The 228,059-nt window shown below is 61.4% G+C and carries 205 protein-coding genes, 3 tRNA genes, 1 pseudogene and 2 riboswitches (1 of these 211 running past the window's edge); of the genes and pseudogenes, 92 read left to right on the plus strand and 117 right to left on the minus strand.

The window, feature by feature from the left end:
* Positions 1-17 precede the first annotated feature (17 nt).
* From ACI2I1_RS05860 to ACI2I1_RS05870, 3 genes are all read left to right on the plus strand, one after another.
* Positions 18-94: transfer RNA gene (locus tag ACI2I1_RS05860), tRNA-Met, on the plus strand.
* Between the two features lie 273 nt (positions 95-367).
* Complete coding sequence (locus tag ACI2I1_RS05865) at positions 368-1,159, plus strand: GyrI-like domain-containing protein (RefSeq protein WP_404678349.1); 792 nt, start codon at positions 368-370, stop codon at positions 1,157-1,159.
* A gap of 48 nt (positions 1,160-1,207) precedes the next feature.
* On the plus strand, positions 1,208-1,672 hold the full coding sequence (locus ACI2I1_RS05870) for a DUF6265 family protein (RefSeq protein WP_404678350.1): 465 nt from the start codon (positions 1,208-1,210) through the stop codon (positions 1,670-1,672).
* On the opposite strand, the gene ACI2I1_RS05875 is transcribed toward ACI2I1_RS05870, so the two are convergent.
* From ACI2I1_RS05875 to hspQ, 5 genes are all read right to left on the minus strand, one after another.
* On the minus strand, positions 1,654-2,523 hold the full coding sequence (locus tag ACI2I1_RS05875) for a DUF5694 domain-containing protein (RefSeq protein WP_404678351.1): 870 nt from the start codon (positions 2,521-2,523) through the stop codon (positions 1,654-1,656). The genes ACI2I1_RS05870 and ACI2I1_RS05875 overlap by 19 nt on opposite strands.
* 105 nt (positions 2,524-2,628) lie before the next feature.
* Complete coding sequence (gene acs / locus ACI2I1_RS05880; protein WP_404678352.1) at positions 2,629-4,578, minus strand: acetate--CoA ligase; 1,950 nt, start codon at positions 4,576-4,578, stop codon at positions 2,629-2,631.
* Positions 4,579-4,645: 67 nt separating this feature from the next.
* Positions 4,646-7,162, minus strand: coding sequence for a DNA ligase D (gene ligD, locus ACI2I1_RS05885; RefSeq protein WP_404678353.1), 2,517 nt, complete (start codon positions 7,160-7,162; stop codon positions 4,646-4,648).
* A gap of 4 nt (positions 7,163-7,166) precedes the next feature.
* Positions 7,167-7,994 (minus strand): Ku protein, encoded by an 828-nt coding sequence (locus tag ACI2I1_RS05890; protein ID WP_404678354.1) that lies wholly within the window; start codon positions 7,992-7,994, stop codon positions 7,167-7,169.
* A 95-nt stretch (positions 7,995-8,089) separates the two neighbouring features.
* The gene (gene hspQ / locus ACI2I1_RS05895; RefSeq protein ID WP_221542382.1) at positions 8,090-8,470 is read right to left on the minus strand and encodes a heat shock protein HspQ; all 381 of its coding nucleotides are present in this window, start codon (positions 8,468-8,470) and stop codon (positions 8,090-8,092) included.
* Between the two features lie 162 nt (positions 8,471-8,632).
* Here hspQ and ACI2I1_RS05900 point away from each other — a divergent pair.
* Positions 8,633-8,722 (plus strand) — tRNA-Ser (locus tag ACI2I1_RS05900).
* A gap of 197 nt (positions 8,723-8,919) precedes the next feature.
* Here ACI2I1_RS05900 and ACI2I1_RS05905 read toward each other — a convergent pair.
* The 5 genes from ACI2I1_RS05905 to ACI2I1_RS05925 form a co-directional block, all read right to left on the minus strand.
* Positions 8,920-9,921: a DUF2891 domain-containing protein gene (locus ACI2I1_RS05905; protein WP_404678355.1), complete on the minus strand. Its 1,002-nt coding sequence runs from the start codon at positions 9,919-9,921 to the stop codon at positions 8,920-8,922.
* Positions 9,912-10,862, minus strand: a complete 951-nt coding sequence (locus ACI2I1_RS05910; protein ID WP_404678356.1) for a DUF979 domain-containing protein — start codon at positions 10,860-10,862, stop codon at positions 9,912-9,914. Before ACI2I1_RS05910 ends, ACI2I1_RS05905 begins: the two co-directional genes overlap by 10 nt.
* Positions 10,859-11,530: a DUF969 domain-containing protein gene (locus ACI2I1_RS05915; RefSeq protein ID WP_404678357.1), complete on the minus strand. Its 672-nt coding sequence runs from the start codon at positions 11,528-11,530 to the stop codon at positions 10,859-10,861. Before ACI2I1_RS05915 ends, ACI2I1_RS05910 begins: the two co-directional genes overlap by 4 nt.
* Positions 11,531-11,532: 2 nt before the next feature.
* The gene (locus tag ACI2I1_RS05920; protein WP_404678358.1) at positions 11,533-15,090 is read right to left on the minus strand and encodes a hydantoinase B/oxoprolinase family protein; all 3,558 of its coding nucleotides are present in this window, start codon (positions 15,088-15,090) and stop codon (positions 11,533-11,535) included.
* A 180-nt stretch (positions 15,091-15,270) separates the two neighbouring features.
* Positions 15,271-17,316, minus strand: a complete 2,046-nt coding sequence (locus ACI2I1_RS05925; protein WP_404678359.1) for a glycoside hydrolase family 3 C-terminal domain-containing protein — start codon at positions 17,314-17,316, stop codon at positions 15,271-15,273.
* 199 nt (positions 17,317-17,515) lie between these two features.
* Here ACI2I1_RS05925 and ACI2I1_RS05930 point away from each other — a divergent pair, with 199 nt between their 5' ends.
* The 10 genes and pseudogenes from ACI2I1_RS05930 (at position 17,516) to ACI2I1_RS05975 (ending at position 29,779) form a co-directional block, all read left to right on the plus strand.
* Positions 17,516-18,487, plus strand: coding sequence for an ArsR/SmtB family transcription factor (locus tag ACI2I1_RS05930; protein ID WP_404678360.1), 972 nt, complete (start codon positions 17,516-17,518; stop codon positions 18,485-18,487).
* A complete protein-coding gene (gene metF / locus ACI2I1_RS05935) occupies positions 18,484-19,413 on the plus strand; it encodes a methylenetetrahydrofolate reductase (protein ID WP_404678361.1) in 930 nt (309 codons plus the stop codon). The genes ACI2I1_RS05930 and metF overlap by 4 nt, the downstream gene beginning before the upstream one ends.
* Positions 19,410-20,459, plus strand: a complete 1,050-nt coding sequence (locus ACI2I1_RS05940) for a homocysteine S-methyltransferase family protein (protein ID WP_404678362.1) — start codon at positions 19,410-19,412, stop codon at positions 20,457-20,459. The genes metF and ACI2I1_RS05940 overlap by 4 nt, the downstream gene beginning before the upstream one ends.
* A pseudogene (gene metH / locus ACI2I1_RS05945) lies at positions 20,426-23,068 on the plus strand (methionine synthase); the annotation flags it as partial. The gene ACI2I1_RS05940 and the pseudogene metH, both read left to right, overlap by 34 nt.
* 185 nt (positions 23,069-23,253) lie before the next feature.
* Positions 23,254-24,093: a sulfite exporter TauE/SafE family protein gene (locus ACI2I1_RS05950; RefSeq protein ID WP_404678363.1), complete on the plus strand. Its 840-nt coding sequence runs from the start codon at positions 23,254-23,256 to the stop codon at positions 24,091-24,093.
* Between the two features lie 72 nt (positions 24,094-24,165).
* Positions 24,166-24,263, plus strand: a riboswitch (glycine riboswitch).
* A 184-nt stretch (positions 24,264-24,447) separates the two neighbouring features.
* Entirely contained in the window at positions 24,448-25,590 is a 1,143-nt protein-coding gene (gene gcvT, locus ACI2I1_RS05955) for a glycine cleavage system aminomethyltransferase GcvT (protein ID WP_404679139.1), read from the plus strand.
* Between the two features lie 5 nt (positions 25,591-25,595).
* Entirely contained in the window at positions 25,596-25,967 is a 372-nt protein-coding gene (gcvH, locus tag ACI2I1_RS05960; protein WP_404678364.1) for a glycine cleavage system protein GcvH, read from the plus strand.
* Positions 25,968-26,002: 35 nt separating this feature from the next.
* The gene (gene gcvPA, locus ACI2I1_RS05965; RefSeq protein ID WP_404678365.1) at positions 26,003-27,370 is read left to right on the plus strand and encodes an aminomethyl-transferring glycine dehydrogenase subunit GcvPA; all 1,368 of its coding nucleotides are present in this window, start codon (positions 26,003-26,005) and stop codon (positions 27,368-27,370) included.
* 56 nt (positions 27,371-27,426) lie between these two features.
* A complete protein-coding gene (gene gcvPB, locus ACI2I1_RS05970; protein ID WP_404679140.1) occupies positions 27,427-29,037 on the plus strand; it encodes an aminomethyl-transferring glycine dehydrogenase subunit GcvPB in 1,611 nt (536 codons plus the stop codon).
* Positions 29,038-29,053: 16 nt separating this feature from the next.
* Positions 29,054-29,779, plus strand: a complete 726-nt coding sequence (locus ACI2I1_RS05975) for a hypothetical protein (RefSeq protein ID WP_221542395.1) — start codon at positions 29,054-29,056, stop codon at positions 29,777-29,779.
* On the opposite strand, the gene mmsB is transcribed toward ACI2I1_RS05975, so the two are convergent.
* The 11 genes from mmsB to ACI2I1_RS06030 form a co-directional block, all read right to left on the minus strand.
* Positions 29,766-30,632 (minus strand): 3-hydroxyisobutyrate dehydrogenase, encoded by an 867-nt coding sequence (gene mmsB, locus ACI2I1_RS05980; RefSeq protein ID WP_404678366.1) that lies wholly within the window; start codon positions 30,630-30,632, stop codon positions 29,766-29,768. The genes ACI2I1_RS05975 and mmsB overlap by 14 nt on opposite strands.
* Positions 30,633-30,765: 133 nt before the next feature.
* On the minus strand, positions 30,766-31,551 hold the full coding sequence (locus tag ACI2I1_RS05985; protein WP_404678367.1) for an enoyl-CoA hydratase-related protein: 786 nt from the start codon (positions 31,549-31,551) through the stop codon (positions 30,766-30,768).
* Positions 31,552-31,666: 115 nt separating this feature from the next.
* Positions 31,667-32,716: an enoyl-CoA hydratase/isomerase family protein gene (locus ACI2I1_RS05990; protein WP_404678368.1), complete on the minus strand. Its 1,050-nt coding sequence runs from the start codon at positions 32,714-32,716 to the stop codon at positions 31,667-31,669.
* A complete protein-coding gene (locus ACI2I1_RS05995) occupies positions 32,713-33,087 on the minus strand; it encodes a VOC family protein (protein WP_404679141.1) in 375 nt (124 codons plus the stop codon). The genes ACI2I1_RS05990 and ACI2I1_RS05995 overlap by 4 nt, the downstream gene beginning before the upstream one ends.
* Positions 33,088-33,098: 11 nt before the next feature.
* Positions 33,099-34,244, minus strand: coding sequence for an acyl-CoA dehydrogenase family protein (locus ACI2I1_RS06000; RefSeq protein WP_404678369.1), 1,146 nt, complete (start codon positions 34,242-34,244; stop codon positions 33,099-33,101).
* 48 nt (positions 34,245-34,292) lie between these two features.
* On the minus strand, positions 34,293-34,682 hold the full coding sequence (locus ACI2I1_RS06005) for a RidA family protein (protein WP_404678370.1): 390 nt from the start codon (positions 34,680-34,682) through the stop codon (positions 34,293-34,295).
* Complete coding sequence (locus ACI2I1_RS06010; protein WP_404678371.1) at positions 34,679-34,906, minus strand: I78 family peptidase inhibitor; 228 nt, start codon at positions 34,904-34,906, stop codon at positions 34,679-34,681. Before ACI2I1_RS06010 ends, ACI2I1_RS06005 begins: the two co-directional genes overlap by 4 nt.
* A gap of 76 nt (positions 34,907-34,982) precedes the next feature.
* Positions 34,983-35,468: a hypothetical protein gene (locus ACI2I1_RS06015; RefSeq protein WP_404678372.1), complete on the minus strand. Its 486-nt coding sequence runs from the start codon at positions 35,466-35,468 to the stop codon at positions 34,983-34,985.
* Between the two features lie 28 nt (positions 35,469-35,496).
* Complete coding sequence (locus tag ACI2I1_RS06020; RefSeq protein WP_404678373.1) at positions 35,497-36,990, minus strand: CoA-acylating methylmalonate-semialdehyde dehydrogenase; 1,494 nt, start codon at positions 36,988-36,990, stop codon at positions 35,497-35,499.
* A 100-nt stretch (positions 36,991-37,090) separates the two neighbouring features.
* A complete protein-coding gene (locus ACI2I1_RS06025) occupies positions 37,091-38,305 on the minus strand; it encodes a DUF819 domain-containing protein (RefSeq protein ID WP_404678374.1) in 1,215 nt (404 codons plus the stop codon).
* Positions 38,306-38,338: 33 nt separating this feature from the next.
* The gene (locus tag ACI2I1_RS06030; protein ID WP_404678375.1) at positions 38,339-39,412 is read right to left on the minus strand and encodes a PLP-dependent cysteine synthase family protein; all 1,074 of its coding nucleotides are present in this window, start codon (positions 39,410-39,412) and stop codon (positions 38,339-38,341) included.
* Positions 39,413-39,606: 194 nt separating this feature from the next.
* On the opposite strand from ACI2I1_RS06030, the gene ACI2I1_RS06035 reads away from it, so the two are divergent.
* Together ACI2I1_RS06035 and ACI2I1_RS06040 are read left to right on the plus strand one after the other, a co-directional pair.
* A complete protein-coding gene (locus tag ACI2I1_RS06035; RefSeq protein ID WP_404678376.1) occupies positions 39,607-41,490 on the plus strand; it encodes an ABC-F family ATP-binding cassette domain-containing protein in 1,884 nt (627 codons plus the stop codon).
* Between the two features lie 172 nt (positions 41,491-41,662).
* On the plus strand, positions 41,663-42,958 hold the full coding sequence (locus ACI2I1_RS06040; protein ID WP_404678377.1) for an Nramp family divalent metal transporter: 1,296 nt from the start codon (positions 41,663-41,665) through the stop codon (positions 42,956-42,958).
* A gap of 37 nt (positions 42,959-42,995) precedes the next feature.
* On the opposite strand, the gene ACI2I1_RS06045 is transcribed toward ACI2I1_RS06040, so the two are convergent.
* From ACI2I1_RS06045 to ACI2I1_RS06065, 5 genes are all read right to left on the minus strand, one after another.
* Positions 42,996-44,408 (minus strand): PepSY-associated TM helix domain-containing protein, encoded by a 1,413-nt coding sequence (locus tag ACI2I1_RS06045; RefSeq protein WP_404678378.1) that lies wholly within the window; start codon positions 44,406-44,408, stop codon positions 42,996-42,998.
* Positions 44,405-46,687, minus strand: coding sequence for a TonB-dependent receptor (locus tag ACI2I1_RS06050; protein WP_404678379.1), 2,283 nt, complete (start codon positions 46,685-46,687; stop codon positions 44,405-44,407). Before ACI2I1_RS06050 ends, ACI2I1_RS06045 begins: the two co-directional genes overlap by 4 nt.
* Positions 46,688-46,744: 57 nt before the next feature.
* Positions 46,745-47,245 (minus strand): hypothetical protein, encoded by a 501-nt coding sequence (locus tag ACI2I1_RS06055; RefSeq protein WP_404678380.1) that lies wholly within the window; start codon positions 47,243-47,245, stop codon positions 46,745-46,747.
* Positions 47,246-47,376: 131 nt separating this feature from the next.
* The gene (locus tag ACI2I1_RS06060) at positions 47,377-48,783 is read right to left on the minus strand and encodes a sigma-54-dependent transcriptional regulator (protein ID WP_404678381.1); all 1,407 of its coding nucleotides are present in this window, start codon (positions 48,781-48,783) and stop codon (positions 47,377-47,379) included.
* Positions 48,784-48,786: 3 nt separating this feature from the next.
* Entirely contained in the window at positions 48,787-49,380 is a 594-nt protein-coding gene (locus ACI2I1_RS06065) for a heme NO-binding domain-containing protein (protein WP_404678382.1), read from the minus strand.
* Positions 49,381-49,551: 171 nt separating this feature from the next.
* On the opposite strand from ACI2I1_RS06065, the gene ACI2I1_RS06070 reads away from it, so the two are divergent.
* From ACI2I1_RS06070 to ACI2I1_RS06080, 3 genes are all read left to right on the plus strand, one after another.
* Entirely contained in the window at positions 49,552-50,814 is a 1,263-nt protein-coding gene (locus tag ACI2I1_RS06070; protein WP_404678383.1) for a polysaccharide biosynthesis/export family protein, read from the plus strand.
* A gap of 194 nt (positions 50,815-51,008) precedes the next feature.
* A complete protein-coding gene (locus ACI2I1_RS06075; protein WP_404678384.1) occupies positions 51,009-52,238 on the plus strand; it encodes a hypothetical protein in 1,230 nt (409 codons plus the stop codon).
* A gap of 65 nt (positions 52,239-52,303) precedes the next feature.
* Positions 52,304-53,485, plus strand: a complete 1,182-nt coding sequence (locus ACI2I1_RS06080; RefSeq protein WP_404678385.1) for an O-antigen ligase domain-containing protein — start codon at positions 52,304-52,306, stop codon at positions 53,483-53,485.
* A gap of 63 nt (positions 53,486-53,548) precedes the next feature.
* Here the strand turns inward: ACI2I1_RS06080 and ACI2I1_RS06085 are convergent, their stop codons facing one another.
* The 4 genes from ACI2I1_RS06085 to ACI2I1_RS06100 are packed head-to-tail and all read right to left on the minus strand — an operon-like array spanning position 53,549 to position 57,790.
* Positions 53,549-54,583 (minus strand): glycosyltransferase family 4 protein, encoded by a 1,035-nt coding sequence (locus ACI2I1_RS06085; RefSeq protein ID WP_404678386.1) that lies wholly within the window; start codon positions 54,581-54,583, stop codon positions 53,549-53,551.
* Positions 54,580-55,566 carry a glycosyltransferase family 2 protein gene (locus ACI2I1_RS06090; RefSeq protein ID WP_404678387.1) on the minus strand — a complete coding sequence of 329 codons (987 nt, stop codon included), beginning with the start codon at positions 55,564-55,566 and terminating at the stop codon, positions 54,580-54,582. Before ACI2I1_RS06090 ends, ACI2I1_RS06085 begins: the two co-directional genes overlap by 4 nt.
* Before the next feature lie 23 nt (positions 55,567-55,589).
* Positions 55,590-56,519 carry a glycosyltransferase family 2 protein gene (locus ACI2I1_RS06095; protein WP_404678388.1) on the minus strand — a complete coding sequence of 310 codons (930 nt, stop codon included), beginning with the start codon at positions 56,517-56,519 and terminating at the stop codon, positions 55,590-55,592.
* Positions 56,520-56,524: 5 nt separating this feature from the next.
* Entirely contained in the window at positions 56,525-57,790 is a 1,266-nt protein-coding gene (locus tag ACI2I1_RS06100) for an oligosaccharide flippase family protein (protein ID WP_404678389.1), read from the minus strand.
* 280 nt (positions 57,791-58,070) lie between these two features.
* On the opposite strand from ACI2I1_RS06100, the gene ACI2I1_RS06105 reads away from it, so the two are divergent.
* Complete coding sequence (locus ACI2I1_RS06105; protein ID WP_404678390.1) at positions 58,071-59,504, plus strand: WecB/TagA/CpsF family glycosyltransferase; 1,434 nt, start codon at positions 58,071-58,073, stop codon at positions 59,502-59,504.
* Here ACI2I1_RS06105 and ACI2I1_RS06110 read toward each other — a convergent pair.
* From ACI2I1_RS06110 to ACI2I1_RS06165, 12 genes are all read right to left on the minus strand, one after another.
* On the minus strand, positions 59,498-61,159 hold the full coding sequence (locus tag ACI2I1_RS06110) for a response regulator (protein ID WP_404678391.1): 1,662 nt from the start codon (positions 61,157-61,159) through the stop codon (positions 59,498-59,500). The genes ACI2I1_RS06105 and ACI2I1_RS06110 overlap by 7 nt on opposite strands.
* Positions 61,152-64,208: an ATP-binding protein gene (locus tag ACI2I1_RS06115; RefSeq protein WP_404678392.1), complete on the minus strand. Its 3,057-nt coding sequence runs from the start codon at positions 64,206-64,208 to the stop codon at positions 61,152-61,154. The genes ACI2I1_RS06110 and ACI2I1_RS06115 overlap by 8 nt, the downstream gene beginning before the upstream one ends.
* A gap of 167 nt (positions 64,209-64,375) precedes the next feature.
* Complete coding sequence (locus tag ACI2I1_RS06120) at positions 64,376-64,837, minus strand: hypothetical protein (protein WP_404678393.1); 462 nt, start codon at positions 64,835-64,837, stop codon at positions 64,376-64,378.
* 63 nt (positions 64,838-64,900) lie between these two features.
* Positions 64,901-68,380 carry an autotransporter domain-containing protein gene (locus ACI2I1_RS06125; protein ID WP_404678394.1) on the minus strand — a complete coding sequence of 1,160 codons (3,480 nt, stop codon included), beginning with the start codon at positions 68,378-68,380 and terminating at the stop codon, positions 64,901-64,903.
* A gap of 240 nt (positions 68,381-68,620) precedes the next feature.
* Positions 68,621-70,582: a tetratricopeptide repeat-containing sulfotransferase family protein gene (locus ACI2I1_RS06130; protein WP_404678395.1), complete on the minus strand. Its 1,962-nt coding sequence runs from the start codon at positions 70,580-70,582 to the stop codon at positions 68,621-68,623.
* 83 nt (positions 70,583-70,665) lie between these two features.
* Complete coding sequence (locus ACI2I1_RS06135; RefSeq protein ID WP_404678396.1) at positions 70,666-73,188, minus strand: TonB-dependent receptor; 2,523 nt, start codon at positions 73,186-73,188, stop codon at positions 70,666-70,668.
* A gap of 378 nt (positions 73,189-73,566) precedes the next feature.
* Positions 73,567-75,243: a BCCT family transporter gene (locus ACI2I1_RS06140; protein WP_404678397.1), complete on the minus strand. Its 1,677-nt coding sequence runs from the start codon at positions 75,241-75,243 to the stop codon at positions 73,567-73,569.
* A gap of 205 nt (positions 75,244-75,448) precedes the next feature.
* The gene (locus ACI2I1_RS06145) at positions 75,449-76,645 is read right to left on the minus strand and encodes an ABC transporter permease (protein ID WP_404679142.1); all 1,197 of its coding nucleotides are present in this window, start codon (positions 76,643-76,645) and stop codon (positions 75,449-75,451) included.
* A gap of 8 nt (positions 76,646-76,653) precedes the next feature.
* Entirely contained in the window at positions 76,654-77,364 is a 711-nt protein-coding gene (locus tag ACI2I1_RS06150) for an ABC transporter ATP-binding protein (protein ID WP_404678398.1), read from the minus strand.
* 7 nt (positions 77,365-77,371) lie between these two features.
* Positions 77,372-78,673, minus strand: a complete 1,302-nt coding sequence (locus ACI2I1_RS06155; RefSeq protein ID WP_224811023.1) for an efflux RND transporter periplasmic adaptor subunit — start codon at positions 78,671-78,673, stop codon at positions 77,372-77,374.
* Positions 78,670-80,133, minus strand: coding sequence for an efflux transporter outer membrane subunit (locus ACI2I1_RS06160; protein ID WP_404678399.1), 1,464 nt, complete (start codon positions 80,131-80,133; stop codon positions 78,670-78,672). Before ACI2I1_RS06160 ends, ACI2I1_RS06155 begins: the two co-directional genes overlap by 4 nt.
* Before the next feature lie 152 nt (positions 80,134-80,285).
* Complete coding sequence (locus ACI2I1_RS06165; protein WP_404678400.1) at positions 80,286-81,452, minus strand: Gfo/Idh/MocA family protein; 1,167 nt, start codon at positions 81,450-81,452, stop codon at positions 80,286-80,288.
* A gap of 138 nt (positions 81,453-81,590) precedes the next feature.
* On the opposite strand from ACI2I1_RS06165, the gene ACI2I1_RS06170 reads away from it, so the two are divergent.
* From ACI2I1_RS06170 to ACI2I1_RS06180, 3 genes are read left to right on the plus strand one after another with little or no spacing between them, the layout of a single operon-like run.
* Complete coding sequence (locus ACI2I1_RS06170; protein WP_404678401.1) at positions 81,591-83,072, plus strand: aldehyde dehydrogenase family protein; 1,482 nt, start codon at positions 81,591-81,593, stop codon at positions 83,070-83,072.
* A gap of 11 nt (positions 83,073-83,083) precedes the next feature.
* Positions 83,084-84,076, plus strand: a complete 993-nt coding sequence (locus ACI2I1_RS06175) for a glutathione S-transferase family protein (protein WP_404678402.1) — start codon at positions 83,084-83,086, stop codon at positions 84,074-84,076.
* A complete protein-coding gene (locus ACI2I1_RS06180) occupies positions 84,073-84,906 on the plus strand; it encodes a pirin family protein (protein WP_221542193.1) in 834 nt (277 codons plus the stop codon). Before ACI2I1_RS06175 ends, ACI2I1_RS06180 begins: the two co-directional genes overlap by 4 nt.
* Before the next feature lie 111 nt (positions 84,907-85,017).
* On the opposite strand, the gene ACI2I1_RS06185 is transcribed toward ACI2I1_RS06180, so the two are convergent.
* The 4 genes from ACI2I1_RS06185 to ACI2I1_RS06200 are packed head-to-tail and all read right to left on the minus strand — an operon-like array spanning position 85,018 to position 90,696.
* A complete protein-coding gene (locus ACI2I1_RS06185; RefSeq protein WP_404678403.1) occupies positions 85,018-86,379 on the minus strand; it encodes an ABC transporter permease in 1,362 nt (453 codons plus the stop codon).
* Positions 86,376-87,794, minus strand: a complete 1,419-nt coding sequence (locus ACI2I1_RS06190) for an ABC transporter permease (protein WP_404678404.1) — start codon at positions 87,792-87,794, stop codon at positions 86,376-86,378. Before ACI2I1_RS06190 ends, ACI2I1_RS06185 begins: the two co-directional genes overlap by 4 nt.
* A complete protein-coding gene (locus tag ACI2I1_RS06195) occupies positions 87,791-88,531 on the minus strand; it encodes an ABC transporter ATP-binding protein (RefSeq protein ID WP_404678405.1) in 741 nt (246 codons plus the stop codon). Before ACI2I1_RS06195 ends, ACI2I1_RS06190 begins: the two co-directional genes overlap by 4 nt.
* A gap of 2 nt (positions 88,532-88,533) precedes the next feature.
* A complete protein-coding gene (locus ACI2I1_RS06200) occupies positions 88,534-90,696 on the minus strand; it encodes a TonB-dependent siderophore receptor (RefSeq protein ID WP_404678406.1) in 2,163 nt (720 codons plus the stop codon).
* Between the two features lie 234 nt (positions 90,697-90,930).
* Here ACI2I1_RS06200 and cobT point away from each other — a divergent pair, with 234 nt between their 5' ends.
* From cobT to cobD, 11 genes are all read left to right on the plus strand, one after another.
* A complete protein-coding gene (gene cobT / locus ACI2I1_RS06205) occupies positions 90,931-91,932 on the plus strand; it encodes a nicotinate-nucleotide--dimethylbenzimidazole phosphoribosyltransferase (protein ID WP_404678407.1) in 1,002 nt (333 codons plus the stop codon).
* Positions 91,929-92,681 carry an adenosylcobinamide-GDP ribazoletransferase gene (locus ACI2I1_RS06210; protein ID WP_404678408.1) on the plus strand — a complete coding sequence of 251 codons (753 nt, stop codon included), beginning with the start codon at positions 91,929-91,931 and terminating at the stop codon, positions 92,679-92,681. The genes cobT and ACI2I1_RS06210 overlap by 4 nt, the downstream gene beginning before the upstream one ends.
* Positions 92,672-93,205: a histidine phosphatase family protein gene (locus ACI2I1_RS06215; protein ID WP_404678409.1), complete on the plus strand. Its 534-nt coding sequence runs from the start codon at positions 92,672-92,674 to the stop codon at positions 93,203-93,205. The genes ACI2I1_RS06210 and ACI2I1_RS06215 overlap by 10 nt, the downstream gene beginning before the upstream one ends.
* Positions 93,202-93,807, plus strand: a complete 606-nt coding sequence (gene cobO / locus ACI2I1_RS06220) for a cob(I)yrinic acid a,c-diamide adenosyltransferase (RefSeq protein WP_404678410.1) — start codon at positions 93,202-93,204, stop codon at positions 93,805-93,807. The genes ACI2I1_RS06215 and cobO overlap by 4 nt, the downstream gene beginning before the upstream one ends.
* Before the next feature lie 33 nt (positions 93,808-93,840).
* Positions 93,841-94,060: riboswitch (cobalamin riboswitch) on the plus strand.
* Positions 94,061-94,218: 158 nt separating this feature from the next.
* Complete coding sequence (locus ACI2I1_RS06225) at positions 94,219-96,111, plus strand: TonB-dependent receptor plug domain-containing protein (protein ID WP_404678411.1); 1,893 nt, start codon at positions 94,219-94,221, stop codon at positions 96,109-96,111.
* Positions 96,111-96,947 (plus strand): ABC transporter substrate-binding protein, encoded by an 837-nt coding sequence (locus ACI2I1_RS06230; protein WP_404678412.1) that lies wholly within the window; start codon positions 96,111-96,113, stop codon positions 96,945-96,947. The genes ACI2I1_RS06225 and ACI2I1_RS06230 overlap by 1 nt, the downstream gene beginning before the upstream one ends.
* A complete protein-coding gene (locus ACI2I1_RS06235; protein WP_404678413.1) occupies positions 96,944-97,921 on the plus strand; it encodes a FecCD family ABC transporter permease in 978 nt (325 codons plus the stop codon). The genes ACI2I1_RS06230 and ACI2I1_RS06235 overlap by 4 nt, the downstream gene beginning before the upstream one ends.
* Entirely contained in the window at positions 97,918-98,691 is a 774-nt protein-coding gene (locus ACI2I1_RS06240) for an ABC transporter ATP-binding protein (RefSeq protein ID WP_404678414.1), read from the plus strand. Before ACI2I1_RS06235 ends, ACI2I1_RS06240 begins: the two co-directional genes overlap by 4 nt.
* 6 nt (positions 98,692-98,697) lie before the next feature.
* Positions 98,698-100,158 (plus strand): cobyric acid synthase, encoded by a 1,461-nt coding sequence (locus ACI2I1_RS06245; RefSeq protein WP_404678415.1) that lies wholly within the window; start codon positions 98,698-98,700, stop codon positions 100,156-100,158.
* Complete coding sequence (gene cbiB / locus ACI2I1_RS06250) at positions 100,155-101,102, plus strand: adenosylcobinamide-phosphate synthase CbiB (RefSeq protein WP_404678416.1); 948 nt, start codon at positions 100,155-100,157, stop codon at positions 101,100-101,102. Before ACI2I1_RS06245 ends, cbiB begins: the two co-directional genes overlap by 4 nt.
* Positions 101,099-102,106 (plus strand): threonine-phosphate decarboxylase CobD, encoded by a 1,008-nt coding sequence (gene cobD, locus ACI2I1_RS06255; protein WP_404678417.1) that lies wholly within the window; start codon positions 101,099-101,101, stop codon positions 102,104-102,106. The genes cbiB and cobD overlap by 4 nt, the downstream gene beginning before the upstream one ends.
* On the opposite strand, the gene cobU is transcribed toward cobD, so the two are convergent.
* Together cobU and ACI2I1_RS06265 are read right to left on the minus strand one after the other, a co-directional pair.
* Entirely contained in the window at positions 102,081-102,596 is a 516-nt protein-coding gene (gene cobU / locus ACI2I1_RS06260; RefSeq protein ID WP_404678418.1) for a bifunctional adenosylcobinamide kinase/adenosylcobinamide-phosphate guanylyltransferase, read from the minus strand. The two genes, cobD and cobU, sit on opposite strands and share 26 nt — an antisense overlap.
* 176 nt (positions 102,597-102,772) lie before the next feature.
* Positions 102,773-104,344: an aldehyde dehydrogenase (NADP(+)) gene (locus tag ACI2I1_RS06265; RefSeq protein WP_404678419.1), complete on the minus strand. Its 1,572-nt coding sequence runs from the start codon at positions 104,342-104,344 to the stop codon at positions 102,773-102,775.
* A gap of 96 nt (positions 104,345-104,440) precedes the next feature.
* On the opposite strand from ACI2I1_RS06265, the gene ACI2I1_RS06270 reads away from it, so the two are divergent.
* The 3 genes from ACI2I1_RS06270 to ACI2I1_RS06280 are packed head-to-tail and all read left to right on the plus strand — an operon-like array spanning position 104,441 to position 108,936.
* Positions 104,441-105,874, plus strand: a complete 1,434-nt coding sequence (locus ACI2I1_RS06270; RefSeq protein ID WP_404678420.1) for a sugar porter family MFS transporter — start codon at positions 104,441-104,443, stop codon at positions 105,872-105,874.
* Positions 105,875-105,934: 60 nt separating this feature from the next.
* Positions 105,935-107,476, plus strand: coding sequence for a tryptophan halogenase family protein (locus tag ACI2I1_RS06275; protein ID WP_404678421.1), 1,542 nt, complete (start codon positions 105,935-105,937; stop codon positions 107,474-107,476).
* Positions 107,473-108,936 (plus strand): FAD-dependent oxidoreductase, encoded by a 1,464-nt coding sequence (locus tag ACI2I1_RS06280; protein WP_404678422.1) that lies wholly within the window; start codon positions 107,473-107,475, stop codon positions 108,934-108,936. Before ACI2I1_RS06275 ends, ACI2I1_RS06280 begins: the two co-directional genes overlap by 4 nt.
* A 36-nt stretch (positions 108,937-108,972) precedes the next feature.
* Here the strand turns inward: ACI2I1_RS06280 and ACI2I1_RS06285 are convergent, their stop codons facing one another.
* Together ACI2I1_RS06285 and ACI2I1_RS06290 are read right to left on the minus strand one after the other, a co-directional pair.
* The gene (locus ACI2I1_RS06285; RefSeq protein ID WP_404678423.1) at positions 108,973-110,505 is read right to left on the minus strand and encodes a tryptophan halogenase family protein; all 1,533 of its coding nucleotides are present in this window, start codon (positions 110,503-110,505) and stop codon (positions 108,973-108,975) included.
* Positions 110,502-112,073: a tryptophan halogenase family protein gene (locus ACI2I1_RS06290; RefSeq protein WP_404678424.1), complete on the minus strand. Its 1,572-nt coding sequence runs from the start codon at positions 112,071-112,073 to the stop codon at positions 110,502-110,504. The genes ACI2I1_RS06285 and ACI2I1_RS06290 overlap by 4 nt, the downstream gene beginning before the upstream one ends.
* A gap of 149 nt (positions 112,074-112,222) precedes the next feature.
* Between ACI2I1_RS06290 and ACI2I1_RS06295 the strand changes: the two genes are divergently transcribed.
* The gene (locus tag ACI2I1_RS06295) at positions 112,223-115,624 is read left to right on the plus strand and encodes a TonB-dependent receptor (protein ID WP_404678425.1); all 3,402 of its coding nucleotides are present in this window, start codon (positions 112,223-112,225) and stop codon (positions 115,622-115,624) included.
* A gap of 178 nt (positions 115,625-115,802) precedes the next feature.
* Here the strand turns inward: ACI2I1_RS06295 and ACI2I1_RS06300 are convergent, their stop codons facing one another.
* The 3 genes from ACI2I1_RS06300 to ACI2I1_RS06310 are packed head-to-tail and all read right to left on the minus strand — an operon-like array spanning position 115,803 to position 121,791.
* The gene (locus ACI2I1_RS06300; RefSeq protein WP_404678426.1) at positions 115,803-116,999 is read right to left on the minus strand and encodes an endo-1,4-beta-xylanase; all 1,197 of its coding nucleotides are present in this window, start codon (positions 116,997-116,999) and stop codon (positions 115,803-115,805) included.
* Positions 117,000-117,001: 2 nt separating this feature from the next.
* On the minus strand, positions 117,002-119,365 hold the full coding sequence (locus ACI2I1_RS06305; RefSeq protein ID WP_404678427.1) for a glycoside hydrolase family 3 N-terminal domain-containing protein: 2,364 nt from the start codon (positions 119,363-119,365) through the stop codon (positions 117,002-117,004).
* A gap of 20 nt (positions 119,366-119,385) precedes the next feature.
* Entirely contained in the window at positions 119,386-121,791 is a 2,406-nt protein-coding gene (locus ACI2I1_RS06310; protein WP_404678428.1) for a glycoside hydrolase family 3 N-terminal domain-containing protein, read from the minus strand.
* Positions 121,792-121,901: 110 nt separating this feature from the next.
* Between ACI2I1_RS06310 and ACI2I1_RS06315 the strand changes: the two genes are divergently transcribed.
* From ACI2I1_RS06315 to ACI2I1_RS06325, 3 genes are read left to right on the plus strand one after another with little or no spacing between them, the layout of a single operon-like run.
* Positions 121,902-123,962, plus strand: coding sequence for an alpha-glucuronidase family glycosyl hydrolase (locus ACI2I1_RS06315; protein ID WP_404678429.1), 2,061 nt, complete (start codon positions 121,902-121,904; stop codon positions 123,960-123,962).
* A gap of 43 nt (positions 123,963-124,005) precedes the next feature.
* Positions 124,006-125,118, plus strand: coding sequence for a LacI family DNA-binding transcriptional regulator (locus tag ACI2I1_RS06320; RefSeq protein WP_221542173.1), 1,113 nt, complete (start codon positions 124,006-124,008; stop codon positions 125,116-125,118).
* The gene (locus ACI2I1_RS06325; RefSeq protein ID WP_404678430.1) at positions 125,115-126,896 is read left to right on the plus strand and encodes an IlvD/Edd family dehydratase; all 1,782 of its coding nucleotides are present in this window, start codon (positions 125,115-125,117) and stop codon (positions 126,894-126,896) included. Before ACI2I1_RS06320 ends, ACI2I1_RS06325 begins: the two co-directional genes overlap by 4 nt.
* A 27-nt stretch (positions 126,897-126,923) precedes the next feature.
* On the opposite strand, the gene ACI2I1_RS06330 is transcribed toward ACI2I1_RS06325, so the two are convergent.
* From ACI2I1_RS06330 to ACI2I1_RS06350, 5 genes are read right to left on the minus strand one after another with little or no spacing between them, the layout of a single operon-like run.
* Complete coding sequence (locus ACI2I1_RS06330) at positions 126,924-127,772, minus strand: aldose 1-epimerase (RefSeq protein WP_404678431.1); 849 nt, start codon at positions 127,770-127,772, stop codon at positions 126,924-126,926.
* Positions 127,773-127,830: 58 nt separating this feature from the next.
* Complete coding sequence (locus tag ACI2I1_RS06335) at positions 127,831-129,738, minus strand: sialate O-acetylesterase (RefSeq protein WP_404678432.1); 1,908 nt, start codon at positions 129,736-129,738, stop codon at positions 127,831-127,833.
* Positions 129,735-130,610 (minus strand): SMP-30/gluconolactonase/LRE family protein, encoded by an 876-nt coding sequence (locus ACI2I1_RS06340; protein ID WP_404678433.1) that lies wholly within the window; start codon positions 130,608-130,610, stop codon positions 129,735-129,737. Before ACI2I1_RS06340 ends, ACI2I1_RS06335 begins: the two co-directional genes overlap by 4 nt.
* Complete coding sequence (locus tag ACI2I1_RS06345; protein WP_404678434.1) at positions 130,610-131,395, minus strand: SDR family NAD(P)-dependent oxidoreductase; 786 nt, start codon at positions 131,393-131,395, stop codon at positions 130,610-130,612. Before ACI2I1_RS06345 ends, ACI2I1_RS06340 begins: the two co-directional genes overlap by 1 nt.
* Before the next feature lie 57 nt (positions 131,396-131,452).
* A complete protein-coding gene (locus ACI2I1_RS06350) occupies positions 131,453-132,577 on the minus strand; it encodes a fumarylacetoacetate hydrolase family protein (protein ID WP_404678435.1) in 1,125 nt (374 codons plus the stop codon).
* A 151-nt stretch (positions 132,578-132,728) separates the two neighbouring features.
* Here ACI2I1_RS06350 and ACI2I1_RS06355 point away from each other — a divergent pair, with 151 nt between their 5' ends.
* Entirely contained in the window at positions 132,729-134,351 is a 1,623-nt protein-coding gene (locus tag ACI2I1_RS06355) for a glycoside hydrolase family 43 protein (RefSeq protein ID WP_404678436.1), read from the plus strand.
* 84 nt (positions 134,352-134,435) lie between these two features.
* On the opposite strand, the gene ACI2I1_RS06360 is transcribed toward ACI2I1_RS06355, so the two are convergent.
* The 10 genes from ACI2I1_RS06360 to leuC all read right to left on the minus strand — a co-directional run bounded on the left by ACI2I1_RS06360 (position 134,436) and on the right by leuC (position 143,621).
* On the minus strand, positions 134,436-135,485 hold the full coding sequence (locus ACI2I1_RS06360; protein WP_404678437.1) for a glycoside hydrolase family 5 protein: 1,050 nt from the start codon (positions 135,483-135,485) through the stop codon (positions 134,436-134,438).
* Positions 135,486-135,585: 100 nt separating this feature from the next.
* Complete coding sequence (locus ACI2I1_RS06365; RefSeq protein WP_404678438.1) at positions 135,586-138,117, minus strand: glycoside hydrolase family 3 N-terminal domain-containing protein; 2,532 nt, start codon at positions 138,115-138,117, stop codon at positions 135,586-135,588.
* 198 nt (positions 138,118-138,315) lie between these two features.
* Complete coding sequence (locus tag ACI2I1_RS06370) at positions 138,316-139,098, minus strand: NUDIX hydrolase (RefSeq protein ID WP_404678439.1); 783 nt, start codon at positions 139,096-139,098, stop codon at positions 138,316-138,318.
* Between the two features lie 275 nt (positions 139,099-139,373).
* A complete protein-coding gene (gene grxD, locus ACI2I1_RS06375; RefSeq protein WP_221542162.1) occupies positions 139,374-139,706 on the minus strand; it encodes a Grx4 family monothiol glutaredoxin in 333 nt (110 codons plus the stop codon).
* A gap of 39 nt (positions 139,707-139,745) precedes the next feature.
* A complete protein-coding gene (locus ACI2I1_RS06380; protein ID WP_404678440.1) occupies positions 139,746-139,979 on the minus strand; it encodes a BolA/IbaG family iron-sulfur metabolism protein in 234 nt (77 codons plus the stop codon).
* A gap of 4 nt (positions 139,980-139,983) precedes the next feature.
* On the minus strand, positions 139,984-140,310 hold the full coding sequence (locus ACI2I1_RS06385; RefSeq protein ID WP_221542160.1) for a DUF1476 domain-containing protein: 327 nt from the start codon (positions 140,308-140,310) through the stop codon (positions 139,984-139,986).
* A 70-nt stretch (positions 140,311-140,380) separates the two neighbouring features.
* Positions 140,381-141,379, minus strand: coding sequence for an NADPH:quinone oxidoreductase family protein (locus tag ACI2I1_RS06390; protein WP_404678441.1), 999 nt, complete (start codon positions 141,377-141,379; stop codon positions 140,381-140,383).
* Positions 141,376-141,987, minus strand: coding sequence for a 3-isopropylmalate dehydratase small subunit (gene leuD, locus ACI2I1_RS06395; RefSeq protein ID WP_404678442.1), 612 nt, complete (start codon positions 141,985-141,987; stop codon positions 141,376-141,378). The genes ACI2I1_RS06390 and leuD overlap by 4 nt, the downstream gene beginning before the upstream one ends.
* Entirely contained in the window at positions 141,987-142,145 is a 159-nt protein-coding gene (locus ACI2I1_RS06400) for an isopropylmalate isomerase (RefSeq protein WP_404678443.1), read from the minus strand. Before ACI2I1_RS06400 ends, leuD begins: the two co-directional genes overlap by 1 nt.
* 39 nt (positions 142,146-142,184) lie before the next feature.
* Positions 142,185-143,621 carry a 3-isopropylmalate dehydratase large subunit gene (gene leuC / locus ACI2I1_RS06405; RefSeq protein WP_404678444.1) on the minus strand — a complete coding sequence of 479 codons (1,437 nt, stop codon included), beginning with the start codon at positions 143,619-143,621 and terminating at the stop codon, positions 142,185-142,187.
* Positions 143,622-143,710: 89 nt separating this feature from the next.
* Here leuC and ACI2I1_RS06410 point away from each other — a divergent pair, with 89 nt between their 5' ends.
* From ACI2I1_RS06410 to ACI2I1_RS06420, 3 genes are all read left to right on the plus strand, one after another.
* Positions 143,711-144,133 carry an acyl-CoA thioesterase gene (locus tag ACI2I1_RS06410; RefSeq protein WP_404678445.1) on the plus strand — a complete coding sequence of 141 codons (423 nt, stop codon included), beginning with the start codon at positions 143,711-143,713 and terminating at the stop codon, positions 144,131-144,133.
* Between the two features lie 157 nt (positions 144,134-144,290).
* A complete protein-coding gene (locus tag ACI2I1_RS06415) occupies positions 144,291-144,947 on the plus strand; it encodes a fatty acid desaturase (RefSeq protein ID WP_404679143.1) in 657 nt (218 codons plus the stop codon).
* Positions 144,944-145,444, plus strand: coding sequence for a sterol desaturase family protein (locus ACI2I1_RS06420; protein ID WP_221542153.1), 501 nt, complete (start codon positions 144,944-144,946; stop codon positions 145,442-145,444). Before ACI2I1_RS06415 ends, ACI2I1_RS06420 begins: the two co-directional genes overlap by 4 nt.
* 38 nt (positions 145,445-145,482) lie before the next feature.
* On the opposite strand, the gene ACI2I1_RS06425 is transcribed toward ACI2I1_RS06420, so the two are convergent.
* The 13 genes from ACI2I1_RS06425 to ACI2I1_RS06485 all read right to left on the minus strand — a co-directional run bounded on the left by ACI2I1_RS06425 (position 145,483) and on the right by ACI2I1_RS06485 (position 150,139).
* On the minus strand, positions 145,483-145,641 hold the full coding sequence (locus tag ACI2I1_RS06425) for a YqaE/Pmp3 family membrane protein (RefSeq protein ID WP_221542152.1): 159 nt from the start codon (positions 145,639-145,641) through the stop codon (positions 145,483-145,485).
* Positions 145,642-145,715: 74 nt separating this feature from the next.
* Complete coding sequence (locus ACI2I1_RS06430; RefSeq protein ID WP_221542151.1) at positions 145,716-146,063, minus strand: YbaN family protein; 348 nt, start codon at positions 146,061-146,063, stop codon at positions 145,716-145,718.
* A gap of 1 nt (position 146,064) precedes the next feature.
* A complete protein-coding gene (locus tag ACI2I1_RS06435; RefSeq protein ID WP_221542150.1) occupies positions 146,065-146,472 on the minus strand; it encodes a SufE family protein in 408 nt (135 codons plus the stop codon).
* A 78-nt stretch (positions 146,473-146,550) separates the two neighbouring features.
* Entirely contained in the window at positions 146,551-146,787 is a 237-nt protein-coding gene (locus tag ACI2I1_RS06440; protein WP_221542149.1) for a hypothetical protein, read from the minus strand.
* A 41-nt stretch (positions 146,788-146,828) separates the two neighbouring features.
* Positions 146,829-147,107 (minus strand): hypothetical protein, encoded by a 279-nt coding sequence (locus ACI2I1_RS06445; protein WP_221542148.1) that lies wholly within the window; start codon positions 147,105-147,107, stop codon positions 146,829-146,831.
* A complete protein-coding gene (locus ACI2I1_RS06450; RefSeq protein WP_404678446.1) occupies positions 147,104-147,418 on the minus strand; it encodes a hypothetical protein in 315 nt (104 codons plus the stop codon). Before ACI2I1_RS06450 ends, ACI2I1_RS06445 begins: the two co-directional genes overlap by 4 nt.
* Complete coding sequence (locus ACI2I1_RS06455) at positions 147,418-147,741, minus strand: hypothetical protein (RefSeq protein WP_404678447.1); 324 nt, start codon at positions 147,739-147,741, stop codon at positions 147,418-147,420. The genes ACI2I1_RS06450 and ACI2I1_RS06455 overlap by 1 nt, the downstream gene beginning before the upstream one ends.
* Positions 147,741-148,076 (minus strand): hypothetical protein, encoded by a 336-nt coding sequence (locus tag ACI2I1_RS06460; protein WP_404678448.1) that lies wholly within the window; start codon positions 148,074-148,076, stop codon positions 147,741-147,743. Before ACI2I1_RS06460 ends, ACI2I1_RS06455 begins: the two co-directional genes overlap by 1 nt.
* Positions 148,076-148,384: a hypothetical protein gene (locus ACI2I1_RS06465; protein WP_404678449.1), complete on the minus strand. Its 309-nt coding sequence runs from the start codon at positions 148,382-148,384 to the stop codon at positions 148,076-148,078. The genes ACI2I1_RS06460 and ACI2I1_RS06465 overlap by 1 nt, the downstream gene beginning before the upstream one ends.
* Positions 148,385-148,410: 26 nt before the next feature.
* On the minus strand, positions 148,411-148,788 hold the full coding sequence (gene pspC, locus ACI2I1_RS06470; RefSeq protein ID WP_224811075.1) for an envelope stress response membrane protein PspC: 378 nt from the start codon (positions 148,786-148,788) through the stop codon (positions 148,411-148,413).
* Positions 148,785-149,081, minus strand: coding sequence for an envelope stress response membrane protein PspB (gene pspB, locus ACI2I1_RS06475; protein WP_221542142.1), 297 nt, complete (start codon positions 149,079-149,081; stop codon positions 148,785-148,787). The genes pspC and pspB overlap by 4 nt, the downstream gene beginning before the upstream one ends.
* Before the next feature lie 3 nt (positions 149,082-149,084).
* Complete coding sequence (gene pspA / locus ACI2I1_RS06480) at positions 149,085-149,876, minus strand: phage shock protein PspA (protein WP_404679144.1); 792 nt, start codon at positions 149,874-149,876, stop codon at positions 149,085-149,087.
* Between the two features lie 110 nt (positions 149,877-149,986).
* Positions 149,987-150,139, minus strand: coding sequence for a hypothetical protein (locus ACI2I1_RS06485; RefSeq protein WP_221542140.1), 153 nt, complete (start codon positions 150,137-150,139; stop codon positions 149,987-149,989).
* Between the two features lie 156 nt (positions 150,140-150,295).
* Between ACI2I1_RS06485 and pspF the strand changes: the two genes are divergently transcribed.
* The 13 genes from pspF (at position 150,296) to ACI2I1_RS06550 (ending at position 163,910) form a co-directional block, all read left to right on the plus strand.
* Positions 150,296-151,321, plus strand: a complete 1,026-nt coding sequence (gene pspF / locus ACI2I1_RS06490; RefSeq protein ID WP_404678450.1) for a phage shock protein operon transcriptional activator — start codon at positions 150,296-150,298, stop codon at positions 151,319-151,321.
* Positions 151,322-151,548: 227 nt separating this feature from the next.
* A complete protein-coding gene (gene rimP / locus ACI2I1_RS06495; RefSeq protein WP_404678451.1) occupies positions 151,549-152,106 on the plus strand; it encodes a ribosome maturation protein RimP in 558 nt (185 codons plus the stop codon).
* A complete protein-coding gene (gene nusA, locus ACI2I1_RS06500; RefSeq protein ID WP_404678452.1) occupies positions 152,106-153,770 on the plus strand; it encodes a transcription termination factor NusA in 1,665 nt (554 codons plus the stop codon). The genes rimP and nusA overlap by 1 nt, the downstream gene beginning before the upstream one ends.
* On the plus strand, positions 153,751-154,494 hold the full coding sequence (locus ACI2I1_RS06505; RefSeq protein WP_404678453.1) for a DUF448 domain-containing protein: 744 nt from the start codon (positions 153,751-153,753) through the stop codon (positions 154,492-154,494). Before nusA ends, ACI2I1_RS06505 begins: the two co-directional genes overlap by 20 nt.
* Before the next feature lie 20 nt (positions 154,495-154,514).
* The gene (infB, locus tag ACI2I1_RS06510; RefSeq protein WP_404678454.1) at positions 154,515-157,088 is read left to right on the plus strand and encodes a translation initiation factor IF-2; all 2,574 of its coding nucleotides are present in this window, start codon (positions 154,515-154,517) and stop codon (positions 157,086-157,088) included.
* Positions 157,089-157,209: 121 nt separating this feature from the next.
* Entirely contained in the window at positions 157,210-157,779 is a 570-nt protein-coding gene (locus ACI2I1_RS06515) for a DUF1697 domain-containing protein (RefSeq protein WP_404678455.1), read from the plus strand.
* Positions 157,779-158,177: a 30S ribosome-binding factor RbfA gene (rbfA, locus tag ACI2I1_RS06520; RefSeq protein WP_221542134.1), complete on the plus strand. Its 399-nt coding sequence runs from the start codon at positions 157,779-157,781 to the stop codon at positions 158,175-158,177. The genes ACI2I1_RS06515 and rbfA overlap by 1 nt, the downstream gene beginning before the upstream one ends.
* 107 nt (positions 158,178-158,284) lie before the next feature.
* Positions 158,285-158,890, plus strand: coding sequence for a thymidine kinase (locus ACI2I1_RS06525; RefSeq protein ID WP_404678456.1), 606 nt, complete (start codon positions 158,285-158,287; stop codon positions 158,888-158,890).
* A 38-nt stretch (positions 158,891-158,928) separates the two neighbouring features.
* Complete coding sequence (locus ACI2I1_RS06530) at positions 158,929-159,618, plus strand: site-2 protease family protein (RefSeq protein WP_404678457.1); 690 nt, start codon at positions 158,929-158,931, stop codon at positions 159,616-159,618.
* Positions 159,615-160,535: a tRNA pseudouridine(55) synthase TruB gene (gene truB, locus ACI2I1_RS06535; RefSeq protein ID WP_404678458.1), complete on the plus strand. Its 921-nt coding sequence runs from the start codon at positions 159,615-159,617 to the stop codon at positions 160,533-160,535. The genes ACI2I1_RS06530 and truB overlap by 4 nt, the downstream gene beginning before the upstream one ends.
* Positions 160,536-160,540: 5 nt before the next feature.
* Entirely contained in the window at positions 160,541-160,810 is a 270-nt protein-coding gene (gene rpsO / locus ACI2I1_RS06540) for a 30S ribosomal protein S15 (RefSeq protein ID WP_404678459.1), read from the plus strand.
* Between the two features lie 177 nt (positions 160,811-160,987).
* On the plus strand, positions 160,988-163,285 hold the full coding sequence (gene pnp, locus ACI2I1_RS06545; protein ID WP_404678460.1) for a polyribonucleotide nucleotidyltransferase: 2,298 nt from the start codon (positions 160,988-160,990) through the stop codon (positions 163,283-163,285).
* Positions 163,286-163,481: 196 nt separating this feature from the next.
* A complete protein-coding gene (locus ACI2I1_RS06550) occupies positions 163,482-163,910 on the plus strand; it encodes a heme-binding protein (RefSeq protein ID WP_404678461.1) in 429 nt (142 codons plus the stop codon).
* Between the two features lie 79 nt (positions 163,911-163,989).
* Here ACI2I1_RS06550 and ACI2I1_RS06555 read toward each other — a convergent pair whose 3' ends face one another.
* Positions 163,990-165,093, minus strand: coding sequence for an NAD(P)-dependent alcohol dehydrogenase (locus tag ACI2I1_RS06555; RefSeq protein ID WP_404678462.1), 1,104 nt, complete (start codon positions 165,091-165,093; stop codon positions 163,990-163,992).
* Between the two features lie 100 nt (positions 165,094-165,193).
* Here ACI2I1_RS06555 and ACI2I1_RS06560 point away from each other — a divergent pair, with 100 nt between their 5' ends.
* Positions 165,194-165,874 carry a spermidine synthase gene (locus ACI2I1_RS06560; protein WP_404678463.1) on the plus strand — a complete coding sequence of 227 codons (681 nt, stop codon included), beginning with the start codon at positions 165,194-165,196 and terminating at the stop codon, positions 165,872-165,874.
* On the opposite strand, the gene ACI2I1_RS06565 is transcribed toward ACI2I1_RS06560, so the two are convergent.
* Positions 165,871-166,392: a DUF1993 family protein gene (locus ACI2I1_RS06565; RefSeq protein ID WP_404678464.1), complete on the minus strand. Its 522-nt coding sequence runs from the start codon at positions 166,390-166,392 to the stop codon at positions 165,871-165,873. The two genes, ACI2I1_RS06560 and ACI2I1_RS06565, sit on opposite strands and share 4 nt — an antisense overlap.
* A gap of 72 nt (positions 166,393-166,464) precedes the next feature.
* Positions 166,465-167,160 (minus strand): GcrA family cell cycle regulator, encoded by a 696-nt coding sequence (locus ACI2I1_RS06570; RefSeq protein WP_221542124.1) that lies wholly within the window; start codon positions 167,158-167,160, stop codon positions 166,465-166,467.
* 74 nt (positions 167,161-167,234) lie between these two features.
* Between ACI2I1_RS06570 and ACI2I1_RS06575 the strand changes: the two genes are divergently transcribed.
* Positions 167,235-168,152, plus strand: a complete 918-nt coding sequence (locus ACI2I1_RS06575; protein WP_404678465.1) for an ABC transporter permease — start codon at positions 167,235-167,237, stop codon at positions 168,150-168,152.
* Between the two features lie 105 nt (positions 168,153-168,257).
* Here the strand turns inward: ACI2I1_RS06575 and ACI2I1_RS06580 are convergent, their stop codons facing one another.
* Together ACI2I1_RS06580 and queF are read right to left on the minus strand one after the other, a co-directional pair.
* Entirely contained in the window at positions 168,258-169,151 is an 894-nt protein-coding gene (locus ACI2I1_RS06580; RefSeq protein ID WP_404678466.1) for a DUF1499 domain-containing protein, read from the minus strand.
* Positions 169,151-169,609, minus strand: coding sequence for a preQ(1) synthase (gene queF / locus ACI2I1_RS06585; protein ID WP_404678467.1), 459 nt, complete (start codon positions 169,607-169,609; stop codon positions 169,151-169,153). Before queF ends, ACI2I1_RS06580 begins: the two co-directional genes overlap by 1 nt.
* A gap of 102 nt (positions 169,610-169,711) precedes the next feature.
* Between queF and ACI2I1_RS06590 the strand changes: the two genes are divergently transcribed.
* The 9 genes from ACI2I1_RS06590 to ACI2I1_RS06630 all read left to right on the plus strand — a co-directional run bounded on the left by ACI2I1_RS06590 (position 169,712) and on the right by ACI2I1_RS06630 (position 178,074).
* Positions 169,712-170,842, plus strand: coding sequence for a hypothetical protein (locus ACI2I1_RS06590; protein WP_404678468.1), 1,131 nt, complete (start codon positions 169,712-169,714; stop codon positions 170,840-170,842).
* A 50-nt stretch (positions 170,843-170,892) separates the two neighbouring features.
* Positions 170,893-171,720, plus strand: coding sequence for a sulfurtransferase (locus ACI2I1_RS06595; protein WP_404678469.1), 828 nt, complete (start codon positions 170,893-170,895; stop codon positions 171,718-171,720).
* A gap of 98 nt (positions 171,721-171,818) precedes the next feature.
* A complete protein-coding gene (gene metC / locus ACI2I1_RS06600) occupies positions 171,819-173,030 on the plus strand; it encodes a cystathionine beta-lyase (protein WP_404678470.1) in 1,212 nt (403 codons plus the stop codon).
* Positions 173,031-173,044: 14 nt separating this feature from the next.
* Positions 173,045-174,100 (plus strand): mechanosensitive ion channel family protein, encoded by a 1,056-nt coding sequence (locus ACI2I1_RS06605; protein WP_404678471.1) that lies wholly within the window; start codon positions 173,045-173,047, stop codon positions 174,098-174,100.
* A 97-nt stretch (positions 174,101-174,197) separates the two neighbouring features.
* A complete protein-coding gene (gene cobA / locus ACI2I1_RS06610) occupies positions 174,198-174,953 on the plus strand; it encodes a uroporphyrinogen-III C-methyltransferase (protein WP_404678472.1) in 756 nt (251 codons plus the stop codon).
* The gene (locus ACI2I1_RS06615; RefSeq protein ID WP_221542116.1) at positions 174,950-175,246 is read left to right on the plus strand and encodes a DUF2849 domain-containing protein; all 297 of its coding nucleotides are present in this window, start codon (positions 174,950-174,952) and stop codon (positions 175,244-175,246) included. The genes cobA and ACI2I1_RS06615 overlap by 4 nt, the downstream gene beginning before the upstream one ends.
* Positions 175,246-176,877, plus strand: a complete 1,632-nt coding sequence (locus ACI2I1_RS06620; RefSeq protein ID WP_404678473.1) for a nitrite/sulfite reductase — start codon at positions 175,246-175,248, stop codon at positions 176,875-176,877. Before ACI2I1_RS06615 ends, ACI2I1_RS06620 begins: the two co-directional genes overlap by 1 nt.
* Positions 176,870-177,322: a DUF934 domain-containing protein gene (locus ACI2I1_RS06625; protein ID WP_404678474.1), complete on the plus strand. Its 453-nt coding sequence runs from the start codon at positions 176,870-176,872 to the stop codon at positions 177,320-177,322. Before ACI2I1_RS06620 ends, ACI2I1_RS06625 begins: the two co-directional genes overlap by 8 nt.
* Positions 177,319-178,074 (plus strand): phosphoadenylyl-sulfate reductase, encoded by a 756-nt coding sequence (locus tag ACI2I1_RS06630; protein WP_404678475.1) that lies wholly within the window; start codon positions 177,319-177,321, stop codon positions 178,072-178,074. Before ACI2I1_RS06625 ends, ACI2I1_RS06630 begins: the two co-directional genes overlap by 4 nt.
* Before the next feature lie 40 nt (positions 178,075-178,114).
* Here the strand turns inward: ACI2I1_RS06630 and ACI2I1_RS06635 are convergent, their stop codons facing one another.
* Genes ACI2I1_RS06635 through obgE form a run of 3 tightly spaced genes read right to left on the minus strand, consistent with a single transcriptional unit; the run spans position 178,115 to position 181,199 of the window.
* Complete coding sequence (locus ACI2I1_RS06635) at positions 178,115-179,020, minus strand: NAD-dependent epimerase/dehydratase family protein (RefSeq protein WP_404678476.1); 906 nt, start codon at positions 179,018-179,020, stop codon at positions 178,115-178,117.
* Positions 179,017-180,138 carry a glutamate 5-kinase gene (gene proB, locus ACI2I1_RS06640; RefSeq protein ID WP_404678477.1) on the minus strand — a complete coding sequence of 374 codons (1,122 nt, stop codon included), beginning with the start codon at positions 180,136-180,138 and terminating at the stop codon, positions 179,017-179,019. The genes ACI2I1_RS06635 and proB overlap by 4 nt, the downstream gene beginning before the upstream one ends.
* 5 nt (positions 180,139-180,143) lie before the next feature.
* Complete coding sequence (gene obgE, locus ACI2I1_RS06645; RefSeq protein WP_404678478.1) at positions 180,144-181,199, minus strand: GTPase ObgE; 1,056 nt, start codon at positions 181,197-181,199, stop codon at positions 180,144-180,146.
* Between the two features lie 143 nt (positions 181,200-181,342).
* On the opposite strand from obgE, the gene ACI2I1_RS06650 reads away from it, so the two are divergent.
* The gene (locus ACI2I1_RS06650) at positions 181,343-182,329 is read left to right on the plus strand and encodes a MarR family transcriptional regulator (RefSeq protein WP_404678479.1); all 987 of its coding nucleotides are present in this window, start codon (positions 181,343-181,345) and stop codon (positions 182,327-182,329) included.
* Here the strand turns inward: ACI2I1_RS06650 and ACI2I1_RS06655 are convergent.
* From ACI2I1_RS06655 to argH, 4 genes are all read right to left on the minus strand, one after another.
* Complete coding sequence (locus tag ACI2I1_RS06655; RefSeq protein ID WP_404678480.1) at positions 182,326-183,096, minus strand: NAD(P)-dependent oxidoreductase; 771 nt, start codon at positions 183,094-183,096, stop codon at positions 182,326-182,328. The genes ACI2I1_RS06650 and ACI2I1_RS06655 overlap by 4 nt on opposite strands.
* Positions 183,096-184,358 (minus strand): diaminopimelate decarboxylase, encoded by a 1,263-nt coding sequence (gene lysA / locus ACI2I1_RS06660; RefSeq protein WP_404678481.1) that lies wholly within the window; start codon positions 184,356-184,358, stop codon positions 183,096-183,098. Before lysA ends, ACI2I1_RS06655 begins: the two co-directional genes overlap by 1 nt.
* A 62-nt stretch (positions 184,359-184,420) precedes the next feature.
* Positions 184,421-184,657 (minus strand): hypothetical protein, encoded by a 237-nt coding sequence (locus ACI2I1_RS06665; RefSeq protein ID WP_404678482.1) that lies wholly within the window; start codon positions 184,655-184,657, stop codon positions 184,421-184,423.
* A 3-nt stretch (positions 184,658-184,660) separates the two neighbouring features.
* Positions 184,661-186,034, minus strand: coding sequence for an argininosuccinate lyase (gene argH, locus ACI2I1_RS06670; RefSeq protein WP_404679145.1), 1,374 nt, complete (start codon positions 186,032-186,034; stop codon positions 184,661-184,663).
* Positions 186,035-186,128: 94 nt separating this feature from the next.
* Between argH and ACI2I1_RS06675 the strand changes: the two genes are divergently transcribed.
* From ACI2I1_RS06675 to ACI2I1_RS06690, 4 genes are all read left to right on the plus strand, one after another.
* Positions 186,129-186,608 carry a TlpA family protein disulfide reductase gene (locus ACI2I1_RS06675; RefSeq protein WP_404678483.1) on the plus strand — a complete coding sequence of 160 codons (480 nt, stop codon included), beginning with the start codon at positions 186,129-186,131 and terminating at the stop codon, positions 186,606-186,608.
* A gap of 125 nt (positions 186,609-186,733) precedes the next feature.
* On the plus strand, positions 186,734-188,191 hold the full coding sequence (locus ACI2I1_RS06680) for a cytochrome ubiquinol oxidase subunit I (RefSeq protein ID WP_404678484.1): 1,458 nt from the start codon (positions 186,734-186,736) through the stop codon (positions 188,189-188,191).
* Complete coding sequence (gene cydB, locus ACI2I1_RS06685) at positions 188,181-189,188, plus strand: cytochrome d ubiquinol oxidase subunit II (protein WP_404678485.1); 1,008 nt, start codon at positions 188,181-188,183, stop codon at positions 189,186-189,188. Before ACI2I1_RS06680 ends, cydB begins: the two co-directional genes overlap by 11 nt.
* Positions 189,188-189,331, plus strand: coding sequence for a DUF2474 domain-containing protein (locus ACI2I1_RS06690; protein WP_404678486.1), 144 nt, complete (start codon positions 189,188-189,190; stop codon positions 189,329-189,331). Before cydB ends, ACI2I1_RS06690 begins: the two co-directional genes overlap by 1 nt.
* Positions 189,332-189,349: 18 nt before the next feature.
* Here ACI2I1_RS06690 and ACI2I1_RS06695 read toward each other — a convergent pair.
* Positions 189,350-189,425 (minus strand) — tRNA-Val (locus tag ACI2I1_RS06695).
* A gap of 71 nt (positions 189,426-189,496) precedes the next feature.
* On the opposite strand from ACI2I1_RS06695, the gene ACI2I1_RS06700 reads away from it, so the two are divergent.
* Positions 189,497-190,486 (plus strand): asparaginase, encoded by a 990-nt coding sequence (locus ACI2I1_RS06700; protein WP_404678487.1) that lies wholly within the window; start codon positions 189,497-189,499, stop codon positions 190,484-190,486.
* 1 nt (position 190,487) lies between these two features.
* Here ACI2I1_RS06700 and ACI2I1_RS06705 read toward each other — a convergent pair whose 3' ends face one another.
* From ACI2I1_RS06705 to fmt, 3 genes are all read right to left on the minus strand, one after another.
* On the minus strand, positions 190,488-191,597 hold the full coding sequence (locus ACI2I1_RS06705) for a zinc-binding dehydrogenase (RefSeq protein WP_404678488.1): 1,110 nt from the start codon (positions 191,595-191,597) through the stop codon (positions 190,488-190,490).
* Positions 191,598-191,681: 84 nt separating this feature from the next.
* Complete coding sequence (gene truA, locus ACI2I1_RS06710) at positions 191,682-192,431, minus strand: tRNA pseudouridine(38-40) synthase TruA (protein WP_404678489.1); 750 nt, start codon at positions 192,429-192,431, stop codon at positions 191,682-191,684.
* The gene (gene fmt, locus ACI2I1_RS06715; protein ID WP_404678490.1) at positions 192,428-193,336 is read right to left on the minus strand and encodes a methionyl-tRNA formyltransferase; all 909 of its coding nucleotides are present in this window, start codon (positions 193,334-193,336) and stop codon (positions 192,428-192,430) included. Before fmt ends, truA begins: the two co-directional genes overlap by 4 nt.
* 53 nt (positions 193,337-193,389) lie before the next feature.
* Between fmt and recR the strand changes: the two genes are divergently transcribed.
* From recR to ACI2I1_RS06735, 4 genes are all read left to right on the plus strand, one after another.
* Positions 193,390-193,986: a recombination mediator RecR gene (recR, locus tag ACI2I1_RS06720; protein ID WP_221542097.1), complete on the plus strand. Its 597-nt coding sequence runs from the start codon at positions 193,390-193,392 to the stop codon at positions 193,984-193,986.
* 62 nt (positions 193,987-194,048) lie between these two features.
* Positions 194,049-194,615: a peptide deformylase gene (def, locus tag ACI2I1_RS06725; RefSeq protein ID WP_221542096.1), complete on the plus strand. Its 567-nt coding sequence runs from the start codon at positions 194,049-194,051 to the stop codon at positions 194,613-194,615.
* A 173-nt stretch (positions 194,616-194,788) separates the two neighbouring features.
* Complete coding sequence (gene rmuC, locus ACI2I1_RS06730; RefSeq protein ID WP_404678491.1) at positions 194,789-196,240, plus strand: DNA recombination protein RmuC; 1,452 nt, start codon at positions 194,789-194,791, stop codon at positions 196,238-196,240.
* Positions 196,241-196,369: 129 nt separating this feature from the next.
* Positions 196,370-196,681 (plus strand): PilZ domain-containing protein, encoded by a 312-nt coding sequence (locus tag ACI2I1_RS06735; RefSeq protein ID WP_404678492.1) that lies wholly within the window; start codon positions 196,370-196,372, stop codon positions 196,679-196,681.
* A gap of 155 nt (positions 196,682-196,836) precedes the next feature.
* Here the strand turns inward: ACI2I1_RS06735 and ACI2I1_RS06740 are convergent, their stop codons facing one another.
* The 7 genes from ACI2I1_RS06740 to ACI2I1_RS06770 form a co-directional block, all read right to left on the minus strand.
* Complete coding sequence (locus tag ACI2I1_RS06740; protein WP_404678493.1) at positions 196,837-197,652, minus strand: TrmH family RNA methyltransferase; 816 nt, start codon at positions 197,650-197,652, stop codon at positions 196,837-196,839.
* Positions 197,653-197,654: 2 nt separating this feature from the next.
* The gene (locus tag ACI2I1_RS06745; protein ID WP_404678494.1) at positions 197,655-197,933 is read right to left on the minus strand and encodes an HPr family phosphocarrier protein; all 279 of its coding nucleotides are present in this window, start codon (positions 197,931-197,933) and stop codon (positions 197,655-197,657) included.
* Complete coding sequence (locus ACI2I1_RS06750) at positions 197,930-198,355, minus strand: PTS sugar transporter subunit IIA (RefSeq protein ID WP_221542091.1); 426 nt, start codon at positions 198,353-198,355, stop codon at positions 197,930-197,932. The genes ACI2I1_RS06745 and ACI2I1_RS06750 overlap by 4 nt, the downstream gene beginning before the upstream one ends.
* 64 nt (positions 198,356-198,419) lie before the next feature.
* The gene (rapZ, locus tag ACI2I1_RS06755) at positions 198,420-199,310 is read right to left on the minus strand and encodes an RNase adapter RapZ (protein ID WP_404678495.1); all 891 of its coding nucleotides are present in this window, start codon (positions 199,308-199,310) and stop codon (positions 198,420-198,422) included.
* Complete coding sequence (locus ACI2I1_RS06760) at positions 199,307-199,768, minus strand: HPr kinase/phosphorylase (RefSeq protein WP_404678496.1); 462 nt, start codon at positions 199,766-199,768, stop codon at positions 199,307-199,309. The genes rapZ and ACI2I1_RS06760 overlap by 4 nt, the downstream gene beginning before the upstream one ends.
* Positions 199,765-201,333, minus strand: a complete 1,569-nt coding sequence (locus ACI2I1_RS06765; RefSeq protein WP_404678497.1) for a stimulus-sensing domain-containing protein — start codon at positions 201,331-201,333, stop codon at positions 199,765-199,767. The genes ACI2I1_RS06760 and ACI2I1_RS06765 overlap by 4 nt, the downstream gene beginning before the upstream one ends.
* The gene (locus ACI2I1_RS06770) at positions 201,326-202,075 is read right to left on the minus strand and encodes a response regulator transcription factor (RefSeq protein WP_224811119.1); all 750 of its coding nucleotides are present in this window, start codon (positions 202,073-202,075) and stop codon (positions 201,326-201,328) included. Before ACI2I1_RS06770 ends, ACI2I1_RS06765 begins: the two co-directional genes overlap by 8 nt.
* 183 nt (positions 202,076-202,258) lie before the next feature.
* Here ACI2I1_RS06770 and ACI2I1_RS06775 point away from each other — a divergent pair, with 183 nt between their 5' ends.
* From ACI2I1_RS06775 to ACI2I1_RS06785, 3 genes are all read left to right on the plus strand, one after another.
* Complete coding sequence (locus tag ACI2I1_RS06775) at positions 202,259-203,848, plus strand: phosphoenolpyruvate carboxykinase (RefSeq protein WP_404678498.1); 1,590 nt, start codon at positions 202,259-202,261, stop codon at positions 203,846-203,848.
* A 170-nt stretch (positions 203,849-204,018) separates the two neighbouring features.
* Positions 204,019-204,840, plus strand: coding sequence for a glutaminyl-peptide cyclotransferase (locus ACI2I1_RS06780; protein WP_404678499.1), 822 nt, complete (start codon positions 204,019-204,021; stop codon positions 204,838-204,840).
* Positions 204,841-204,886: 46 nt separating this feature from the next.
* A complete protein-coding gene (locus ACI2I1_RS06785; protein ID WP_404678500.1) occupies positions 204,887-205,819 on the plus strand; it encodes a family 16 glycosylhydrolase in 933 nt (310 codons plus the stop codon).
* 23 nt (positions 205,820-205,842) lie between these two features.
* On the opposite strand, the gene ACI2I1_RS06790 is transcribed toward ACI2I1_RS06785, so the two are convergent.
* Together ACI2I1_RS06790 and ACI2I1_RS06795 are read right to left on the minus strand one after the other, a co-directional pair.
* The gene (locus ACI2I1_RS06790) at positions 205,843-207,681 is read right to left on the minus strand and encodes a DUF885 domain-containing protein (RefSeq protein ID WP_404678501.1); all 1,839 of its coding nucleotides are present in this window, start codon (positions 207,679-207,681) and stop codon (positions 205,843-205,845) included.
* Between the two features lie 38 nt (positions 207,682-207,719).
* On the minus strand, positions 207,720-208,100 hold the full coding sequence (locus ACI2I1_RS06795; RefSeq protein ID WP_224811123.1) for a DUF3597 domain-containing protein: 381 nt from the start codon (positions 208,098-208,100) through the stop codon (positions 207,720-207,722).
* Between the two features lie 121 nt (positions 208,101-208,221).
* Here ACI2I1_RS06795 and ACI2I1_RS06800 point away from each other — a divergent pair, with 121 nt between their 5' ends.
* Positions 208,222-208,431 (plus strand): hypothetical protein, encoded by a 210-nt coding sequence (locus ACI2I1_RS06800; protein ID WP_404678502.1) that lies wholly within the window; start codon positions 208,222-208,224, stop codon positions 208,429-208,431.
* 19 nt (positions 208,432-208,450) lie between these two features.
* Here ACI2I1_RS06800 and ACI2I1_RS06805 read toward each other — a convergent pair whose 3' ends face one another.
* Both ACI2I1_RS06805 and ACI2I1_RS06810 read right to left on the minus strand, forming a co-directional pair.
* Positions 208,451-209,140: an energy transducer TonB gene (locus tag ACI2I1_RS06805; protein WP_404678503.1), complete on the minus strand. Its 690-nt coding sequence runs from the start codon at positions 209,138-209,140 to the stop codon at positions 208,451-208,453.
* Between the two features lie 160 nt (positions 209,141-209,300).
* Positions 209,301-209,957: an alpha/beta hydrolase gene (locus ACI2I1_RS06810; RefSeq protein WP_221542079.1), complete on the minus strand. Its 657-nt coding sequence runs from the start codon at positions 209,955-209,957 to the stop codon at positions 209,301-209,303.
* Between the two features lie 130 nt (positions 209,958-210,087).
* On the opposite strand from ACI2I1_RS06810, the gene ACI2I1_RS06815 reads away from it, so the two are divergent.
* The 4 genes from ACI2I1_RS06815 (at position 210,088) to ACI2I1_RS06830 (ending at position 213,712) form a co-directional block, all read left to right on the plus strand.
* The gene (locus tag ACI2I1_RS06815) at positions 210,088-211,134 is read left to right on the plus strand and encodes a cysteine desulfurase family protein (protein ID WP_404679146.1); all 1,047 of its coding nucleotides are present in this window, start codon (positions 210,088-210,090) and stop codon (positions 211,132-211,134) included.
* Positions 211,135-211,275: 141 nt separating this feature from the next.
* Positions 211,276-212,370, plus strand: a complete 1,095-nt coding sequence (locus ACI2I1_RS06820) for a cysteine desulfurase family protein (protein ID WP_404678504.1) — start codon at positions 211,276-211,278, stop codon at positions 212,368-212,370.
* Entirely contained in the window at positions 212,367-212,693 is a 327-nt protein-coding gene (locus tag ACI2I1_RS06825) for a 2Fe-2S iron-sulfur cluster-binding protein (RefSeq protein ID WP_221542077.1), read from the plus strand. The genes ACI2I1_RS06820 and ACI2I1_RS06825 overlap by 4 nt, the downstream gene beginning before the upstream one ends.
* Positions 212,694-212,821: 128 nt before the next feature.
* The gene (locus ACI2I1_RS06830) at positions 212,822-213,712 is read left to right on the plus strand and encodes an endo alpha-1,4 polygalactosaminidase (RefSeq protein WP_404678505.1); all 891 of its coding nucleotides are present in this window, start codon (positions 212,822-212,824) and stop codon (positions 213,710-213,712) included.
* Positions 213,713-213,730: 18 nt separating this feature from the next.
* Here ACI2I1_RS06830 and ACI2I1_RS06835 read toward each other — a convergent pair whose 3' ends face one another.
* Both ACI2I1_RS06835 and ACI2I1_RS06840 read right to left on the minus strand, forming a co-directional pair.
* The gene (locus tag ACI2I1_RS06835) at positions 213,731-215,437 is read right to left on the minus strand and encodes a mechanosensitive ion channel family protein (RefSeq protein ID WP_404678506.1); all 1,707 of its coding nucleotides are present in this window, start codon (positions 215,435-215,437) and stop codon (positions 213,731-213,733) included.
* Positions 215,438-215,540: 103 nt separating this feature from the next.
* Positions 215,541-216,098, minus strand: a complete 558-nt coding sequence (locus ACI2I1_RS06840) for a type 1 glutamine amidotransferase domain-containing protein (RefSeq protein ID WP_404678507.1) — start codon at positions 216,096-216,098, stop codon at positions 215,541-215,543.
* A gap of 99 nt (positions 216,099-216,197) precedes the next feature.
* Here ACI2I1_RS06840 and parC point away from each other — a divergent pair, with 99 nt between their 5' ends.
* Positions 216,198-218,495 carry a DNA topoisomerase IV subunit A gene (parC, locus tag ACI2I1_RS06845; protein ID WP_404678508.1) on the plus strand — a complete coding sequence of 766 codons (2,298 nt, stop codon included), beginning with the start codon at positions 216,198-216,200 and terminating at the stop codon, positions 218,493-218,495.
* 99 nt (positions 218,496-218,594) lie between these two features.
* Here parC and ACI2I1_RS06850 read toward each other — a convergent pair whose 3' ends face one another.
* From ACI2I1_RS06850 to ACI2I1_RS06875, 6 genes are all read right to left on the minus strand, one after another.
* The gene (locus ACI2I1_RS06850; RefSeq protein ID WP_221542072.1) at positions 218,595-219,134 is read right to left on the minus strand and encodes a hypothetical protein; all 540 of its coding nucleotides are present in this window, start codon (positions 219,132-219,134) and stop codon (positions 218,595-218,597) included.
* Between the two features lie 259 nt (positions 219,135-219,393).
* Positions 219,394-220,569: a CCA tRNA nucleotidyltransferase gene (locus tag ACI2I1_RS06855; RefSeq protein ID WP_404678509.1), complete on the minus strand. Its 1,176-nt coding sequence runs from the start codon at positions 220,567-220,569 to the stop codon at positions 219,394-219,396.
* Between the two features lie 19 nt (positions 220,570-220,588).
* Positions 220,589-221,182, minus strand: a complete 594-nt coding sequence (locus tag ACI2I1_RS06860; protein ID WP_404678510.1) for a CoA pyrophosphatase — start codon at positions 221,180-221,182, stop codon at positions 220,589-220,591.
* The gene (locus ACI2I1_RS06865) at positions 221,179-221,727 is read right to left on the minus strand and encodes a DUF1285 domain-containing protein (RefSeq protein WP_404678511.1); all 549 of its coding nucleotides are present in this window, start codon (positions 221,725-221,727) and stop codon (positions 221,179-221,181) included. The genes ACI2I1_RS06860 and ACI2I1_RS06865 overlap by 4 nt, the downstream gene beginning before the upstream one ends.
* A 51-nt stretch (positions 221,728-221,778) precedes the next feature.
* Positions 221,779-222,321 (minus strand): GNAT family N-acetyltransferase, encoded by a 543-nt coding sequence (locus ACI2I1_RS06870; RefSeq protein WP_224811135.1) that lies wholly within the window; start codon positions 222,319-222,321, stop codon positions 221,779-221,781.
* 49 nt (positions 222,322-222,370) lie between these two features.
* Entirely contained in the window at positions 222,371-223,555 is a 1,185-nt protein-coding gene (locus tag ACI2I1_RS06875; RefSeq protein ID WP_404678512.1) for a PQQ-dependent sugar dehydrogenase, read from the minus strand.
* Between ACI2I1_RS06875 and ACI2I1_RS06880 the strand changes: the two genes are divergently transcribed.
* On the plus strand, positions 223,554-224,180 hold the full coding sequence (locus ACI2I1_RS06880; protein ID WP_404678513.1) for a ribonuclease HII: 627 nt from the start codon (positions 223,554-223,556) through the stop codon (positions 224,178-224,180). The two genes, ACI2I1_RS06875 and ACI2I1_RS06880, sit on opposite strands and share 2 nt — an antisense overlap.
* The gene (locus ACI2I1_RS06885; protein WP_404678514.1) at positions 224,177-225,094 is read left to right on the plus strand and encodes an oxidoreductase; all 918 of its coding nucleotides are present in this window, start codon (positions 224,177-224,179) and stop codon (positions 225,092-225,094) included. Before ACI2I1_RS06880 ends, ACI2I1_RS06885 begins: the two co-directional genes overlap by 4 nt.
* Positions 225,095-225,122: 28 nt before the next feature.
* Here ACI2I1_RS06885 and ACI2I1_RS06890 read toward each other — a convergent pair whose 3' ends face one another.
* Entirely contained in the window at positions 225,123-226,103 is a 981-nt protein-coding gene (locus ACI2I1_RS06890) for a sensor histidine kinase (RefSeq protein WP_404678515.1), read from the minus strand.
* A 304-nt stretch (positions 226,104-226,407) separates the two neighbouring features.
* Here ACI2I1_RS06890 and ACI2I1_RS06895 point away from each other — a divergent pair, with 304 nt between their 5' ends.
* Together ACI2I1_RS06895 and ACI2I1_RS06900 are read left to right on the plus strand one after the other, a co-directional pair.
* Complete coding sequence (locus ACI2I1_RS06895; RefSeq protein WP_404678516.1) at positions 226,408-227,574, plus strand: site-specific DNA-methyltransferase; 1,167 nt, start codon at positions 226,408-226,410, stop codon at positions 227,572-227,574.
* 78 nt (positions 227,575-227,652) lie between these two features.
* Positions 227,653-228,059, plus strand: the beginning of a protein-coding gene (locus ACI2I1_RS06900) for a sensor histidine kinase (protein ID WP_404678517.1). It continues 565 nt past the right edge of the window; the window shows 407 of its 972 coding nt (coding positions 1-407); it begins with the start codon at positions 227,653-227,655; its stop codon lies off the right edge, out of view.

Consider the following 228,059-nt stretch of genomic DNA (forward strand, 5'->3'; position numbering starts at 1 on the left):
TCCAAAGACAACGGTACCGCGGGGTGGAGCAGTCCGGTAGCTCGTCAGGCTCATAACCTGAAGGTCGTTGGTTCAAATCCAACCCCCGCAACCAATAACCAACGGCTCAGACTATCCCTAGATGACGACCGCAGTCGATGTTGGGTCCCACGGACGAAAGTTTCCGGTAGCCTTCTCTAGCGCGCGCTCCTGCAAAAGCGACTAACTCAGCAAGATCGGGAACGACAACCCAGGGTGCGATGCGATATCAAAGCTTCCTGTAGGAGGCCTTGGTATGCGGCATAATCAAAGAATGCTTTACGCTGAGCGGATCGAGCGGGCGGTTGAGCACATAGAATACAGCGTATCCCGAGGCGTTGCGCCTACGTTGGAAGAGCTGGCTGCCGCAGCGGCGATGTCGCCTTACCATTTTCACCGGATCTACCGGATCATGACGGGGGAGGCGCCAGGTGAAACTGTCCGGCGCATTCGCCTCGCACGCTCCGTTTCGGCCCTCGCCGAACGGCGGCCCGTTGGCGACGCAGCAGTGAACAGCGGTTACGCCACATCCCAGGCCTTCGCTCGAGCATTCAAGGCGGTGTCCGGCAGTTGCGCGTCGGAAGTCAGAGATCAGCCAGCTCTTCTCGATGCTATCTTGACTGACTTGCGCAAGCCACGGCGCAGGGCGGGAGGGGCTTCCAGCGCGCTCGATATCGAGGTCATTTCCCTCGAGCCCCTTCGCGTTCTGGCGATCCGCAACGTTGGCGATTACGCCGAACTGAACGCAGGATACGAGCGGCTGTTCGGCCTCGTCCTTGAGCAAGTCGAGGAGTGCGAGCTGCAAGGCATCTATGGCATTCCCCTTGATGACCCGCGCTTTACGCCCGCTTCGAAATGCCGGTTCGATTGCGCGCTGGCTGCCGGCGAGGCCGGTCGATCTGCCGGTGGCCTGGACGACCGGCAAATCGCTGGAGGCGATTACGTTCGGCTGCGGCGCGTGGGGAACTACGACGATCTTCATGAGGCTATCGATTTGGCTTATGCGTACGCCGTAGATGTGCTTGACCGCGCGGTCGCAAATCAGCCGCTTATCCTGCACTATCTCGATGATCCCGAGGAGATCGAGGATGAGCAGCAGTTGCGCGCCGATATTCTCCTCCCTCTCGCGACGGGAGCCTGACCCTTGATAGCCACCTTATTCGCGCCTGTGCTGATTTTGTCAGTCGCAATGCCAGCTGTCGGCCATCCAGAGATACATCGGGCCCCTCAGCAAACGGACCCCCGGGCGGAGATTGCCGATCTGCAATGGCTCGAAGGGGCATGGGAAGGGGAGGGAATCAACGGAGCCCTCGCAACCGAAGTCTACTCCGCTCCGGCAGGCGGGCAAATGGTTGGCCATTTTCGCCAACTTGATACTGACGGGTCCGTACTTTTTTACGAACTCATCACCATCTCTCAGGTCGGCGATACAATCGAGTACCGGCTGAAGCATTTCGACGCAGATCTCACGGGCTGGGAAACGCAGAAGCAGGTGCGCCGCTTCCCTCTTCTTTCCAAGAACCAGGACAGCTGGCATTTCGATGGCTTGATCATCAAGCGCGAGGCGGAGGACCGTATGAGCATTACTGTTCGCGTGAGACAGGATGACGGATCGAACGAAAGGCTGCTATTCCGTTACCGCCGATTGCGCTGAGCGGACTCGCTTTCGAGGTTGCGTGCGAGTTCCAGATAAGGGACCGGATCCACATAGCGGTGTCCTTCGAACGTGGTGGCGAAATGGCGCAGCCAAGGCGTGTGTCCTGCGCCATAAACCACAAGGATCCGATCTCCCGGTTTGGCGTTCCGCATCAGTTTTGCGTAAATCGCCACATTTCTGGCGTACCATCTCGCATTCAGATGAGCTCCAGCGAGGTCTTCGCCCGTGATTATGGGCAACATGGCATCGTAATAAGCCTGACCGCCGGCGAAATCAGTGGCGTTGATCTCCAGCAAGAGATCGGCGATCGAACGGGTCCTCTGGCTTTCGCCGAAGCGTGCAACCGCACCCCCGACTTCCTCGTTCAATTCGTCCAGAATTGCCGTTTGGCCCGATTTTGCAGCTGCCGAGCGCACTTTGTCGATCGGGAAGTAATCTTCCTCTCCGGCAGCCGATTGCACATCGATCCCTAAAACATGCGCCAGCCCGAGCCTGTCTGCTATACGGTAACCTATCTGCACGATTTCATTCGGATCTTGTTGCAGCATCTCGGGAGAAAATCGTTCGTATTCGGCGACGCGATAGTCCGGCCCCGGTGCGACAGTCTCGACCATGATCTGCGTCGGCGTGAAAGCCGCCAGAGCACGCGCTACGGTGTCCAGCTCTGCTTGTCTGGTGGGGGTGAGGACGGAATCTACCTCGACATTGTGCTCGTCCAACCCGGGATTGGAGAAGTGGTAGACACCCAGGATCATTACCTGAATGTCGTTGTTGTCAGTCTGGGCATGCACGCTGCCGGAAGACAAGCCAAATAGAGAGAGTGCCACCGAATAAAAGATACGCTTCATACAGGCTCCATTCGGTGCAGAATATTATGCTGTCTCCAAGAATATAATTCTGCGGACACTAATCAAGCGTCATCGCTCGTCGTCCTTAAAATAACTACGCGTATTTCACACCTTCCGGCGACCCAAGATCAGCGCTTCGACTACGGCCGGGTCGGCCAGGGTCGAAGTATCGCCTAGCGAACCGTAATCGTCTTCAGCGATCTTGCGCAAAATGCGGCGCATGATCTTCCCGCTGCGTGTCTTGGGCAGGCTCGGGGTGAAATGAAGATGGTCGGGCGTAGCGATTGGTCCGATCTCCTTTCGCACCACCTGGCGAAGGTCGTCGCTCAGTTCTTCGGACGGCTCTTCCCCTGCAACCAGCGTCACATAGCAGTAGATGCCCTGACCCTTGATATCATGAGGAAAGCCCACGACCGCCGCCTCGCTGACCAGCGGATGCAGCACGAGTGCACTTTCGACCTCGGCAGTGCCCATGCGATGACCTGAAACATTGATCACATCGTCCACACGGCCCGTGATCCAGTAATAGCCATCCTCATCGCGGCGACAGCCGTCACCGGTGAAATACTTACGCGGATAGGTGCTGAAATATGTCTGGATGAAGCGATCATGATCGCCGTAAACGGTGCGAGCCTGGCCGGGCCAGCTGCGCGAGATGCACAGATTGCCCTGTGCTGCTCCATCGAGGACCTTGCCATCATTGTCGACCAGCTGGGGGCGCACGCCGAAGAATGGCTTGCCCGCGCTCCCCGGCTTCATGTCATGGGCTCCGGGCAAGGTTGTTATCATGATCCCGCCTGTTTCGGTCTGCCACCACGTATCGACGATCGGCGCCTCGCTGCCGCCGACATGGTCATGGTACCAGCGCCATGCTTCGGGATTTATAGGTTCTCCGACGGTGCCGAGGATCCGCAGCGATGACAGGTCGTGTTTCGCGACATATTCGGCCCCCTCGCGCATGAGGGCACGAATAGCCGTGGGGGCGGTGTAGAAGATGTTGACCTTGTGCTTTGCGCACACCGCCCAGAAGCGATCATTGTCGGGATAATTCGGCACGCCTTCGAACATCAACGCGCTCGCACCGTTCAGGAGCGGCCCGTAAACGATATAGCTATGACCCGTAATCCATCCGATATCGGCCGTGCACCAATAGATTTCGCCCGGACGATAATCGAAGACATAGCGAAAGGTGGTTTCGGTCCAGACGGCGTACCCGCCAGTCGTGTGCACCACACCTTTGGGGCTTCCGGTCGATCCTGACGTGTAGAGAATGAACAGCGGATCTTCCGCGGCCAAGGGCTCGCAGGGACAGGTGGCTTCGACGTCGGCTGACAATTCGTGATACCAGTAATCCCGTCCTTCGGTCATCGAAACACTCGTCCCGGTGTGACGCACCACCAGCACGGCCTTGGCCGGTGATTTGGTAAGTGCTTCGTCTACATTTGCCTTGAGCGGCACGTTTTTCGAGCCGCGGAGTCCTTCATCAGCGGTCACGACGTAATCGCTTCGGCAATCCTCGATCCGCCCCGCAATGGCATCAGGAGAGAAGCCGCCGAAGATGACGGAGTGAACCGCCCCGATGCGCGCGCAGGCCAGCATGGCGAAGGCGCCTTCCGGGACCATGGGCATGTAAATCGTCACCCGGTCGCCCTTTTCGACGCCCATCTTTTTCAGCGCGTTGGCCATGCGGATCACTTCTTCCTGAAGCTCTGCATAGGTAATGTGGCGGCCTTCGCCTTCGGGATCGTCGGGCTCGAAGATCAGCGCAAGCCGGTCCCCATGGCCAGCTGCAACGTGGCGATCGACAGCATTGTGGCAGATGTTTAGCTTGCCATCCTCGAACCATTTGATGTCGACCGGATCATAGCTCCAGCCAGCGATCTTCGTTGGCTTTTGCAGCCATTCCAGGCGTTCTGCCTGCTCGGCCCAGAACTCGTCACTGTGTTCGATACTGCGGGTGTACAGGCGCTCGTAATCGTCTGCATTGCAGGAGGTCTCGGCAGAGGCGGTTTGCGGCCGGCGCACCCAGCGGTTGGTGGTTACGGTATCGCTCATTTATCTCTCTCCTCCACGATAGCTGGCCGTTGTAGCGCTTCGATCTCGGCGGCAAAAGCCGCTCAATTCAAAGGTCCGGCAGATCCTGATCGGCAAAGCCCCAGCCCTTGAGCGATTTCGACTGTGCGCGGTCCAAGAGTGTCTGGGCTTCGTCGATTGAGAAGGGATGGGCAGTCTGCATCTGCTCAAGCTCGTTCCACGCCAGCGGCACGGCGACCGGTGCGCCGGACCGCGCGCGGGCGGAATAGGGCACGACGGCGGTCGACCCGCGCTGGTTGCGCAGCCAGTCGATGAAGATCTTTCCCTTGCGCTTGGCCTTGCTCATGGTGGCGGTAAATCTGTCGGGCTCCGCAAGGCTTAGCGCCTCGGCGAAGCGCCGCGAAAAATCCTTGTGCTGCGGCCAGCTGTGGCCCCGGTTCAGCGGGACGATGACGTGGACTCCCTTGCCGCCGGAGAGCATGGCGAAACTAGTGAGGCCGAGGTCCGCCAGACGGCCGCGAATATGCTGCGCGGCGCTCTTAACAGCGGCAAAGTCCAGCCCTTCGTCGGGGTCGAGATCGAAGATCATCCGGTCGGGTTTTTCGACGGCATTCGAGCGCGACGCCCAGCCGTGGAATTCGATCGTGCCCATCTGCACGCATTGCAGGATGCCGCGGGTGTCATCGACGAAAAGATAGTCTTCGTGCCCGCCGTCCTTCTCCGCGATCGCGACCGGATGGACCGCATCTCCTAGACCGCCGCTGTCATGTTTCTGGAAAAAGCACTTCTTCGCTCGGCCTTGCGGGCAGCGCACCAAGCTGATGGGACGATTGGCGACGGAAGGCAGCATGACCGGGGCGATCGCGGCGTAATAGTCGGCCAGTTCCCCCTTGGTCTGTCCGCTTTCCGGGAAAACCACGCGATCGCGGCTCGAGATTGCGACATCGCCGGCACCCCGTGCGAGAGGCTCCGGTGCCTCGGGCGTGACCGAAGCCGCCTTCTTGTCGTCACGCAGGCCGAGGAAGCTGCCGTGGCGCACGTTTCCATCCGCCGTGAATTCCGAAAACGCGATTTCCGCGACCAGCTTGGGCGTCACCCAGGTCACACCCCGCGCGCTTGCCCTGTCTGTTTCGACCGGAGGCGTCTTGCGTTCGAGCCGGCGTAATTTCTTCGCCAGCTCATCGAGATCGTCGCTGGAAAAGCCGGTGCCCACATTGCCCTTGTAAATAAGCTCGTCGCCCTCGTGCTGCGCCAGCAGGAGCGATGCGAAGGGTCGTCCTCGGGCCGAGGATTCCTTCCAGCCCACGATGACGAACTCCTGCCGCCGCGTGCATTTGACCTTCACCCATGATTTGCTCCGGCGGGACGAATAGCGGCCGTCAACCCTTTTCGAAATGATACCTTCCTGACCGGCATCGCACATGGCGCGATAGAGCTTCTCGCCGGCGCCAAGGATATGCTCCGCGACATGGATCGGGGGCTCCGCCGCCTCCAGCAATGCCTCCAGTCGCTCCTTGCGTTCGATATTGGGAAGGGCGGCGAGGTCTTCGCCCTCCAATTCGACGAGATCGAAGGCATGGAAGGCCAGAGCATCGCCGTGCCCCTGCGATCCCTTGCCGCGTTTGAGCACCTTCTGGAGCGTCGAGAAATCGGGATTGCCCTTCGCGTCGCTAGCCACGATTTCGCCGTCGATCAGACAAGGGGGCAGGCCGAGCGCTGCGATCGCGTCGACCAGCGGGCCGAACTTGTCGGTCCAGTCCTTCCCGTTACGCGTGTAGATGGCCACGGAATCGCCTTTGGCGGCGACAAGCGCGCGATAGCCATCGAACTTTATCTCATGCATCCAGCCATTACCGGCAGGCACGTCGTCGACGAGCGTTGCGAGCTGAGGCTTGCGGTATTTGGGACGCCGCGCGCTGCCTTTGGCGCCGGTCGTGGCTTTCGATGTGCGCGGCTTCCCAGATTTTCCCATCTGCGCGAGAAAAGCCTTGTCCTCTTCTCCCGCCGCGGGGCCTTCGCCATCCCTATCCGCCGCGATCTCGGCCATTGATCGGCCGGTTGAAACGCTCGTCAGCTCGCGGTGAACCAGCGTATCGCCTTCTCCTGCATATTCGTCCTGCAATTTGCGCAAGAGCCAGTTCTCGCGTTTCTCTTTCGGCTTCGGTTTCAATCGGATCAGCAACCACTCGCCCTTCATGCGCTCGCCTTCGAGCACGAAATGAAGATGGCCTTTATCGAGGTCGCTGGCGCTCTTGCCCTTGATCGGTGACCACGTGCCCCGGTCCCAAAGCATCACCGTGCCGCCGCCATATTCCTGGTTCGGAATGACGCCTTCGAAATCCGCGTAGGACAAGGGATGATCTTCGGTGCGCACCGCCAGGCGTTTGATATCCGGATCGGGCGAGGGGCCCTTAGTCACCGCCCAGCTTTTAAGCACCCCGTCCACCTCCAGCCTGAGATCCCAATGGAGCCTGGTGGCGTCGTGCTTCTGGACGATGAACAGATTGCCGCCCGAACTGCTCTGCTTTTTGCCCGCCGGTTCGGGCGTCTGCGCAAAATCGCGCTTGGTGTTGTAAACGGCGAGGGGATCGGTGCGCACCGCCACCGGGTCAGGCCGACTTCTTACGCTTGGCCGCCTTTTTGGGCTTTTCCTCGCCAACCGATTTCTTGAGCGCAGCCATCAGGTCGATCACATTACCCCCGCCGGTTTCCGGCTCGTCGACATCCTCGACGATGGCCTTTTTGCTTTTCGACTTCGCTTTCTTGTCGATCAGCTTCCTGAGCGCATCGGCATAGCGATCCTCGAACTCGCCTGCATCGAACGGAGCAGTTTTCTGCTCGATCAGCGTATTGGCGAGATCCAGCAGTTCCTTTTTGGGTTTGGTTTCCTCGATATCATCGAAAAAGGACTGTCCGGCGCGAACCTCATCGGCATAACGGAGCGTCTCGAGCAGAAGGCCCTTTCCGCAAGGCTTGATCGCGACAAGCTTTTCACTCCCCCGTACCGACAATTGCCCTAGCGCGACCTTTTTCGCCTTGCGCAGGGCTTCGCGCAGCACGACGAAAGCCTCTTCCGCCAGCTCATCCTGCGGAGCGACGTAATAGGGCTTTTCGAAGTAAAGGGGGTCGATCTCGCAGGCATCGACGAACTGGACCAGTTCCAGCGTCCGCTTGCTTTCTATTTTGACCGCTTCGATCTCTTCGTCTTCGAGAAGGACATAATTGCCCTTCGAGACTTCGTAACCGCGAATAATGTCGTCGCGATCGACCGGGCCAACGCCCTCGACCACTTTTTCATAGGAAATGCGTTTGCCGCTCGGCTCGTGGATCTGGTTGAACCGGATTTTCGCCCCGGACTTGGTTGCGGAGTATATTTCGACCGGAATCGAAACCAGCGCCAGCCTGATCTGTCCCTGCCAATATGCGCGTGCCGCCATGAACCATCCCTTCGGATAGGTAGCGTTCCGGCGCGCAATTGGTTTCCTGCAGCCTCCCGGGATCGCCTTATGTGGAAAGCGCCAGTTGGTAGAGCTTAATGGGTGAGCCGGTTGCGCATCCGGTATCGGCCATTTTCGAATTGCTCGAAATATTGGTGCACATCCGGGTGCGAAACGGGGCCGGCCAGCGAATCGCCAATCAGGTTCTGCTGGCTGACATAGGCGACGTAATCGCTTTCGTCGCTTTCCGCGAGCAGGTGGTAGAAGGGCTGATCGCGGTCGGGCCGGATCTCTTCCGGGATGGCCTGATACCATTCCTCGCTATTGGCGAAGACCGGATCGATATCGAAGATTACGCCGCGAAAATCGAACGCCTTGTGACGGACGACGTCACCGATCGCGAAGCGTGTGCGTAGACGGCTCGGCGCGTCCAGAGTGCGGCCTGCCTGTGCGGAGAAAAACGAAGATCTTTCCATGAGTTTGCAGAATATGGTCCCGGACGCGCTCAAGACAAGGCCTTGGCCGGGCTCGTCCCCCGAATTCGTAAGACAAAGGGCTTGGCAAGGCGATGGGACGGGGTTAAGGGGCGCGCTCGCTTCGACCCGGGTCGCATGACCCCGAAAGCGCACCCGATTTGCGGAGAGGTGGCAGAGTGGTCGAATGCGCCGCACTCGAAATGCGGTATACGGGCAACCGTATCGAGGGTTCGAATCCCTCCCTCTCCGCCATCAATCCTCTGAAATCACGCGCATTTAACCTATGGCATCGACCGCCCTCCAGCGCTGCGCATGCTTGGTAAGACGGCGTCTGAACCATGCCGCTGCTGCTCCCGATGTCGCAAATGACGGTGGCGGCCCAAGATGTGCCCAGCCAATGGCCGGTATGCTTTTGGCGCAAGCCTTCTCGGGGTAACTCGTTTCAGTTTTCAATCGTCGGGCGATTTGCGGGCGATGAGTGCGAGCAGCGCGAAGCTGGCAAGCCAGTGTTCTCCGGCGTAGTCGCCCGCTATGTGTTCGCTTCCACTGGCCAGGTGTAGATTGCCGCGTTGCATGACCTGCTCTCTCACGGGGTGCGGGCCCAGCGCTTCCGCTATGGAGTAGAGGCACCATGACCGGCTGAGGTTGAGCCCGTCGAGATGGGCGATTTTGCCGTCGCTGCGATCGCTGACGGTAGCGGGCCAACATTCATTCCCGAGCCAGCCATTGTTTATCACGAGCGCCTCGAGCCAAGGTGCGAACTGGCTGTTTGGCATCACCCGGCTCATCAGAAGTGCAGCGCTCAGAACAGGCGACAGGAATTCATCGCCACCAGGCTCCCAGCCTGCGTAGTCCTTTTTCGCAGCAAAGGCGGCGAGCGACCATTCGTCGATTGTCGCCAGCAATTTGGGATCGTGCGTCTCGGCCCACTGGCGGGCAAGGACCAGTGCGAAAGCCGTATTGAAATGCGTTCCGACAGTGATCGGATAGGTAAGGATCCGCAGATAATCACCCAGCCGCTCGGCAAAAGCGCGGGCGAGCGGTTCCAGCCTCCTGGCCCAGTCGGCATCTTCATGCCGCTCCGCTTCCTCGTGGAGATAGAGCAGCCAGGCCCAGCCATAGGGCCGCTCGAACCCACGGGACTCCGGCCTTTCCAGATAAGCGAGCTCGGCGGAGAGCTTGGCGTCGGTGAACGTCGCGTCTGCAAGCGCCGCTATATCGCGTGCTTCCGGGGTGTTGGAATAAAGCCGCTTCACCGTCAGCAGCGTCCACCACCCATGGACGCAGCTATGCCAATCGAAGCTGCCGAAGAATACCGGATGCAGTTTGCGGGGAGGGAGCACATCGGCATCGCTCACCATCACATGATCGAGCTTGTGCGGATATTCCTTCCCGACATGTCCAAGCGCGATTCTGGCGAAGGTCCGGGCGTTATCTTCGGTCAGTTCCATAGCAAGAAGCCCGCGATATAAATGATTGCGATATTGCAGATGAGGAGCGGAACAGCCGTCCCGACCTGCTGACGGATCACGGCGTTCTGGTCTTTCAGTTCCAGCAGTGCGGCTGGCACGATGTTGAAATTGGCGGCCATGGGGGTCAGCAAAGTACCGCAGAAACCGGCCAGCATTCCCACCGCGCCGATTACAGCGGGATTGCCATCATAGGTCTCGATCAACAGTGGGATTCCAATCGCCGCCGCCATCACGGGAAAGGCCGCGAAGGCATTGCCCATGATTATGGTGAAAAGCGCCATGCCCAAGGCGAAGACTATGACGGTTAGAAGCACGTTTCCTTCCGGAATGACCTGGCCCGCCACACCGCCGATAATCTCGCCGACGCCAGCGAGCGCGAATACCGCGCCCAATGCCGCAAGCATTTGCGGGAGTATTGCTGCCCAACCAATGGAATCGAGCAGGCGGCGTCCTTCCTCGGCAGGCGCCATCAGCGGCGGCCGCAGCCACAGGATGGCAACGATCAGCGCCACGATCACGCCCACCCCGAAGAGGATCAGCGTTTCTCGCCGTGGTTCGAAAAGGCCCGTCTCGCTCAGAGGGGTGTAATTGTAGAGAAGCGTGCCCGCCACGGCCGTCAGCGGGACGATCAGCGCGGGTATGAAGAGCCTGTTGCCAAGCCGTTCGGCATATTCGGAGCGCCGCTCAACATTTGTTGTTTCAGGATCGCTCCGCCTGAGGCCTCCGATTCCTGCAATTCCGACCAAGGCAAGGACAAGCACTCCATTGGCGAAATCGCTGAGATGGCTGCCGAAGAAGAAGCTGGCCGACAAGAGGCCCCAGAAAGCGGCATTACCGTACTTCAGGTCGCGCAGGCTGAGTAGCGACCAGATCGCGAAGAATGCTCCTGCCAGAATGTAGAGCCATTCGTAGGTGATCATGCCCGGCCCCTTCCAAGCTTGCGATCGAGTGCGCGGATTCGCCAGGAATGAATGATGAAAGCGCAAATCGCGGTCGGGATCGCCCAGACCGACAGCTGCAGCGGGGTCAGCGGATAACCATAGCTCTCGAAGACTCCCTGGATCAGCAAGATCGAGGCGATGGCGAAGAATATGTCCTCGCCGAAGAACAGGCCGACATTGTCTGTGGCGGCGGACATCGCAAGCACCTTCTCGCGGTCTTCATCGGCCAGAGTGCCGTGCGACTTTTCCGCCGCAGCTTCGGCCATCGGGGCAACAAGCGGGCGCACAGCCTGCGGGTGCCCGCCGATATCCTTCATCCCCAGGGCCGCCGTCAATTGGCGGAACAGGAGGTAAATGGTCAGTAGCTTGCCCATGGTCGCTCCGCGCACGCTTTCGATCACGCCGCGCGCACGTTGCTGCAGCCCGTAGCGCTCGAGCAGGCCGATCACCGGCAGGATGATCCAGGTGACGGAGATATAGCGATTGTCATTGAAGGCCTGTCCGAGCGCCTCGATCACTGCGACGAGGTCGAGCCCCGCCAGGAGCCCGGTCGCCAGGGCGGCGACTACCACGACCAGCAGCGGGTTGAACCGCAGCGCGAAGCCAATGACGACCAGCGCGATGCCCAGCAGGGGCCAGTAGTTCATTCCTATTCCTCTCCGAAACCGCCGCCGCCGGGCGTCAGGATCACGAACGTGTCACCCGGCTCCATGTCCCGGTGGCCGGTGGCGCCGAGGTCCTCCCGGCTGCCGTCTTTGCGTTCGACCCAGTTCCTGCCCGGCTGCGCATCGCCACCGCAGCTGATCCCGCGCGGCGGAATTTCGCGGCGGTTGGCCAGCATGTTGGCGCGCATCGGTTCGAGGAAGGTCAGGCGCCGCTCTACCCCGTCACCACCGCAATGGTGTCCTGAGCCGCCCGAACCGCGTCTGATCGCGAATGCCTCCAGCCGCACGGGCAGGCGGGTTTCGAGTATCTCCGGATCCGTCAGGCGGCTGTTGGTCATATGCGTCTGGACCGCGCTGGTCCCGTCGTGGTCCGGGCCCGCGCCTGACCCGCCGCAGATCGTTTCGTAATACTGGTGATCTTCATTGCCGAAGGTGAAGTTGTTCATCGTCCCCTGACTGGGCGCGAGGCGACCGGTCGCAGCGAACAGCGTGTCGGTGACGACCTGACTGGTCTCGACATTGCCGGCAACCACGGCCGCCCCCGGAAGGGGATTGAGCATGGACCCTTCCGGCACGACCAGCTCGACAGGGCGCAGGCAACCGTCATTCATCGGGATCTGGTCGTCGATCAGGGTGCGCAGGACATAAAGAGCGGCGGCGCGGGTGATCGAGCGCGGCGCGTTGAAATTGTCGCCAAGCTGATCGCTCGTGCCGGTGAAATCGAACACCGCGGACCGGGATTCGGGGTCGATCCGGATGGCGACCTTCACGATCGCGCCATTGTCCATTTCATAGGCAAATGATCCATCTTCTAGTTGGTCGAGCAGGCGGCGTACGCTTTCCTCTGCATTGGCCAGGACATGGGACATATAGGCCGCCACAACCTCCGGCCCCTGATCCCGTGCAGCGCCCTGCAAAAGTTCGGCGCCCCGGGTGCAGGCCGCCAGCTGGGCGCGCAGGTCCGAGAGATTGCGCGCCGGATTACGCGCCGGATATCTGGCATCCGTCAGCGCGGTCAGCACGGCATCTTCGCGGAAGGTCCCTTCATCCACCATAAGGAGGTTGTCGATCATGACGCCCTCTTCCTCGATGGTCCTGCTTTCGGGCGGCATGGAGCCGGGGGCTATCCCGCCGATATCGGCATGATGGCCCCGCGCGGCGACGAAGGCCTGCGGCTCTGCGCTGCTCTCGTCATGAAAAACGGGCACGATCACCGTGATGTCGGGCAGGTGGGTGCCACCGCGATAGGGATCGTTGAGCACATAGGCATCGCCGCGCCTGAAACCGCGCCCGTCGCGTGCCTGCCCGCGCCGTTCGATCACGCGGGCGATGCTGTCCCCCATGCTTCCAAGATGCACGGGAATGTGGGGCGCATTGGCGATGAGGCTGCCCTCGGCATCGAACAGCGCACAGGAAAAGTCGAGCCTTTCCTTGATGTTGACCGAAGTGGCGGTGGACTGGAGCACGACGCCCATCTCCTCCGCGATCGCCATGAACAGATTGTTGAAAATCTCCAGCCTTACCGGATCGACTTCGGTGCCTACGGCGCTGTCCCGTTCAAGCGCCTCCGCCCGGGTTAGCACCAGTGTGCCTTCTGCGGCGAGGCGCGCGGTCCAGCCTTGCTCGACCACGGTGGTGGAGCCCGGATCGACGATCAGCGCAGGGCCGGGGACATCCTGGTCTTGAGCCATGCTCGCGCGCGTCATGGTGACCCAACTGCCGGTCGCATCGCCGGCAGTAGGAACGGGCGTCGCCGTTGCTTCCGCAAGGCCGCCGGAGACACCGCTTGCTTCCACGCTGAGCGCTTCCAGCATGATCGGTGCATTGGCATCGGAATAGCCGAAGCGCTGCCGGTGTAGCAGGCGAAAGGCCGCGTCCATTTCGGCCATATCGGCAATGTCGATGGTCAGCATGGAATCGCTGCCCTGGAACCGCAGTCGGGCACGGCTGACGAGATTGATGGCGTCGCTACCGATCCCTTGCGCGGTCAGCGCTTCCTTCGCTTCCGCTTCCAGCGCGGCGAGCGCGTCGCTGAAATCATCGGCCAGCGGTTTGACGAGGCTGACTTCCCGGATTGCCTTTATCGGGGCGAGGCCGATCCCGAATGCCGACAGGATGCCTGCCAGGGGATGGACCAGCACGGTCTCGATGCCCAGTTCATCGGCCACCTTGCATGCATGCTGGCCGCCCGCTCCGCCGAAACAGGCGAGCGCATAGGTCGTCACGTCGTGCCCGCGGGCGACGCTGATCTTGCGGATTGCATTGGCCATGTTGTCAACCGCGATGGCGAGGAAGCCTTCTGCAATATCTTCAAGCGGCTTGGGCTCGGGGAGGGCAGCCGCGACTTCCTCCAGCCGTCCGCGGGCACCAGCGGGGTCCAGCGGCTCGTCTCCGTCAGGCCCGAAAACGGCAGGAAAGAATGCAGGATCGATGCGCCCGAGAAAGAGGTTGCAGTCGGTCACTGTCAGCGGCCCGCCCTTGCGGTAGCAGGCCGGTCCGGGATCGGCACCGGCGCTTTCCGGTCCGACGCGGAAGCGCGCGCCGTCGAAGCTGCAGATCGAGCCGCCGCCCGCCGCCACCGTGTGGATCTGCATCATCGGTGCCGCCACGCGAACGCCGGCCACCACGCTGTCGCCGGTGAGTTCGTATTCCCCGGCATGATGGGCGACGTCGGTGCTGGTCCCGCCCATATCGAAACCGATCAGTTTGGAATGGCCGAGCGGCTGGGCCGCAGCGACCATGCCGACCACACCTCCTGCAGGGCCGGACAGGATGGCGTCCTTGCCGCGGAACGCACCCACTTCGGCAAGCCCGCCGTTCGACTGCATGAAGCGCAGCCGGTCCGCATCGGGCAGGGCGGCACGCAGATTGTCGGTGTAGCGATCGAGAACGGGTGAAAGATAGGCATCGACGACCGTCGTGTCCCCTCGCGGGATGAGTTTGATGAGCGGCGCAACCTCGTGGCTGACGCTGATCTGGGAAAAACCGGCTTCGCGCGCCAGGCCGGCGAGCCTTTCTTCGTGGTCGCGATGTTTCCAGCCGTGCATCAAAACTATGGCGAGTGCGTCGTAGCCCGTTTCTCGCAGCTTTTGGAAGTCGGCGCGCGCGGCGCTCTCGTCGAGCGGCACGAGCACGTCGCCGTCGACCCCGACCCGTTCGGTGATTTCGACTACTGCCGACGGCAATTGCTCGGGCAGCACGATGTGGCGGGCGAAGATGTCGGGCCGCGCCTGGCTACCGATCCTCAACGCATCGCCAAACCCTCTGGTGATCGCAAGAGCCAGCCGTTCTCCCTTGCGTTCGAGCAGCGCGTTCGTGGCCACCGTCGTGCCGATACGCAGTTCGGCGATGGGGCCTTCGCCATGCTCGGCCATCAGGCGCCGCACAGCCTCGCTTGCTGCGTCGGTGTAGTGGCCGGGACTTTCACTGAGAAGCTTGTCGGTAACAAGCCGGCCATCGGGCGTGGTGGCCACGACATCCGTAAATGTTCCCCCGCGATCGATAGCGAATTTCCATGCGGGTGCCTGACCGGTGCGTTTCATCGCTTGGACATTGCACGCAGGCAAAAGGAATTCAAATGCTTCGGGCCGTGGTCTCGGATGACGTGCAAATGGCACGCGGCGGAGCAAACGGATATTGCAATAGGGCTGCTCGCCGACTGCGGTCTTGCCGAATGGCAGCCTTTCAGGCTAGCGAACGCTCATCCGCAGCAGGACTGGGGGTCAAAGCAGGCTCGAGCTGCGGGACTGGCTTGCAATTGCCTGCGCAACTTCGTCCGAAAGCTGGACCAGCCTCGTCTTCCCGTTGAGGCTGTCGAAGCCCACGAATATCTCCCGCTGCCCCGGCATGACAGACAGTTTCCCGGACAAAGCGCAATCGCCCAGTGCATTGGCTTCGATTACAATGTCCACTGTTGCACGGCCCTTGGGCGGTAGCAGGACCCTCGTGAAGCCAGACAGGCGCCGCGGGCTTTCCCTCTCCATCTCTGACGGGGTCCGCACATAGAGTTGAACCAATTGTTCCGCCTCAGTTTCGCTGCGGTTTGAAACCTCGACACTCACCGCGATACGCGCCCCGGAAATCTGAACCTTCACATCCTGCAAATCGAATTGCGCATAGGAAAGGCCATGGCCGAACGGGAGCCCCCCTTGCGTTTCGGTAGCAGGAAGCGGAATTGGCAACCGTCCGACTGGAAAGGCTTCTCCAGTCAGCAGTTCGGCAATCGCGTGGCCGCTCATCGTGCCGAGCTGCCCGGCGTGCAATACGCACGGCAATGGGACTCCATCGATGAGGGGATCGATCGGAACCGGGCCGATCGTCACAAGCACGAGCCGGGGATTTGCAGTCAGCAGGTGCCTCAGCAATGCCTCGCTCGCTTCGCCCAGCGTTTGCTCACCGGCGAGCGACGGTATGAAAATGACCGTCGATGCGCGGCGAGCGGCATCGCAAGCCATCGATATCGCCATGGTGTCTGCAGCGATGAGGGCGTCGGGCCGTTCTTCGGAACCGCGCAGCGCCAGACCCGACACGAAGCGATGCGGCACGCCAAGCCGTTCGAAACCGTCGATCACGCTCGTCGCTATGCCCTCTCCGGCGACGGGGATTTTGCGATCCTGTGCCGCGCTTCCCACCACAAGGATGCCGCCCGGTTCCATGTCGAGCGGGAGCAGCCCAGCGCTGTTACGCAGGAGTATGGGGCAGCGTTTCGCGCATTCCAGGGCGGTCTCGCAATTGAGTGTCGGCGTCGCGCTGCTTCCATTGGTGCCGCTCGGCCGCGGTGCATGGATCACGCTGAGCAATCCGAGCCTGAATTTCGCCCGCAGCAGGCGGCGGGCTGCTTCATCGAGTCCCCGTTGCGGGAGATTGTTACTTTCGATCGCAGCATAGAGCATATCGAAACTGATGGTGTTCCAGCGAGCGGCGCTGTTGCCATGCGAGATAGTCCGGCTGAGAGCGTCTCCCAGCGGGAGGATCAGGCCATCATAGGCGCCAGGCCTCCGAAGAAATTCCACCAGGGGAGCGTAGTCGTCTCGCGCGAGCGTATCCTCGCCATCGAAAGCTAAAGCGCCTACGCGCGCTTTTGAAAAGATTGCCGTGACGAGCCGCATCAGATCCTTGGCATCGCCGTCCGAGCCCAGCGAATGCCGGGACAGTTCGAGGCAGGCAAGGAGAGATGCGTCCCCCCTCCGGTCGGGCGATTGAAGCCCGGCGATGCGGGCGATGGCGATTTCGGCAGCCAGGTACACATCCGAACCGCTGCTCGATCCAGGCTCCTCGTGCCCGGCTGCAAGTTCGATCGTGGGGCCGAGCGACCAATTGATCCCGTAGCTCCTGGCTTCGGATGCCTTCACCTTCTCCGCATTCTCGATCGCTTCCAGATCCCAGCTCGCAGCCATGGTGAGGGGCGCGGGAAAGTCCGTATCGAGCCCGTGGTCGGTGCTTCCCGGAAAAAAGAGCGGAATGCCGAGGCGGCTTTCGTTCTGGGCCAGATCCTGGAGACGGCTCGCAGTGTCGAAATCCGAGATTCCGGTCACGGTGCCGACGCGGCCCTTGGTTATCTCGTATTCGAGTGCCTGGATCGCCGAGCGGTCATCGGCGGGCGGCATGGGCTGGACGACCAGCTGCCCCGCCTTCTCTCGCGGGGTCATCAATGCGAGCAGGTCGGCGACCACGCGTTCGCATTCGACTTCAGTGCTTCGCCACGTCACGCTCCACTCTCCCGGGGCCGGTTCGAACCTGTCGGTGGACGCGAGCGCCGGGTGCGTCATGCCCCCAAACCCGCTCCTACCTCGTTTCATTCTTGTTTTTGTTGATGTCCTGCACGCATCGGCGCCCGATCAGACGCACCATGCGGCCGGAAAAATGAAAATCAAGTAAGCAAATTCTTTTTTAGAGCGACCTAATGGCGGAGGCCGATTTAAATCGGCCAATTTACAGATATAAAAATATCTTTATATGTGCGCTGCGATGCGTACCGAAACGATCTTTCGTGCTCTGGCCGACCCCACGCGTTTGCGAATAATGCGCCTGCTCGGGTCGATGGAGCTTGCGGTTGGCGAAGTCGCGCAGGTGCTGGGGCAAAGTCAGCCTCGCGCCTCGCGTCATGTCGGTATCCTGTGCGATGCCGGCCTGGCAGAGCGCCGCCGTGAGGGGAGCTGGATTTTCCTGCGCGCCGCCAGCGATTCGCGCGGCGATCCGGCGATCCGGTCGGAATTGGCGCGATTGCTCGCGCTGCTGGAAAGCAACGACAGCGCGTTTGGCGAGCAATGCGAGGCGGATCGCCAGAAGCTCGCCGACATTCGCGACGCCCGTCAGGCCGAGGCGCAGGAGTATTTCGCCGAGCACGCGCATGACTGGGACGAGGTCCGCCGCCTTCATTCGTCGGACGAGCAGATCGAACAGGCGCTAGCTAAGGCCTTGGGAGACATCTCGCTCGGACGGGTTCTCGATATCGGAACCGGAACCGGCCGAATGGCGGAACTGTTCGCCGAAAAGGCGGACCATATCGTGGCGCTGGACAAGAGCCTCGCCATGCTTCGGGTGGCCCGCGCCAAGCTGCAGCATCTGCCGACCGAGCGCGTGGAGCTGGTCCAGGGCGACTTCACCAGTCTGCCTTTCGCGGCGGCGCGGTTCGATACGGTCCTCTTCCACCAGGTCCTCCATTTCGCGGACAGCCCAGCGGCCGCGCTCGCCGAAGCCGCGCGCGTGACCCGCAGCGGCGGCCGCATCGCCATCGTCGATTTCGCCGCTCACCAGCGCGAGGAGCTGCGCGAAAAATACGCCCACGCCAGGCTCGGCTTCGCCGACGCCCATATGAATGACCTTCTTGAAGAATCGGACTTCGAACCCCGTCCTCCTGTCTCTCTCGATGATGGGGAGATCGGGATCAAGATCTGGGTCGCCGAGCGCCGGCCGCACGCTGAAAGGATGACGGGATGAGTCCCACACTGGATCAGATGCGCGAGGCACAGCGCGCGCTTGAAACCCCGCTTTTCTCCGGCTTGGCCGGAGACATCGAGGTCAGCTTCGAATTCTTCCCTCCCAAGACGGAAAAGATGGGCGAGACGCTTTGGCAGAGCGTCAAGACGCTCGAGCCGCTCGACCCACGTTTCATCTCGGTAACCTATGGCGCAGGCGGATCCACGCGAGAACGGACCCACGAAGCGGTCCGCCGTATCGTGAGCGAAACGAAAGTCCCGGCGGCGGCACACCTTACCTGCGTAAGGGCAACGCGCGAGGAAGTGGACCAAGTGGCCCGCGAGTATTGGAATGAGGGTGTGCGCCACATCGTCGCACTGCGCGGAGACGCGCCTGATGGCGCGGAGGGCTATTCACCCCATCCGAATGGCTACGAGAACGCCGCCGATCTCATCGCTGGCCTCAAGCGCATCGCCGATTTCGAAATCTCGGTGGCTGCCTATCCCGAGGTTCATCCCGACTCGACAGATCGCCAGGCAGATCTCGACAATCTCAAGCGCAAGTTCGACGCCGGAGCGACCCGCGCCATCACTCAGTTCTTCTTCGAACCGGAGTGCTTCTTCGATTTCAGGGACAAGGCGGCCTCGGCGGGGATCGAGGGCGAAATCGTACCGGGTATCATGCCGGTCCTGAGCTTTGCCGCCGTGCAACGCATGAGCGGATTGTGCGGGACAGCAATTCCCGAATGGATGGAAGGCCTCTTCGACGGCCTCGACGATCGGCCCGAAGCGCGCCAACTGGTTAGCGCAACTATTGCCGCGGAGATGTGCCGGCGGCTTTATGCTGGCGGAGTGCGGCAATTCCACTTCTACACGCTGAACCGCGCCGAGCTGAGCTACGCTATCTGCCATATGCTCGGTGTGCGCCCGCAAGGGGAAAAGGCATGACGTCGGTTCGCGAAGTCTTCCTTCAGGAGTCCTCCAAGCGCATCCTGATCGTAGACGGTGCATTCGGCACTGAAATCCAGAACTGGAAGCTGTCCGAAGAAGACTACGCCGGGTCCCTAGGTCTCGCGAAGGATCAGAAAGGCAATAACGACATTTTGGCTCTGACCAAGCCGGAAGTGCCTGAGTCTATCCACCGCGCTTATTTCGCTGCAGGAGCGGATATTGCCGAGACGAATACCTTCTCGGCGAACCGCATCAGTCAGGCGGACTATGCCGCCGAACATCTTGTCCGCGAGATCAATATCGAAAGCGCCGGCCTTGCGCGTCGGATTGCGGACGAATTTGTCGCGAAAGACGGCCGGCCAAGGTTTGTCGCCGGGGCGATTGGTCCCACGAATAAAACACTGTCACTTTCGCCCGACGTCAGCGACCCCGGATTCCGTGAGGTTGATTGGGATGAATTGGTGGATGTCTACCGCGAGCAGGCCGAGGCGCTGGTCGAGGGTGGGGCCGACTTCATTCTGATCGAAACCATTTTCGATACGCTGAATGCCAAGGCTGGTGTCATGGCAGTCCGGCAGGTGGAGCGTGACCTTGGCCGCGAGGTGCCAATCATGCTGTCGATGACGCTGACCGATCTATCGGGGCGCAACCTTTCCGGCCACACTGTCGAGGCGTTCTGGCATGCCGTCCGCCACGCGCGGCCGCTTACAGTCGGTCTGAATTGCTCTTTCGGCGCGACGCAGCTGCGCCCCCACGTGCGCACGCTGAGCGCGATCGCTGATTGCCCGATCATGGTCTATCCCAATGCCGGCCTTCCCAACGAACTCGGCGAATACGACGAAATGCCGCTGGAAACCGCCGCCTTCGTGCATGAATGGGCCGATCAAGGCCAGGTGAATGTACTGGGCGGGTGTTGCGGCTCGACGCCGGCTCATATTGCGGCGATTGCGGATGCTGTTGCAGAACTCCCGCCACGGCAAATTCCGTCGCCTCCCATCGTAACCCGTCTCGCCGGTCTCGAGCCGTTCGAGATGGCCGTCTGATTTGCTGGAACGACTTCGTGTCTGATGTTTCTTCTTCCCGCTTCGTCAACATTGGCGAACGCACCAATGTTACCGGATCTGCGCGCTTCAAGAAGCTGATCATGGCTGGAGACTATCCTGCTGCGGTCGAAGTAGCGCGACAACAGGTCGAAAACGGCGCTCAGGTGGTCGATGTCAACATGGACGAAGGCCTGCTGGATGCGGTCGAAGCCATGACGACCTTTCTCAAGCTGATTGCCGCAGAGCCAGATATCGCCCGTGTCCCCATCATGATTGACAGCTCGAAATGGGAAGTCATCGAAGCGGGCTTAAAATGTGTTAGCGGCAAGCCGATCGTCAATTCCATCAGCATGAAGGAAGGGGAGCAGCAATTCCTCCACCACTCGCGCAAATGCATGGATTACGGCGCTGCGGCGGTCGTCATGGCCTTCGACGAGAAGGGCCAGGCCGATACCAAGGAACGTAAGGTCGAAATTTGCAAGCGGGCTTATGATCTGCTGGTGGCCGATGGCTTCCCTCCTGAGGACATCATTTTCGATCCCAATATCTTCGCGGTAGCGACCGGAATAGAAGAGCATAATCGCTATGGCCTGGATTTTATCGAGGCGGTCGCCGAATTGCGCGAGCTGTGCCCGCACGCGCATTATTCGGGGGGGCTGTCGAACCTGTCGTTCAGTTTCCGTGGCAACGAGCCCGTGCGCCGGGCGATGCATTCCGTTTTCCTATATCACGCGATTCCGGTCGGGCTCGACATGGCTATCGTCAACGCCGGCCAGCTGGACGTTTACGACCAGATTGATCCCGACCTTCGCGAGGCCTGCGAGGATGTGATCCTCAACCGCCCCGCCCGCACCGAAGGCGAAAGCCCAACCGAGCGTTTGATCGCCTTGGCGGAAACCTATCGCGGCACCCATGTCCGGGCCGAAAAGGAAGCCGCTGAATGGCGCGGCTGGGATGTCATCAAACGTCTCGAACATGCGTTGGTGAAAGGTATCGATGCGCATATCGTCGATGACACCGAAGAGGCGCGGCAAACCATTTTCGAGCGAGGCGGCCGTCCGATCGAGGTTATCGAGGGCCCGCTGATGGACGGGATGAATGTGGTCGGCGACTTGTTCGGGTCAGGGAAGATGTTCCTGCCACAGGTGGTGAAATCCGCTCGCGTCATGAAAAAAGCCGTCGCGCATCTCATCCCCTTCATCGAAGCAGAAAAAGAAGAGGGGGCGAAGGCCAAGGGCAAGATCATCATGGCGACGGTCAAGGGCGATGTGCATGATATCGGCAAGAACATCGTTGGCGTCGTGCTTCAGTGCAACGGGTACGAGGTAATCGATCTCGGGGTCATGGTTCCGTGGTCGACCATTCTCGAAGCGGCGAATGAGAATGATGCCGACATGATCGGACTTTCGGGACTAATCACGCCTTCTCTGGATGAGATGGTGACCGTGGCCGAGGAGATGAGCCGCGCCCAGATGACCATGCCGCTCCTGATCGGCGGCGCGACGACGAGCAAGGTTCATACCGCCTTGCGCATCGATCCCGTTTATGGTGGCCCGGTAATCCATGTCCTGGACGCCAGTCGGGCTGTCGGAGTGGCGAGCAAGCTGCTCTCCGATACTCAGCGCGATAGCTATGTCGACGAAGTCGCCAACGATTACGAAAACGTGCGCGAGAAGCGGGCGGGCCGAGGCCAGAGCAAGCTGCTTCCGTTGGGGGATGCGCGCGCCAATGGCGCGAAAATCGATTTCAGTGAAAAGCCTGCCGATCCGGTTAAGCCGGGGCTGCACGTCTTTGATGACTGGTCACTAGCCGAATTGCGGGAATATATCGATTGGACGCCCTTTTTCCGCGCTTGGGAATTGCATGGGAATTTCCCGGCAATCCTTGACGACGAAATAGTCGGCGAAAGCGCACGCAGCCTCTGGGAGGATGCCCAGGCTATGCTGGACCAGATTATCGACAAGAAATGGCTCACCGCCCGGGGCGTTGCCGGCCTCTGGCCGTGCTACCGCGACGGTGACGATATTTTGGTCCACCATCGTCACGTCCAGGATCGCGTCAGCAAGGATGGCGGGCATTTCCCCGACGCGCCTATACCCGATCTCGACCGGACCAACGAGGAAAGCACTCGGTTGCCGATGTTGAGGCAGCAGGTTCACAAAAGCCGGGATCGGGCCAATTTCTGTCTGACGGATTTCATCGATCCATCGGGCGACTGGATCGGCGGATTCGCGGTAGGAATTCATGGTATCGATGAGCCCTCGGCGCGCTTCAAAGCCGCCAATGACGACTATTCGGACATCATGCTGAAAGCTTTGGCAGACCGCTTCGCCGAAGCTTTTGCCGAACGGTTGCATCAGCACGTCAGGATGGATCTGTGGGGTTACGCGCCGGACGAACAGTTCACCAACGAAGCGCTCATCAAGGAAGAGTATCGGGGTATCCGTCCGGCCCCCGGATATCCCGCATGCCCGGACCACAGCCTCAAACCCCTCCTGTTCGAGATGCTCAATGCTGAGGAGCACACAGGTCTGGTTCTGACCGAGAGCTTCGCCATGTTGCCTACCGCGGCGGTAAGCGGGTTTTATTTCGGTCATCCGGACAGTTCCTATTTCGGGGTCGCGACTGTCGGGCGAGATCAGCTTGAAGATTATGCGCTTCGCCGCGGTGTCGATATGGCGACAGCCGAACGATGGCTGCGCCCGAACCTCGATTGAACGCTTGGCCGGCAGGGCGCTTAGTCCTGGTTGGTGGGAGCGTCCTTCTCCTCGCCTATGCTGCGCTTTGGATGACCGTGAGCTACAATTCCGAGCTTCTGTCCACGCTCTGGTTTCTGCCCGGCATCGGGGTGATCGGGGCAATCATCGCCAATACATCGGGTACCGGGGGTGGGGTTGTCTTCGTTCCCGTTTTCAACGCGCTCCGGGAGCTTGGCGAGCTTGATCTGCAGCCGCTGCAGATCGTCGGCATATCGATGTGCATACAGAGTTTCGGCATGACCATGGGCGCTTTGCGATGGACCGACCGGCTGTATCATCAGCCGCTCCCGGATGAACTGCACGCCAAGGTGCGGGTCCGCGATTTCTTTGCTGTATGCCTGGCAGTACTGGCGCTTTCGCTCCCGGCCATGCTCGTTACTCAACGATGGGCCCAGCTCGACCAGCATGCTGTTCTTACCGCCTACAAGCTTTTCTCGATCCTTCTCGGCTTGGCTCTCATCGCCTCGACCTGGACCTTCAATTTCAAACGCGGCGAGAAAGACCGGCTTGAGCGAGCTGATCTTGCAGTAGTCCTCTTGCTCGCCATTCCGGGGGGAATCCTTACTGCGCTGTTCTCGGTCGGTATCGGCGAACTCGTCGCTCTTTACCTTTTCATCCGCCATTATCCCGTGCTCCTGTGCACGGGCGCGGCATGCGTGATCTCTGCCGTCAGCGTCATCGCCGGATCACTGTGGCACGTTCAGGCCGGATCGGTTCCATGGGAGGTGGTGTTGCTCGCAGTACCCGGGGCCATACTCGGAGGCTTCCTGGCTCGCCCAATCGCCCTGTGGCTGGGCGCTCGCCGCCTGAAAACATTGGATGGCGGCTGGATCGTCGCCTCGGCGCTCTATTTGCTGTGGCTGAACGCGAATTGAGCCAATTGGCCAATTGACCACGCGCACAGTATCGCGCAGGGCGTATCTGTCGGCTTCAGGAGCGATTCTGAGCAGGCACGCACGGGAGAGTCCTTGCGGGTTTGCGCCCGTATGGCGCCGAAGGAGCAACCGCCCCGGAAACTCTCAGGCCCACGGACCGTGCGCTGCCATCGACACTCTGGAAAGCGCCGCCACATCTGTGGCGGCCACCGAAGGGGTAAGCGCACCCGATCGTGCGCCAGTCTCTCAGGTTTCCCGACAGAGGGGGCATGGGTTGGTTTGGCGGACCGGATGGTGCGCTCCCATGCTTGCGAAGGACGGGATTTGAGCGACGAAAACGAAACCATCGACGAGATGCAGACGCTGCCGCTGGATAGCTGGCATCGGCGCAAGGGCGCGCGCATGGTGCCCTTTGCAGGCTATGAGATGCCGATCCAGTATGAAGGCATCGTGGTAGAGCACAACTGGACGAGGGACCAGGCGGGCCTGTTCGACGTGAGTCACATGGGCCAGTTGATGGTGACTGGCGAGAAAGCGGCAGAGGAGTTGGAGAAGCTGCTCCCCGGCGCCATCGCCTCACTCAAGCCCGGACGGACGCGCTACTCGCTGCTGATGGCTGAAAACGGTGGTATTCTGGATGATCTGATGGTCACCAATGCGACCCCGTGGATCGAGGGGGATGAAGAGGAGGGCACCGAAGGTCATTGGGGCCAGGCTGCCTATTATCTCGTCGTCAACGGGGCGATGAAATGGGACGACATCGCGCACCTTCGTGAACATCTCGACGACGATGTTACTCTGACCCACATGGACGATCGCGCCCTGCTTGCGCTTCAGGGACCGAATGCTGCAACCGCACTCAACCGCGTCATGCGCAATGTCATCGACGACATGGTTTTCATGGACTCCGTCGTTCACGATTTCGGTGAATGGCCGCTGCGGATTACGCGATCGGGCTATACCGGTGAGGATGGCTTCGAAATTTCGGTGCCCGCAGAATTTGCGGAAAGCCTTGCCGATCGGCTCTGCGCCGAAATCGAAGTCCGTCCGATCGGACTCGGTGCGCGTGACAGCCTGCGCCTGGAAGCCGGTCTACCCCTCTACGGGCACGATATTACGGAAAACACCGACCCGGTTGCCGCCGATCTTGGGTTCGCATTGACCAAGAAGCGCCGCGAGGAAGGTGGCTGGATGGGCCACGAAGCGGTCGCCAAGGTTCTTGCCAATGGCCCTGCGCAAAAGCGCGTGGGCCTGCAAATCGAAGGCCGGATGCCAGCCCGTGAAGGTGTGTTGGTCTATCTCGGCGATAAGCAAGTTGGCCGTGTTACGAGCGGAGGGTTTTCGCCTACACTCGAACGACCGATCGCCATGGCTTACATCGATATCGCACTCGCCGAAGAGGGAGCCGACCTCGAGGTAGAAGTGCGCAAGAAGAGATTGCCCGCGAAGGTCGCGAAGATGCCCTTCGTTCCCCACCGCTATCACAGAGGAAAGTGAGAGAGATGGCCCGCTATTTTACTGACGAACATGAATGGATTGACCTCGAAGGCGAAACCGCGACGGTCGGTATTACCGATTTCGCGCAAGGCCAACTCGGCGATATCGTATTTGTCGAGTTGCCTGATGTCGGTACCGTGGTCGAAAAGGGCAAGGACGCTGCTGTTGTCGAAAGCGTCAAGGCGGCGAGCGATGTCTACGCGCCGCTCTCGGGTGAAGTGGTCGAAGTGAACGAGGCTCTGGAAGACGATCCGGCTTTGGTGAATTCCTCCCCCGAGGATGACGGCTGGTTCTTCAAGATGACCGTTTCGGACAAGGCCGAACTTGAAGGTCTAATGGACGACAAGGCTTACAAGAGCTTTTGCGACGGACTTTAATTCCCATCCCGCTTTCGGGACATAAGAGGTAATCGATGCGCTACCTGCCGCTGAATGACGCCGACCGCTCGGCGATGCTTGATAAAATCGGTGCGCCCGATGTGGATGCGCTGTTTGTCGATGTGCCAGAAGAGGCGCGGCTTTCCGGCCCTATCGACGGGCTGCCGATGCACGCCTCCGAAATGGCGGTAGAGAAGCATATGCGCCGTCTGTCGAAGAAGAATCTCGCAGCGGCAGACGCTGCCTTCTTCCTCGGCGCGGGAGCTTATCGCCATCATGTCCCGGCGAGCGTCGACCACATCATTCAGCGCGGCGAATTTCTGACCGCATACACGCCCTATCAGCCCGAAATCGCGCAGGGCACGTTGCAGATGCTGTTCGAGTTTCAGAGCCAAGTAGCGCGGCTTTATGGTTGCGCCGTGGCCAATGCGAGCATGTACGACGGCTCGACTGCGTGCTGGGAAGCGGTCGCCATGGCGAGCCGCGTGGCGCGGGGCAAGAAGCGCAAGGTGGTGCTTTCCGGCGCATTGCATCCACATTACGCCGAAGTCGTCAGGACCATGGCGAAATTCACCGAGGATGAGATTGCCGGTGCTCCGCCGAGCCTGACGGCAAAGCCCGATGACGACGGTCTGATTGCCCGGATCGACGAGAGTACCAGTTGCGTCGTGGTGCAATATCCCGACATTCTCGGTCGCCTGCCTGACCTGGAAAAGATCGCCGAGGCTGCGCATGACAAGGGCGCCTTGTTGATCGCGGTAAACACGGAGCCGGTCGCTTTGGGAGCGATCAAATCGCCCGGTGAACTCGGTGCCGACATCGTCGTGGGCGAGGGGCAGTCGATCGGCGTAGGTTTGCAGTTTGGCGGGCCATATCTGGGGCTGTTCGCCGTCCGCGACCCCAAGCACGTCCGCATGATGCCGGGCCGGCTATGCGGGGAGACCGTAGATGCGGAGGGCAAGCGCGGCTTCGTCCTGACGCTGTCGACCCGCGAGCAGCATATCCGCCGCGAAAAGGCGACGAGCAACATTTGCACCAATTCGGGGCTCTGCGCGCTGGCCTTCAGCGTTCATATGACCTTGCTGGGTGAAAAAGGCCTGCGCAGCCTCGCCACGGAGAACCACCGCCTCGCCTGCATTGCTGCCGAACGGCTCGGCAAAGTTTCCGGTGCCAAGGTGCTCAACGAGAGCTTTTTCAACGAATTTACCCTGCTGATAGAAGGCGACGCGCGCAAGATCGTGCGCGATCTGACCAGCCAGGATATCCTCGCCGGAGTGGCGCTGGGCCGCCTGTTTCCGGGCAATGACGCGCTGGGCAAGGGCCTGCTCGTCGCGGTCACCGAAACCACCACCGAGGAGGACATCGAGACGCTGGCCTCCGCACTTGAGGAGGTGCTGGCATGAGCACGCCTAATGCATCGGGCTGGAAGCCCGGCATACCGGTCGAAGGCCACAACGCAATGAGCGGTCCCGACACCGCCACCGGCAATCGCGCGCTGATGCTCGAAGAGCCTTTGCTGTTCGAGATTGGATCGACCGAAACCACCGGCGTGGATTTCGAGTTCGCCGCCAAGCTGGATCTCGCCGGCGTCGAGCAGCCATCGCTGCCAACGTCCGCTCCGGCAAGCCGCCTTGGCGGGTTCGAGCGGACTGACGCTATCGGCCTGCCCGGTCTGACCGAGCCTGAAACGGTCAGGCATTATACGCGTCTGAGCCGTCAGAACTATGCGATCGACCTCGGTCTCTTTCCGCTCGGATCGTGCACGATGAAGCATAATCCGCGGCTGAATGAGAAGGTTGCACGCATGCCGGGCTTTGCCGATGTTCACCCGCTACAGCCGGTCGACACGGTCCGCGGTGCGCTGGAAGTCGCCAACGAATTGGCGCATTGGCTGATCAAGCTGACCGGCATGCATAGCGTCGCCATGAGCCCCAAGGCCGGCGCGCACGGAGAGCTATGCGGTATTCTGTGCATCCGCGCGGCGCTGGAAGCTCGCGGCGATGCGCGCAAGGTAATCCTTGTGCCCGAAAGCGCGCATGGCACCAATCCCGCCACCGCCGCCTTTGCCGGATACGAGATCGAGGACATTCCTGCCAATGCGGATGGCCGGGTGGACCTCGATGCGCTCAAGGGCCGTCTCGGCCCCGATGTTGCCGGTGTGATGATCACCAACCCTTCTACACTCGGCCTGTTCGAGCGCGACCTGAAGGCTATTTCCGATGCGGTCCATGATGCGGGCGGCTTCGTTTATTGCGACGGCGCGAACTTCAACGCCATCGTCGGCAAGGTCCGCCCGGGCGATCTCGGTGTCGATGCGATGCACATCAACCTCCACAAGACTTTCTCCACCCCGCATGGCGGCGGCGGCCCCGGATCGGGGCCGGTGGTGTTGTCCGAAGCGCTCGCACCTTTCATGCCGCTACCTTATACGGCGCGAACTGAGGACGGTGTCGTGCATCTCGTCGAGGAAGAAGACGCCGAGGCCTTCGCTCAAGAGCATTTCGGCCGTCAGCTTGCCCATTTCGGGCGCATGACCGCGTTCCACGGCCAGATGGGCATGTTCACCCGCGCGCTCGCCTACATCCTCAGTCATGGGGCTGACGGGCTGAAGCAGGTGGCGGAAGATGCGGTGCTCAATGCAAACTATGTGCTGCGCAGCCTGGAAGACGTTCTCGACGCGCCTTTCGGTCACAGCGGGCCGTGCATGCATGAGGCATTGTTCAGCGACAAGGGTTTCGCCGAGGGCGTTTCAACGCTCGATCTCGCCAAGGCGTTGATCGACGAAGGCTACCACCCGATGACCATGTATTTCCCGCTGGTGGTGCACGGCGCAATGCTCATCGAGCCGACCGAGACCGAAAGCAAGGCCGCGCTGGACCAGTTCATAATGGCGCTGCGCAGCGTGGCGGAACGGGCAAAGGCAGGCGATGAAAGCCTGAAGACAGCGCCGTATTATGCGCCGCGTCGCCGGCTCGACGAAACTTTGGCGGCAAGAAAGCCGGTACTAGCTTGGGAAGAGCCGAACCCGCCTGCAGGCACACCGACGCTGAGCGAGCAGGGCGGGCGGTAATGCCTGTCCTGCGGCGATGAAGATCGTTTTCAGCCGCAAGGGGTTCGATAGCGCATCGGGCGGCGGGCCTTCGCCGATCGTGGCCGGGCGGCCATTGAGTCTGCCGATCCCGGCCAGTGGGGCATCGCGCACCCGGTATGGCGATATAGGGCTGGGAAAACATGCGGAGAAAGCCAGCAAGGGAAAGCTGTGCGCAGATGACCTTTGCCACTACGATCCGATGTTCCGTGAAGATGGCACCTGCCTATTCGGACAAGTCGGCGCGGCGCAGACCCATTTGCGGAATCAGGGCGTCGGGCTCGGAGATGTTTTCCTCTTCTTCGGCCTGTTTCGAGAAGAAGATACGGAAGAGCCGCATCATCGCATTTTTGGCTGGCTGGAAGTCGGTGAGGTAATCGATCTTTCGCTCGGTGTGCCGGACTGGCTCGTCGAGGCGGGACATCCGCATGCGCTGAAAATGCATGGACCGAACGACTGCGTCTATACCGGCTCCGGTGGTACCGCTCTCCGGGCCGCAGATGCGCTTCGTCTCACCGTGCCGGGCGGTCCGCCATCGCTCTGGCACCGCCCTCAATGGTTGAAGCGAGGCGGGCTTTCCTACCACGACCGCGCAGATCGCTGGCTGCGCGGCGGCAGGCTGAAGAGCGTCGCGCGGGGACAGGAATTCGTCGCCGATATCGGCCGGCGGAAAGCCCCGCGCGAATGGCTCGCGCGGGTCCTGGACGAACTTAAAGCGTCTTGATCACCGAGGAGAAGTCGAGTCCGCCGTTTTCCTCGGCAAGCTTCTCGTAGATCTCGGCGGCTTTCGTACCCAATACTGTGGTCGCGCCGACATCTTCCGACGCATCCATAGCGAGGCGCAGGTCCTTGAGCATCAGCGCCGTGGCAAAGCCGCCTTTGTAGTCATTATCCGCCGGGCTTTCGGCACCCACACCGGGCATCGGCGTGTAGGCATTTAATGACCAGCAATAACCAGAAGACTGACTCGAAATCTCGTAGAACTTCTGCGGATCAAGCCCGAGTTTCTCGGCCATCTTCATCGCTTCTGCCGTGCCGATCATCGAAATGGCGAGCAGCATGTTGTTGCAGATCTTTGCCGTCTGGCCCGCTCCTGCATCGCCTGCGTGAATAACAGCCTTGCCCATTGATTGTAGCACCTCTTCGGCGCGCGCGAACGCTTTCTCGGTTCCGCCTACCATGAAGGTGAGCGTGCCACCATTGGCTGCCGCGATGCCGCCCGAAACAGGTGCATCGACCATGTCGTATCCGGCAGCTTCGGCGCGGGCAGTGACTTCCTTGGCAGTGGCGACATCGATGGTTGAGCAGTCGAGTAACACTGCGCCATTAGGAGCCTTGCCGATCACGCTGCCTTCGTAGACCGCCCTCACGATCTCACCGTTGGGGAGCATGGTCACCACCCCGTCGACACCTTGCACAGCCTCGCCTGCATGGGTGAACGGCGCGCAGCCATTGTCCTTTGCTGCGGCAAGCGCTTCTTCCGACAAGTCAAAGGCATTCACCTCGTGTCCTGCCTTCACGAGGTTCGCGGCCATTCCGCCGCCCATATTGCCGAGGCCGATGAAGGCGATTTTCATAATTTATCCTCTCTCAATTATCGTGGCGAGCGGCGAAACTCGGAACCAATCCAAGCCTGCTGATTCAGCAAGTGTAGCGACTTGCCTGCTTCCCTGTCAGGCTCCTCGCAGTGGCGAGAAGCCCAAATGGCGATTACCGCCCCTTCCACTTGCCTTCACGTTTTTCAACGAAGGCAGCCATACCTTCCTTCTTGTCCTCGCTCGCTGCGAGAATCTGGAAGATGCGCCGCTCGATGATGAGCCCTTGGTCGAGGCTGGTCTCGAAGGCGGCGTTGACCATTTCCTTGTTCGCGATGGCGGCCATCGGCGGCATGCTGGCAATCTGCTTAGCGGTCTTCATCGCCTCCTCCAGCAGGCTGTCATGTTGAACGACACGCGCGACAAGATTGCTGCGCTCCGCTTCCTCGGCATCCATCATTCGGCCAGTGAGGCACATTTCCATCGCCTTGGACTTGCCGATAGCCTTGGTCAGGCGCTGTGATCCACCCATTCCCGGAGCGACGCCAAGCTTGATTTCGGGCTGGCCGAATTTCGCGTTTTCCGACGCGATGATGAAGTCTGCCATCATGGCAAGCTCGCACCCGCCGCCCAGCGCGAAGCCGTTGACCGCAGCGATCCATGGCTTGCGGGTCTTCTTCACGATTTCGCTGGTCCAGGGGCTGAAGAAATCGTCAAGGTAGAAGTCGGCCGAAGCCTTTTCGCTCATTTCCTTGATGTCTGCGCCAGCGGCAAAGGCCTTGTCGCCCGATCCCGTGAGAACGGCGCAAAGCTGGCTCTCGTCGGCTTGATAGGCGGCGAAAGCGTCAATCAGTTCTTCGAGTATCTGGCTGTTGAGCGCATTCAGTGCCTTGGGGCGGTCGAGGGTGATCAGTGTGACTGCGTCGCGCGTTTCGACGGTGATGGTTTCGTATTCGGCCATTCGGCTCCCTTTCAAGTCGTCACCCTGAACTCCTTTCAGGGTCCATGTTTCGATCCAGACCGTCCTCTCTTCGGGCGAGATGGCTGCCGAACCAAGTCCAGCATGACGGTGCGGATTATGCCAGCGGCTGCCATTCCTCGCCTGCGGGCAGCGGCGCGAAGATGCTGTCGATCAGTTCATCGCTAACGCCTTCTGGCGCTGCCGGGTCCCATTTGGGATCGTTCGTCTTGTCTACGATCACCGCGCGTACGCCCTCGGCGAAATCGGGGCGGGTCAGCACACGGCTGGCGATGCGATATTCCATCGCCATGTTGTCGGCGAAGCTGTCCAGCTGCGCGCTGTCCGCCAACTGGCGTAGCGCGACCTTGCATGTCTGCGGGCTCTTGCTGCGCAGCGTGGCGAGTTCCTTCGCTGCCCAGTCACTGTCGTCCGCTTCAAGACTTGCAAGGATGTCCTCGAACCGGTCGGAGGCGAAGTGCTTGTTTATCCGGTCACAGTTCGCCTCAATTCGGGCCTCGGGCAGAGTTACCGAAAGTTCCGACAGGATGCCGCCGATGCGTGCGGGATTGTCGATGATCCGAGCCTTGGCCTCTTCCAGCTTTTCCGCCGGGAGATAATGGGTCGACAGGCCTGCAAACTGGCATTCGGCGCCGTCCAGTCGGGCGCCGGTCAGCGCCAGGAACTGGCCCAGCCGTCCGCCGAGGCGCGAGAGATGCCATCCGCCGCCGACATCCGGGAAAAGGCCAATGCCGGTTTCAGGCATGGCGAAGCGCGTGTGTTCGGTCGCGACGCGGTATTTGCACGGCAGGGCGATGCCCACGCCGCCGCCCATCGTGATGCCGTCCATGAAGGCAACGATCGGCTTGCCATAGGAGAACATCTGGTGGTTGAGCTGGTACTCGTCGTAGAAAAATTCGCGTCCGCTTCGGCCGTCATCGTTCAGCGCGGAATGGCGCAGCAGATTGATATCGCCCCCGGCGCAGAAGCCGCGGCCTTCGGCGTGATCGAGGATCACCGCTTCGATCCCGTCGTCGTCGGCCCATTCGCTCAGCGCCTTGCTCATGGCGCGGCACATGTCGAGCGTCAGCGCGTGCAGCGCCTTGGGGCGGTTCAATGAGATGTGGCCGATGCGACCATGTGTGTGGATATGGACCTCGTCGGTCATGCTGCTTTCCTATGTTCTATGAGATCCCAACGATTGCCCCAGGGATCGGTAAAGACCGCCACCGTGCCATAGGGCTCTTCGCGTGGGCCATCGCTGAATTGCACGCCACATGCGGCGATGCGGGCATGATCGGCGGTGAAATCTTCGCTAGACAGAAACCAGCCGACGCGGCCGCCGGCCTGATTGCCGATGGCAGCGCGTTGGCATTCGTCCGTGGCGCATGCGAGCAACAGCCTGCCGCCACTTGCGCCAGCCACCACGACCCAGCGCTTGCCCGCGCCCAGATCGCTGTCTTCCAGCAGGGTGAAGCCCAGCGCGTCGCGGAAGAAGGCGATGCCCTCGTCGTAATCGGGGACGAGGAAGGTGGTCATGGCAAGGCCGCTCACTGGCGCAGCAAATCCCGGCCTACGATCATACGCATGACCTGATTGGTGCCTTCCAGGATCGAATGCACACGCAGGTCGCGCCAGAAGCGTTCGATCGGATATTCCTTGAGATAGCCGTAGCCGCCGAACAGCTGCAGCGCGTCGTTGACGATCTTGCTGCCATTGTCGGTCGCGAGCCGCTTGGCCATGGCAGAGAAGCGCGACTTGTCGGGCGCATTATCGGTCACCTTGGCGGCGGCGAGATAGAGCAGTGCGCGCGCCGCCTCCAGATCGGTCGCCATGTCGGCGAGCATGAACTGGGTGTTCTGGAAGTCGGCGATCGGCGTGTCGAACTGCTTGCGGTCCTTGGTGTAGGCCACCGCTTCGTCGAGGCAACGCTGCGCCCCGCCCAGCGAACAGGCGCCGATGTTCAACCGCCCGCCGTCGAGCCCCATCATGGCGAAGCGGAAACCTTCACCTTCGTCGCCCACGCGGTTGGCCACGGGCACGCGGGCATCCTCGAAAATCACCTGCGCGGTCGGGCTGGCGTTCCAGCCGAGCTTCTTCTCCGGCTTGCCGAAAGATACGCCGGGCGTGTCCTTGTCGATCACCAGGCAGGTGATGCCCTTGGTCTTGTGCTCGCCGGTGCGGACCATGGTGACATAGATGTCGTTGACGCCGCCGCCGGAGATGAACTGCTTGGTGCCGTTCAGCACGTAATGGTCGCCATCCAGCACGGCATTGGTCTTCAGCCCCGCCGCGTCCGAGCCGCTGCCCGGTTCGGTGAGGCAGTAGCTGGCGAGCTTTTCCATGCTCACGAGGTCGGGCAGGTAGAGCTCCTTGACCTCTTCGCCGCCGAAGCTGTCGATCATCCAGCTGGCCATGTTGTGAATCGAGATGAAGGCGCTGGTGGTGGGGCAGCCATAGGCCATGGCTTCCATGATGAGAGCCGCTTCCAGCCGGCCCAAGCCGATGCCGCCGCTCTCCTCCGAGACATAGATCGCACCGAATCCGAGTTCGGCAGTGCGCTTGATCACATCGCGCGGGAAGTGCGATGTTTCGTCCCATTCGCCCGCATGAGGTGTGATATTGTCGGCGGTAAAGCGCTGGGCCATTTCCTGGATGGCGAGCTGCTCTTCGGTAAGCTGAAATTGTCCTGTCATGGGCAGCGCTCTAGCCCGCCCATCGGGGCAAGGGAAGGGGGCGGCAGGTTAGGCGGAAACGATTGCTTCGGCCTCGATTTCGACTTTCCACTCCTTGCGGCAAAGCCACGCGCAACCGACCATCGTTGCGGCTGGCGGCTTCGCTCCGAAAAATCGGGAATGAACCGCACCGACCACTTCTTGATCATTGAAGTCGGTCAGAAACATGCGCGTTCGCACGACATCGCCGGCGCTGCCGCCAAGCTGTTCGATCGCGCGCAGGATCAGGGTGAAGCAGCGATCCGCCTGCGCCGCAGCGTCGCCTGGCGTGGTGCTACCGTCGTCCTCTACGGGACCCGTACCTGCAACGACGATCCGGTCGCCCACGCGCACTGCGCGGGCGAAACCGAACTTTGCTTCGTAGGGCGAGCCTGTGAAAGCCCGCCCCCGATTGCTCATCCGCATTTTACTTCGGTGATGATCATGGCGTCGTCATACCGCACATTCACGCGGTCTTCGCGATGATCCATCGTCCACATCGTGCCCGGTGCGCCCCAGCGAAGCGTCTTCGCACCGCTTTCGGCGAGGATTTTCGCACCGATGTCAGCGTCGGCCTTCTGACCGACATATGTCTGGAGAGCGTCTGCCTGACACATGCCGCCCCCGGCAGAAGGCGATGTCATATCACCACCGGTGGTTGCGCAAGCAGCAAGGGGAAGGGCAGCAAGAGATAGAACATACGCTTTCATCAGTGTCTCCTCAGACGGGGCATTTGCTATAAGTCAGCGGGTCGGACATTGCATCCTCACCGTATTCTTCGCGTATTAGTCGGGTGCTGCTTTCATTTAGATGAAGATTGATATCCCGCTGCCAATTTTGGCCTTCGCCCACGAAGTCGAAGATGGCACGGATACTATCATCGTCCTTTTCTTTTATTTCGGTAATCGCGGCCTGCGATTCATAGAAACGCAGCTTCGTGGCGGAAATTTCGAGCGCTCCCTTGGCGTCGCCGTCTTCGTCGGTGCAATCGCCCGGGACCAGGCCCCACCTGCCATGAAGTGCGCGCGGAATAGTCGCCTGCTCGATTTCGGGGAGCGGTTCTGCACCATCGCCAATCCCTCCGTCGGGCTCGACCGGGATCATTTTCTCATCGTCCTGCGAGGCGGTCTCATCAGCGGCGGTGCAGCCTGCGAGTGCCAGCAGGGCGAGGGGCAGGGCGGAGCATTGCAGCAGGTTTTTCATCATACTGCCCCCAATGCTCCGCCCGGCCGATCTATCCCATGGTGGGGATGACGAAGGCGTTCGACCCGTCGCCGCCGCCATCGGGCCAGCGCTGGGTGACCTTCTTGGCCTTGGTCCAGAACTTCAGGCCTTCCATACCGTATTGATCGATGTCGCCGAAGCCGGAACGCTTCCATCCGCCAAAGCTGTGATAGCTGACTGGAACCGGGATCGGCACATTGATACCGACCATGCCGACATTCACGCGACTGGCGAATTCGCGCGCGGCGTGGCCGTTCCGGGTGAAGATGGCGACGCCATTGCCATACTGGTGTTCGCTCGGCAGGCGCACGGCTTCTTCGAAATCCTTCGCGCGCACGATCTGGAGAACCGGGCCGAAGATTTCTTCCTTGTAGCTTTCCATATCAGGCGTGACGCGGTCGAGCAGGGTCGGACCGACAAAGAAGCCGTTCTCATGCCCCTGGAGGGTGAATCCGCGGCCGTCGATGACCACTTCGGCGCCTTCCTTCTCGGCCGTATCGATCCATTGTTCGACGCGTGCCTTGTGTTCGGGCGTGACCACCGGGCCGTAATGCGCCTCGGCATCGGTCGAAACGCCTACGCGCAGCGCATTGATCGCAGGGATAAGCTTCTCGCGCAGCCGTTCTGCGGTGTCCTCGCCCACCGGTACCACTACCGGCAGCGCCATGCAGCGCTCACCGGCCGAGCCGAAGGCGGCCCCAGCCAGATCTCCGACCACCTGATCGAGATCGGCATCGGGCATCACGATGCCGTGGTTCTTTGCCCCGCCGAAGGCCTGAACACGCTTCGCATTGGCCGTGCCGCGCGAATAGATATACTGCGCAATATCGGACGAGCCGACGAAGCTGATCGCCGGAATGTCAGGGTGGTCGAGGATGGCATCGACCATTTCCTTGTCGCCGTGGACGACCTGCAAAAGCCCTTCGGGTGCACCCGCTTCCAGAAACAGTTCGGCCAGTCGCACCGGCACGCTCGGGTCGCGCTCGCTTGGCTTCAGAATAAAGGCGTTGCCTGCAGCGATTGCCATGCCGAACATCCACATCGGGATCATCGCGGGGAAGTTGAACGGGGTAATACCAGCCCCGATGCCGAGCGGCTGGCGCATCGAATAAACATCGATGCCGGGGCCTGCACCCTGCGTGTATTCGCCCTTCAGAGCCTGCGGGATGCCGCAGGCATATTCAATCACTTCCAGCCCGCGCTGCACGTCGCCATGCGCATCTTCCACGACCTTGCCGTGTTCGCTGGCGAGCAGTTCGGCAAGTTCCTGCTTGTGCGTCTCGACCAGTTCCTTGAACTTGAACATTACGCGGGCGCGGCGCTGGGGATTGGTAGCGGCCCATTCAGGCTGCACCTTCTTGGCTGCTGCCACAGCCTGCTCAAGCAGTGCCGCACCTCCCAAAGGAACTTCGGCCTGGATCTCGCCGGTAGACGGGTTCCAGATCTTGTGCTTGCGGTTGGCGGCCGGACTGTCTCCGGCAATGAAATGGTCGACCTGACGCATGGAAAAATCCTCTCTTTTCTTGCCAACGGCCTTGGCAAGCGAGAGGTCCTAAATCAACCGGTTTCAGATGAAACCTGAGCTGGCCGGGATAGTGGGAGAGCTAACCCACACCAGCCATAAGCTGGGCGCAAAGTATGGCACCATATGTGCCCAGCGCATAACCGAGCACAGCCAGCAACACGCCCACAGGGGCCAGCGCGGGGTGGAATGCCGCCGCCACAACAGGCGCGGAGGCTGCGCCCCCCACATTGGCCTTACTGCCGACGGCCACAAAAAAGAACGGGGCCTTGATGATCTTGGCCACGACCAGAAGCAGCAGGATGTGAAACAGCATCCAGATGGCCCCGATCGCCATGAATGCAGGGGCGTCCATGATCTTGGTGACATCCATTCGCGTGCCGATGATGGCGACCAGCAGGAAGATGAACAGTACGCCGAATTTGCTCGCGCCGACCCCTTCCAGTTCGCGGGCGCGGGTAAAGCTGGCAAGCAGGCCGGCGGTCGTGGCGATGACGACGACCCAGAAGAATTCGCTTGCCAGGGTTGCATCCTCGCCCTGAAGCTCGGCGAAGAAATTGCCGATCCACCCGCCAAGCAGATGCGAAAGGCCCACGACGGCGAAAGCGACGCCGAACAGCAGAACGTAATCATTGGCCTTGGCCACGCGCTCGATACTGTCGGAATAGTTCGCCATGCTGTCGCGCAGCTTCTCGATGGATGATGCATCAGCGCCGAGCCAGCGGTCCACGCGTTCGGTTGCACCTGCGCCATAGAGCAGGAAGATCATCCAGATTTCCGCCACGATGATGTCTACGGCCAGCAGGGCCGAGAAGTTCTCCAGCGGATAGCCATAGACTTCGAGCATTGCCGTCTGGTTAGCCCCGCCGCCAATCCAGCTGCCCGCGAGTGTCGCCAGACCCCTCCAGGCTGCGGTGTCGCCTGCGCCGATGACGCTCGAGTCGAATTGCGCCACGATCCACAGCGCTAGAGGCCCACCGATAATGATGCCGACAGTGGCGGTCAGGAACATGATGATGGCCTTGCTGCCAAGGCCGATGATCCCCTTGATGTCGATGCTGAGCGTCATCAGAAACAGCGCGGCGGGCAGGAAATAATCCTTGGCGATCGGCCAGAGCTGGCTGTCCGAAGTATCGATCAAGCCGGACGTCACGAAGAGCGAGGGAACCAGATAGCAAACCAGTATGATCGGAACGAAGACGTAGAACCGCTTCCAGCCGGGCCTGTCCCGTGTGGCGAACACGAAGGCGAGCAGGGCTGCCAAGAGGCCTAGGATGATGCGATCATCGCTGATCATGGGCGGATTGTCCTCTCCAGTATCGAGACAGGCCTAGCCGGCCGCGAAGGTCCCTGTCTCGAAGAAATGCGCTATTTTCTTTTGCTGCGGTACGATGTCGAGGCCGTTATCCGCAAGCCAGGCATTGTCGAAAATCGTGTCGGCGTAGCGGCTGCCATCGTCACACAGGATCGAGACGATCGATCCTGTCATGCCCCGTTCCGCCATCTCGGCTGCGATCTTGGCGCATGCCCACACATTCGTCCCGGTCGAGCCGCCGCATCTGCGCCCTAGCCTTTTGCTGACCTCATGGGCAGCAGCGATCGAGCAGACGTCCGGGACCACTTCCATCCGGTCGACCACATCGGGCAGGAAACTTGGCTCGACCCGTTGCCGGCCGATGCCCTCGATACAGCCGGACGAATGCTCGATACGATCGACCGAGCGATCGGACCAATGGCGGTGGAAGACCGATCCTTCGGGGTCGGCGACACACAACCGTGTGTCGTGCCGGTGGTAGCGGGCGTAGCGGCCGATGGTTGCCGACGTGCCGCCCGTACCGGCGCCGCAGACAATCCAGCGCGGAACGGCGTGGGGTTCCTGGGCCATCTGCGCGAAAATGGATTCGGCGATATTGTTGTTGCTGCGCCAGTCGGTGGCGCGCTCGGCATAGGTGAACTGGTCGATGTAGTGACCGTTCAATTCATCGGCGAGCGACTGTGCGGCCTCATAGATTTCCGAGGGGCGGTCGACAAAGTGGCACTCGCCGCCCTGGAAGGTAATCGCGTCGATCTTGGCCTTGGCGGTCGAGCGCGGCACTACCGCAATGAAGCGCAGGCCCAGCATGCGGGCGAAATAGGCCTCCGAGACAGCTGTCGATCCGCTCGACGCTTCCACGATGGCCGTGTTCTTGCCGATCCAGCCATTGCACAGGCTGTACAGGAACAGGGAGCGGGCCAGCCGGTGCTTCAGGCTTCCGGTCGGATGGCTGGACTCGTCTTTCAGATAGATTGCGATATCGGGCAGGGCCGGAACGGGCAGGGGAATGAGGTGGGTATCCGCCGAGCGGTTGAAATCCGCTTCGATCCTTCCGATCGCCCAGTTGAGCCAGTCGCGTTTGTTTTCCATCCCAGGCCTTCTAGGCAGTCTGGACGAGTTGGGAACCCGCGGGAAAGTGTTTTCCGCCGAACGCTCCCGGAGGGAAAGGGGGAAATTCCTGCATCTGGCCTGAAGGCGTTTAGGATTGCCGATCTAGACGTTGCACCGAACCCCCACGCGTATTTCCGTTGGGCGAGAGCGAATAGACTGTTAGGGGGCCGGCCATGCTTACCATCGACGGTGTCACAGTGCGGCTTGGCGGCCGGGCCATTCTCGAACGCGCTAGCGCGACCGTGCCGGTCGGCGCCCGCGTGGGCCTGATCGGTCGGAACGGGGCGGGCAAATCTACGCTCATGAAGGCGCTGATCGGTGAGATCGAGCCTGACGACGGAGAGATTTCAAAGCCGTCGCGCGCGCGGATCGGCTACATTGCGCAGGAAGCGCCGAACGGTTCGATGACTCCCGAAGAGGTGGTTCTGGCCTCTGCAACGGAACGGGCGCAACTTCTGGCCGAACTCGAGACATGTACCGACATGGACCGGATGGGCGATGTTCATGAGCGGCTGCTGGCCATCGACGCATATAGCGCTCCCGCCAGAGCGGCGAAGATCCTGAATGGTCTGGGCTTCGACGAAGAAATGCAGCAGCGACCGGTCGACAGCTTTTCCGGTGGCTGGAAAATGCGCATCGCGCTGGGGGCGCTGCTTTTCTCCGAGCCCGACATTCTGTTGCTGGACGAACCTTCGAACCATCTCGATCTCGAAGCGACGCTCTGGCTGGAAAACTTCCTGAAGTCCTACCCAGCCACGTTGGTGGTGATCAGCCACGAACGCGACCTTCTGAACAAAGTCGTCGATCACATATTGCACCTCCAGGCCGGCCAGTTGACCCTGTATGCGGGCGGATATGATGCTTTCGAAAAACAGCGGGCGGAACGTGCTACGCAACTTGCGGCGGCCAAGGCTTCGCAAGATTCGCAGCGGGCCAAGCTGCAGGAATATGTGGCGCGGAATAGCGCAAGGGCATCGACTGCCAAGCAGGCCCAATCCCGCGCGAAGATGCTCGCCCGCATGCAGCCTATCGCCGCATTGATGGAAGATCCCAGTCTCAGTTTCGACTTTCCGAACCCGGAAGACCTTCGCTCGCCCATGATTACTATCGAGCAGGCGGCGGTGGGCTATGGTGAAGCCCCGCCGATATTGCGGCGGCTGAACTTCCGGATCGAGGCTAACGACCGGATCGCGCTGCTTGGCCGCAACGGTAACGGGAAGACGACTCTGGCGCGGCTTTTGGCATCTCAGCTCACGGCCGCAGAAGGAGAGGTGAATGCCCCCGGTCGGTTGAAGGTAGGCTATTTCACGCAGTATCAAGTGGAAGAGCTTGCCGGCGAAGACACTCCGCTCGACCTAATGAACCGCGCCATGGATGGGGCTGCGCAGGCCGCGGTGCGCGCGCAACTAGGTCGGTTCGGCTTTTCCGGCCCGCGTGCGCAGACGCGCGTGGACAAGCTTTCAGGGGGCGAGCGAGCGAGGCTCGCCTTGGCGTTGATCACACGCGACGCGCCCCACCTGCTTATTCTGGACGAGCCGACGAACCATCTAGACGTCGATGCGCGTGAGGCCCTGATTCAGGCGCTGAACGACTATTCGGGAGCGGTTATCCTCATCAGCCACGATCGCCACATGGTCGAACTGACGGCGGACCGGCTTATCCTGGTGGATGGCGGGACGGCGCGCGAATATGCCGGCAGCGTGCAGGACTACATCGATTTCATCCTGGGCCGAAATCAGCCGAAGAAAGAGAAGGGCCCAAGAAGCAACGGCGGCAAGGATCCCTCCGGCAATGCGGGCAAGACAAACGCAAGTGGCCAGATCCGCTTTGCGAAATCGGAATTGGACAAGGCAGAAAAGGCGGTGACGCGTCTGACTGCCGAGTTGGAGAAGCTCGACGGACTGGTTCTTGAACATAGCGCGACGGGCTTCGGCGAGGACGGTGAAAAGATGCAGGATTGCCTGAGAACGCGGGCCGAAGTGGCAGACCGTCTCGCTCAGGCCGAGGAAGCGTGGCTTGAGGCAGGAGCCGCGCTGGAAGCGATCGAGAACGGCTGACACCCTGCTGAACACTGCGGAAAACGAAGACCGCTCTGAAGCGGCCACGCAAGGCACCGGCGATACAGGAAAATTGTCGCCAATCCATCTATCTCCCCGTAGCCTTGCAGCTTCTGGGCGTGCGCAGGACATAAAGCTGCCGAGCAGTAACGGGTGAGGGGGACAGGATTTCATGATGATGACCGGCAAGGCCGCAGCAGCGCAGAACGCGGGCAGTATGGAGCGAGCCGGCCGGGAGCCTGTTCCGCCGTCCCGGCGCCGGATGTGGCGCCATATGGGGCCAGGTATCGTCGTGGCGGCAACTGGCGTGGGTGCGGGCGACCTGGTCGCCACGCTGATCGCTGGCTCCCGCTTCGGTTACGCGCTGTTATGGGCTGCCGTCGTCGGCTGCATCGTGAAGATTGCGCTATCCGAAGGCTCGGCGCGGTATCACCTTGCCACAGGATCGACCATCCTTGCCGGGTGGCGCTCGCTTGGCCGCTGGACCAGTTGGTATTTCGGTATCTACGTCGTCATTTGGGGTTTCATCTACGGCGCGACAGCCATGAGCGCGACTGCCCTGCCGCTGACCGCACTCTTCCCTGTCTTGCCACTACGCGATTGGGCGATGATTGCCGGTGTCTTCGGTTTCCTCTTCGTATGGTTCAATCGCTACGAAACCTTCGAAACCGTGATGAAACTCCTGGTCGGATTGATGTTCGTCATCATGGTCGGCCTGGCAATCCTCGTGAGCCCGAGCCTTCCCGATCTCGCGGGCGGCATGGCCTTTGCCTTGCCCGAAGGTTCCCTGTTCTACACGCTAGGCCTGATCGGCGGCGTTGGCGGCACGATCACCACGGCTGCTTATGGCTACTGGACGCAGGCCAAGGGCTGGCGCGGCTTACCGTGGATGCCGATGATGCGGTTCGACAATTCGGCCGCCTATGTGATTACCGGCATCTTCGTGGTGGCCATGCTGATCGTGGGCGCCGAACTCCTGTATTCTGCCGGCATCGCGCTGCAAGACAGCGACCAAGGGTTGCTTGGACTCTCCGATGTGCTGGAAGAACGCTTCGGCAAAACGATTGCCACGCTGTTTCTCGTGGGCTTTGCCGCCACGTCCATCTCTTCCCTGCTGGGTGTCTGGCAGGGCATGAGCCTGTTCTTTTCCGACTGGTGGTATCAATTGAAAGGGCGCGGGGAGGGCGGTCACGAGGGAACCGGGGCCTATCGCTTCTATCTTGCCTGGCTGACCTTTCCTCCGATGGTGCTGCTATTCGCAGATCGTCCGTTTCTGCTTGTCATCATCTATGGTGCCTTCGGGGCGCTGTTCATGCCATTCCTCGCGATCACACTGCTGATGCTCAACAATTCGGAACGCCTCCCGGCCGAGGCTCGAAATGGCGTGATCGCCAATATTACGCTGGCCGGTTCGGCGATCCTGTTCATCGTCCTGGCAGTCCAGCAGGTGGCGAAACTGGCGGGGTAATGCGCCCCGCCAGCCTGTTGTACCTCGTCCAGTCGGCTCAGACGTTCACCGAAGGACTTCGAAGGCCGAAGAAGCTCTGCACCGTCGAGCTTCTCCGCCCGCAGCGCTCGATCAAGATGACCAAGGCCAGGCTAAATCCGAACAGTGGCACCACGAAAGCCAGCACGACGGTGAGAGCGACCAGGAGCCAGCTGTGCCGGATGATCCCCTTGGGTGCAGGCGCCCCAAGGCGGCCATCGGGGCGGCGGCGCCACCACATTAAAGCGCCGGAGAGCGATAGCGTGACCAAGGCAATAAGGATCGCGAGCGCGAAGAGCTGGTTGGCAAGGCCGAATAGAGCGCCCTCATGCCAGGCAACTCCATAGCCGACCACGCGATCAATCCAGTGCCGCTCCGCAAAATCGACCCGGCCGATGAGAGCACCTGTTTCGCCCTTGATTTCCGCCGTACTGCGCTGTGGGCGGTTGGCCGTGTTCGACACCGCTTTCCAGGGTCCGCTGGCAGTCACAGGCGGCGTAATCTCGACCGGGGCCGGCAGGTTGAGCTTGGTCGCGGTCGGCACGACGCGATCGAGCTGCGCCGCCATGGACGGTGCGGCTTGCATGCCGCCCATCGTTCCCATGCCATGATGCGCGGCATGGGCGCCCATTGAAACGCGGGCGTGGCGGTCGAGCGCGGCACGTTCCTCCCGCTCGGCATCCGAACCGCGCGACCAGTCGACGGGCCCTTCGACCTGGCCGGTCATTTCACGCATGGTCGCGAGATAATTGCCCCAGCTTTGCGCCCAGGGCAGCCCGGTAAAGATCAGCAGGGCGGCGAACAGCGTGACCCACATCCCGATGACCGCGTGGATATCCTTCCACCAGTTGCGCCCGCTCCGGCTTAGCCGTGGATACAGCACGCCGCCCAGGCCGTTGCTGTCGCGTGGCCACCACAGAAACAGGCCGGTGATCAGCATCACGATCGTCCAGCTGGCCGCCAGTTCGACCAGTACGGATCCCCAGCGGCCCATCATTAGCTCACCGTGCAGGTGAAGAACCACGCGCATGAAGCGGTCTTGCTCGCCCACGTTTTTCAGCACTTCACCGGTATGCGGATGGAGATACACGCGCGTTTCGTCCGGTCCCACGCCGACCACGATCTGTTGCGCGTCGTCGGCTTCTTCGGGCAGGATGAAACGATGGAGAACCGAACCCGGCACCACCGCCTCCGCCCGCTCGACCAGCACCGAGGGCGCCAGCGGCGCACCGGTGATCGTGAGATTGTTGTAAGGGCTGTCGATCCAGCGCTCGATCTGCGGTTTGAACAGATAGAGCGCCCCGGTACACGACAGCCAGAGAATGAAGGGCATGGTGAAGAGCCCGGCATAGAAATGCCATCGCCAGACCGTGCGATACCATTTCTCCTGCCGCGCGTCAGCTGCGCCGCTATTGGCGATGCCAAGCGTCACCACAAACCTCCGTTCCAGCTAAGGCCGATCACGAAAGTGCGCCCCGGATAGGGGTGAAACACGAAGGCTTTTTCATCGAGTAAATTGTCGATCCCCAGATCCAGATCGAACTTATCGAAATGGACGCTCGATTTCAGATCGACGAAGGAGAAAGGTGAGACGCAGTAATAGCTGTCGCAGCGCGAGCTGGCGTTGTTGTCCAAATTGCGGTCCGGCGTATTCTGGTAGCGCCAGTTGGCCGCCAGATCGAACGCGGGCGACACCGTATAACGCAGTGATGCATTAGCCCGCCAATGTGGCACGCGCGGAAAGCGGTTGCCTTCCAGCGTCGGGTTCAGCGCATTTTCGGTGATGACCGCGTCCAGCCATGCCACATTCGCATCGAGAGACAAGCCGTGCATGAACATGTCCTCAACGGCCACGATCGCATCGATGCCCCACGTTTCGACCTCGCCGATATTGGTGATCAGCGACTGGCTGACCAGGACATCGGGATCATCGGCGCTCGGCATGAGGATCGTCTGACCGAAGAGCGTGTCGTCCACGGCTTGTCGGAAACCGCTGAGCGTAAGTTTTACATTGTCGAACCGGCGCGAGGCGGTGAGCTGGAGGTCGAACCCGCGTTCGGGGGCAAGGTCCGGATCGAAGCCGCCGAGGTCCACCTCGCCCACATTCGGGCCATAGCTGATGAGGCTGGCCTGATAGAGTTCGCCGATAGTGGGGAAGCGGGTGGCCCATGCGGCCGATGCGACGATCTCCGTCTCGGCGTCGGGACGCATCGTCACCGCCAGCTTGGGCGACCATGCATGGTCCGTGCGCGTGCGGTAATCGACGCGGCTGCCCGCGTCCTGGAGGAAGCCGCCGTCCGCGCGCCAGTTCTCGTAACGCAGGCCGAGCGTGGCCTCGATCATCGGGGCAAGCGTGATCCGGTCTTCGACAAAAAGGCCGAACAGCTGAGTCTCGCCGCCTGATGCGCTGCGGATCGCTGAGGGCTCGCCGATACGCCAATCGCTGACCTTCCCGGTTTCGCTCGTGCCAAAATAGCCCGCGTAGGACGCTCCCAGCGCGATGCGGTGCGCAGCCAGCTCGCGCTCTGCCGAAGCTTCAACGCTGGTCCAGTGCGCGTCCTCGTCGGTCACGATCCCGCCGTCTGGGATGATGCCGGACACCACATCGACCCCGTCGGACTGGCGTGCGCGCTCGTCGAGCAGTTCGAAGCGGCTGACTGTGAGACCGATGTCCCAGTCTGCCAGATTGCCGGCAAGGCCGAGCCCGGCCAGCAATTCTGTACTCTGCGCCTGGCCCCGGGTGACGCCGGAAATGCCGACAAAACTGGGACTGCCGTCGCTGCCGCGCAGAAAGCTTTTCGGATTGTCGGTCCTCTCGCCGTCGATCAGCAGGGCCGCAAGGCCGCGCAGCTCCCATCCATTGCCGAGATCGTAATTGGCGCGTAGCCGGACCTGGTCTTCCACGCTGTCGACCGTGCTATCCTGCGCCGCGATCCGCAGCGGAAAGCCCAGTGCATTGTCCACGATCGCCTGATCCGCATAAGGTGTGCCGGGTGTGACAGTGCGCCATTGCTGCGGCTGCCCCTCATTCTCGAAATGGCGATAGGCAAGCGACAGGCCGCCGCGCGATCCGAGCGCCACGTCTCCTTGCGCATTGACGGCGAACCCGAACAGATCCTCTTCGGTGCCGTAATAATCATAGTGCTGGTAAAAGCTCTGTGTGCCGATCAGGACCGCATCCTGCGTGGTCGGTGCGGTCTCGAGCCGCAGCGTTCCGCCCAGCGAATTGCCGGCATAGCGGGCTGAGGTCGGGCCGTAGATGATTTCCGCGCGCGCGATGTCGGTCGGCGCAAGGACTGCCCATTTTGGTGCGGTGGTATAGCTGGCCCCCAAGAAATCGGAGATCAGGAACCCGTCGACGGTTACCAGTGCTCGCGGGGTCTGGGTAGTATGCATGTTGCGGAACGACAGCGTCGCATTGGCATCGCCGATATAGCGCTTCCTCACGATCAGATTGGGCGCATAGCGGATCGCGTCCTCGGCGTTGATCGTATTTATCGCGCCGATCTGGTCCGCATCGATCGCCACGCCCAGTGCGGGGGTGTCGAGAGTGCGCATTTCGCGGCTTTCGAGCGTGCCGGTTACAACGATGGTGGTGTCGTTGTCATTGCGATCTGCGGCGCTTTCGCCTGTGTCGGAAATAGCGGGCGAAGACAGCAAAACGATTGCCGACGCGCCCAGATGCGCGCGGCCTTTGAAATGGGAAATCATGAATAGTCCTGACAAATGCATAGGGCCGCAAAAGCGCGGCGAATGAAGCGTTGTGTGTCAGGCTATGTGCGGTGGTCCGGTCGACGGGGGCGGGGGCGCTGCAAGGCCGCGGCCGGGCGCCATGGAAAGGGCGACGCCCGGAACGATTTCGGGCGATGCAGGGGCGACAGGCTCGACTGCTGGCGGATCGGGAAGCGTTGCCGGAAAGCTCAGCGAGGCAAAATCGCAAACCACGCTTTCGAGCGCTGTGTGCTTGTCATGGCTGCCTTGCTTACCAGCCGAACGGTGCACGGGTGAATTACTGTGGGCTTGGTGTGGATGGTGCTCCGCTCGAGCCCCATGGTCACCATGCTTCGCGTGGGTAGTAAGGGCAGTGTGACCGGCAGAGGGCGTCGCCATCTGCGCAAGCCGCGGTGACGCCGAAGGACAGGGAGTAAGGGCGACCAGCCCATTCCCGGACTGACCGATCATCCAGCCATAGGGAACCGCCAGCTGCACGAGGAAAGCCAGTGCGGCCAGTGGCATCAGCAGCCGGGACAAAGATGCGCGAGATTGCACGGCGCGCGCTCTAGCGGGGAGGTGCCGCGAAGGGAAGGCACCCCTCGACAAACCGACTTAACCTTAGTCCTTCGGGGTCCGCCGTGGGGCTGGAAATTTCGGTCGGGGTAACTTCTCAATAAGCTTTTACACTAAGAAGAGCCCGCCCATTTCTCGAGTTTCCGGTAAATCGTCGAAGGGTTCACCTCCAGCTCACGTGCCGCTCGGGTGATGTTTCCCTGGTTACGGTTGATGGCGGCTTCGATTACCACTCTCTCAACCTCGGCGAGGGTCATGCCTTCCCAGCGAGTATCCTGTGTAAGTTGCTGGGGGTTTTCCTCCTTCAGCTGAGGCGGCGCCGCCTGCGCGGGTTCGTGAGTGATAGGCCGAGTAGCCGCGAAACTGCTGGGGGTAGAGATATCAATCTCCACCTCATCTTGCCCCGAAGTGACGATTGCCCGGCGCAGTGAATTCTGGAGTTCGCGCACATTGCCCGGCCAGGGATAACTGAGAATTTCGGAACGGGCATTGGCGCTCAATCGCACGCCCTGACGGCGCTCCTCTTCTGCAATCGTCGCCGTCAGCCGCTCTGCCAGAATGAGAATGTCGTCGCCACGATCGCGCAAGGCCGGAAGATGAATGGGAATGACATTCAATCGGTAGAAAAGGTCTTCACGGAAACGTCCCTCGGCCACTTCGCGCATCGGATCGCGATTGGTGGCACAGACAAACCGGACATCCACGGGTTCGGCCCTTGAGGACCCGACCCTTTGGATCATGCCGGTTTGCAGAAACCGCAACAGTTTGACCTGAAGTTTGAGTTCCATCTCGCAAATTTCATCGAGAAAGAGCGTGCCTCCATCGGCTGCCTTTGCAGCACCGATCCGGTTCTCCACCGCACCGGTAAATGCGCCCTTTACGTGACCGAACAGTTCGCTTTCGAGCAGGTTCTCGGGGATGGCTCCGCAATTGATTGCCACAAAGGCCTTGTCGCTTCGGCGCGAAGCAGAGTGCAGGGCCTCTGCGGTGACTTCTTTGCCTGTCCCGCTTTCCCCTGTCACGAATACGCAAGCTCGCGAGTCGGCGACTTGTTCGATAGTTCGGAAGACTTCTTTCATCACTGGTGACTGACCAATGAAGCCGTGAAATCTTGGACCATCCTCAGCTCTGGGTGAAGCGGTGGTCTTGTTCGCGTCCTTGCGTTGTTCGACCGCAGAGCGCGCTGTTGCAAGCAGCCTTGTGCCTGCAACCGGTTTCACGAGAAAGTCGAAGGCTCCGACACGCATGGCGGCAATCGCACGCGAGAGCGAGCCGTCCGATGTTATGACGATAAACGCCGGTGATTGCTCGTCCCGCTCTTCGAGCAGGGAAAGGCCATCGCCATCAGGTAATTGCAAATCAAGGAGTGCGGCTGCGAACCGGCTGCCCTGCAATGCCTCGCGAGCCTCGGCCAGGGTCGACGCAAGCGTTACACCATAGCCGACTTCCTCCAGCTGGGCGGCATATCCTAGCGCAAGCGACGGGCTGTCTTCGATGATGAGAATATTGGATTGCGCCATTACTTATCCTGTCAAAGCGAATTCGGCCTTCGTTCCGTCATCACTCATGTTGATCCATTCCAGTTTTCGCTCGTCGCCGAAATGCTTCATAGCTCCTGCGACAAGGCCGTGCGCAATATGAGCGAAGGGGCGGTGAGAAGCATATTCGATACGCAGGATCCCGCCTTCGTTGTGGGTAAGGACCTGCGGAGGGCTGGAATCGGGATAGAGGATCCTGACTTCTTCGTGGATATGCTCACCCACGTGGGCCAATAACGCTTCGGCAGTCGCATAGCGCCCGACGATTTCCATATAGAGAACCCTAAACCGCTCGAAGAGATACATGCCGAACTGATTGCAAAGGTCGGCGAAGTCGTGGCCGCTTTCGCGTGACGCAGCTTTCACGACGCGCACTGCTTCTTGCCAGGGGTACTGGCCGATCCGCGTATAGGCGCCTCCGTGTTCCAATTCTGCCTCGGCCAAAACCTTCTCCGCAAATAGCGGGCCACCAGCCAGTTCGAGAAAGCCGATTAATTCAGAAAAAATGATACCCTTCACGTTTCGCTCCTGCTCATCACCACTGGTTTTATGCAAGAAGCGTGCCCGCTGGCGATCCACGCAAAAACTGGCTTCGGAACAGCATTTTTTCGCAATATGCGATTATAATTCGCAAAATGCAACAAAACCTCGCGCAATTTGCAAGCTTATTCTTTGCAGAATGCGGCAGTTTTCGTTCCAGGCCACAGGATTTTGCGTTTGGCACGACCTTTGAAAGGCTCCGGTCGTACCATGCGGAGATCTAACGTGCCTTTCTCGTCCAATCCATATCCACCCATCGTTCTGGCTCTTGCTTTCTTGGCTTCAGCCTGCGTGTCGGGCCCGGCACCCTCTAACCACCGGGCTAGCCTTTACGCACCTCATCAAACGGCAGGATCGCGCACTGGCCATCCCGAGGGAGCGTGGATTGCATCGACACCCACAGGTCGCGGAGCTCCAACCTGTGAGTGGGCGGTCCCCCGTGAACTGGAAACTTACCAGCGTGCGAATGTCGGAGAGTTCGCTTCGCAGACACCGCCGCTTGCCCCCGGCGACCGCCTTTCGATCCGCGTGCTTGGAGACAGGGATGGTCTGACGGGTACCTATGTCGTCGATAGCGACGGCTCCGTCCGCCTGCGTGGGGTACCCCCTACCCGCGCAGGCGGCGGTTCTTTGCTGGATCTTGAAACAGCTCTGCGGGCACGTCTTCTGGAGGCTGGTGTGATAAAGCCGCTGCGCAATGCCGTCACCATCTCTCTCGTGGAATCTGCCGGTGTCTCGGTCGCCGTAGCGGGCGCGGTATTCGATGCGAAAGCTGTTCGGGCAGGTGAGCGCACCCCAGAAAGCCGGATCGGCTTAAAGGAAGGTGATGTGAGCGGGGATGCCAATGTCTCCCGCTCGGTATCGGCAGCTATCCGTGCTGCCGGAGGCGTGCGCCCGGATGCAGATGTTCAGCGAATCTACCTCGTCAGGGACGGTGCTTATGTTGAGCTCGATTTGTCGGGCTTGGTCCACGGCTGGGGCGCGCAGGATATTTCGGTGACGTCCGGAGATCGTATCATCGTACCCAGCCGGCGCTGTTTCGACGAGAAGCTCATGCGACCCACCCCGCTCACGCCTCCCGGCATTCGCGTTTACATGTCGAACCTGACGCGTAGTGCGAACAACAATGCCGGCGCTGCGATTGGACAGGTGACCACCTCGCTTCCCTATGGAACGCGTTTGCTGCAAGCGATGGTCGCGGCCAACTGCGTCGGCGGGAGCTACATGCAATCGGACCGCCGAGCAGTGTTGATTTCGCGTAATCCGATCAATGGCAGAAGTGTTGTAGTCGAACGGGACATCGAAAAGCTGGTCCGCGAAGCCGATCGCGATAATTACGATCCGTTTCTCATGCCGGGCGATGCAATCGCATGCTACGACAGCCGGTGGACCAATCTCACCGAAGCGATCGGCGTCGTATCGCAGGGTGTCAGTACCGTCACTCCCGCACTTCTTCTGGAAAACGCGCTATGATGCATGCGCCCTTCAATTCCAAAGCTCCGGCTGCTCCGCGCTTTCTGCTGCGTGCCTGGGTTGTGGTTCGAGATGGTCTGCCATCAGTCGGACGCTATCGGAGATACTTCGTGGCGCTCGCCGGCCCCTTGCTTGTGATCTGGGGGGTAACACTGGCTTATCTCATATTCGCCCCGGACCGCTTTGATAGCAAAATGACACTGATCCTGCCGGGCACGGGTGTGGGCGGATCCCTGAACCTAGAATCGATCGGCCAGGCAACGACGAATACGTCGTCGGCTTTCTCCAGTCCGTCGCTCAGCCCGACCGAAAATTACAAGCGCCTACTTGCATCCGACATTGTATTGCGGGATGCAGCACGGCGAGCACAAGAAGATGAGGGCAGCTTTCCAGTTCCTGGTATCAAACTAATCGACCAGACCAATCTCATCGAGGTCGAAATGCCGGCCGGTGATCCGGATACTGCGCAAAATCGAATGATTGCTTTGCAGGAGGCCTTTCTCGCTGCTCTCGAAAAGCTTCGGGCCGATGAAGCAGTCGCTCGCGAGGATGCGGACTCAGAACGCATCGCCGAACTTGAGGCAAAGGTAGATGAGGCGCAGAAGGCCCTGCTCGACTTTCAGGGTGAAACGGGACTGGTCTCGCTGGACCAGTTTGCGGGACGCGTATCTGCGCTTGATCAACTCAAGGCATCCGAACGCGATCGCCGTGTGCAGTTGGCGGAAAGTCGTGGCGGTGCCGGACGACTGGCATCCACTCTCGATATCTCGCTCGGTCAGGCGCGCATCGCAATGAAATTGAAAGCCGACCCCCAATTCCGTGAGCTGTTGACGCGCTATGCGGTCGTTGAGGCCCAGCATTCGGAGACGGGAGCCACGCTGGGCGATGCGCATGCGTCGATGGAAGAACTGGCTGCCGAACGAGCTGCGCTTCGCGGAGCTCTTGCCGAACGTGGCCGCAGTGTTTCGGGGATGAGCGAAGCACGGGTGCTGGCCTTCACCGACCTTGCCGTTTCAGATACGCGTGAACGGCTGTTCGCGACACTGACGGAACGAGACGCTGGGGGAAGCGGGCATCAGGCCGCACTTTCCGAATTGCGCCGGCAAATTGGTGAACAAAATCGCGATGCCGACGATCTGGTCGCCCAAGCCTCGCGGCTAGCAGACCTCATGCGCGATTTGCGCGTCGCAGAAGCGGTTTTCAGCTCCGCGCTCGCCCGGCTCGATACGAACAAATCCGATCCGTTCGCATCCTATCCCTTGGTCCAGACCTTGGAATCCCCTTCGCTGCCTCGCACGCGCTCTGCGCCTTCTCCGGTCTTTGCGATAATGGGAGCGCTTGCCGCCAGCCTGTTCACCCTGCTTGGATTTCTGCTTTTATGGCTGCGCCAGCCGATCATCCGCAAACTCCTGCCGAACGCCTGATCGGGCGGGCCATAGCCGCCACGTGGCTGCTATGGCTCGTCGGTGCGCTCTATATCGCTGGCCCGGTGATCGGCTGGCTTCTGGCCGGGATGGTTTTTGCAGAGATCTATCTCGGCCGTAAAAGTCTGGCCATTGTTCCTTCGAGCGTGTGGCTATGGCTCGGGTCGATGGCGGCAATGCTGGTAATCCTCTGGGCCGGCCACGCCAATTTTTCCCTTGGTACAGCGCAAACTGTAAAGAGCTCGATTGGATGGGCGAAGGGCTGGGCGTTGATCGCCCTGTTTCCACTCGCCGGGGCAGTGCTCGACATACGTCTGTCGGTGATAATACGGGCCGTCTGCCGGCTCGGCATGTGGACGCTGATCATCCTCCCGTTCTTCCTGATCGCGCCCTTCGCCGGGTTGCCGGAAATGCTGTGGGTTTCGCCACTGAAAGCGGTAGGCGGACCGGGACCGGAGTATTTCGCCACCATCCTCTACACGATTGAACCTGGCGCAGGCACACCGCGGTGGCAGTTCTTTGCACCGTGGTCGCCGGCAGCCGGGATGGTCGCTGTCATCTACGTTTTCATTGCCGCACAGGAAAAAGACCTGGTCTGGCGAATTGTCGGTATTACCGGCTTCCTGGCGATTGCCGTCCTGTCCCAGTCGCGGCTGGCCCTCCTAGCGATTGCGCTCGTGGCACCTGTCACTTTGGCTATCGCGCGGGTAGATCGCGGCTGGCTGTGGTGGTTGATGGCACCGGCAGTTTTTATGATCGGCCTGTTCGGTACAGAACTGATCGCTCTGATCGAGCAATTATCGAACGATTTTTCCGCTGCAAGGGCGGATTCCAGCCGGGTCAGGGCAGCGCTGGGCCGCATCGCCTTGGAGCGCTGGGAGAACGAGGCGTTCTGGTTCGGCCACGGCGTGGTCGAAAATGGTCCCCATCTGGTGGAATATATGCCGATCGGAAGTCACCATAGCTGGTATGGCTTGCTGTTCGTGAAAGGTCTGCTGGGGGCACTGGCGCTTGCGGTACCTCTAAGCGTCACATTCATTCTTCTCCTGTGGCACGCCCGGCATGGCGCGCTCCAGCGCTTGTCATTTGCGTTGACGTTGGTGCTCGTGTTGTATTCCTTTGGGGAGAATCTCGAAATCCTTGCCTATTTGTTCTGGCCTGCGCTGGTACTTGTCGGGAAAGCGCTGGCGGACTTACATCCAAGTCGCCGGAACCCAAGCTCCGAGGATCAGGATCCAGTTGCATAAAAAACCGCCCGCCTCGGCCAATGGGCTGCCGAGGCGGGCGGTACTTGCAGCGTCCAGGAGGGATTAGACGCTGGCAAGTTTCCGAAGCTGTTCGAGGCCCGCACAGGGTGAGCACGAACTTGAGCGTTCAAGTATGTTTCCCCAGCCGTGAATAATCTCGTCGTGCTGGCGATAAACGCCCGCTCGGGAAGCCCGACCCATTTCGCCCAGATCCTGCTGCGAAAGAGAGCGGATGGCCTGGGTAATCTGTTCGGCTGTGCTCATTGGGGCGACCCGGCCGCCTCCGGCATTGGCCTGCTCGGGTAATCCATCCACATCGCTGACGAGAAGGGCTCGTCCGGCCATCCGCGCTTCCGTCGCCACCAGGCCAAACGCCTCGCGCCGCGAGGGCAGAATGACTGCATCGGCCTTCTCTAGCCACTGCGCAGGATTATCGCAGGCAGGCTCGATCCGGACATTGGGCATATCCGCAGCAAGTTCCATGAGTGCCGCCTCTTCGGGACCTGACCCGAACAACGTAAGCTCCACCTCACTAACATCGAAGGAGCCCATAGCTTCCACCAGCGCGGTGAAATTCTTTTCTTCGGAAAAACGACCGTAGGATAAAAGCTTGAGCGGTCCAGCGGCGGGGCGCCATTCCGGCACATCAAGGAGTTCGAACCGTCCGCTCCACGGGTTGATTGTCGAAATCTTGTGTTCGTCTATTCCGACCTCTGCCAACCATGCTGCTTGCGCTTTCGATACAGCGACGACTTCGTCCACCAGGCTGGCCGCGGTCCTGAGCAATATGCGGAACCGCATCCGCGAAGAGACATGCTGCTGTTCGAACGAACGCGTGTAGCTGTGCTCGACCTGGACAATGTGGGCGCTGGGATTGCGATAGCGCAGGGTAGCGAGGTAGGGCAGCCTGCTGAAACACGGCGGGACGTGGATTACTATCACGTCTGCTTCGAGGGCAGGTGCCTCGGTCATTTTTCGGTGCATTGGCAGGATGACGGAACGAGAGGCCTCTCTGAGGCGCGGTTCGTCAAAAAGCGACAGCGCACGAGTCACGCCTCCCATCGCGAAATCGTCGAGGAGATGAGCGATCTGTATCATGCTGCGGCCTTCAAAAAGGGACGCGCGATTTTCTGGAACCAGTCAGGACCAACGATCCACGCAAGCTGGATGGCACAGAAGGTCATGATGGATTTCTTCGGCTCTTCGATAAGAATGCCAGGTCTTGTCTTGAGCGCTCGGGTGATGAAATCCTTCGCGAGTACCGCGTTTCCCATCTGGATCGACCGGCGCGCGAGATAGCGCAGTTGGTATGCCCGGGCACGGGCGCCGTGCTTCTCTACTAAGTCAGGTGCATTCTGGCTCGCGACTGCAAGCATCTGGGTCCAACTGATGTACTGTTTGACCACATTGGCCGACAAGGCACCACCGATGATCCGATAGTCGGTCAAAAGGCCTTCGATACCTTCGAATTTTACGCTGTGAACGGACGCCAGCCGCACCCATAATTCGATATCCTCCGACTGGCGGAAATTCTCGTCAAACCAGCAGACCCTGGTTGGCTCACTTGCATGCCGGAAGGCGGCCCGGTCGAGCGCTTCGCGCCGGAAAACAGGAGCACTGCCATTGCCGACCGGATTGCGGCAGAAGATGTCGGCCTCGGTCACGCCCTTGAGCTTGGGACGCATCGCGACCTTCAGAGCCTGGCCGTGTTCGTCGATCATTCGCGAGCCTGAATAGCTCCCGCCGATTTCCGGGTTCGCCTGCAGATGAACATAATGCAGCAGCAGTTTGTCCTTGTGCCACCGGTCGTCGGAATCCAGCAGTGCGATGAAAGCTCCTCGGGCACGCGCAATGCCGGTATTCCGCGCTCCCGCCAGCCCGCGATTGGGCTGTGAGATGATGCGGATACGCGGATCTTCGAAGGCGCGGGCCAGGGGAATGGAATTGTCGGTGCCGCCATCGTCGACGATGATCAATTCGAAATCTTCGAAGGTCTGATCGAGAACCGACTTGATGGCTTCCTCGATGTAGGCTTCGACATGATAAACGGGCATTACGACCGAAATGCGGGGGGATGTCATCGGATCACTCCTTGTATCGAAAATCAGGCGAAGATTGCTGCGCGTGCTCGCGCTGGAAGCGCGCCGCCGGCAAGGGCGGCACCAGCTGTCATGACGCCGCGCGGGCCCCCGGATAGGAATGCCTTGCTGTCGCTGACGATGCCGCGGCGGACGAAATCGCGGGCGAGCGCCATGGTCGTTCCCGAACGAAGCGCGCGGCGGGCGAGGTAGCGACAATACAGGGCTTCGCCGCGCTTCATGTCGATGCGGTGGGACCACCGCCAAGCCAGCGCCTTCCATCCGTCCAGCATGGCTGCGAAATCGCAGCTCAGACCATCTGCGCTCATGCGGTAACCCACGAGCGTTTCAGGAATTCCCCGCAGCAAGTGACCCGCGCCAACCAGTCTCGCGAGCAGGTCCTGGTCTTCGACATGACGCATGTCGCGCCGGAATCCGCCGATCTCAAGGAAGGTTTCGCGCTCGATGACCAGATTGCTCATCGTGCACACGACGTTCTCGATCAGCACATCTTCGAGGGCGCAATAGTCTTCAAGAACCGTGGACCGTGTTCGACCGGCCTTCAACTCGCCGCCGCTGTCCGGGCAGAAGGCGATGCGCGCATAGCTTGCTTCAAGGGCGGGGTCGTTTTCATGCATCTCGCGATGCTTGGTCAGCTTGTCGGCATGCCAGATATCGTCGGAATCGAGGAATGCGAGGTAGGTCCCGCGCGCTTTCGCGACGCCGAGATTGCGTGCCGCAGACACACCCTGATTGGATTGTGTGGCGATCTTGATCCGCATGTCCGCGTTCGCCCTCTCGAGAATGAAAGGCAGCGTCAGATCCTCTGATCCATCGTCCACGATGATGAGTTCGAAGTCCGCATCGCTTTGCGAGAGAACCGAGTCGATCGTGGTCCCGATCGTGCGCTCCGCGTTGTAGGCGGCGACGACGACGGAGAAAGTAGGCTGGGTCATGGTCTTTATCCTTTCGGGTTGAGGATGGGGGTAGTGCAGGGACGGCTGAGAGTGATGCCGGCAGCGGGAAGGAAGACGCATGCCAGCCCGGCGCCATATCCAAAGCAGGCCCATGCAAGGCTGATCTGCGCTCCGGCCACCAGGCCGGAGAGGGCAGCTGCTGTAGCAAGGGCGGTGATGAGGGTTTCGGTCTGCGGGCGGCTGGCAACGCGGTACGCGGCGCCAACCAGCGATCCTGCATAAAGCGGCAATGCAGCGCAGGAGAGCAGGACGATGAAGGTGATGGCCGGCACCCACTTCTCGCCGAAAACGATAGGTACGTAGATCGGCGCCAGCAGCGCTTGTGCTGCAACGACGGGGCCGAGCATGGCGAGGCCGGTCAGGAACGCTTTGCGAAATTCGGTCAGGGCCCGCGCAGCGCGTACCTTGGCCAAGTGGGGGAAGACGACCGTGTTGCAGGCGGAGACGAAGCTTTGTGTGATGCCTAGCCCGGCGTTGAAGGCGAAGTAGTAAATGCCGAGAGCTTCCGTGCCCAGCATCGCCCCGACAATGAGTTTGTCTGCATGCAGTCGGGCTGCACCAAGGATTTCCGTTCCAAGGATGGAGGGGCCGAAAAGGGCGAACTCGCTCTGTGGTGCTTTGCGCTGCTCGGCGTCATGCCGCCAGGACGAGCTGCGGCGAGCGAGGATAGTCCAGAGTGGAGCCGCCAGCAGTTTTGGGATGACCAGCGCCCAGGCACTGGGCCAGAATATAACGAGCGCGACCGTCATCATGCTGTCGGCCATATTTTGGGTCGCGGCGATGCGGGCAACAGAGGCCATACGGTTTTCGCGCATGGTCAGGAAAATCTGAACGAGACCGGGAGGCATCGCGAAATACACAAGCGAGAGGATTGCGAGCAAAGCCGCCGCCTCGGGCAGGTCGAATAAAAGATAGATAAAGGCGGCGACGACAATCTGGATTGCCGCGACGGTCACGCAGATTATCCAGAACAACCGGTGCGCGGCCGCACAAAGAGCAGGCAGCTCGTCTCGCCGCGCCATTATGAGGCGTTGCCCGATACCGACATTGGCCAAGACACGAACCAGCTCGAACAAGCTCAGGGCAAGCGCTGCTGTCCCTAATATTTCCGGGGGAACTCTGCGGGCAACGATCAGCAGTGCCGCGAGCCGGACAACGCGCGTGGCCGCTTCGGCCGAGCCGAAAGTTACGAACCCGCGAACCAGTGGCGCGGCCGAGACTGCAGATATCGTTGAGCGAAGGGTGTTCATGGTGTCCTCGAATGATGCGAGGAAGACCTTTCAAAGAGCGTGCCAAACTCCGATTCCGCGGGTTTGTGCGGATCTGAGCAAGTCGGAAAACCACTATTCGCATCTTGCAGTCGCAGCTGTTGCAGAATGCATCAACTGGCCGTCGCAATTTGCGAAATGAACGCAAATTCGAACGACAAGCATTTTTGCGGAGGGAATATTGTTCCTATATATCAGAGAGATATACATATTGGCACGGGCTTTGCCCTTCCGGCGGTGACTTATTCAAAGGATCATCGCCATGAGAAACATTCCTGCTTCAGCTATTCGTACTGCCGCCTACCCCGTCGCGTTCGGCGCTTTCCCCGGATGCCATGGCGAACCGTTTCGCACGATCGATTTGTTCGGGCTTTCGCTCTCAAGCGCGTCGCCCGAGGCAGCCGCATCGCACATCGTAAGGAAGGCCGCCCACGGTGCCAAAACCACGGTGAGTTTCATCAACGCGCACTGCATCAACGTCGCCCGCAAAAGCAAAGCTTACAGAGAAGCGCTTTCGCATTCCGACCTTCTGCTGCCGGACGGTATCGGACTTGAAGTAGCGGCGAGAATGTCAGGCTGCGACAAGCCCGACAATCTGAATGGGACCGATCTCTTCCCTTTGATCTGCGAACGCGCTGCCGTCGAAGGCGCAGGACTTTTCTTCCTGGGCGGAAATCCCGGCGTGGCCGACAGAGCCGCTGCATGGGTCTGCGGCGAGTGGCCCAGCCTCCGCATCCGCGGGACCGAGCACGGCTTCTTCGATCGCGATGATGAAGACGCCCTGATCGAGCGCATCAACCGTTCGGGAGCGGCAATCCTGTTCGTTGGCCTCGGCGTGCCGCTTCAGGAAGAATGGATCGCTCGCAATCGTGACCGGCTGGATGTGCCGGTTGTATTGGGTGTGGGCGGCCTGTTCGATTACTATTCCGGGCGTATTCCCCGAGCACCGCAAGCCGTGCGCACCGCGCGGTGCGAATGGGCCTGGCGGCTGGCGATGGAGCCTCGCCGCATGGCGGGCCGCTATCTGCTCGGCAATGCAGTGTTCCTTGCGCATGCCGCGATAGAAGCGGCAGCGCAGCGAGGCGCACCCGCACTTGCCGGGCGCATCGCGAAGCGCGCCTTCGACATCGTAGCCGCCACACTCGCGTTGATCGGCCTGTTTCCTATCTTCCTCGCCACAGCTTTGGCGATCAGGATGGAGGACAATGGACCGGTGTTCTTCCGGCAGACCAGGATCGGCGCGGGAGGACGAACTTTCTCGATGATCAAGTTTCGTTCGATGTATACCGATGCCGTGGAAAGGCGCGCAGCTCTTCTAGCTCAATCAGACCGAGCCGGGACCTGCTTCAAGATGCAGGATGATCCGCGCATCACGCGCACCGGAAAGATCATTCGCCGTCTGTCGATCGACGAGTTGCCCCAGATATTCAACGTTCTGGCCGGGGCGATGTCGATCGTCGGACCGCGCCCTGCGCTTCCCGGCGAGGTCGCGCAATATCACGGTCGTCAATGGGAGCGGCTTTCGGGCAAGCCGGGAATAACTTGCAGCTGGCAGGTCAAGGGAAGGGCCGAGATACCCTTTCACCGCCAGGCGATCATGGATCGCGCCTATCTGCGCCGCCAGTCTTTTGCGACCGATCTTAAGTTGATCGCAATGACCGTGCCGGCGGTAATCGGAGGCCGGGGCGCCTATTGATCGCCTTCGACAAGGGCATCGTAGAGGTCGTCGACTGCCAGCAGGCAGGCGGCGACCGCCTGCCTGAAGCTTTCGATCGATGCATCCGGGGCAGGCCTCTTCTCGCGATATTCGGCCAATTCTTCCACTATTCCGACCGCACCGATATTGAGCGAGACGCCGGTCAGCGAATGCGCCGCTTTCGACAGGGCCTCGTCGCTGTCTGCTTCGACCGCGGCCAGGACATCGGCGGAATATCTGGTAATGTCCTTTTTCGCTGCTTCCCGCATTCGCCCGCGATAGGCTTTGGGCAAATCCATGAAAGCGCGGCGAAACAGGTCATGATCAAACCGCGCCGCATCGCGTCCCACGTCCCGGCCGGAAATAAGCGCCGTCCTTATCGCTGTTTCCAAAGTTTCCCTGCGCACCGGTTTGGCAAGACAGGCAGTCATACCGGAGGACAGCAATCTCTCGCGTTCGGACTGCAGGCTGTGCGCCGTTACTCCGATGATGGGCGTGCGCGCCGCCGGTCCACCCAGAGCGCGGATGGCCTGTGTCGCCTGTTCGCCATTCATGATCGGCATCATGACGTCCATCAGAACTAGATCGAAATCCTCACGCCGCACCGCTTCCACCGCGGCAGCCCCGTTGTCGACGGTTTCCACCTCGCATCCGAGTTCGACGAGCATACGTTCGATTACGTAGCGGTTGCTTTCAGTGTCTTCTGCAACGAGCACCCGAGGGTTTTCCGGGAGGGAGGCATCCAGCCCTGCCGAAGGAGCAGGTACCGTTTTCCTGATCGTCCTGAACTGGATCTCTTCGTCCAGCGCAGCTTCCTCGATCAGCTTCGATGCCACTTCGGCGAGTTGGTCCGATGCGTCGCGGGCCACTGCCAGATCGTCGCGCGCCTGGTCCGGCACATTGTGGCGAACGAGTTCGAGCGCTCCGGAAAGTGCGGCCAGCGGCGTTCTGATGGCGTGCGCCATTTCAGAGATGAACCGGTCCCGTGCGGCCAGCGATTTATCGACGCGCTCTTTCGCTTCGGCCAGCTGGCTCTGAAGCCTGGTCATTTCTGCAAGGCGCCTCTCCGCCCGAAGCTGCAGGGCTTTTACGCGCCGCGCATTATGTCGCTCCTCGGTTATATCACGAACGGTTGCGACCACATGGCTGGGGCGATCCGGCGTACTGGCTTCGCGCTTTATCGCCCAGCTCAGCCACCGGATTTCGCCACTGTCCTGGCGGATGATCCGATGCTCGTATTTCCGAGTGACCCCTGCGGGCATCGCGCGGAAAAACTCCATGCCTTGAAGCATGATCTTGGTCCGGTCGAGCGGATGCAGTGCGGCAACGAGCTTCGCGAGGGTGGCTTCTTCGCCGTCCGGAAGGCCCAGGATCGATGCGGAACTTTCCGAAACGGTGAAGCCGCGATCGCGCTCTCCGTAGGCGGTCGCCATCTGGGCAGTGGAGAGCGCACCTAGCAAAAGCGAACTTTCGATTTCGAGCTTCCGCGCCAGGTCCTGCTCTCTCAGGCTCAAGTCCTGATTTGCCTGCGACAGCTGCCGCATGCGCTCCTCGAGCGCATGTTCAGCGGTATGAAGAGCCCGCTCCGTCCTCTGGAGGCGAAGGGAAAGTACCTCTGCTCGCTGCTCGGCGGGGAGATCCTCGAGTTTAGTCATCGCCAAAAGCCCTCAGCAACGCCGGCAAACGCGAAACCAGCTCGGCAGTCTGGACGAAGATCACGTGATGATCGTCGCCGTCATTGGGTTCGTCGGTAACGAAAATGCGGCATGGCGCATCGCTTGCTTCGACTGACTCCCGATCGTCGCAGAGAAAGACGTCCATTGCGCCGGTCCCGCTATCGTTTGCAACGGCGAAGCCGCTGTCTTCCGCGATCACCTCTGCCTTGATGGCAAGCGACGCTTGAGCAAGACTGATACCTATCCGGCCCTGAGGTTCCTGACTTTCCGCAACTTCTGCCACTGCTTCCAGCGGGATACGCAAGACCATGCGAGTACCGCCACGCGGTCGCGCCTCGGCTTCTACACTGCCTCCGAGCTCGGTTGCCAGCTGACGCGTGATCGACAGGCCGAGGCCGCTGCCAGACTGGCGGCCCAGCGTATCGGGCGAGCTGCCAGAAAACGGTTCGAAAATAGTCTTCATCCGCTCGGGAGCGATGCCTCCCCCAGTGTCTGCCACCGCAAATGTCCAGTGACCGTCCTCATCGATCGGTGGATCGCAGCTCAGCGTCACGCCGCCGGTCGAAGTGAATTTGATCGCATTGGATACGAAGTTGGCGAGAATCTGCTGGATGCGGCCGGGATTGCCGAGAACCTTGCGATCATCCCCTTTTTCAATGTCGATCGCCAAGCCCTTTCGGCGGGCGAGGGGAAGGAAGAGTTCGGCCACTCGTTCGAGCAGGTCGAGCGGTGCGAATATCTCTTTCTTCTGATCCTGCCTCTCGCGCTCTCCTCTCGCCCTGTTCAAGGTGGCATCAAGAGTCTCCAACAATGCCTCCGACGAGTTTTCGATCAGGGTCAGGGCTCTGCTTCTCTCCGTTTCGGAGCGTTCGCGGCGGACCTGATCGATGAGACCGAGAATGCCGGATATCGGCGTGCGTATCTCGTGTGAAATTACGGCGAGAATATCGCTTCTCGCGCGTGCTTCGGCTTTGGCTTCGTCGAGTGCGTGAAGCAGCGCTTGGGCAGCCGCTTTCTGATCGGAGATGTCCTGCAGGATGCCATAGTAGCCGATGACCTCGGCAGTACTTTCCTCTTTCGCATCGTCGAAAATGGTCGTTCCGCGCAGAAGCGCAGGAAAACGGTCGCATTCCGCCCCGATTGCAAGCGTCTCGAAGGAAAACTCGGATTTCCGTTCGATCGCCGCAGCAATGTCCTGCATCGTTTTTTCGCGCTGGCTTTCGTCGATGAGGGCCGGAACATCCGACAGAAGCAAAATCGGATCCGTTAGCCCGAGCCTGGCCATGAGCCAGGGCGAGAGGCTGATTTCCATAGTTTGTGGATCGAGCGCGAAATGCCCTGCCTTCGCACTGGATTGGGCCAGCTCAAGATAGAGGAGGTTTTTCTCGATCTCGCGCTGTGCGTTCCTGAACGACGTCAAGTCGTTGGCGATGAAGGCCCATCCGAAGATTATATCGTCTGCGTCAGAAAGGGGTATCAGCGTTTCTTCCAGCCATGCCCGGTTGCCGTCGGCCAATTCGCGCTCGAAGATTTCAGGCTCGGGACCCGGCTGCCCGCTTGACGGCCCGGCATCGGGCTCTTGCGAAGCCTCTCCTAGCTTCTTCCCCCGCCGCTCCAACTCGTCGGCACCGAACAGGCGGACGGCGCCATCGTTCGCTCTGACCAGCGAACCGTGCTCGTCGTAAAGGACCATTGCGTAGCTTTCGGCGGCATCGACGAGCGCGTCGAAGGACCGTGTTTCCCGAACCCGTGCCTGGTCCAGGCGCTCCTCCATATTGTCGAAAGCGTGTTCCAGCTGAACGATCTCGTCACCGTCTAACTCGTGCGGACCCGTCCCCCCGGCCATGGCGATCGCGTTCGTACGGTCGGCAAGTTTCGAAATGCGCCGTGCAATTGTTCTGTGAAAGACTGCGCTGAGGATAAGGCCGAGCAGCAAGGCGCCCGGGATCGCGACACCGATGACCCGCTTCGCAATGGCCCACGCTCGATCGCTCAGAGCCTCGTCGGGCAATACGGTAAGTACCACCCAGTCCGGCGCCTCCAATCGGTCACCCGAGATATAGGCATCCAGTTCTTCCGAATACTCGACCTCTCTCTCGGCGCCGTTTTCAATATAATGGAGCAATCCCAGTAGTAGAGGGTCCTTGGATGCTTCCATGTCGATATTCGCGGCAAGCAGATCACCATTCGCAGAGGTCAGGCCGGAGTGGTGGATCAATTTGCCGTCACGACTGGCAATGACTGTCGTGGCACCATTTAGCGGTTCCGGCAGGCTGTCGGTCAGGTCGTGGAGGGGTATGCTGATGCCCCATCCGCCCAGCTGCTTCCCGTTTATCCGGGCCGGCAACATGCAACCGGTCGTCCAATTTTCGCCGGAGTCGTCGTAAATCGGAGTTTGCAGACTGGTGCAGCGCAGATCGCCCTGGGGATTATTCGCCGGTTTGATGATCGAGATGAATTCTGCATCCTGAAAATCGAAATCTGCCGGAGCGCTGCGATAGAAGGACAACTCGTCCTGCCGCGTGGGGGCATAGATTAGAAGATCGTTGGCCGAAGAGAAGAAATAGAGGCTTTCGATTTCTTCCGGCAAACCGTTCGCCATGGCCTTGATGGTATCGAACGCGGCCATGGTTGCTGCCCGCCGAGCGCCAGCGGGTTCTGGCGGGCCGATGAAGCCGCCAAAACCTCGCAATCTCATCGGCCCTGCAAGGTCAGTCCCGCTCCAGAGATCGGAACGGGAATGAAACGCGCCATCCTCCGACCGCACGAAAACCTCCTCAAGCTCCGTCGACGTCTCGGATTCAAGGCTGCGCTCCATGATCGACAGGGCGCGTTCTTCCGTTTCTTCGACAAGCCGGAGCTTTTCGCGCAGGTTTTCGGCCACTGCATCATTGGAAACGCGCAATTCGGCTACGGCATCGCTCTGAAAGTCTGCAATGGCGGATCGGTAAGTAAAAAACGCCATCCCGCCCACGATGAGCATGACGATCGGGAAAGCGATCAGTAGACCTCTGAACGAGAGCGACATTGGTACTGTCTCCCTCAAAACGCTGTTTTACACAACCGACCATTGACCGGCGAGGCACGCGTGGCTGTCGGCCGGGAGAGAAAATCATGAGCGGAGAAAGGGAGATGCTCTTCCAGGGTGGCCCGGCAGAACCTCCTGATTTCGGCCCTTCCGAAATATAATTACACTTAATACGGCTCGTCTATTGCTCGCTCGGGTTTCTTGCGGTCCCCCGGTTTCCGGGCGATCTTTCTGATCGCGGCCAACAAATTGCGATGCGCTTGGCGGAATTGCTGGTGCTCTACACGCAGCGCCTCGACCTTCGCGAAATCGACCTGATCGTCTGTCTGGGCGCTACACTCCAGTCGAGCGATTGCTGCACGATGCATGAGAAGACTATTTGCATCGCCATTGCGCAAGAGGTTCCGGCCCAGCAACTTTTCTGCCTGCCGGTAATCCGCAATCCAGAGATCGGTCTCACTCAACCAGAGGGCAATTTGCTGTCGGAATGATTGAGCGACAAACTCCTCCATTTCTTTGGCCCGCGATACCCCTGGATTTGCGTCCTGCGCCCTCACTGGAGAGCCAGATGACGCGAGAACTGCACAAACAACCAGGCCAAAGGCGCCAAGCTTCACGACATATTCCAATTCCAGTTCGAAAGCGTGGCAAAGGGACGGCCTGAACCCCAGGCCGCCCCTTTGCTCATCTGCCTAAAAGCGGAAGGTAACCGAACCATAATAGCTCTGATAGGACACATCGTCGCGCCAGAGAGTGGTTTCGGCAGCTACCGAAAGGCCGACATTACCGGCCTGGTAGCCGATTCCGCCGCTTATTTCGGCCCAGTCATTGTCGCTGGACGGCAATGCGAAGCCGACATTGGGCCCCACTCCGCCGACGAAGTTCGCCCCGAACAGGGCAGGGCGGTCCGCGAAGTCGTGGACGTAATTGGCGTTCAGGAACGGCCTGAAGCCACCTCTGCCCGCCAGATTGACCCCTGCACGTGCCTGATAGCTGTCATAGCTCGGCAGTTCGTAAGTCAGAGCGGGACCTTCGCCTTCTTCTGCTACCCGAGAAAAATCGATCCGCGCGGCCCTGAAGGCGACACGAGGCGTGATATCGAACGCTCCGGCGGTGAGTACCTTGCCGAGACCTGCCTCCGACGAAAAGACGAAGGCATTGTCATTGCCGACGATGTCGAACTGGCTTGTGCCCGCGGCCACGCTGCGGCGCGTTTCGGTCGAGTAGACACCGGCATTGATCTGGGCATCGAGCCGGAGCCCGCCGATCGTCGTCACACCGTAAAGCGAGCCTTGATAGAGGTCGCCATCGGCGGTGTGCGTTGGCAGAACCGTATTCCCGTCCATTTCGATGTAGGTGAGAGCGATGCCGATGGCCCCGTTCTCGATCGCCTTTTCCAGGCCTCCGGCAATGTAGAAGCCATCGAACTGGCTGTCGCCCTGCGGTGTTGCGGTAGGCATGCCGGAGGCTTCGCCGTCGAGATATCCGCCGGCGAGGAAACCGCTATAATCCTCGGCCAGACCGGTCTGCTCTTCGCCGAGGTAAGCCCTTTCTGCCGCCGGTACGTTCGCGCCGTCCAGCGAGGTCGAGCGGGCGACCTGATGCGGCTGCCCGAGAACCGCGAGACCGCCGCCCATGTCGTTGCTGGCGCCGAGTTGCACCAGCCGGTCGCGGATCAGCCGGTTGCCGACGTTGACAGCGGCGAGGCCCATTGCACCGCGCAGTGCCTGTTCGCGCGGTGCGAAGCTTTCCAGAGCATCGCGGATGGAGGCTGTGTTCTGCAGATCCAGTGGCCCATACAGATCGGCATAGCGATCGTATTGCGACCGGTTCCGGTCGAGCAGCGCGGCAAAGGCCGACTGCACCGGCGATGCAGGATCGATGACCGATGCATAGGACTGTGCCTCGATGGAAAGCGTTACCGATTGCGAGCCGTAGGTAAATTCGGGCCGCAGAATCGCGCTGATTTCCGGAGTGAGGAAGGTCCCTTCATACCCACCTTCCGCAGTGAAGATCGTAAAGGTGTCGCCGTCACGCGGGATTGATCCGTCCACGGGGTTCAGCAGAACCGTACCGCCGATGCTGGCAACACCGTTGAGCGGGTTACCTTCGTCGTCGAACTCGGTGGCGGTCACCGAGATGAGATCCGACTGCCCCATGCCGTCGAAATCGACGCTGTAGACGCTGCCGGATGTCAGGATAACATTGCCTTCAAAGGTCAGCGTACCGATGGTCCCCATCGTGCCGGGAGCGACGATACCCATCATATTGGTGAAATAAGGCGTCTGGACGGTCCCGTTGCCGGTCAGCGCGCCAGTGAACAGCAGATAGTCGCCATTGCTTGTCAGCGTACCGTCGACATTCATCATCCCGGCCATCTGCGTGATGTCCACCAGGCTGGTCAGCATTCCGTCGGCGGTAATGTCCAGCGCGGCTTCGGCACCTGCGATCATGAACTTGTCGATCGTGACGTCGGTGTCGAGTGTGGTGGTTCCGGCATTCGCGAGAGTGACGTCGAAGTAACGGGCGTTCACCCGCTCGCTGTCGGCGGTCTCGGGCGAGTAAGCCACATTGTCCGGTATGAAGCCGCTGCCGCCCGGAAGGCCGTTGGTAAATGTGGCCTCCGGCAAAGCGGCAATATCATCTGCTGCAGAAATGGCGGCGTTCTTCTCCGCCGTCGAGCGGGCCAGATCGAGCAGTCGCTCCGGGATTACGGTTCCGATGGAGTTAGAGATCAGTTCGGGATCGGTGTCGGAGTCGCCGGGAACGAGGATATTTCCATCGTAATCCACGATGTCGCCGGTCGCCAGATCGAGGCAGAAATTCCCGTCGCAGACCTGCCCGAACTTCGGCTCGGTTCCTTCATTTCCGGCACCCGGACTATCTGGCACGCCGTTTACGATTTCACCGTTCTGGTCGATGATCCGGTAATTCGGGTCGAGCGCCAGCTGCCAGTGATCGGCATCGCTCCAATTGCCATCGCCTGCTACGGTCTGGGCATAGCGATAAGGATTGTTGGCGACGATCCAGTTCCAGTGAAGATAGAGCGGCTGGTACAGGCTGTTGGTGCCGTAGGATGAATCCGACTGGGCGGCGAAGAAGCGCGATCCACCGGAAAGAACCCCGATCACCAGTTCGCCCACGGATGACTGAAGGATGAGAGGCCCCCCCGAATCCCCGCTCGCCGTGCTACCCTCCTTGTCGCGGGCGCCGTCGCGGAACAGATTGAAATCGAAGGGATTGGTGCCGTTCGGATCGTCAAAATCGGTCTGGTAGAGGTTTTGGGGCAGGCCGTAATCGCCGGGGCCGAACAACCATTCGTTACGGTCGTTCAGGGACGCGAGCGCACCAAGAACGTTTTCGGCTGCTCGGCGACGGAAATCGGTGCCCTGGAATGATCCGCTTTCGCCATAACCGCTGCGGCCATAGCCGACGACGCGGACATCGTATCCGGTGCCCGATACGCTATCGATCGAGTCAGGCACGGCAAGTGGTGAAAACAGCATGGCCCAGGTAGGCACATTGCTTGCCGGGGTGTCGAGTGCCGCGAGGGCGACATCGCTTTCGAGGAAGCCGCGCGCTTCAGGTCGCGCGAGCGAGTCCGGATCGAAAACGATCTGCTCGATGTTGTAGACATAGTCTTCCGGCACCGAGGAATAGCCAGACCGGATCCAGGATCTGAGGCCTTCGAGCGCGTCCGCCTGAAAAGCGAAGGCGGCAGGAATGTTTCCGACCTGCGCGCCGAACCCGTCTTCTCCGGCGTCGTTGACGCAGTGCGCGGCGAAGAGAACGGTGCGCGGATTGATCAATGTACCGGTGCAGACGAAACCATCGGCGCGGTAGAATTGGCCCACACCCGTCACATCGACGGCGTCATCGAAGATCGAGCCAGGCTCCCCAGGATTGAGGGTGTGCCCTTCGCCGGGACCTTCCACTACGACATGGGGCGTATCTTCAACGAAATCGGGCTGCCGCATCATTGTCGGAATTGAGGGCGTGGTCACCATACCCGAATTCGCCGATGCAGAATCAGGCTGCGACGACGTCAGCACTTGGGCGTTAACAGGGCCGATGGACATATCCGCCCGATGCAGGGGATTGGTTTCGCTGATCGCAACAGCCGAAAGGTCCAGGGTGTCGGTGTTTTCTGCATGAACCGCTGCAGACGCCATCAGGGATGCGGTTGCGGTAGTGGTATAGAGGGCAAGGCGATGAAAGGAAGAGCGTCGAGCGATGTGACCTGATGGCATTCGTAATCCTTCGCGGTTTCTTTTTGTGAAGCCGGAAGATGAACACATGTTCAGGGTGGAATCAATATTTCAGAGTAGAGGCAGTCATTTATTCTTAATTGAATATAAAGTGTGGCGAATTTGATACAAAAATTCGGACCACATGGAGGGAGACGATGCCGATCACCCTCCGTGCAACGCTTCCCGCAAGTCGCCGAGCCACGCAGCATAGGGTTTCCAGGCGTCCTGACCGGACCGGTTGATCGGACGTCGGACCTGTTCAGAACTTGCAGTGCGCACCGCGCGGTCGGTCCGGTGGAAATCGAGGCAGGCGTTTTCGAAGGGCAAGCCGATGTGATCCAGCATGCGGCGGGTCTGGCCTTCCAGATCGTCGAGCACGTCTTCGTGATCCACTCTCAGCACCTTGCCCGGCAGCACTTCGTCCCAATGCTCCATGAGGCGCGTGTAGTCGCGATAGTAGCGACCGATCTCGGTCAGGCCGTAGGTAAAGTCCTGCCCTTCGGCGAAGAGCTGCTTGAAGCCGGAAAAGCAGCAATCCATCGGATCGCGCCGCGCGTCGATGATGGTCGCATTGGGGAGGATGAGATGGATCAGGCCGATATGGCGGAAATTGTTCGGCATCTTGTCGATGAAGAACGGCGCGCCCTGGCGGTGGATGCGCGTATCTTCCAGAAAAGCCGACCCGAACTGGCTCAATTGCTGGGCCGAAAGATCGCGTAGAATATCGGGATAGCGGCTCTGTCCGGCCTTCCGGCCGCGTAACCGGTGCGCCAGCGCAAGGATATTCGGCAGTTCCAGCGTGCCGTCGATCTGCGAATGGCTGGCCAGGATCTGCTCGAGCAGCGTCGAGCCTGCGCGGGGCAGGCCTACGATGAAAATCGGATCGCGCGCGGCATTGCCGGCCCCAGCCTTGTCCTGGAACAGGGCGGGCGTGCAGGCCGCTTGCTGGGCCGACAGCTCGGCGGTCATCCGGTCGGCGCTATAGCCGGTCTGCCGCCGCTTGAGCGTGTTGCCCAATTCGTAGAAGCCGAAGGAATCTTCATATTCCTTGCGATCTTCATACGCCTTGCCGAGCGCGAAGGCGAGATGAACCCGGTCCATGAAAGCAATGTCGGGCCGGTCCGCCTGGGCGCGCATGGCAGCGACTTCTGCGTCGGTGAACCGATAGGTCTTGAGATTGGCGAGCGCGTAATAGGCATCGCCATGGCCGGGCCGGGCGGCAATTGCCGCGTGATAGGAGGCGACCGCTTCGTCCTGCTGGCCGACGGTCTTCAGGGCATGTCCGCGCGAGGTGAGCGTGGCCGGGTCGCGGGGCAGGCGCTTCAGGACCTCTTCGAAAAGCTCGAAGGCACGCTCGTAATCGCCGGTCTGCATGCTCTCGATGGCGAGGTGCGACTGAAACAGGGGATTGCCCGGATCGCGCCGATAGAGCGCTTCGGCCTCTTCCCGTGCACGCGTGAATTTCTGCCGTTTGCGCAGAACGTCGATATAATCGAGCCGCACCTGGATATTGTCAGGCTCGAACGCAGCGGCGCTTTCCAGCAGGAATTCGGCATCGTCCAGAATGCCGAGCCTCAGCCCGATCTGTGCCAGCAGTCGCATGCCTTCGACATGCTCCGGATGGCGGCGGAGAAAATGGCGGCAGATTTCTTCTGCGCGAAGCGGACGGCCTTCGTGCAGGTGGTGCGTCACCGCGATCAGTTCGCGGGGCAGGCTGCCGACGCGCTGTTCCTGCAGGCGTGACGCCTGTGCTTCGGATGGACGTCCCGCGGCCTCGAGCAAGTCGGCCTGGGCCCGCCAGCTTGCGACAAGTGCCGGATTGAACCGCACCGCGCGGCCATAGGCCTCGAGCGCCTTGCCCGTATCACCTTGCGCGCGCGCGAGGTGGCCCGCTTCCTGCCAGGCACGCCCGTATTCAGGAATGGCGGCATGTAGGCGGTCGAGGTGGCGCGCCGCGTCTTCTGGCCGCTGGAGATATCTGTTCGCCACGGCCGCGATATACAGGGCCTCGGCATCCTCGGGATCGCTTGCAAGAAGGCCGGTCGCGAGATCGAGCCCGCGTTCGAACTGCTGCGCCTGCAGGGCGGCTTGCGCCTGTTTGAGACCTTCTTCGCGCGAAACCACTGCGTCCCCTTCGTTAGTACATATGCAAACGGCGGAGGGGAGCATGAAGCTCCGCCCCCGCCGCTGGTCAACATGCTACTGTATCAGTAGCTGAAAGTTGCCTTTGCGCCCACGGTCAGCGGACGGTTGGTGACGATGCGGGCGCGATCGTAATAGAAATCACCGGCGATCTGTGCCCGTTCGTCGAACAGGTTCGCGGCGTAGACTTCGAATGTCCAGCGGTCGTAGGACACGCCGGCCGAAAGATCGACGATCGTGTAGCTGTCGAGTTCGAGACGGTTGATCGCAACGATATCCGTGAACTTCGAAGCCGAATGCGACACCGAAGGCTGGACGAACGCGCCGAGGTTGTCGCTCAGATCCCATTCGTAGCGAACCCGCAAATTGCCCTGGAACGAAGGCGCGTAGGCAAGGTCCGAACCTGCCTGCACATCGTCGGTCGGCGTCAGCACTTCGGTGATTTCGGTGTCGAGGAACGACACTGCACCCGAAACGGTCAGGCCGGCCAGATCATAGGGCGCCAGCGTGAAATCGGCCTCGAAGCCCTTGATCTCTGCATTCGCCGCATTGTCCGAGAAGAAAAGGTTGGTGATGCTGGGATCGAAGATCGTGGTCTGCAGATTGCTTATGTCGACATAGAACAGGCTGCCATTGATCCGCAGCTGGCGGTCGAGCAGTTCGGTCTTCGCGCCGACTTCGTAGTTCTGCACTTCATCCGATTGCAGTTCGAACGGGACCGTGAAGCCGCCGGGGCCCTGCGCGCCGCCGGGGCGGTTGAGCAGGCCGGGACGGAAGCCTTCCGAATAGGTCGCGTAGAACAGCAGATCTTCTGTGGGCGTATAGTTCACGGTGCCCTTGAAGATGAAGCCGTCGGTCTTCGCCTTGTCGGGCGCCCGCACGGCGTTGAACACCTGCTGGGCCTGCGCGGCGCTGAGCCCGGCGGCCTGGATGTCTTCCAGCGTGTCGTTCACATCGAACGTCTGGCGCAGGTCGGCATCGCACGAACCGATGAAGGTGTACTGCCCGTCGCCATCATAGAGGTCCGACAGATTGGTGCCGAAGGCATTGGCATCTTCCGCCGCGCCCGCGTTACAGAACGAGCTGTTCGCCGTGCCTTCGAAGTCGACCGCGACATCGTAATAGCGCGCGCCGCCGGTGATCGACAGCACATCGGGCACGATGTAGAAGGTGGCTTCCCCGAAAATCCCGAACTGTTCGTCGGTGCGCTTCACGTCGTTGCGGAAGATCACGCCGTAGGGGAACGGTCCCGCTTCCGACTGATAGGCGCCGGGGAAGGGGAAGTTCGGGGCGAAACCGCCGAAGGGTTCGGCGAGCTCGCTGCCGGGATAGGTGTAGTCGTTGCGTTCCTTCAGCTCCAGATCGGAGTAGAAGCCGCCGGCGGTGACGCGGAAGCGGTTTTCCTCTGGCGTGCTGAAGCGCAGTTCCTGCGTGAAGACCGACAGTTCGCTGTTCGACCCAACATAGAGGTTGGGGGCCTGGCAGGTGCCGCTCGGCGCTGCATCGCCGGGATAGCTGACCGACCCGTCGCAAATGTAATAGGGCAGGTACTGGCCGGCGAAGAGATAGTCCGAATAGTCGATGCGCTGTTCGGTCTCACGCTCAGTGTAGGCACCGTTGTAGATCACGTCGAGCATGCCGAGCCGGCCTTCAACGGTCCATGCGGTGTTGGAGAAATCGTCTTCCAGGCGGTCGTCTTCGAAACGCTGAATTTCGAGATCATCCAGGTCGAGTTCCGGATCGGCGAAGAACACGCCGTCGCTTTCCAGGCTCTGGCGGCTGTGCGCCAGCGCGACCTGCCAGTCGGGCGACACTTCGTAGAGCGCGGTGGCGCGGAAGCCCGAATACTGGGTGTCGTTGAAATCTTCCTCGACCAGCCCGGCATTGTTGGCTTCGATGAACTCGACGCCCGAAAGGTCGTCATCCGCCTGGAAACCGGCGCGGTTGGGTGCCACGGGCACGCCATTGTCGCGGACCGTGCCGGCAGGGCGGAAGCGCGCGCTTTCGCGGGCCGTGCGGGTGCCGGCGACATTGTCGATATAGCCGCCCTGATCGTCGAGATAGACCACGCCGCGCAGCGCCAGGCTGTCGGTGACGGGCACGTTCAGCATGGCTTCCGCCTTGTAGCTGGCTTCGCCGCCCTTGGTGAAGGAGGTGCCGACGGTCATCTTGGCATCGAAGCCCGACAGGTCCGGCTTGTTCGTGATCAGGCGCACGACGCCCGCCTGCGAACTGGCCCCGAAGAGCGTGCCCTGCGGACCGGAGAGGACTTCGATCCGCTCCAGGTCGGCGGCATAGACGTCGAGGTTACGGCCTGGCTGTGCCAGCGGCTGTTCGTCGAGATAGAGCGACACGTTCGGTGCCAGACCGGCGACGCCTGCGGTGGTCAGGTTCGGCGTGGTCGAGGCGAGGCCGCGAATGTAGATCGTGCTCTGGCCCGGGCTGCCGCCACCGGCCGTCACGGTCGGCAGTTCCTGCAGGTAATCGTCGAAGGTCGAGATGTTCAGCTGGTTCAGCTGCTCTTCGCCGAGCGCCTGCACCGAAACCGGCACGTCCTGCAGATCTTCGCTGCGGCGCTGCGCCGTCACGACGATCGTTTTGACACCGCCCGTGCGCGGCTTCTTGGCGGCGGGTTGGGCAGGCTGGGCCGTGCCGGTGGTCTGCGCCGTGCCGGTGGTCTGGGCCTGAACGGGCGAAGGTGCGAGAAGAGCGATAGCCAGTGCGCCAGCGGACGTACTGCTTACAAGTTTGCTAAGAATGGTTAGCCCCCATCAATCGGACATGAGGCCGCACAACCGGCTCGACGATGTCGGCCAGTGAACGGCGGTGAGAATGTGAAGTGAGCGCGGCCTACTCAGACTAGACGTGCCGGACCACCCCACAGTCCCGTTTTTTCAGGGAAGCGAAATCTGCTGTAGCATTTTTGCAACATAGAAGATTTCGCGCCCGTCCGGAAAATAACGGCTCTAGTCCGCGCTGCTCTCGATTGCAGCGGCAGTAGTTGGCACGCCCTGGCTTTTTCGGATCAGGTCGAACCAGATTGCCTTGATGATCGAGATGCACATCAGCGCCACCACGAAGGAGAAAGGCAGTGCGCCGATGATCATTGTGATGCGGATCGCCTCGATCCCGCCCAGCACCAGCATGCTGCCCACGATCAACGCAAGCGCCGCCCCCCAGAACAGGATGTGACGGCGCCTTTCGCCTTCGGTTTCCCCGGCCCCATTGATGGTGTTGATGATCAGGATCGCGCTGTCCGCCGAAGTGACGAGATAGGTCATCAGCAGTAGCACGATGAGGCCCGATACCACCATGGCAACGCCGGGATCGAGCAGCACTGCGAGCGTCGCATAAAGCTGGTCGGCCATGGGCGCGTTGACGATTGTGCCAGCCGCGCTGCCATCCAGTTCCAGAGCGATCGCCGTGCCGCCCAGCAGCGTCATCCACACGAAACATACGAGCGAAGGCACCAGCACCACGCCGAGCACATATTCGCGGATCGTGCGCCCGCGTGAAATGCGCGCGATGAACATGCCCACGAAAGGCGCAAAGGCGATCCACCACGCCCAGTAGAACACCGACCAGTCGCGCTGCCAGGTAACCAGGTCCTCTCCGACAGGGCCGCTATCGTTGAAGATCGTCAGCGACAGCGGGACGATGTGCGCGAGGTAATCGACCAGCCCGCTGCCCAGAAGTTCGAGCGCATAGAGGCCCGACCCGACGACGGCGAACAGCAGCAGCAGCAGGAAGGAGAGGCCCAGATTGATGTTCGACAGCCATTTGATGCCCTTGCCGACACCCGACAGCGCGCTGAGCGTGGACGCCCCGACCAGCACGGTCAGCGCCACCACGATTGCCGCGAGCGAGGATGATCCGTCCGCATCGAGTAGCCAATCGCCAAGCCCGATACGTGACAGCCCGACCACGAACTGTTCGACCCCCAAGCCCATGGTGACGGCGACGCCCAGAATGGTCGCCACCACGGCCACGACATCGAAGACATGGCCGAGCGGTCCGGACATGGTCCGTCCGAACAGCGGAGCGAGCGCCGAGCGTACCGTGAGCGGCAGGCCGCGGCGATAGGCGACATAGCCGATCGCTAGCCCCACCAGCGCGTAAGTGCCCCAGGCGGCAAAGCCCCAGTGCAGGAAAGTATAGAGATAGGCCGAATGCACCGCTTCTGCCGAACGCGCGCCGACCTCGCCGGTGATGATTTCGGGATTGTTCGAGAAATGCGCCAGCGGTTCGCCGGTCGAATAGGTGAGCATGCCGATCCCGATGCCCGCACCGAACAGCATGGAGAACCACGACAGACGGCCAAATTCGGGGCCTTCATCCGCGGCGCCGATGCGCATACGGCCCACCTGTGGGATTATCGCCAGCACCGCACAGGACGCCATCAGCGCCGCAACCAGATAGACATACCATCCGGTAAAGGATGCGATGATCGTGGAATTGGCGGCGGTGAGCGTTTCGTTCGCCTGCACCGGGAAGAAGATCGCCCACAGGATGATCAGCGTGACGATAATCTTTGCCGGAATGGTCACCTGCCGGCTGAAGCCATCGTAAAAGCCCCGGCTGGCCGTATGGATGGGCAGATCGATCAGGGGCGGTGCGATGCCCTTCTTGCTCTCGGAAGACATTGTTTTCTCTCTATTGTGGAGATCCGCAGGTTCTACGACCAGCGGGTGGGAACCCGGCCATCATACGGGTCTTGGCCACAAGATCAAATCGCGCAGGGCAAGGAAGGCTCCCGAAAACCTAGATCCGGGGCGGATTAAGGCTCTCCGCACATGCGTCTGACCGCGGGGGCCGGGGGGAGGGCAGGGCTGCGGGCAGCGGCCCCGGCTATTCGTGGCGCAGCGCGTCGATCGGGTCGAGCTTGCTTGCCTGGTGCGCCGGATAATAGCCGAAGATCATTCCCATGGCCGCGCTGAACAGGAAGCTGATGATGTTCACCGTGGGATCGAACAGGAAGGGCAGGTCGATCGCACTGGCCAGCATGATGGACAGCCCGAAGGCCAGCAATATGCCGATCAGGCCGCCGAAACAGCACAGCACCACCGCCTCGGTCAGGAATTGCAGCCGCACTTCCTTGGCCAGCGCGCCGATGGCGAGGCGGATGCCGATTTCGCGCGTGCGCTCGGTCACGCTGACCAGCATGATGTTCATGATGCCGATGCCGCCGACCAGCAGGCTGATCGCGGCGATCACCGTGACCACGGCGGTCATGGTGCCGGTGACATTGTTCACCGTGTCGTTGATGTCGGCTGTGTCGACGATGTTGAAATCGTTCGCTTCGCCTTCCTGGATCACGCGCCGTTCGCGCAGCAGGTCGATCAGCTGCTGCTGGATCGAGGCGCTGGTGTAGGAATCGTCATATTTCACCACGAAGAACTGGATATTGGTTCCGCCGGTGAAGCGGCGCTGCACGGTTTTCAGCGGCATCAGGACGACATCGTCGGCATCCTGGCCGCCGCCCACCGCATTCGACCGCTCGTCGATCACCCCGACCACCAGGCAGGAGACATTGCCCACTCGCATGGTTTCGCCCAGCACCGCGTCCTCGACGAATATCTCGTCGACGATCTTCGGGCCGAGAATGCAGACGCTTTCGCCGCGCTCGCTTTCCCGCTGCGAAAACCCGCGCCCTTCCACTACCTCGATCGACTGGGCGGCGAAGAAGGCAGCATCCGCGCCCTGCACAGTGGTGGACCAGTCCTGCCCGTTGTGGAACGCGACGGCGGGCGTCTGCGAGGACCCGGCGGCATTGACCACGCCGGGGATCTGCCGTTCCACCGCCGCCACGTCCATATCGTCGAACGGGGCGGGCTGGCGTTCTTCCACGCTTTCGGGAAAGACGATGAAGACGTTGGAGCCGAGCCCGGCGATATCTTCCTGCACATTGGCAGTCAGCCCGCGGCCCAGCGTGACCATGGTGATGACGGCGGCGACACCGATGATGATGCCCAGCGTCGTCAGGAAGCTGCGCAGCAGGTGCCGCCGGATTTCCCGCAGCGCGAGCAGGAAGGTGGCGCCGAGCATGCGCAGTCTCATCCCGCCACCTCGCGCCGTTTGCCTTCCACCACCCGCTGCACCAGACCGTCCCGGAAATGGACGATGGTTCGGGCGAATTCGGCCATCTCTTCTTCATGCGTGACCATCAATACGGTGATGCCGCTCCGGCTCAGTTCGCGCAACAACTCCATGATTTCGATGGAGCGTTCGGTATCGAGATTGCCGGTCGGCTCGTCGGCCAGCAGCACGTCGGGATCGGATACCAGCGCGCGGGCGATGGCCACGCGCTGCTGCTGGCCGCCCGACAGTTCAGCCGGGGTGTGCCCGGCCCAGGGCAGCAGGCCGACCTTGTCCAGCGACCGTTCGGCAGCCTCGCGCCGCGCCTTCTTGCTTTCCCCGCGATAGAGCAGGGGCAGTTCGACATTCTCCAGCGCCGTGGTCCGCGCCAGCAGGTTGAAGCCCTGGAACACGAAGCCGAGATAGCGGCGCCGCAGCAGGCTGCGCTGGTCGCGGCTCAACGACTGGACCTCGACATTGCGGAAGCGGAAGATGCCGCTGGTGGGCGTGTCGAGACAGCCCAGGATATTCATGGTGGTCGATTTGCCCGAACCCGACGGGCCCATGATCGCCACGAAATCCCCGCGCTCGATCGACAAATCGACGCCTTTCAGCGCTTGGAACGCCGCCGGGCCGGTGCCGAAGGTCTTGGTAATGCCTTCCAGCTGGATAAGCGGTGCCTCGCTCACACCGGCCTCAGTCGGCGCCCGCGCCGATGCCGGTCACGACCTTCATGCCCGCTTTGAGCCTGTCGGACGATACCACGGTGTAGCGGCCATCGCTCTGCCCGGTCACGACGTCGATCTTTTCGAGGTCGCCGGTGTCGGTGACGGTGTAGACCGTCTGGCGGCTGCCCACGCCGATGCTGGCTTCGCTCGTCTGGTCGAGGCCGAGTTCGGGATTGCCGAAGATGCCGCCGCCTTCTTCCTCTTCTTCCGGATCGAAGCGCAGCGCGCCGTTGGGCACCAGCAGCCGCTTGCCGGTGCTGGCGGTGGCGATGGTGGCCGTGGCGGTCATGCCCGGGCGCAGCAGCCCTTCGGGATTGTCGACGATCAGCCGCGCCTCGTAGCTCACCACCTGCTGCGGCTGCTGGGCCGCCTGCTGGGCGGGCTGGGCGATGTTGTTGGACGCCAGATCCACCCGCTCGACCCGCGCGGGGAAGCGGCGGCCGGGATAGGCATCGACGGTGAAGCGCGCGGTCTGGCCCACTTCGACCTGGCCCACGTCGGCCTCGTCGAGATTTACCCGCAGCTGCATGGTGGCGAGGTTTTCCGCCAGTACGAACAGCGTGGGCGTGTTGAAGCTGGCGGCGACCGTCTGCCCCGGCTCGACCTGCCGGGCCAGCACCACGCCAGACACCGGCGCGCGGATCACGGCGCGGTTGGACTGGGTCTGCGCGGTGGACAGCTGCGCCTGCACGGAGGCGACATTGGCGCGCGAGGAGGCGACGGCGGCCTGCCCGCGGCGCACGGCGGCAACCGCCTGCTCCATCTCGGCATCGGAGGGCACGCGCCCGCCCGACAGACGCTCCACCTCGCGCAGGCGCTCGAGCTGGGCGCGGTCGGCATCGAGCGTCGCTTGCGCCTGCGCCACCTGCGCGCGGGCGGCATTGAGATTGGCGCGGCTCTGGACGATCTGGTCCTCGATCACATCGGTGTTAATGACAGCCAGTACCTGGCCGCGCGCCACCTGGTCGTTCACGTCGACCAGCACCCGGTCGATCCGGCCCGACACTTCGGAGCCGACTTCCACCTGGTTGGTCGGGCGCAGATTGCCCGTCGCGGTCACCGCCAGATCGAGCGAGCGGTTGACCACGTCGGTGGTGATGTAATTGGGCTTGGGATCATCGCCCGCGCAGCGCGAGATGGCGAAGAGCAGCAGCAGCGCGACGATCGCGCCGGCCCAGACCCGCTTGCGCTTGTACCATTTCTTCGGCTTGCCGGTTTCGAGATAGCTCTCGATATCCTCGCCGGTGCCGGTGGTTTCGGTCTCGCTCATTGCGCTGTCCTGTCGTCCTGCCCGGCGGCGGGGCCGGGAATGGGGAGGGTGTAATCGAGGTCGCTCCAGCCGCCGCCCAGAGCCTGCGTCAGGCGGACGAAGGCGGTCGCGCGGTCGGCCTCGGCGCCGACCAGCTGGTTGCGCGCGGACAGCAGCTGGCTTTCGATCACCAATAGCGTCTGGAAGTCGGTGAGGCCCGCTTCATACTGGTTGCGCGCGAGGAAGGCGGAATTCTGCGCCGCATCCACCGCTTCTTCGGTGATCGCCACGCGTTCGTCGGCCGAGCGCTGGTCGGTGGCGGAGCTTTCGACTTCCTCCAGCGCGCGCAGGATCGCCTGTTCGTAAGCGGCAAGGCTGGCGCGGGCGGCGGCCTCGGCGCTGTCGACCCGTGCGGCGGTGCGGCCGCCGTCGAAGATCAGCTGCGTCAGCCCGGCGAACAGATTGCCGGTGACGAGGTCGAAGATGTCGGCGAGCGGCGAGGCGCCCGCACCGATGCTGCCGGTCAGGCGCAGCGCCGGGAGCAGGTCCGCCCGCGCCACGCCGATGCGCGCCGCGCTGGCCACCACATCGGCCTGTGCCGCGCGCACATCGGGCCGGCGGGCGAGCACTTCGGCAGGCGCGGCGAAAGCGGTGAGGATCGGCGGGCGGGGCACGGGCACCGGCTCGCTCGCCTCGAAGGCGGCCAGCACGCGGCCCGGCGGTTCGCCGATCAGGGTCGAGATCGCATTGGCGGTGGCCGCCAGATTGCTTTCGAGCAGCGGAATGGTCGCCGCGGTCTGCGCGCGCTGGGTGCGCGCCTGTTCGACATCGAGGCTGGAGACGAGCCCCGCCTGGTTGCGCCAGCGCGCCAGCTGCAGATTGTCGTCCTGGAAGGCGAGCGAGGAGCGCGCGATGGCCAGCTGCTGGGACAAAGCGCGCGCGGTGATCGCCTGGCTGGCGACCTGCCCCACGATCAGCCGCTGGATATCGGCCAGCGAATAGCCCGCCGCGGCGAGATCCGCCCGGCTGGCCGCGACATTGTTCGAGATGCGCCCGAACAGATCCACTTCCCACGCCGCATCCGCGCCGAGGCTGAAACGCACATCGTCATCGGCCAGATCGCCGACATCGCGCCGCGCCCCGGCCGATCCGTTCACGGTCGGCAGATAGCCCGCCCGGGCGCCGCGCAGGCCCGCGCGCGCCTGGTCCAGCCGGGCGATGCCGATCGCCAGATCGCGGTTTTCGGCAATCGCCTGTTCGACCAGATCGGTCAGCAGCGGATCGTCCAGCAATGTCCAGTATTGCGCGAGCTCGGGCGCGGGGGCAGTGCCGGTTTCCACCGTCGCCCATGCGGGCGGAACCGCCACGTCCGGCTGCGGCGCAGTGACCAGCGGCGTTGCGCAGGCGCCAAGGCCCACCGCCGCCGCCATCGGCAGCGCAGCGCGAGTGACCGCGCGCAATCGTCCCGTCGAATTGAACAAGTTTCCCCCACCTGATCCGTCGCCAAGGACCTTGGCGTGCCGCACAATAATTGCAAGGGTAAATGCAGGTGGTAAGTACTTATTCCAATATTAGCAGGCTTTTACTTTCAAAAGCATATTGCACCCCTGCCTTTTTCATACGCGACAGGATTTCAGATGCCCTCCAGCGAAACCGGCGCACCGCCCTGATCCGCGCTGCGATAGGCCATCTCGATCAGGCGGATATCGCGGTAACCCATCTCGCCCGGCGTGGCGTGCGGCCTGCCCGCGCGCGCGGCTTCGCTAAAGGCATCCACCTGGCCCGCAAACTGCGTATAGGGCGCACCGGCCGGTATTTGCGTCCCGCGCCCGCCGTGTTCGTGCCACAGCGCATTTTCGTAATAGGTCGTCGCCGGGTCCATCCGCAGCGAGGATTTGGCGCCGATGTAGGTCTGCTTGGAATGATAGGGGGAATAGCAATAGGAGCTGGAGCCCGACACCACCGCGCCGCTGCGCATGGTGATGCGCCAGTCCACCCCGCCTTCCACCTCGCGGAAGCGCGGATCGTCCTTCGGATAGGCATAGACGGCCGACATGCTCATCGGCGCATCGCCTTCCAGCATCATCAGCGATGTGTTGATGCCGTAAATCCCGATGTCATACATCGAACCGCCGCCCGCCAGCTGCTTTTCCAGCCGCCAGCGATGCGGGGGCCAGTTTTCGGGGTCCGCCTGAAAACCGTGTTCGGCCCGGATATGGCGCAAGGGGCCGATGTCATCGCCCCGGATCATCGCCAGCGCGGCCTGATTGGTGGGTTCGAAATGGACGCGGTAACCCACGCCCAGCACCTTGCCCGCCTTGCGCGCGGCGGCGATCATCGCTTCGCATTCGGCGCTGGTCGATGCCATGGGCTTTTCGCATAGCACGTGCTTGCCCGCCTCCAGCGCGCGGATGGTATATTCCGCGTGTAACCCCACGGGCAGCGCGATCTGCACGCAGTCGATATCGGGATTGTCGACGATGCTGTCGTAATCGTCATAGCTGTAGGTATGCTCGACGCCGTAGGTATCGGCCAGCCGCGCCAGCTTTTCCGGATTGCCCGATACCAGCGCGGTCAGGCGCGAGCGGTTGGCATCGCCGAATGCGGGCATCAATTGCCCCACGGCAAAACTGCCCAGGCCCACCACGGCCCAGCCCATGCGCTGCTGAGGCGGCAGGGGAAGGGTGGGATTGCCCATCAGCGGCTGGCCCTGCGCCTCTTGCGCCAGCGCGCGCCCGGCCATGGCGGCGGTCAGCGCGCCCCCGCTTGCGATCAGTAAGTCCCGGCGGTTGATTGCCATCTTTCGTCTCCCTCGATCCCCGGCGGCCATCTGCGGGCCGCCCTTTTCCTGCAGCGAGAATATCGAAATCTGCACGAAATGATAGCGCTATCAGCGGGGCCAAACGGAACCTAATCTGCAAGCAATCGCTTCGGCACTATGTCCGATACATACCAAAAGCTCGATCACTCCTTCGTCGGCGGAAGCTGGCGCAAGGCCACCGGCGATGCGATCGCCAACATCTGCCCGTGGGACGAATCCACCATCTTCGAGGTGGCCTCCACCACCGAAGACGATGTCGATGAAGCCTGCAAGGCGGCGCAAAAGGCGCAGCGCGAATGGGGCGCCATGCCGCCCGCCGCACGCGCCGCGAAGATGCACGCCATCGCCGATATCCTGGAAGCCCGGAAAGACGAAATCGCCGGCTGGATCGTGCGCGAGGCCGGCGGCACCAAGCTGAAGGCCGCGCTCGAACTGATGCTGGTGACGCAGGTCGCGCGCTCAGAAGCGGCGACATTGCCCTATATGGTCAAGGGCGCGATCGTGCCGGAAGATATTCCCGGCAAGGAATCGCGCGCCTATCGCCAGCCCGCCGGGGTGATCGCGCTGATCAGCCCGTGGAATTTCCCGCTGCAATTGACCGCGCGCACGCTGTTCCCCGCGCTGGCGCTGGGCAATGCGGTGGTGATCAAGCCTGCCAGCGATACCATCGTGACCGGCGGCACCATCTTTGCCGCCGTGTGCGAGGAAGCGGGCCTGCCCGAAGGGCTGGTCTCGGTGCTGCCGGGCTCGGGCTCCACCATCGGCGATGCGCTGATCCGCCATCCCATCCCCTCGGTCGTCAGCTTCACCGGCTCCACCCCCGTGGGCCGGGGCGTGGGCAAGGCCGCGCTCGATGGCGAGCGGATCAAGCCGGTCGAACTGGAACTGGGCGGCAACAGCCCCATCGTGGTGCTGGACGATGCCGATCTGGACCGCGCGGTGGAAGCCAGCGTCTGGGGCAAATTCATGCACCAGGGCCAGATCTGCATGATCGCCAACCGCATCATCGTGGAAGACAGCGTCTACGATGAATTCGTGGAGAAGTTCGTGGCGCGGGTGAAGCAATTGCCCGTCGGCGAGCGCGAAAATCCCAAATGCTTCATCGGCCCCATCGTCAACCGCGACCAGTTCGACGGCATCAGCGAAATGATCGCCAAGGCAAAGGAAGAAGGCGCCACCTGCGCGCTGGGCGGCGAGCCCGACGGGCTGGTGATCCCGCCGCATGTCTTCACCGATGTGGGCGAGGACAGCTGCCTGGTCACCAATGAGATATTCGGCCCCGTCGCGCCGATCCAGCGGGCGCGGGATGAAGACCATGCGCTGGAACTGGCCAACGCCACCGAGATGGGCCTATCGAGCGCGGTGTTCAGCCGCGACGAGGGCCGCGCGCTGGCCTTCGCCAAGCAGGTGCAGGCAGGCATGACTCATATCAACGACCAGACGGTGAACGACAGCCCCTTCGCCCCCTTCGGCGGCGCCAAGAATTCGGGCATCGGCCGGTTCAACGGCGAATGGGCGATCGACGCTTTCACCAGCACGCACTGGATTTCCATCCAGCACGAGCGCCGCCAATATCCGTTCAGCGCGGACGATGTGTAAGGGGACGGGACATGGGATTTCTCAAAGACGGCAAATGGTATGACGAGTGGGATTATAATGACGAGGACAGCGGCAAGTTCGAACGCACGCCCAGCCCGTTCCGCAGCTGGATAACGCCCGACGGGTCCGCCGGGCCGACGGGCGAGGGCGGGTTCACCGCCGAACCGGGGCGCTATCGCCTGTATGTCAGCCTCGCCTGCCCGTGGGCGCACCGCGCCACCGTGGCGCGGCGGCTCAAGGGGCTGGAGGGCATGATCGAACTGGTCGTGGTTCACTGGCTGATGAAGGAAGGCGGCTGGTCTTTCCGCGAGGGTGAATGCGTCACCCCCGATCCGCTGCTGGATGCCGACAATCTGCACGAGGTATACACGGCGGCGAAGCCCGATTTCAGCGGCCATGTAACCGTGCCGGTGCTGTGGGATACGAAGCAGGGCACCATCGTGAACAATGAAAGCGCGGATATACTGCGCATGCTCGGCACGGCCTTCGACCAGGTCGGCGCGAAGGAACTGGACCTTTATCCCGCAGCGCACCGTGACGAGATCGATGCGCTGAACGAGGAGGTCTATCACGCGGTGAACAACGGCGTATACAAGGCGGGCTTCGCGACATCGCAATCCGCCTATGACGAGGCGATCGGCCCCTTGTTCGACAAGCTGGACGAGCTGGAAGACCGGCTCGAGGGGCAGGACTGGCTGGTTGGCGGGCAGCTGACCGAGGCGGATATCCGCCTGTGGACCACGCTGATCCGCTTCGATCACGTCTATCACACGCATTTCAAATGCAACCGCCGCCAGATTGCCGACTATCCCAATCTGGCAGCGCTCACGCGGCGGCTTTACGAGCTGGACGGCGTGGCCGAGACCGTGAATTTCAAGCACATCCGGCATCATTATTACGAGAGCCACGAGCATATTAATCCCAACGGTATCGTACCGCCGGGGCCGCGCCCCGAAGTGCCGGGCAGTGAAACTGCCAGGACAGCAGAGGGAGCGGCGGCATGACTTCACGCGCGCTCAAGACGGTCCACCGCGCCAACCGCGACGACATTGCCGATCTCACCACCCGCAGGCCGCTGCCCACGGGCGGGCTGGCGCAGGTCGATCCTTTCCTGTTCCTCAATCACCACGGGCCGCAGTATTATCCGCCCAACAATAACGGCCTGCCCTTCGGCCCGCATCCGCATCGCGGGTTCGAAACGGTGACTTTCATGATCGAGGGCAGTCTGGCGCATCAGGACAGCAGCGGCGCGCAGAGCGTGGTCGCCGATGGCGGGGTGCAGTGGATGACGGCGGGCTCGGGCATCGTCCATTCCGAGCTTTCGCCCGACAGTTTCAAGCGCGATGGCGGGCCGCTGGAAATCCTCCAGCTATGGGTCAACCTGCCCGCGCGGCTCAAATTCACCGACCCCGATTATATCGAGGTTCCGGCGGCCAAGATCCCCGAGGTCGAACTGGCCGAAGGGGTGACGCTGCGGCCCGTGTCGGGCTTTGCCGATGCGCCGGTCACCTCGCTTACCGGGGTGGCGCTCGCCACGGTCTATTTCCAGCCGGGCACCAGCGCCACTCTGCCGGCACCCGCCGGTCGCAGCGTGCTGTTCTACACCGTGCGCGGCTCGCTCCGGATCGGGGACCGCGAAGTGCCCGAACATCACCTCGCCCAGCTGGAAGATGGCGACAGCATCGAAGTCTTCGCTCCCGATGGCGCGGTGCTGCTCTTCGGCCATGCCGACCCCATCGGCGAACCCATGGTGGCGCACGGTCCCTTCGTGATGAACACCGAGCAGGAAATCCGCGACGCTTTCGAAGCCTATCGCCGGGGCGAATTCGCCTGATCGGTCACTTATAGGCGGTGTCCGGGCCGGTTGCGGCCGATCAAGAGGGTGTTCGGGCCCTATTCCGGAACAGGGCGCGGCATTGGCAAAAGCCTCGCCGCGCCCTTTCCGTCACGGCGAATGCCCCGAAATTTTGCGCATCCTCCAGGCCCCGACCAGCAGCACGGCCAGCGCCGCCAAAGCCAGCGCCAACAGAGATCCCAGCGCCACCGACCCCGTCCCGGCCCGCGGCGAATAGCGCGGGATCGCGGCGAAGTCGGCGCGGGTAAAGTATTTATCTTCAAAGAGATAGGGGTAGTAGAACGTCCGCAGATCCTTGTGGTAATCGGCGATGCTGTCCTGGTAGGCGAGCTGTCCGGCAATGTCGGTATCGGCCATCCGGTGGACCAGATTCATCGTCCCCACACCCGGCAGAACAAAGCCCAGCACCCGCGTCAATTCCTCACGCCGCGCCAGGCTCGCGCGATATTCCGCCACGTCCCCCGCCACCAAAGCATCCCCAGCCTGATGCATTGCATAGTACCATTTCCAGTGGAACCGGCCCTCAAACTCTTGTTTTCCTTGCCATTCCGGGTGGTCGGCAAAAAAGCGCTCGAAGGTCTCTTCCCTGGGAATATCCCATCCGCGGTGCACATTCTCGCGCTGCGCCAACGTCAGGTCGATGCCCTTGGCCACCGGCACTTGCCGCGCAATCGCCGCATTGGCCAGCGCGGGAAGCACCAGCGTCAGCACGATCCAGCAGCCGATCATGCCCGCCGCCGCCGTGGTCGACGACCGCATCGTCCCGCCCACCAGCTTGGCGAGGCCGAACCAGAAAGCGCAGTAAAGCGCCGCTCCGGCGAGCATGACCGCCACTCCGGCAACCGGCGCGGCCATGATGATCCCGCCCACGGCCAGCGGCAGCCCGACGGCGGCAAGGACGGCGCCGTAGCGCAGCGCGATCCGCCGCCGCCACAGCCCTTCACCCGACAACGAAAGCAGCAGGCGAAGCCGCCCTGTCTCGCGCTCTCCGGTCACCAGATCATGGCCAAGCGCAATCACCACCAGCGGGAGGAGATAGATCAGGACGAAGGCCCAATCGAACACGCCCGGAAGCGCCAGTTCGGGATTAAATGTTTCGGAATCATAGAGTTGCCCCTGCAATCCCAGCGCCCGCACCCGCAGGACGAAGGGCTGCAGATCGCGCTGCCCGATCGCCGCAAAGGCCAGCGCGGGCGGAGGGTCCTGCGTCAGCATGAAGGCATAGTAGGCATTATAGCCCGCATCGCCCTCGGGCCCTGCGTTCGCGTCTTCTACCGATGCAAGGTCGCTAGCCTGCTCGCTTTCGACCCGCTCTATGGTAGCGCGCTGGCTTTCGATCTTGGCAATACCCACCCAGACCGCCGCGCAGGAGAGCACAAGCAGCAGGACGAGGGCAAGAAGGTTGCGGCCCGACCGCAGCAGCAGGCGAGCCTCGGCACGAAGAGCGTTCATTGACCCATCCTCCCGATACGGCGCGCGGCAAAGGGGGCAGCCACAGCAATGGCGGCAAGCCATCCCAAGAGCACGGCGAAGGGCCAGACAAGCCGGTCCGATCGATCAAGCCGGTCACTGGATTGATAGCTGAACCGCGGGATTTCTTTCCAGTTTTCCGCCGAAATACGCGGATCATCGCCCTCGACCTCCGGAAGGAGATCGGCCTGCATGCGGTTCAATTGCTGGACGAAATCATACCGGAAGGCTTCGGCCTGGTCGAGGAAATCGAGATGGGCCGCCGGATCGCTGCCGGCCAGCGCCATCGATAGCTGGCGAATGGCAATAAGCGGGCTGAGCACCGAGAAGCGATGCACGAAGGCGTTCTGCTCCGCCTCCAGCGCCGCCTGCCGTTGAGCGGAATCGGCATGGATTGCTGTGGTCAATTTTTCGCCCTCGATACTGACGAGGCCAGTGTAATCCACTGGCAAATCTTCCACCGTATCGACGCCATATTGCGCTAGCACCTTGTCGCGGAAGTCGTTGAAATATGGGTCTTCAGGGTCGTGGCTGTCGCCGATCTCGAGCAGGTCGCGGTGAAGCGCGATCTCGCTTTCGATCTTGGTTGCCAGTTCGGTCTGCGCCGAAGCGGCCTGGGGCAGTGCGCGCGGCAGCAGGATGACAATCACCATCCAGAGCCCGATCAGCATGGCCAGCGCATCGCGCGGCTTTTGTGCCAGAGCGGAGACGAGGACGCTCAAAAAAGCCCACAGCAGCAGCCAGGCACTATAGGCCGCGATCATCAGGGCGACCGTTCCCCAACCTGTCGAACCAGTGGCTGCAAAAGCCACCAGCACTGTGAAGGCGGGCAGACCGATCAGGAGCGCAAGAACGCCCTGACCCAGAAATTTGCCGAACAGGAGGCTTTTTCCGCTGATCCCCTGGGCCAGCATCAGACGCAGGGTCGACCTTTCCTTTTCTCTAGCGACGCTGGCGAAGCCCAGGAAGATGAGCAGCAAGGGCGCCAGCGTCTGCAGGACGAAGGCTGGTGTCAGCTGGCCGAAGCGCAGAAGCAACGAGGATTGCCTGGCCTCTGCGAAATTCGCGCTGTTCTGCCGGTGGCCTTCCAGAAAGATCGTGTTGCCGGTGAAGCTGTCCACCCCGGCATCGAAGAAGGCCAGCGGCGCCATCGGCCGGAAGACGAACTGGCCGTAATGGACCATCCGATGCGGGTGGCGATCGGGCTGTGCATCGAAATCATGATCGGTGCTGGCCTGGTAGCGTTCCCGATCCGCTTCAATGGCGCTGCGCCGTTCGAGGCTGGTGAAGCTCGCCATGAGGACGAGCAGAACCAGCAGTGCAGTGGCCAGAAGGCCTGCGCGGTTGCGCGCCAACAGACGCCATTCCTCGCGCGCGATCAATGTTGCCGCACTCATGCCGCGCGTTCCGCATGCGTATAGCGATCGTGCAGCGCATTGAGATCGAACCTCGAGCCGCTGGCTTGCGCCTCCCTCTCTTCCTCGATGCGCCCGGCGATGAGGAAGCCGATGCGGTCGGCTATGTCGACTGCGCTGACGAGATCGTGCGTTACCATGAGCACCGCCACGCGCCGCTTGCGCGCGCTGTCGAGCAGACGATTGAATTCCAGCACGGCCCGAGGGTCGAGACCCGAGGTCGGTTCGTCGAGCAGGAGCACGGGGACATCGCGCGCCAGAGCCAACGCAATCGCGACCTTTTGCCGCATGCCTTTGGAAAAGCCGGAGAGGCGTTTGTCCCAGGCGGAGGACGCCAGGCCCACGTCGGTGAGGGCAGCTTCAATAGCGTCGCTGCCCCGCCTGCTATCCGATAGGGCGAGAAAATAGCTGATGTTTTCCCGGGCCGTCAGATGCTCGTAAAGCGAGACGTTCTCCGGGACATAGGCCATCTGCGCGCGTGCGGCACGCGGGTCGGCGACCGGATCGATGCCGCAAACCCGCACCGTTCCGCTTTCGGGCGAAATGAAGCCGAGCAAGGCGGCGAGAGTGGTCGATTTTCCGGCACCATTGCCGCCCATCAGGGCGTAGATTTCGCCCGGCTGCAAAATCAGATCGAGGCCTCGCAGGACGGGATCCGCACCGTAGCGGTGATGCAGTTGCGCGATTTCGACGGCCGGCTGGATGTGTGGTTCGGTCATCTTCAGAACCCCGCCCGGAAGCCGATAGTCGCGGTGCGCGGTGAGCCAGGCTGGACCCAGAGCTGGGAATAGCTGTTGGCGTACCAGGCCGCGTCGAAGAGGTTCGATACGGTGCCGAAGAGCGACACATTGTCGACCACTTCGATTTCGCCGAAGGCCCTGACAAGGGTGTGGTCGGGCAGATAGAATTCCGTGCCCGTCGCTCCCAGACGCTCGCCGACATATTGCACGCCGCCGCCCAGCTTGGCTTGGCGCCCGGCCACCGAGAAGGTCTTGGATAGCTGCGCGTTGAAGGTGTGATCCGGAATATTGATCAGCGGATCGCCCGGCTTGATCTCGAAGGAGAAATTGGGATCGAGCACGCTGCTGCGCGATTCCGCATCGACATAGGCATAGCTGAGCAGGAGATCGACTTTCCCGGGCAGTTTGCCATTCATGTCGACTTCGACGCCGCGACTGCGCGCCTTGCCGATCGCGACCGAAAAGCCGGGATTGTTGATATCACTGGCAAGAACATTGTCCTTTTCCAGCTGGTACACGGTGAAGGTGCCGGTCAGTGCGCCCTGAAGAAGGCTCACTTTCGCACCAGCCTCCATGGACTTGCTGATCTCCGGCTCGAAAATCACGCCGTTGACGTCGGTCCCGATATTGGCGCGGAAGCCTTCGCTATAGGCAGCGTAAAGCGTGAGCGGTGCGGCTACTTCATACACAATCCCGAATTGCGGGCTGATCCGGTCATCCTTGCGTTCGCTGTTGACGTCGGTGATGTAATTCTCGGTCCGCAAGGTAAAATCGTCGTACCGGGCACCCAGCCTCACCTGAAGGCGATCGGTCAGTTCGATCTGGTCCTGGACGAAGATGCCGCTGGAGGTCTGGCGATCCAGGCGATCGTTGTTGGGACGCGGGATGGGCGGATCGAAGCGCCTGTACAGAGGATCGAGAATATCGATCACATAGGCTGCCTCTTCGCTCGGGTTCGTTGACAAAGCCGGTGGGCGGGTGCGGCCGAATTGCTGATAATTGTCGAAGCTGTCGTGATCGGCGCCCAGCAGCACGCGGTGGCGCAGGCCCCCGGTCATGAACTCGCCAGTCAATTCCCCGCGGACGACCGTCTGCTCGGAATCATAGAGGCGCGACCGGCGCTCGCGGGCGAGGGAGCGGCCATCCCGGAAGAGAGACTGGCGCGATCCGCTCAGGTCAGCATCCGATGATAGCCCGGTCAGCAGGGTGTCGCGAATGCTTGCGCCCAGCAGTACGCTCCAGCGATCGTCGAGATCGTGCTGGATGCGCAGCGAATGGCCTTCGGCGCGGGCAATGTGATCGCCGTCACCCGGTTCCCCGAGATAACGGGAGCGGGGTACGGTCTTGAAGTTCCCGTCGAGCACCACGATCCCGCGATCGAATGGCGTCTCCACCCGCGTTTTTTCGAGATCGTAGGTAATCCGCGTGTTGGCGCCCAGGGCCAGGCCAATCGAAGGCAGGAAGCCCCAGCGGAATTCGTCCACCGTATCGCGGAACGTGTCGCCCCCTTCGATATATCCGACCAAGCGCGCGCTGAGGCCATCGGTCACCGCAAGGTTGATATCGGCTTCCGATCTTGCCTTGTCGAAGCTGCCGATCTGCGATCCGAATGTGCCGAAGGTCTGACCGATCTGCGCCTGCTTCGTGACGATATTCACCGTGCCGCCGGGTTCTCCGCGACCGAGCAAGGCTGCGGCCGGTCCCTTGAGGACTTCGATCCGCTCGATACCGGCAGTATCACGCTCACCGCCGAAGCCGCGACCGCCGTTGAAGCCGTTCACGAGATAGCCGGTCGGTAGGTTCTCGTCGCCGGCGAAACCGCGAATGGCAAAAGCATCCCACAGGCCGCCCAGCGTGTTCTGGCGCGCGACGGACGCGTTGAGGTCCAGCGCGTCGTTCAGCCGGATCAGATTGTTGTCTTCCAAGGTTTCTGCATCGATCACGTCGATCGATTGAGGGATCTCGGAAATCGCGAAATTGCCGCGATAGGCCTGGCGCACACCGGAGACGATGATGGTTCCACGGGCGCTGGCGGCGTCGGAGGCCTGATCGAGATCGTCGCCCGACTGGGCCAGCGCTTGGGCAGGCAGAAGGACGAGGCTGGCGGTGGCGAGGGCTGTCGAGACGGAGAGACGGGCAATCATGGGGAGGACTCGCAATGGATAAAGAGATTTGCTCATGAGATTTTATCTCATCGGCTGGCGCCCATAGCTGCCGCTGTGCTCACGTCAATGTTATGTTATACCTTCAATGTGGAAGCGTGACCTGTCGGACACACTTGTCGATGAAAGCGATATGGTCGCGGGGGATGCTCGTCTTTTTCACGGCCCGTCATGGCTCGGTTGTTTCCCGAATGGCTTGCGCTAAAGGTGCCGCGCATGAAGAAAGAAGATTTGCAGAGCCTCCTCGACGACAAGACCAAGCCGATCGGTTCTTTGGGCCGTCTGGAAAAACTGGCGGTGCAGGCGGCCTCGGTACTTGGCCATCGGAATTCGCCTGACATGGGTGCGACGCTGACTATTTTTGCGGGCGATCACGGTATTGCCACGAATAGTGTGTCTGCTTTTCCGCAAGAAGTAACGGGGCAGATGGTCGCGAATTTCCTTGCCGGCGGAGCGGCTGCGAATGTGATTGCCGCCACGTTGAATGTTCCGGTCACGGTGGTCGATTGCGGTATCGCGGCGGTTCCCGCACCACATCCTGCCCTGGTCGACCTACGGCTGGGTTCAGGCACGGCGGACAGCGCTGCCGGTCCTGCCATGACAGCCCAAACGGCGGAACGCGCGATCGAACAGGGCCGCCGGTTCGCCGCGGGTCTTTCGGGCAAGATGGCCTGTTTCGGTGAGATGGGCATAGCCAACACCTCGGCGGCGACACTGGTCGTTCACAAGCTCAGCGGGATGGAAATCGGCGAACTCGTCGGCCGCGGAACCGGGCTTGGCGACGAGGCCCTATCGCATAAGCGCAAAGTGCTTGAGCGAGCGGCCGCACGGACGGGTAAGCTGGCGCCGATGGAAGTGTTGGCGCAAGTCGGCGGCTTCGAGATCGGTACGATGGCCGGCGCCATGATTGGCGCGTCGGAAGCGGGCATGCTGGTGGTTGTCGATGGCTTCATCGCCACCTCCGCTGCGGCTCTCGCGCGGGCTATCGAACCGGCCAGCGCCGATGCTTTCGTCTATGCTCACCGCTCGGCAGAACAGGGCCACCGTGTCCTGCTCGAATGGTTGGATGCCGATCCGCTACTCGATTTCGACATGCGGTTGGGTGAAGGCACGGGGGGGCTGCTGGCAGTTCCCATCATCCGCGCGGCTCTTTCGCTTTTCTCGATGGCAAGCTTTTCGCAGGCCGGGGTTTCCGGTGCCGGGGGCTCAGCGTCATGACAAATCCGCTGGCTGCTTTTCTGGCGGCCTGGATGTTCCTGACCCGCATCCCGGTAAGAACCAAGGCGCTGTCGGACGCGGATTTCGAAGCCTCACCGGGATTCTATCCGCTTGTCGGCATGCTTATCGGCATGATCGGCGCCCTCGCATTTCTGCCAGGGTGGATGATCGGCGGCGGTTTTATCGCTGCCATTTTCGCCTGCGCCGCAACCTTGCTCGCCACGGGCGCTTTTCACGAGGACGGGCTGGCCGACCTTTTCGACGGACTGGGCGCGTCCACGCCGGAGCGGATGATGGAGATTATGCGCGACAGCCGAATTGGCACTTTCGGCGCGGCGGCTCTCTTCGTGGCGCTCGGCCTGAAGGTCGCAGCGCTTGCCGCAATGCCGCCTGTGCTCGCGCTTGCCGCGCTTCCCGTCGCGCACGGGCTCTCGCGCCTGTCGGCTGTCGTAGTGATAGCCACCAGTACTTACGCCCGTCCTGAAGGCATAGCCAAGCCGGTGGCCGCAGGCGTGGCCCGCAGCGCCTTGATCGTCGCGGCGCTTTCCGGCGTAGCGGCATTGGCAGCCTTCGGAATCTTCACAGGCATGGGCGCCACGGTTTGCGCGCTCGTTGGCCTCTGCATGGGCCACCTTGCCACGCGATTGCTGTTCGAACGCAAGCTAGGGGGCTACACCGGCGACTGTCTCGGCGCGGTCCAGCAGCTATCCGAAATAGGATTCTACCTCGGCCTGCTCTCATGGCTCTGATCCTCTTGCGGCATGGCAGGCCGAAGATTGTGTCCGGCGTTTGCTATGGCCAGTCGAATATCGACGCCCATATCCCCGATCATGCAGAACTGTTGGACGTCCTTTCCCGTATCGATCGACCGGTCAGCAGATTGCACAGCAGCCCCCTGCGCCGTTGCAAGGACCTTTCCCAGAACCTCGCCCAATTGCTGAATCTGCAAACGCAGACCGACCCGCGGCTGTCCGAAATCCACTTCGGGAATTGGGAAATGCAGCCATGGAACGACATCCCCCGCGACGAGATCGATCTATGGGCCAGCGATGTCCAGAATGCGCGGCCCCATGGCGGGGAAAGTGTCGCCCAACTGATGGTGCGCGCGCGTTCCTATCTGGCCGACGTGGCCAGCGAGCGGGGTGACGTTCTGGCAGTCAGCCACCTCGGAGTGGCGCGTGCCATTTCAGCCATCCTTGGCTATCCCGACCCTTTCGAGCTGAAGCTTGGCTTCGGCGATTTTCTTACCTTCGAAACGGATCAGATTGTATGACCGCAACCGAGCAGGACGACCACAAGGCGCAGATGAAAAAACTGCAGGCCGAACAGGCGCAGCGACGGCGCGAATTGAAGGACCCAGAACGCGGGCTGGTGCTGGTTCACACGGGCGATGGCAAGGGCAAGTCGAGCTCTGCATTCGGCGTCATTGCCCGCGCCTTAGGATGGGGGCAGAAAGTGGCTGTTGTCCAGTTTATCAAGGGCAAGTGGAAGACCGGTGAAAAGCAATTCTTCGGGCGCTTTCCCGAACTGGTCGACTGGCATGTCATGGGCGATGGATTTACATGGGACACGCAGGATCGTGAGCGTGATATAGAAGCTGCCGAAAAGGCTCTTGTTAGGGCAGGTGAACTGATTGCCAGCCAGGATTATGCGCTGGTCGTACTCGATGAGATCAATATCGCGCTGCGCTACGACTATCTCGGCTCGAACGCCGTCATCCACGTGCTGGAGCAGCGCGGCAAGACCCGTGTCATTCTTACGGGGCGCGATGCGAAGCCAGACCTGATCGAATATGCCGACACGGTCAGCGAGATGCGCGAAATCAAACATGCCTTCCATAACGGGATAAGGGCTCAGCAAGGGCTGGACTTCTGATCCGGGCAGGATTGACACCAGCTTTCCCTGCGCCCATTGGCGCCGGCAGACGGTGCCTCAGGTGTGAAAACGCCTGTCGCTAAGAGGGAAGTCGGTGAGTCTGTCAGGACAAATCCGGCGCTGTGCCCGCAACTGTAAGCCGGGAGCCCCGGACCACTGTGCCACTGGTGATGCCTCACAGGTCTCGCCGGGAAGGCGGTTCGAAGGCCTTGATCGGTAAGCCAGGAGACCTGCCGTCGCGTCGTTCGTCCGGGGCCGGGTCCAGCCCAATGGGACAGGAAAGTTTTTTCCGAAGTAACGGCAGCCAGGCCGGTTTCCGGTGCCGCAAGTCCTGCGCGGGCGTGCGGCGGGCCATCTGTCGATTTCCATGCGGGTGCCGGAGCCACCGCGTGGCGTGACTTTGGGTTTATAATGAAAACTGTATTCTATACTACTGCCGCGGTGGCTGCTTTGGCAGTCTGCCCGACCGCGGCTCAGGCCCAGTCGGCCGATCTTCCCGAAGATGGCGATATGACTTCGGAGTTGATCGTCGTCACCGCCAATCGAACCGAGCGGGCCATAAGCCAGGTAGGCGAGTCGGTCACAGTTATCGCTGAAGACGAAATCATAAGCCGGCAGGCGACCGATGCCCTGGACCTGCTGCGGACCGTGCCGGGCATCACCTTCACCCGCAATGGGGGCATCGGGACCAACGCGAACCTTTCCATTCGCGGTGCCGATAGCGACCAGACCGTGGTCCTGATCGATGGGGTGAAGCTCAACGACCCGTCGTCCACTGGTGGCGGATTTAATTTCGGCACCCTTCTGACCGGCAATATCGCTCGTGTCGAAGTGGTGCGCGGGTCGCAGAGCGTCCTTTATGGAAGCCAGGCGATCGGTGGCGTTGTCAATCTCATCACCCGCGAGCCGAGCGAGGATCTTGGCGTCTTCCTGAGCGCGGAATACGGCGAGCGTGACAGCGCAGAGCTGGTCGGCAATCTTTCCCGCAGCTTTGGACCTGTAGCCGCCAGCGTAGGGGCAACCTATTTTCGCACCGACGGTATTTCTGCCTTCAGCGAGGGTCGCGGCGGAGAAGAGAGAGACGGGTTCGAAAGCCTCGGCGTCAACGGCAAGTTGGATGTCGCGCTTGCGGACAACATTTCGATCGACCTGCGCGCATTCTATGCCGACGGAAAGACGGACATCGACGGCTTTGGCGCAAACGGATTCGGCGACACTGCCGAAGTTTCCTACCGCGACGATCTGGTCGGTTATGCTGGTTTGAACGCCGATTTCCTGGATGGGCGGCTGCATAACCGGATCGGTTTTGCCTATACCAATATCGATCGCCGGAACTTCGATTTCGGCAGCGATAGCGAGACCTTTGATGCCCATGGGGAAAACCGCCGATACGAATATCAGGGCGGTTTCGATTTTGCCGAATTCGCGGAACTGGTATTCGGCGCCGAGCGTGAGGAATCCGAATTTCGCAGTTCGAGCTACGGCGCCACGCCCGACGAGGCAGAGGTTTGGATCAACAGCGTTTATGGCCAGCTCAATCTGGCTCCTTTCGCCGGGCTCTCGCTGACCGGCGGCGTGCGTTATGACGACCACGAAACCTACGGCGATGAAACAATTTTCTCGGCCAGCGGAGCTTATTCGCCCAATAATGGGGCGACGGTAGTGCGCGCAAGCTACGGTGAAGGGTTCAAGGCTCCGTCGCTCTATCAGCTTTACAGCGTTTACGGCACCGCCGGGCTTCAGCCTGAAGAGTCCGAAAGCTGGGACGCGGGCATCACGCACCGCTTCCTGGATGGACGCGCCCAAGCTGGAGTGACGTATTTCGAGCGCGATTCTAAAAATCTAATTGGCTTCGTTTCGACCGATACCGATCCATACGGTTATTATGACAACACCGAACTCACTTCGGCGCACGGTTGGGAATTCGGCGTTGCCCTGCGCCCGGTCGATGGTTTCAACGTCGCCCTCAATTACACGACGACCGAGGCAATCGACGAGACAACCGGCAATTTCCTGCCCCGCAGGGCGACGGACAAGACCAGCCTGGTCGTCGACTATCGCCTCGAAAGCGGGATTGGTCTGGGTGCCACGGTCCTGATGGTTGGCGACAGTTTCGACAACGCCGGCAATAGCCGAGAACTTGATGGCTATGTCGTGACCGATCTTCGGACAAGCTACGGTATAGCCGACAATCTCGAGATATTCGGGCGCGTCGAGAACCTGTTCAATGCCAAATACGAGACCGTTTATCGGTATGGTCAACCCGGCCGTGCTGCATTTGGCGGCGTCAGATACCGCCTCTGATGTTTCTTCGGGCGATCCTCGCGGCGGCGGCAGCAAGCCTTTCGCTCCTGGCCTGTGTGCCGGCTGCGGGGCGAAAGGCCGACGCGCCGCGGCGGATCGTCAGCCTCGATTACTGTGCGGACCAGTATGTGCTGAAGTTCGCGGATCGTGAGGACATCCTTGCGCTCTCCCCCGATGCTGAGAAACGGTATTCCTATATGCGCGCCGAGGCCGCAGGCATCCCGACCGTCCGTCCGCGAACGGCGGATGTGCTGGTGCTTCAGCCCGATCTCGTGGTCCGTACATACGGAGGGGGCCACGATATCGCCAATTTTATGGAGAAGCCGGGTGTTCCGGTCCTGCAAATCGGTTTTCCGCAAACACTTGCGGAGGTGCGCGAAGAAGTGCTGCGAGCGGGAATAGCGCTGGGAAAGCCTGAGAAGGCGCGGGAGCTGGTCGCCGATATGGATAGACGGCTTGAAACGCTCGCTAGGCGCGGAATGCCGCGAAAGACCGTCCTGTACATGACCCCGGCGGGGGTGACGACGGGTGAAGGTACGCTGGTGCACGAACTCTTCGAAGCCGCGGGAGTAGAGAATTTCCAGATGCAACCGGGCTGGAACCCGCTTCCGCTCGAACGTCTTGCCTATGAAAAACCGGACATGGTGGCCGCATCCTTCTTCGAAAGCGAGACCAACCACGTCGACAATTGGAGCGCTGCGCGCCATCCGGTTGCCCGCGCGCAATTACGCGAGCTACCTGTCGTGCCGCTCGAAGGTGCTTGGACAGCGTGTGGCGGGTGGTTTGTCCTCGATGCGGTTGAAGCACTGGCCAACGCGGCGGAGAAGGCCTCGTGACGCGGGTGCTCGCAACGCTCGCAGTGGGACTTTTGCTGGCCCTCTTGCTTTCGGTGACACTGGGATCGGTATCTCTTCCGATAGACCGCTTGCTTGCGGCGCTGGCGTTTCAAGGCAGCGAGGGGGATGAGCTGGTGGTCTGGCAGATCCGCTTGCCCCGCGCGTTGGCAGCGGCAATGGTCGGCGCCGCGCTGGGGATGAGCGGAGCAGCGCTGCAGGGCCTTCTTCGCAACCCGCTTGCCGAGCCTGGCATTCTCGGCGTTTCGGCCACCGCCGCCCTGTTCGCCACCTTCGTCCTCTATTTCGGCTTCGCAACCGCGGGGCCGCTTGTCCTGCCGCTGGCGGCTGTGGCGGGTGCATTGCTGGCGACGCTGGTGGTAGCGCTGGCGGCGATCCGGACACGCTCGGTGGTGACCTTGATCCTGATCGGGGTAGGCCTGTCGAGCTTCTCTGCGGCAATCATGGCTTTGCTGATGAACCTTGCGCCCAATCCCTTCAGCTTGGCCGACATGGTCAACTGGATGCTGGGGACGGTCGACAATCGCAGCTTTGCGGATCTCAGTTTCGCCGCTCCTTTCATGATTGCCGGGGCCATAATCCTGCTGATGTCGCGGCGAGGCCTGTCGGCTCTTTCACTCGGCGATGAAGCGGCCGAGGGGCTTGGCCTCGACCTGCGCCGCCAGCGTCTGGCCGTCATCATCGGCGCCGGGCTCGCAACTGGCGCGGCCGTGTCTCTCGCCGGAGCGATCGGCTTTGTGGGTATCGTCGCGCCGCATCTGGTGCGCCCGTTCCTGCGTTACGATCCCGCGCGACTACTGGTGCCTTCGGCGCTGCTGGGCGGGTTGATCCTCGTGTTGGCCGATATCGGCGTGCGCGTATTACCCACCGATAGCGAGCTTAAACTGGGAGTGGTTGCGTCGCTTTTGGGGGCACCGATTTTCATCTGGATCGCATCGCGCAGGAGGCTCGCATGATGCTGCTCGAAGCTCGCGGGCTGAACCATGCAATTGACGGCACAGCTCTCGTGAGCGATGCCGGCTTCACGATCGAGTCAGGCACGTTGACGGCGCTGATCGGTCCCAACGGATCGGGCAAGACGTCTCTTTTGCGCCTCGCGCTCGGCCTTGTTGCCGGCGCCACCGGAGAGGTGAAAATCAGCGGCATGCCCAGTGGCGAATTGTCGCCTATCGAGCGCGCCCGCCGCGTTGCCTATTTGCCGCAGACCCGGCCCCTGGTCTGGCCGCAACCGGTTGAGGACATCGTTGCGCTGGGGCGATTTGCCTATGGCGCAGCGCTTGGCCGCCTTTCGCCCGAAGATAAAATCGCTGTGACACGCGCCATCGCTGCCTGCCAGCTTGAGGGTTTTGAAAATCGGGCTGCCGATACGCTATCCGGGGGCGAGCTTGCGCGGGTCCACCTGGCACGGGCACTCGCGGCGGAAACTGCTCTGATGGTTGCCGATGAGCCGGTCGCAGCGCTCGATCCGAGACACCAGCATCAGACCATGCGCCTGTTTGCCGATATGGCGCGCGATGGGCGCGGCGTGCTGACCGTGATCCACGACCTCGATCTTGCGGTTCGCTATGCGGACCGGCTGCTGTGGATGCATGACGGCAGGATCGTTGCGGATGGTCCGCCGGAGGCAACCTGCACCCCGGACCGGCTTCGTTCGGTGTTCGGCATCGCCGCACATGTCAGGCGCGAAGGTCGGGCTTTGCGCCTCGACATCCAAGGCCCGGCCTGATCCGGTATGGGTGCACGGGCGATCATGCTGCAGGGTACTGGCTCGGATGTCGGCAAGTCGCTGCTGGTGGCCGCCCTTTGCCGCATCGCATATCGCCGGGGCATAAAAGTCGCGCCCTTCAAGCCGCAGAATATGTCGAACAATGCAGCTGCGTGCGCGGGCGGAGGGGAGATCGGGCGGGCCCAGGCTTTGCAGGCCCGAGCAGCTGGGCTCGAGCCTACGACCGACATGAACCCGGTCCTGCTCAAACCTGAAGGCGATCGCCGCGCGCAAATAGTGGTCGATGGGAAAGCTCTGCGCAGCGAAGAGGCGGCACTCTATATGGCTGAGCGGGGACAACTGCTCGTTCCTGTCCTGTCCGCGTTCGGCCGCCTGCGCAGCGCCTATGATCTGATCATTGTCGAAGGTGCGGGGAGCCCTGCCGAAGTCAACCTGCGCCGCGGCGATATTGCCAATATGGGCTTCGCACGGGCGGCGAATGTCCCGGTGGTTCTGATCGGAGACATCGATCGGGGCGGGGTGATCGCATCCATCGTCGGGACCAAGGCAGTGATCGATGTGGAGGATGCAGCGATGGTAGCGGGGTTCGCCATCAATCGATTCCGCGGCGATCTATCGCTGTTCGACGACGGTTTGCGCTTTATCGAGGAGCGTACTGGATGGCGGTCCTTCGGCGTCGTGCCCTGGCTGGCCTGCGCGGCGCGACTCCCGGCCGAAGACGCAGTCGTGCTTGATCGGTCAATTCCTGCTGGTCGAGGCATTGTCATTGCGGTTCCGATGCTGTCGCGGATCAGCAATTTCGACGATCTGGACCCCTTGCGTGCTGAACCCGATGTGGATCTGCGTTTTATCCCGCCCGGGCAACCGATCCCGCGCGAAGCCGACGCGATCATTCTTGCAGGAACCAAATCGACGCTGGCCGACCTTGCCATGCTGCGTGCGGAGGGATGGGATCATGACATCCTGTCCGCCTTTCGCGGGGGTGCGCATGTGGTCGGCCTGTGCGGCGGTTTCCAACTGCTCGGCTGCCGGGTCGAGGACCCCGAGGGACGCGACGGTCCTGCAGGTACGGCTGACGCTCTCGGACTTTTCGACATGAGCACCCGCATGACAGGAGAGAAAACCTTGCGTCCGACGTGTGGGACGACGCTGGCTCGGGGGATCGCCGTGAGTGGCTATGAAATCCATTCCGGCCAATCCACCGGCTTGGCTCTCGACAACCCGTTCTGTCGTTTGGAAGATGGCACGCATGATGGTGCTGTGAAGAACGGAGGTCGCCTGATCGGCACCTATCTGCACGGGCTTTTCAGCAGCGACGAATTCCGCGGGTATTGGCTCGAAGGGCTACGCAGTGGGCGGGTAAGTGTGCTCGACTATGAAGAGGGCATTGAAAACGCACTGGACCAATTGGCAGACGGCGTAGAGGCTGCGCTCGATGTCGATGCGCTGTTCGGGCTGGCGCGATGAATGCCTTGTGGTTGATGCTCGGCGGGTTGGTTCTGGAAACGATCTTCGGCTGGCCGGATGCTCTGGATAAACGCATCGGACATCCCGTCCGCTGGTTCGGCTGGCTGGTTGGCCGCACGGAAAGGTTCTCGAACCGCGAAAGCTTTGGCCGCACGGTGCGCATCTTCCTTGGAGGTATAACGACCGTTGTCCTCGTAGTGATTGTCTCCTGCGCAGGAATCGCTTTACAAGCGGTTTTGCCCCAGGGATGGGCGGGATATCTGTTGCAGTCCGTGATCGCCGCCAGCCTGATTGCGACCCGATCTCTTTACGACCACGTGGCGGCGGTTGCGTCTGCATTTTCTGAGAACGGCTTGCCCGCTGCTCGCGAGGCACTGAGCATGATAGTCGGCCGCGAAACGCGATCGCTGGACGAACATGGCATCGCGAGAGCGGCGATCGAAAGCCTGGCGGAAAACACCTCCGATGGCATTATCGCGCCTGTGTTCTGGGGCGCACTGTTCGGCCTGCCCGGGCTGTTCGCTTATAAGGCGATCAACACGCTCGATTCCATGATCGGACATCGCAGCCCGCGATTTGAGGCCTACGGAAAGGTCGCGGCGCGACTGGACGATCTGGCCAATCTGGTGCCTGCGCGGCTGACCGGTTTGCTGTTCTGTCTCGTCAGTTGCTCTCACAGATCTATCGAGGTGATGCTTCGCGATGCGTCCCGTCATCGCTCGCCCAATGCTGGTTGGCCGGAAGCAGCGATGGCTGGGGCATTGGGGACACGGCTTTCCGGGCCGCGGCACTATGGCGACAGTACTGCAAACGAGCCTTGGCTGAATGCAGAGGGGCGCGATCCATCTATGGCCGACTTGGCTCAGGCCCTTGCCCTCTACCGCTATGCAATCGCGGTGACGGGGTTTAGCTTGCTGGCGCTGGGGTGGGTTACCTCCCGATGACGCGATACGACTATATAAACGGGCACGGCGGACAGATCGATGCCATGGCACGAGCATTCCCAAATGCACCAACGCCCTGGCTTGATCTTTCGACTGGGATCAACCCTTGGCCATATCCCCTGCCAGCCTTGGCGCCGGAAGCTTGGGCGCGCTTGCCGGGTGAACAGGCGCGCATCAATTGCGAAGTTGCGATGGCAGTTGCGTTTGGCTGCAATCCGGGTGTCTGCCGTGCTATTGCAGGAACCGAAATGGTGATCCGCCAACTGCCGAACGTTCTTCATTCACGCCACATCGCCCTGCGATCTCACAGTTATGCTGACCACGCTACGACATGGGATGTCGCGGGCGCCGAACTACGGGAAGTCGAGCGGCCGCTGGAACTGGTCGACGAGGTCGATACCGTGGTGCTGGTCAACCCCAACAACCCCGACGGATATCGGTGGACGTTAGCAGAACTCGAGGAGGTCCGGGGGCGACTTGCTCAGCGCGGCGGGTGGCTGATTGTTGATGAGGCGTACGCGGATCTCGACCCTGCCGCCAGCATGGCGCCGTTCGCAGGACGCGAAGGGCTGATCATCCTGCGGTCGTTCGGGAAGTTTTTCGGGCTCGCAGGTACGCGCCTTGGCGCTGTGCTTGCCCCGCCTCATATCCTTGCATCGCTTGCTGAGCGATTTGGCGTCTGGGATGTTTCCGGTCCTGCCTTGGCGCTTGGTGCAGAAGCGTATGCCGATAAAGCTTGGCACGAAGCCACCCGCAGCCGTTTGGCAGATGCGGCGACCCGCTTACGGGAGGTGCTGGCAAATGAGGGGCTTCAAGATGTCGGAGGCACCGATCTTTTTCGGTATGTAAAAACCGGAGATGCGCAAGCTGTCTGGCGCAGACTTGCCCACCAAGGCATCGCCGTTCGCCGTTTCGAGGACCAGAGCACGGCGCTACGCATCGGCCTGCCGCCCGATGCGCAAGCATTGTCCCGACTGGCTAGGGCTTTGGCTGCTTCAGGGTGAGCGGAATTCCTGCGACGACGAGTTCTACGCGGTCACAGATTTCAGCAAGTCGCTGGTTCAGTCTTCCCTGTTCATCCCTGAATCGCCGGCCAAGCGCATGCTCGGGGACGATGCCTGACCCGACTTCATTGCTGACCAGAATGAGCCTGGCTTCGGCTTGGCCTAGAGCGTCTATCAACGCCGTCATTGCCGCGTCCGTGCCGCGGTCTGCCAGCATGATGTTCGAGAGCCAGATGGTGCAGCAGTCGATGACTAGAGTGCCCTGCGATTGCTTGGCGAGCGCCTCGGGCAAATTGAGCGGCGCTTCGATAGTTGTCCAACGCGCATCCCTCTCAGCCTGATGCAGCGAGATGCGTTCCTCCATCTCCGCGTCATAGGCTTGCGCCGTCGCAACGAAGATGTGGGGACCAAGCATCTCTTCCGCGAGAGCCAGCGCTCTGCGACTTTTTCCAGACCGGGCGCCACCGAGAAGCAGAGTAAGCTGGCCCATGTTTTGTGGTCTCTTCCCGGTTCAGGTGATTCGGATGTCAGAGGGCAACAGCTCAAGCCGTTATCCGCGTCAAGCTGGCACTGATCCGGTTTCAACCTTTCGTTTAAAGTACTGGCAAACAAAAAGGCGAGGCGTCCGACGCCCCGCCTTCATTGTAGATCAAACTGTGGCCGATCTTATTTTTCTGCGAGCTGGTAGGCCCCATCAACGCGCGTAAGCGAGCCCAGTGAGCCCTCTCTCAATGCCTCCGGAAGCAAGTTTTCCGGAAGGTCCTGGTAACACACGGGGCGCAGGAAACGATCAATAGCCAGCGTGCCCACTGATGTGCTGCGTCCATCGGAAGTCGCCGGGAACGGCCCACCATGGACCATGGCGTGGGTAACATCGACACCGGTCGGCCAAGCGTTCGCAAGGATACGCCCTGCGCGCTGCTCCAGCACTGGCAGCAGCTTTGCCGCTTCCTGATGATCGGCCTCGTTCAGGTGCAGAGTAGCCGTGAGCTGCCCTTCGAGGCTTTCGAGAATTTCTGCGACTTCGGAAAGATCGCTGCAGCGGACAATGATCGAGCTTGGCCCGAAGACTTCTTCCTCGAACCCGTTATCCTTGCGGAAAGCGGAAGCCGACACTGTATATACCTCGGCTCGGCCGCAGGCACTCGACCCTTCCTGGCCTACGCCAACGGGTTCGGCACCGTCGAGCGAGCCAAGGGTGGAGATACCTTTACGGTAAGCATCGCTGATGCCCTTGGTCAGCATGGTCTGCGCAGCAACCGAAGGAAGCGCTTCGCGTGCCTTGGCGATGAAACGGTCGGTCGCCTCTCCCTCAACCGTCAGCACGATGCCGGGGTTGGTGCAGAACTGACCTGCACCCATCGACAGCGACCCGACATAGGCTTCCGCCAGAGCTTCGGGCGCTTCTGCAAGCCGGTTCGGCAAGAGTACTACGGGATTGATGCTGCTCATCTCGGCAAAGACCGGGATTGGCACTTCGCGATTTGCCGCATGTTCCATCAACGCGAGACCGCCCGAGCGCGAGCCGGTAAAGCCGACTGCGGCAATTCGAGGGTCCTTGACGAGCGCTTCGCCGAGCTCGAAATCTGTGCCCGACAGCAGCGAGAAGACACCTTCGGGAAGGCCGCTTTCCTTCACGGCTTCCGCGATCGCTCCACCGACGAGTTCCGAGGTGCCGGGATGCGCAGGATGGCCCTTGACCACGACGCAGCAGCCGGCGGCGAATGCCGAGGCGGTGTCGCCTCCGGCAACCGAGAAGGCGAGGGGGAAGTTGCTCGCGCCGAAGACGGCGACTGGTCCCAGCGGGATCTTGCGCATGCGCAGGTCGGGTTTGGGCGGTTTGCGCTCCGGATTGGCATGATCGATCCGCAAACCTTGCCACGCACCGTTTTCCACTTCGTCGGCGAACAGGCGAAGCTGGCCGACAGTACGGCCGCGTTCACCGTTCAAACGGGCTTCGGGAAGACCGCTTTCGGCCATTGCGCGCTGGGTGAGTGTGTCTCCGAGCGCATCGATCTTGTCCGCGGCGAGACGTAGGAATGCGGCGCGTTTGCCCAGTGCGAGGCTCCCGAACACTTTCTGAGCTTCTGCGGCTGCGGCACACGCAGCGGCAACATCCGATTTCGAAGCTTCGGCAAAATGTGGTTCGAGCTTGTCCCCGCTCGCGGCATCGACTGCTGTAAAACTGCGGTCACCGCCCCGCCATTCGCCTGCGATGTAATTTTTGCCTGTCAGCATGGGCATTCTCTCCTGGATTCAAAATCTGAGTGGATGAAAAGGCGACTTGCAAAGCCGCTATTTTCCGTCAAAGGTAGCGCTAACATATACACACGATTGTGCAACAGCACAGCAAGGGAGGGAATTTTGGAGAGAGTGCAGACAGGCGCCAATATGGCGCTGATTTCCGCAATTGTGGCGGTCGCTACCTTGGGCGGGTTTTTGTTCGGCTTCGATAGCGGGGTCATCAATGGAACTGTCGATGGCTTGCGGATTGCATTCGATTCGGATGACGTGGGTACGGGCTTCAATGTCGCGTCGATGCTGCTTGGCTGTGCGGTTGGTGCCTTCGTCGCCGGTAGACTTTCGGACATTCTCGGGCGCAAGCGCACCCTGCTGATCGCGGCGGCATTCTTTATCATCAGCGCCTATGGGTCTGGTATCGCTGGATCGTCGGGCGAATTCGTCGTCTACCGTATCATCGGAGGCCTCGCAGTGGGAGCGGCCAGCGTCTTGGCACCGGCCTATATCAGCGAAGTGACGCCGGCGGCCATGCGTGGCAGGCTTTCGAGCTTGCAACAGGTTATGATCATCGTCGGTCTGACCGCCGCGTTTCTTTCCAACTATCTTCTGGCTGAATTTGCGGGCTCGTCGACCGACCAGTTCTGGCTCGGTTTCGAAGCCTGGCGGTGGATGTTCTGGATGGAGCTTATTCCGGCGACGATTTTCCTCCTGGCGCTGTTCTTCATACCTGAAAGCCCACGTTATCTGGTCACCAGGGGCGAACGCGACAAGGCTCACTCGGTGCTGTATCGCCTGTTCGGCGACGCTACGGCCAACCGCAAGGTGGGCGAAATCGAGACCTCGGTGTCGAATGACCATGCGCCTCGTCTCTCGGATCTTCTCGACAAGAATACGGGCAAGGTCCGCCGCATTGTGTGGGTTGGGATCGGGTTGGCCGTGTTCCAGCAACTGGTTGGCATCAATGTGGTGTTCTATTACGGTGCTGTCTTGTGGCAGGCCGTCGGCTTCAGCGAATCCGATGCGCTCAAGATCAACATCCTCAGCGGCGCCATCTCCATCGCCTCTGTCCTGCTCGCCATCGCTCTGATCGACCGCCTGGGCCGAAAGCCTCTGCTTCTGATCGGTTCGATCGGCATGGCAGTCACTCTTGCGATCATGGCGCTCGCTTTCATGAGCGGGTCACTTGTGGATGGAAAGCTGCAGCTTTCCGACGGAGCAGGTCTTGCGGCACTCATCTCCGCAAACATCTATGTCGCATTCTTCAACTTCAGCTGGGGCCCCGTGATGTGGGTCATGCTGGGCGAGATGTTCCCCAATCAGATCCGCGGATCGGGGCTCGCAGTGAGCGGCTTTGCCCAATGGGTGGCCAATTTCGGCATTACGATGACCTTCCCGATTATGCTGGCGAGCGTTGGACTGACGGGAGCCTACGGGTTCTATGCGATCAGCGCTGCCCTTTCGGTCATTTTCGTCTGGATGATAGTCCGCGAAACCAAGGGTCTCGAACTGGAGCAGATGGAAGGGTAAACGCTTTGCATTCTGGCCGTGCTCTGGTTCGCTTAGTCTCGTGCTGATAACATTTATCTCATGACGTGGCGCGACCAGGGCAGGTCAGGCGAGAAGGGGAAGCAACGCGTAGTCGTGCTAGGCGGTGGTACGGCTGGGTGGATGACCGCCGCGGGCCTCGTACGCTTGCTGGCGGAAGCGGTGGAAGTCCAGCTAATCGAGAGCGAAGATATCGGCATAGTAGGCGTGGGTGAGGCAACTCTACCGCATCTCCGGGGCTTCATCGAAACGCTGGGCATCGACGAAGCTGCGTTCATGGAAGCCACGCGGGCGACCTTCAAGCTGGGCATCGATTTTCGGGATTTCGGACGGATCGGGGAAAGTTACATCCATCCTTTCGGTTCCTTCGGCGAAGAACTGAACGGCGTCGCTTTCCACCACTACTGGCTCGAATTGCGCGAGCATAGTCTCGCTGGTCCGCTTGGCGACTATTCGCTGGCGGTAGCCGCAGCTTTGGCCAATCGGTTCTGTCCCCCTGCGGCCGATGAAAGCCTCGCTTCCACCTATGGCTATGCCTATCAATTCGATGCCACTCTTTTCGGGCCCTTTATGCGAAGTTTCGCCACAAACGCTGGCGTCACTCGCCATGAGGGCAAAGTTATTGCTGTTCGGCGTGACGGTTCGAGCGGAGATGTAACTGCGCTCGAACTTGAAGATGGCAGGATTATCGAAGGTGACCTGTTCATCGACTGCTCCGGCTTTCGCTCGCTGTTGCTGGGAGGAGAGCTCGAGGAGGAGTGGGAAGATTGGAGCCACTGGCTCCCATGCAATCGCGCCGCTGCGGTGCCATGCACCCACTCGAGTGAAGACATATCGCCGTACACCACAGCAACCGCGATGCCGGCAGGCTGGCGCTGGGAAATTCCATTGCAGCACCGCATGGGCAACGGCTATGTCTACTCAAGTACGCATCTCAGCGATGAGGAAGCGTGTGAAGCCATTCTCTCCAATGCCAATGGCCGCCCGCTGGCCGACCCCCGCATTCTTCGCTTCCGCCCAGGAAGAAGGCGACGCTCATGGTCGCACAATGTGATCGGAGTTGGGTTGGCGAGCGGGTTCCTCGAACCGCTGGAATCCACGTCGATATATCTGGCGCAGATGGCAATCACCTATCTTGTCGAGCTGTTTCCCGTCGAAGGCAAAATTGAACCGCAGGACAGAGAAGAATTCAATCGGCTGGTCGATATGGAGTACGATAGAATTCGGGATTTTTTGATCCTGCATTACCATGCGACATCACGAGACGATTCCGATTTCTGGAATGACATGCGGACGCTGCGAGTGCCCGATACGCTCGCCGACAAAATCGATCTTTGGCGCAACACGGGCCGGATTGCGAAATACTCGGAGGGCCTATTTTTCGAACCTAGCTGGATCGCGGTCTATATTGGCCAGGGTGTGATACCCAACCGGCATGACGCCCGCCCGGGCGTGCTCGACCGGACGAAACTCGCACGTGCGGTTGATCGGCTTGCCCAGGCGGTAAGCAAGGAAGCGCAAAGCATGCCGCGTCACCGGGATTTCCTGAGGGCCGATCCTACGCGGATCGCACAAACGGGATGAGCGAGGCGCGCGCACCCCTGCGTCGTGTCGTCGTGGTTGGGGCAGGGCAAGTCGGCATCATAACAGCCATCGCGCTCAAGCATGCCGTGCGAAGCTGCGAGGTCCTTATTGCGGGAGAGGTACCAGGCCCCGGATCGTTTTCCGATTGGTCCTCCACCTCGATGCCGTTCACGAACCACTTTCACGAACGCCTGGGTATCGCAGAGAGCGCGATTATCCAGTATGCAGCGGGAAGCCATCGTCTGCTCACCCGCTACCTTGGTTGGGACGGGCCCAATGATGCGGGGGTGTTCTGCTATGGCGATAGCCTCTCGCCCGAAGCGAAGGCGATGTTCCAATGTGGAGCGTCATTCGGCCGCAATTCGTATCTTGCCGAACGTCTTGTCGGCGCGGGACGCTTTGCCCGAACGGCGCCTGATCGCACCACGCCCTTGAGCCAAATTACGCATGCCCTTCGCTGGGATCCAGCTGCTTATCGAAACCTGCTTGCGGCGAAAGCCCGTCAGCTTGGGATTGCTTCGGTGCTTGGGCCGGTCACTTCTGTTGATTGCAGTCAGACAGGCTCGATCGAAGCAATCCATGTTGCCGGCAAGGATCGGATCGAAGCGGACCTCTATCTTGATTGCAGCGGCCCCTGCGCGGCTTTGCTGGCATGCCACCCCGACTTTGCCGTGGTCGACTGGGCGGACGCTTTGCCGACGCGCAAGCTCTATTCCGCGCAAGTCAACAGTCCTGCGGTCGACCTTGAAGACCGAACTTCGCTGTTTCAATCGGGCTGGCATTCGCGGGTTGCCGGGAGGCAAGGGGTTCGTATTTCTGTCGGTGTCGGCAAAAGCGCGAATGAGGAAGAGGTTATTGCAGCTTTAGGCGGCAAGCCGGAACTTCAATTAGATCTTGCACCTGGCCGGGTGAAGCGCCCCTGGCTCGGTAACGTCATTGCTGTGGGCGATGCCAGCTCACGGTTCGAGCCGCTTGGTCCTTGGAACCTTGAGCTTGCTCATCGACAGATCGACCTGCTGCTCAAACTGTTGCCGGGGCGTCGGATAGAGCCGCTTGAGCGCGAGGAGTATAACCGCCGGTCAACGTTAATGATGGAGGCAGTGCGCGATATTCTCTCTATTCATTTCGCCAGTTCTCGAGCGCGCACCGTTTTTGACGGGATGGCGCTGCCAGTTGGAGCGGCTAAGGTGATCTATCACTTTACCCGCCGTGGAAGAATTCCATTTCAGGAAGAATTCCCGCTCTCAGCGCAGGAGCAATTTTCCCTGTTGACCGCGCTAGGGCATGTACCGGGCACTTCTCCTGCGACCCGTCCGATCGATGAAACTCAAAAGATCAAGAACAAGGGCCAGCTTGATACCCTGGCGGCGGAGGCGTTGGCTTTTGCGCCGCCTTATGAAGAGTGGCTTGCTTGGGTCACGCGCCAGATCCCGATACCCGGTCAAGAACACCGTCGATAAATCGGTAAGGCCATGTTTGCCTGAAGAAATCTTTCTTCACATTGCCGTGCCAGGGGTTTTAATCGCACCACCTTGCCGCCGCAAAAACTTGTCCTGGGTTGGCATTTGCGAGACCGTACCTGCGATGGCCTCGCGGATATGCTGCAAACGTGCGAGCGTTTCCGTTCTGTCGAGCAGGCGCGCTGTCGGATGGTAGCGTCCAGGCGCAAGCCCCTGACCAAGCATGACCGCCGTCCAGCTTTCCTCGGTGAAGAGTTCGTTGTCTTCGCGGAAGATGCGGCCCGAGCTCCGGAACATCGCGATTTTCTCCGCCAGTCCGGCAGGCGCTTCGAGATTGCGGCAATAGCGCCAGAACTCGGTGTCCTCCCGCTCGCTGGCCTTGTAATGCAACACGAGAAAATCCCGGATGTCGCGGTATTCCTTTTCCGTTTCCGAATTGAAGCGCGCGATTTCGAGCTCCGAGAAGTCGTTATCGGGAAAAAGCGTCAGCAGGCGAGCGATGCCGGACTGGACAAGATGGATGGAGGTCGATTCCAGAGGCTCGAGAAAACCGGCGGATAAGCCAAGCGCCACGACATTCTTCTCCCAGGCGCGCGCCCTCCGACCAGCTGTAAAGCTCAGGTGCCGTGGTTCAGCCAGCACTTCACCATCCAGATTCTCTAGGAGGATGGCAGTCGCTTGCTCGCGGTCCATATGATCGGATGCAAAGACATGCCCATTGCCGATGCGGTGCTGCAGCGGGATACGCCATTGCCAGCCTGCAGGGCGCGCAGTTGACCGGGTCAACGGCTCGTTCCTTCCGCCGAGTGCGCAAGGGACGGCAACCGCGCTGTCGCAAGGAAGCCAGTTCGACCAATCGATGAATGGCACGCCCAAAGTCCGTCCAAGCAGAAGCGACCGAAATCCGGAGCAATCGATGAATAACTCACCGTGTATCTCGCTGCCGCTCGCCAGTTTCAGTCCGCTCACGAAGCCGGTCTCGGGGTCTTGAGCGATCTCGACGACCTCACCCTCAACTCGGCACACACCAGCTTCCCCTGCGATCCTGCGCAGGAATTGAGCATAGCGGCCGGCGTCGAACTGAAAAGCATAGGCGAGCCTGGAGATAGGCGAGCGCGGCCGGTCGGGACGCGGCCAATCGAACCGCCCAGCCTTTGCCGCCATTGCGGCTATGGAATACCGGTCGATCGGTTCGCCAGCTCCGAATTCCTGACCCCGCAACCAGAAATGACGGAATTCGATGCCAAGCATGTCGATGCCGAACGAACCGAACGGATGGATATAGGAATGGCCTTCCCGAACCCAGTCGACGAACTCGATCCCCAGCTTGTAGGTGGCATGGGTTTCACGGACGAAATCCATCTCGTCTACACCCAGCAAGCGATTGAAGCTGACGATCTGAGGGATAGTGGCTTCGCCAACTCCGACAGTGCCGATCGCTTCGCTCTCTACCAGTTCGATGGAGAAGCCGGGCAGCCCGCCCATAACCTTTGATAATACTGCGGCGACCATCCATCCAGCTGTCCCGCCACCCACGATAACGACCTTTGAAACCGGTTGGTTTTTCATGACGGTCCGGCGGACTGCCTCACGTCCGGTTCCGCAGTTTGGTGCCAGCTGCCGGACTGGCGAAGGAAGTTTTCGTGAAGAGGGAGCTTGCCTGCCGTTTCGCCATAGGCTTTCCGCATTTCCTGCATGGCAAATCCAATCTTCTGAGCGTCCAGCGTGTCGGCAATCGGATCATAATTACTTGGCCACAGGTTCTGGCCGAGCATCACCGCGATCCAGCTATTGGCTGCAAAAAGTTCGGCGTTCTCGCGAAAGACACGCCCGTGCAGTTGCCATAGCTCCATCTTGCGGGACAGGCTGTCTGGTACTGTCATATTGCGTACATAGCGCCAGAATTCGGTGTCGTCCCGCTGGGTCGCTTTATAGTGCAGGATGATGAAGTCCCGGATGTCTTCATACAGATCGGCCATCCCGCGATTATATTCATCCCGTTCAATCGGGCTGATGGGATTGTCCGGAAACAGGGCAAAGAGCCGCGCGATCCCGTTCTGGATCAGATGTATGCTCGTAGATTCGAGCGGTTCGATAAACCCGGCTGCCAAGCCGAGCGACACCACATTGTGATTCCAGGCCTTCCGTCTCATCCCGCTGCGGAACTTGAGCGTGCGTGGATCTTGAAGCGGGTTCCCTTCCACATTCTCAAGAAGGACTTCGAGGGCCTTATCTTCATTCATATGGTCGCTTGAGAAGACATGGCCGTTGCCCGTGCGATGCTGAAGAGGGATCCGCCATTGCCATCCTGCGCCGTGGGCAGTCGAATGCGTGAAGGGGGGCGGAGATGCCGGATTTGACGTGGGGATCGCAATTGCACGATCCATCGGGAGCCAGGCGCTCCAATCCTCATAGCCGGTGCCAAGCGTGTCTTCGATCAAGAGACCGCGGAAGCCGGAGCAGTCGATAAATAATTCACCATCTATCCGGTGGCCGCTTTCCAATAATACGGCGGTAACGTCCCCGCTCTCGGCATGACGTTCGACATGGGCGATGCGGCCCTCCTTGCGCAGCACTCCGCGATCTTCGGCAAACCTTCGCAAGAAAGCGGCGTAGAGAGCAGCGTCGAAGTGATAGGCATAGCGAAGCTGGTTCGCGAGCGATTTGGCCACCGGCGAAGGCCGCGCGAACCTGTTCTGGGCTGCGGCTACGGTGCACATCGAATAATCTCCGATCGAGCCCGCATCATTGCTTCGCGCTTTTTCCCTAAGAAATAGCTGATGAAATGGAATGCCGTGGAAAGACTGTCCGTAACTGCCGAACGGATGAAAGTATCGGTCGCCGACCTGCCCCCAGTTCGCGAACTCGATCCCAAGCTTGTAGGTGCCGCGGGTAGCCTTGAGAAATTCGTCCTCTCTGATCCCGAGCATGGCGTTGAATTTGGCAAGCGGGGGAATTGTCGCCTCACCAACGCCTACCGTTCCAATTGCATCCGATTCGACGAGTTTGATCGTCCTCTGTCCGTCGTCAAAGAAGCGTGACAAGGCTGCAGCAGCCATCCATCCGGCGGTGCCCCCGCCGACAATGACGACGCGCCTGATCCGTTTTACGTTACCGATACCATTACGTTTTGCCATCGGACCGATCCTCCCCGTTTTCGGACTATGACATTTTTCTTACATGCGACAAGGCCTGTCCCTTGCCAACTCCCGACGGGGGTTTTAGGAATGGTGCCAAGCAAGGGAAAGCTGCCCAACAGTGGTAGCGGTAACATGGGAGGGGCTGAATGGCCGAGGCTACATCAAGCCGGACTGCGTCTGCAGATAGGCGGGATCTTTTTCTAAAATCTTTGTTGCGTGCGAGTGCTTCGGCATTTGTCGTGGCTGGGGCGGTTGCCGCGCCTGTTGCTCATGCGCAGGACAGTCAGCAGACGACTGAGGTCGAGGGCGCCGGCGGTCAACAGGTTGGTGCGGATCCCACGCTCGTGTCTGAAGACGTCATCGTCGTAACGGGCATCCGTCAATCGCTGGCCAATTCGCAGGACATCAAGCGAGACGCTGACACCATTGTCGATGCGATCACTGCCGAAGATATCGGAGCGTTACCCGACCGCTCAGTTACCGAGGCACTCCAACGCGTACCTGGCATTGCTATCAATCGTTTCGCTGGTTCGAACGATCCAGATCATTTTTCCGTCGAAGGCTCCGGTGTGGTCATTCGCGGGCTGAATTTCGTCCGCTCTGAATTCAACGGGCGCACTGCATTTGCGGCTGGTGTCGGCGGGCAGGCCTTGAACTTCGCCGACGTACCGTCCGAACTTCTCGGTTCGGTCATCGTGAATAAGAACGCGACCGCCGAAATGATAGAGGGCGGTCTGGCTGGGACGGTTAACCTAAACACTCGCAAGCCATTCGATCGCAACGGCTTCCACATCGGCTTCAGTGCAGAAGCCAATTACAGCGATTTCGTCGACAAGTGGTCTCCCACCGGTTCCGTCCTTGTAAGCAATACTTGGGACACCGATTCCGGCCGTTTCGGTCTTCTCGTAAGTGGCTCTTTTTCACAGGTGAAGAGCAGAGCCGACGGGATACAGGTCGCCAATTATCAGACGCGTGATGGCAAGCTTGTTGGTTTGGCAAACGAGTCCGACAGGTTCATCTGCCGCACTCGCCTTCCCACCGGTACTGACACAATGACCTTACCGCCTCCCGGGGCTGCTTGTGGAAATCTCGGTGCGGACGGTGCGGACGGATTTGCCGATTATGCGGATTACCGGGTTGCTCCGGTGGGCGCCCAGTTCCGTACCCAAGAGTTTGATCGAAAGCGTGATGGCGTGGCCGTCTCGGCGCAGTGGGAGAGCTTGGACGAACGTACCCTGTTCACTGCCGAATATATTCGTTCCCACACCACCAACGACTGGGGGGAGTATACTTACGAAGTTGCTCCCGACCTTTCGGAATATTCGACCTTTCCTATTGGTTGCCAGCAGAATTCAAATGGACCGCCAATTGTCGACAGCAATAATTCGGTCAATCCGGATGATGAAGTTCCGCCGCGGGCACAGTGCCCCGTCGGAGAATTCACTGATTATCTCTACGATGAAAATGGACTTTTCCAATCAGGCTACATCGTCGATGTCAGCGACGGCTGGCGCGGCGATCCGGCTCTTTCACCGTTTGTTCCTATCGGTGGCTCACAATACACGCTGGCACGCCGCCAGGTGGAAGAGGAAACGCTAAATCAGGATTTCAGCCTGAATCTCCAGCACCAGCTCACAGACCGAGCCCATCTCTCTCTCGACGCGCAATATGCAAAGTCGCATAAAGAGAATCTGGATTTCAGCGTTTTCGGATCGAATTTTGCCGACAACGAATTGGATGTATCGGGCGATTATCCGGTTGGCATCGTGCACAAACCTCAGTTTCTCGGGTACACTTGGTCAACGCCTGGTGATGATCTGGCGAATGCCAGCGAAGAGGAGTATTTTAACGATCCGCGCTTCCAATTCTGGCGTTCGGCGATGGATCACGCCGAAGATAGCGAAGGCGAACAGTTCGCATTTCAAGCGGACCTCGATTATGAATTTGGTGACGATGCTTTCATCCGGCGCGCCAAGTTCGGAGCGCGTTTTCAGGACCGGGACCAGACCGTCCGCTACTCAGAATATAATTGGGGTATGCTGAGCGAGGTCTGGTCCGGTGACCGCCCAGTCAATTTCGGCGATACGGTCGGAGACGGAAATCAAGAGCGCTACGAATTCCCGGACTTTTTCCGCGGCGAAGTTCCCGGTCCTCCGGGCGCCTTCTATTATAGTGGCGATCTGACCGGTGATTATCAGGATACGGTCGATTATCTTCTGACCATACAGGACCGCGCTCGCGCGCTCGGGGGTTCCCCCTCATGGAATCCCTTGGCGCAACGGCCCGGAGCAATCCCGGGTTCGCCATTCCTGCCCTCGGACATTCAGACTGTGAGCCAAGCCGACAGCGCGCTCTATGCCATGGTAAGTTTCGGCAGCGACGACCTGTTTGGAGATGTTCGCTTTTCGGGCAATGCGGGCGTTCGCTACGTTCACACATCGATACGCTCTGCAAGTTCGCGTGGTCCTGGCTCTGCCGCTTCGCTTGATATCGCCGATCCCTACGACGTTCGGTGCGCTCTCAGATCACGCCCGGAAGCTCTGGGAGGCGGAGAGGTACGTCCGGGCGGAATCTGCAATCTGACCGAGGGCCAATACAATGCCCTTCAGGCTTTCGCCGACGGCAGCTTCCGATACACTTCAATCACGAATGACTATGATTATTTCCTGCCGAGCGTGAATCTAAAGTTCGGCTTGACTGATGATCTTATTTTTCGCTTGGCCGGCTCGAAGGTCCTAACCCGACCCGAAAACAGCTACATTCGGAATTACTTCACTTCCAGCATCGATACATCCGGCAACCTAACCGGTACAGCCGGTGATCCTACGCTGCTGCCGGCTACCGCATGGCAATTCGATGCAACTCTCGAATGGTATTTCGCTCGCGTTGGCTCACTGACCTTGAATGGCTTCTACAAGTCCATCGACAACTTCTTCTTCCAGTCGGTCAGGCCTGAAACGATCAGCAATGCGAGTGGCGAAACGCGGGAGGTACTTGTCCGCGGTCCAGCGAATTTCGATGGAACGGGGAAGATCAAGGGCTTCGAAGTGGCTTATCAGCAAACCTTCGATTTCCTGCCAGAGCCGCTTGATGGTTTCGGCGTGCAGGCCAACTACACATTCATCGATAGTACGGGCCTGCCGAATACATTCCTCAATGGTGGAGAGGTGCCAGACCCTTCTACAATTCCCCCCGGCAATCTGCCGCTTGAGCAGTTGTCGAAGCATAACTACAACGTCGCTGGTTTCTATGAGAAGGGGCCAATTTCGTTGAGGGCTGCCTATAATTGGCGCTCACGCTTTCTTCTGACAGCTTCGGACGTGATCTTCCCTTACTACTCGATCTTCAATGAGCCTACGGGACAACTCGACGCTTCCGTATTCTTCAACGTAAGCGAGAATATCAAGATCGGCGCACAGGGTGTGAACCTGCTGAATGAAGTAACAAAGACCACCCAAGCTTATACGGGCGATCCATCTGATCTTGCACCCCGTTCCTACTTCATGAACGATCGACGGTTCTCGTTCATTATTCGCGGCAATTTCTAACCGCGAGGAAAATGCGAAAAAAAGCCGCGTCATCTGAGGGGATGGCGCGGCTTTTTCACCTCTATCTTTCTCAAGGCAAATGTTAGGCAGTTTAGCCTATCGTCTTTCATGAAGTGGCCGGGAGGTTAGCCGCCCGCCGTTTTCGGCGCGCAGCTTCATCTGAGGCTCGGAGGCGGCCTTAAAAGTCGAGCTGTTCGGCTATCGCGGTTCGCAGCGGCTTCACCTCATAATCCGAGCTATAGGGCGTACCGCGTACCTGCAGGCCATCGGGTCTTTCTGCTGGCTCGAAATACTGCAGCCAGTTGAACGTGTCGGTCATCCCCCAAGCGAGGATGTCATCGAGATGGTCGCCATACTCCAGCATGAGATCGAAATAGCGCCGCGAGAACTCGGCCACCTTCTGGTCGCGTTCCCGGACATTGGCGGGCAGGGCGCGGTCCTTGACGTCAAATTCGGTGATGAGCAGTCGCAGGCCCATTCCAGTCACCTCGTCCAGGAAACGCCGCCATTCGCGTTCCAGATATGGGCCCACACCGGTCGCGGGATCGATGGCGAAAATCTCAATATGCGACTGGATGCCGAGAGCATCGACCGGCGTGCCGCGCTTCACCATGCCTTCGAGGAAACGCAGCACATCGTCGCAGTGTTTGCGATGGTCAGGTTCCCAGCTCATGTAGTCGTTATAGACCAGCTGAGCGTCCGGCAGTTCTTCACGCGCGGTGTGGAAGGCCAGGTCGATGACTGCTTCGGGACTTCCCATGGCGCGGCTGAGACTTGTCTCGATCGGCGCGTTGCGATCGTGATCGATCGCTTCGTTGACCACATCATAGCTCTGTATCTGCCCGCGATAGCGGCGGGTGACGGCGCGGATGTGGTCCGTGAGCAGCCGTTCTGCCTCGGCCACCGGATTGGCACCGAAGTCATAGGTGTTGAGCCAGTCTGGAAACCACTGCGGCCGATGCCACAGCAGGGTATGGCCGCGAAGCGCCATTTCGTTCTGCTTCGCCCATGCCGCGATGGAATCCATCCGGGAGAAATCGAAAGCGTCGGGACCGGGCCGGACAGTCTGCCACTTCATCTCATTCTCTGGTACGACGATCCCGCATTCGGCCCGGATAAGGTCCATGTACCGTGCGTTCTGGATCGATCCCTGGTCGGTGCGTCCGGGCGTCGATGCGACCGCGCTGCCGAACCGGCGCCCGTTCTTGCGAGCAAGCTGGTCGAGGCTTGGTTTCGGATATGGCGACCCGTTTGCCGAACCGGCGCCCGGCTCGAGGACCGAACGCCCCGCATAGCTGGAAGCGCATCCGGCCAAGGGGATGGCCGCAAGGCCGGTAAGCGCATCGCGGCGGGTAAGGCGCAGGTCCCGAGGCATTGTCAGACGATCTCCACTAGTACTGAGTTGAGGTTTGCGGAGCTGTTACCAGCAGAGAGCTTTACCGGGCCCGGTTCGTTCACTTCTTCCATTTCCCTGTTCCAGAAAGCCAGCTGGCTTGGTGGGATGATAAAGGTCACCGTGCGGTTCTCCCCGGGCTTCAGCGTTAGGCGTTCGAAGCCCTTCAATTCCAGTACCGGCCGGGTGACTGACACGTCGGTGCGCGTAATGTACAGCTGAACCACCTCGTCGCCGGGATAGGTGCCGCTGTTCCGCACGTCGACAGCCACCTCTATCGCCTCATTCGCCCTGTAGGTTTTCTTGGCAGTTCGCGGGGCTGAAATCTCGAATTGCGTGTAGCTCAACCCGTGACCGAACGGGAACAGCGGGTCCTTGTTGTCGAACAGATACCCCCGCCGCGCGCTGGGCTTGTGATTGTAGAAATAGGGTATCTGCCCTTCGTTGCGCACCACCGTCACCGGGAGCTTGGCGCCGGGGTTCACCTTGCCGAGCAGAGCTTCGGCCACAGCAATCCCGCCTTCCTGGCCCGGATACCAGCATTCCAGAATGGCATCGGCCTTGTCGACCACGTTCGGCCAGCTGGGCGGCCGCCCGTTATAGGCAGTCACGATCAGCGGTTTGCCCAGAGCCGACAGGGCATCCACCAGTTCATTCTGTTCGCCGACGATGTCGATTTCGGTGCGGTCGCCCAGATGATCGGTCGCGAAGCCTTCGCGGCTGGTCTGTTCGGTGTCGCCAATTGCGAGAATGATCGTATCGGCGGACCTTGCAATTTCGACCGCCTCCTTGATCAGATCGAGGTTCTTTCTGCGATCGGCCAGTTCGATCAGATCCTGCGAGCGGTCTTCGCTGGTGGTAATGAAGACACCCTGCGCCGTGACGAAGTCCGCCTCCGGAGCGATGGTGCGAAGCCCCTCGATGAGGCTGATGGTTTGCTTCGGCACGCTGGAATATCCGCCGAGCCGCGCAATTGCGTGGTTGGGCCCGATCACTGCGACCCTGCCCATGCGCTGGCTGTCCAGCGGCAGTGCCGCGTCGCGATTTGTGAGTAGGCACAGAGATTTGCGCGCAGCTTCAAGCGCAAGCGAGCGCGCTTCCGCATTGCCGGTAATCTGCTCCGATTGCTGCCAGTCACCATAGGGGTTTTCGAACAGACCGGCCCGGAACTTGAGTGCCAGCATGCGGGCGCAGGCGACGTCGATCAATTCCATGGGCACACGTCCGGCGCGCACCGCGTCGGGCAGGGTTGCATAGGCCAGGCCTTCGGGGAGTTCGCTGTCCACACCCGCTTCGAGCGCCTGCCGCGCAGCGTCTTCCAGGCTGTCTGCCACGTGATGCAGGGTTTCCAGCTCATGGACGCCGCCGTAATCGCTCACGATCACGCCATCGAAGCCCCATTCGCCGCGAAGGACGTCGCCGAGCAGCCAGATATTGGCATGGCTGGGCAGGCCGTCGATCTCATTATAGCTGGGCATGACTGCGCCCACCGAAGTCCGACTGACAATCTGTCTGAATGGCGGGAAGAAATCTTCGCGCAGCTCGCGCTCTGAAATCTGGGCCGGGGATACGTTATTGCCTGCTTCGGGCTGGCCGTGACCGGTCATGTGTTTGAGCGTTGCAAAGACCTTGCCGTCACGCAGCTTCTCGAATTTGCCCGGACCTTGCAGACCTTCCACGGCTGCAACGCCCATCTCGCCGACCAGATAGGGGTCTTCGCCCCAGGTTTCCTCAATCCTGCCCCAGCGCGGATCGCGGACGATATCGACGACCGGCGACAGCACGAGCGGGACGCCGCGCGAACGCACCTCGCGCGCGACGACCGACTGCACCCGCTGCATCAGGTCAAGATCGAATGATCCGGCAAGACCGATCGCCTGCGGGAACATGGTGGCTTCGGTGGCCATGTAGCCGTGAAGAGATTCCTCATGCACGAGCACCGGAATGCCGAGCCGCGTGTCTTCCAGCGCCCAGCGCTGGAGAGCATTGATGAATTCGACCGTCTCGCGCGGCGTTCTCCATTTGGCTGCGGTGCCGCCTGCCGCACCCGAAATGCCGGGGACGCCCCGCTTGTCGCTTGGCCGGGTGACATGGCCGATCCCATCGGGAAAAGCCGCGCTGGCCTTGGCGGGGTTGAATTCCAGGGCGTCGATCATGTCGCCCTTGGCGGCCCAAGCCGTCCGGATCTGCGCCACTTTTTCGTCGAGCGTCATGCGCGCCAACAGATCGGCGACGCGAACCGAGATCGGCGCAGATGGATTTTTGTATTGCGCACCAGCCTGCGCGAAGGCTGCTGGGGTCTGCATGAAGGCGAGAGCCGAAAGGCTCCCGCCCGCAAGCAGCTTCATTGCACCTCTGCGGTGCGTAATCACGGGCGAACCGTGAGCGTTACTTCGGTCAGGTCTTCGGAATTGGGACCCACCATCAGGGTGAAATCACCCGGTTCGACCACGCGTTCCATATCGCGGTTCCACATCATGAAGGCGCGCGGTTCGATTGCTATATCGATCTGCCGCGTCTCGCCCGGCTGCAGCGTGATGCGCTGGAAGCCGACCAGTTCCTTCACCGGACGGGTGACCGAACTGATCTCGTCACGCAGGTATACCTGAACCACCTCGTCGCCAGCCATATCGCCGGTATTTGTAACCGGGACACGAACGGTCACGCCTTCACCCGCAGCGATGCTTTTGGCAGACAGAACCGGCGCACCGATTTCGAAGCTGGTGTAGGAGAGGCCGTAGCCGAAGGGATAGAGCGGCGTGACCTCGTCGAAGAGATAGCCGCGCCGCGCGCTTGGCTTGTAATTGTAGAAATTGGGAAGCTGGCCGACGTTGCGTGCCGTGGTGACCGGCATCTTGCCACCTGGATTGACCCGCCCGAAAAGCACATCGGCAATCGCCGTGCCCTGCTGTTCGCCGGCATACCAGGTTTCGAGGATCGCATCGGCCTGTTCGGCAACTGCAGGATAGCTCGGCGGACGCCCGTTGACGAGCACGGCGACGACTGGTTTCCCAAGTGCTTTCATCGCTTGAAAGAGTTCGTTCTGCTCGCCTACGAGATCGAGGCTGGTACGGTCACCCAGGTGGCCAGGGGCCCATCCTTCGCGGCTCGTCTTCTCGGTGTCGCCGATGAACAGCAGGATGGTATCGGCATTCTTAGCGACTTCCACCGCTTCGGCGATGCGGCGCCGGTTTTCCGCAGGATCGCCCAGTTCAACCTCGTCATCCCACCAGTCGTCATCGCCCTTGGTGATTTCGACACCGAGCGAATGCACGATATTCGCGCGGTCGCCGACCAGCGCACGGATGCCTTCGAGCGGTGTCACGCTGGCACGCGGTTCACCGTAATATCCGCCAAGCCGTGCGACGTCTGCATTCGGGCCGATCACGGCAATCGTAGGCTTGGTGCCACCAGCGTCCGGCAGGGCGAGGGGCAGCACGCCGTCATTCTTTAGCAGGACCAGCGACTGCGCCGCTGCCTTGCGCGCCAGAGCGACGCCTTCGGCACCGTTAGATTGCTTGGCGAGGGCAAGGTCCGGCCAAGGATTGTCGAACAGTCCGGCGTTGAACTTCATCGTCAGGAAGCGGCGGACGGCGGTGTCCAGCTGTTCCATCGAGACCTTGCCTTCGCGCACACTGGCCGCGAGATTTTCGAACCCGTCACCTTCGGGCAGATCGACGTCCACACCGGCTGTCAGAGCCAGCTCGCCGGCGGCCTTGTAATCGGGCACGATCTTGTGGAGGCGGGCCATGTCCTCGATAGCGTAATAGTCGCTGACGACAGCGCCTTGATATCCCCATTCGCCGCGCAAGACGTCGTTGAGCAGCCAGCTGTTGGAGTGTGAAGGGATGCCATCGATTTCATTGTAGCTCGCCATCACGGCGTCGATCGCCGTGCGGGTGACCACCTGTTCGAAGGGCGGGAAGAACATTTCCCGCAGCGTTCTTTCGCTGATCTGGGCAGGGCCGACATTGGTGCCGCTTTCGGGCTGTCCGTGGCCGGTCATATGCTTGAGCGTGGCCATGACCTGGCCATCGCGCAGCTTGCGGTCTGTGCCCACGCCGGTCAGGCCTTCGACCGAGGCTACGCCCATTTCGCCGACCAGATAGGGATCCTCGCCAAAGGTTTCCTCGATCCGGCCCCAACGCGCATCGCGCGCGACGTCGACCACTGGGGAGAGGACTAGGTGGACGCCGCGCGCGCGAACCTCGCCTGCAATGAGATCGTTTATCTCACGGATGAGATCGGGATTCCATGTGCTGGCGAGGCCAATTGACTGGGGAAAGGCTGTGGCATCCTTGGCTGCGAAGCCGTGGAGCGATTCTTCGTGAAACAGAATGGGGATACCCAGGCGGGTCTCTTCCATTGCCCACTTCTGGGCATCGACCACATATTGAATACTGTCTTCGATATTCCTGCGCGGGACCTGGCGCGGGCTGGAGGGGCCGAGACGGTCCGACGGCCGCGCAATCTGGCCGATGCCATCGGGGAAGCGGCGGGCGGCCTTGGCAGGATCGAAATCGTCGCCCTGACCCTGGATTTCACCCTTGCTGTCCCAGATCGTAATGATCTGCGCGACTTTTTCGTCCAGTGTCATGCGGGCGAGAAGGTCCTCTACCCGTTGAGCGACCGGCAAGCTGCTATCCCAATAGGGAGCATCCGCCATCGATCGTTCGACCGCGACTTCCTGGGCCATGGCCGGAGTGATGGATGTAAGCTGGAGCGCTGCCAGGCAGACCCCCATTGCGAGCGCGCTTCGCTTGATTCGACGCATGATCTTGTCTCTCTCCCGTGGGGCGACTTGACTGCCGCCATCGTTGTGGTAGCGCTACCATGATGAGAGGGAGAAGGCTTGTCAACTGGCTTGGGCGCCTGTTTGCGCCAATGGTGGCGTGCAGCGCTGTAGCGGTGCCTGCTTATGCCGAAGATGGATATGATATGTGGCTGCGTTATGCACCGCTGGAGGGGGAGGCGCTGTCCGATCTGCAGGCCGATTCTCCGTTCGCGACGCTGGCCGAGGGTGGCAGATCGAGCCCCACTTTAGAAATCGCGCTGGAAGAGCTTTCACGCGGCTTTGCGGGACTTCAGGGCTCGGGCGCGCGCGCAGCCAATGGTTCGCCGGTCAAGGTCGAGCTGGACTGCGGTGAGACGGTCGGCACGGGCGAGGGCGGGTATCGGCTGAGCCCCGTTGCGGATGACCCGCGAAGAGCGTTTCTCATCGCCGCCGAGGACCATCTTGGATGCCTCTACGGCAGCTTTGCTCTCCTGCGCGAATTGAACACGGGCAAGCGACTTGCCGATATTGCGATAGGTCAGGCACCCGCCATGCCGCTGCGCATGCTCAATCACTGGGACAATCCCGACGGGCATGTGGAGCGCGGCTATGCTGGGCGGTCGATCTTCGACTGGTGGCATCTGCCTGAACGGCTCGACCAGCGGATGATCGATTACGCCCGCGCCAATGCCTCGCTCGGCATCAACGGCGTGGTGGTCAACAACGTCAACGCGAAGTCCTTCATGCTGGAGCCGCGCTATATTGCCAAGCTTGAACGGCTTGCCGATACCTGGCGGCCTTACGGCATTCGCGTCTATCTGTCGGCCCGGTTCAGTGCGCCCCGCGATATCGGCGGGCTGGACACGGCCGATCCGCTCGATCCGGCGGTTCGGGCCTGGTGGCATGCGAAGGCCGACGAAATCTACACCGCAATCCCGGACTTCGGCGGTTTCCTCGTGAAAGCGAACAGTGAAGGGCAGCCGGGGCCGCAGGACTATGGCCGCACCCATGCCGATGGGGCCAATATGCTCGCCGCGGCGATCGGCGATCGGGGGACGGTCATCTGGCGGGCATTCGTCTATTCCGCGGAAGACGAGGCCGACCGGGCCAAGCAGGCCTATGAGGAATTCGTGCCGCTGGACGGACAGTTCGCCGACAATGTGATCGTTCAGGTCAAGAACGGTCCGGTCGATTTTCAGCCCCGCGAACCTTTCCATCCGATGTTCGGCGCCATGCCGAACACCCGGTTGATGCTCGAAGCGCAGATCACCAAGGAATATCTCGGCTTCGCGAGCCATCTCGCCTATCTGGCGCCGCTGTGGAAGGAAGTGCTGGACGCCGACACCGGGCGCGGCGGAACGGTTGCCGAGGTGGTCGCCCCGGTCGGCATCGCCGGGGTTGCAAATACGGGATCCGATCGCAATTGGACCGGATCGCATTTCGATCAGGCAAACTGGTATGCATTCGGGCGGCTCGCGTGGAACCCGGCACTGACCAGCGAAGAAATCGCCGGCGAGTGGGCGGCGCAGACCTTCACGCGCGATCCGGCTGCGGTCGAGGCAATCACATCGATGATGCTGGATAGCCGCGAGGCTGTGGTCAGCTATATGACTCCGCTCGGCCTCGCGCATCAGATGGACACCGGCCACCATTACGGCCCGGGCCCATGGGTCTGCGATCTGGCGCGGCCCGAATGGAACCCCTGCTACTACCATCAGGCGGACCGGTCGGGCATTGGTTTTGATCGCACTGCGAGCGGTTCGGATGCTCTTTCACAATACGCGCCGCAGGTGGCTGCCCAATGGGCGGACCCGGCTACGATCGATCCGCATTATCTGCTCTGGTTCCACCACGTGGCATGGGACGACACGCTGCCGAGCGGGCGCACCGTGTGGCAGGAACTGGTTCGCGAATATGACCGCGGCGTCACTGCGGTCGATACGATGGCCGGGCAATGGGCCGGCCTGCGCGGAGCGATCGACGCCGAACGCCACCGTGCCGTGTCTGAAAGCCTCGCGATCCAGCAGCATGAGGCGCGCTGGTGGCGCGATGCCTCTATCGCTTATTGGCAATCGCTCAACGGGCTGGAGATGCCGCAAGGTGCGTCCCCGCCTGCCGAAACGCTCGAAGCTTATAAAGGCCGGAGTTTCCCGGAAGCCCCCGGACAGTGATGCCCCTTGCCGATCTTGCGGGCATGGCTTTAAGGCTGGTGCCATGAATGCAACCCAAGGGACAGCCGCCAGCGGACGCAAGCGCAACACGCGGCGCAACAACACCGCCCCCACCATCGCCGATGTGGCCCGCGAAGCGCAATGTTCGCCGATGACTGTCAGCCGGGTGATCAACGGGGAAGAAAACGTCCGCGATCACACGCGCGACACCGTTCTCGCCGCGATCAAGAAGCTCAACTACGTGCCCAATCGTGCGGCACGATCGCTTGCCGGTGGGTCTCAGCTCAGGATTGCCTTGCTGTTCGACAATCCCTCGGCATCCTATCTCAGCGAATTCTTGATGGGGGCGCTGGAAGAAGCCAGTCGGCGCGACATCTATCTGGTCGTTCAGAGCCAGGAAACCGTGGTCCAGAGTAGCGAACTGGTGCGCAAGCTGATCGAAGGCGGCATCAGCGGTTTCATTCTGCCACCCCCGCTGTGCGATGATCAGCGCGTGCTCGACCTGATCGAGGAAGCGGGGGCGATTGCCGTCGCGGTCGGCCCTGGCAAGGCGCGCGGATCCTATGGCTCGGTCCTGATCGACGAATATCAGGCGGCTTTCGATATGACCCGCCATATCATCGGCCTGGGGCACGAACGGATCGGTTTCATTATCGGCAACCCCGAACAGGTGGCCAGCGGTCGCCGCCTTCAGGGCTACCGCGAGGCGATGGAACAGGCCGGGCTCACGGTCGATGAAGGGCTGATCGCACAAGGCCAGTTTACTTATCGCTCGGGCATGGTGGCTGCCGAAAAATTGCTGGGTGCGAGCAATCCGCCGACCGCGATCTTCGCCTCCAACGACGACATGGCAGCTGCCACCGTGGCCATGGCGCACCGCCGCCATCTCGACGTGCCGAACGACATCACGGTCTGCGGCTTCGACGATACCGAACTTGCCCGGTCGATCTGGCCGGAACTCACCACGATCCGCCAGCCCATTCGCGAAATGACCGCGCAGGCCGTGGTGCTGATTTCTCAGGCTCACAAGAAATCGGGCCGTCCCTCGCGCGGCAAGAGCGAACAGATCCTGCTGCCCTACGAACTCATCCGCCGTAATTCCGATGCCGGGCCAAGCCTCGCATCATCCTTCAATCCAAAGGGCGAGAAGCCATGACAGAGCGCAGTGGCGCCAAATTGAGATCGCGTGACTGGTTCGACAACCATGAACGCATGGACATGACCGCTCTCTATCTCGAGCGGTTCATGAATTACGGTGTCACTCCGGAAGAATTGCGCAGCGGCAAGCCGATCATCGGCATCGCGCAAAGCGGCAGCGATCTTTCGCCCTGCAACCGCATCCATCTGGAACTGGCCAAGCGCACGCGCGACGGCATTCGCGATGCAGGCGGTATCCCGATCGAATTTCCCGTCCATCCCATCTTCGAAAACTGCCGCCGCCCCACAGCCGCGCTCGACCGCAATCTGCTCTACCTCGGGCTGGTCGAACTGCTGAACGGCTATCCGATCGACGGTGTGGTGCTGACCACCGGCTGCGACAAGACCACACCAAGCCAGATCATGGCCGCATCGACGGTCGACATCCCGGCAATCGTCCTCAGCGGCGGCCCGATGCTCGACGGCTGGCACGAGGGCGAGCTGGTCGGCAGCGGCACGGTGATCTGGCGTAGCCGCCGCAAGCTGGCGGCGGGCGAGATTACCGAGGAGGAATTCCTCAACCGCGCGACCTCCAGCGCGCCGAGCGCGGGGCATTGCAATTCGATGGGCACTGCCAGCACGATGAACGCGGTGGCCGAAACGCTGGGCCTCAGCCTCACCGGCTGCGCCGCGATACCCGCGCCCTATCGCGAGCGCGGGCAGGTCGCCTACCGGACCGGGCGGCGGATTGTGGAAATGGTGCACGAGGATCTCAAACCCTCCGACATCCTGACGCACGATGCCTTCCTCAATGCGGTCGCCGCAGTCAGCGTGCTCGGCGGATCGTCCAATGCGCAGCCGCATATCCAGGCGATGGCGGCACATGCGGGCGTGCGGCTGGAGCCGAGCGTGTGGCAGGACCACGGATACGACCTGCCGCTGCTGCTCAACATGCAGCCCGCCGGCGAATATCTGGGTGAGCGGTTCCACCGCGCAGGCGGCGTTCCCGCCGTGCTGTGGGAATTGCTCGAAGCGGGCTTGCTCAAGGGCGACGTGCGCACCTGCACCGGCGCCACGATGGCGGAAAATCTTGCGGGCCGCGAAACGAAGGATCGCGAGATGATCCGCCCCTTTGCCGATCCGCTGATGGAGAAGGCCGGCTTCCTCGTCCTGTCGGGCAATCTCTTCGACTTCGGCATCCTCAAGACTTCGGTCATCTCGGATGAGTTCCGCGCTCGCTATCTCTCCCGCCCCGGCCACGAAGGCGTGTTCGAAGCGCGCGCCATCGTGTTCGACGGGTCGGACGATTATCACCACCGGATCAACGACCCCGATCTCAACATCGACGAGGACTGCATTCTGGTCATCCGCGGATCGGGTGTGATCGGCTGGCCGGGCAGTGCCGAGGTGGTGAACATGCAGCCGCCTGACGCGCTGATCCGCGCGGGCACGCAGTGGCTGCCGACGCTGGGCGACGGCCGGCAGTCGGGCACTAGCGACAGCCCCTCGATCCTCAATATCTCGCCTGAAAGCGCGGTGGGCGGCGGGCTCGCCTGGCTGCGCACCGGCGATATCATCCGCGTCGATCTCAACGAAGGTACCTGCAATTCCGACGTCGAGGAAGCGGAGATCGAACGGCGGCTGGCCGAAGAGAGCATTCCGGAAACGCCTGCCCACAACACGCCGTGGGAAGAACTTTTCCGTGAAAAGACCGGCCAGCTGGGTGAGGGCGGCGTGATGGATTTCGCGCTGAAATATCGCGGCACGTCGAGGAAACTGCCGCGCCACAATCACTGATGGCGCCGGGCAGGCTGTGCCGTGCGCTCAGCCTGCCTCTATCCGCATCGCCACCGAAATAGCGCAGCCTGCCGGGACGCTGGGCACGGACACGCTGGCGCGGTTGAGCGCGTCGGGCGGGTGGTTCACCGGCTCGAGACACAGTTCATTCGATCGGGGCGGCGAAAAGACATGCAGGAGGGGCGCGCCCGATGCCTGAATGGTAATGGTCCCCTGATCGTCGGCGATGGCGGCGTTGCCCTTCCAGCCTGTGAAGCAGTGATCGACCAGCGTTTCGGGCAACGCGCTGCCCTTGGACCAATCGGCGAATGCGCACGCCGGATGCGCCGTGCCATCGGGCAGGAATTCCGCGTCGATGCCAAGCATCTCGTCGGCCTCGAAGCGGACCTGTGTGGTCGCAGAGCGGCGGAAATAGGGGTGCAGGCCAAGCCCCAACGGTGCGGCGTCGCTGGCACAGTTTTCAACCTGAAGCGCGATGGTGCAGCCTTCCTCGTCCAGCACGATGTGCTGCCGGGCAAGATAGGACCACGGCCATTCGCCGCCTCCCTCATAGGCATGCTCCAGTACGGCGGAGCCAGCGGCTTGGCGGGTCACCGTCCAGGCTGACTTCCACCCCAGCCCGTGCAGGGGATGCCGCTGCGGTGCCATGTTCGGGCTGATCCGCACCTGTCGGTCGCCGAAAGCGAAGTTCCCATCGGCAATGCGATTGCAATAGGGCACAAGTGGGAAGCAGGCGGATCCCAGCACCTCATCCGGTTGCGCAGGCATTTCGCGCAAGATCGGCAGGTCGCCGCGAGACAGGCCGGCAAGGCAGCCGCCGGTCTGCGGCCGAATCACGGCCTTCCACAGCCCCGCCGTCAGAGTGATTTCAGCCATCGGCGATCCTTGACTTTCGCTCTGCTTGCCTGTCGCAGCTCACTCTCGAGCCAGTGGCCTAATCGGTGATGGCAAGTTCGAAGCCGGGGATCGCATCGCCATTGCCGTCATAAAGGTTCACCACCGGCGCGTCGGCCCAGGCATAGCGCACTCTGGTCGCGGGCGTTTGAGCTTCAACCGGGATCACCATGCGATCACCCATCAGTTCGGGCTGGACGAAACGGCAGCTTTCCTGCGTCTCGCCGCACAGCTCGACGCCGAGCGCCGCTGTGCCGCCATAGGCCACCAGCGCGCCGTCGACCCCGCTGAACCGCACTGTCACGCTGCCGCCTTCGCGCTTCGCGCTCGCGGGCATGGGCGTCTTCTGACCCATGAAGGCATGCGCCAGTCGGCGGCCCAGCGTGTTCTTGTTGGCGGGATGGATATCTCCCGGCTCGCCAAGGTCGATTGCCGTGACCAGCGCGGCATCCCTGGCCGCCATGACGGCATCGAGCTGTTCCTGCCGCAAGTCGGCCCAGCTCGAAGGGCCGGGCTGCGACTGGCGCTGGCCGAAATTGGCAAGCTGGACGACCAGCATTCTGGCCTGATCGCCGAACTGGGTGCGCCAGCCCGAAAACAGCCCGCCGAGCCGCTTGTCGTAATCTGCCTGGCCGGCATCGGATTCGCCCTGATACCAGGCGACCGCTGCCAGCCGCATCGGGCCGAGCGGGGCGATCATGGCGTTATGCATCACGCCGGCCCCGGCATTGGCATCCCACGGCGCGCGTGGTGGCACGTCCTGGAACGGCGCGACGGAATATTCCCAGTCTGTCCCCAGCGGAATGGCTTCGCCGCCATCGCCGGGGGTGAAGAACAACCGCTCCGGCCCGGCGAAGAAGCCGCCCATGTCCCAGGCGTTGTTGGCGGCGATCAGGATCTCGTTCTCGCCAGCTTTCAGCACTTCGCCGGGCACGCGATAGCTGCGCTCGACGCCCCAGCCGAAGGTGTAACCGACCGGCTGGCCATTGACGAAGGTGAGGTCGAGATCGTCGATCGCGCCGATGGACAGCTCGCCGCCCCGGGCGGCCTGTTCCTCGGTCAGCGTCAGCGTCTGGCGCAGCCACACATTGGCGCGCGGTTCGGTGTCGAGCCCAGTACCCGTCCATTCGTTCCAGAAGGAAAAGGCGGGGATCGGCGCCCAATCGAGCTGCGCGCTGTCGCGCCACGGTTCGCGGCCATTGTCCTGCTCGCGCCACCAGTCCATCCAGCGCGGTGCGAAGCTCTGCGTGGCGCGATAGGGATCGTCGGCATAGGCATGGAGCAGGGAAAGCGTGTCCGCGCCGTAAAGGTCTTCCACCGCCGCGGGGGAAAGCCAGGCGCGGGCCGCGCTGCCGCCCCAGTTGGAATGGATCAGGCCCACGGGAATGTCGGGACGCTCGGCGCGCAGGGTCTTGCCCATGTAGAAACAGGCGGCGGAGAAGTCTGCCACTGTCTCGCGTTCGGCGGCATGCCAGGCGACGGGGAAGGAGAAACGGTCCTGCGGCACGGCGGCCGTGCTCTGCGGAATTTTCAAGAGGCGGATGCCGTCATCGGCCGCGCGGCCAAGCTGGTTGCCCGCGTCGAGCGCGCGGGTGACGGGCAGTTCCATGTTCGACTGGCCCGAACACAGGATCACGTCGCCGATCAGGATATTGCCGACCTGCGCCGTGCCGTCCGGATCAGTCAGCGTAAGCGTTACCGGGCGGGTGCTGGCCGCGCGGGCGGGGAGGGTGACGGTGAAGGCGCCATCCGCATCTGCGCGGGCGCTGAAGCTGGTGTCTCCGAGTACGGCGGTGACTGTCGCCCCCGGCCTGGCAGTCCCGGCAATCGCGATGGGGTGCCCCTGCTGGAGGACCATGCCGTCGCCATAGGCGGGGCCCAGCACCGGCGCAGCGCTGGCCGCGGCGGAAAGAGCGGCGAGGGCGCTGCCGAGTAGGAGGCGCTTCATCCCAGCTTGACCCGCGTTTGCGCAAATCCGGCAACCGGCGCGGCGAAGGCGAACAGGCTGCCCGCCGCGGGATATTTCTCCATATCGGCGGGCTCCATGTTCTTCGTCGCGCTGGTGACATAGGCGGTGCGCAGATCGGCGCCGCCGAACGCCATCTTGGTCACGTCGCGCGCAGGGATGTCGATAGTGGTATCGAGCTTGCCATCGGGATCGAAGCGGGCGACCTTGCTGCCGAGATAGAGCCCGGTCCACACATAGCCTTCCGCATCGACCACGGGGCCGTCGGGATAGGCATCGGGGAACAGCGCCCCCGTATCGGCGAAGGGCCGCGCTTCGCCCACCCCGCGCGGCGACAGGTCGGCGACCATGATTTTCTGTTCGCTGGTATTGGTGAAATAGATCCGGTCCCCGGCCGCATTGACCGCCGGGCCGTTGGTGATGGTGATGCCCTCCGGCCCCGCCGCGCGGATATCGCCGCGGTCGAAGACGTAGAACTTGCCCGAGGCATTGGCTTCCCCGTCATCCATCGATCCGAACCACACGCGGCCCCACGGGTCGGTGCAGGCATCGTTGAGCCGGTTGGTCGCCGGTTCGCCGGGCACGCTGCCCAGCTTTTCGAACGAGGCGGTTTCGGGATCGAACAGGTAGAGGCCATCCTTCAACCCGCACAGCAATTTGCCGGTTTCCGCAGGGATCGCCCAACCGATCTGCTCGGGCGCCTCGGCATAGGAATTGCTGCCGTTTGCCGGATCGAAATGCCACAGCCGGTGCCGCTTGATATCGACGAACCACACCACCTGGCGCTGGGCATCCCACAGGACCCCTTCGCCCAGCTTCGTTTCTGCGGGAAGTACTGCCTTCACATCGGCCATCAGCGCCATCCTCCATCAACCCAGTAATTATGCGCGGTGCAATAACGCGCGTCGTCCGAAGCCAGGAACAGGATCATGGCCGCGATGTCGACCGGCTGCAGCCGCCCGTCGAGGCATTGCGCCGCCACGATTTCCGCTTCGCCTTCGGGCGTATACCATTTCATCTGGCGCGGCGTCTGGACATTGCCGGGGATCACGGTGTTGACCCGGATATTGTCCCGGCCCAGCTCGCGCGCCAGGCTGCGCGTCAGCCCTTCGATCGCCGCCTTGGCGGTCTGGTAGATGGTGAGATCGGGCAGGCCGAGATGCCAGCTGATCGACCCCATGTTGACGATGGACCCGCCGCCGTTCTTCTTCAGATGCGGCACCACCGCCTGCGCGGCGAAGAACTGGTGCTTCAGATTGACCGACATGCTCTGGTCCCAATAGGCCGAGCTTACCTCTTCGACCGAATGGCGATCGTCATTGGCGGCGTTGTTCACCAGCACATCGCACCCGCCCAGATGGGCGACGATATCCTCGATCTTGGCTGCATACCCGTCGCAATCGGTAATATCGCACTGCACGAAATGGGGCGCGATTTCAGCGTCCGGAGCTAGGCGCTCCACCAGCTCGCGGCCCGGTTCTTCCATGATATCGACGAAAGCGACCGCCGCGCCCTGGCGCACGAAACCTTCCACGATCCCTTCGCCAATGCCCGAAGCGCCGCCGCTGACGATGACTTTTCGCCCGCGAAGGCTCGGGTATACGGCGCTTTGCGCAGTGTTGCGGGGCTCTGCATTCATGGTAATTCTATCCTCGTCCCGAGCGGCGGCGTGCAATTCTTTCCGGCACGCGGCGCTTTAAATTTTGTCGATGAGTCCGCGTCCGGCCAGATTCCGCGCGAAGGCGGCAAAGCCCATCTCCCACGGCGCGGCATCGCGCGATGTGGTGACCGTGTTCTGCAGCGTGCCGATCCGGTCGGACTGGATGGTGACCTTGTCACCGATCTTGTGGGTGAAGCCCGCGCCTTCCTCGTCGCGGTCCTGCGTCGGCGCGAACAGCGTGCCGCAGAACAGGACGAAGCCATCGGGATAATGATGTTCGGACAGGCACTGGCTGACGAGATCGAGCGGATCGCGGCTGATCTGGGCCATGATATTGGTACCTTCGAGCCGGTAGCCGTCCGGCCCTTCGATGGTCAGATCGACATTGGCCGAGCGCACGTCGTCGATGGTGAAATTCTCGTCGAACAGGCGGATGAAGGGGCCGATCGAACAGCTGGCCGTATTGTCCTTGGCCTTCGACAGCAGCAGCGCCGAACGGCCTTCGAAATCGCGCAGATTGACGTCATTGCCCAGCGCGGCGCCGACCACTTCGCCGTGCGAATCGCAGGCCAGCACCACTTCGGGTTCGGGATTGTTCCAGCTGGAATCGGAGCGCACGCCGATTTCGGCGCCATGGCCCACCGTGGACAGCACGGGCGACTTGGAAAAGATTTCCGCGTCCGGCCCGATCGCCACTTCGAGATATTGGGACCACATGCCCTCTTCGATCAGCGCGGCTTTGAGCTGCATCGCCTCCTCGCTGCCGGGGACGACCGAGCGGATGCCCGAACCGACCTTGCCTTCCAGCTGGGCGCGGATTTCGGATGCCGCCGCCGCATCGCCGCGCGCCTGTTCCTCGATCACGCGTTCGATGGCGGACAGGGCGAAGGTGACGCCGGCGGCCTTGATGCATTGCAGGTCAACGGGGGAAAGCAGGCTCCAGCCTTCGGGCAGGCCATCGCTCACCGGGCCGATCAGCATGCCGCCATCGAATGCACGCCGGGCAATGGCGCCCGAAGTGGTGGCGACCCGGGCGGTGAGATCGTAAAGCTTGCCCTGTTCGATCAGGATGACGCAGGGTCCATCGGGCGTATCGGCCCGGCCCAGGAAACGCCCGCGCTCGTAATCGGCTGGCAGGCTGTCGGAAATATTGTCGGCCATGTTCTGGCTCTTGCCCTCCCTTGTGATAGCGCTACCATAAGCAGGAGACCGCGCGGTAACAAGCCCCATCGCGGCCAATGGAGGGAGAGATATGACGATTATCAGCAAAACCGCTTTGCTTAGCTGCGCAGCGGCCCTGTTGCCCGCTGGAATGCCGATTCAGGCCCAAGAGCAGGGGCCGGGGCAGGGACAGGCGAATTCCACCGCCAGCTTCGATTACATGGAATATCGGGCGGTGAATGAAGCCGCCGATGCACCCGCGGGCAGCTATCGCAATCCGGTGATCCCCGGCTTCCATCCCGATCCGTCGATCGTGCGGGTGGGGGACAATTTCTATGCCGTCACATCCACTTTCAGCTGGTTTCCCGGCTTGCCAATTCTCCACAGCACCGATCTGGTGAACTGGACGCTGATCGGCAATGCGATCGACCGGCCCGGCCAGATGGATTTCAGCGGGCTGGGCACCAATCGCGGGCTGTTCGCCCCGGCGATCACGCATCACGATGGCAAGTTCTGGATCGTCAACACCTGCATCGAATGCGGCGACAATTTCGTGATCACCGCCGAAGATCCGGCCGGTCCGTGGAGTGATCCGACCTGGCTCGATTTTGGCGGGATCGACCCTTCGCTCTATTTCGCGGAGGATGGCACGGCCTGGATCGTCTATAACGACGCCCCGCCTACAGAGCCGCGCTACGAAGGGCATCGCGCGATCTGGATGCAGCAATTCGACGCGGAGAATATGCAGGTGCTGCCCGAACGCACGCTGCTGGTCGATGGCGGGGTCGATCCCTCCACCAATCCGATCTGGGCCGAAGGGCCGCACATCTATCATGTCGATGGCTGGTATTACCTGCTGACCGCGGAAGGCGGCACGGCAGAACAGCATTCGCAGACCATCTACCGCTCGCGCGAATTGCAGGGGCCTTACACGCCGGGCGATTTCAACCCGATCCTGACCCAGCGCGATCTGCCTGCGGACCGGCCCGACCGGGTGGAGGCCACGGGCCATGCCGATATCGTGCAGCTGGACGATGGCAGCTGGTGGGGCGTCTTCCTCGCCACGCGTCCCTTCGAAGGGCAGTCGACCCTGCTCGGCCGTGAGACTTTCCTGCTGCCGCTGGAATGGAAGGATGGCTGGCCGCGCTTCCTCGACCGGGGCGAAGCCGTGCCGTTCGTCGGCAAGCGGCCCAATCTGCCGCAGGGCAGGGGCACCGACTGGTCGCACTGGCGCGATGATTTTTCCGCGCCGCTGTCCGATGAATGGATCGGCATCCGCAATCCCCAGGCCGAGCAGGCGCTGCTGGTTGGCGATGGCAGCCTGCACGTGATTTCCGGCAGTGATGCCGCGGGCAGTCTGGGCAAGCCCGCCTTCACGGGTCGCCGGATGCGCCACCCTTCGGCCGATTTCACCACCAGCGTGGATTTCGATCCCGGTTCTTCCAATGATTTCGCCGGGCTGCTGGCCTTCATGGATGAAAACCATTTCCTCGCCTTCGGGCAGGAAGGAGACCGGCTGGTGGTGCGGCTGCGCACCGATGCCGGGCAGGAAGAGCAGGGCGCGCTGGCGGCCTCGCAGGACCTGGGCACGGACGGGCCGATCGAACTGAAGCTGGCGATCCGCGAAGGCACGGCGCAGGCGTTCTGGCGCGCGAAGGGCGCCTCGCGGTGGCAGGAAGTGGGTGAGGGGGTGAATGTCGAACCGCTCGCCTCGGTCCATGCCGGGCTGTTCACCGGGCTGGTCGTCGGGCCCTATGCCTATTCCAAGCCCTGAGCGGACATAAAAAAGGGCGCGCTGCGAAGCGCGCCCGTTCGGGGGCGTCCGGCTGCTGGGCCGGGCGCCCTTTCCTTTTGCGGATCAGTCTTCTTCGGGCTTCAGGCCGATCGCGTCCAGCATGCCGGGCAGCCACTGCCCTTTCTGATGATCGTAGAAGGGGAAGGTGTTGGTATAGGCCCACATGCACATGCCGATCCCGGTGGGGGCGAAAGTGTCGTGGATGGTGCGGTGATAGGTCACCCGGTCTTCCAGCGGGATGTGGCGGTCGAAAGCGCCGGTTTCGCCCATGAAGGGCGTCTTGCCGGTGCGCGCCTTGTATGCCTCGATCGCGGCGACATCGCGCTTCAGCATCGCCTCGTCCTCGGCGGTGGGGAAGCTGCGGCCCACCGGCGGCACGTCGGGCCCGGCCCATTCCGCGCCCTGATGGGTGTAAGCGAAGGGTTCGTAATAATGGAAGGTCGGGTGGACGTTGGGATCTTCGGGCAGGGGCAGCGTCTCGAGCGATTTGATCCCGCTCCAGTTTTCCCCGCCGATGATGACCGCCCGCGTGGGGTGAAGCGCGCGCACTTCTTCCAGCGCCGGGGTCAGCGTGGTAAGCAGGTTCGAATGGTCGAACTTGTTGTGTGGTTCGTTTTCCAGTTCGAACCACAGTGTCTCCTCGGGATAGCCTTCGAACCGCTCGGCGATCTGTTTCCACACGCCGCCGTGCCACTCGGCCACTTCCAGCGGGCGCTCGTAGATCGGATCGAAATGGTGGCTGTTGAGGATCACGTTGAGATCGGCTTCCAGCGCCCAGTCGACCACTTGCTGCACCCGGTTCATCCAGGCCGCGTCGACCGTATAGGGTGCCTCGCTCAGCGATTTGTTGTGCCAGCGCACCGGGATGCGGACCGTGTCGAAGCCGGCAGCGGCGATCCGCTCCATATCCGCCTTGGTCACGCGCGCGCCGCCCCAGGCACCTTCGGTTTCCGGCTCCAGCGTGTTGCCGAGATTGATGCAGGTGCCGACGGGCAGCGGATCGGTGGCCGCTTCGCTGGCGGCGGGGGCGTTGGCGGCGGTCTGCGCCACGGACTGGGTCGCCAGCGAGGAGGCGCACAGGATCAGCGAAGATCGCAGCAAAAATCGCTTCATGTTTTTCTCTCCCATTATGTCTTGGCCCCTTTCCGCCAATTCGGACGAAAAACCCTCCTGTTCGGGCGTATCGGCACCGATCAAGAGGGTGTTCGGGCCATTATCCGCAACGCAGGACGGTCTCCGCATCGCTGCCAAGCCGCACTTCGCCGATGGCGTAATCGGTCTGGCCTTGCGTTTCCAGCACGAAAGGCTGGGTCAGATTGGTCACGTCCGCGCCGTTTTCCCGCAGGCATTTCAAGGGGATACCGTAGCGGACATAGTCGCTCGTCACGGGCAGGTCGATATCGACGAAGCCCTCGCTGTCGGGCCCGATCGCACCCAGGCGGGCACTGTCCGGAGAATCCCAAACCTTCAATGTTACCAACAACATAACGTCCGCATTCGTCTCGCGGTCGATATCCAAGGCATCGAAATTGCGCAGCTCGGTGCGGGCCAAGCCGGAGGTTATCGCAAAGCGCCGCGCGCCTTCCTGCACCAGGTAATTCTCAGCCGTAACCGTCGCTTTTCCCGAGAGAATTTCCGCAGGGACATTGGTGATCCGGATCTGGTCACTCTCCTCGCCGCCGCTCACCAGCAGCGACCAGCGCGCCGCCGGCGCCCCCGCGCTGAACCACAAACGGCTATCTCCCGCCAGCTCGGTGGTATCCAGCTCGGGCAATTCGGCCCACTCCGAAGCGTCGCTGGCATAGCTCAGACCATATCCGTAATCGAACAGCGCGCCATCGGCGATCTGCGTCGTCCGCGGCCATGCTGCGGGCAATTTGCCGGTGAAATCGAAGCGCGGCGTACCGTCTTCCTTCGCCATCAGGACATCCGCGATCCCGCCGCCCTCGCTACCCGGAAGCCACGCCACAACGAAAGCGTCGGCATCGTTGAGGGCGGGATTTACATAAAGCGGGCGCCCGGTGATCATCAGCGCAACCACCGGAATTCCCTGCGCTTTCAGCTTGCGCATGGTTTCGAAGGGAGCGGTCAGTTCGGGATCGAGCGCCAGTGCTTCGCGGTCGCCCTGAAACTCAGCATAGGGCGTTTCGCCGAACACCACCACCGCCGCATCGGGCCGCGTTTCGAAGGTCCCGTCGGGCGACAGTTCCGCGCTGCCCCCGGCTCCCTGCACGGCCTGTTCTAGCCCCGACCAGATCGAGGTGGCGCCCGGGAAATGGCTGTTGTTCACCCCCGTGCCCTGCCAGCTGAGCGTCCAACCACCCGACTGACGGGCGAGATCGTCGGCACCGTCACCGGCCACCAGCAGGCGCCCGCCCGGTTCGAGCGGCAGAACGCCCTGGTTCTTCAGCAATACCAAGCTCTTGCGCACCGCTTCACGGGCAATAGCGCGATGCTCCGGCGAGCCCAGCTCCTCGTAATCGCCGGAATAGGGGCGATCGGACGGCTTGCCTGCGTCAAACAGGCCGATGCGGCCTTTGACCCTCAAGATTCGCGCAACGGCATCATCGATCCGGTCCATCGGTATGGTCCCGGCCTTGGCGCGCGCCAGCAAATCTTCATAGATCGGCTTCCACGTATCGGGCGCCATATACATGTCGATACCGGCCATCAGGGCCTGAGGGCAGCTTTCGTTACTGCACCCCTCGACCTGTCCGTGAGCATTCCAGTCGGACACAACGAACCCGCCGAAATCCATCCGGTCCTTCAACACACCTGTCACAAGCGACCGGTTGCCCGTCATCTTTTTACCCTGCCAGCTGGAGAAACTGACCATGACAGTAGAGACACCCTCCGCAATTGCGGGGCCGTAAGGTTTGCCGTGGATATCGCGCAGTTCTTCTTCACTGATCGAACTGTCACCCTGATCGACACCGTCATCGGTCCCGCCATCGGCGAGGAAATGCTTGGTCGAAGCGATAACATAGGGCCCTGCCAGCAGATCGTCGTTCGACGGAGGACCCTGCAATCCGCGGACCATCGCGCCAACATAGGACGCCACTAGGTCGGGGTCGGAGGAATAGCCTTCATAAGCGCGGCCCCAGCGGAAATCCTGCGGCACTGCCACGGTGGGGGCAAAAGTCCATTCCTGGCCAGTTACGCGGATTTCCTTGGCCGTTGCTGCGCCGATCTTCTGGATCAGATCTACGTCGCGCATGGCGCCGAGGCCGATATTGTGCGGAAAAATCGTGGCGCCGATGATGTTGGAGTGCCCGTGGACGGCATCGGTGCCCCAGATGAGGGGAATGCCCACGCCGCCATCGCTCTTGTCGACAGAGGCAAGGTAGAAATCGTCAGCGGCCGCCAGCCACTCGGGGGCCGGGGCCAGATCGTTGCCGCCGGGGCCGCTATTGCCCCCGACAAGGATCGACCCGAGGTTATACTTGCGAACGTCTTCGGGAGTGACGCAGCAAAGGTCAGCCTGAACCAACTGCCCGATCTTCTCTTCCAGCGTCATGCGCGCCAGAAGCGAGGCAATGCGCGCTTCATCGTCTGATTGGACGGCAACCGGATATTCGTACGCAGGCCAGATTTCGGGATGAGCTACGCCCGCATCTGAAGGCGCCGTGACAGAAACTGCAGGCCGGCTTGCGACCTGAGCGCTGCCGACCGAGTAGGTCGAACATCCTGCAAGAAACGCGCTGGCGCCAAAAAGCGCGACGATACCGACGGATTTCACGGACATTTTCCCTCCCCTAGAGCAGCCTGCCTTTTAGCTCGGCCCCGCGCGAATTATGTGAGCGCTATCATTAGCTATTGAACGAGAAGAGCGCTGTCAATTGCGGTTAATTCCGCAAAGCTACCATACAGACGATAAGCTGCTCTGATCTCGCTGTCAGACGGTAATGATAGCGGTACCAGACGCGTCCAGTGATCCCGTCCGCTAGCCCCTCATCACCGTTTCGAGCGCTTCTGCCGTTATCGGATAGCCAAGGTCTTCGTCGATCCGCAGCCACTTCGTCCCCTCACGTTCTTCGGTAAAAGGCATGATCGTGCGTACGGGTATCCGCTCGGCCTGCTCTTTCGCAGCGGAGAAACTGCCGAACTGGGCGAGGCGTTCGAGATTGCGGCGGGTAGGGAAGATGACCTTGATGTCGCCGCGTTCCGCAGCGTCCAGCGCGGCTTGGGCGCTGGTCCAGAAAAGGTGGGTGTTTTCCGCCAGGTCCGCCTCGATCTCGACTGCGCCCGTCCCGAGATCGGCGATGTAGAACCGGGTATCGAACAGGCGCGTCAGGCGCTCGTTCTTCGGAAACCAGCGCGCGAAGGGGGTGAGCTGGTCAAGATCGAGTTCCCAGCCGAAATGATCCAGGACAGTTGCCAGATCTCCCGTCTGAAGCAGGTAGGACCGTGCGCGGCGGGCCTTGTCGGAGTCTATCTCGCCTGCCAGGCCGATGACCAGGCCCGTCTCCTCCAGCGTTTCGCGGACCACGGCGATCTGATGAGCGGCCTCTTCGGGGTCGAGCGGACCGCCGATCATGGCGCCGAGTTCATAATCGCTCGGATCGACGCGTCCGCCGGGAAAGACGGCCATCCCCCCTGCGAAGACAAGCTCTCTGGACCGGATCGTCATCAGGATTTCCGGCGGCCCGCCGCTCGGCGCATCGCGAAACACGATCACTGTGGCAGCGGGGATTCCTTCGGCATCATCGGTTCTTGGACTGGTCATCGTCTGGCAGTCTGCCGCCAACAGAGACGCTTGCCAAGCGGGGAGAGTGACGCATCCTGCCGGTATCTTTTACAGGTCAGCGTGTGCTGGCATTCTTGTTAACCATCGCAATGCCAGGAAGGCGGAGGATGGGCGCGAGCTGGCACGGGCTCTGCATAATGAAATCCGTCCCTGATAGTCTTCGAGGCGAGCAAGCATTAAGCGCTCGCCTCCCCAATAAAAAACCCGCCCGGTAGTCCCCCGGGCGGGTTTTGTTTTTAGTCGATGAAGGGACGTCAGCTTTCGGCTTTGGCGACGTTCTTTTCATCCATAAGCTGCTTAAGTTCGCCAGCTTCGAACATTTCCATCATGATGTCGCTGCCGCCGAGGAATTCACCTTTGACGTAGAGCTGGGGAATGGTCGGCCAGTCGGAATAGGACTTGATGCCCTGGCGGATTTCCATGTCCTGCAGAACATCGACGCTCTCGTAAGCGACGCCGCAATGATCGAGAATGGCCACCGCGCGGCTGGAAAAACCGCATTGCGGAAAAAGCGGCGTGCCTTTCATGAAGAGCACGACGTCGTTTTCCTTTACGATGTCAGAGATGCGCGAATTTACGTCGGACATATGAGCCCTGCCTTTGGAATTGCTGAATTTGTCTGAAGATCAGTTGGGGGCTTGCGTGGTGAGTTGCAAGGCGTGGAGTTCGCCGCCCATCCGTTCACCAAGCGCCTCGTAAACCAGCTTGTGCTGCGCAACCCTTGTCTTTCCCGCGAATTGCGGAGCAATGACCTTGGCTGCCCAGTGATCGTTATCGCCTGCTAGATCGCGCATCTCGACTGTCGCGTCGGGAAGCGCGGCCTCGATCAACGCGACGATGTCTTCGGCTGGCATCGGCATGGGATTACTTCTGATCGCTCATGAACTGGCGACGCGCCTCAATGGTGCAGTCATCCAGCTTGGCACGGATATCGGCTTCGCTCACATCGCATTCGGCAGCGGTCAGATCGCCCAGCAGCTTGCGCACTACATCTTCGTCGCCCGCTTCTTCGAAATCGGCTTGTACGACCGCTTTCTTGTAAGCGTCGGTTTCCTCGGCAGTGAGCCCCATCTTCTCGGCGGCCCATTCCCCGAGAAGCCGGTTGCGGCGGGCGGCGATCTTGAATTCGTTTTCCTGATCGAACGCGAATTTGGTTTCCTCGCCGCGTTCGCGGTCCTTGAAATCGGTCATGTCATTTCCCTTGAAGCATTTGCCATCCGAATAGGGACGCTCCGCGCGAGCGGCAAGGATGTAGGCGCGATTATTCCATCGTGACCACGAGCTTTCCGATCGCGCCGCGGTTCTCAAGCTTGGTGATCGCTTCGTGAGCGCGTTCGATCGGATAGGTTTCGCTGATCAAGGGACTGATCTTGCCAGCCTTCCAAAGGTCGAACAATTCGGCGATGTTGGCGTTATTGCGCTCCGGTTCGCGCGCTGTGAATGCGCCCCAGAATACGCCGCGAATGTCGCAGCTTTTCAAGAGGGTGAGGTTTAGCGGCATCTTGGCGATACCGGCCGGGAAACCGACAACCAGGAAGCGGCCTTCCCAAGCGATCGAACGGAGCGCGGGCTCTGAATAATCGCCGCCGACGATGTCGTACACGATATCGGCGCCATTGGGCCCAACCGCTTCCTTGAAATCGCTGGCCAGCTTTTTCGAGGTATCCTTGTCGAACGGCGCGCGCGGATAGATCACAACCTCATCGGCGCCCGCATTGCGTGCGACCTCGGCCTTTTCTTCGGTCGACACGGCGGCGACCACGCGGCAACCATAGGCCTTCGCTAATTCGATTGCTGACAGCCCCACACCGCCCGCAGCGCCAAGGATCAGCACGGTTTCGCCTTCCTTGATATCGCCGCGATCCTTTAGGCCATGGATCGTCGTCCCGTAGGTCATCAGGAGTGCAGAAGCCTGAACCAGGTCGATGCCATCGGGAACTTTGAAAAGCTTGGCCGCGGGGGCGACGACCTTTTCCTGCAAGCCGCCATTGCCCAGTCCGCATATGACCCGGTCGCCAACGGCAAACCCTTCGACGCGCTCACCCAGCTGTTCGATCGTGCCGGATATCTCGCCGCCCGGCGCGAAGGGGCGGGGCGGCTTGAACTGATACATGTCGCGGATAATCAGCGTGTCGGGGAAGTTGATGGCGCAGGCGGCGACATCGATCAGAACTTCGCCCGTTCCGGGAGCAGGAGTTTCGATCTGTTCGACGACGAGCGTTTCGGGGCCGCCGGTTTCTTTCGACAGGACTGATTTCATGCGTGTTCTCTCCGGTTTTTTCGGGGCGCGTCTAGCCAGGGTAATCCGGCTGCACGCTCTGTTTCGTGTTCTTCGATGACCGCATCACGCTCCAACGTCAGACCGATTTCATCAAGCCCGTTGGTAAGGCAATGCTTGCGAAAGGGATCGATGTCGAAAGCGAAGCGGTCCTGGAAGGGAGTGGTCACGACCTGATTTTCCAGATCGACGGTGATGGGATGATCCTTCGCCACTTCGAGAAGGCGGTCGACCTGATCCTGCGGCAATTCGACCGCGAGGATGCCGTTCTTGAATGCATTGCCGGAAAAAATGTCGGAAAAGCTGGGCGCGATCACCGCAGTGAGCCCCATGTCCAACATGGCCCAGGCGGCATGTTCCCGGCTAGAGCCGCAGCCGAAATTGTCGCCCGCGATGAGAATGGGGGCGTTGGCAAAGTCTTCGACATCGAAGGGGTTGCCGGGCGCTTGCCGAATAGTCTCGAAAGCGCCTTGGCCAAGTCCTTCGCGGCTTACCGTTTTAAGCCAGTGTGCAGGAATGATGACATCGGTATCGACGTTCTTCAGGCCGAGCGGAATGGCGCGGCCATGGATTGTCGATACCTGCTTCATCAATCGGTCTCCGGATTCTCGCCCGAGGGAATTTTCCCCGGCTGATTGGGCTTGTTCTTACGTTCGCGGCGCTTGTTTGCATAAAGCAGCGCTGCAGCGATGGCGGCGGAGCCGATGGCCCCAGCGATTGCGGCCTTGCCGTTGGGAAGTTTCGTCATGCTTCCCTCATGGTATTTGGCGCGGGTGAGGGCAAGGGGTCACGTGCCCATGAGCTTGCGCACGTCGGTCAGATGACCTGTCACCGCAGCCGCTGCAGCCATCGCCGGACTGAGCAGATGGGTGCGCGCTCCGGGACCCTGCCGCCCCACAAAGTTGCGGTTCGACGTCGATGCGCATCTTTCGCCGGCGGGCACCTTGTCCGGATTCATCGCAAGGCAGGCTGAACAACCCGGCTCGCGCCATTCGAAACCGGCGTCCGTGAAAATGCGATCGAGCCCTTCCTCTTCGGCCTGGCTCTTGACCAAGCCTGATCCGGGCACGGCAATCGCCCAGCGGACATTCTCGGCCTTGGTCCGGCCCTTCAGAACTGCAGCGGCCGCACGCAGATCCTCGATCCGGCTGTTCGTGCATGATCCTATGAAGATATTCTCGATGGGAACCGATTCCATCGGCGTGCCTGGTTCGAGGCCCATGTAATCGAGGCTTTTGCGCGCAGCGTCCTTCTTGGCCTGGTCGGCAAAGCTTTCGGGGGCGGGCACTTTCCCGCCGATTGGTACGACATCTTCGGGGCTGGTCCCCCAGCTGACGGTAGGCTCGATCTCCGACGCGTCGATGACGACACTCTTGTCAAATCGCGCACCGTCATCGGTCGCGAGGGAGCGCCACCAGTCGATCGCTTTTTCCCAAGCCTCGCCAGTGGGCGAATAAGGACGGCCTTTCAGATAGGCCAATACCGTGTCATCGGGCGCTATGAGGCCTGCCCGCGCGCCGCCCTCAATGCTCATATTGCAAACGGTAAGTCGGCCTTCGACGCTCATTCTCTCGAAGACCTCGCCGCGATATTCGATGACATGTCCCGTGCCTCCGGCGGTTCCGATCACTCCGATAATATGGAGAATGAGATCCTTGGGTGTGACCCCGGGTCCGAGCGCGCCTTCGACCCGGACTTCCATCGTCTTGCTGGGGCGTAGCAGCAGCGTCTGGGTCGCCAGGACATGCTCGACTTCGCTCGTGCCGATGCCGAAGGCGAGGGCGCCAATACCGCCATGCGCGGCTGTATGGCTGTCCCCGCACACGATTGTCGTCCCCGGAAGGGAGAACCCCTGTTCGGGCCCGACCACATGTACGATGCCCTGTTCAGGCGCGACAGCGTCGATGTAGTCGATGCCGAAAGAAGGCGCGTTTCGCTCCAGCGCGGCGAGTTGCGCGGCGCTCTGCCGATCTTCGATCGGCAGCCGCTGCCCGGCCTCGTCAGTTCGGGCGGTCGTGGGCAGATTGTGATCGGGGACAGCGAGCGTGAGATCGGGACGGCGGACTGTGCGGCCTGCAAGGCGGAGCGCCTCGAACGCCTGCGGACTTGTCACCTCGTGTACGAGGTGACGGTCGATATAGACCAGGCAGGTGCCGTCGTCATGCCGTTCGACGACATGAGCGTCCCAAATTTTCTCGTAGAGTGTCCGTGGTTTGCTAGCCATGCCATCGTTGTGGTCCCGGATCGCGCCGGGAGCAAAAAGGCAAATCCAGAGTCTTCCAAACTTAACCTTTCTGTGCTTTACTTACATTCATGTCAGCAAAGCCATTCAGCTTCTCGATCAAGGTCCTTCCCGGCGATATCGATTTCATGGGGCACGTGAACAATGCGCGCTACCTGAACTGGGTGCAGGACACGGTACTGGCGCACTGGCAAAAGCTCGCGCCGGCGGACGAAGTCGCCAGCAAGGCATGGGTCGCGCTCAAGCACGAGATAACCTATCGCAAACCAGCGTTCCTAGATGACGAGGTGATCGCGGAAACGGTGCTGGAAAAGATAAAAGGCGCGCGCAGCTTCTACAACACGGTGATTCGCCGCGGCGAAGATGTCCTGGCAGAAGTGAAAAGCATGTGGTGCTGCCTCGATGCCGACAGTCATCGCCCCGCGCGCATCAGTGCCGATGTAGCGGAAAAATATTTCGGGATTTGTCGCAAGAGCGGGGTCGCCGCAGACTAAGTCTTTTGCGCTGGGCCGCCCGGCAACCTATATAGACCGTATGCGGGAAAGAAATCAGGTTTCGAAATTGCCGCTTTCGGCCCGCCGACAGGCAGCGACTGGTCTTGTCCTGGCGTTAGCGATCGTCGCCGCGTGGGCCTGCCTGCACGCTTATGCCATGTTCGTTTTCGAGCTTCGCTGGGCAAGCCTTCCGCTGGCCTTGGCCATGGCCTTGCTCCAATGCTGGCTGTCGGTTGGTCTTTTCATAGTCAGCCACGATGCGATGCATGGCTCGCTGGTGCCCCGCGGCGGTCGGGTGAACGATATGATCGGGGGCCTTTTGCTTTTCATCTACGCGGGCTTTTCCTGGCGGCGGATGCGCGATGCCCATTTCGCCCATCACCGCGTGCCGGGTAGCCCGGATGATCCTGACTTCAGCGCAGATCACCCATCGCACTTCTGGCCTTGGTACGGCCAATTCCTGAAACGTTATTTCGGTTGGCAGTCGGTTGTTTTCGTTTTCACCGTCGTGCTGACGTACTGGCTTGCCTTCGGCGTTCCGGTCGAGAAGATTGTTCTGTTATACGGTATGCCTGCCATCGCATCGTCTATGCAGCTTTTCTATTTCGGGACTTTTCGCCCCCACCGGCATGGAGAAGATGGCTTCGCTGACCGGCACAACGCCCGCTCCGACAATTTCGGAACCGCGGCATCTCTCGCCACCTGCTTTCATTTCGGCTATCACCACGAACATCACCTGGCACCCAATGTACCATGGTGGCATTTGCCGGCGGCGCGTCGGCAGGCATCCCGCGACGAACAAGTGACAGCATGACCGTTCCAGCCATCTTACTCACCGTTTTTCTTTCCATCCTTGGCATGGAGGTATTCGCCTGGTGGGCGCATAAATACGTCATGCATGGCTGGGGTTGGGGCTGGCATCGGGATCACCACGAGCCGCACGATAATATCTTCGAGAAAAACGATCTTTACGCCGTGACCTTCGGGACGATCGTGTTCGCCATGTTTGCCATCGGTTATGTATGGTCGGACTTGCTCTGGTGGATTGCGTTTGGAATAACCTGCTACGGGCTGATCTACACCTTCGTTCATGACGGGCTGGTCCATCAGCGTTATTTTCGCTGGGTTCCGAAAAAGGGGTATGCCAAGCGGCTGGTCCAAGCGCATAAGCTTCATCATGCGACTATCGGCAAGGAAGGCGGCGTCAGCTTCGGATTCGTGTTTGCGCAGGATCCGGCAAAACTGAAAGCCGAATTGCGCCGGCAACGCGAAGCAGGTGAAGCCGTGGTACGCGAAAGCGCCGGAGCCTGAGGCCCCGGCGCTCTCTGCAAAAAATCTGATTTTCGTTCTTAGCGGGCGTAGTTCACGAACAATCCGTGGATTAGCCCGGGAATGAATCCCAACAGCGTGAGCACGAGGTTGATCAATGCGGTCTTTCCCAGCCCATGCTTGGCGGCGACGCCGAGCGGGGGCAAGAGAATGGTCGCGATAAGTATCAGAATTGCCATGTAGAATGTCCTCTGGTTCGCCCTCCCGTCGTCCGCCTCACCAATGGTCGATCGACGCGCTCGTTCCTCAGAAGTTATTCATTTCGTGTCGCAATCCAGCTTCCTGCGATCACCAGGATCGCGATGGATATCAGATACCATGGATGACCAAGGGTGAAATATGTGAACACGGAACCGGTTGCCATCGCTCCGATTGCAATCGTTTTCGAGGAGCGGCTGATCGCGCGGCGTTCACGCCAATCTTTTACCTGCGGCCCCCAATGCGGGTGGTCGAGTATCTTTTGTTCAAGTTCGGGGCTTGAACGGGCGAAGAAATAGACTGCCAGCAGCAGGAAGGGTACCGTCGGCATGATCGGGAGCACCGCGCCGATCGCGCCGAGCGCCACCGCCAGATATCCCAGAATACGGTACAGATGACGCATGTCAGCCCGTCGCTATGCGTGACGCGTGTTCCTGGACCAGTGCGATCATGTTCGGGACGCCCTGTGTGCGATTGCTCGACAGTTGGTTCTTGAGATCGAAAGGTGCCAGCGCCTGGTGGATGTCCATGGCGGCGATCGTCTCGCCGGGCTTGTCCTGGACCGCAGCAATCACGAGCGCGACGATACCCTTGGTGATGGCGGCATTGCTATCCGCCAAGAAGTGAAGCTCGTCCGCCTCACCGGTCGGATAAACCCATACGCTTGCCGAGCACCCGCGAACGAGGGTGGCATCGGTCTTGAGAGCATCTGGCATGGGATCGAGTTCGCGGCCCAGTTCGATCAGCAGGCGATATCGCTCGTCGCCTTCGAGAAACTCATATTCTTCCTGGATATCTTCAAGACTTCTCACGCAAACTCCGTTCGTACCAATGTATCGGATGGTAGGTTTCGCTACGATACGTTCAGGACGAATGGGAAACAAATTGGTTCACAGATCAACTCCGCTGGCGATTGCTTCCAGCTTCTTGATCCGTTCCTTGAGGTCGGCGAGCTCGATCCGGGCTGCGCCGATCGAGGAACCTTCCTCCGCGCGCGGAGCGGTATGGCCGTCCAATTCGCGCCGCTTGAGTTCCAGCCAGCCCTGCCATGCACGTAGCAGGGCCGCTGCAATAATAACGATGCCAGTCAGACTTGCTGCTGCAATTACGAGTGTCGGCTCGAACATTTCCCCATGTCCTCCTTGAACCTGTATCTTTCCCTACCGCCTCAATCGCTCTGCTTGTCACGCAGGGCTTCGATCTCGGCGGAAATCCGTTTGGTTTCTTGCGCGTCTAGGGAATTGCCATCGGTGGCGATCCGCTCCAGCACCCGAATGCGCTCGCGCAATTCGTCGATTTCCTGTCTTGTCTCCTCATCCTCCTTCGCCGGAAGAGGATAGCCGTCTTCGTCGTACTTCACGTTCGCAATCCGATCGCGTCGGTACGTATACATCTGGACCACCGCCCAGATGGCGACGATCACGATAAGCGCGGTCCAGATATTCATTCGATAGGCTCCGCCAGCTGCGGACCAGCTGCCACTTTATCCAGTCTGCGCAATTCTTCGATTTGCGAGGCCAGGGCATGGTTGCTGTCGGTGGCGATCCGCTCGAGCACCCGGACGCGTTCTTCCATCTTCGAATAATCGCCATTGGCAAAGCGCAGCTGTTCTGCCTTCGCCTCTTCAACGCGAGCCTTCAGTTCCAGCTTGCGTGCTTCGTGCTCCTGCACCCTCTGGTTCACGAAATAGGCGAACGGCAGGACCATCATGACGATGGCGAGGATGAACGCGAAGATGAGAGTAAGGTCGGGATCCATCAGTTTGCCTCCTGCTTGGCACGCAGGGACTCGATTTCGCTGGTAAGCTGATATCCACTATCGGTGACGATGCGCTCAACATTCCCAAGCCGGTCCTTCAGTGAACCGAGTTCGGCGCGAAGCTGGGCGTTTTCCTGGGTGAGCAGTTTCACCCGCTCTTCGGATTCGAGGCTTTTGGGGTAGAGTGGCTTCCCCCACCCGCTTTCGAGTGGATAGCCGTTCCTGATGCGAAGCCAGGTCGTGGTCACCCAACCAATGGAAAGTGATACGATGCCCACCGCAATCATCGGCGCCAGAGCCTCAAGTAAAGCAATCTTTTCCATTACGTGCGCTCCTTGCTTTGCAGTCCTGCCGGATTGATATTTCCCTCGGGACGACCGCGCAGTGCCTCGATCTCCTCGCGCAACGAATAGCCGCGATCGGTCACGATTTTCTCCAGCACCACCATGCGATCCTGCATCGTGTCCAGCTTCTCGTTCAGTTCGCGGTTTTCAGCGCGCAAACGCTTGGTTTCGGCGGTATCCGAAGGCTCGGTCATCCCGCCCCATTCGTTTTCCAAGGAATAGCCGTGCTTTGCGCGGATCCAGTTGTTGATCAGCCATCCGCCCGTACTGACTGCGATGATGGCGATAACAAAAGAGGCGTCTCCAAAGTCCATTATGCTCGCTCCCCGTGTTTGCAATCCAGAGGTAAACCGCTTTCCTTTTGCTCCACCTCTCGCTGGTCACGCAGGGCCTCTATCTGAGTGGCTACATCGTAGCCCCGGTCGGTCACGATGCGCTCCAGCACGCGGACGCGATCCTCAAGGTCCTGAACGTGGCTGGCATATTGCGCCGCTTTTTCTGCCGTGGCTTTCGCGGTGGTTTCTACGTTCATTTCGGCAATCTTTTGCTGATGCCTTGTCCAGATCGCTATGATCGGGATTGTCAGCGCGAGGATCGGGACGAGCACTCCAAGGTCACTCATGATGGTTTTCCCTTGTTTCGTGCGCCTCAGCGAAGCCGTTCGATTTCAGCGTTCAGGCGCGGATTGCTGCTGACGTAGAACGTTTCGACTTCTGCCAGGCGGCGATCGACGTCCTTCATCTTGGCGCGGATTTCGCGAGCGGTCCGTTTCGGGCTCTGTCGAACGCGCTGCCAATAGCGCTGCTCGTCAGGCTCCGAATAGAGATGGGCGGGCTTCTTGTTGAGCAGGATGCCGGCCAGGAAGTAGAACGGGATCGTCGATCCGCCGGTCATGAAGGTCAGGCCGAGAAACCCGAGGCGAACCCAGAAAGCGTCGACGCCGGTATAGTCCGCGATGCCCGAGCAAACGCCCATCAACTTCGCATTCTGCTTGTCACGATAGAGGGTGGTGCGGGGGCTGTTCACTGGTGAACTCCTTTTTTCTCGGCAATCAACTGCTCTAATTCGCGCAGTTGCTGGTTATCCTGTTCGCTATCGTGGATCAGGCGGGCGGGGCGAAAGTCAGGATTGTCGGAAGCGACCAGGCGCTCGACCGTATCCATGCGTTCGTCCAGACGTTTGGCGAGGTTGTAGAGCTCTTCGAGCAAGGCCTCGTCATCGGTGGTAATGGTGGCGGAAGTCTTCCACTTGGTGATGTAGTGAAGGACGATCCACGGGAGGGCGATGAAAATCGCAACGACTGCAAATACTTCTTCCATGGCTTAGCCCTCCTTCTCGGCGCTGTCGTTTTTACCGAGCGCTTTCTTCATTTCCGCTAGCTCGTCGTCGATCGCATCGGCTCCTTCCAGCGCGGCGATCTCGTCGGACAGGCTGGGTTTGCCGGCGCCGTCCGAAATGCTCAGTGCGTCCGCTCTGCCTTCGGCATAATCGACACGGCGTTCGAGCTGGTCGAACCGGCTCAGCGCATCGTCCACACGTTCTTCGGTCATCAGGCTACGCAGCTTCACGCGGTTTTCCGCACTCTCGAGACGCGCAGCGATGGCGGTCTGGCGGCTGCGCGCTTCGCGCAGACGGTTCTGGAGCTTGTGAATGTCCTGCTCGTAGGCGCGAAGAGCATCATCGAGTACGGTGATTTCTTCCTTAAGCTGATCGGCCATGTCGGCCGCCTTTTTCTTTTCGACGAGAGCAGCGCGGGCCAGATCCTCGCGATCTTTGGACAGGGCCAGCTGGGCCTTTTCGCCCCAGTCGCTCTGCAGCTTGTCCAGCTTCACAGTATGCCGGTGCATTTCCTTTTGGTCGGCAATCGTGCGCGCGGCACTGGCGCGGACCTCCACCAGGGTTTCCTCCATTTCGAGGATGATCATGCGGATCATCTTCTGCGGATCGTCCGCCTTGTCGAGCATATCGTTGAAATTGGCCGCGATGATATCGCGAGTACGGCTGAATATTCCCATTAAAGGTGCTCCACTGGAGAAAAAGTCTGTGCCCCGGTTGCGCGGCTTGCCCTGCGTCGGAGTAGGCGATCGGCGGAGCCGTTCAACCTCACTATCCAGACGCGAAAGAGTTACCCGATCGGGGCGGGCCGAAGCGCTATTCTGCCGAGCGGGAGGCTCGGAGGTTTCGGGGACGAGGCGCTCCGGCCCAAGGGGGTGTTTCTGATTGCTCACGCGATTTCCATCTGCTGGATCGATGCCACCATCGGCATCGGGGTGGCGACTGTGATCTGAGAACTCAAGGCAACGAAGGCGGCCATCATAGCTACACTGGCGAGTGCGGCCTTGCCGAGGGTCGTGCTGAAGAACTTGCGATCGTACATGGTGTCCTCCCTGGACGTGATTTCTTGTTGTTCACTGTTCAGCAAAGGCTGTGCCAAATTCCGTTTGTGGCGGAAAACAGCGGGATTTGTGATCTCATCCTGACCCTCGATTGGTGACTATTGCCAAGCCTTGGTGAAATTTCCTATGTGTTGGCCATGGAGCGCGAAAATCAGTTTATCGGACAGTCCGGGGCCTTTCTCGATGCGGTCGAAAGGGCGAGCCGCGCCGCTCCAATGCGCAGGCCTGTTCTCGTCATCGGAGAGCGAGGGACCGGCAAGGAATTGATCGCCGAGCGTCTTCATCGTTTGTCCACGCGGTGGGGGGAGCCGCTGGTGACGATGAATTGTGCCGCGTTGCCGGAGACGCTGATCGAAGCCGAACTCTTCGGGCACGAAGCGGGGGCGTTCACCGGCGCGACGAAGCAGCGGATTGGCCGGTTCGAGGAGGCGGACAAGGGGACGCTGTTTCTTGATGAACTGGGCACGCTTTCCATGGGCGCTCAGGAGCGCCTGCTGCGCGCTGTCGAGTATGGGGAGGTCACCCGGATCGGGTCATCGCGTCCGATCAGAGTGGATGTGCGCATCGTCGCTGCGACCAATGAAGATCTTCCGCACAAGGCTCGTCGCGGCGAATTTCGCTCCGACCTGCTCGATCGCCTGAGCTTTGAGGTCATTACTCTTCCACCCTTGCGGGTGCGCGAAGGAGATATTGAGGTCCTGGCGGATTATTTCGGTCGGCGCATGGGAGCGGAACTGGGGTGGGAAGCCTGGCCGGGCTTCGCGGACCATGTCGCGGAGCAACTGGAAAATCATCCATGGCCCGGCAACGTTCGCGAGTTGCGTAACGTGGTGGAGCGTGCGGTCTACCGCTGGGACGACTGGTCCAATCCAATCGGTCATGTGGTGTTCGACCCGTTCGACAGTCCCTGGAAGCCAGCGCCTATGCCTTCGATTAAAGCCCACCAGAAAGCCGAGAATAGTGCAGAGGCGCCAGAAGCCACCCCGCAACTTGACGAGATCGATGATCTGCGAGCGGCGGTCGATTCGCACGAAAAGGCGATCCTCGAACACGCACTGGGCAAACACAGATGGAACCAGCGCCAGACCGCAAAGGCGCTCGGCTTGAGCTACGACCAGTTGCGGCATGCGATCAAGAAGCACGGCCTAACCGACGCCGAGTGAGCATTGGTTCTCGGCGAAGCTCGAGTGGCACCGAAGGTAAGGTATCCTACTGATAGGCACTGGATTTGGCGCCGGGTCCCAGCTCCTTTTTGCGGGGCCTTGCCTTTTTCGGGACTCGCGCCTATCTCCGCATCAATCCCGACATTGTCGCGACACTGTGGGGCTGGCGCCGGAAGGGGCCGGCACCAAACTCCGTTGCCATGATGTCATCCAGTCTTGGAGTATGAATGGCCGACATCGATCGCTTGAACGACATTATCGAACCCGAAGCGCAGGCGCTGGGCTTCGAGCTCGTACGCGTGAAGATGATGGCGTCCGAAGCTGGCGACGGTGGGCAGGCGCTCCAGATCATGGCCGAAGACCCGGCGACCGGGCAGCTTGTGATCGAACAATGTGCCGCGCTCTCGCGCCGCGTGTCAGACAGGCTCGATGAGCTGGAAGAGCAGGGCGAGGTACTTGTGCCGGGTGCATACCATCTGGAAGTGTCGAGCCCTGGTATCGATCGTCCCCTTACCCGGTCGAAGGATTTCGCCAACTGGTCCGGGCACGAAGCGAAGATTTCGCTGGTCGAGAAGGTCCATGGCCAGCGCACGCTCAAAGGTGACCTCAAGGGCATCGATGGCGATATGGTCACGATCAAGGATCACAAGGCGGGCGAAGTTTCCTTCCCCCGTAATCTCATACATTCGGCAAAGCTCGTCTTGACCGACGCGCTGATCGCCGCCACCCAGCCGCTCGACACAAGCGGTGCCGACGACATCGAAGAAGAAAAGGCAGACGACTGATGGCCAGTGCCATTTCCGCCAACAAGGCAGAGCTCCTTGCAATCGCGAATGCGGTCGCATCGGAAAAGATGATCGACAAATCCATCGTGATCGAAGCGATGGAAGAAGCGATCCAGAAGTCCGCCCGTAACCGCTACGGCGCGGAGAATGACATTCGCGCCAAGCTCGATCCGCAGACGGGCGACCTTCGTCTGTGGCGTGTCGTCGAGGTTGTCGAAGAGGTCGAGGACTATTTCAAACAGGTCGATCTCAAGGCCGCGCAGAAGCTCGAAGCTGATGCGAAGATCGGCGACTTCATCGTCGACCCGCTGCCGCCGGTCGATCTCGGCCGTATCGATGCGCAGTCGGCCAAGCAGGTTATCTTCCAGAAGGTTCGCGATGCGGAGCGCGAGCGCCAGTTCAACGAATTCCAGGACCGCGCCGGCGAAGTCATCACCGGGGTGATCAAGTCGGTCGAGTTCGGCCACGTGATCGTCAACCTCGGTCGGGCCGAAGGCGTTATCCGCCGCGACCAGCAGATCCCGCGCGAGGCCGCTCGTGTCGGCGAGCGTGTTCGCGCATTGATCACCAAGGTCGAGCGCAACAACCGCGGCCCGCAAATCTATCTCAGCCGCGCGCACCCCGACTTCATGAAGAAGCTGTTCGCGCAGGAAGTCCCCGAAATTTACGACGGCATCATCGAGATCAAGGCCGCTGCCCGCGATCCGGGCAGCCGCGCGAAGATCGGCGTGATCAGCCATGACAGCAGCATCGACCCGGTCGGCGCCTGCGTCGGTATGAAGGGTAGCCGCGTTCAGGCCGTCGTGCAGGAACTGCAGGGCGAAAAGATCGACATCATCCCCTGGTCGGAAGATGGCGCGACCTTCATCGTCAATGCGCTGCAGCCCGCCACCGTCAGCCGCGTGGTCCTCGACGAGGAAGACGGCCGGATCGAAGTGGTGGTGCCGGACGATCAGCTGAGCCTCGCCATTGGCCGCCGTGGTCAGAACGTACGTCTGGCCAGCCAGCTTACCGGAAACCAGATCGACATCATGACCGAGGAAGAAGCCTCGGAAAAGCGCAGCAAAGAATTTGCCGAGCGCTCCAAGATGTTCGAAGAAGAACTGGACGTCGACGAAACGCTTTCGCAGCTGCTCGTGGCCGAAGGCTTCGCCGAGCTGGAAGAAGTCGCCTTTGTCGAGCTCGACGAGCTTGCGGCGATCGAAGGCTTCGACGAGGAACTGGCTGAAGAACTCCAGAACCGCGCGAAGGAAGCGCTCGACCGTCAGGAAGAGACTTCCCGGACCGAGCGCCGTGAACTGGGCGTGGAAGACGAACTGGCAGACCTGCCGCACCTCACCGAGGCGATGTTGGTCACCCTGGGTAAGGCTGGTCTCAAGACCCTCGACGATGTGGCCGATCTCGCCACTGACGAACTCATTGCCAAGAAGCGCGAAGCGCCGCGTCGCCGGAACAATACCGACGGCCCGCCGATGCGCCGTGATCGTCCGCAGCGCGAAGCTGACAAGGGCGGCGTGCTCGGCGAATACGGCCTGACCGAAGAGCAGGGCAACGAGATCATCATGGCTGCCCGCGCCCACTGGTTCGACGACGAAGAGGAAGCTCCGGCTACTGCCGAGACGACCGACACGCAGGAGGCCGCCGATGCGGACTCCACCCAATGAGCGCCTGACGTCCGACATCGCTGAAACTGGCAAGGCCCGGAAAGCTTCCGGGCCCCAGAAGGCCTGCCCGGAGCGTCGGTGCATCCTGACGGGTGCAACCGAATCGCGGGACGCACTGGTGCGTCTTGCCGCTTCGCCCTCGGGTCTGGTGCTCCCCGACGCGCAGGAAAAAGCGCCGGGTCGGGGCGCGTGGGTGTGCTCATCGCGCAGCGCGATCGAAGAGGCGCAGACGAACGGCAAGCTCAAGGGTGCCCTTGCGCGGGCCTTCAAGACCGGCGATCTCGAAATACCCGAAGAACTGCCCCAGAAGATCGAAGATGCGCTCAAACGCGTCTTTCTTGATCGGCTGGGTCTCGAAATGCGCGTCGGAGCCCTTATCTTGGGGACGCAGCGCATTGCCGAGACTGCCCGTGCTGGCGGTATCTCGGCGCTTTTCCATGCCAGCGACGCCAGCGAGGACGGGCGCAAGAAGCTCGATCAGGCGTGGCGCGTCGGCCGGGAGACGGAAGGCAGCGGGGAACGGGGCTGGACCCTGCCTCTAGACCGCGACGCTCTGTCTGTGGCATTGGGCCGCGACAATGTCGTCCATCTCGGACTGGCGAACGATGCAGCGGCTGCTCGGGTGCTCAAACCCTTGAAGCGGCTGATGCATTATCTGGGACAGGAAATTCCCGACGAATCCGGGCGTGCGAATTCGCGCGCCGCAACCGATACGAACGATTGAACGAAGAGAAACGAGCAAGAATGAGCGACGACGACAAGAAACCGGCCCGTAAACCGCTTACCCTCAAGGGCGCGCAACCGGGCGAGGTCAAGCAGACCTTCAGCCACGGCCGCACCAACAAGGTGGCGGTTGAGGTGAAGCGCCGCCGCAAGCTCGTGAAACCGGGCGAAGCGGCACCTACCCCGGCGCCTGCCGAGGCGGCGCCAGAGGCAGCTCCGGCGCCGACACCGGCTCCCGCGCCAGCTCCGGCCCCTGCGCCTGCGGCCAAGAAGCCTGCGCCCAAGAAGGCACCTCCTTCCAATGAAACGCCGCAGGAGCGCGTCGCCCGCCTTCAGCGCGAAGCCGAGGAAGACCGCCTGCGTCAGGCCGAGGAATCCCGCAAGCGCGAAGAAGAAAGCGCACGCAAGGCTGCCGAGGACGAGAAGAAGCGCGCCGAGGAAAACCGCAAGGCCGAGGAAGAGGCTGCCAAGAAGGCTGCCGAAGATGCAAAGAAGGCTCCCGAAGCCAAGGAAGCGGCAGCCGAGCCGGAAGCCGAGGCCGAGGCAAGCGAACCTGCTGCCGATGCCGAGGAAGAAAGCACTTCGGCGCCCGCGCCACGTCGCTTCACTCCGGTCAAGCGTCCGGAAATCAAGAAGCCAGAGCGCGCCAAGAAGAAGGAAGACAAGCCTGCTCGCGGTGCCACGGCCGAAACGCCGGACAAGCGCCGGTCGGGCAAGCTCTCCGTCAAGAAGGCTCTCAACGAGGACGAAGGCCGCCGTGCGCGCAGCCTCGCCGCGCTCAAGCGTGCGCGCGAGAAAGAACGCCGCATGCAGGGCGGTGGCTCCAACAAGCCGCGTGAAAAGCAGGTGCGCGACGTCGTGGTGCCCGAGGCGATCACGGTTGGCGAACTGGCCAAGCGCATGGGCGAGAAGGGCGCCGACCTGGTCAAGGAACTCTTCAATCTCGACATGATGGTCACCGTCAACCAGACGATCGACCAGGATACGGCAGAACTGCTCGTCGAACAGTTCGGCCACAACATCGAGAAGGTTTCCGAAGCCGATGTCGACATCGCCGCAGAGGCTGATGTCGATCCGGAAGAAACGCTGAAAGCGCGTCCGCCGGTCGTCACCATCATGGGCCATGTCGATCACGGCAAGACGTCGCTGCTCGACGCGCTTCGCGGCGCCAATGTGGTGAAGGGCGAAGCCGGGGGCATTACCCAGCATATCGGCAGCTATCAGGTTAAGACGAAGAACGGCGACAAGGTCACCTTCCTCGATACGCCTGGCCACGCCGCCTTTACGCAGATGCGCCAGCGCGGTGCCAACGTCACCGATATCGTGGTGCTGGTGGTGGCCGCCGATGACGGCATCATGCCGCAGACCATCGAGGCCATCAACCATACCAAGGCCGCCGGCGTTCCGATGATCGTGGCGATCAACAAGATGGACAAGCCGGAAGCCAATCCGGACAACATCCGCACCCGTCTGCTCGAACACGAAGTCATCGTGGAATCGATGTCGGGCGATGTGCAGGACGTGGAAATCTCCGCCAAGGCGAAGACCGGTCTGGACGATTTGCTCGAAAAGATTGCGCTTCAGGCTGAACTGCTCGAACTGAAAGCCAATCCCGATCGCATGGCGGAAGCGACCGTCATCGAAGCGCAGCTCGACAAGGGCCGCGGACCGGTGGCCACCGTGCTTGTCACCCGCGGCACGTTGGAGCGTGGAAACACCTTCGTTGTCGGCACCCAGAGCGGCCGCGTCCGCGCGATCGTTGATGATCAGGGCAAGCAGATCAAGAAGGCCGGGCCATCGATGCCGGTCGAGGTCCTTGGCCTCGGCGGCGTGCCGAGTGCCGGTGACGTGCTAACCGTGGTCGAGAACGAGCAGCGCGCTCGCGAAGTTGCCGAATACCGTCAGGAGAAGGCGACCGAGAAGCGCACTGCATTGGCTCCGACAAGCTTCGATACGATGTTCAACAACCTCGCATCGAATGTGATCGAATTCCCCGTGCTGGTGAAGGCCGACGTACAGGGTTCGGTCGAAGCGATCACCTCGGCGCTGCACAACCTCTCGAACGACGAGATCAAGGTCCGCGTCCTGCATGCAGGCGTGGGTGCGATCACCGAAAGCGACGTTCAGCTGGCTGCGGCTTCGAAGGCGCCGATCATCGGCTTTAACGTCCGTCCCAATGCGAAGGCCCGCGAACTGGTCAAGCGCGATGGGGTGGAGATGAAGTATTACGACGTAATCTATCACCTGACCGAGGAAATCGCGAAGGAAATGGCCGGCGAGCTGGGTCCGGAGCGGATCGAGAATGTTGTCGGCCGTGCCGCGATCAAGGAAGTCTTCCGTTCGGGCAAGAAGGACAAGGCCGCCGGTCTGCTCGTCGAGGAAGGCGTAATCCGCAAGGGACTGCACGCACGTCTCACGCGCGACGATGTCATCGTCTCGGCCACGACCATCGCCTCGCTGCGCCGTTTCAAGGACGATGTGGACGAAGTCCGCGCCGGTCTCGAATGCGGTGTGGTCCTCGCCGACACGAACGACATCAAGCCGGGCGACCAGCTTGAAGTGTTCGAGGTCGAGGAGCGCGAACGCACACTGTGATCCGTTTCGGGTCCGACAGACCGCATGATGAAGGCGCCGTCCATCCAGAGGGGATGGGCGGCGCCTTCGGCAGTTTGGGGGTAAGTGCGGCAGTGCCCTCGCTTTTCGCTCAAACTGAAAAATGCATTACGGCTCATATGAACGGGACAGCATGATGGCGCGCTTCGCTGCACTCCTCGGGTCCATCAACGTCGGTGGCAACCGTCTCAAGATGGCGGATCTCGTTGCGGCGATGGAGACGCGCGGCTTCCAGAATGTCGCTACTGTCGTCGCCAGCGGAAATCTGCTGTTCGACCATGAAAGCGCACCTGATGCGGAATTGGAAAACCGCATCGCTGCCATCCTGAAGGATGAGTTCGAAATCGACAGTGTTGCCACAGTCCGCAGCGCTGAAGATCTAGCTGCCGCGCTGGCGGAAAATCCCTTCGCGGGGGAGGGCGAGGACAAGTTCGTTCATGTCCATTTCCTGACCGGTCAGCCGACGGCGGCGCAATTCAGTGCCCTCATTGCCGATCATGAGGGGCGCGGGCCGGAAAGGCTTGCGCCAGCGACGCGTGCGCTCCACATCGACTTCGTTTCCAGTGTCGGCTCAAGCAAGCTCACCCGTGCATTCATCGAACGGAGACTGGGCTGCAGAGGCACTGCCCGCAATGTCCGTTCGATCAACAGAATTATCGAGAAGTTATCCTGATGGCTCGCAACCAATCCACTCCAGAACAGCAATCGGTCCGCGTCCTCAAGGTGGGGGAGCGGGTCCGCCATATCCTGTCCGAACTGCTCGCGCGGGGCGAGGCGCATGATGACGTTCTGCGAGCCCACCACATCGCGGTGACCGAAGTGCGCATGACGCCCGATCTTCGCAACGCTAAGGCGTATGTGAAACCGCTGCTGGGCAAGGATGAAGCCGAAGTGCTCAAGGCCCTGCGCACGAACACAGCCTTCTTCCAGAAGGAAGTAGCGCAGCGCCTCGGCCTCAAATTCGCGCCCAAGCTATCCTTCAAGCCGGACGAGAGCTTCGATGAAGCGGACAGGATCGAGCAATTGCTGAGCGATCCCAAGGTCGCGCGCGACCTCGACGAGGAAGAATGATCCCCTGCTTCGCCACGCCCTGAACTTGCCGCAGGGCCATCCATCGCTTTAGGTGCCGGTGAAGCGAAGTCCCGCAGAGAAGTTGTTCGAGAGGCGCGCCAGGCACAATGGCCAAGCTCTATTTCTATTATGCCAGCATGAATGCCGGGAAGAGCACGACGCTTCTGCAGACGGCATTCAATTATGGCGAACGCGGCATGAAGGTCTCGTTGTGGACCGCGGCGCTCGATGACCGGGCAGGCTTCGGGGCAATTTCAAGTCGTATCGGCCTCGCAAGCGACGCGCACCGCTTCGATGCCGAAACCGATATCGAGGCGCACGTGCTCGAAGAGCATGCCGAGGCTCCGGTCGCATGCGTCCTTATCGACGAGGCGCAGTTCCTCACCAAGACGCAGGTCTGGCAGCTGGCGCGCCTGTGCGACGGGGCCGATATTCCCATTCTCTGCTATGGTTTGCGGACCGACTTTCAGGGCGAGCTGTTTCCCGGTTCTGCTGCGTTGCTCGGCATCGCGGACAAGCTGGTGGAGATGAAGGCGGTTTGCGACTGCGGCCGCAAGGCGACGATGAACCTGCGCGTCGATGAAAGCGGCCGGGCCGTACGCGAAGGCGCCCAGACCGAGATCGGCGGCAACGATCGCTATGTCGCGCTGTGCCGAAAGCATTTCGTCGAAAGAACCGGCGGCAATCATTTTCCGGGGTTGCAGGCACAGTAAGGGGTGCGCGGCCGCTTCCGCGTATCTACATACCAGCGATGCTCGACACACTTACCCTTGCGGCCATTCTGATCCCGTGCCTGATCATTGCGATCGTCTTTCATGAAGTGGCGCATGGCTGGGTCGCGCTTATGCTGGGCGATCCGACTGCCAAGGAGCAGCGGCGCCTTTCGCTCAATCCGATCCGTCATGTCGATCTTATCGGCACGCTGCTCGTGCCCGGCGCGCTGGCGCTGATGGGCGGCCCGGTGTTCGGGTGGGCAAAGCCCGTCCCGGTCAATCAGCGCAGGCTCGACAATCCGCGCTACGGCATGATGGCGGTGGCTGCCGCCGGTCCCGGCACCAACATCCTGCTCGCACTTGCAGCGGCTATCCTCTTCGGCATTTTCGCCGGTTTCGCATCGAACTTGGGCGTTGCCCTGCCGGAATGGTCCCTGACCTTCTTCGGGGCTTTCGTCCTCATCAATGCTTTCCTCGCCCTGTTCAATATGCTGCCGATCCCGCCTTTCGATGGATCGCATATCGTGGGCGGTCTGATGCCGCGTCGCTGGGTGCATCACTGGCAGAAACTGCAGGCCATGGGCATGCTGCTGCTGGTGGTTTTGATCGCTGCAACCTGGGCCTTCCCGGACGCGCGCTGGATTGAAAACACGCTGTTCCCGCCGGTGGAATGGCTGACGGGTATCTTCTACGCGGTCGCGGACGGCGTCGCGCGGGTGATCGCATGAACGCGCGTTCCAAGCCCGCGCCCCATGGCTGGCTCTTGCTCGACAAGCCGCGCGGTCTCGGCTCGACACAGGCGGTCGGCTTGGTGAAGCGGGTGCTGCGCCAGGGCGGCTATGCCAAGACCAAGGTCGGGCATGGCGGCACGCTGGACCCGCTGGCCGAAGGCGTGCTCCCGATCGCGCTGGGCGAGGCGACGAAGCTGGCCGGACGCATGCTCGATGCCAGTAAGATCTACGACTTCACCATCCGGTTCGGCGAGCAGACCGACACGCTCGACACCGAAGGTGAGGTCGTGGCGACCTCCAACCATGTGCCAAGCGTGGAGGACATTGCTGCCGCCCTTCCTGCCTTCACGGGACCGATCCGGCAGGCACCTCCGGCATATTCGGCGATCAAGATCGATGGCAAACGCGCCTATGACCGCGCGCGAGCGGGCGAAGAGGTCGAGATGAAGCTGCGGGATACGACGATCCATGCGCTCGATATCCTTGAGGGCGCGGCGGAAGCCGTTACCCTGCGCGCGCATGTCTCCAAGGGGACATACATCCGGTCGCTTGCACGGGACATCGCGCTCGCCCTTGGAAGCCGCGGACATGTGACCTATCTCAGACGCATCAAGGCTGGCCCGTTCACTCAGGAACAGGCGATTTCGCTGGACTCGGCGGAAGAAGTCGCTAAGGGCGCGCCTCTTGAACACCTTCTCCTGCCACTAGAGGCGGGACTGGACGACATCCCGGTCCTTCACCTCGATCCCGACAGCGCGCAGGCGGTCCGCCAGGGCCGGGTATTGTCGGAACTGCCCCAACCTGACGGGCTCCATATGGCTAAACTTGGACAGGTTCCGGTGGCGCTGATGGAACTGGAGGGAGGCTCGGCCAAGGTCGTGCGGGGTTTCAATCTGCCGGATGTCGCGGAGTAGAATACATGTCGGTTACTGCCGAGCGTAAAGCTGAAATCATCAAGGACAATGCCCAGGGACAGGGCGATACCGGTTCGCCGGAAGTTCAGGTCGCGATCCTCACCGAGCGTATTCGCAATCTCACCGACCACTTCAAGGCCAACCATAAGGATAACCATTCCCGTCGCGGTTTGCTCATGATGGTCAACAAGCGCCGTAACCTGCTCGCCTATCTCAAGAAGGTGGATGTCGAGCGTTACAACGCACTGATCCAGAAGCTGGGTCTTCGTAAGTAAGAGTTTTCGGGAAGGGCGGCTCAAACGGCCGCCCTTTTCGCATTTGGCTACCTTCGCAATTCGGCGCAGGGGCAAACGAGAGGCAAGATAAAGCGCCTCGAACCGGACCGGGACGGATTGCCCGGTACAGTAGGCCCCGCACCGCAATAAGGCCGTGCGGGTCATCAAGGAAAATACATGTTCGACAAGAAAACCGTATCGATTGAGTGGGGCGGAAAGACCCTCACCCTCGAAACCGGACAGATCGCCCGTCAGGCTGACGGTGCCGTTCTGGCCACCTATGGCGAAACCGTGGTGCTCTGCGCCGTGACTGCCGCCAAGAGTGTACGCGAAGGGCAGGACTTCTTCCCGCTGACCGTTCATTACCAGGAAAAATTCTCTGCCGCGGGCCGTATCCCGGGCGGCTTCTTCAAGCGCGAAGGCCGCGCTACGGAGAAGGAAACGCTGACTTCCCGCCTGATCGACCGCCCCGTGCGGCCGCTTTTCCCGGAAGGCTTCTACAACGAAATCAACGTCATTGCGCAGGTCTTGTCCTATGACGGCGAAACCGAACCCGATATCGTCGCGATGATCGCCGCCTCCGCCGCGCTGACTATCTCGGGCGTGCCCTTCATGGGCCCAATCGGCGCTGCACGCGTCGGCTTCTCGAACGATGGCGATTACATCCTCAACCCGAGCCTCGACAGCGCGCTGGGCGAAGACGGTCGTCTCGACCTCGTCGTTGCCGCGACACAGGACGCGGTGATGATGGTCGAATCAGAAGCCAAGGAATTGACCGAGGAAGAAATGCTCGGCGCCGTCATGTTTGCGCATGAGGAAAGCCGCAAGGTCATCGGTGCGATCATCGATCTCGCCGAACAGGCCGCCAAGGATCCGTGGGAAATGGATACCTCGGACGACACCTCGGCGATCAAGGAAAAGCTGCGCGGCATCGTCGGTGACGATATCGCTGCTGCATACAAGCTGACCGACAAGTCGGCTCGTAGCGATGCGCTCAACGACGCGCGCGCCAAGGCCAAGGAAGCTTTCGCGGAAGAAGAACCGCAGACGCAGATGGTCGCCAACAAGGCGGTCAAGAAGCTGGAAGCGGAAATCGTACGCGGCGCTATTCTGAAGGACGGCCAGCGTATCGACGGCCGCAAGCTCGACCAGGTTCGCCCGATCGAGGCGATGGTCGGCCTGCTGCCTCGCACGCACGGTTCGGCCCTGTTCACGCGCGGTGAGACGCAGGCTATCTGCACCACTACGCTGGGCACCAAGGATGCCGAGCAGATGATCGACGGCCTCGAAGGCCTATCCTACAATCACTTCATGCTGCACTACAACTTCCCGCCCTATTCGGTCGGTGAAGTGGGTCGTTTCGGCTTCACCAGCCGCCGCGAAACCGGCCACGGCAAGCTCGCATGGCGCGCGCTGCATCCGGTTCTGCCCGCCCATGAAGACTTCCCCTACACGATCCGCATTCTGTCGGACATCACCGAGTCCAACGGTTCGTCTTCGATGGCGACCGTATGCGGTGGCTGTCTGTCGATGATGGATGCCGGTGTGCCGATCGAACGCCCGGTATCGGGTATCGCCATGGGTCTTATCCTCGAAGGCGACGACTTCGCTGTTCTGTCGGATATCCTGGGCGACGAAGATCACCTCGGAGACATGGACTTCAAGGTCGCCGGCTCGGAGAAGGGCATCACCTCGCTCCAGATGGACATCAAGGTTGCCGGCATCACGCAGGAAATCATGAAGACCGCGCTGGAACAGGCCAAGGCCGGTCGTGCGCACATCCTGGGCGAAATGACCAAGGCGCTTTCGGGCGCTCGCGGTGAAGTGTCCAAGCACGCTCCGCGTATCGAAACCATGCAGATCGACAAGTCGAAAATCCGCGATGTCATCGGTACGGGCGGCAAGGTGATCCGTGAGATCGTTGCTGAAACCGGCGCAAAGGTCGACATCGACGATGAAGGCGTGATCAAGATTTCGTCGAGCAATGCCGATGAGATCGAAGCTGCCAAGAAGTGGATCGAAGGCATCGTCGAAGAGGCGGAAGTCGGCAAGATCTACAACGGCAAGGTCGTCAACATCGTCGATTTCGGTGCTTTCGTGAACTTCATGGGCGGCAAGGACGGTCTCGTCCACGTCAGCGAAATGAAGAACGAGCGCGTGGAAAAGCCGACCGACGTCGTGTCGGAAGGCCAGGAAGTGAAGGTCAAGGTCCTTGAGATCGACCAGCGCGGGAAGGTCCGCCTGTCGATGCGCGTCGTCGACCAGGAAACTGGTGAAGAACTGGAAGACACGCGTCCTCCGCGCGAACCGCGTGAGCCGCGAGGCGATCGTGGCCCACGTGGCGGCGGCGGCCGTGGCGGCGATCGTCGTGGAGGCGGTGGCCGTGGCCCGCGTGGCGGCGGTCGTGACCGTGGTGACAAGGGCGGCGACAACGGGGGCGGCGAAGCTCACGTGCCGGACTTCCTGAAGGACTAAGACTTCAGCAAAAACGTGCCCGTCCATGCTGAGGGGCACCCTAGCATCAGGGCTGCGGCGCGACATGCGCTGCAGCCCTTTTTTTCGCTCGCTTGCCTTTCTGCTGAGGGTAAGCATGATGGCACAGGTGTAAACGAGAGGGGATGATATGCGCCAAACGATGACGTGGATCACGCTTTCCTCAGTTGTGTTAAGCTTGATTACCGCAACGGCAGCAGGCGCGCAGGCAAGCCAAACCGTGCTGACCTACAAGACAGCGGCGAAAGTCCGGGACGGATGCGTCGCGTGGGCGACAGAGCGCGATATTACAGTGTCGCTTGCGGTATTCGATGACGCGGGGCGTCTGATCACGACAGCCCACCTAGATGGGACGCCGACCGCGATTGCCGAAGTCGCCCAGTGGAAAGGAAAGTCGGCAGCCACATATCGCCAATCGAGCGCGAACACAGCTACTTGGGGTGGAAGCGCCCCGATGCTGGCAGATTGGGCTGGCGGCGTACCGTTTTTAGCGAGCGATGGTACAGCGCTGGGTGCAATAGGTGTTTCCGGAGCCAGCAGCGACGAAGATGTCGCGTGCGCTCTGGCTGGTATTGCCGCAGCCGGTCTGACCGCCCCCGAAAAGTAACCCTATTCGTTGGAAAAAGAGCCGAAGAGTTACGTGCTTCCGGCTCTCCTTATTTTTAGTCCCATGATCTCCTGTCCGATCAACCGAATTCGAGCACAGGTTTGAACACCTTGCCGTCGTGCAGATCTTTCACCGCTTCATTGATCTTGTCGAACGGATAACGCTCGATCAGGCGATCGAAGGGGAACAGGCCGCGCTCGTAAAGGTGCACCAGTTCGGGAATGAACTGCTTCACCTTGGCGTCACCTTCCACACAGCCAACGATCTTGCGCCCGCTGAGAATCTGTTCATTGGCATCGAAAGCATATTCCGTGCCTGAAGGCGGGGCGCCGACGACCACCAGTGTGCCGCGCTTGGCCAAGGCCTGCAGCGCTGCTCTGGCCGCCTTGTCGTTGCCACTGCATTCGATCGAGAAATCGACGCCTCCGGCCACGATCTTGCGGACTTCTTCCGCGACATCGACATCCTTGCCTGCCTGCACAGTGTCGGTCGCACCGAATTCACGGGCCAGTTCGAGCCTATCCGCATTGGTGTCGACAGCGATGATCGTGCTGCAGCCTGCGACCTTTGCGCCCATCACGGCAGCCATGCCGACGCTTCCGACACCCGAGACGAGCAGGCTCGAACCTGCCGGCGGGCGTGCAGTGCGCATCACAGCACCTGCGCCAGTCTGGATACCGCAACCAAGCGGGCCAAGCAGAGAGATATCGACGTCAGCGTCAATTTTCACGACATTGCGTTCGTGCGCGATCGAATGAGTGGCAAAGCTCGATTGCTGAAAGAATGCAGCATTGGGACCATCATCGAACACCGGGGCATCATCGCCCTGACGTTCATTCATGAAGTTGAGTGCTTCGAAATCGGCACAATAGGCAGGGTCACCTTCTTCACATGGACGGCAATGTCCGCAGGAGCCGTAGGACAGTACGACCTTGTCGCCTTCGGCCAAATCGCGAACATGGCTGCCAACCTTGAGGATGATGCCGGCACCTTCATGGCCGAGCACCACCGGATAGTTAGTCGGCAGATTTCCCGCCTGCACCGACAGGTCGGTGTGGCACACACCAGTTGCCACCAGCTTGATCAGGACTTCATGCGGGCCCGGATCGGCGATGTCGCGGGTTTCGATTTCGTAGTCGGCGCCGGCCTTGGCAACAACGGCGATACGGGCACTCGTAGACATGCAATTCTCCATCGATAGTATTGTTAAGAAAACTGCTGCTCACTCTCCCCGTTCCGGCATTTCGGATTGTCCCTATGGTCAGCGATGCTAGAGCAGCCCGATGTTGCCGCGTGAAATCCTTGCCACTGCCCAGGTTCCCGATGGGGAGACCCTGACCCTTGTCAGCCATGGGCGCGATTTCATCATCATGCTCGGCCGCGATGAGCTCATGGGCACGCGTATGCAGTTCTCGGAGGAACAGCTGGCCGAGCTGACACTCGCAGAGCTCGATAGGCCACGCCCGCGCGTGCTGATCGGCGGTTATGGTATGGGCTTCACCTATCGCGCGGCGCTGGCCAAACTGCCGGAGGGTGGATCGGTCACTGTGGCCGAGATCGTGCCGGAAATCCTCGAATGGGCGGAAGGGCCACTCGCGCACCTGACTGCCGAGAGCCTGGCAGACCCGCGCGGTTCAGTGGTGATCTGCGATGTTGCTGCCTTAATCGACGATGCCAACGATGGCACTACGGCTAAATACGACGCCATTCTCCTAGATGTGGACAACGGTCCAGACGGAATCGTGCGCGATGCCAATTATCGGATCTATTCGAAGACCGGGCTGGGCAAGGCGCGTGATGCGCTCAATCGCGGCGGTATCCTTGCGGTATGGTCCGCCGCGCCCGACCACAAGTTCACGGTGCGTTTGAAAGAAAGCGGGTTCGATGTGGAAGTGCGCGAAGTGCGCGCGAGGCCCAACAATAAGGGGCCACGTCACACGATCTGGTTTGCCCGCAAGCGCTAGGCCTTGAGGCGCATTCGTCCCAGAAAATCGGTCTTGCCGATCGGAACGCCTTTCATGCGCAGAATATCGTAGGCGGTTGCGCAGTGAAAATAGAAGTTGGGCTGGCTGAAGCTCAACAGGAAATTCTCGGCTGTGAAATCGATCCGATGATCCTTGAATTCGAAACGCATCGGCTGGCCGATGAGATTATCCATCTCGTCCTCGGTTAAAGCTTCCATGGCCTCACGGGCGCCAGAAAGCTTGTCGCGCAGGGCGGTGAAGCTCGTCGGCGGAGGGTTGAGATCGGGTGAATAGACGCCCTTGCGCACGCCCTCCATCGAACCCTGGGTGTGTTCGGCGACGCATTTCACCTGATAGCACCAGGGCAGCATGTCTTCGATGATGCGTGCCCCGATGATGTCTTTCTCGGCAGCGCCGCTCTTTTCGCACCAGCTTTCCGCCTTATCGACAAGGTGGCGCGCCGTCCCCAGCATTTGCAGCGCACTCGGGACATAGGCGGCGTGAAGCGAAAGCGGCATTATCGTTCTCCAGGACAGGAAAGCAAAAGGCCCGGCTGTCTTGCGACTGCCGGGCCTCCATGTGAATGGTAATCAGCGTACCCGCGGGCCGCCGAATGGCAGCGGCGGAGGGGGGCGGCGCGCACCGCGCGGCAGCTGGGCTTGATAAGCCCGTCCGCAATGTTCGACGCAATAGGGGAAGCCGGGATTGACCGCTTCGCCGCAGAAATGGAAATCGGGTTCGCCCGGGTGCCCCATCGGCCAGCGGCAGACCTTGTCGGAAAGATCCAGCAGGCTCGTCTTGTCGGCAATGGATGGGTCCGGCTTAGCAGGAACGAGACGCCGCGGCGGTGCCGGGGGGATGGGGGGCTGCTGGTCGCCAGGTCCTTGGCGGAGAAAACCCCCGGGACCGACGGAAACGATCTTCGGAAGATCCGAATTCTTGTTCGGCATTGGCTGAGACGGAATAGCCGCATCGGACCTAGGTGCTGGCTGCGCCGATGCCTGCGCCGGCGCGGGAGCAGGGGCCGGCGTTGGCGCCGGAGGCGCAGCGGGGCGAGGGGCTGCCTTTTTCACCGCTGGCTTTGCCGTCGGCTTCGGCTTCGGCGCAGGCTTTTTCTTTTCCGCAGCTTTTACTGGCGAGGGACGCGATTTGAGGCCAAGGCGATGGGCCTTGCCGATAACGGCATTGCGGCTGACGCCGCCCAGTTCGTCGGCGATCTGGCTGGCAGTCGAGCCGCCTTCCCACATCTTCTTCAGCGTCGCGATCCGTTCGTCGGTCCAGCTCATGCGAATCCTGTATCCTTCATGTCTCCGCCACGGCCGTCTTGCCAGCGGAAGTGCTTGGCCCTAGGCGCAGGCCTATGGCCGATCAAGTCCAACCCTCTCCCGCCGCGCAACCCGACCATGGTCAGTCCAGCGAGGATGCCTCTTTCACCGAAACTACGGGCAAGGGGAGGAGCAGTTTTCCTAAACGCGGAGAGCCGGTCATTACCGGGATCAACCGCGTGGGTTTATGGAGCCTCTATATTAAGGAGGTTCGCCGTTTTCTCAAGGTCCAGACGCAGACGATTTGGGCTCCGGCAGTTACCACTCTGCTTTTTCTGGTAATCTTCACCGTTGCGCTAGGCCGATCGGACCGCGAAATCCTGGGGGTGAACTTCGCCACTTTCGTTGCCCCCGGGCTGATTGTAATGGGCATGATGCAAAATGCCTTCGCAAATTCCAGCTTTTCTCTTCTTTCGGGTAAGATTCAGGGCACGATCATCGATCTGTTGATGCCGCCGCTCTCGACTGGCGAACTGATGACAGGCATCGTCGCGGCTGCGGTAACACGCGCGGTCGCAGTAGGCTGCGCAGTGGCTCTCGCCATGGCCTTCTACCCTGGCGTGACCCTTGCAACCGCGCATCCCTGGGCTGTTGTCTGGTTTGGCCTGATGGGCGCGGTGATGCTGGCGCTGATGGGCTTGCTCGCCTCGATCTGGGCGGAAAAGTTCGATCACAATGCGGCCGTCACGAATTTCGTGATCGCCCCGCTCAGCTTACTTTCTGGCACCTTTTATGTGATCGACAACCTCGCCCCGCTTTTCCAGACGATCAGCCGCTTCAATCCATTCTTCTATGTGATCAGCGGCTTTCGCTTCGGATTTCTCGGTCAAAGCGACATCGGCGATACCAACCAGGCCGTGTTCCATAGCGCCATCGGTCTCGGAATCTTCAATTTGGTGTTCGCCTTCGTGGTCTACCGCATCCTCTCTTCAGGTTGGAAAATCCGTAGCTGACCACTGCCCCATTCAAGGCGCCGGCTCAAATACCACTCGCACTCTAGTGGAAGAAAGCGATAGCTCGGTCGGATCGGCGCGCGTGCCGCGCCCCGCTCGACCAGGCTACTCAGACTTCAAACGATCCTCGATGGCCTCGCGCAGTTCCTTCACGCGCGACGCATTGTAGCCCAGATCCGACACGCCCACGCGGCTGACCGATCGTAAATCAATCTGGCCATCGGCGACGCGGGCAACCACATCGTCCTTGAAGCCGAAAGCGAAGGTTTCAGCCACGCCTTCGACCGTGTTCGAGCCAGCGACCCGGCGAACATCTTGTAATCCGATTGCACCCATGGCCGCGACGATGGCGTCAAACGCTTGTTCTTCGGTCGCCTGGCCAATCACTATTGGCTGCAGATCGGGAAATTCTTCCGCGATGATGTCGGCGTGATTTTTAACCTTCAGTGCAGCATCATCAGAATTGGCCCACATCTCCAGATTGCCAAGCGGCGTGCCGTAGTCGTTTATCGGATTGGCGCCCAGCTCGGAGCGGAGAGCCATGGTCTGCGCGGAATATGTCGGCGGGTCTCGCAAGTCGGTGGAGACGTCGTGAATTGGCGGCACGGCTTCGGCCTGCGCTTTCATCGACAGCAGCCCGACAAAAAGTAGCGCGGGAATCGCGAAGGCCACGGCGGCCTTCCACCAGGGGCCTTTGGGTGTCTTGAGAAAGGCAAAGAGAAAAGCGATCGCAGCGAAGAGGGCGGAAATTGCGATCAGGATGGTGCCTGCATCCCTGATCATGAAGCCTAGGCCGGTGCGCCAGTCGATCAGCCCGAATTTCGGCCCGAAAGCGGCGAAGACGAACCATATGAGCACGGCTAGCGACAGCCACAGCGCGTATTTGGGAAGGCTCCGGCGCCACTCGCGATCCTTGGTCGGAGACGGAGACGGTTGGGAAATGACCCGCTCCTCATCATCTGGCCTCGTCACACGGGCCGATTGATCGTCATTTTCCATTACCCTCTACCCCTATATGAGGAAACGCCCTGATCAGGCACCCACAATCCTTCCGGCGCGGAACCACTCTGCCAGAAGACGTCGATCGGTATGCCGCCACGCGGATACCAGTAGCCGCCGATACGCAGCCACTTCGGCTTCATTTCCTTGAACAAGCGCTGGCCGATACCGACGGTGACATCCTCATGAAACCCGCAGTGATTGCGGAAAGATCCGAGGAAGAGCTTCAGGCTCTTGGATTCGACGATGGTCGCCTCGGGCGCATAATCGAGGACCAGATGCGCGAAATCGGGTTGGCCGGTGACCGGGCAGAGGGAGGTGAATTCCGGCGCGGCGAACCGGACCATATAAAGCTGTCCGGCGCGAGGGTTCGGAACATAGTCCAGCTCGGCCTCTTCCGGGGAGGCGGGTAGGGGGCTGTTCTCGCCGAGAAACTTCGGTGTAACTGTGTCGCTCATGCAGCGCATCTGCCGCGAATGTCCGTTCGGCGCAAGGCAGGGCTTGGAACCACGCCCTTCAGTGCCTATTCAGCGCGCCGATCAAATCAGGCACCAACGCCCATGTTTACCCGCAATTATCTTCCCTTCATCGCGCTGATCCTCGCCGCGCCGACCCCATTGGTCGCGCAGAGCGTGCAGGATTTCCAGTTGCCTCCGAATCCGACACCGACCCCGTCGCCCCGAGTGCAGGGGCCAGTCGACACTGAGGGTGACAGTATCCCGGCACGCCCGCGCGTTATCGGGACACCGACGCCTACACCTGCGCCTGCGTCGACACCCGGGCAGGCATCCCCGGTGCCGCAGCCGACTGTGCCCCAATCGACGCCTGCGCCACTGCCCTCGGCCCGTCCCGCCCCGGCCCGCACCGCGCCGATCGATCAAGTCCCCCAAATTCCGCGCAACGCCCCAATCACAGTGCCTACAGCAGATGAGCGCGCACCGCTGGGCGAGGGTGTCGAAGCGGCAGCTGAGCCAAACCTGCAAGGGGAGGACCAGGTGGGAGAAGCGACCGGTGAACCGATGCCGACCGAGAGCGGTTCAATCGCGCCGCTTCCTGAAGCCGACACCGAGCAGGAAAATGCGGATTGGATCTGGCCAGCAGTTGGGGGCGGAATTCTTGCGCTTCTTGGGCTGGGTTATTTTCTCTCGCGACGGCGCAGTAGTGCGCCCGCTCCGATCATCGAAAAGCCAGTCGTCGGATCCGGCGGTCCTGTGAATGCGAGCGACATTCACATTCGGACAGAAGCGATGAAGCTCACGCGGTCGGTGATGAATGCGACGCTGCACTATCGTGTATCGCTGCTCAACAAGGCGACCCGTGCGCTATCGAACGTAGCGATCGGGGCGGATGTCGTTTCTGCGCACGGCGGCCTTCCGATGGAGCAGCAGGTTGCCAGCGCCGACCATGCTTTGGAAAAACGCCATCAGTTCGATCGTGTCGCGCCGGGCCAGAATGTCCGCTACGAAGGGCAGATCACGATCCCTTTGTCGCAAATCCGCGCTATCCGGCAAAATAACGCCGCGCTGTTCGTGCCGCTGCTGCGCCTGCGTATCGACGGGGCCACGCCCGAGCCGCTGGTGAAGACCTTCGTGGTAGGCCTTGGCATGCCCGAGGGCGGACGGGTCATGCCCTTCCGGATCGACGAAGGCCCGCGCAGTTACGAGCCGATCGCTGCCCGCGCGCTAGATTAGATCAGGCTGATTTCATCGACAGTCCGTGCAGCGGGCGCTAGCGTGCGCTCATGGACAAACTCGTTTCGACCGAATGGCTCGCCGCACGGCTTGGTTCCGATGACATCGTGATCCTCGACGCGACCCAGCACCTTCCTGATGCGGGCCGCGATGCCCGCGCGGAGTTCGAGGACGGGCACATACCCGGCGCGCGTTTCCTTGATCTTGCGAGTTTCACCAACGAGCAGTCGGAGGTGCCCAAAGCCGTGCCCAGCGCCGAACAGTTTGCAGAGCGGATGGGTGAACTCGGCATCGCGCCGGGCAGTCGCATCGTGCTTTATGATGACAGCGCGATCAAAAGCTCGGCTCGTGCGTGGTTTATTCTCGATCGGTATGGCGAGGATAAACTGGCAGTGCTCGATGGCGGTCTTTCCAAATGGCGCTCGGAAGGCCGAGGTCTATCCCAACGTATCGTGGAGCATGCGCCCCGGCACCGCGCGGAACCCGAGGCGACGCGCGAGGTCCGGACAAAGGACGAGATACGCGACAATCTCGATAGCCAGGGTTGGCAAGTCGTCGATGCGCGCGACACTGCCCGGTTCGAAGGGCAGGATGGCAGCGGCTCGGAAGGACATATTCCCGGCGCGCGAAACGTGCCTTTCGTCCGGCTATTAAGGGAAGATGGGACATACAAGTCTGCGCCTGATATCCGCTCCGAATTCGAGCAGGCTGGCATCGATCTCGACAAGCCGGTCGTCACCAGTTGTAACAGTGGTATGACGGCGGCCGTGTTGCTGTTCGGTCTCGAATTGACCGGAAAAGAAGACGTCGCGCTTTACGACGGTAGCTGGATGGAATGGGGCGATGATCCCTCGCTGCCGAAGGAAAGCGGGGCTTGAGGCTGGAAACCCTTTCCTGCCCCAACCGCCTGCGCACAATTGCCAAAGAGACACGCCTTAAAGCTGTGCTTGCATAGCTCATCATTACCGGAGGCTCGATGAGTTCGCCTAAAAGTAGTTCAATCGGCAAGGGAACGCAGTTGGTGACCGGCGGTCGCTCAGGCGCCTTTGGAAAGCATGTGGTCAATCCGCCTGTCTGGCGTGCCAGCACCCATCTTTATCCCGACTGCGCCTCCTTGCGGGAAGGCGTTAAGAGCAATGCAGACGGCAACTTCTTCTACGGTCGCAGAGGCGCGCCTACGCAATGGGCGTTAGCCGAAGCTCTGACGGAATTGGAGCCTGGTGCCGATGGGACGGTCCTTTATCCCAGCGGGCTTGCCGCGCTTGTCGGGGCGCTGATGGCCGTGTTGCGGGCGGGCGACGTCCTCTTGGTACAGGACAACGCTTATGATCCTACGCGCAACACGGCGGTGGGGCTGTTGAAACGCTATGGCGTGGAGCATCGTTTTTTCGATCCGCTCGATACCGCAGCATATTCCGATGCGTTCTGCGACCGCACGAAGGCAGTGATGCTCGAAAATCCCGGAAGCCTGACTATGGAAATGGCTGACGTCCCAGCGCTCTCCGGCATCGCACGGGAGAAGGGAGCAGTCAGCCTGATCGACAACACTTGGGCGACTTCCACGGGCTTCCCGGCACTTGAGCGTGGGTGCGACATCTCGATCACAGCTCTCACCAAGCATATCGGCGGTCACTCCGACGTGATGATGGGGGCGGCTAGCGCGGGCGAGAAATGGCACCGCCGGTTGCGCCAGACTGCCCAGCAATTGGGCCACGTCGTTTCGCCTGACGATGCGGCACTGGCGTTGCGCGGGCTGCGCACCATGGGCGTTCGCCTGAAGCAGGAGAGCGAGAGCGCGCTTGCCATCGCCCGCTGGCTATCCGCACGCGATGACGTGGCACACGTCCTGTGCCCCATGCTGCCCGGAGCTCCCGGCTACGAATTGTGGCAGCGCGATTTTTTAGGGGGCTGCGGCCTCTTCAGCTTTGTCTTGCGCGGCCGGGACGACGCCGCGCGCTGCCGTCTGATCGATGCGTTGGACCTTTTCGGGATCGGATATAGCTGGGGTGGCTTCGAAAGCCTCGCATTGCCGTTTGACGTTGAACCGATACGCAAGAAGATGTCCTGGCCGAAAACGGGCTGGGGGGTTGAGGATCGCTGCGGTATTCGCCTATCCATCGGGCTTGAAGATGCGGGCGACCTTATCGCCGACCTCGAACAGGCCTTTGCGGTCATGAATCAGGATTAGACACGGTACTCCAAGTGCAAGGCGAAACACCCCCAACTCCCACTCCCAGCCCGGATACAACGCCGGTCGAACAGGCTTGGAGTCTGGCCGAAAATGCACCGGATCAAGGCGGTGTTGCAGCGGCTGAAGGGTTCAAGGAAGCTGTTGGCAGCCAGAACGAAACGGTCGGCTCGGTTCTCGATGGGCTCGATGCCGTGGCGCTCAGCATGGGCGACATGCGCATTTCGTTGCTCGACGTCCTCCTTGTTGCAGCAATCGTCGCCGGTGTTTTGTTTTTTGCATGGTTTATCAGCAAATTGGCACGCCGTGGTGTGCGCCGCTTTACCAAGCTGGACGATACGCAGCAGCTTCTGGCGGAAAAAATACTCACTATCGTGGTCTGGGCGGCTGCGTTCTTCCTCGGTATCGACCTACTCGGCATCGATCTTACCGCGCTCGCCGTGTTTTCCGGCGCCTTCGGTCTGGCCATTGGTTTCGGTCTTCAGAAGACCTTCGGTAATCTGATCGCCGGGATCATCCTGCTGATGGACAAGTCGATCAAGCCGGGTGATGTCATTGCGGTGGCAGATATGGCCGGCAACGAAACCTTCGGCCAGATCCGCAAGATCGGGGTCCGCGCGGTTTCGGTGACCACCCGCGATCAGCGCGAATATCTGATCCCGAACGAGAACCTGATGATCAATCAGGTGGAGAACTGGTCCTATTCGAGCAAGAACGTACGCATGCAGGTTCCCGTGGGCGTCAGCTACGAAGCCGACATGAACCTGGCCGAAAAGCTCATGCTGGAAGCGGCTGGTAGCTGTGATCGCATTCTCAAGGCGCCACCGCCGACCGTCTGGATGAGCGAGTATGGAGACAATTCGGTCAATTTCACCATCCACTGCTGGATCCAGGATCCGGAAGACGGTGTCGGCAATGTGCGCAGCGCCGTGTTGAAGAAGCTGTGGTGGCTGTTCAAGGAGCATGGGGTGGAAATCCCGTTCCCGCAGCGGGACATCCACATCCGGTCCAGCGACCAGCTCGATCGCTGGTTTGCAGCGCGAAATGGCGAGCTGCCCACAAAAGATTAGGTTGGAGCGCCCACAGCGCGGGTTTCAAAATTTCCGCTACCTTGCTGCACACGCATTTTGATTGGCGAAGTTTTGCTGGGCCGCACATCTTGTCGCCATGGCAAGAGCTGGAACTATCTATCTCGTCGGCGCAGGGCCGGGCGATACCGATCTTCTGACGCTGCGCGCGGCGCGACTGATCGAGAGTGCGGACGTCATCGTTCATGACGGACTGGTCGATCAGTCAATTCTCGATCTGGCGCCTTCTAGTGCGGAGCTGATTTCGGTCGCCAAGCGACGCTCGAAGCACACGATGCCGCAGGAAGAGATCAATCAACTGCTCATCTCCATTGCAAGAAGTGGACAGGATGTTGTGCGCCTCAAGGGCGGCGACCCCTTCGTCTTCGGGCGTGGTGGGGAAGAGGCGGAGGCTGCGCGTGCAGCGGGCGTATCGGTGGAGATTGTCCCAGGCATCAGCGCGGCCAATGGTGCGGCAGCCGCAGCGCAGATCGCGCTTACGCACCGCGATGCCTCGTCGATCGTCAGTTTCGTGGCCGGGCAATGCAAGGGCCTGGCGGATCAGGATTGGGCAGGGCTCGCCGGAAAAGGCCGCACGCTCGTGATTTATATGGGCGTCAAGACCGCGCCCCTGATCGCGGAGAAGCTCATGGCCGATGGCCTGTCGCCCGAAATGCCTGTTGCGGTCATCGAAAACGGCGCGCGGCCGAGCATGCGCGTTCTGCGAGCATCGCTTGCCGGGCTGCCCGATCTCGTGGAGCGCGAGGATGTGATCAGCCCCTCTCTGATCGTGATTGGCGAAGTGACTGCGCGTGACGATGCTTTGGCGGTTCTCGCGCAGGAGGCGGCGATATGAGAATACTTACCGGAAACGATCTTAAGACGGGCTTCGTTACCTGGTGGACGGGCAGTGACTGGTCGCTTCATGTGGAAGACGCGGTCGATGTCACCGGCAAGGAAGACGAGATCGCAAGCCGCGAAGAAGCCGCGCGCCGGGTCAATGTCCCTTACGCCATCGATGCCGAACTGCATGAAGGCAGCCCGCGTCCCGCGCATATCAAGGACCGCGTCCGGGCGCTGGGCCCCACCGTCCGGCAGGACCTCACCCTCAAACCGGCCGATCCCGATATCGGCAACTGGGTTATCTGATGTATCTTTACGACCAATATGACCAAGCGATGGTCGATGCCCGCGTCGAGGAATTCCGCGATCAGGCACGCCGCAGGCTCGAAGGCAAGCTGACCGAAGACCAGTTCAAGCCGCTGCGGCTGATGAACGGGCTCTATCTCCAGCTGCATGCCTATATGCTGCGGGTGGCCATTCCCTATGGTACGCTCAATAGCCGGCAGATGCATGCGCTGGCGGATATCGCCGACAAATATGACCGCGGCTATGGGCATTTCACCACGCGCCAGAATATTCAGTACAACTGGATCAAGCTGGAGGATGCGGCGGATATCCTGGCGGACCTCGCCAAGGTCGAGATGCATGCCATCCAGACCAGCGGGAATTGCATTCGCAATATCAGTTCGGACCACTTTGCGGGAGCGGCGGCGGACGAGGTGACCGACCCGCGTCCCTATGCCGAACTGCTGCGTCAGTGGTCGAGTTTCCACCCTGAATTCAGTTACTTGCCGCGCAAGTTCAAGATCGCCGTGATTGCCAGCGACCATGATCGGGCGGCGATGCGGCTGCATGATATCGGGATCCAGATCGTGGAACGCGACGGCGAGCTGGGCGCCAAATTCTATGTCGGCGGCGGCATGGGGCGCACCCCCATGATTGCGCCCTGCATCAAGGAATTTGTCCCGCTTGATCAGATGGTTGCCTATTCCGAGGCGTGCCTGAGGGTCTACAACCGGCAGGGCCGCCGCGACAACAAGTACAAGGCCCGCATCAAGATCCTGGTCCATGAAATGGGCGCCGAGGAATATGCCGCGGCGGTTGAAAAAGAGTACGAAAAGCTCACCGAACACCCACTTGATCGGGTACTTGAAGAGTTGGAACGTGTCCGGACGTTCTTCGAAGACCCCCTGTTCGAACAGAATGCGCCCGAAACGATCGACCGCAGCGATCCCGACTTCGCACTGTGGGTCGATCGCAACACTGTTGCGCATAAGGCACCCGGCTATGTGTCGGCCGTGATCAGCCTGAAACCGGTCGGCGGCATCCCCGGCGATGCCACGTCGGAGCAGATGCGCCTGATGGCCGATCTGGCGAAGGATTACAGCTTCGACGAACTGCGCGTGATGCACACGCAGAACATCGTGCTGCCGCATGTGCGCATGGCGGATCTGCATGCCCTGTGGACTGCGCTCGACGAGGCCGGGCTGGGCAGCCGCAATCTCGATACCGTGGAAGACATCATCGCCTGCCCGGGGCTCGATTACTGCAGCCTCGCCAATGCGCGGTCGATTCCCGTGGCGCAGAAGATTTCGCAGCGCTTCGCCGCCAGCGGCAAAACCGAGGCGCTGGGCCAGCTCAAGCTGAAGATTTCCGGCTGCATCAATGCCTGCGGGCATCACCACGCGGGCCATGTCGGCATTCTGGGCGTCGACCGCAAAGGGGTGGAGAATTACCAGCTCCTGCTCGGCGGCAGCGAGGCCGAGGACGTCAGCCTGGCCAAGATCACCGGCCCCGGTTTCGACGAGGAAGGCATTGTGGATGCGGTGGAGACCGCCGCCGATGTCTATCTGCGCGAACGCCAGGACGGCGAGCGTTTCCTCGACACCTATCGCCGCATCGGCATGAACCCGTTCAAGGAGGCGCTCTATGGCTGACCTGTCTACCGATCCCGCCCGCCTCAACCTCATCCGCTATCGTGACGACAAGCCGGTCGATCACGGCGCGGTGACGGTGGATGCCTTTCTCGACCAGTCCAATGCCTCGGCCGTGCGGATCGAGCCGGGCGACGATGCGCGCGAACTCATCCCCCATCTCGAACGGCTGGCACTGGTCGAGGTGAACTTCCCCGCATTCGGCGACGGGCGTGGCTATTCTTCCGCCCAGATCCTGCGCGAGGCGGGTTACGAGGGCGAACTGCGCGCGGTGGGCGATGTGCTGGTCGACCAGGTGGCCTATATGCGCCGCTGCGGTTTCGACGCCTTCGATCCCGACAGCGCGCTCGACGCCGATGATCTCGAGGCGGCGCTGAACCGCTGGCCCGAAGTCTACCAGAAGGCTGCCGACGGCCGGACGCCGATCTGGAGCAAGAGGCACGCGTGAACCAGCTGCGCGCCATCGACCGGCTGGATACCGGCCCCCGCTTCACCGAGCATGATGCGATCCGTCTCAATCGCATGTTCCGTGGCAGCGAGACGGAGGAATGGCTGAGCGCGGTGCTGCGTGACGGGCTGGCGGGCGATATCGCCATCGTGTCCAGCTTCGGCGCGGAAAGCGCGGCGCTGCTGCATCTGGTGTCGCAGATCGACCGCAGCGTGCCCGTGCTGTTCCTCGAAACGGGCAAGCATTTCCCCGAAACGCTGGCTTACCGAGACCAGCTGGCCGAGCGGCTGGGGCTCAATCTCGTCAATCTCTATCCCGAGCTGGAAGATCTGAAGCAGCGCGACGAGACCGGCCTGCGCTGGTCCTACGATCCCGATGGCTGCTGCGAATTGCGCAAGGTGCGCCCGCTGGCGAAAGCGCTGGCGAGTTATGACGCCAGCCTGACCGGGCGCAAGGCGTTCCAGTCCTCCACCCGCGCCAATCTGCCGCGCTTCGAAATCGATACGTCGGACGAGCAGGGGCGGCTGAAGATCAATCCGCTGATCGACTGGGACGCGGACCGCATCGCCGCCTATTTCGAAGAACACGACCTGCCCCGCCATCCGCTGGTGGAACGCGGGTTTCCCTCCATCGGCTGTTCCCCCTGCACGCGCCCCGTCGCCGAGGGCGAAGACCCGCGCGCCGGGCGCTGGGCCGGGTGGGACAAGGTGGAATGCGGCATCCACAAGCCGGGCGAAGAACCCTTCCTTTGAGCCAGACGCTCTGAGCGGAAGGCTGCGTGAAGCTGGCTCTTCAGAGCCAGCCTTCGCGTTCGTACCAGCGCGCGGTGGCACCAAGGCCGGCCGGGCCGTCGACGCGCGGTTTCCAGACATTTTCGGGCACGCGGCGGGCAGGGCGGGCCACCCAGTCGGGATGGACCATATAGCCCACTCGGTCGGGCGTGAGCTTGGCCTTGTCCCGCCGCAGCAACTGGTCCGCACGGGCGGCGAGGCCGAGCACTGCGCCGGGCAGATGCGGGGCGAAGACGCGGCGGCCCACCGCCTCGCCGATCAGCCGGGCCAGTTCCCCATGTTCATAGCCGCCCTGCCGCCCGTCATCGGGCTCCAGCGTGGCGCCGGGCGCGATGCCCGCCGGGGCCAGGGCCAGCAGGCATTCGGCCAGATCGTCGACATGGATGATCGAGGTATGGCCTTCGGGCGGCACCGGCACGACGCCGTATTTGGCGGTGCGGAATAGTTCGAACATGTCGATATCGCGCGGGCCATAGACTGCCGGGGGGCGTACGATGGTAAAATCCATGCCCGATGTTTCGACATAGCCTTCGGCGCTGGCCTTGGAGGCGCCATATTGCGACAGCGAGGGTTCGCGCGCCGAGAGCGAGGAGGTGAAGACGAAGCGCGATACACCCGCCTTGCGCGCGGCATCGAGCAGGTTGCGCGTGCCAAGCACATTGGCGCGTTCGAATTCGCTGGGATCGGGGGTGTTGGTGAGGCCCGCCACATGCACCACGCTATCCGCGCCGCGGCATAATTCCTCCAGCGCGGCCGGATCGTCGAGACTGCCCGCGATCCAGGTCACGCCATCGCGGTCCTCCTGCGGACGCCGGGTGAGGGCGCGAATGGCCACGCCCTGCCGCGCCGCGGCATCGAGCACCGCCTGCCCGACAAAGCCGGTCGCCCCGGTCAGCGCGACGATCATGCCTTCACCATGTGATCGCGGTGGACCACGGCGGCGCGGGGGGAATAGCCCAGCCTTGCCGCCTGTTCCTCTTCCCGCAGCCCCAGAATGGCGCGGCATTCGGCAGCGGTATATTCGACCAGACCCTGGCCCAGCCGTTCGCCCTTCGCGCCGAAGATCGCCACCAGATCGCCGCGGCGGAAATCGCCTTCGACCTCGGTCAGACCGGCGGCGAGCAGGCTGGCGCCATGGGCCAGCGCTTCGGTGCAACCCGCATCCACGGTAAGCACGCCGGCGGGGGCGAGGCGGCCCGAAAGCCAGGCCTTGCGCGCGCTTTCATCGCCCTGCGGCAGGAACAGCGTGCCGCGATCCGCAGAAAGCGCGGTGGTGATGGGATCGGCATGGGTGCCGTTGATGATCGCCAGTGCAATGCCTGCGCGTTCGGCAATGCGCGCGGCCTGCAATTTGGCCAGCATGCCGCCCGATCCAAGGCCGGAGCCGGAGGTGCCGGTGGCCATGGCGATGATTTCGGGCGTGACGCCTTCGACCGTGGGAATAAAACTCGCATCGGGATCGGCGGGATCGCGGTCGTACAGCCCGTCGACATCGGACAGCAGCAGCACGCCCTGCGCCTGCGCGGCCTGCGCCACGCGGGCGGACAGGCGGTCGTTGTCGCCGAAGCGGATTTCCTCGGTCGCGACGCTGTCGTTTTCATTGATGACGGGGATCGCGCCTGCCTCGATCAGCCGTTCGAGCGTGGCCGAGGCATTGAGATAGCGGCGGCGGTCTTCCAGATCATCCAGCGTGACCAGCATCTGCGCCGCGGTAAGGCCGTGCTGGCCGAGCATTTCCGACCACAGGCGCGCCAGTTCGACCTGGCCCACGGAGGCCGCGGCCTGCGCATCGGCAAGGCTGGCCCGGCCGCCCTTGGGCAGTTTGAGCTTGGCAGCGCCCAGCGCGATGGCGCCGGAAGAGACCACGATGACCTGCGTGCCGTCCTTCGCCAGTCCGGCAATCTCTTTGACCAGCGTGGCCAGCCATTCGGCCCGCGCCTGCCCGCGTTCGATGAGCAGGGCCGAACCGACCTTGACCACGATGCGCCGTGCCTGCGCGAGATCGGATAGGCTGGCGATGGCCATGGCCGTCAGATGGGCGACCAGTCGGGCTCGTCGCCCTCGTCTTCGACCTCTTCGGCCTGCGTTTCGGTGCTGGTGCGATCGGGCAGGTAGGACAGAACGCCGTCGAGGAGTTCTTCCATGCCTTCGCCGGTTGCCCCGGAGATATTGAACACCTTTTCGGCACCGGCGGCCAGCAGTTCGTCGGCAAAGGCCTTGCCCAGTTCGGCATCCGCCAGATCAAGCTTGTTCAGCGCGACCAGCTGCGGCTTGTCGGCCAGCCCTTCGCCATAGGCGTCGAGCTCGGCGTTCACCGTATTATAAGCCTCTGCCGGGTCCTGGCCCGCAATGTCGATCAGGTGGATCAGCACGCGGCAGCGTTCGATATGGCCCAGGAACCGGTCACCGATCCCGGCGCCTTCCGCCGCGCCCTCGATCAGGCCGGGAATGTCGGCCAGCACGAATTCGCGCCCCTTGTGGCGCACGACGCCCAGCTTGGGCACCAACGTGGTGAAGGCATAATCGCCCACCTTGGCCTTGGTATTGGTGACCTGGTTGATCAGCGTGCTCTTGCCCGCATTGGGCAGGCCCAGCAGGCCGACGTCGGCCAGCAGCTTCAGCCGCAGCCAGACCCACATTTCCTCACCCGGCATGCCGGGCTGGTGCTGACGCGGGGCGCGGTTGGTCGAGCTCTTGTAGCTCGCATTTCCGCGGCCGCCGATGCCGCCTTCGAGGAAGACGATTTCCTGGCCGACCTCGGTGAAATCGGCGAGCACTTCTTCCTTGTCTTCCGACAGGATCTGCGTGCCCACGGGCACGTCGATGATCAGATCGTCCGCGCCTGCGCCGGTGCGGTCCTTGCCCATGCCATGCGCGCCGCGCGGGGCCTTGAAGTGCTGGGCATAGCGAAAGTCGATCAGCGTGTTGAGACCCTGGACGGCGCGGAAGATGATGTCGCCGCCCTTGCCGCCATTGCCGCCGTCGGGACCGCCATATTCGATATACTTCTCGCGCCGGAAGCTGACCGCGCCCGGGCCGCCCCCGCCGGATTTGAGATAGATCTTGGCCTGATCGAGAAAATGCATGCCACGGCCCCTAATCGCTTTTGCCGCCCTTGGCGAGCGCCGTGGTGCGCGGGGCGGCCATCGGTGACTGATGCGGCGGCGTGACATTGACAAATTCCCGTTTTGTTCTACTCCTGTTCCTGAAAATTGAAGGGGCTGATTCGATGCAGGATTTCGCTTACGAGCCGGTTTACGATGGCGCCGGCTGCCAGCTGACGGTCACGATCCTGGCCGATCGCGACCCGGTGCGGGGCGAAATGCGCGCCGATGCCGAAGGGGCGGGCTTCCGCGTGCTGGAATGCTGCGGCCTCGATGAATTCGGCAGCGGGGCGATCGGGGCGCTGGGCGATCTGGTGCTGGTCGATTGCACAGGCATGGATGCGCAGGCCATGGCGCTGCTGTCGCGGCTGGATGTGCGCGCGGCCAAGTCCGGCGCGCAGCTGGTCGTCTCCACCATCATGGAATCGCTCGACGTGGTGTTCGGCTGTTTCACCATCTCGCCGGCGCAGATCCTGGTCGATCCAGGCCGCGCCGACCGGGTGATCGCGATCGGGCGCGTGCTGGCCAGCGTGCCGAACCTGCGCCTGCGCGAATTGTCGGAAACCGACCGGCTGATGCTGCTGCGCCTGACCGAACAGGTCGGCCGCGTGGCGCAGCGGGTGGAAGGGCTCTCGGCGCAGGTCTTCGCGGGCCGCACGGCGGACGGGGGCGCTTTCCGCTTCGAAGCGGCCAGGCAGACCTTCCGCGGCGAAGGCGATGAACCGGGCACCAGGGCGCGCGACACGGCGCCGCAGCTGCCGCCCGCCGAAGCGATCCGCAAGCTGATCCACCACCGGCAGATGCGCAGCAATTTCTTCGATGCGGAACTCTTCGCCGATCCGGCCTGGGACATCCTGCTCGACCTCGCGGCCGCGCGGGCCGAACGCCAGCAGGTCAGCGTCAGCTCGCTGTGTATCGCGGCGGGCGTTCCCGCCACCACTGCGCTGCGCTGGATCGGCCAGATGGTCGAAGCGGATCTGCTGCTGCGCATTCCCGATCCGCACGACCGCAGGCGCGCCCATATCGCGCTGGCGGACAAGACGGCCGACAGCATGGCGCGCTATTTCGCGGCGATCGGCCTTGTTGCCGCCGGCGAAGCTGTGGCCGCCTAGCCCTCGCGGCGCAGGATCACGGCGATTCCGTCACCCGGCGGATCGGCGGGCAGGGCGATGCGCTGGGCATCGGCCCGGGCGCGCACTAGGATTGCCTCCGCCATGGCGGGATCGTGCAGCACGGCATCCGCCTTGCCCAGCAGGCGCGCCTGCCGCAGCGTCAGATCGTCGGGATCATCGCTCCGCAGCACGAATTCGTGCAGCTGCGTCCCCCCGGTGGTCGCGGGACTGGCAAGCCATTCCTCCACGCCCGGAGTTTCGCGGCTCTCGAGCGGGTCGAGCGCGCCGCCTTCGGCCAGCGCATCGTCGAGCGCCCTGCGCCGCGCCGCGCCTTCGGGAAATTTGCGCCGAATAGCTTCGCGCGCCTCGGACAGCGCCTGCGCCAGCCCGCCGAGCGATTGGGGCAGGAGCCGCTCGAGCCGCAGCCGCAGATGCTTGGCCAGCCCCGCCGATGCGCCGCCAGTGCTCACGGCAACCAGCACGGGCTCCCGGTCGAGCACGCTGGGCAGAGTGAAGTCGCACAGATCGGGCTGGTCGGCGACATTGACCAGCAGCCCGGCGCGCTTGAGCCGCAGATGCGCGGCCGCCGCTGCCTTCGGATCGTCCAGCGCCACGAAGGCGAGGCGGGCATGATGCGCCTCGGTCTCGGCACAAGGGATGCCGCCCGCCCGCACGACCAGCCGCGCTTTCGCATCGGCCATTTCGCCTTCACCGACCACGACGACCCGCTGGCCCCCGATCCGGTGGAAGAGCGGCAGCGAATGCATCAGCCTTCGAGCCAGTCCGGCACGCGTTCGGCATCCATGATCGAATCCGCACCGATCCGTTCCGCCACCACGGCATGGCGATCGCCGTCCACCAGCACTTCGGCAACGAAGCCGCGCGAATTGTAACTCGACGCCATGGTCGCTCCGTAGGCCCCGGCCGTGCGGAACACCGCCAGATCGCCCGCGACGAGTTCGTCGCATTCGCGGTCCATGGCGAACGTATCGCCGGTCTCGCAAATGGGGCCGACGATATGGGCCACTGTCCGGGCGCCGCTGGGCTTCACCGCCTCGAAATCGTGCCAGGCGCCATACATGGCAGGCCGGGCCAGATCGTTCATGGCGGCATCGACCACCACGAAAGGCCGCTCGATCCCGCGCTTCACGCGGATGACCCGCGTCAGCAGCACGCCCGCATTTCCGGCAATGACCCGGCCCGGCTCGAACATCAGCCGCACGTCCCAGTCTTTCGTCACACGCGCGACCATGGCGCCATATTCGGCAGGCGCGGGCAGTTCTTCGCCTGCCTTGTACGGTACGCCGAGCCCGCCGCCCAGGTCGGCATGCGTCACCTTGCAGCCGGCGGCCCGCAGTTCAGCGATCAGCGCCCCGACCTTCCCGAAGGCGGTTTCCAGCGGTTCGAGATCGGCAAGCTGGCTGCCGATGTGAACGGCGATGCCGCGCATATCGAGGCCGTCTTCCTGCGAGAGGGCGGTGTAGATTTCTGCCGCCCGGTCGAGCGGGACGCCGAACTTGTTCTCGCGCTTGCCGGTGGAGATTTTCTCATGCGTGCGCGCATCGACATCGGGATTGACGCGCAGCGCGCAGGCGGCCTTCATGCCCAGCCTGCGGGCGATGGCTGCCAGCTCGTAGCCTTCTTCCTCGCTCTCGATATTGAACTGGCCGATCCCGGCTTCCAGCCCTTCCTGCAATTCGCCGTGGGTTTTCCCGACGCCGGAGAACACGATGTCTTCCGCCTTCATCCCGGCCGCGAGCGCGCGGCGCAGTTCCCCGCCCGATACCACATCGGCGCCATAGCCTTCATTGGCGAGCACGCGGAGCACGGACAGGTTTGGATTGGACTTCACCGCAAAGGCGATATGCGGGTATTTCAGCTCTGCCAGGGCATCGCGGAACACGCGTGCATGGCGCACCAGCGTGGCGCGCGAGTAAACGTAGACCGGCGTGCCGACATCATCGGCAATCGCGGATAGCGGGACATCTTCGGCATACAGGGCGCCGTCACGAAGCTCAAAATGGTCCATGCGGGCGCCTCTGCCCAATCCCGCGCGACCTGTCTAACAATGAGTACTTTGCGGGCTGCAATTCATTCGGGCGGCAGATCGAACGGATCGTCTTCGCGTTCTTCCGAACGGGTCCGCAATTCGACCGAACGGTCGGGCGCCGCCTGCGGATCGAGCGCGAGCAGGTCCTGCGAATCCGGTTGGACTTCCGCGCCATAGGGCGTGGGCGGCAGCGTGTCCTGCGCCAGCGGTTTCAGATCCGTCTTCTGACCGCATGCGGCACACAGGGCGGCAAGGCCGAGGATGGCAAGTTTACGCATGGATCAAAATTCCTCCAGCCGCCGGCGGGCTTCCTTCGCCTGCTCCCTTACACGCACCGGGGCGGTGCCGCCATAGGAAGCGCGGGCGGCCACCGAGGCATCGACCGACAGCGCATCGAAAACGCGTTCGTCGATCCGCTCGTCGATGGCTTTGAGGTCTTCGATGGTAAGGTCGTCGAGAGCGACGCCTTTCTCATCGGCCAGCTTCACCGCCGCGCCGGTGATGTGATGGGCCTCGCGGAAAGGAATGTCCGCCTGCCGCACCAGCCAGTCCGCAAGGTCGGTCGCCGTGGCATGGCCGGCCTCGGCCGCCTTGCGCATTCGTACCTTATCGAAGCCGCTGTCGGCAACCATGCCGGCCATCGCCGCCAGGCTGAGATCGAGCAGGCCCGCGGCTTCGAAGACGGGCGGTTTGTCGTCCTGCATGTCCTTCGAATAGGCGAGCGGCAGGCCCTTCATCGTGACCATCAGCGCGGTTGCGCAGCCGATCACGCGCCCGGCGTGCCCCCGCACCAGTTCGGCGGCGTCGGGATTGCGTTTCTGCGGCATGATCGAACTGCCGGTAGACAGCGTGTCGGGCAGTTTCACGAAACCGAAGGGCTGGCTGGCCCAGATGATGAATTCTTCCGCCAGGCGGCTGAGGTGCAGCGAACACTGGCTGGCCGCCATCAGGTAATCGAGCGCGAAATCGCGATCCGATACCGCGTCGAGGCTGTTGCGCGTGGGCCTGGCAAAGCCGAGCGCCTGCGCGGTCATGTCGCGGTCGAGATCGAAGCCGGTACCTGCCAGCGCGGCAGAGCCGAGCGGGCATTCGTCCATCCGCGCGAGCGCATCGCTAAAGCGCGACCGGTCACGCATCAGCATCTCGAAATAGGCGAGCAGGTGATGACCAAGGGTAACCGGCTGGGCGGTTTGCAGATGGGTGAAGCCCGGCATGATCGTTTCGGCATGGTCTTCGGCGCGCTGGGCGATCGCGCCCAGAACCGCGTCCACCCCGGCAATCGCGCGCTGCATGGCGCTGCGCACCCACATGCGGAAATCGGTCGCCACCTGATCGTTGCGGCTGCGCGCAGTATGCAGGCGGCCTGCCGCCGGGCCGACGATTTCGGTCAGGCGCGATTCCACCGTCATGTGGATGTCCTCGAGATCCCAGTCTTCGGGGACCCCGTCGGCCTCATATTCGGCGGCGACCTGCTGCAGCCCTTCGTCGATGGCTTTCGCGTCGGCTTCGCTGACGATGCCCTGCTTGGCCAGCATGGCGACATGGGCGCGGCTGCCGGCGATATCTTCCCGCCACAGCGCCTTGTCGAATGGGATTGAAGCGTTGATTTCGCGCATGATGGCGCTAGGCCCTTCAGCGAACCTTCCGCCCCACATGCTGTTGGAGCCCTGATTGTCCCGCTTGTCGCTCACGTTCGTCTGTATCCTTGGTTTGGCCGTTGCCGGCTGCGATAGGAGCGCGCCGGAGCAGGTGCAAGAAAGCGGTGCTTCAAATGCGGCAACCGGGGAAATCGACACCTCCAATGCAGGCACGCTGATGCCGGCCATGAATGTGCAGGACCCGGATGGCCGCGCGCTCAATCTGGGTGCGCTGCAGGGGAAGCCGGTGCTGCTCAACCTGTGGGCCACATGGTGCGCGCCCTGCGTCAAGGAAATGCCGCTGCTGGACGAACTGGCGGGCGATTATGGCGACCGGCTGAGAGTGGTGACGGTCAGCCAGGATATGGGCAAGGTCGAAAAGGTCACCGACTTCTTCCGGGAAGGGGGCTACGAGAATCTCGAACCCTGGATCGATCCCGAAGCCCAGCTGGGTTATGCCTTGGGCGACACGGTGCTGCCCACCACGGTGCTGTATGATGCAAGCGGCCAGGAAGTGTGGCGGGTTCGCGGCGATTTCGACTGGGCCGGCGCGGAAGCGCGGGCAGCAATCGATGAGGTCATCGAAGGCTAGAACTGTCCCTGGGTCTGTCGCTCGCCCTCGCTTCAAGGAGTCGGGCTGACGTGGTGCGCCGCGCGCATCATCTGGTGCACAGCTTTCATCGCGGTTCGCAAGATTTGCCGCTATAGGGTGCAGCCATGTTCGAAAATGCCGATGCGCTTCTGCTAGCTCGCATACAGTTTGCCTTCACGGTGAGCTTCCATTTCATCTTCCCGGCTTTTTCGATCGGGCTGGCGAGCTATCTCGCGGTGCTGGAAGCGCTGTGGCTGAGAACCGGCAAACAGCTGTACCAGGACCTGTTCAAATACTGGCTGAAGATCTTCGCGATCGCCTTCGCCATGGGTGTCGTCTCAGGCATTGTCATGAGCTACCAGTTCGGCACCAACTGGTCCGTGTTCTCCGACAAGACGGGGCCGATCCTGGGGCCGCTCATGGCTTATGAAGTGTTGACCGCCTTCTTCCTCGAAGCCGGTTTCCTGGGCGTCATGCTGTTCGGGATGAACCGGGTGGGCAAGGGGCTTCACTTCTTCGCCACCTTCATGGTGGCGCTGGGCACTTTCATTTCCGCATTCTGGATCCTGTCGGTCAACAGCTGGATGCAGACGCCGGTCGGCTGGTCGGTCAGCGACGCGGGACAGCTGCTGCCGGAGGCGAGCTGGTTCGACATCGTCTTCAATCCCAGCTTCCCGTTCCGGCTGGTGCACACGGTCATCGCGGCCTATCTCACCACTGCGCTGGTCGTCGGCGGGGTGGGCGCGTGGCACCTGCTCAAGGACCGCACCAACCAGCACGCGCGCAAGATGTTCTCGATGGCGATGTGGATGGCCGCGCTGGTCGCGCCGGTGCAGATTTTTGCAGGCGACATGCACGGGCTCAACACGCTCGAACACCAGCCCGCCAAGGTCATGGCGATGGAGGGGCATTATGAAAGCCACCCGGACGGTGCGCCGCTCTATCTGTTCGGCATTCCGAACGACAAGGAGCAGCGGTTGGATTACGCCGTCGGCATCCCCAAGCTTTCCAGCCTGATACTGAAGCATGAGCTGGATGCCCCGCTGGCAGGGTTGGACACGATTGCTGATGAAGACCAGCCACCCGTCTTTCCCGTATTCTGGGCATTTCGCGTGATGGTCGGCATCGGGTTCCTGATGCTGGGCCTCGGCGCGTGGAGCCTGTTCGCGCGCTTTAGGAAGAAGCTTTACGACTGGAGCTGGCTGCACCGCGCGGCCGTGGTGATGGGACCATCTGGTTTCGTCGCGGTGATCGCCGGTTGGATTACAACGGAGGTCGGGCGCCAGCCCTGGACGGTCTACGGCGTCTTGCGGACCGCCGATAGCGCCAGCCCGCTCGACGCGCCGGCCGTGGCGACCTCGCTCATCGCGTTCGTCATCGTCTACTTCGCCGTGTTCGGCGTGGGGACCTGGTACATCCTGCGCCTGATGAGCCACCCGCCGCATCTCGGTGAAAAGGGCGTCAAGCGCACCGAAAAGGGGCCTGTGCGGACCGCCGGTATCACGCCGGGGCCGACGCAGAACCCGGGCTCGGACCCCGATGTGCTGCCCGAAAGCCGCGAGGAGGCGACCGATGGGAATTGATTTCGACCTGACGGTGATCTGGGCTTTCATCATCGCCTTCGCCGTGTTCGCCTATGTCGTCATGGACGGCTTCGATCTCGGCATCGGCATCCTGTTCCCGACCTTCAAGCCGGGGCAGGAACGCGATCAGGCGATGAACTCGATCGCACCGGTGTGGGACGGGAACGAGACTTGGCTGGTGCTTGGCGGCGGGGGGCTGTTTGCGGCTTTCCCGCTGGCCTATGCGGTCATTCTCCCGGCAACCTATCCTTTGATCATCGCCATGCTGCTGGGGCTGGTCTTTCGCGGCGTGGCCTTCGAATTTCGCTGGCGCGACAAAGCGCATGAGAAGTTCTGGGACATCAGCTTTACGGCAGGCAGCTTCATCGCCGCGATGGCGCAGGGCATGATCCTCGGCGCGATGCTGCAGGGCATCGACGTCGAAGGCCGTGCCTATGCGGGAAGCTGGTGGGACTGGCTCACGCCCTACACCCTGCTGACGGGTATCGGCACGGTGGCCGGCTATGCACTGCTCGGCGCGACCTGGCTGATCTGGAAACTGGAAGGGGCAACGCAGGCGCATGCCCGCACGCTGGCCAAGAAAGCCTTTCTCGCCACGCTTGCCTTGATGGGGGCGGTGAGCGCTTACAATCTCGTGCTCAATCCCGAATATGCCGACCGCTGGCTGACCGCGCCGGAGATTTACATTACCGGCTGGGTACCGATCGTGACCGGGATTCTGGCGCTGTCCCTGCTCGGCGCGTTGAGGAAAGAACGCAACAGCAAGCCTTTCTGGCTCTCGATCGCGCTCTTCTTCCTTGGCATGGCGGGACTGGGGCTGACCATCTGGCCCAATGTCATACCGCCCGACGTCACGATCTGGGAGGCTGCCGCACCTGAAAAGAGTCAGATCTTCATGCTGATCGGAGTGGCCATCACCATGCCGCTGATCCTCGCCTATACCGGCTGGGCCTATTGGGTTTTTCGCGGCAAGGTCGGCACGGAAGGATATCACTGATGCCGTTCGATCCGCTTTCCGGATCGGACGAGGCGGAGCGAAAGCCGCTCTGGCAGCGCATCGGCTGGATGGTGCTGATCTGGATCGTCAGCGTGGCCGTGCTCGGCGCGCTCGCCTACGGGCTGAGACTGTGGCTGAAGTGACGGCCCGAAGCCTGGAACTGGTGGGCGATGACGGGCTCGAACCGCCGACCCTCTCGGTGTAAACGAGATGCTCTACCAACTGAGCTAATCGCCCCGACCAGCATCGGGTGAAGCGCCACATAGCGTGCGTGACGCATAAATCAATTCCCGCTAGTGCGCTTTGTGATGACAAGCACGAATTCGACCAGGCTCACAGTCCTCGCCACTGGCGGCACAATCGCGGGAATCGCCGGTTCTGCGATAGCGAAAGACTATCGTGCAGGCGAAATCGGGATCGATGATTATCTCGAAAAAGTGGGCGGATTGGGCCTGGGTGCGCAGCTTTCAGGCCGCCAGATCGCCAATATCGATTCGGCCGATATGGGGCCGGGCGTGTGGAATCCCCTGCATGCGGCAATTGCGGAGGCGATGGCCGATGATGGCTGCCGCGGGATCATCGTGACCCATGGCACCGACACGCTGGAGGAAACGGCGTTTCTGCTCGACCTGACCTTGCCCGCCGACAAGCCGGTGGTCGTGGTGGGCGCCATGCGGCCTGCCGATGCGGTGGGATACGATGGCCTGAGAAATTTCGCCAATGCGGTGCGTGTGGCGAGCGACCCGGACGCAGCCGGGCGGGGAGTGCTTGTGGTCATGGGTGACCGGGTCTTTGCCGCGCGCGATGTGCGCAAGGTGCGGACGCGCGGAACCGAAGCATTTCGCGGCTTCCCGCGCGAATCCATCGGGCTGGTCACGCCTGCCAGCCTAGAATGGTTCGGCGCGCCCTGGCGTCAGGGCAGGGCTGCTGCTTTCGGATGGACCACCGAACTGCCCGAAGTCGTGATCGTCTACGCCCATGCCGGCCTCGATGCAGAAAGCGTGAGACGTCAGATCGGCGATGCGACGCGCGGCATTGTTGTCGCCGGCCTTGGGGAAGGCAATATGCCCGAAGCGGTTCGCACCGCTCTGGTCGAACAGGCACGTAATGGCGTTGCCGTGGTTCGCGCGAGCCGCACCGATGAGGGTCTCGTCGACCGGGAGCCGGAAGATCGCGACAACGGCTTCATCGCGGCCCGCGCTCTCAATCCCCAGAAAGCGCGGGTGCTTTTGCAATTGCTTCTGGCGGACGGGATCAGCGACCCCGCGGCCATCCAGCAGAAATTCGACCGCCGCTGACTCAGCCGTGCGGCGTGACGAGATATTTCTGGCCGGTCTTCATTTCCCGATATTCCAGGATCGCATCCTTTGTCAGCATGGCTTCAAGGTCGACCTTTGCCTTGTAGCTGCTGACAAAGGTAGTGGTGAGATTGTCGAGCACGCGCTTGCGCATCCGGCCCATCGTTTCCTGTCCCGCCTGCTGAAGGAACGGGAACAGAAGCCAGCCCGACAAGGTCCAGCCGAAGCCGTAGGATGGCGTTAGCGTGGTCGGGCTGACGTCGAGACGGCCGTATATGAACATCCGCTTCGCCTGGTTCGATCCATAGCGCGAATATTCGGTCATGTTCGCCACAGCCACCTGCTCCATGGCCTTGAAGCAGCTGTCTACCATCTTGCCGCCCCCGATCGGATCGAAGCCGAAAAACGCGCCCGTATCTTCGATCGCGCTACGAAGCTGGCCCATGAAATCGTCGCCGGATGAATTGACGACATGCGTCGCGCCCTGCGACTTCAGCAGTTCCGCCTGATCGTCCTTGCGCACGATGTTGACGAGGCCAAGTCCGTCTTCGAGGCAGATGCGGTTCAGCATCTGGCCGAGGTTCGATGCTCCGACCGTGTGCAGGATAGCGTCCTGTCCTTCCATCTTCGCGTTCTCAGCGAAGCCAAGAGCAGTCATCGGATTGACGAAGCTCGATGCGCCGGCTTCGGCGCTATGATCGCCCAGCGGCAGGCACATATTGGCATCGGCAATCGCGTACTGGCTGAAGGCATTGCCGGGCACACAGGCCACGCGTTGTCCCATCAGGGCTTTTGCGGCGTCGCTGTCACCGGTCGCAACCACCGTGCCGGCGCCTTCGTTACCTGCCGGCAGTTTCTTGCCATGGCGCGCCTTGCTCCCCGAATTGAACGGTTCGGGCATCTTGGCGACGACCTTGCCGGGCGAATATTCGGCATTCTCGAAATCGGCAGCGCCCGTCAGGATCGCCAGATCGGAAGGGTTGATCGGTGCGGCTTCCATCTTGACCAGAACCTGATTGCCTTTCGGTTCGGGAAAAGTGACGTCTTCGATCTGGAGAGTGAGTGTGCCGTCGCTTTCAAGCGTGGTGAAAAGCTGTTTACCGGTGGTCATCCTGTTCCCTTTCGGTGCGTTATTGAAACCTGTTTGACCGTCTCGCTACGCGCCGAAATGGAAATTGGCTAGGGTGCCGTTCAGTCACGCATCGTCCGGATAGGTCGCCTCGACGAAGTAGAGCCCGTGCGGCGGAGCATTGAGACCCAGCGCCTGCCTGTCGCGGGCCTCCAGCGCCTCCGCCGTCTGTTCTTCCCGCCAGCGTCCCATACCGACCAGCGCGAGGCAGCCGACCATCGAGCGCACCTGATGGTGGAGGAAACTGCGCGCTGCGGCGTGCACGCGCACTTCGTCGCCGACCCTTTCCACATCGAGCCGGTCCAGGGTCTTGAGCGGACTCCGGGCCTGGCACTGGACCGAGCGGAAAGTGGTGAAATCGTGCAGACCCACCAGCGCTTTCGCAGCGCGGTTCATCGCCTCATGATCGAGGTCCTGGGGGACCTGCCACAGACGGTTGCGTTCCAGGGTCAGCGGCGCGCGGCGGTTGGCGATACGGTAGACGTAACTGCGCCCGGTGCAGCTGAAACGTGCGTGCCAATCGTCATCGACCACCGCGCAATGGGTGACGGCGATTGGGTCAGGCCGTACTTGCGCGTTGAGCGCTTCCATCAGGCGAAACGGCGCTATCTCTTTTTCGATATCGAAATGACTTCGCATGGCCAGCGCGTGGACCCCGGTGTCCGTGCGGCCGGCACTATGAAGGCGCACGTCTTCTCCGGTGACGCGAAACGCGGCCTCCTCCAGCGATTGCTGCACGCTCGGCCCGTTGTCCTGCCGCTGGAGCCCGAAGAAGGGCGTGCCGTCGAACTCTATGGTCAGCGCGAAGCGGGTCACGCGAAACGTGTGCCTTCACCCACGGAGTTACCGTGCAGGAATTCGGGGCGTTCCATTGCAGGTTTGCCGGCGCGTTGGAGACGCAGCGGGCGAATGGCGCCTTCGCCGCAGGCAATCGTCAGGTCGTCATCCAGTACCGTCCCCGGACCGCCCGAACCGTCTACGGGCTCGGCGCGGAGGAATTTCACTCTTGCGCCATCGAGTTCGGCCCATGCGCCCGGGAAGGGCGAAAGGCCATGGATATGACGCACGACATCTTCGGCGGATCGCGACCAGTCTATGCGCGCTTCGGCCTTGTCTATTTTCCTGGCGTAGCTTGCGGCATCATGATCCTGTTCGACCGTGTGCAGCGCATCGATATCGATGAGAGTGCCGACCATCAGCTGCGCACCCAGCTCGGCCAGTTCCTCGGTCAGTTCTCCGGTGGTCTTGTTTTCGACCGGGGTGCGAACCGTGGCAAGCATGGGACCGGTGTCGAGTCCGGCTTCCATTTGCATGATGGTGACGCCGGTAACCTCATCCCCTGCCATGATGGAGCGGTGAATGGGTGCCGCGCCGCGCCAGTCGGGAAGGAGAGAGGCATGGACATTGAGACAGCCTCGTTTTGGAGCATCGAGGATCGCCGGGGGTAGGATCAGTCCATAGGCTGCCACCACCGCGATATCGGCGTCGAGTGCAGCGAATTTCTCCTGTTCTTGCTCGGATTTAAGCGATGTTGGATGGCGCACCTCTATCCCAAGCCGCTCGGCCAGCTGGTGAACCGGGGTCTCGGTCAATTCCTTGCCTCGGCGCCCACCGGGGCGGGGCGGCTGGGTATAGACGCACACGATTTCATGCGCGGCGTGAACCAGCGCCTGCAGCGTCGGCACGGCGAATTCCGGCGATCCCATGAAGATTATGCGCATGAAGCCCCTGTCTGGTCTTTCTCTGTTCCGCCAAGGCCCCTATCTGTGCCGGTATGGCATCGCAAGAGATCGAGACGCTGGCCGCCGCGCTGGCCCGTCTGCCCGGCCTTGGCCCGCGCAGTGCGCGGCGTGCCGTCCTGTGGCTGGTCAAGCGCCGCGAGAGCGCGCTTCCGGCATTGCTTGAGGCGCTGGCCACTGTAGGCGAGGCACTGGTCGAATGCGATATTTGCGGCAATGTCGATACGACCAATCCCTGCGGGATCTGCGCTGACCCGCGCAGGGACGGGAAGGGCCTGTGCGTAGTGGAAGATGTCGCGGACCTGTGGGCTCTGGATCGTGCGAAGCTCTTCACGGGGAAATATCATGTGCTTGGCGGCAAGCTTTCCGCGCTCGACGGTATACGCCCTGAAGATCTGAACATTGCCAGCCTGTTGTCACGCGTCGAGCAGGGCGGGGTAGACGAAGTGGTGCTGGCGATGAACGCCACGCTGGAGGGGCAAACCACTGCGCATTATCTGGCAGAACGTCTGGAGGACTATCCTGTCCGGATTACCCAGCTTGCCCATGGGCTGCCGGTAGGGGGCGAACTGGACTATCTCGACGAGGGAACTCTTGCGCAGGCCCTGAGGGCTCGTCGGCCGCTGGGCTAGGCGATAACTCTGAGCGGTCCAAGTGGATTGAAAATGGCGTGCGGCGCGCTTATTTACACTCCATGGCTATCCGTGAAATCCTTGAAGTGCCGGACCCCCGGCTGAAAGTCGTGTCCGAACCGGTTACCGAGTTCGACGACGACCTGCGTACGCTCGTCTCCGACATGTTCGAAACCATGTATGATGCGCCGGGAATCGGACTGGCGGCGATCCAGGTCGGCGTGCCCAAGCGCGTGCTGGTGATTGACCTGCAGCCGGAAGATGAAGAGGCGGAAGGGGAAGTCTGCAACCACGGTGGCCACGAACACGTCCACTACCCGACGAAAAAGGAACCACGGGTTTTCATCAATCCGGAAATTCTGGATCCGGCGGAAGAGCTTGCCACCTATCAGGAAGGCTGTCTCTCGGTTCCCGATATCTTCGCCGATGTCGACCGGCCGGCAACCTGTCGCGTGCGCTATCAGGATCTCGAGGGTGAGACCCACGAAGAAGATCTGGACGGGCTGATGGCTACGTGTATCCAGCATGAGATGGATCATCTGGAAGGCGTGCTCTTTATCGACCATCTTTCGCGTCTCAAGCGTAACATGGCCTTGAAAAAGCTGAGAAAGCTGCGGGAGGCGGCTTAGGACCCTTACGAGATTCTTGTAATCCGAAACCGGCGGGTCGCTCAGCGGCTCGCCTTTTTCTTTTGCGAGATCGAGGTGGCGATGGGCTCACTGCGGCCGGGGATGATCATCCATAGTGGATAGATGCGGCCAGCGCACTGGCGTTCCTTTTGTGTTCCGCATACTCTGAGCTCATGGAATTGGGCATTATCGCAATCGTCGCGCTTGTAGCCGGGCTGGTTTTCGGATGGTTTCTGGGGTCACGCCCGGTAGCGGAATGGAAAACGCGGCATGCCGAGCGCGATTCCGAAGCGCGTGCCATCGAGGACAAGCTTAAGGAAATGACACGCGATCTGGCAATCATGTCGGAGCGCGCTGCGCGGGTGGATGACTTGGCCCGAGACCTGAAAACCGCGCAAGCGGATCGCGAATTGGCGGCAAATCGGCTGGCTTCTCTGGAAAGCTCTTCCGAAGCACGCGAGCGCGCACTCGAGGAGCGTTATTCCGAGCGCGAGGCGCAATTTGCGCGCGAACTCAAGCGATTGCAGGACGCCGAAGAGAAACTGCAGGCCAAGTTCGGTGAAATCGGCGAAAAAATGCTTGCCGGCGCACAGTCGAAATTTCTCGAAGGCGCGCAGAACCATCTGGCTACTCTCAACAAGGAAAGCCTGGCCGAGCTGGAAAAGCGGGTCGGGCCCGTCGGCGAGACGCTGGAGCTCTATCGCAAGCGGGTGGAGGAACTGGAGAAGAATCGCGTTTCCGACTTCGAGCGCCTGCAGGGCGTCATCGGCCAGGTTCGCGAAGGCCAGCAACGTGTCATTGATGGTGCGAACCGCATCACCACGACTCTGCAGGGTGCGACCAAGGCGCGCGGCGACTGGGGTGAACTGCAGCTTGAGAACCTGCTCGAAAGCTGCGGTCTTTACGACAAGGCAGATTTCAATTTCCAAACCAGCGTTCGCGATGAGAACGGCAATTTGCTGCGTCCTGATGCCGTGATCAATATCCCCGGTAACCGCCGTCTGGTGGTGGATGTGAAGAACGTCTTCAACACTTATCGGGCTGCTAATGAGGCGGATAGCGATGAAGAACGCCAAGCTCTGCTCAAGACGCATGCTCGAGAGCTGCGGACCCATATCGATGAATTGTCGGGGAAGCGCTATCAGGACCATGTCGATGGCTCTGCCGACTTCGTGGTGATGTTTGTCCCGGGCGAGCATGTGCTTTACGCAGCTCTAACGCAGGACAGCGGCCTGCTGGATTATGCTCTGAAACGGCAGATCGTATTGTCCAGCCCTCTCAATTTCATGTCCATCGCTTTGACCGTCTCCACCGTCTGGCGCCAGGCCGGAGTGCAGGCAGATGCGAAGGAAATTGCTCAGCTTGGCAAAGAGTTATACGATCGGCTCGGCGTCGTCGCGGGCCATATGGGGGCGATGCGCAAAAGCTTGCTTTCCACCAACCAGCACTTCGACAAGCTGGTGGGAAGTTTTGATAGCAACTTGCGGCGTACCGGAGAGAGGTTCGAGGAATTGAACGTCGACACCAGCGCCCAAGATCTCACTGAAGCATTGCCGATCGGCCACACCCCGCGCGCACTCGCCAATTTTTCGGATGCCGCCGAACGTTCCGAGGGCGAAAACTGACCGGAAGATCCGGAACTGGGCTTTTGGTATGTTAGGGCGTCCTAAACTAATAGGGCCTAGAAACTTGCTCCAATATAATTCAGGTAAGTCTGCGGTCGCAACCGGAGGGGGCGTTGCCCGGCTGAATTTATGGAATTGCGCAGAGAACCACGTTATTCGATCTCGACTTCGGGACGATACCGGCGTGGCACCGGGATAAGGTTCGACATTTCGATCAAGGATCTTTCCGAATACGGCTGTCAGTTTTACGATGTCGTCGGGCGGTTGGAAGCGGGTGACGAGATCACTCTACGCATTGGAACGATAGGCCCTTTGCATGCGAAAGTGCGCTGGATCGAACGGCGCTGTGCGGGAGTCGAATTCGACCAGCCGCTTTATCCCGCCGTTCTCGATCATATCATCGCGCAAGGCGGAAAAGACGAGTTTCGGACACTAAGTTGATGCGAAGGGAGTGCGAGCAGCACAGCCAGACGTTGCCTCGTCGCTACGAAAGTCGCAGTGTTGGAAATAAGCTATCAAAACTCATCCAGAAGATGGGGCTCGCACTCAAGTTCATCGGATCAGCACTCGTCGCGATAAATTCGGAGAGAAAAGAGCTAGTCGCCCGTATCAAGGGCAGCCAATACCTCATAGCCAAGCACAGCCGCGGCGACCGAAGCGTTTAGGCTGTCGGCCCGGCCTCTCATCGGGATCGTCACGCGCAGGTCACAAGCCAATTCGTAGTCTTCGGGCAGACCGCGGCTTTCATTACCGACCATCACGAAGCAAGGCGCAGAGTAAGGCGCGCCGCGATAGGGATGGGCTTCGCGGAGGCTTGCCGCGACCAATTGACCGGGGCCTTGGCGGAGCCATTCTTCGAATTCCTGCCAATTCGTCTGCGCGATCGCCTGAGTGAAGACTGCACCCATGCTCGCCCGCACCGCTTCAACACTAAATGGGTCGGCGCAATCGTCGATCAGAATGAGGCCGCCTGCACCGATCGCATCGCCGGTGCGAAGCATGGTGCCGAGATTGCCTGGATCGCGCAGTGCCTGCGCGACCAGCCAAATTTTCGAAGTGTCTCGCTTCAGCGCCTCAAGACTGGTGTCGAATTCCGTAAATACGCCGGCGACCGCTTGAGGATTTTCCTTACCCGTAATCTTGGACAGGATGTCCGGCGTGGTTTCGATCACTTCTCCGCCGCTCGCATCAACCGCATTTTCCAGCGCCGTGAGTAGGGGGTGAGTCTCGCGCCGATCGGCCAAGACCAAAGTTTCGGGGATTTGGCCGCATTCCCTCGCGTCAGTGAGCAGGCGCAGACCCTCGGCCAGAAACTTTTTTTCGCGTTTGCGATGCTTCTTATCGCGCAAAGAGCGCAATGCCTTGACTGTTGGATTTGAATAGCCGGTAATAACCCGCCGTTGTGACGACATTGTCAGGGTTCCCCGAAGCCGTCCTCGACCAATCCAGCAAGATTGGCCAGTACCGCCTCGGCATCATGCCCCTCGACGATAATTTCGATCGTATCGCCTTTGGCTGCGCCGAGCATCATTAGGCCCAAAATGGAGCCGCCTGCTGCCTCATTGTCCCCTTTGCTCACGCGGACTCGGCAGTTTTCAGGGACCTCTGAGACCGCCCCGACGAACTTCGCGCTTGCCCGTGCGTGCAACCCTCGTTGGTTGACGACCTCAACCCTTTTCCTGACTTCGCTCAACTTGCTTTCCGCGCACTGTCGAGATCTTGGCCTAAAAACTCGCTTGCCACAGTGATGTAATTGCGGCCTGCGGTTTGCGCGGCGTTCACCGCGTCGACCACATTCATGCTCTTGCGGGCGCCGGCAAGGCGAATAAGCATCGGAAGATTGATGCCTGCGATGACCTCGATCCGACCAGTATCGAGCAGTGAGATGGCGAGATTCGATGGTGTGCCACCGAACAGATCCGTCAAGATAATCGCGCCCTCTCCGGTATCGACACGGGCGATAGCGTCGGCGATGTCTTTGCGTCGCTGCTCCATGTCGTCATTGGGCCCGATGCAAATGGTGGCCACGCCTTCCTGCTTGCCGACGACATGCTCCATCGCGTCGATGAAGTGTTCGGCCAGTTTGCCGTGGGTAACGAGGATCATGCCGATCATGCGGGTGTCGATATCCGTTTCGCGTGTCGCAAGTGGGGGCCTTGGGTTTGCACCATTGTTTAGGTTAGCGGCGCTCGAGCGGATCGGCGGGCCGACTTTCCAGATTGCGGTGAATAACCGTGGGCGAAAATCCGGCCTCGCGCAAGACCTGTGCCGCTGCTTCCGCACTGAAGACTGACCTGTGTCTCCCTCCGGTACAGCCGAAACCGATGTTGAGGTAGCTTCGATCCTGCGCTGCATAGCGAGGAAGCAATTCGAGTAGCGTATTGCAAATGCTATTGAATGCGGGGTCGAACGCGGGATCCTGGCGGATATGGTCGGCTACCTGCTCGTCGAGACCGGTCAGGTCGCGCAATCCGCTAATCCAGTGTGGATTAGCGAGAAAGCGCATATCGAACAGCAAATCTGCCAAGGGCGGCATGCCACGGGAGAATCCGAAGCTCGTTACCGTGACAGTCATTTCCTGCGCATCTTTCTTGCCGAATCGTTCGCGGATGACTTGCTGGAGCTGATTGGTGGAATATGCGCTGGTATCGACAAGCGTTTCGGCCCACTTGCGTAGCGGTTCGAGAAGGCTGCGTTCATCACTGATCCCCTCCGCCACCTGCCGCTCGCGAGCCATTGGATGTGGCCTTCGGGTTTCGTTGTAGCGGCGCTGCAACTCGCTGTCCGAACAGTCGATGAAAAGCGCCGTGAGACTTACTCCATCGCGCGAAGCCAGCGCCTCGCATTCGCGGATGATATCGGCCGGAGCAAATCCTCGTGTGCGCGAATCAAGACCGATCGCGATGGGGGTCGGAGATTCGCCGTATGTCTCGAGGAGATTAGCCAGCAGACGAAGCGGGAAGTTGTCGAGCGTTTCCCACCCGAGATCCTCAAGGACCTGAAGGACAGTCGATTTGCCCGCACCTGACATACCGGTGACCAGCAAAATTGTCTGGCTATCTCCGGTCATTGCTGCTCGACCGCGGCGACTGCCTTCGGGGCGTTCGGGAGCGGGAGGCCATGCTTCACAAGGGCGAATTCGGCGCGCAGCGCTTGCGTCGCATCACCAGGGCGAAAAAGCAGGACAGGTATTGGTGAGCCCCCAAGTGTCGTGGTTGCGAGTTCCATCGGATAACGCGGCGCCAGGGTGGTCAGTTGCAGCACGAGGGAAACAGGAGCATCGCAAGGGTCAAATTCGATCAAGCCGACATTTCGAACCTCGAGCAAACCGCGGGTGGTCTTTGGCGGACAGGCGAGCGGAAAACCCTGTTCATCATCGATTATCAGACCATCATCGCCGATCAAGGTGGCTCCGCGATCGATGAGGGCCAAGGCAAGCGAGGATTTGCCAGCTCCGGGTTCGCCCGCGATAAGGAGGCCCCGTCCGTCGATGGCCACAGCGGTGACATTGGGAAGTTTGGTTTTCATTTGTCCAACGCAGGCAGGCTGAGAACGAAACATGCGCCGCGTTCTCCATCGGCGCGGTCTTCAACATGCAAGGTGCCTTCATGTGCTTCCGCGATGGTGCGTCCAATCGCGAGTCCGAGCCCGGAATGATTGCCGAAATCTTCGCCTTCGGGGCGATCAGAGTGGAACCGTTCGAACACTTTTTCTCGCTTCTCCTGGGGGATGCCTGGGCCTTCGTCGCACACGGTAAGCACGACGCGCCCTTCGCGCCGGACAAGGCGCGCGTCAATAGAGCCTCCGATAGGGGAGAAAGAGACGGCGTTATCGAGCAAATTTTCCATTATGCGTTCCAGCCTTAAGCCGACGCCGTTAACGACCAGCTTACTTTCGGCGGCGGTCACGGTGACATTGCGCCCCTCGTTCTCGCCGCGCTCTTCACGGCTGGCGGCAACATTGCGCAGCAACTCCGCCATGTCCACCCGTTCGAATTCGGTACGAGACATTTCTGCATCGATCCGACTGGCGTCCGAAATTTCGGTGACCAGACGATCGATCCGCCGCACATCATGGACTGCGATATCGAGCAATTGGCTCCGCAGATCGGGATCTTCCACCTTGCCCAGAGATTCCGTTGCGCTGCGAAGGCTGGCGAGCGGATTCTTAATCTCATGAGCTACGTCGGCGGCGAAACTTTCCACCGCATCGATGCGGTGCCGCAAGGCGGCGGTCATGTCGGAGACGGCGCGCGCCAGCATGCCGATCTCGTCACGCCGATCGGGTAGGCGGGGAACTTCCACTTGCCGATCACGGCCTTGGCGCACGCGCACAGCCGCCTGAACAAGTTCACGCAGTGGCCTTACGATTGTCTGCGCCAGGAAAAAGCTGAGCAGGGTGGAGACGAGGAGGAATAGCAGGACGATCATCGCCACTGTCGTGCGTGCTTCCCGCACACTCTGGGTGATGTCGACCGGGTTGCGCGTGATGAGCAGCGTGTCCCCATCAAGGCCGACAGGGGCTGCGGCGTTGATGACATGCGTACCGTCGGGCGCGTCGCGAAGGACGATCTGCGTGAGGCTTTCCTCCCGCGCGCGAACGAGCTCCGGCCACGCATCTACACTGTCGGATACCGGTTCACGATAGTCGGGCAGGGAAGGTGCCCCGACGACCCGATCGAACCAGCGGTCCGTCCGCAGGGCGAAATCGGTCTGATCGACGTCTGCCGGATCCGGCAGTTCGAAGCTCGGCGGGGCAAGCTGAAAACTGTCGGATTCCAGCTCGCCTTCGGCATCGTAGACCCTGATGCGAAGCCGCTGTTCCTTGCCAATCTGGATGAGGAGGGCTTCCTGACGCTTGGGCGTGGCGCCGGCGAGCGCCTCTGCCGTAATCTGCGCCTCGACTAGAGCCAATTTGAATCGTTCGTCGAGCAGCTGCGTCCGATAGCTGTCGAGATAAAGGACGCCGCCGCCCAGCAGAACCAGTGGCAATACATTTACGAACAGAATGCGGCTTGTCAGGGTAAGACGCCGCGACCACCGCAGCTTGTCCAGCCTCGGATCGCCCCGAAGGACGCTCTTTCTCTCAGCCATCGCTGAAGCTGTAGCCAGCACCGTACAGCGTTTCGATGGCAGAGAATTCATTATCCACGCTGCGGAATTTGCGCCGCATACGTTTGATATGACTGTCCACCGTCCGGTCGTCGACAAAGACATCATCCGGATAGGCCGCGTCCATCAACTGATTCCGGCTTTTGATTACCCCGGGGTGCGAGGCGAGAGCCTCGAGAAGCAGGAATTCCGTTACTGTAAGCGACACGGGTTTCTCGTCCCACGTCACGTGATGGCGGGCAGGGTCCATCCGCAGCCGGCCGCGCTCGATGATCTCGGCTGGTTTTTCGCCTGGCTCGATCGGAATCGGACGCCGCGCGTCGGAGCGCCTGAGGATCGCCCGGATTCGAGCGAGCAGCAGCCGCAGGCTGAACGGCTTGGCGATATAATCGTCCGCGCCCATCTGGAGGCCAGCCTCCTCGTCCTGCTCGTCATCCTTGCTGGTGAGGAAAATCACCGGAAGCGGGGATTGCTCACGCAGACGACGGAGCAGTTCCATGCCGTCCATCTTGGGCATCTTGATATCGAAGATGGCAAGGTCGGGCGGATTGCCCAGCAGAGCGGACAGCGCCGCCTCGCCATCCGAGTACACGCGTGTCGCAAAGCCTTCTGCCTGCAGCGCGATCGAAACCGTCGTGAGAATGTTGCGATCGTCGTCGACCAGGGCGATGACCGTGCGATCGTCTTCCTGCGGCGACGTGCCGTGGCTGGCTTCAGTTTGCATAGTAGGAGCGGTTACCGCAGTTCGACAGGCAAGACAACGTGCCCTGGCGGACTGAGAGATTAAACTGCTTGGGTTGATTTGACGTGAAGGCGCACTGCGAGTAATGGCAGCGGCAAGGGCGGCGCATTCGTATGCGCCGACGATTCCCGTTACGTGACCGCCTCTTTTGCGCCGGAGATTTCAGTGACCACCGAGCTTTCCCACTCGCTTGCCGCGCAGGGCATCGAGACCGCTGCAACCATTCACGCCAACCTGACAGCGGAGGAACTGACTTCCGTCGCTTTGGAGCGGGGAGAGGGCCGGCGCGCAAAGCATGGTCCGCTGGTCGTCGAAACTGGCAAGCACACGGGCCGCAGCGCGAAGGATAAGTTCATCGTCCGCAACGCGGAAACGGAAGACACCGTCTGGTGGGACAACAACGCTTCGATGACGCCGGAGCATTTTGCTGCGTTGAAGCAGGATTTCATGGCTGCCCTGGCCGACAAGTCCGACCTGTTCGTGGCCGATTTATTTGGAGGCTCGCAGCCCGAATACCGGGTCAATGTACGGGTCATCAACGAGCTTGCCTGGCATAACCAATTCATCCGCACGTTGCTGGTGCGTCCGACCGTGGAAGAACTCAAAGGGTTCACGCCTGAATACACCATCATCGATCTTCCTGGCTTCAAGGCCGATCCCGAACGGCATGGCACGCGCAGCGAGACGGTGATCGCGGTTAATCTCGAAGAAAAGCTGATCCTCATCGGCGGCACCAAGTATGCCGGCGAAATGAAGAAGAGTGTTTTCGGCGTTCTCAACTATCTGCTGCCGCCAAAGGGCGTCATGCCAATGCATTGCTCGGCCAATATCGGACCGGATGGCAAGAGCGCTGTGTTTTTCGGACTTTCCGGCACGGGGAAGACTACTCTTTCGGCCGATGCCAGCCGCACGCTGATCGGTGATGATGAGCATGGTTGGTCGGACACGGCGGTCTTCAACTTCGAAGGCGGCTGCTATGCCAAGATGATCCGCCTCGACCCGGAGAGCGAACCGGAAATATATGCCACTACCCGCTTGGAGGGTACGGTCCTCGAAAACGTGGTAATGGATGAGAATGGCGAGGTCGATCTCGACGACAACAGCCTCGCGGAAAACACCCGCGGTGCTTATCCGCTGTCCTCCATCCCCAATACCAGCGATGATAATCTTGGCCCGCCGCCATCGAATGTCATCATGCTGACCGCCGACGCATTCGGCGTGCTGCCTCCGATTGCGCGTCTCACGCCCGATCAGGCGATGTATCACTTCCTATCGGGCTACACCGCCAAGGTCGCGGGAACGGAAATCGGCGTGACCGAGCCGACTGCCACTTTCAGCACCTGTTTCGGCGCACCGTTCATGCCCCGCCATCCGAGCGTCTACGGCAACCTTCTCAAGAAACGCATTGCCGAGGGCGGCGCACAATGCTGGCTGGTCAACACCGGCTGGACCGGAGGCAAGTACGGCACAGGTAGCCGCATGCCCATCAAGGCGACGCGCGCATTGCTCAACGCTGCACTGGACGGGTCGTTGAACGACGCCGAATTCCGCAAGGATCCGAATTTCGGGTTCGAAGTGCCCGTGAGCGTGCCTGGTGTCGATAGCGAAATCCTTGACCCGCGCTCGACTTGGGACGACAAGGAAGAATACGATCGCACTGCCACCAAGCTGGTGCACCTTTTCGTAGACAATTTTGAACCCTTTGCCGCCCATGTCGATCAGGGCGTGCGTGACGCGGCTCCTGCAGCCGCCTGATCAAATAGCCTCTTTTGAGGCAAAGAGTTGGAGAGGAGACCCCCGGCCGCACTTCGGTGTGGACCGGGGGTTTTAAATTGGCGATCGCGTTGGGGACTCTAGAAGTCCGGTGAAATCTTCCTTGGCGGCTTCAGCTTGCGGCAAGGGACTAAAAGGCACATTCTCACCCGATGCTGCTTCGAAAGACATTTTCCGCACTTTTGCTTTCGCTCTCCATGCCATTCGCGGCGACGGCGCAGGAAGCATCACCGGAGGTCGCCGTAGCCCCCTATGCGGGGCCAACTGTATATCAAGCCGAAGTGGTTGCGCGGTATCCGCATGATAAGGACGCCTTCACGCAGGGGCTGCTGTGGCACGATGGTGCCCTCTTCGAGAGCACTGGACAGGAAGGCAGGTCCGTCGTGCGCAAAGTCGACCTCAGTTCCGGAAAGACGATTGGCGAGAGCGCTATTCCCGCTGACCAGTTTGGTGAGGGGCTCGCGTTGTGGGAAGACGCATTGATCAGCCTGACGTGGCGCGACGGCGTGATTCATCGCTGGGATGCCGATACGCTCGCACACGTTTCTAGCCGCTCGGACTATCCGCTGGACGGGTGGGGTCTGACCTCTGCGGAAGAAGGGCTGATCCATTCGGACGGCAGCGATATTTTACGGGTCCTCGATCCTGAAACCTACGAAGTGCGACGGAGCGTAAGCGTGACATTGAACGCGCGTCCTCTCAGGCGACTTAACGAGCTTGAGATGATTGACGGTTTGGTGTTTGCCAACGTCTGGATGACACCGTTCATCGTAGCCATCGATCCGGCCGATGGCGTGGTGCGGAAGCTCATCGACCTGCGGGCGATCGTTCAGACCATATCACCGACCGATAGCGACGCGGTCCTGAACGGGATCGCCTGGGATGCAGAGAACAAGAGACTTTTCGTGACGGGAAAGCTCTGGCCGTCTCTTTTCGAAATTCGCCTTGTGGAAACGAATGCAAGTGTGGGCTGACCGTAAGTGTAGTATAGCCCTGCAACACATTTCTTTGGAGCGGAAGATGAAGACATTCGGATTGCTGCCGGCGGTCGCCGCGTTGGCCTTGCTTGGTTGCGGAGGTGGCGAAGGCTCGGCCCCTCCACCCATTAGCGGACCGGCTCCATCGCCTGCGCCCAGCCCAACTCCGACACCCAGCCCCACGCCGGCCCCGACCAGTTTCGACACGCTTGTCTTCGAAGAACAGTTTGCCACAGGCACGCTTGATCGCAGTGTCTGGAATGTCGAGGGTCCTTCGTTCTGGGTCAACAATGAGCAGCAGGCCTATGTCGATTCGGAGGAAACGATCGCCCTTTCTTCCATCGCCGACGCCGATGACGGCAACGCGCTGGTCCTGCGCGCGCGCTACCAGCCGGGCTACGTGACCCCGTCAGGCCGCCGTGTCGATTTCCTTTCGGGCCGGATCGATACCGCCAACAAGGTCAACGTAACCTATGGCCGCGTTGAAGCTCGCATCCGCATGCCGCGCGCCCAAGGAGTGTGGCCTGCTTTTTGGATGCTTGGCTATGGCGATTGGCCCGATGCCGGTGAAACCGACATCATGGAATATATCGGCGAAGCAGGCTGGACCAGTTCATCGCTGCATGGTCCCGGCTATTCGGCAGGGGGCAATATCGGAGAACGTCAATTTTTCCCAGCCGGCCAGAGCGAGGAGGAGTGGCACGTCTACGCCGTCGAGCGCCGCCCCGACGATATCCGCTTTTTCGTGGATGACCGCGAATTCCTCAAGATCACGCGGGCCAAGGTCGAAGAGAAGGGCCAGTGGCGTTTCGACCGCGAACAATTTCTGATCCTGAACCTGGCGCTGGGCGGCGAGTATCCGCGTGGCTACAACAATGTGACCTCGCCCTATTACGGCCTTCCTGCGTCCACCGTGGACGCAATCAAAGACGATCGGATCGCTGTCGAGGTCGACTGGGTGCGCGTCTACGAATAGGCGTTCGCACCCCGGCGCACTGATCAGCTCCTCGTCTGGGCGATGTATCTGCTGATATTGTGCTCCATCACGTCCATCGGTGCGTTCCCCCCAAGGACGACTGCATCGTTGAATGCCTTGAAGTCGTAAGCGCCGGCCAGCTGCGCCTGTGCCCGCGCTCGCTGCGCGACTATGCGGCTGTGGCCCAATTTGTAACCGGTCGCCTGGCCGGGCCAGCTGCAATAGCGATCAACCTCGCTCTGCACCTCTTCCGGCTTGGAACCGTTGCGTTGGATGAAGAACTGGCGTCCCTGTTCGCGGGTCCACCCCTTCGCGTGCAGGCCGGTGTCGACCACCATACGGCAGGCACGGAAGGCGAGGGACTGGAGATAGCCCAGCTGTCCGACTTCGAAACCGTCATAGGCTCCCAACTCATCCGCAAGTTGTTCGCCATATAGCGCCCAGCCTTCGCTAAATGGGTTGAAAGCGAGTATCGAGCGGATCAGCGGCAGGCGGTTGGAATATTCCCCCTCCCAGACATGGCCGGGGATGGTTTCGTGATAGGTCAGGTCCGCGAGGTCGTATTTGCGATGAAGGTCGGTCGTGCGTAGATTGATCCAGAACCGGCCCGGGATCGTGCCGTCCTTGCTGCCTGCGCCGCCATATGCGCCCGGTGCACCGGCTTCTTCGGCCACAGGAATGCGGACAACTTCCAAATTGGGATCGACCAGCGTGTTGAAGGCCCGCGGCATCTGGGCGCGGATCCAATTCACGCGTTCTTCGATGAACTCCATTATCTGTGCGCGACCGGTGTCGCCCTCGGCGAATTTGTAGCGGGGGTCATCGGCCAGTGCGCTCATGCGATCGCCCACACTGCCGTCGGTGTAGCCGACCTTGCGCAGGATCGGATCCATGCGGGCATGCAAGGCTTCCAGTTCTTCAAGACCCTGTTCATGCACCTCATCGGGGCTGAGCGTGGTGGTCGTGCTGTTGCGGAGTGCCCAGGCGTAGAATTCTTCGCCATATGGCCGGGCGGAAATACCAGGCGCCGATGTCGCGACTGCCCTTTCCGCCTTGAGTTCTGCCAGCTGCCGGCCAAGCGCTTCCGCAATCGGACCCCGTTCGAGGGCGAGTGCCTGCTCGGCATGGCTCTCTGGTAAGCCCTTTGCAGCTAGCTTGGCGCGAAGATCGGCGGCAAACAGTTCGCCCTTGCCAGCACTGGCGATGGTCTGTTCCATCTGGCGGATCGTCTTGTCGAGCAGGAAGTCGGGCGGAACCACGCCCATCCTGCGGGCCGATTGGATACGGGCCAATTCACCGTCGAAGGTGGCCGGGGCCTGCTCCAGCCGTTCCACATAGGCATCCGCATCGGCGGCGGTCTCCACCATGTGGGTGGACTGCATGAAGCGCGGCAGGCCGATGTATTCGCCGACATTCTGGATCACGACATAGGGTGCCGTGCGCCAGTTGCCGACGGGCGTATCGCCATAGGGGAGAGCGAAACCGTCCAGCGCCAGCTCGTAGGCGCTCTGGACGACTTCGAGATTGGTCACTGTGGTGCTGTCGAGGCCATCGCGCGGGAAGGCGCGGACGCGGGCGAGATCGGTCTTCAGCGTGGCGGCGTAGGCGCGTTGGCCGGCGGGGGACTGATCTTCGAGCCTGCTGCGAAGATAGCTATATTCACCCATATCGACGCCGAGTCCGGTGGCGCGTTCGGGTTCGTGCTGGAGAAGGTTGTAGGCGACGCTTTCGAGCAGCTGGTCGGCCGTCTGGCCGCCGGAAGGCCGGGGGACGATGGCGCATCCGCCGAGGGTGAGGGCAGTGGTGGCGCCAAGTCCGGCGAGGAGCTGGCGGCGTGTCGTGTCGAAGGTCGGTGTCGTCATGCGAGGAGCATGTGCGCCCCTCGCATAACCAAGTCAAATCAATCGAGAAATTCCGCCGGAACCTTGCCGCCATTGGCCGACAGTTCGCGCATGGTCCGCTTGTGCAGCCAGACGTTGTCCTCGGCGCTGCCGGAATAGTCGGGGCGGCCGAGCTCATGGGCCAGCGCCTTGCGGTTTTCATAGGACGAATCGACGCCGATCAGCTTCATCAGATCGACGATCGAGGTCCGCCAATTGAGGCGGTCGGCACCGGGCATAGAATCGAGACTGTTCTCGACATCGACGACCGGAGTCGCCTTGGGCTGCGTGACGGGCGCGTCGGCCCAGGCATTGCCCGTCTTGGTTTCGACCGGCGGAGCGTCCTGCGCCTTTGCCTGCTTGCCGAAGATCGCGTCCTTGATGCTGCTGAAAATGCCCATTTGAATATGCTCCGTAAAACGGCTGGCGGCGGAATGCCGCGTGCTTGCCGGATCAACGGACCTCCGCAGCGCGCGTTCCGGTGGATTGTGCGAATCGCGCCATGCCCGCTAGGCAGCAGTCATGCTGGATCTCGTGCTTTCGATCGTCGTTCTTGCCGCCATCGCCTTGCTGGCGGGCGCGTACTTCCTGTGGCGGCGTACGGGCAATGCGAAGAACCCCGCCCTGATGGTGGTGCTGGCCTTCATCGCGCTGATCAATGTGGCGATCTGGACGGTGCCCACCACAGACGGCGAAGCCCCGCTCGACAAGGTCGAACGAGGCTCGCGCTAACTGTGACGGAAGCGGCGGTTTACCGGGGCAATTGCCACCTTACCGATGAGACGAACTTTCCAGCGATCGGTTCGCCATTCGAACCACGGGCAGGTTCGAATTTCGCACGCTGGGTGACCAGCGAGCAGGTCGCCTGGTCCAGTTCGGAATGCCCTGTCGAGCCCAGGATACGGCAGCCGGTCACGGCCCCGGTCCTGGAGATGTCCAGCTGGAATTTCGCGTCGCCAGTCAGCTCGCGCCGGGCCCAGCTTGATTTGTAGTCGCGATCGGTCAGCCATCGGCCCGGATCATTGCGCGGCTTGGCGCCCACGGGATCGAAGGTAGGGACCGGCGCAGGAGGGGCGGGTATGGACAGCTCCTCCTGCTTGGGAAGCGGCACCGGCGGCCGGGGGATATCCAGGATCGTGGTCGTCGTTTGAGATGTCGATTTCTGATCGCTGAGCTCGACTTTGGGATCCGGCACCGTGACCGGAGGGTCTGCCTGAACCTTTGGTTCGGCGGTGGTCTCCGGTTCCGGCAGTGGCTCCGGTTCGGGCAAGGGCGGGGGGACCGTCGGGATATCGAAAGTATCGATGATCTCGCCCGGTTCCGCGACACCTGTGGCCACCGACAATCCCGCAATTACCAGCGCACCAATCGCGGCCTGCGTAACTATGGCACCGGCCAGCCCGGCTGGCGACGGTCCCTGTTTCTGATCGACATATGCCATTCGATGCCTCCTCTTCCTCTGCAACCCATGACTCGGCAATGTTACAACATTACCATATAAAGACAAGTCTTTGTTGGATTGCATCTCTGTGGGGGATCTGAAGGCAATAAAAAGGGCCCCGGAAAGGCCCTTTTTGACTACTTGGAAAAGGATCGCACTATCACGTGATCGGGCAGGCCGGGTCTAGGCGGAAGTCGAGATAATTGTCGACCGACTTCATCAGCTCTTCCTGCTCGTTTTCGAAGAAGTGATTGGCGCGCGGGATCTCTTCGTGATGCACGGTGATGTGCTTCTGAGTGCGCAGCTTTTCCACCAGCTTGGTAACCGCATTCGGCTGAACGACGGTATCCTGCGCACCGTGGATGAAAATACCGGAAGCGGGGCAGGGCGCCAGGAACGAGAAATCATACATGCTGGCCGGCGCACCGATCGACAGCCAGCCACGGATTTCCGGACGACGCATCAGCAGCTGCATACCGATCAGGGCGCCGAAGCTGACGCCTGCAATCCAGGTTACCTGCGCTTCGGGATGAACCTGCTGGACCCAGTCGAGCGCGGATGCCGCATCGGACAATTCGCCCACGCCATTGTCGAAGCTGCCCTGGCTGCGACCGACGCCGCGGAAGTTGAAGCGCAGGGTGGCGAAGCCCCGGTTCACGAAGGTCTTGTACAGACGCTGCGTGATCTGTTCGTTCATCGTGCCGCCGCCCTGCGGGTGCGGATGAAGGATCATCGCCACGGGGGCACGGGGCCGGGGGGCAGGAGAGAAGCGGCCTTCTAGGCGGCCTTCGGGGCCGGGAAAAATCACGGTAGGCATGAAGGTGAAAGTACCTTGGCAGAAATTTTCGGGGCGCTGATCCCGAGAAGGGCTTTGCGCGGGGTCGCGGGCTATATAGTGTTTACCACCGAAATCGCAATAAATTCGAGCATGACCCGTCAATAACCGCATCTATCTCGACCATGCCGCAACCACGCCGCTGCGCCCCGAAGCGCGGGCGGCGATGGACGAAGGCTTTGCCCGCTGGGCCAATCCCAGCAGTCCGCACGCCGAAGGCCGAAAGGCCCGCGCCGCGCTGGAGGATGCGCGCGAGCGGGTGAAACGCGCGCTCGGCTGGGAGGGAGAAGTGATCTTCACCTCCGGCGCGAGCGAGGCGGCGGCGCTGGCGCTCGGCCATGCCAAGGCCGGAGCCCGGCTGGTTTCTGCGATTGAGCATGACGCCGTGCTGAAGGCCGCGCCCGAGGCCGAACGGCTGTTCGTCAAGGCCGACGGTGCGCTCGATCTGGAATTGCTGGCCGAAGCCGTGCAGCGCGAACGCCCGCTGGTGGCAGTGCAGCAGATCAATTCGGAAACCGGCAATCGGCAGGATATGGCGGCCATCGCCGAAATCGTGCGCGATGCGGGCGGCATGGTGCTGGCGGATTGCGCCCAGTCCGCCGGCAAGCTGCCGCTGCCGGATTGCGAGATGGCGATCGTTTCGGCGCACAAGTTCGGCGGTCCGATCGGGATCGGTGCCCTGCTGGTCAAGGATTTCGCCATGCTCGATCCCGCCGGCGGGCAGGAGCGCGGCTATCGGCGCGGGACGGAAAATATGCCCGGCGCGCTGGGTATGGCGGCGGCGCTGGAGGCTTGCGGCGAGCGCTACATCGATCCGGCCATTCTCGCGCCGCTCGATGCCCTTGCGCAGGCATGCCGTGACATGGGCGGCACCTGGCTTTCCGACCGGCTGTCCAGCCCCACGCCGTTCGTTCGCGCGATTGCGATGCCCGCGATGAGCGGCAGTGCGCAGGTCATGCGGTTCGACATGGCGGGAATCGCGGTAAGCCAGGGCTCGGCCTGTTCGTCGGGCACAATGAAGACCAGCCATGTGCTGCAGGGGATGCAGGTCGAACCCGAAATCGCCGACCGCACGATCCGCGCCAGTTTCGGCTGGACCACCACGCGCGAGGAAGTGGAACGCTTCTGCACGGTGTGGCTTGATCTGGCGAAACAGTAGTGTCCGTTCATGCTGAGCCTGTCGAAGCCCCGTTGTTCTTTTTGACTGGCGCGGCACCCGCAGTAAGTACGGCCGTAGGGCGTTTGCCCACCTGCGGTTCCGACAAGCTCAGGGCGAACGGATAGGGACGTTTGCGCACCGATGATTTATCTCGACTATCAGGCCACCACCCCGCTTGCCCCTGAAGCGCGCGATGCCATGCTGCGCTGGCTCGACGGGCCGGGCGGAACCGGTTTCGGCAATCCCCATTCTCCGCACAAGATGGGCCGCCAGGCAAAGGCGGCGATTGAATTCGCGCGCGATCAGGTCGCCGCGCTATTTCCCGCCGGGGGCAGGGTGATCTTTACCAGCGGAGCGACCGAAGCCATCAATCTCGCCATTCGCGGCAGCGGGACAGGCGGGACGGTTTCGGTTTCGGCCATCGAGCATGCGGCCGTGCTGGACACGGCGCGCGATCTGGGCGCGTGCCATGTCCTCAATGTCGCCAAGAACGGCCAGTGCAATACCAAGCAGGACCTGCCGCAGGACACGCGCCTCGTCTGCCTGATGCAGGTCAATAACGAGATCGGGACGATCCAGCCGACCGTCGAATGGCATCGCAAGGCGAAAGAGAACAACGCGCTCTATTTCTGCGATGCGGTGCAGGCTTACGGCAAGATCGAAGTGACCGGCGCCGACATGATCGCCATCAGCGCGCACAAGTTTCACGGCCCCAAGGGCGTGGGCGCGCTATGGGTGCGCAACGGGGTGGACCTTTCGGAGGTTCAGACCGGCGGCGGGCAGGAATTCGGCCTGCGGTCTGGCACGCTGTCGCCGGCACTGATCGCCGGCATGGGCGCGGCGGCGGCCGAGGCAAAGGACCGGATGGAGCAGGATGCCGAACACGTGCAGAAGCTGTGGAAACGCGCGACCGAAATATTCGAAGGCTGGGAGCTGAACGGCAGCGCCGAAGCGCGTTATCACGGCAATCTCAACATCCGTCCGCGCGGGCCCAATGGCGGCGGGCTGGATGTGAACCGGCTGATGAGCGAATGCCGCAACGTGATGTTTTCCGCCGGTTCGGCCTGTGCCAGCGGATCGGGCCGGACCAGCCATGTGCTGGAGGCAATCGGCCTGCCCCAGAAGCTGGAGAAATGTTCGATCAGGCTGGGGTTCGGACGCTACACCACGCTCGAGGAAATCGAGGAAGCGGGCCGGACCATCAACGAGGCAGCAAAGGCGCAAGGTTCATTATGAAGGTTCATTTCATCACCTCGGACGACCAGCGCGTGGACGCCGAGGGCGCTGACGGAGACAGCCTGCTCCGGATCGCGCAGGCCGCCGGAATGCCGCTGGAGGGAACCTGTGAAGGGCAGATGGCCTGTTCCACCTGCCATGTCATCGTCGCCAGCGAATGGTTTGATCGTCTGCCGCAAGCGAGCGAAGAGGAAGAGGACATGCTGGACCTTGCCGCCGGCGCCCGCCGGACCAGCCGCCTGTCCTGCCAGATCGTCCTGCGCGAAGAACTCGACGGGCTGACGGTGACCATTCCGGTCGAAAGCCATGACATGTCGCGCTAGGCAAAATCCTCCGCGGCGAAGTAATCCTGCCGCGGTTTCATAAGTCCCTAGCGAGTTCACCGAATTTCAATCAGCGGAGAGGTAGCGCGCGCCCGAACAATACAGAACAACACAGGTATTTCGGGTCGATGCGTCATTTTACTATAACTCTGGCAAGTCTGCTGCTGGTTTCCTGCGGCGAGGGCAGCGAAGCGACGCCGCCGCCCGCGACCGGTGCACCTGCACCTGCACCAGCGCCAACTCCGGCGCCCTCGCCGACGCCTACCCCGCCGCCTTCGGGCGGAACAGCGGACTGGTACCGCCCGAAGGCCGGGCTCGACTGGCACTGGCAATTGACCGGGGCGCTCGACACCTCGCTGCCGGTCGCGGTCTACGACATCGACCTCTACGAGACACCCAAGCCGACTATCGAGGCGTTGCAGGCGCGCGGTATGAAAGTGATCTGCTATTTTTCGGCCGGATCGCGCGAGAATTATCGCAGCGATGCGGGTGATTTCGCCTCCGCCGATATCGGCAAGACGATGGATGGCTGGCCCGACGAACAATGGGTCGACATTCGCAGCAATGCCGTCCGCGCGATCATGTCGAAGCGGCTCGATGTAGCAGCGCAGAAGGGCTGCGACGGGGTGGAGCCGGACAATGTCGATGCCTATGCCAATGACAGCGGCTTCGCCCTGACCGGAGCAGACCAGCTGTCCTACAACCGGTTTCTGGCCGCCGAAGCGCATGCGCGGGGGCTTGCGGTCGGTCTGAAGAACGATCTCGACCAGGTGGCCGAGCTGGTCGACGAGTTCGACTTCGCGGTGAACGAGCAGTGCACCGAATATGACGAATGCCAGGTGCTGGCGCCCTTCATCGCGCAGGGCAAACCGGTCTTCCACGCCGAATACGACCAGCGTTTCCGCACCGATGCCGCCGCGTTTGCGGACATGTGCGCGGCGAGCAAGGAACTGGGCTTCAGTACGCTGGTGCTGCCGCTGAGCCTCGACGGATCGTTTCGCAAACCCTGTCCCGAGTGACCGGGCCGATCGCAAGGATCAGTCGGCCTCGTCGTCCCGCGTGAGATCCATCCGCACTTCGCGTTCGCGCGGGATATAGGCGGGCGCCGGCTCGTAGCCTGACGCTGCGTCGAGGCGGGAGGCGGAGGCCAGCATGTGTTCGCGCAGGCGGCAGTGCATTTTCCAGCCACATTTGGGATCGGTCGAGCGAGCCATGAAGCGCACGGTCATCGCCTTCGCATTCTGTGCCACGACTTCGCAGCTGGCGTCATCGGGATCGACCACATCCTCGTCGTTCTCGATGAATTCGCGGAACGGTCCGCGCAGCTGGTCGACATCGGCGCGGTTGTCGAGTTCGAGCTCGACATGCATCATCAGGCTCGGGTCCTGCTTGGTCCAGTTCTCGAAACTGTCGCTGGTGAAATCGCTGACCGGGGCGATCACCCGGCGTTCGTCCCATGTGCGCAGGCGCAGATGGGTGAAGCCGATCTTCTCGACGAAGCACCACTGCCCGTCGAAAAAGATGGCATCGCCGATGCGCGCCGTCTGGGCGAAAGCGATCTGGACGCTCGCCATGATGTCGCCCAGCACCTTGCGCGCAGCAAAGGCGAGCACAATGCCCAGGACCCCGGCCGACGCGAGGATCGAAAAGCCGAGCGTGTCCGAGATATTGCTGGCAACCAATAGGAAGCCGATCCCGGCGAGCAGGATCAGGACGGTCACGATGCGGCGGATGGCGCTCATCTTGGTATAGAAATTGCGATCGGCGTTGTTCTCGGGCGCCTCCAGCTCGTCGGTCCGGCGCGAGGTTGCGATGTCGAACAGCGATTCGATCACCGACAGGGCGATCCCGATTACCGCCAGGATGATGAGTACGAGCTGGAGCGGATCGAGCAGGTCCTTGACCGGCCCGGACAGCCGGAAGAACGTCGCCCGAACCACGGCGAACGTGCCTGCAAACGCCAGCAGGGTCGCGGGAAGGTGGATCGCCTGCAGCACACCATAGACCTTGCCGTCTTCCTCCTGCGTCTGGCGGAGGCGGTCGATGGCGAGATAGGTGAGGGCAGCCGCGAGAGCACCGGCCAGCAGGATCAGCGGAAGCGCGATCACTTCCCACCAGGCCAGCGTCCAGAATGCCTGCTTGCGCAGATAGGTCGGCAGCGAGCGTTCGAATTTGGTCGGGCCGTAGATATCGTAGAGGGCGGGGACATTTTCCACGGTCTGGCGGCTGAACACCCATACGGGTTCGCCGCCGGGTGCACGAACCCGCGCAATCCGTATCGGAACGGTCCTGTCGGCGAGTTCGAGCCTGCCAAGCGTCAGGCTGCGCCGGGGAACTCCGGCCATCGGATCCTTGGACGTGGTTGCCGTGTCCACGGCATCCGGGCGGTCGGGCAGGCTTGCCCAGTCCACGGCCATCGAGCGGTGGAGGAGATCGTAAAGCTCTTCGGCAAGCTGGTCGGGATCCCGTGCCTCTCCCCCCACATTCTCCAGATCCAGCGCTGCGGCCGCGCGGCCCCAGTCTTTCTGCGCCCCGGCGTCCATGAAGCTTTCGAGCAGGCCCATCGGCGTATCGAGGTCGAGCGGGGAACGGGCCGCGTCGGTGGCATTCTGGAGGCTTTCCACTTCGTAGACGAAAGGCTCCGAACCCTGGGCGATATCCCGTCCGCTCTGGGCCGCGAGCGGCAGCGCAAGGAAGGCCAGAAGTAAAACGGCTATGCTCTTGGTGAAGTCGCTGATTTTCATCCCCATGCGGCCCCAATGGATCGGACAGGCGAAGGGTTCCGTTCGCAATAGAAAACCCCGCTGCCTTGCGGCAACGGGGTCTTAGCATTTTTATGTTGGAAGATCAGGCGGCTTCCATCGCGCTCTTGTCTGCGGTAGCGCCCAGCTTCTCGATCAAGGCCTTGCTGAAGGCAGGAATATCTTCGGGCTTGCGGCTGGTGATCAGGTTTCCGTCTTCCGCAACTTCCTGATCGACCACATTCGCACCTGCATTTTTAAGGTCCGTACGGATCGATGGCCAGCTTGTCACAGTCTTTCCCTTCACCAGATCGGCTTCGGCAAGTAGCCACGGAGCGTGGCAAATAGCCGCAATGGGCTTTCCTGCCATGTCGAATTCGCGCACGATGGCGACCGCACGCTCGTTCATGCGCAGGATATCCGGGTTCATCTGGCCACCGGGGAGAAGGAGAGCATCGTAGCCCGAACAGTCGGCAATTTCGTCCACCGTCTTCTCTACGGTCACGCTCTCACCCCAGTCCTTCTGGTCCCATCCCTTGATTTCGCCCTTTTCGAGACTGACAACTGTCGTCTCGAAACCGGCGTTCTCGAGATTTGCCTTCGGCTTCATAAGTTCAGATTGTTCGAAGCCGTTGGTGGCGAGGATCATTACCCGCTTTGTCATGGGTCAATTCCTTTGATTTCGTGTTACCCATGCAACGTGTGGGGATGACGCCCCGTTCCTTGCTGACAGGCGAGCCGTGGCTCTGATAGGGCAGGCTCCATGGCCACTACCGACCTTGATGATTCCGGCGCCGATCCGTTCGATGCGATTGTCGATGCACCCTTCGATTCCGCGCTGTCGGAACGCTATCTAGTCTATGCGCTCTCCACCATCACGGCGCGGTCGCTGCCCGATTTGCGCGACGGGCTGAAGCCGGTTCACCGCCGCCTGCTGTGGACCATGCGGCAGCTGAAGCTCGATCCGGCGAGCGGGTTCAAAAAATCGGCCCGCGTCGTGGGCGAGGTAATCGGCAAATACCACCCGCATGGCGATACGGCTGCCTACGACGCGATGGTCCGCCTCGCGCAGGATTTCGCGCTGCGGTATCCGCTGGTCGAGGGGCAGGGGAATTTCGGCAATATCGACGGCGATAATGCCGCGGCCTATCGCTACACCGAAGCGCGCCTGACGAAGACGGCGATGCGCCTGATGGAAGGGCTGGACGCCGGCACGGTCGATTTCATCCCGACCTACAATAACGAGGAAGAAGAACCGGAAATCATGCCGGGCCTCTTTCCGAACCTGCTCGCCAATGGCGCAAGCGGGATCGCGGTCGGCATGGCCACGAATATCCCGAGCCACAATGTCGCCGAGATCGTCGACGCAACGCTGGAAGTGATCGACAACCCGCATGTCGAGCATGCGCGGCTGATGGAAATCTTCAAGGGTCCCGATTTCGCCACCGGGGGTGTGGTCCCCGAAAGCGCGGAAACCATCAGCCATGCCTATGAAACCGGGCGCGGATCCTTCCGCGTGCGTGGCCGCTTCCATGCGGCAGAGGCGGAAAAGGCGGAAGACCGCGATGCGGGCATCGAAAGGCTCGGGGGCGGCCAGTGGCAGCTGGTTATTTCCGAAATTCCTTATCAGGTCGCCAAGGGCAAGCTGATCGAACAGATCGCGGCCGCGATCTCGGACAAGAAGCTGCCGATCCTCGAAGATGTTCGGGACGAAAGCGACGAGCAGATCCGCATCGTGCTGATCCCGCGCAGCCGCAACATCGACCCTGAACTGCTGAAGGAGAGCATTTACAAGCTCACCGACATGGAGACGCGGTTCGGCCTGAACCTCAACGTGCTCGATGCCACGCGCACGCCGATGGTCATGGGGCTGAAGGAACTGCTCGACAACTGGATCGCCAGCCAGATCGACATCTTGCAGCGCCGCAGCCGGCACCGGCTCGACCAAATTGCGCGGCGGCTCGAACTGGTCGAAGGCTATATCATTGCCTTCCTCAATCTCGACCGCGTGATCGAGATCATCCGCACCGAGGACGAACCCAAGCCGGTGATGATGGCGGAATTCAACCTGACCGACCGGCAGGCCGAAGCCATCCTCAACATGCGCCTGCGATCCTTGCGCAAGCTGGAGGAGATGCAGCTCAGGAACGAAAAGGACGAGTTGCTCAAGGAGCAGGACGAGCTCGACAAGCTGCTTGGCAGTCCGGCCCGCCAGCGCACCCGCTTGAAGCGCGATCTCAATGCGCTGCGCAAGGAATATGGCGAGGATACCGATCTCGGCCGCCGCCGGACGACTATCGAAGAAGCTGCCCCTGCGGTGGAATTCAGCATGGATGCGATGATCGAGAAAGAGCCGGTCACGATCATCCTGTCGCAGAAGGGATGGATCCGCGGTGCCAAGGGGCATTTGCCGCTGGATCAGGACTTCAAATACAAGGAGGGCGATGGCCCTGCCTTCGTCATCCACGCGCAGACGACCGACAAATTGCTGCTCGCCACAGATCAGGGCCGTTTCTTCACGCTCGGCGCGGACAAGCTGCCCGGTGCGCGCGGCTTCGGCGAGCCGGTGCGCAATACGCTGGATATAGAGACCACCGCCCACATAATCTCGGTCATCGTGCACGAACCGGGCAAGCGTTTGCTGCTGGCGGCGAGCACGGGCAAGGGTTTTGCCGCCGTAACCGACGATCTGCTGGCGGAAACCCGCAAGGGCCGTCAGGTGGTAAACCTCCCCGGCAAGGCGGTGCTGCGCGTGGCGCGGCCGATCGACAAGGCGCATGACCACGTCGCCGTGGTGGGCGAGAACCGCAAGCTGGTGGTGTTCAATCTGGAAGAACTGCCGCAGATGACGCGCGGGCAGGGCAACAAGCTGCAGAACTATCGCGACGGCGGGCTTTCCGATGCCACCACCTTCACCATGGAAGAAGGGCTGAGCTGGACCATGGGCGGCAAGGAAGGCCGCACCAGGACCGAAACAGAGATGTGGCAATGGAAGGTCGCGCGCGGCGGTGCCGGACGGCTGCCGCCGCAGGGCTTCCCCCGCGACAATACCTTCAGCTGACAAAAAAGGCCGGAAGCGGTGATCGCTTCCGGCCCAGGCCCCCTTGGTAGGAATTTCTCCGGATTTTCGGTGGCTCCAGAGAAACGGGTTCAGCCGAACTTACTGTCCGGCACCGTCCGCAGCCGGTGCTGCTGCAGCTGCCTGCGCCATCGCGGCATCGATCTGCGCGTTGGTCAGCAGGGCCATCAGGCCGTTCGGGGTAACTGCAAAATGTTCGCGCAGCAGAGCAACCTTGTTCGCTTCGTCACCGCCGCGGGCGACGACGACATTGTTGCCTTCGACTGATACGATCGTGCCAAGCGGTGCCTGTTCTGCGTCCATGGCAGTCGCGCCGGCCACGAGGGCGGCGTCGAGCTTGGCAGCAGCTTCGGCCAGCTGCGCATCGATCATGCTGTTCAGCTGCGCCTGGGTAACGGTGATGGTCGGGCCGGTTTCGCCCTGACCGTACATGTTGACCGCCAGCGGAACCTTGTGCTTGCCGGTGTCGAGCACGGCGGTGCCGTTTTCGACCGCAACGATGGTGCCCACGGCATTGCCTTCGGGGCCGGTCACGGTGGCGCCCGAAACGACCTGGTCGTTGGCCATGGCGGGGGTTGCAGCAAGAGCGACGGAGGCAATGGCCAGCTTCGCGAATTTCATAAATATCTCCAAGGCTTGTTTAACTTACGGTCCCACAGCGCGCGAAACACGCTCTGCGAACGAATCTGATTAGTTAGAGCGGCGGTGAGACTGTAAGTCTCGGGCGGTGGCCGCCAGTTCCCCCTCCGAGGAAACAACCTGCTCTATGGCAAACCGGTCCCCGGGAGGCAACCGCTTCACCGATACTTATGCTGCATTGCAGCTTAAGCGAAGCTGAAGATGCTGTTGGGAAGGACGCAGACGGCAGTGTTGCAGCGCATCATCCGGCTGCGAGGACATTGTCCAGCATGGCCATCACCCGTTCGCGTTCGGGGAAGCCCTCTTCCACCCAGCGCCGCTCCACTTCCTGAAGCGTGCGCGCGACTTGCGGCCCCTTGGCCATGCCCCGTTCGACGATCTCACCGCCCTTGAGCGGGAGCTGCGGCGCCGTCCAGTTGTCGAGGGCACGCGGGTCGGCGCGCAGGAGCAGGAGCCGGTCGCGCGCGCATTCCACGCCTTCGTAATAGGCAAGCGCCAACGGAGCTTCCATGTCGCGCGTGTCGCGTGCCGCCACGCAGGCGAGGCGTTCGCGCTGGCTGCGCGACAGGCGCAGGCGGGCCGACACGGCCTCAGCCACCGGCGGCACGGCTGGCAGCAAGGCTGCGAGCCGCCGCATGGCATCGGGCTCCGCCGCGTAAGCGTGTTCGGTCGCGATAAGCTGGGTCAGGGTGTCCGCCTCGCGCTGGCCGCATTCGGGCAGGACTTCCTGCATCACGCCAAGTTCGCGCATCTTGAAAACGGTTGCCGAGGGATCGGGCAGGGCAAGCAGGTTCTGCAGTTCCCAGCCGACACGTTCGCGGCTCAGCCCTTTGAGCGTGGAGGCGAGTTCTTGGCAGGCGGCGGTGGCTTCATCGTCCCAGTCTCCGCCGAAGCGCGTCTGGAAGCGGAAATAGCGCAGTATCCGCAGGTGATCCTCGCGGATCCGCTCGCGCGCATCGCCGATGAAGCGCACGCGGCCTGCATCGAGATCGGCAACGCCGCCGAAGAAGTCGTCGATTTCCAGCGTCTCGGGGTGGGCATAGAGCGCGTTGATCGTGAAATCCCGGCGCGAGGCGTCCTCTTTCCACTCTGTCGCGAAGGCAACCGTGGCACGCCGGCCGTCGGTGGATACGTCGCGGCGCAGGGTGGTGATCTCCACATTGCCCTGCGGGAGGATCGCGGTGACCGTACCATGATCGATGCCGGTCGGGACGGTGCGAATGCCCGCTTCCTTGCATCGGTCGATGACTTCCGCCGGATACATCGGGGTCGCGCAGTCGATGTCGTGAATGTCCTTGCCCAGCAGGCTGTCGCGCACGGCCCCGCCGACATAGCGCGTATGGTCCGCGCCCAGCGCGGCGATAAGCTGCGCCAGATCTTCGCGCTTCGTCCAGTCTGCTTCGGGCAGTTTCGTCATGCCGCGCCCTTTAACCGGCTCAGTCGAACCACGCCAGACGGCGCGAAAGATTGATGCAGATCGCGGCGGTCACGCCCCAGATACGGTAACCTTCGTGGTCCATCTCGTAATAGTGACGCATCGCGCCTTTCCAGAACACTTCGTTCTCGCTCCAGGCGGAACGGTCCATCAGCTTGGCCAGCGGGGCTTCGAACCAGCTTTCGACCTCGCGTGGATCGGGGTAAATGGGAAGGTTGGCAGGCACGGTAGCCAGCACCGGAGTGATGTCGAACCCCGTGCCGGTCTGATAGCGGTCGGTCGTGCCGATCACGCGCACCTGTTCGGCCTCGATACCCAGTTCCTCCCAGGCTTCCCGTAAAGCCGCCTCCACTGCGTCCTCGCCGTCGTCGATCTTGCCGCCGGGAAAGGCAACCTGGCCAGGATGGTCGCGCATGGTCCGCGGACGCTGGGTGAGAAGGACCGCGGGATTGTCGCATTCGGTCACCGCAATCAGCACGGCAGCATCCGCCGTCCGGTCGAGATCGGCGAAGCGGGCATCGGTCAGCAGATCGGCGACATCACGCTTGTGTCCCTGCGTGAACAGATCGGTCAGCCGCTCGAAAATGGCGCTCATGCGGGGATGAGGGAGTAGCTGTCGCCGCCGCTCGTCACTGTCCAGTCCTCGCTCTCGCTCAGCGCGATCTGCGCCAGCTGTTCATAGGTGGAGCGATTGAGACGCGCCTCGCACCCGCGGCGGACGTGGACGTAGATCGCCGGATTATCGGCATCGCCTTGCGCGCGGATCGGATGATCCGGGCCAGCCACCACGAGTTCGTCGGTGTTGAGCCGGAACGCGAGATCGCCGTCCTTGCGGCTAACGTCGGTGGCGATGAAGCAGGCATCCTCGACCTCGATCGAGAGCTTCTGATAGGGCACCACCAGCCAGTAACTCCCGTCCTCTTCCCGGTTCAGCAGGCCCGAGAAGGCGCGGACCATGGCGGGACGGGTGATGGGGCTGCCGTCATGAAGCCATGTCCCATCCGCGCGGATGAGCATGTGGCTGTCGTCGACATTCGCGGGTGACCATTGTTCGACCGGGGGCAGGCGGCGTTCGGCCACTGCTTCGGCGATATCGGCAAGGCTCATTCCAGCGAGTTCGGGGGGCGGAGTATATACCATCGCTGCTTCAATGGATGACGCGGCGCTTGGTGCCGGGCAGGGAAACTACCCTTAGCTGGCGGCCTCGCTCGTTTCCTTCGTCCAAGGGCCGAGCATGCCTTCCGGCGGCAGGATTGCGGGATTGCCGGTGCGCAGCAGCAGCCGCTCCTGCTCGAACGGGCCGGGGCAATGCCAGCCGCCGGTATGGTCGGCGGTGAAATCCCAGCGATCGTAATAATCCGGGTCGCCGATCATCACTTGCGGATAGGGCGGGGCGCCGTCCTCGAAAGCGGCATCGATCGCGCCGAGGCTGGCAGCCATGAGCGCCTTGCCGAAGCCTTCTCCCTGCCGCCCGGGCATGACCGCAACCGGACCGACCATGATGAGCGGATGGGGGCGACCCTTCGGATCGGTGAGCGCCACGGGCCACAGCTGGATCGACCCGGCGAGATAATCGTCATCGTCGAGTGCCGCGAAACTAAGGCCCGGCAGATGGCCCACGCCTTCGCGGATACGGTATGCCGTGCGCGCATGCCGGCCATCGCCGAATGCAGCGTCGAGAAGCTGTTCGATCAGCGCGGGATCGATCGCGTCGAGGGGAACCAGAGTCGCCATGGGCCGCGCCGATTAGGGGCGCAGCCCATGCCTGTCGAACAAAATCGGCTTATTCGGGACGAAGCTCCAGCAGGCGGCCGCCTTCGCCATCTTCGAGCACCCACAGAGCACCATCGGGTCCTTCGACCACCTGCCTGATCCTTTCGCCCATATCGTAGCGAGCGATTTCTCGGGCGCGCTCGCCATCTAACGCGACGCGAATAAGGGCCTGGGTCTTCAGACCCGCCACGATCAGGTCACCGTCCATCCGCGGGAAGAGGTCGCCTTGATAAAAGACCATGTTACCCGGCGCGATGACGGGCGACCAGCTGATGACCGGCTTGGTGAAACCATCATCCGGCGTGTGATCGGGGATGTTGGAATTATCGTAATTGATTCCGTTGGACCGGACCGGCCAGCCGTAATTCTTGCCGGGCTGGACGAGGTTCAGTTCGTCCCCGCCCTGGGGGCCGTGCTCGATTTCCCACAAGCGGCCTTCGCTATCGAAATCGATGCTGAGCATGTTGCGATTACCATAGGTCCAGATCTCGTCGGTGGGACTGCCTTCGCTTGCGAAAGGATTGCCCGCGGCGGGCGTACCGTCGAGATTGAGGCGCACGATCGTACCCAGCGTGTTGGAGCGATCCTGCGCAGGATCCTTCTTCTGGCGTTCGCCGCTCGTCACGAACATGTACTGTTCGTCCGGACTGAATACGATCCGGTGGGAATAATGTCCGCGCCCGGTCACCTTCGGGGTCTGACGCCAGACGATATCGAGGCCGCTGATGCTGCAGGCTTCGGCTTGCGCGCAGGTCAGCTGCCCGCGGCCGACCACTGCTCCACGGGTGTCGCCGCTACCTGCCTCGACCCAGCTGAGATAGATCGTCCGGCCATTGATCGTATTGCTGCTTTCCGAAGGCAGGAATGCGACGTCGCCAAGGCCTCCCTGACCGCCGTAATCTACCTGCGGAAGGCCGCTGACCGCCGCGGTCCGCCGGGTCGCCACATCATATATCTTGGCGGTGCCGGGCTTTTCGGTGATGAACAGCTTCTGCGTTCCGGGTACGAAGGCGGACGCCCACGGTTCGTCGAAGGTGCCATGTTCGGAAATTGCGAAATTGCCATCGAAATCGCCAGTACGGCTAGGGGTCGAAACGGCCTCGCCGGTCGGCTCTCCGGTGGAATATCCGCTGCCGCAGCTTGCGAGCAGCGCGACAGGCGATAGGGTGGCGGCAAGAACGGATAGTCGCTTCATGTTGTCATCAACTCCCGAGAAAGGTCTGGGCACGGCCCCGCTCATTGTGGGCGTGGACGAGGCCGGGCGCGGGCCACTGGCAGGACCAGTGGTGGCCGCTGCGGTGGTTTTGTGCAAGCCATGTCCCGGCGGACTCGACGATTCCAAAAAACTTACCGCTCTCAAGCGTTCCAAACTCGAGCCGCAGATCCAGCGTCGCTGTGCCTGGGGGCTGGCGGTGATCGAGCCTGACGAAATCGACCGGCTCAACATCTTCGGCGCGACCATGCTGGCGATGACACTGGCGACGCAGCGCTGCATCGAGGCGCTGGGCGCAGAGCCGGAGGAAGTCCTCATTGACGGCAATCTCACCCCCGCCGGACGGCGTGCGGAATGGCGCTGGCCTGCCCGGGCCATTGTGGGCGGCGATGCAAAGGAAGCCTGTATCTCGGCGGCGAGTATCCTGGCCAAGGAATATCGCGACCGGTTCATGCGCGAGGCGGCAGCCGCGCACCCCCATTACGGGTGGGAGCGCAACATGGGATATGGAACGGCCCAGCACATGGAAGCATTGCGAACATATGGACCGAGCCCGCTGCACCGCCGCAGCTTCGCTCCGGTCAGCCAGATGGAGATGTTCGCGTGACCTTTGCTTTTTCCGATATTCCCACGCTCAGCGGCAAGACAGCTATTGTCACCGGGGCCAATACCGGCATCGGCCTAGAGATTGCCCGCGCGTTGTCGCGCAAGGGCGCCCGGGTCGTGCTGGCCTGCCGCGATGCCGACAAGGCGAACGCTGCGATCGACGAAATCTCCACCGGTCCGGAGCGCGCCGATCTTGCCTATCTGCATCTGGATCTCGCCAATATCGCTTCGGTTCGCGACGCCGCCGAAGAGGCGCGTAAGGAAAAACGCATCGATCTGCTGATCAACAATGCGGGCGTGATGTTTCCGCCCCTGTCGCACGGATCGACGGGCGCCGAACTGCAGTTTGCGGTGAACCACCTTGGCCATTTTGCCTTCACGGGCCTGCTGCTGGACAAGCTGGCGGAAAATGGCGGGGCCAGAGTGGTAAGCCAATCGTCCATAGCCCACCGCGACGGGGCGCTCGATTTCGACAATCTCGATGCATCGCAAGGCTATTCGCGCAGCAAGTTCTATGGCCAGAGCAAGCTGGCCAATCTGCTGTTCGCCTTCGAACTTGATCGCCGCCTTCGCGCGGCCGGGTCGCCGGTCAAGTCGGTTGCGGCGCATCCGGGCGTGGCGCAGACCAACCTCACGCGCCACATGGGCCTTGCTGGCAAGATATTCGGCCCGGCAGTGGGTCTGTTCTTGAATTCGTCGGAAGAAGGGGCACTGCCCGCACTGCAGGCAGCGACCGATGCTGGCGTGCAGGGCGGCGAGTATTTCGGGCCCTATGGCTTTCGCGAAATGAGCGGTAAGGTATCCGGCCCTGCGATTGCCACCAAGACCGCGCAGGATCCGCTTTTGGCCAGTCGGCTTTGGGCCAAATCGGTCGAGATGACCGGTGTCGATCCGGGCCTTTCTCCCGCGGATTGAACCGAGCGCAGTTGCACCTGCGCGGCGGTTAGTCCTTGTCCACGAAGGTACTGGCAGGGAAGGTGATGGTGCATATCGCCCCCTCGGGCGGGAACGACTGTTCGACTTTGGCATCCGCGCTCAGCGAATTGCGGATTAGCTTGCTTCCGAAGCCGCGACCTGACGGCTCGGTGACCTCGGGACCGCCGCTCTCCGCCCATTGCAGGATGATGTCGCCATCATCACTGCGATAGGTTTTCAAACTGACACGGCCCTCGTTGGTCGAGAGCGCACCATATTTGATGGCATTGGTCATGAGTTCGTGGAGCACCAGCGTCAGGCGTTCGGCAAGCGAGGCCCTGACGTAAAGCTCGGGATCGATATCGAACCGGAATTGCGAGGCAAGTTTCGGCGCGGCCTCCAGTTCGGCCTGGAGTATATGCTCGACTGCAACCGCCGTATTCCGTTCGCGATATGCCAGATCGTGGCTCCTGCCGATTGCGGCCAGCCGCGCGGTCAGCGTCTCGGAAATTTCCTTGCGGTCGCCTTCCTGCCGGGCGGCGAGGCTGACCAGCCCGCTGATCGAGGCGATGATGTTCTTCAGGCGGTGATTCAGTTCGGCCGTGACCAGCCGCAGGTGTTCCTCGGCGCGCTTGGTCTCGGTAATGTCGATCACATGGCCGATCAGCCGATCGTTTTTGCCGTCACCGCCAGGCAGATGGCGCCCATGCGCATCTATCCAGCGGATAAGCCCGTCGGCCCGCTGGATGCGGCACTGGAACGCCCAGTCGAAGCCGTCGGTAAGTGCGGCGGAATAGGTGGCCGCTACCTCCTCGCGGTCTTCCTCGACGACATGATCGAGGAAGTCATCGTAGGTCCAGCTGTCACGCATGGTTTCGTAGCCGAAAATCTGGTCATGCGTGAGATTGCGCCATGCGGCACCAGTAACGGCATCGAGTTCCCAAATCCCGATGTGACCAGCGGCAACAGCCATGTCGAGATGCTGGTCAGCGCTGCCGCGCTGCTCCATCGAGTTTAACATTTGTTAAAAGACCCCTTAATTCAAGATCTTAATATGATGCTTCGGGCCTGATTTGCAAGCTCGAAGCTAAATCCTCGTTTTCACCCTGCCGGAGAAACTTGTCAGTCGAGTCCGGAAAGACACACCCCAGCATCTGGAGTCTGGCGCGCGGCCTCGGACTCAACATCTGGTGGGGGACTCGTTTCGTTCTCTCATGGTTAACATCGTCTTGCAACGCGTTGCCTAAATATCTGACTTGACCCGGAATCCATTTGGACTCACCCTGTGGATAACTTCAAGCGGGGGTAATGTGATGGCGGTCCTCGAGACCACGAAAACGCGCGACCGGATGGTTGCGAAAGCAAAGACGAAGACGGTTAAGGCCGACAAAACGAGCATTCTGCCTGTCGGGCAGATTCTCGATGGCGACTGCATCGAAGCCATGCGCTCGATCCCCAGCGCGAGCGTCGATCTCGTGTTCGCCGATCCGCCTTACAACCTCCAGCTGGGCGGCGATCTCAACCGGCCCGATGGCAGCCATGTCGACGCCGTCATCGATCACTGGGACCAGTTCGACAGTTTCGCGCTGTACGACAAATTCACGCGCGAATGGCTGACCGAGGCCAAGCGCATCCTCAAGCCCGATGGCGGGCTGTGGGTGATCGGCAGCTATCATAACATCTACCGTGTCGGTGCGATCCTGCAGGATCTTGGCTTCTGGATCCTCAACGACATCGTCTGGCGCAAGTCGAACCCCATGCCCAATTTCCGCGGCACGCGCTTCACCAATGCGCATGAGACGCTGCTGTGGTGTTCTCAGGGCGAGAAGGCGAAGTATCACTTCAACTACCGCGCGATGAAGACGTTGAACGACGAATTGCAGATGCGCAGCGACTGGGTCCTGCCGATCTGCAACGGGGCGGAGCGGCTGAAGGAAGGCGGGCACAAGGTCCATCCGACCCAGAAGCCCGAAGCACTGCTTTACCGCGTGCTGCTGTCGACCACCGAAAAGGGCGACGTCGTGCTCGATCCCTTCTTCGGCACCGGCACCACCGGCGCGGTTGCCAAGCGCCTGGGCCGCCAGTGGATCGGCTGCGAGCGCGAGGGCAATTACCGCGACGCCGCGCTCAAGCGGATCGAAAAGGAACTTCCGCTCGACGAAAGCGCGCTCACCACGATGCAGGCCGGCCGCAGCGCTCCCAAGGTGGCGTTCGGGGCACTGGTCGAAAACGGCTTCATCGCGCCAGGCACCATTGTCTTCGACAAGAAACGCCGCTGGACCGCGACAGTCCGCGCCGACGGCTCGCTCGCCCATGAAAAGCAGACCGGCAGCATCCACGGCCTCGGCAAGGAATTGCAGGGCGCGCCCAGCTGCAATGGCTGGACCTTCTGGCACTACGAGGTCGAGGGCCCGAATGGCAAAGACGTAAAACCCATCGATGCCGCGCGGCAGCTGTATCTGCTGGCGGTCGAGGACTGAGCTGGATCACCGAAGCGGAGCCCAAGGAGCACGTATTTCCGTGACTTGGGTTCCGGCTTTGCCTACGCGTTCCTACCGATGCCCGATGTCATACCCTTTGAAAAGCTGAGCGCGGATCACCTGCGCCTTATCCTCGAAGCTGGGCAGATCGGCATCTGGGAACTCGACCTTGTCACCGGCGAAGCGGTCCGCAACCTTCGACACGATGCCATTTTCGGGTATGACGAGCCGCTGAAAGAGTGGACCTTCGACAGGTTCCTGGGTCACGTCCTTCCCGACCAACGGGAAGAGGTCGAGACCAAGCAGCGCGCGGCAATAGCCGATCGAACCATATGGTCTTTCGACTGCGCCATTCGCGACGCCCATGGCGAGAAACGATGGATCAGTGCCTCCGGCCAGCCGATCGTTGGAAAGGACGGCCACGTCGAAAAGATCATCGGCCATGTCATCGACATCACGGAAACGAAGCAGCGCGAAGCCAGGCT

This window comes from Qipengyuania sp. NPDC077563 (assembly GCF_044901345.1).
In the GTDB taxonomy this organism is placed as follows: Bacteria; Pseudomonadota; Alphaproteobacteria; order Sphingomonadales; family Sphingomonadaceae; genus Qipengyuania; species Qipengyuania aestuarii.

What these genes read in the sequence shown, in the direction of transcription:
- gcvH (WP_404678364.1), top strand. Translation starts at nt 25,596, where the DNA reads ATGGCCCGCTATTTTACTGACGAACATGAATGGATTGACCTCGAAGGC.
- ACI2I1_RS06335 (WP_404678432.1), bottom strand. Translation starts at nt 129,738, where the DNA reads ATGAAGCGCCTCCTACTCGGCAGCGCCCTCGCCGCTCTTTCCGCCGCG.
- ACI2I1_RS05910 (WP_404678356.1), bottom strand. Translation starts at nt 10,862, where the DNA reads ATGATCACCTACGAATGGCTCTACATTCTGGCAGGAGCATTCTTCGCG.
- gcvPA (WP_404678365.1), top strand. Translation starts at nt 26,003, where the DNA reads ATGCGCTACCTGCCGCTGAATGACGCCGACCGCTCGGCGATGCTTGAT.
- rimP (WP_404678451.1), top strand. Translation starts at nt 151,549, where the DNA reads ATGGCCGACATCGATCGCTTGAACGACATTATCGAACCCGAAGCGCAG.
- infB (WP_404678454.1), top strand. Translation starts at nt 154,515, where the DNA reads ATGAGCGACGACGACAAGAAACCGGCCCGTAAACCGCTTACCCTCAAG.
- ACI2I1_RS06060 (WP_404678381.1), bottom strand. Translation starts at nt 48,783, where the DNA reads ATGGCGCAATCCAATATTCTCATCATCGAAGACAGCCCGTCGCTTGCG.
- leuD (WP_404678442.1), bottom strand. Translation starts at nt 141,987, where the DNA reads ATGAAGCAGGTATCGACAATCCATGGCCGCGCCATTCCGCTCGGCCTG.
- rpsO (WP_404678459.1), top strand. Translation starts at nt 160,541, where the DNA reads ATGTCGGTTACTGCCGAGCGTAAAGCTGAAATCATCAAGGACAATGCC.
- ACI2I1_RS05925 (WP_404678359.1), bottom strand. Translation starts at nt 17,316, where the DNA reads ATGACGCACCCGGCGCTCGCGTCCACCGACAGGTTCGAACCGGCCCCG.
- ACI2I1_RS06760 (WP_404678496.1), bottom strand. Translation starts at nt 199,768, where the DNA reads ATGAAAACCAAACTTCCCAATGTCACCGCTGTGGCCATCGACGGACGG.
- ACI2I1_RS06035 (WP_404678376.1), top strand. Translation starts at nt 39,607, where the DNA reads ATGCTTACCATCGACGGTGTCACAGTGCGGCTTGGCGGCCGGGCCATT.
- ACI2I1_RS06890 (WP_404678515.1), bottom strand. Translation starts at nt 226,103, where the DNA reads ATGGAGCAGCGCGGCAGCGCTGACCAGCATCTCGACATGGCTGTTGCC.
- ACI2I1_RS05890 (WP_404678354.1), bottom strand. Translation starts at nt 7,994, where the DNA reads ATGGCGGCACGCGCATATTGGCAGGGACAGATCAGGCTGGCGCTGGTT.
- ACI2I1_RS06855 (WP_404678509.1), bottom strand. Translation starts at nt 220,569, where the DNA reads ATGACGAAACTGCCCGAAGCAGACTGGACGAAGCGCGAAGATCTGGCG.
- rapZ (WP_404678495.1), bottom strand. Translation starts at nt 199,310, where the DNA reads ATGACCGGAGATAGCCAGACAATTTTGCTGGTCACCGGTATGTCAGGT.
- def (WP_221542096.1), top strand. Translation starts at nt 194,049, where the DNA reads ATGGCTATCCGTGAAATCCTTGAAGTGCCGGACCCCCGGCTGAAAGTC.
- ACI2I1_RS06115 (WP_404678392.1), bottom strand. Translation starts at nt 64,208, where the DNA reads ATGTCGCTCTCGTTCAGAGGTCTACTGATCGCTTTCCCGATCGTCATG.
- ACI2I1_RS06740 (WP_404678493.1), bottom strand. Translation starts at nt 197,652, where the DNA reads ATGTCGTCACAACGGCGGGTTATTACCGGCTATTCAAATCCAACAGTC.
- proB (WP_404678477.1), bottom strand. Translation starts at nt 180,138, where the DNA reads ATGGCCATCGCCAGCCTATCCGATCTCGCGCAGGCACGGCGCATCGTG.
- ACI2I1_RS06445 (WP_221542148.1), bottom strand. Translation starts at nt 147,107, where the DNA reads ATGAATATCTGGACCGCGCTTATCGTGATCGTCGCCATCTGGGCGGTG.
- ACI2I1_RS06595 (WP_404678469.1), top strand. Translation starts at nt 170,893, where the DNA reads ATGGACAAACTCGTTTCGACCGAATGGCTCGCCGCACGGCTTGGTTCC.
- ACI2I1_RS06180 (WP_221542193.1), top strand. Translation starts at nt 84,073, where the DNA reads ATGACTTCACGCGCGCTCAAGACGGTCCACCGCGCCAACCGCGACGAC.
- obgE (WP_404678478.1), bottom strand. Translation starts at nt 181,199, where the DNA reads ATGCATTTTCTCGATCAGGCCAAGATCTATCTCAAATCCGGCGGGGGC.
- ACI2I1_RS06560 (WP_404678463.1), top strand. Translation starts at nt 165,194, where the DNA reads ATGTTGCCGCGTGAAATCCTTGCCACTGCCCAGGTTCCCGATGGGGAG.
- ACI2I1_RS05975 (WP_221542395.1), top strand. Translation starts at nt 29,054, where the DNA reads ATGAAGATCGTTTTCAGCCGCAAGGGGTTCGATAGCGCATCGGGCGGC.
- ACI2I1_RS06625 (WP_404678474.1), top strand. Translation starts at nt 176,870, where the DNA reads ATGGCTGACCTGTCTACCGATCCCGCCCGCCTCAACCTCATCCGCTAT.
- ACI2I1_RS05870 (WP_404678350.1), top strand. Translation starts at nt 1,208, where the DNA reads ATGCCAGCTGTCGGCCATCCAGAGATACATCGGGCCCCTCAGCAAACG.
- pspB (WP_221542142.1), bottom strand. Translation starts at nt 149,081, where the DNA reads ATGGAAGAAGTATTTGCAGTCGTTGCGATTTTCATCGCCCTCCCGTGG.
- ACI2I1_RS06380 (WP_404678440.1), bottom strand. Translation starts at nt 139,979, where the DNA reads ATGCCGATGCCAGCCGAAGACATCGTCGCGTTGATCGAGGCCGCGCTT.
- ACI2I1_RS06860 (WP_404678510.1), bottom strand. Translation starts at nt 221,182, where the DNA reads ATGAGCGCCATTTTCGAGCGGCTGACCGATCTGTTCACGCAGGGACAC.
- ACI2I1_RS06485 (WP_221542140.1), bottom strand. Translation starts at nt 150,139, where the DNA reads ATGTACGATCGCAAGTTCTTCAGCACGACCCTCGGCAAGGCCGCACTC.
- ACI2I1_RS06865 (WP_404678511.1), bottom strand. Translation starts at nt 221,727, where the DNA reads ATGGTATATACTCCGCCCCCCGAACTCGCTGGAATGAGCCTTGCCGAT.
- ACI2I1_RS06450 (WP_404678446.1), bottom strand. Translation starts at nt 147,418, where the DNA reads ATGGATCCCGACCTTACTCTCATCTTCGCGTTCATCCTCGCCATCGTC.
- ACI2I1_RS06575 (WP_404678465.1), top strand. Translation starts at nt 167,235, where the DNA reads ATGGCCGATCAAGTCCAACCCTCTCCCGCCGCGCAACCCGACCATGGT.
- ACI2I1_RS06410 (WP_404678445.1), top strand. Translation starts at nt 143,711, where the DNA reads ATGTCAGCAAAGCCATTCAGCTTCTCGATCAAGGTCCTTCCCGGCGAT.
- ACI2I1_RS06340 (WP_404678433.1), bottom strand. Translation starts at nt 130,610, where the DNA reads ATGGCCGATGTGAAGGCAGTACTTCCCGCAGAAACGAAGCTGGGCGAA.
- cobA (WP_404678472.1), top strand. Translation starts at nt 174,198, where the DNA reads ATGGCAAGAGCTGGAACTATCTATCTCGTCGGCGCAGGGCCGGGCGAT.
- cobT (WP_404678407.1), top strand. Translation starts at nt 90,931, where the DNA reads ATGAAGAAAGAAGATTTGCAGAGCCTCCTCGACGACAAGACCAAGCCG.
- ACI2I1_RS06850 (WP_221542072.1), bottom strand. Translation starts at nt 219,134, where the DNA reads ATGAAATTCGCGAAGCTGGCCATTGCCTCCGTCGCTCTTGCTGCAACC.
- ACI2I1_RS06215 (WP_404678409.1), top strand. Translation starts at nt 92,672, where the DNA reads ATGGCTCTGATCCTCTTGCGGCATGGCAGGCCGAAGATTGTGTCCGGC.
- ACI2I1_RS06820 (WP_404678504.1), top strand. Translation starts at nt 211,276, where the DNA reads ATGATTTATCTCGACTATCAGGCCACCACCCCGCTTGCCCCTGAAGCG.
- cbiB (WP_404678416.1), top strand. Translation starts at nt 100,155, where the DNA reads ATGAATGCCTTGTGGTTGATGCTCGGCGGGTTGGTTCTGGAAACGATC.
- ACI2I1_RS06515 (WP_404678455.1), top strand. Translation starts at nt 157,210, where the DNA reads ATGCATTACGGCTCATATGAACGGGACAGCATGATGGCGCGCTTCGCT.
- cobD (WP_404678417.1), top strand. Translation starts at nt 101,099, where the DNA reads ATGACGCGATACGACTATATAAACGGGCACGGCGGACAGATCGATGCC.
- nusA (WP_404678452.1), top strand. Translation starts at nt 152,106, where the DNA reads ATGGCCAGTGCCATTTCCGCCAACAAGGCAGAGCTCCTTGCAATCGCG.
- ACI2I1_RS06530 (WP_404678457.1), top strand. Translation starts at nt 158,929, where the DNA reads ATGCTCGACACACTTACCCTTGCGGCCATTCTGATCCCGTGCCTGATC.
- ACI2I1_RS06680 (WP_404678484.1), top strand. Translation starts at nt 186,734, where the DNA reads ATGTTCGAAAATGCCGATGCGCTTCTGCTAGCTCGCATACAGTTTGCC.
- ACI2I1_RS06100 (WP_404678389.1), bottom strand. Translation starts at nt 57,790, where the DNA reads ATGAACACCCTTCGCTCAACGATATCTGCAGTCTCGGCCGCGCCACTG.
- lysA (WP_404678481.1), bottom strand. Translation starts at nt 184,358, where the DNA reads ATGGACCATTTTGAGCTTCGTGACGGCGCCCTGTATGCCGAAGATGTC.
- ACI2I1_RS06210 (WP_404678408.1), top strand. Translation starts at nt 91,929, where the DNA reads ATGACAAATCCGCTGGCTGCTTTTCTGGCGGCCTGGATGTTCCTGACC.
- queF (WP_404678467.1), bottom strand. Translation starts at nt 169,609, where the DNA reads ATGAGCGACACAGTTACACCGAAGTTTCTCGGCGAGAACAGCCCCCTA.
- ACI2I1_RS06790 (WP_404678501.1), bottom strand. Translation starts at nt 207,681, where the DNA reads ATGACGACACCGACCTTCGACACGACACGCCGCCAGCTCCTCGCCGGA.
- ACI2I1_RS06025 (WP_404678374.1), bottom strand. Translation starts at nt 38,305, where the DNA reads ATGATCAGCGATGATCGCATCATCCTAGGCCTCTTGGCAGCCCTGCTC.
- ACI2I1_RS06175 (WP_404678402.1), top strand. Translation starts at nt 83,084, where the DNA reads ATGGGATTTCTCAAAGACGGCAAATGGTATGACGAGTGGGATTATAAT.
- ACI2I1_RS06095 (WP_404678388.1), bottom strand. Translation starts at nt 56,519, where the DNA reads ATGACCCAGCCTACTTTCTCCGTCGTCGTCGCCGCCTACAACGCGGAG.
- ACI2I1_RS06425 (WP_221542152.1), bottom strand. Translation starts at nt 145,641, where the DNA reads ATGGCAATTCTGATACTTATCGCGACCATTCTCTTGCCCCCGCTCGGC.
- leuC (WP_404678444.1), bottom strand. Translation starts at nt 143,621, where the DNA reads ATGGCTAGCAAACCACGGACACTCTACGAGAAAATTTGGGACGCTCAT.
- ACI2I1_RS06190 (WP_404678404.1), bottom strand. Translation starts at nt 87,794, where the DNA reads ATGAGTGCGGCAACATTGATCGCGCGCGAGGAATGGCGTCTGTTGGCG.
- ACI2I1_RS06650 (WP_404678479.1), top strand. Translation starts at nt 181,343, where the DNA reads ATGCAGGATTTCGCTTACGAGCCGGTTTACGATGGCGCCGGCTGCCAG.
- ACI2I1_RS06085 (WP_404678386.1), bottom strand. Translation starts at nt 54,583, where the DNA reads ATGATACAGATCGCTCATCTCCTCGACGATTTCGCGATGGGAGGCGTG.
- ACI2I1_RS06465 (WP_404678449.1), bottom strand. Translation starts at nt 148,384, where the DNA reads ATGAGTGACCTTGGAGTGCTCGTCCCGATCCTCGCGCTGACAATCCCG.
- hspQ (WP_221542382.1), bottom strand. Translation starts at nt 8,470, where the DNA reads ATGGAAAGATCTTCGTTTTTCTCCGCACAGGCAGGCCGCACTCTGGAC.
- ACI2I1_RS06780 (WP_404678499.1), top strand. Translation starts at nt 204,019, where the DNA reads ATGCTGCTTCGAAAGACATTTTCCGCACTTTTGCTTTCGCTCTCCATG.
- ACI2I1_RS06400 (WP_404678443.1), bottom strand. Translation starts at nt 142,145, where the DNA reads ATGACGAAACTTCCCAACGGCAAGGCCGCAATCGCTGGGGCCATCGGC.
- ACI2I1_RS06140 (WP_404678397.1), bottom strand. Translation starts at nt 75,243, where the DNA reads ATGTCTTCCGAGAGCAAGAAGGGCATCGCACCGCCCCTGATCGATCTG.
- ACI2I1_RS05990 (WP_404678368.1), bottom strand. Translation starts at nt 32,716, where the DNA reads ATGACCGACGAGGTCCATATCCACACACATGGTCGCATCGGCCACATC.
- rmuC (WP_404678491.1), top strand. Translation starts at nt 194,789, where the DNA reads ATGGAATTGGGCATTATCGCAATCGTCGCGCTTGTAGCCGGGCTGGTT.
- ACI2I1_RS06030 (WP_404678375.1), bottom strand. Translation starts at nt 39,412, where the DNA reads ATGGAAAACAAACGCGACTGGCTCAACTGGGCGATCGGAAGGATCGAA.
- ACI2I1_RS06295 (WP_404678425.1), top strand. Translation starts at nt 112,223, where the DNA reads ATGGCCGAGGCTACATCAAGCCGGACTGCGTCTGCAGATAGGCGGGAT.
- ACI2I1_RS06195 (WP_404678405.1), bottom strand. Translation starts at nt 88,531, where the DNA reads ATGACCGAACCACACATCCAGCCGGCCGTCGAAATCGCGCAACTGCAT.
- ACI2I1_RS06290 (WP_404678424.1), bottom strand. Translation starts at nt 112,073, where the DNA reads ATGGCAAAACGTAATGGTATCGGTAACGTAAAACGGATCAGGCGCGTC.
- ACI2I1_RS06275 (WP_404678421.1), top strand. Translation starts at nt 105,935, where the DNA reads ATGACGTGGCGCGACCAGGGCAGGTCAGGCGAGAAGGGGAAGCAACGC.
- metF (WP_404678361.1), top strand. Translation starts at nt 18,484, where the DNA reads ATGAGTCCCACACTGGATCAGATGCGCGAGGCACAGCGCGCGCTTGAA.
- ACI2I1_RS05920 (WP_404678358.1), bottom strand. Translation starts at nt 15,090, where the DNA reads ATGAAACGCACCGGTCAGGCACCCGCATGGAAATTCGCTATCGATCGC.
- recR (WP_221542097.1), top strand. Translation starts at nt 193,390, where the DNA reads ATGGCATCGCAAGAGATCGAGACGCTGGCCGCCGCGCTGGCCCGTCTG.
- pspF (WP_404678450.1), top strand. Translation starts at nt 150,296, where the DNA reads ATGGAGCGCGAAAATCAGTTTATCGGACAGTCCGGGGCCTTTCTCGAT.
- ACI2I1_RS06040 (WP_404678377.1), top strand. Translation starts at nt 41,663, where the DNA reads ATGATGATGACCGGCAAGGCCGCAGCAGCGCAGAACGCGGGCAGTATG.
- ACI2I1_RS06320 (WP_221542173.1), top strand. Translation starts at nt 124,006, where the DNA reads ATGAATGCAACCCAAGGGACAGCCGCCAGCGGACGCAAGCGCAACACG.
- ACI2I1_RS06690 (WP_404678486.1), top strand. Translation starts at nt 189,188, where the DNA reads ATGCCGTTCGATCCGCTTTCCGGATCGGACGAGGCGGAGCGAAAGCCG.
- ACI2I1_RS06810 (WP_221542079.1), bottom strand. Translation starts at nt 209,957, where the DNA reads ATGCCTACCGTGATTTTTCCCGGCCCCGAAGGCCGCCTAGAAGGCCGC.
- ACI2I1_RS06870 (WP_224811135.1), bottom strand. Translation starts at nt 222,321, where the DNA reads ATGGCGACTCTGGTTCCCCTCGACGCGATCGATCCCGCGCTGATCGAA.
- ACI2I1_RS05940 (WP_404678362.1), top strand. Translation starts at nt 19,410, where the DNA reads ATGACGTCGGTTCGCGAAGTCTTCCTTCAGGAGTCCTCCAAGCGCATC.
- ACI2I1_RS06185 (WP_404678403.1), bottom strand. Translation starts at nt 86,379, where the DNA reads ATGAACGCTCTTCGTGCCGAGGCTCGCCTGCTGCTGCGGTCGGGCCGC.
- metC (WP_404678470.1), top strand. Translation starts at nt 171,819, where the DNA reads ATGAGTTCGCCTAAAAGTAGTTCAATCGGCAAGGGAACGCAGTTGGTG.
- ACI2I1_RS06010 (WP_404678371.1), bottom strand. Translation starts at nt 34,906, where the DNA reads ATGACATCGCCTTCTGCCGGGGGCGGCATGTGTCAGGCAGACGCTCTC.
- ACI2I1_RS06615 (WP_221542116.1), top strand. Translation starts at nt 174,950, where the DNA reads ATGAGAATACTTACCGGAAACGATCTTAAGACGGGCTTCGTTACCTGG.
- ACI2I1_RS06005 (WP_404678370.1), bottom strand. Translation starts at nt 34,682, where the DNA reads ATGAGCAATCGGGGGCGGGCTTTCACAGGCTCGCCCTACGAAGCAAAG.
- truB (WP_404678458.1), top strand. Translation starts at nt 159,615, where the DNA reads ATGAACGCGCGTTCCAAGCCCGCGCCCCATGGCTGGCTCTTGCTCGAC.
- ACI2I1_RS06835 (WP_404678506.1), bottom strand. Translation starts at nt 215,437, where the DNA reads ATGAAAATCAGCGACTTCACCAAGAGCATAGCCGTTTTACTTCTGGCC.
- ACI2I1_RS06525 (WP_404678456.1), top strand. Translation starts at nt 158,285, where the DNA reads ATGGCCAAGCTCTATTTCTATTATGCCAGCATGAATGCCGGGAAGAGC.
- acs (WP_404678352.1), bottom strand. Translation starts at nt 4,578, where the DNA reads ATGAGCGATACCGTAACCACCAACCGCTGGGTGCGCCGGCCGCAAACC.
- ACI2I1_RS06805 (WP_404678503.1), bottom strand. Translation starts at nt 209,140, where the DNA reads ATGGCATATGTCGATCAGAAACAGGGACCGTCGCCAGCCGGGCTGGCC.
- gcvT (WP_404679139.1), top strand. Translation starts at nt 24,448, where the DNA reads ATGCAGACGCTGCCGCTGGATAGCTGGCATCGGCGCAAGGGCGCGCGC.
- ACI2I1_RS06430 (WP_221542151.1), bottom strand. Translation starts at nt 146,063, where the DNA reads ATGCGTCATCTGTACCGTATTCTGGGATATCTGGCGGTGGCGCTCGGC.
- ACI2I1_RS06155 (WP_224811023.1), bottom strand. Translation starts at nt 78,673, where the DNA reads ATGAGCGAGACCGAAACCACCGGCACCGGCGAGGATATCGAGAGCTAT.
- ACI2I1_RS06345 (WP_404678434.1), bottom strand. Translation starts at nt 131,395, where the DNA reads ATGAATGCAGAGCCCCGCAACACTGCGCAAAGCGCCGTATACCCGAGC.
- ACI2I1_RS06365 (WP_404678438.1), bottom strand. Translation starts at nt 138,117, where the DNA reads ATGTCCGTGAAATCCGTCGGTATCGTCGCGCTTTTTGGCGCCAGCGCG.
- ACI2I1_RS06385 (WP_221542160.1), bottom strand. Translation starts at nt 140,310, where the DNA reads ATGACCGATTTCAAGGACCGCGAACGCGGCGAGGAAACCAAATTCGCG.
- ACI2I1_RS06170 (WP_404678401.1), top strand. Translation starts at nt 81,591, where the DNA reads ATGTCCGATACATACCAAAAGCTCGATCACTCCTTCGTCGGCGGAAGC.
- ACI2I1_RS06590 (WP_404678468.1), top strand. Translation starts at nt 169,712, where the DNA reads ATGTTTACCCGCAATTATCTTCCCTTCATCGCGCTGATCCTCGCCGCG.
- ACI2I1_RS06565 (WP_404678464.1), bottom strand. Translation starts at nt 166,392, where the DNA reads ATGCCGCTTTCGCTTCACGCCGCCTATGTCCCGAGTGCGCTGCAAATG.
- ACI2I1_RS05905 (WP_404678355.1), bottom strand. Translation starts at nt 9,921, where the DNA reads ATGGAACTGACCGAAGATAACGCCCGGACCTTCGCCAGAATCGCGCTT.
- ACI2I1_RS06665 (WP_404678482.1), bottom strand. Translation starts at nt 184,657, where the DNA reads ATGCGTAAACTTGCCATCCTCGGCCTTGCCGCCCTGTGTGCCGCATGC.
- ACI2I1_RS06285 (WP_404678423.1), bottom strand. Translation starts at nt 110,505, where the DNA reads ATGAAAAACCAACCGGTTTCAAAGGTCGTTATCGTGGGTGGCGGGACA.
- ACI2I1_RS06200 (WP_404678406.1), bottom strand. Translation starts at nt 90,696, where the DNA reads ATGATTGCCCGTCTCTCCGTCTCGACAGCCCTCGCCACCGCCAGCCTC.
- cydB (WP_404678485.1), top strand. Translation starts at nt 188,181, where the DNA reads ATGGGAATTGATTTCGACCTGACGGTGATCTGGGCTTTCATCATCGCC.
- ACI2I1_RS06265 (WP_404678419.1), bottom strand. Translation starts at nt 104,344, where the DNA reads ATGCTGACAGGCAAAAATTACATCGCAGGCGAATGGCGGGGCGGTGAC.
- ACI2I1_RS06070 (WP_404678383.1), top strand. Translation starts at nt 49,552, where the DNA reads ATGCGGAGATCTAACGTGCCTTTCTCGTCCAATCCATATCCACCCATC.
- ACI2I1_RS06460 (WP_404678448.1), bottom strand. Translation starts at nt 148,076, where the DNA reads ATGGACTTTGGAGACGCCTCTTTTGTTATCGCCATCATCGCAGTCAGT.
- ACI2I1_RS06360 (WP_404678437.1), bottom strand. Translation starts at nt 135,485, where the DNA reads ATGAAGCGATTTTTGCTGCGATCTTCGCTGATCCTGTGCGCCTCCTCG.
- ACI2I1_RS05930 (WP_404678360.1), top strand. Translation starts at nt 17,516, where the DNA reads ATGCGTACCGAAACGATCTTTCGTGCTCTGGCCGACCCCACGCGTTTG.
- ACI2I1_RS06020 (WP_404678373.1), bottom strand. Translation starts at nt 36,990, where the DNA reads ATGCGTCAGGTCGACCATTTCATTGCCGGAGACAGTCCGGCCGCCAAC.
- cobO (WP_404678410.1), top strand. Translation starts at nt 93,202, where the DNA reads ATGACCGCAACCGAGCAGGACGACCACAAGGCGCAGATGAAAAAACTG.
- ACI2I1_RS06390 (WP_404678441.1), bottom strand. Translation starts at nt 141,379, where the DNA reads ATGAAATCAGTCCTGTCGAAAGAAACCGGCGGCCCCGAAACGCTCGTC.
- ACI2I1_RS06785 (WP_404678500.1), top strand. Translation starts at nt 204,887, where the DNA reads ATGAAGACATTCGGATTGCTGCCGGCGGTCGCCGCGTTGGCCTTGCTT.
- ACI2I1_RS05915 (WP_404678357.1), bottom strand. Translation starts at nt 11,530, where the DNA reads ATGAACTACTGGCCCCTGCTGGGCATCGCGCTGGTCGTCATTGGCTTC.
- ACI2I1_RS06050 (WP_404678379.1), bottom strand. Translation starts at nt 46,687, where the DNA reads ATGATTTCCCATTTCAAAGGCCGCGCGCATCTGGGCGCGTCGGCAATC.
- ACI2I1_RS06765 (WP_404678497.1), bottom strand. Translation starts at nt 201,333, where the DNA reads ATGGCTGAGAGAAAGAGCGTCCTTCGGGGCGATCCGAGGCTGGACAAG.
- ACI2I1_RS06000 (WP_404678369.1), bottom strand. Translation starts at nt 34,244, where the DNA reads ATGACAGGACAATTTCAGCTTACCGAAGAGCAGCTCGCCATCCAGGAA.
- ACI2I1_RS06895 (WP_404678516.1), top strand. Translation starts at nt 226,408, where the DNA reads ATGGCGGTCCTCGAGACCACGAAAACGCGCGACCGGATGGTTGCGAAA.
- ACI2I1_RS06655 (WP_404678480.1), bottom strand. Translation starts at nt 183,096, where the DNA reads ATGCATTCGCTGCCGCTCTTCCACCGGATCGGGGGCCAGCGGGTCGTC.
- ACI2I1_RS06305 (WP_404678427.1), bottom strand. Translation starts at nt 119,365, where the DNA reads ATGAAGCTGCTTGCGGGCGGGAGCCTTTCGGCTCTCGCCTTCATGCAG.
- ACI2I1_RS06325 (WP_404678430.1), top strand. Translation starts at nt 125,115, where the DNA reads ATGACAGAGCGCAGTGGCGCCAAATTGAGATCGCGTGACTGGTTCGAC.
- argH (WP_404679145.1), bottom strand. Translation starts at nt 186,034, where the DNA reads ATGTGGGGCGGAAGGTTCGCTGAAGGGCCTAGCGCCATCATGCGCGAA.
- rbfA (WP_221542134.1), top strand. Translation starts at nt 157,779, where the DNA reads ATGGCTCGCAACCAATCCACTCCAGAACAGCAATCGGTCCGCGTCCTC.
- ACI2I1_RS06240 (WP_404678414.1), top strand. Translation starts at nt 97,918, where the DNA reads ATGATGCTGCTCGAAGCTCGCGGGCTGAACCATGCAATTGACGGCACA.
- ACI2I1_RS05875 (WP_404678351.1), bottom strand. Translation starts at nt 2,523, where the DNA reads ATGAAGCGTATCTTTTATTCGGTGGCACTCTCTCTATTTGGCTTGTCT.
- grxD (WP_221542162.1), bottom strand. Translation starts at nt 139,706, where the DNA reads ATGTCCGACGTAAATTCGCGCATCTCTGACATCGTAAAGGAAAACGAC.
- mmsB (WP_404678366.1), bottom strand. Translation starts at nt 30,632, where the DNA reads ATGAAAATCGCCTTCATCGGCCTCGGCAATATGGGCGGCGGAATGGCC.
- ACI2I1_RS06145 (WP_404679142.1), bottom strand. Translation starts at nt 76,645, where the DNA reads ATGCTCGGCGCCACCTTCCTGCTCGCGCTGCGGGAAATCCGGCGGCAC.
- ACI2I1_RS06620 (WP_404678473.1), top strand. Translation starts at nt 175,246, where the DNA reads ATGTATCTTTACGACCAATATGACCAAGCGATGGTCGATGCCCGCGTC.
- ACI2I1_RS06635 (WP_404678476.1), bottom strand. Translation starts at nt 179,020, where the DNA reads ATGATCGTCGCGCTGACCGGGGCGACCGGCTTTGTCGGGCAGGCGGTG.
- ACI2I1_RS06315 (WP_404678429.1), top strand. Translation starts at nt 121,902, where the DNA reads ATGGTGGCGTGCAGCGCTGTAGCGGTGCCTGCTTATGCCGAAGATGGA.
- ACI2I1_RS06795 (WP_224811123.1), bottom strand. Translation starts at nt 208,100, where the DNA reads ATGGGCATTTTCAGCAGCATCAAGGACGCGATCTTCGGCAAGCAGGCA.
- ACI2I1_RS06015 (WP_404678372.1), bottom strand. Translation starts at nt 35,468, where the DNA reads ATGATGAAAAACCTGCTGCAATGCTCCGCCCTGCCCCTCGCCCTGCTG.
- ACI2I1_RS06570 (WP_221542124.1), bottom strand. Translation starts at nt 167,160, where the DNA reads ATGAGCTGGACCGACGAACGGATCGCGACGCTGAAGAAGATGTGGGAA.
- ACI2I1_RS06355 (WP_404678436.1), top strand. Translation starts at nt 132,729, where the DNA reads ATGCCGATTCAGGCCCAAGAGCAGGGGCCGGGGCAGGGACAGGCGAAT.
- ACI2I1_RS06825 (WP_221542077.1), top strand. Translation starts at nt 212,367, where the DNA reads ATGAAGGTTCATTTCATCACCTCGGACGACCAGCGCGTGGACGCCGAG.
- ACI2I1_RS06440 (WP_221542149.1), bottom strand. Translation starts at nt 146,787, where the DNA reads ATGTTCGAGCCGACACTCGTAATTGCAGCAGCAAGTCTGACTGGCATC.
- ACI2I1_RS06705 (WP_404678488.1), bottom strand. Translation starts at nt 191,597, where the DNA reads ATGACCACCGGTAAACAGCTTTTCACCACGCTTGAAAGCGACGGCACA.
- ACI2I1_RS06110 (WP_404678391.1), bottom strand. Translation starts at nt 61,159, where the DNA reads ATGACTAAACTCGAGGATCTCCCCGCCGAGCAGCGAGCAGAGGTACTT.
- gcvPB (WP_404679140.1), top strand. Translation starts at nt 27,427, where the DNA reads ATGAGCGGTCCCGACACCGCCACCGGCAATCGCGCGCTGATGCTCGAA.
- ACI2I1_RS06840 (WP_404678507.1), bottom strand. Translation starts at nt 216,098, where the DNA reads ATGACAAAGCGGGTAATGATCCTCGCCACCAACGGCTTCGAACAATCT.
- ACI2I1_RS06770 (WP_224811119.1), bottom strand. Translation starts at nt 202,075, where the DNA reads ATGCAAACTGAAGCCAGCCACGGCACGTCGCCGCAGGAAGACGATCGC.
- cobU (WP_404678418.1), bottom strand. Translation starts at nt 102,596, where the DNA reads ATGGGCCAGCTTACTCTGCTTCTCGGTGGCGCCCGGTCTGGAAAAAGT.
- ACI2I1_RS06700 (WP_404678487.1), top strand. Translation starts at nt 189,497, where the DNA reads ATGACAAGCACGAATTCGACCAGGCTCACAGTCCTCGCCACTGGCGGC.
- ACI2I1_RS06350 (WP_404678435.1), bottom strand. Translation starts at nt 132,577, where the DNA reads ATGGCCGACAATATTTCCGACAGCCTGCCAGCCGATTACGAGCGCGGG.
- ACI2I1_RS06330 (WP_404678431.1), bottom strand. Translation starts at nt 127,772, where the DNA reads ATGGCTGAAATCACTCTGACGGCGGGGCTGTGGAAGGCCGTGATTCGG.
- ACI2I1_RS06750 (WP_221542091.1), bottom strand. Translation starts at nt 198,355, where the DNA reads ATGATCGGCATGATCCTCGTTACCCACGGCAAACTGGCCGAACACTTC.
- ACI2I1_RS06300 (WP_404678426.1), bottom strand. Translation starts at nt 116,999, where the DNA reads ATGCCTCGGGACCTGCGCCTTACCCGCCGCGATGCGCTTACCGGCCTT.
- ACI2I1_RS06225 (WP_404678411.1), top strand. Translation starts at nt 94,219, where the DNA reads ATGAAAACTGTATTCTATACTACTGCCGCGGTGGCTGCTTTGGCAGTC.
- ACI2I1_RS06735 (WP_404678492.1), top strand. Translation starts at nt 196,370, where the DNA reads ATGGAATTGCGCAGAGAACCACGTTATTCGATCTCGACTTCGGGACGA.
- ACI2I1_RS06505 (WP_404678453.1), top strand. Translation starts at nt 153,751, where the DNA reads ATGCGGACTCCACCCAATGAGCGCCTGACGTCCGACATCGCTGAAACT.
- ACI2I1_RS06830 (WP_404678505.1), top strand. Translation starts at nt 212,822, where the DNA reads ATGCGTCATTTTACTATAACTCTGGCAAGTCTGCTGCTGGTTTCCTGC.
- ACI2I1_RS06555 (WP_404678462.1), bottom strand. Translation starts at nt 165,093, where the DNA reads ATGTCTACGAGTGCCCGTATCGCCGTTGTTGCCAAGGCCGGCGCCGAC.
- ACI2I1_RS06230 (WP_404678412.1), top strand. Translation starts at nt 96,111, where the DNA reads ATGTTTCTTCGGGCGATCCTCGCGGCGGCGGCAGCAAGCCTTTCGCTC.
- ACI2I1_RS06310 (WP_404678428.1), bottom strand. Translation starts at nt 121,791, where the DNA reads ATGCGTCGAATCAAGCGAAGCGCGCTCGCAATGGGGGTCTGCCTGGCA.
- ACI2I1_RS06420 (WP_221542153.1), top strand. Translation starts at nt 144,944, where the DNA reads ATGACCGTTCCAGCCATCTTACTCACCGTTTTTCTTTCCATCCTTGGC.
- ACI2I1_RS06880 (WP_404678513.1), top strand. Translation starts at nt 223,554, where the DNA reads ATGTTGTCATCAACTCCCGAGAAAGGTCTGGGCACGGCCCCGCTCATT.
- parC (WP_404678508.1), top strand. Translation starts at nt 216,198, where the DNA reads ATGGCCACTACCGACCTTGATGATTCCGGCGCCGATCCGTTCGATGCG.
- ACI2I1_RS06090 (WP_404678387.1), bottom strand. Translation starts at nt 55,566, where the DNA reads ATGACATCCCCCCGCATTTCGGTCGTAATGCCCGTTTATCATGTCGAA.
- ACI2I1_RS05985 (WP_404678367.1), bottom strand. Translation starts at nt 31,551, where the DNA reads ATGGCCGAATACGAAACCATCACCGTCGAAACGCGCGACGCAGTCACA.
- ACI2I1_RS06105 (WP_404678390.1), top strand. Translation starts at nt 58,071, where the DNA reads ATGAGAAACATTCCTGCTTCAGCTATTCGTACTGCCGCCTACCCCGTC.
- ACI2I1_RS06875 (WP_404678512.1), bottom strand. Translation starts at nt 223,555, where the DNA reads ATGAAGCGACTATCCGTTCTTGCCGCCACCCTATCGCCTGTCGCGCTG.
- ACI2I1_RS06800 (WP_404678502.1), top strand. Translation starts at nt 208,222, where the DNA reads ATGCTGGATCTCGTGCTTTCGATCGTCGTTCTTGCCGCCATCGCCTTG.
- ACI2I1_RS06245 (WP_404678415.1), top strand. Translation starts at nt 98,698, where the DNA reads ATGGGTGCACGGGCGATCATGCTGCAGGGTACTGGCTCGGATGTCGGC.
- ACI2I1_RS06075 (WP_404678384.1), top strand. Translation starts at nt 51,009, where the DNA reads ATGACACTGATCCTGCCGGGCACGGGTGTGGGCGGATCCCTGAACCTA.
- ACI2I1_RS06415 (WP_404679143.1), top strand. Translation starts at nt 144,291, where the DNA reads ATGTTCGTTTTCGAGCTTCGCTGGGCAAGCCTTCCGCTGGCCTTGGCC.
- ACI2I1_RS06455 (WP_404678447.1), bottom strand. Translation starts at nt 147,741, where the DNA reads ATGGAAAAGATTGCTTTACTTGAGGCTCTGGCGCCGATGATTGCGGTG.
- ACI2I1_RS06280 (WP_404678422.1), top strand. Translation starts at nt 107,473, where the DNA reads ATGAGCGAGGCGCGCGCACCCCTGCGTCGTGTCGTCGTGGTTGGGGCA.
- ACI2I1_RS05995 (WP_404679141.1), bottom strand. Translation starts at nt 33,087, where the DNA reads ATGACCACCTTCCTCGTCCCCGATTACGACGAGGGCATCGCCTTCTTC.
- ACI2I1_RS06370 (WP_404678439.1), bottom strand. Translation starts at nt 139,098, where the DNA reads ATGACCAGTCCAAGAACCGATGATGCCGAAGGAATCCCCGCTGCCACA.
- ACI2I1_RS06165 (WP_404678400.1), bottom strand. Translation starts at nt 81,452, where the DNA reads ATGGCAATCAACCGCCGGGACTTACTGATCGCAAGCGGGGGCGCGCTG.
- pnp (WP_404678460.1), top strand. Translation starts at nt 160,988, where the DNA reads ATGTTCGACAAGAAAACCGTATCGATTGAGTGGGGCGGAAAGACCCTC.
- ACI2I1_RS06125 (WP_404678394.1), bottom strand. Translation starts at nt 68,380, where the DNA reads ATGGCGTCTGCAGCGGTTCATGCAGAAAACACCGACACCCTGGACCTT.
- fmt (WP_404678490.1), bottom strand. Translation starts at nt 193,336, where the DNA reads ATGCGCATAATCTTCATGGGATCGCCGGAATTCGCCGTGCCGACGCTG.
- ACI2I1_RS06580 (WP_404678466.1), bottom strand. Translation starts at nt 169,151, where the DNA reads ATGGAAAATGACGATCAATCGGCCCGTGTGACGAGGCCAGATGATGAG.